161 protein-coding genes and 1 riboswitch (1 of these 162 cut by a window edge) are annotated in these 168,328 nt (G+C 60.4%); of the genes, 71 read left to right on the top strand and 90 right to left on the bottom strand.

Annotation, left to right across the window (positions count from 1 at the left end):
- The 3 genes from RMQ97_RS12575 to bla all read right to left on the bottom strand — a co-directional run.
- A partial coding sequence (locus RMQ97_RS12575; RefSeq protein ID WP_413661234.1) for an ankyrin repeat domain-containing protein occupies positions 1–2,814 on the bottom strand: 2,814 nt, incomplete at its 3' end.
- An 88-nt stretch (positions 2,815–2,902) separates the two neighbouring features.
- Positions 2,903–3,301: a hypothetical protein gene (locus RMQ97_RS12570; protein ID WP_413661233.1), complete on the bottom strand. Its 399-nt coding sequence runs from the start codon at positions 3,299–3,301 to the stop codon at positions 2,903–2,905.
- A 184-nt stretch (positions 3,302–3,485) separates the two neighbouring features.
- A complete protein-coding gene (gene bla, locus RMQ97_RS12565) occupies positions 3,486–4,418 on the bottom strand; it encodes a class A beta-lactamase (protein WP_413661232.1) in 933 nt (310 codons plus the stop codon).
- Between the two features lie 96 nt (positions 4,419–4,514).
- Between bla and RMQ97_RS12560 the strand changes: the two genes are divergently transcribed.
- Entirely contained in the window at positions 4,515–5,327 is an 813-nt protein-coding gene (locus RMQ97_RS12560; protein ID WP_413661231.1) for a helix-turn-helix domain-containing protein, read from the top strand.
- Here the strand turns inward: RMQ97_RS12560 and RMQ97_RS12555 are convergent, their stop codons facing one another.
- A complete protein-coding gene (locus RMQ97_RS12555; protein ID WP_413661230.1) occupies positions 5,328–5,786 on the bottom strand; it encodes a response regulator in 459 nt (152 codons plus the stop codon).
- A 170-nt stretch (positions 5,787–5,956) separates the two neighbouring features.
- Here RMQ97_RS12555 and uvrB point away from each other — a divergent pair, with 170 nt between their 5' ends.
- The 5 genes from uvrB (at position 5,957) to RMQ97_RS12530 (ending at position 11,143) form a co-directional block, all read left to right on the top strand.
- The gene (gene uvrB, locus RMQ97_RS12550) at positions 5,957–8,125 is read left to right on the top strand and encodes an excinuclease ABC subunit UvrB (RefSeq protein ID WP_413661229.1); all 2,169 of its coding nucleotides are present in this window, start codon (positions 5,957–5,959) and stop codon (positions 8,123–8,125) included.
- Between the two features lie 188 nt (positions 8,126–8,313).
- Complete coding sequence (locus RMQ97_RS12545) at positions 8,314–9,288, top strand: MrcB family domain-containing protein (protein WP_413661228.1); 975 nt, start codon at positions 8,314–8,316, stop codon at positions 9,286–9,288.
- A gap of 70 nt (positions 9,289–9,358) precedes the next feature.
- Positions 9,359–10,099, top strand: coding sequence for a class I SAM-dependent methyltransferase (locus tag RMQ97_RS12540; protein WP_413661227.1), 741 nt, complete (start codon positions 9,359–9,361; stop codon positions 10,097–10,099).
- A 75-nt stretch (positions 10,100–10,174) separates the two neighbouring features.
- Positions 10,175–10,507 (top strand): DUF1330 domain-containing protein, encoded by a 333-nt coding sequence (locus tag RMQ97_RS12535; protein WP_413661226.1) that lies wholly within the window; start codon positions 10,175–10,177, stop codon positions 10,505–10,507.
- A gap of 225 nt (positions 10,508–10,732) precedes the next feature.
- Positions 10,733–11,143 carry a hypothetical protein gene (locus RMQ97_RS12530; protein WP_413661225.1) on the top strand — a complete coding sequence of 137 codons (411 nt, stop codon included), beginning with the start codon at positions 10,733–10,735 and terminating at the stop codon, positions 11,141–11,143.
- Here the strand turns inward: RMQ97_RS12530 and RMQ97_RS12525 are convergent.
- The 6 genes from RMQ97_RS12525 to RMQ97_RS12500 form a co-directional block, all read right to left on the bottom strand.
- Positions 11,140–11,775 carry an LON peptidase substrate-binding domain-containing protein gene (locus tag RMQ97_RS12525; RefSeq protein WP_413661224.1) on the bottom strand — a complete coding sequence of 212 codons (636 nt, stop codon included), beginning with the start codon at positions 11,773–11,775 and terminating at the stop codon, positions 11,140–11,142. The two genes, RMQ97_RS12530 and RMQ97_RS12525, sit on opposite strands and share 4 nt — an antisense overlap.
- A gap of 138 nt (positions 11,776–11,913) precedes the next feature.
- On the bottom strand, positions 11,914–12,435 hold the full coding sequence (locus tag RMQ97_RS12520) for a DUF1993 family protein (RefSeq protein WP_413661223.1): 522 nt from the start codon (positions 12,433–12,435) through the stop codon (positions 11,914–11,916).
- Between the two features lie 109 nt (positions 12,436–12,544).
- Complete coding sequence (gene csgH / locus RMQ97_RS12515) at positions 12,545–12,910, bottom strand: curli-like amyloid fiber formation chaperone CsgH (RefSeq protein ID WP_413661222.1); 366 nt, start codon at positions 12,908–12,910, stop codon at positions 12,545–12,547.
- A gap of 90 nt (positions 12,911–13,000) precedes the next feature.
- A complete protein-coding gene (locus tag RMQ97_RS12510) occupies positions 13,001–13,513 on the bottom strand; it encodes a curlin-associated protein (RefSeq protein ID WP_413661221.1) in 513 nt (170 codons plus the stop codon).
- Between the two features lie 207 nt (positions 13,514–13,720).
- A complete protein-coding gene (locus tag RMQ97_RS12505; RefSeq protein WP_413661220.1) occupies positions 13,721–14,338 on the bottom strand; it encodes a hypothetical protein in 618 nt (205 codons plus the stop codon).
- Between the two features lie 93 nt (positions 14,339–14,431).
- Complete coding sequence (locus tag RMQ97_RS12500) at positions 14,432–15,310, bottom strand: hypothetical protein (RefSeq protein ID WP_413661219.1); 879 nt, start codon at positions 15,308–15,310, stop codon at positions 14,432–14,434.
- 203 nt (positions 15,311–15,513) lie between these two features.
- Here RMQ97_RS12500 and RMQ97_RS12495 point away from each other — a divergent pair, with 203 nt between their 5' ends.
- Entirely contained in the window at positions 15,514–16,137 is a 624-nt protein-coding gene (locus RMQ97_RS12495; protein ID WP_413661218.1) for a glutathione S-transferase family protein, read from the top strand.
- A gap of 25 nt (positions 16,138–16,162) precedes the next feature.
- Here RMQ97_RS12495 and RMQ97_RS12490 read toward each other — a convergent pair whose 3' ends face one another.
- From RMQ97_RS12490 to RMQ97_RS12460, 7 genes are all read right to left on the bottom strand, one after another.
- Positions 16,163–16,924 carry a cell wall hydrolase gene (locus RMQ97_RS12490; RefSeq protein ID WP_413661217.1) on the bottom strand — a complete coding sequence of 254 codons (762 nt, stop codon included), beginning with the start codon at positions 16,922–16,924 and terminating at the stop codon, positions 16,163–16,165.
- A 226-nt stretch (positions 16,925–17,150) separates the two neighbouring features.
- Positions 17,151–19,838 carry a pyruvate, phosphate dikinase gene (gene ppdK / locus RMQ97_RS12485; RefSeq protein ID WP_413661216.1) on the bottom strand — a complete coding sequence of 896 codons (2,688 nt, stop codon included), beginning with the start codon at positions 19,836–19,838 and terminating at the stop codon, positions 17,151–17,153.
- Positions 19,839–19,877: 39 nt separating this feature from the next.
- Complete coding sequence (gene glyS, locus RMQ97_RS12480; protein WP_413661215.1) at positions 19,878–21,950, bottom strand: glycine--tRNA ligase subunit beta; 2,073 nt, start codon at positions 21,948–21,950, stop codon at positions 19,878–19,880.
- A 61-nt stretch (positions 21,951–22,011) separates the two neighbouring features.
- Complete coding sequence (locus tag RMQ97_RS12475; protein WP_413661214.1) at positions 22,012–22,470, bottom strand: GFA family protein; 459 nt, start codon at positions 22,468–22,470, stop codon at positions 22,012–22,014.
- Positions 22,471–22,510: 40 nt separating this feature from the next.
- The gene (locus tag RMQ97_RS12470) at positions 22,511–23,401 is read right to left on the bottom strand and encodes a glycine--tRNA ligase subunit alpha (protein ID WP_413661213.1); all 891 of its coding nucleotides are present in this window, start codon (positions 23,399–23,401) and stop codon (positions 22,511–22,513) included.
- Positions 23,402–23,471: 70 nt separating this feature from the next.
- Positions 23,472–24,206: a tRNA1(Val) (adenine(37)-N6)-methyltransferase gene (locus tag RMQ97_RS12465; RefSeq protein WP_413661212.1), complete on the bottom strand. Its 735-nt coding sequence runs from the start codon at positions 24,204–24,206 to the stop codon at positions 23,472–23,474.
- 63 nt (positions 24,207–24,269) lie between these two features.
- Entirely contained in the window at positions 24,270–24,509 is a 240-nt protein-coding gene (locus RMQ97_RS12460) for a DUF2007 domain-containing protein (protein ID WP_413661211.1), read from the bottom strand.
- Between the two features lie 113 nt (positions 24,510–24,622).
- Between RMQ97_RS12460 and RMQ97_RS12455 the strand changes: the two genes are divergently transcribed.
- Positions 24,623–25,633, top strand: a complete 1,011-nt coding sequence (locus RMQ97_RS12455) for a polyprenyl synthetase family protein (RefSeq protein ID WP_413661210.1) — start codon at positions 24,623–24,625, stop codon at positions 25,631–25,633.
- A 57-nt stretch (positions 25,634–25,690) separates the two neighbouring features.
- On the opposite strand, the gene RMQ97_RS12450 is transcribed toward RMQ97_RS12455, so the two are convergent.
- From RMQ97_RS12450 to RMQ97_RS12435, 4 genes are read right to left on the bottom strand one after another with little or no spacing between them, the layout of a single operon-like run.
- Positions 25,691–26,704: a hypothetical protein gene (locus RMQ97_RS12450; RefSeq protein WP_413661209.1), complete on the bottom strand. Its 1,014-nt coding sequence runs from the start codon at positions 26,702–26,704 to the stop codon at positions 25,691–25,693.
- A 9-nt stretch (positions 26,705–26,713) separates the two neighbouring features.
- Positions 26,714–27,553: a 4-(cytidine 5'-diphospho)-2-C-methyl-D-erythritol kinase gene (locus RMQ97_RS12445; RefSeq protein ID WP_413661241.1), complete on the bottom strand. Its 840-nt coding sequence runs from the start codon at positions 27,551–27,553 to the stop codon at positions 26,714–26,716.
- Positions 27,554–27,558: 5 nt separating this feature from the next.
- Positions 27,559–29,334, bottom strand: a complete 1,776-nt coding sequence (locus RMQ97_RS12440; protein ID WP_413661208.1) for a tetratricopeptide repeat protein — start codon at positions 29,332–29,334, stop codon at positions 27,559–27,561.
- A gap of 55 nt (positions 29,335–29,389) precedes the next feature.
- The gene (locus RMQ97_RS12435) at positions 29,390–31,063 is read right to left on the bottom strand and encodes a 4Fe-4S dicluster domain-containing protein (RefSeq protein WP_413661207.1); all 1,674 of its coding nucleotides are present in this window, start codon (positions 31,061–31,063) and stop codon (positions 29,390–29,392) included.
- A 229-nt stretch (positions 31,064–31,292) separates the two neighbouring features.
- On the opposite strand from RMQ97_RS12435, the gene RMQ97_RS12430 reads away from it, so the two are divergent.
- Genes RMQ97_RS12430 through RMQ97_RS12420 form a run of 3 tightly spaced genes read left to right on the top strand, consistent with a single transcriptional unit; the run spans position 31,293 to position 34,090 of the window.
- Positions 31,293–32,195 (top strand): uracil-DNA glycosylase, encoded by a 903-nt coding sequence (locus tag RMQ97_RS12430; RefSeq protein ID WP_413661206.1) that lies wholly within the window; start codon positions 31,293–31,295, stop codon positions 32,193–32,195.
- Positions 32,192–32,902 carry a hypothetical protein gene (locus tag RMQ97_RS12425; RefSeq protein WP_413661205.1) on the top strand — a complete coding sequence of 237 codons (711 nt, stop codon included), beginning with the start codon at positions 32,192–32,194 and terminating at the stop codon, positions 32,900–32,902. Before RMQ97_RS12430 ends, RMQ97_RS12425 begins: the two co-directional genes overlap by 4 nt.
- A 57-nt stretch (positions 32,903–32,959) precedes the next feature.
- Positions 32,960–34,090, top strand: a complete 1,131-nt coding sequence (locus tag RMQ97_RS12420; RefSeq protein ID WP_413661204.1) for a PA0069 family radical SAM protein — start codon at positions 32,960–32,962, stop codon at positions 34,088–34,090.
- Here RMQ97_RS12420 and RMQ97_RS12415 read toward each other — a convergent pair.
- Positions 34,087–36,489: a putative bifunctional diguanylate cyclase/phosphodiesterase gene (locus tag RMQ97_RS12415; protein WP_413661203.1), complete on the bottom strand. Its 2,403-nt coding sequence runs from the start codon at positions 36,487–36,489 to the stop codon at positions 34,087–34,089. The genes RMQ97_RS12420 and RMQ97_RS12415 overlap by 4 nt on opposite strands.
- A gap of 98 nt (positions 36,490–36,587) precedes the next feature.
- Here RMQ97_RS12415 and RMQ97_RS12410 point away from each other — a divergent pair, with 98 nt between their 5' ends.
- The 3 genes from RMQ97_RS12410 to RMQ97_RS12400 all read left to right on the top strand — a co-directional run bounded on the left by RMQ97_RS12410 (position 36,588) and on the right by RMQ97_RS12400 (position 41,011).
- On the top strand, positions 36,588–37,163 hold the full coding sequence (locus RMQ97_RS12410) for a ribonuclease HII (protein WP_413661202.1): 576 nt from the start codon (positions 36,588–36,590) through the stop codon (positions 37,161–37,163).
- 208 nt (positions 37,164–37,371) lie between these two features.
- A complete protein-coding gene (locus RMQ97_RS12405) occupies positions 37,372–38,451 on the top strand; it encodes a site-specific DNA-methyltransferase (protein WP_413661201.1) in 1,080 nt (359 codons plus the stop codon).
- A gap of 31 nt (positions 38,452–38,482) precedes the next feature.
- Positions 38,483–41,011, top strand: a complete 2,529-nt coding sequence (locus RMQ97_RS12400; protein ID WP_413661200.1) for an ATP-binding protein — start codon at positions 38,483–38,485, stop codon at positions 41,009–41,011.
- Positions 41,012–41,017: 6 nt separating this feature from the next.
- Here RMQ97_RS12400 and RMQ97_RS12395 read toward each other — a convergent pair whose 3' ends face one another.
- Positions 41,018–42,100, bottom strand: coding sequence for an A/G-specific adenine glycosylase (locus RMQ97_RS12395; RefSeq protein WP_413661199.1), 1,083 nt, complete (start codon positions 42,098–42,100; stop codon positions 41,018–41,020).
- Between the two features lie 47 nt (positions 42,101–42,147).
- Between RMQ97_RS12395 and RMQ97_RS12390 the strand changes: the two genes are divergently transcribed.
- From RMQ97_RS12390 to RMQ97_RS12350, 9 genes are all read left to right on the top strand, one after another.
- The gene (locus RMQ97_RS12390) at positions 42,148–42,678 is read left to right on the top strand and encodes a DciA family protein (RefSeq protein WP_413661198.1); all 531 of its coding nucleotides are present in this window, start codon (positions 42,148–42,150) and stop codon (positions 42,676–42,678) included.
- A gap of 65 nt (positions 42,679–42,743) precedes the next feature.
- Positions 42,744–43,490: a DsbA family protein gene (locus RMQ97_RS12385; protein WP_413661197.1), complete on the top strand. Its 747-nt coding sequence runs from the start codon at positions 42,744–42,746 to the stop codon at positions 43,488–43,490.
- 41 nt (positions 43,491–43,531) lie between these two features.
- Complete coding sequence (locus tag RMQ97_RS12380) at positions 43,532–44,302, top strand: thioredoxin domain-containing protein (RefSeq protein WP_413661196.1); 771 nt, start codon at positions 43,532–43,534, stop codon at positions 44,300–44,302.
- A 347-nt stretch (positions 44,303–44,649) separates the two neighbouring features.
- A complete protein-coding gene (gene smc, locus RMQ97_RS12375) occupies positions 44,650–48,096 on the top strand; it encodes a chromosome segregation protein SMC (protein ID WP_413661195.1) in 3,447 nt (1,148 codons plus the stop codon).
- 229 nt (positions 48,097–48,325) lie between these two features.
- Positions 48,326–48,586: an AtpZ/AtpI family protein gene (locus RMQ97_RS12370; protein WP_413661194.1), complete on the top strand. Its 261-nt coding sequence runs from the start codon at positions 48,326–48,328 to the stop codon at positions 48,584–48,586.
- Between the two features lie 61 nt (positions 48,587–48,647).
- Positions 48,648–49,421, top strand: a complete 774-nt coding sequence (locus RMQ97_RS12365; protein ID WP_413661193.1) for a F0F1 ATP synthase subunit A — start codon at positions 48,648–48,650, stop codon at positions 49,419–49,421.
- Positions 49,422–49,471: 50 nt separating this feature from the next.
- Positions 49,472–49,699, top strand: a complete 228-nt coding sequence (locus RMQ97_RS12360; RefSeq protein ID WP_413661192.1) for a F0F1 ATP synthase subunit C — start codon at positions 49,472–49,474, stop codon at positions 49,697–49,699.
- Between the two features lie 112 nt (positions 49,700–49,811).
- A complete protein-coding gene (locus RMQ97_RS12355) occupies positions 49,812–50,360 on the top strand; it encodes a F0F1 ATP synthase subunit B' (RefSeq protein WP_413661191.1) in 549 nt (182 codons plus the stop codon).
- A 2-nt stretch (positions 50,361–50,362) separates the two neighbouring features.
- Positions 50,363–50,899: a F0F1 ATP synthase subunit B gene (locus RMQ97_RS12350; RefSeq protein ID WP_413661190.1), complete on the top strand. Its 537-nt coding sequence runs from the start codon at positions 50,363–50,365 to the stop codon at positions 50,897–50,899.
- Positions 50,900–51,260: 361 nt separating this feature from the next.
- On the opposite strand, the gene RMQ97_RS12345 is transcribed toward RMQ97_RS12350, so the two are convergent.
- From RMQ97_RS12345 to RMQ97_RS12305, 9 genes are all read right to left on the bottom strand, one after another.
- Entirely contained in the window at positions 51,261–51,572 is a 312-nt protein-coding gene (locus RMQ97_RS12345; RefSeq protein WP_413661189.1) for a hypothetical protein, read from the bottom strand.
- 488 nt (positions 51,573–52,060) lie between these two features.
- Positions 52,061–53,644, bottom strand: a complete 1,584-nt coding sequence (gene gcvPB / locus RMQ97_RS12340) for an aminomethyl-transferring glycine dehydrogenase subunit GcvPB (protein ID WP_413661188.1) — start codon at positions 53,642–53,644, stop codon at positions 52,061–52,063.
- On the bottom strand, positions 53,644–54,987 hold the full coding sequence (gene gcvPA, locus RMQ97_RS12335; RefSeq protein WP_413661187.1) for an aminomethyl-transferring glycine dehydrogenase subunit GcvPA: 1,344 nt from the start codon (positions 54,985–54,987) through the stop codon (positions 53,644–53,646). The genes gcvPB and gcvPA overlap by 1 nt, the downstream gene beginning before the upstream one ends.
- Entirely contained in the window at positions 54,987–55,433 is a 447-nt protein-coding gene (locus tag RMQ97_RS12330) for a hypothetical protein (RefSeq protein ID WP_413661186.1), read from the bottom strand. Before RMQ97_RS12330 ends, gcvPA begins: the two co-directional genes overlap by 1 nt.
- Before the next feature lie 8 nt (positions 55,434–55,441).
- Positions 55,442–55,807 (bottom strand): glycine cleavage system protein GcvH, encoded by a 366-nt coding sequence (gene gcvH / locus RMQ97_RS12325; protein ID WP_413661185.1) that lies wholly within the window; start codon positions 55,805–55,807, stop codon positions 55,442–55,444.
- A 39-nt stretch (positions 55,808–55,846) separates the two neighbouring features.
- Positions 55,847–56,953, bottom strand: a complete 1,107-nt coding sequence (gcvT, locus tag RMQ97_RS12320; RefSeq protein ID WP_413661184.1) for a glycine cleavage system aminomethyltransferase GcvT — start codon at positions 56,951–56,953, stop codon at positions 55,847–55,849.
- 180 nt (positions 56,954–57,133) lie between these two features.
- A riboswitch (glycine riboswitch) is annotated at positions 57,134–57,223 on the bottom strand.
- A 368-nt stretch (positions 57,224–57,591) separates the two neighbouring features.
- Positions 57,592–58,479, bottom strand: coding sequence for a hypothetical protein (locus tag RMQ97_RS12315; protein ID WP_413661183.1), 888 nt, complete (start codon positions 58,477–58,479; stop codon positions 57,592–57,594).
- Positions 58,480–58,782: 303 nt separating this feature from the next.
- Complete coding sequence (gene argS / locus RMQ97_RS12310) at positions 58,783–60,549, bottom strand: arginine--tRNA ligase (RefSeq protein WP_413661182.1); 1,767 nt, start codon at positions 60,547–60,549, stop codon at positions 58,783–58,785.
- Between the two features lie 33 nt (positions 60,550–60,582).
- On the bottom strand, positions 60,583–61,140 hold the full coding sequence (locus tag RMQ97_RS12305) for a hypothetical protein (RefSeq protein ID WP_413661181.1): 558 nt from the start codon (positions 61,138–61,140) through the stop codon (positions 60,583–60,585).
- Positions 61,141–61,257: 117 nt separating this feature from the next.
- On the opposite strand from RMQ97_RS12305, the gene ispH reads away from it, so the two are divergent.
- From ispH to rnhA, 3 genes are all read left to right on the top strand, one after another.
- The gene (gene ispH / locus RMQ97_RS12300; protein ID WP_413661180.1) at positions 61,258–62,220 is read left to right on the top strand and encodes a 4-hydroxy-3-methylbut-2-enyl diphosphate reductase; all 963 of its coding nucleotides are present in this window, start codon (positions 61,258–61,260) and stop codon (positions 62,218–62,220) included.
- 37 nt (positions 62,221–62,257) lie between these two features.
- A complete protein-coding gene (locus RMQ97_RS12295; RefSeq protein ID WP_413661179.1) occupies positions 62,258–62,683 on the top strand; it encodes a DUF1801 domain-containing protein in 426 nt (141 codons plus the stop codon).
- Between the two features lie 96 nt (positions 62,684–62,779).
- Complete coding sequence (rnhA, locus tag RMQ97_RS12290; RefSeq protein WP_413661240.1) at positions 62,780–63,220, top strand: ribonuclease HI; 441 nt, start codon at positions 62,780–62,782, stop codon at positions 63,218–63,220.
- A gap of 3 nt (positions 63,221–63,223) precedes the next feature.
- On the opposite strand, the gene RMQ97_RS12285 is transcribed toward rnhA, so the two are convergent.
- From RMQ97_RS12285 to RMQ97_RS12265, 5 genes are all read right to left on the bottom strand, one after another.
- Positions 63,224–63,556 (bottom strand): energy transducer TonB, encoded by a 333-nt coding sequence (locus RMQ97_RS12285; protein WP_413661178.1) that lies wholly within the window; start codon positions 63,554–63,556, stop codon positions 63,224–63,226.
- 295 nt (positions 63,557–63,851) lie between these two features.
- Positions 63,852–64,190, bottom strand: a complete 339-nt coding sequence (locus RMQ97_RS12280; protein ID WP_413661177.1) for an energy transducer TonB — start codon at positions 64,188–64,190, stop codon at positions 63,852–63,854.
- Between the two features lie 209 nt (positions 64,191–64,399).
- Positions 64,400–64,864 (bottom strand): NfeD family protein, encoded by a 465-nt coding sequence (locus tag RMQ97_RS12275; protein WP_413661176.1) that lies wholly within the window; start codon positions 64,862–64,864, stop codon positions 64,400–64,402.
- 3 nt (positions 64,865–64,867) lie between these two features.
- Positions 64,868–65,821, bottom strand: coding sequence for an SPFH domain-containing protein (locus RMQ97_RS12270; protein WP_413661175.1), 954 nt, complete (start codon positions 65,819–65,821; stop codon positions 64,868–64,870).
- A gap of 87 nt (positions 65,822–65,908) precedes the next feature.
- Complete coding sequence (locus RMQ97_RS12265) at positions 65,909–66,394, bottom strand: peroxiredoxin (protein ID WP_413661174.1); 486 nt, start codon at positions 66,392–66,394, stop codon at positions 65,909–65,911.
- A gap of 118 nt (positions 66,395–66,512) precedes the next feature.
- Here RMQ97_RS12265 and RMQ97_RS12260 point away from each other — a divergent pair, with 118 nt between their 5' ends.
- Entirely contained in the window at positions 66,513–67,070 is a 558-nt protein-coding gene (locus RMQ97_RS12260) for a YqgE/AlgH family protein (RefSeq protein ID WP_413661173.1), read from the top strand.
- A gap of 4 nt (positions 67,071–67,074) precedes the next feature.
- Here the strand turns inward: RMQ97_RS12260 and RMQ97_RS12255 are convergent, their stop codons facing one another.
- The 12 genes from RMQ97_RS12255 to coxB form a co-directional block, all read right to left on the bottom strand.
- A complete protein-coding gene (locus RMQ97_RS12255) occupies positions 67,075–68,214 on the bottom strand; it encodes an EAL domain-containing protein (protein ID WP_413661172.1) in 1,140 nt (379 codons plus the stop codon).
- Positions 68,211–68,789 carry a GNAT family N-acetyltransferase gene (locus RMQ97_RS12250; RefSeq protein ID WP_413661171.1) on the bottom strand — a complete coding sequence of 193 codons (579 nt, stop codon included), beginning with the start codon at positions 68,787–68,789 and terminating at the stop codon, positions 68,211–68,213. Before RMQ97_RS12250 ends, RMQ97_RS12255 begins: the two co-directional genes overlap by 4 nt.
- Before the next feature lies 1 nt (position 68,790).
- Positions 68,791–69,522, bottom strand: a complete 732-nt coding sequence (locus tag RMQ97_RS12245; protein WP_413661170.1) for an SURF1 family protein — start codon at positions 69,520–69,522, stop codon at positions 68,791–68,793.
- A gap of 127 nt (positions 69,523–69,649) precedes the next feature.
- Complete coding sequence (locus RMQ97_RS12240) at positions 69,650–70,009, bottom strand: DUF983 domain-containing protein (RefSeq protein WP_413661169.1); 360 nt, start codon at positions 70,007–70,009, stop codon at positions 69,650–69,652.
- Positions 70,010–70,018: 9 nt separating this feature from the next.
- Positions 70,019–70,870 carry a cytochrome c oxidase subunit 3 gene (locus RMQ97_RS12235; protein WP_413661168.1) on the bottom strand — a complete coding sequence of 284 codons (852 nt, stop codon included), beginning with the start codon at positions 70,868–70,870 and terminating at the stop codon, positions 70,019–70,021.
- A gap of 116 nt (positions 70,871–70,986) precedes the next feature.
- Positions 70,987–71,571 carry a cytochrome c oxidase assembly protein gene (locus tag RMQ97_RS12230; protein ID WP_413661167.1) on the bottom strand — a complete coding sequence of 195 codons (585 nt, stop codon included), beginning with the start codon at positions 71,569–71,571 and terminating at the stop codon, positions 70,987–70,989.
- Between the two features lie 45 nt (positions 71,572–71,616).
- Entirely contained in the window at positions 71,617–72,444 is an 828-nt protein-coding gene (locus tag RMQ97_RS12225; protein WP_413661166.1) for a hypothetical protein, read from the bottom strand.
- A gap of 41 nt (positions 72,445–72,485) precedes the next feature.
- On the bottom strand, positions 72,486–73,541 hold the full coding sequence (locus RMQ97_RS12220; protein ID WP_413661165.1) for a hypothetical protein: 1,056 nt from the start codon (positions 73,539–73,541) through the stop codon (positions 72,486–72,488).
- A gap of 68 nt (positions 73,542–73,609) precedes the next feature.
- Complete coding sequence (locus RMQ97_RS12215) at positions 73,610–73,834, bottom strand: hypothetical protein (protein WP_413661164.1); 225 nt, start codon at positions 73,832–73,834, stop codon at positions 73,610–73,612.
- Positions 73,834–74,808 carry a heme o synthase gene (gene cyoE / locus RMQ97_RS12210; protein WP_413661163.1) on the bottom strand — a complete coding sequence of 325 codons (975 nt, stop codon included), beginning with the start codon at positions 74,806–74,808 and terminating at the stop codon, positions 73,834–73,836. The genes RMQ97_RS12215 and cyoE overlap by 1 nt, the downstream gene beginning before the upstream one ends.
- Positions 74,809–74,832: 24 nt before the next feature.
- On the bottom strand, positions 74,833–76,449 hold the full coding sequence (gene ctaD / locus RMQ97_RS12205) for a cytochrome c oxidase subunit I (RefSeq protein WP_413661162.1): 1,617 nt from the start codon (positions 76,447–76,449) through the stop codon (positions 74,833–74,835).
- 10 nt (positions 76,450–76,459) lie between these two features.
- On the bottom strand, positions 76,460–77,314 hold the full coding sequence (coxB, locus tag RMQ97_RS12200) for a cytochrome c oxidase subunit II (RefSeq protein WP_413661161.1): 855 nt from the start codon (positions 77,312–77,314) through the stop codon (positions 76,460–76,462).
- Positions 77,315–77,753: 439 nt separating this feature from the next.
- Between coxB and tldD the strand changes: the two genes are divergently transcribed.
- From tldD to RMQ97_RS12185, 3 genes are all read left to right on the top strand, one after another.
- Positions 77,754–79,169: a metalloprotease TldD gene (tldD, locus tag RMQ97_RS12195; RefSeq protein WP_413661160.1), complete on the top strand. Its 1,416-nt coding sequence runs from the start codon at positions 77,754–77,756 to the stop codon at positions 79,167–79,169.
- A gap of 127 nt (positions 79,170–79,296) precedes the next feature.
- The gene (locus RMQ97_RS12190) at positions 79,297–81,447 is read left to right on the top strand and encodes a TonB-dependent receptor plug domain-containing protein (protein WP_413661159.1); all 2,151 of its coding nucleotides are present in this window, start codon (positions 79,297–79,299) and stop codon (positions 81,445–81,447) included.
- A 217-nt stretch (positions 81,448–81,664) separates the two neighbouring features.
- Positions 81,665–82,768 carry an aspartyl protease family protein gene (locus RMQ97_RS12185; RefSeq protein ID WP_413661158.1) on the top strand — a complete coding sequence of 368 codons (1,104 nt, stop codon included), beginning with the start codon at positions 81,665–81,667 and terminating at the stop codon, positions 82,766–82,768.
- A 70-nt stretch (positions 82,769–82,838) separates the two neighbouring features.
- Here the strand turns inward: RMQ97_RS12185 and RMQ97_RS12180 are convergent, their stop codons facing one another.
- The 3 genes from RMQ97_RS12180 to RMQ97_RS12170 all read right to left on the bottom strand — a co-directional run bounded on the left by RMQ97_RS12180 (position 82,839) and on the right by RMQ97_RS12170 (position 87,035).
- Positions 82,839–84,548: a peptide MFS transporter gene (locus RMQ97_RS12180; protein WP_413661239.1), complete on the bottom strand. Its 1,710-nt coding sequence runs from the start codon at positions 84,546–84,548 to the stop codon at positions 82,839–82,841.
- Positions 84,549–84,780: 232 nt separating this feature from the next.
- Positions 84,781–86,157, bottom strand: coding sequence for a glutamate--cysteine ligase (locus tag RMQ97_RS12175; protein WP_413661157.1), 1,377 nt, complete (start codon positions 86,155–86,157; stop codon positions 84,781–84,783).
- Between the two features lie 101 nt (positions 86,158–86,258).
- Complete coding sequence (locus RMQ97_RS12170; protein WP_413661156.1) at positions 86,259–87,035, bottom strand: 16S rRNA (uracil(1498)-N(3))-methyltransferase; 777 nt, start codon at positions 87,033–87,035, stop codon at positions 86,259–86,261.
- Positions 87,036–87,113: 78 nt separating this feature from the next.
- Here RMQ97_RS12170 and ubiA point away from each other — a divergent pair, with 78 nt between their 5' ends.
- The 6 genes from ubiA (at position 87,114) to RMQ97_RS12140 (ending at position 92,356) form a co-directional block, all read left to right on the top strand.
- Positions 87,114–88,043, top strand: coding sequence for a 4-hydroxybenzoate octaprenyltransferase (gene ubiA / locus RMQ97_RS12165; protein ID WP_413661155.1), 930 nt, complete (start codon positions 87,114–87,116; stop codon positions 88,041–88,043).
- Positions 88,043–88,699, top strand: coding sequence for a class I SAM-dependent methyltransferase (locus RMQ97_RS12160; RefSeq protein WP_413661154.1), 657 nt, complete (start codon positions 88,043–88,045; stop codon positions 88,697–88,699). The genes ubiA and RMQ97_RS12160 overlap by 1 nt, the downstream gene beginning before the upstream one ends.
- 87 nt (positions 88,700–88,786) lie before the next feature.
- Positions 88,787–89,227 (top strand): MarR family winged helix-turn-helix transcriptional regulator, encoded by a 441-nt coding sequence (locus RMQ97_RS12155; RefSeq protein WP_413661153.1) that lies wholly within the window; start codon positions 88,787–88,789, stop codon positions 89,225–89,227.
- Positions 89,228–89,268: 41 nt separating this feature from the next.
- Positions 89,269–90,087: an enoyl-CoA hydratase gene (locus tag RMQ97_RS12150; RefSeq protein WP_413661152.1), complete on the top strand. Its 819-nt coding sequence runs from the start codon at positions 89,269–89,271 to the stop codon at positions 90,085–90,087.
- 20 nt (positions 90,088–90,107) lie between these two features.
- A complete protein-coding gene (locus RMQ97_RS12145) occupies positions 90,108–90,986 on the top strand; it encodes a polysaccharide deacetylase family protein (RefSeq protein WP_413661151.1) in 879 nt (292 codons plus the stop codon).
- Positions 90,983–92,356, top strand: coding sequence for a serine hydrolase domain-containing protein (locus RMQ97_RS12140; protein WP_413661150.1), 1,374 nt, complete (start codon positions 90,983–90,985; stop codon positions 92,354–92,356). Before RMQ97_RS12145 ends, RMQ97_RS12140 begins: the two co-directional genes overlap by 4 nt.
- On the opposite strand, the gene RMQ97_RS12135 is transcribed toward RMQ97_RS12140, so the two are convergent.
- Positions 92,353–92,790, bottom strand: coding sequence for a BLUF domain-containing protein (locus tag RMQ97_RS12135; RefSeq protein ID WP_413661149.1), 438 nt, complete (start codon positions 92,788–92,790; stop codon positions 92,353–92,355). The genes RMQ97_RS12140 and RMQ97_RS12135 overlap by 4 nt on opposite strands.
- Positions 92,791–92,998: 208 nt before the next feature.
- Between RMQ97_RS12135 and RMQ97_RS12130 the strand changes: the two genes are divergently transcribed.
- The 6 genes from RMQ97_RS12130 (at position 92,999) to RMQ97_RS12105 (ending at position 100,607) form a co-directional block, all read left to right on the top strand.
- Complete coding sequence (locus tag RMQ97_RS12130; protein WP_413661148.1) at positions 92,999–94,513, top strand: UbiD family decarboxylase; 1,515 nt, start codon at positions 92,999–93,001, stop codon at positions 94,511–94,513.
- A 397-nt stretch (positions 94,514–94,910) separates the two neighbouring features.
- A complete protein-coding gene (locus RMQ97_RS12125; RefSeq protein ID WP_413661147.1) occupies positions 94,911–95,081 on the top strand; it encodes a hypothetical protein in 171 nt (56 codons plus the stop codon).
- A 99-nt stretch (positions 95,082–95,180) separates the two neighbouring features.
- Positions 95,181–96,209 (top strand): hypothetical protein, encoded by a 1,029-nt coding sequence (locus RMQ97_RS12120; RefSeq protein WP_413661146.1) that lies wholly within the window; start codon positions 95,181–95,183, stop codon positions 96,207–96,209.
- A gap of 263 nt (positions 96,210–96,472) precedes the next feature.
- Positions 96,473–97,822 (top strand): dihydrolipoyl dehydrogenase family protein, encoded by a 1,350-nt coding sequence (locus RMQ97_RS12115; RefSeq protein ID WP_413661145.1) that lies wholly within the window; start codon positions 96,473–96,475, stop codon positions 97,820–97,822.
- A 330-nt stretch (positions 97,823–98,152) separates the two neighbouring features.
- Entirely contained in the window at positions 98,153–99,244 is a 1,092-nt protein-coding gene (locus tag RMQ97_RS12110; protein WP_413661144.1) for an alkene reductase, read from the top strand.
- A 169-nt stretch (positions 99,245–99,413) separates the two neighbouring features.
- A complete protein-coding gene (locus tag RMQ97_RS12105) occupies positions 99,414–100,607 on the top strand; it encodes an LL-diaminopimelate aminotransferase (RefSeq protein ID WP_413661143.1) in 1,194 nt (397 codons plus the stop codon).
- 12 nt (positions 100,608–100,619) lie between these two features.
- Here RMQ97_RS12105 and RMQ97_RS12100 read toward each other — a convergent pair whose 3' ends face one another.
- On the bottom strand, positions 100,620–101,201 hold the full coding sequence (locus RMQ97_RS12100; protein WP_413661142.1) for a YkvA family protein: 582 nt from the start codon (positions 101,199–101,201) through the stop codon (positions 100,620–100,622).
- A 103-nt stretch (positions 101,202–101,304) separates the two neighbouring features.
- Positions 101,305–102,303, bottom strand: coding sequence for an alpha/beta fold hydrolase (locus RMQ97_RS12095; protein WP_413661141.1), 999 nt, complete (start codon positions 102,301–102,303; stop codon positions 101,305–101,307).
- Positions 102,304–102,442: 139 nt separating this feature from the next.
- On the opposite strand from RMQ97_RS12095, the gene RMQ97_RS12090 reads away from it, so the two are divergent.
- The 6 genes from RMQ97_RS12090 (at position 102,443) to RMQ97_RS12065 (ending at position 107,388) form a co-directional block, all read left to right on the top strand.
- Complete coding sequence (locus tag RMQ97_RS12090; protein ID WP_413661140.1) at positions 102,443–102,649, top strand: hypothetical protein; 207 nt, start codon at positions 102,443–102,445, stop codon at positions 102,647–102,649.
- Between the two features lie 147 nt (positions 102,650–102,796).
- A complete protein-coding gene (locus RMQ97_RS12085) occupies positions 102,797–103,471 on the top strand; it encodes a DsbA family protein (protein ID WP_413661139.1) in 675 nt (224 codons plus the stop codon).
- 44 nt (positions 103,472–103,515) lie between these two features.
- Positions 103,516–103,920 carry an MAPEG family protein gene (locus RMQ97_RS12080; RefSeq protein WP_413661138.1) on the top strand — a complete coding sequence of 135 codons (405 nt, stop codon included), beginning with the start codon at positions 103,516–103,518 and terminating at the stop codon, positions 103,918–103,920.
- 50 nt (positions 103,921–103,970) lie between these two features.
- On the top strand, positions 103,971–105,332 hold the full coding sequence (locus tag RMQ97_RS12075; RefSeq protein WP_413661137.1) for a TldD/PmbA family protein: 1,362 nt from the start codon (positions 103,971–103,973) through the stop codon (positions 105,330–105,332).
- 33 nt (positions 105,333–105,365) lie between these two features.
- On the top strand, positions 105,366–105,611 hold the full coding sequence (locus RMQ97_RS12070) for a DUF4170 domain-containing protein (RefSeq protein ID WP_413661136.1): 246 nt from the start codon (positions 105,366–105,368) through the stop codon (positions 105,609–105,611).
- Between the two features lie 13 nt (positions 105,612–105,624).
- Entirely contained in the window at positions 105,625–107,388 is a 1,764-nt protein-coding gene (locus RMQ97_RS12065; protein ID WP_413661135.1) for an ABC transporter ATP-binding protein, read from the top strand.
- Here RMQ97_RS12065 and RMQ97_RS12060 read toward each other — a convergent pair.
- Entirely contained in the window at positions 107,385–108,980 is a 1,596-nt protein-coding gene (locus RMQ97_RS12060; protein ID WP_413661134.1) for a sensor histidine kinase, read from the bottom strand. The genes RMQ97_RS12065 and RMQ97_RS12060 overlap by 4 nt on opposite strands.
- Before the next feature lie 128 nt (positions 108,981–109,108).
- Positions 109,109–109,771, bottom strand: coding sequence for a fused DSP-PTPase phosphatase/NAD kinase-like protein (locus RMQ97_RS12055; protein WP_413661133.1), 663 nt, complete (start codon positions 109,769–109,771; stop codon positions 109,109–109,111).
- Positions 109,772–109,874: 103 nt separating this feature from the next.
- Between RMQ97_RS12055 and RMQ97_RS12050 the strand changes: the two genes are divergently transcribed.
- From RMQ97_RS12050 to RMQ97_RS12035, 4 genes are read left to right on the top strand one after another with little or no spacing between them, the layout of a single operon-like run.
- Positions 109,875–110,630, top strand: coding sequence for a lysophospholipid acyltransferase family protein (locus tag RMQ97_RS12050; RefSeq protein ID WP_413661132.1), 756 nt, complete (start codon positions 109,875–109,877; stop codon positions 110,628–110,630).
- Positions 110,627–111,949: a 3-deoxy-D-manno-octulosonic acid transferase gene (locus RMQ97_RS12045; protein ID WP_413661131.1), complete on the top strand. Its 1,323-nt coding sequence runs from the start codon at positions 110,627–110,629 to the stop codon at positions 111,947–111,949. Before RMQ97_RS12050 ends, RMQ97_RS12045 begins: the two co-directional genes overlap by 4 nt.
- The gene (gene lpxK / locus RMQ97_RS12040) at positions 111,946–112,956 is read left to right on the top strand and encodes a tetraacyldisaccharide 4'-kinase (protein ID WP_413661130.1); all 1,011 of its coding nucleotides are present in this window, start codon (positions 111,946–111,948) and stop codon (positions 112,954–112,956) included. Before RMQ97_RS12045 ends, lpxK begins: the two co-directional genes overlap by 4 nt.
- Before the next feature lie 39 nt (positions 112,957–112,995).
- Complete coding sequence (locus tag RMQ97_RS12035) at positions 112,996–113,895, top strand: lysophospholipid acyltransferase family protein (RefSeq protein ID WP_413661129.1); 900 nt, start codon at positions 112,996–112,998, stop codon at positions 113,893–113,895.
- Positions 113,896–113,898: 3 nt separating this feature from the next.
- On the opposite strand, the gene RMQ97_RS12030 is transcribed toward RMQ97_RS12035, so the two are convergent.
- From RMQ97_RS12030 to xseA, 3 genes are all read right to left on the bottom strand, one after another.
- Complete coding sequence (locus RMQ97_RS12030; protein ID WP_413661128.1) at positions 113,899–114,801, bottom strand: M23 family metallopeptidase; 903 nt, start codon at positions 114,799–114,801, stop codon at positions 113,899–113,901.
- Positions 114,798–115,037: a DUF2093 domain-containing protein gene (locus RMQ97_RS12025; RefSeq protein ID WP_413661127.1), complete on the bottom strand. Its 240-nt coding sequence runs from the start codon at positions 115,035–115,037 to the stop codon at positions 114,798–114,800. The genes RMQ97_RS12030 and RMQ97_RS12025 overlap by 4 nt, the downstream gene beginning before the upstream one ends.
- Positions 115,038–115,104: 67 nt before the next feature.
- Positions 115,105–116,601 carry an exodeoxyribonuclease VII large subunit gene (gene xseA, locus RMQ97_RS12020; protein ID WP_413661126.1) on the bottom strand — a complete coding sequence of 499 codons (1,497 nt, stop codon included), beginning with the start codon at positions 116,599–116,601 and terminating at the stop codon, positions 115,105–115,107.
- A 106-nt stretch (positions 116,602–116,707) separates the two neighbouring features.
- On the opposite strand from xseA, the gene purD reads away from it, so the two are divergent.
- The 4 genes from purD to RMQ97_RS12000 all read left to right on the top strand — a co-directional run bounded on the left by purD (position 116,708) and on the right by RMQ97_RS12000 (position 120,536).
- Positions 116,708–117,985: a phosphoribosylamine--glycine ligase gene (purD, locus tag RMQ97_RS12015; protein WP_413661125.1), complete on the top strand. Its 1,278-nt coding sequence runs from the start codon at positions 116,708–116,710 to the stop codon at positions 117,983–117,985.
- A gap of 113 nt (positions 117,986–118,098) precedes the next feature.
- On the top strand, positions 118,099–119,163 hold the full coding sequence (locus RMQ97_RS12010) for a phosphotransferase (RefSeq protein WP_413661124.1): 1,065 nt from the start codon (positions 118,099–118,101) through the stop codon (positions 119,161–119,163).
- A 42-nt stretch (positions 119,164–119,205) separates the two neighbouring features.
- Positions 119,206–119,952 carry a TSUP family transporter gene (locus RMQ97_RS12005; RefSeq protein ID WP_413661123.1) on the top strand — a complete coding sequence of 249 codons (747 nt, stop codon included), beginning with the start codon at positions 119,206–119,208 and terminating at the stop codon, positions 119,950–119,952.
- A complete protein-coding gene (locus RMQ97_RS12000) occupies positions 119,949–120,536 on the top strand; it encodes a GNAT family N-acetyltransferase (protein ID WP_413661122.1) in 588 nt (195 codons plus the stop codon). The genes RMQ97_RS12005 and RMQ97_RS12000 overlap by 4 nt, the downstream gene beginning before the upstream one ends.
- Positions 120,537–120,568: 32 nt before the next feature.
- On the opposite strand, the gene RMQ97_RS11995 is transcribed toward RMQ97_RS12000, so the two are convergent.
- The 3 genes from RMQ97_RS11995 to RMQ97_RS11985 all read right to left on the bottom strand — a co-directional run bounded on the left by RMQ97_RS11995 (position 120,569) and on the right by RMQ97_RS11985 (position 124,492).
- Positions 120,569–121,504, bottom strand: a complete 936-nt coding sequence (locus RMQ97_RS11995) for a hypothetical protein (protein ID WP_413661121.1) — start codon at positions 121,502–121,504, stop codon at positions 120,569–120,571.
- An 84-nt stretch (positions 121,505–121,588) separates the two neighbouring features.
- Entirely contained in the window at positions 121,589–123,658 is a 2,070-nt protein-coding gene (locus RMQ97_RS11990) for a hypothetical protein (protein WP_413661120.1), read from the bottom strand.
- 477 nt (positions 123,659–124,135) lie between these two features.
- Positions 124,136–124,492, bottom strand: a complete 357-nt coding sequence (locus RMQ97_RS11985) for a VOC family protein (protein WP_413661119.1) — start codon at positions 124,490–124,492, stop codon at positions 124,136–124,138.
- Between the two features lie 84 nt (positions 124,493–124,576).
- On the opposite strand from RMQ97_RS11985, the gene RMQ97_RS11980 reads away from it, so the two are divergent.
- The gene (locus tag RMQ97_RS11980) at positions 124,577–125,320 is read left to right on the top strand and encodes a helix-turn-helix transcriptional regulator (protein WP_413661118.1); all 744 of its coding nucleotides are present in this window, start codon (positions 124,577–124,579) and stop codon (positions 125,318–125,320) included.
- Here the strand turns inward: RMQ97_RS11980 and RMQ97_RS11975 are convergent.
- Both RMQ97_RS11975 and tadA read right to left on the bottom strand, forming a co-directional pair.
- A complete protein-coding gene (locus RMQ97_RS11975) occupies positions 125,317–125,736 on the bottom strand; it encodes a hypothetical protein (RefSeq protein WP_413661117.1) in 420 nt (139 codons plus the stop codon). The two genes, RMQ97_RS11980 and RMQ97_RS11975, sit on opposite strands and share 4 nt — an antisense overlap.
- Before the next feature lie 88 nt (positions 125,737–125,824).
- Complete coding sequence (tadA, locus tag RMQ97_RS11970; RefSeq protein WP_413661116.1) at positions 125,825–126,313, bottom strand: tRNA adenosine(34) deaminase TadA; 489 nt, start codon at positions 126,311–126,313, stop codon at positions 125,825–125,827.
- 37 nt (positions 126,314–126,350) lie between these two features.
- On the opposite strand from tadA, the gene RMQ97_RS11965 reads away from it, so the two are divergent.
- Genes RMQ97_RS11965 through RMQ97_RS11955 form a run of 3 tightly spaced genes read left to right on the top strand, consistent with a single transcriptional unit; the run spans position 126,351 to position 129,003 of the window.
- On the top strand, positions 126,351–127,238 hold the full coding sequence (locus tag RMQ97_RS11965) for a pseudouridine synthase (protein ID WP_413661115.1): 888 nt from the start codon (positions 126,351–126,353) through the stop codon (positions 127,236–127,238).
- Between the two features lie 5 nt (positions 127,239–127,243).
- Positions 127,244–127,822 carry a 16S rRNA (guanine(966)-N(2))-methyltransferase RsmD gene (gene rsmD, locus RMQ97_RS11960; protein WP_413661114.1) on the top strand — a complete coding sequence of 193 codons (579 nt, stop codon included), beginning with the start codon at positions 127,244–127,246 and terminating at the stop codon, positions 127,820–127,822.
- 59 nt (positions 127,823–127,881) lie between these two features.
- Positions 127,882–129,003, top strand: a complete 1,122-nt coding sequence (locus tag RMQ97_RS11955; RefSeq protein ID WP_413661113.1) for a hypothetical protein — start codon at positions 127,882–127,884, stop codon at positions 129,001–129,003.
- On the opposite strand, the gene mutL is transcribed toward RMQ97_RS11955, so the two are convergent.
- From mutL to RMQ97_RS11925, 6 genes are all read right to left on the bottom strand, one after another.
- Positions 129,000–130,889 carry a DNA mismatch repair endonuclease MutL gene (gene mutL / locus RMQ97_RS11950; RefSeq protein WP_413661238.1) on the bottom strand — a complete coding sequence of 630 codons (1,890 nt, stop codon included), beginning with the start codon at positions 130,887–130,889 and terminating at the stop codon, positions 129,000–129,002. The genes RMQ97_RS11955 and mutL overlap by 4 nt on opposite strands.
- A 79-nt stretch (positions 130,890–130,968) precedes the next feature.
- Positions 130,969–131,511 carry a DUF3035 domain-containing protein gene (locus RMQ97_RS11945; protein WP_413661112.1) on the bottom strand — a complete coding sequence of 181 codons (543 nt, stop codon included), beginning with the start codon at positions 131,509–131,511 and terminating at the stop codon, positions 130,969–130,971.
- A 76-nt stretch (positions 131,512–131,587) separates the two neighbouring features.
- Positions 131,588–132,178: a signal peptidase II gene (gene lspA, locus RMQ97_RS11940; RefSeq protein WP_413661111.1), complete on the bottom strand. Its 591-nt coding sequence runs from the start codon at positions 132,176–132,178 to the stop codon at positions 131,588–131,590.
- Complete coding sequence (gene ileS / locus RMQ97_RS11935) at positions 132,162–135,146, bottom strand: isoleucine--tRNA ligase (RefSeq protein WP_413661110.1); 2,985 nt, start codon at positions 135,144–135,146, stop codon at positions 132,162–132,164. Before ileS ends, lspA begins: the two co-directional genes overlap by 17 nt.
- Positions 135,147–135,327: 181 nt before the next feature.
- Positions 135,328–136,272 (bottom strand): bifunctional riboflavin kinase/FAD synthetase, encoded by a 945-nt coding sequence (locus RMQ97_RS11930; protein ID WP_413661109.1) that lies wholly within the window; start codon positions 136,270–136,272, stop codon positions 135,328–135,330.
- Positions 136,273–136,278: 6 nt separating this feature from the next.
- Positions 136,279–136,722 (bottom strand): MaoC family dehydratase, encoded by a 444-nt coding sequence (locus RMQ97_RS11925; protein ID WP_413661108.1) that lies wholly within the window; start codon positions 136,720–136,722, stop codon positions 136,279–136,281.
- Positions 136,723–136,848: 126 nt separating this feature from the next.
- On the opposite strand from RMQ97_RS11925, the gene RMQ97_RS11920 reads away from it, so the two are divergent.
- Positions 136,849–137,235: a response regulator gene (locus RMQ97_RS11920; protein WP_413661107.1), complete on the top strand. Its 387-nt coding sequence runs from the start codon at positions 136,849–136,851 to the stop codon at positions 137,233–137,235.
- Between the two features lie 51 nt (positions 137,236–137,286).
- Complete coding sequence (locus RMQ97_RS11915; RefSeq protein WP_413661106.1) at positions 137,287–137,973, top strand: protein phosphatase CheZ; 687 nt, start codon at positions 137,287–137,289, stop codon at positions 137,971–137,973.
- Here the strand turns inward: RMQ97_RS11915 and RMQ97_RS11910 are convergent.
- From RMQ97_RS11910 to RMQ97_RS11900, 3 genes are all read right to left on the bottom strand, one after another.
- Positions 137,970–138,827 (bottom strand): TIGR01459 family HAD-type hydrolase, encoded by an 858-nt coding sequence (locus RMQ97_RS11910; protein ID WP_413661105.1) that lies wholly within the window; start codon positions 138,825–138,827, stop codon positions 137,970–137,972. The genes RMQ97_RS11915 and RMQ97_RS11910 overlap by 4 nt on opposite strands.
- Positions 138,828–138,897: 70 nt before the next feature.
- A complete protein-coding gene (locus RMQ97_RS11905; RefSeq protein WP_413661104.1) occupies positions 138,898–140,088 on the bottom strand; it encodes an EAL domain-containing protein in 1,191 nt (396 codons plus the stop codon).
- 204 nt (positions 140,089–140,292) lie between these two features.
- Positions 140,293–140,961, bottom strand: a complete 669-nt coding sequence (locus RMQ97_RS11900; protein ID WP_413661103.1) for an OmpA family protein — start codon at positions 140,959–140,961, stop codon at positions 140,293–140,295.
- Positions 140,962–141,233: 272 nt separating this feature from the next.
- Between RMQ97_RS11900 and groES the strand changes: the two genes are divergently transcribed.
- The 3 genes from groES (at position 141,234) to RMQ97_RS11885 (ending at position 145,401) form a co-directional block, all read left to right on the top strand.
- Positions 141,234–141,521 carry a co-chaperone GroES gene (gene groES / locus RMQ97_RS11895; protein WP_413661102.1) on the top strand — a complete coding sequence of 96 codons (288 nt, stop codon included), beginning with the start codon at positions 141,234–141,236 and terminating at the stop codon, positions 141,519–141,521.
- 55 nt (positions 141,522–141,576) lie between these two features.
- Complete coding sequence (groL, locus tag RMQ97_RS11890) at positions 141,577–143,223, top strand: chaperonin GroEL (RefSeq protein WP_413661101.1); 1,647 nt, start codon at positions 141,577–141,579, stop codon at positions 143,221–143,223.
- 198 nt (positions 143,224–143,421) lie between these two features.
- Complete coding sequence (locus RMQ97_RS11885) at positions 143,422–145,401, top strand: S9 family peptidase (RefSeq protein ID WP_413661100.1); 1,980 nt, start codon at positions 143,422–143,424, stop codon at positions 145,399–145,401.
- A 58-nt stretch (positions 145,402–145,459) separates the two neighbouring features.
- Here RMQ97_RS11885 and RMQ97_RS11880 read toward each other — a convergent pair whose 3' ends face one another.
- Positions 145,460–145,666 (bottom strand): hypothetical protein, encoded by a 207-nt coding sequence (locus RMQ97_RS11880; RefSeq protein ID WP_413661099.1) that lies wholly within the window; start codon positions 145,664–145,666, stop codon positions 145,460–145,462.
- A 318-nt stretch (positions 145,667–145,984) separates the two neighbouring features.
- On the opposite strand from RMQ97_RS11880, the gene RMQ97_RS11875 reads away from it, so the two are divergent.
- Positions 145,985–147,145, top strand: coding sequence for a hypothetical protein (locus RMQ97_RS11875; RefSeq protein ID WP_413661098.1), 1,161 nt, complete (start codon positions 145,985–145,987; stop codon positions 147,143–147,145).
- 253 nt (positions 147,146–147,398) lie between these two features.
- On the opposite strand, the gene hisS is transcribed toward RMQ97_RS11875, so the two are convergent.
- Positions 147,399–148,880 carry a histidine--tRNA ligase gene (gene hisS / locus RMQ97_RS11870; protein ID WP_413661097.1) on the bottom strand — a complete coding sequence of 494 codons (1,482 nt, stop codon included), beginning with the start codon at positions 148,878–148,880 and terminating at the stop codon, positions 147,399–147,401.
- A gap of 208 nt (positions 148,881–149,088) precedes the next feature.
- Here hisS and RMQ97_RS11865 point away from each other — a divergent pair, with 208 nt between their 5' ends.
- Positions 149,089–149,550, top strand: a complete 462-nt coding sequence (locus RMQ97_RS11865) for a hypothetical protein (RefSeq protein ID WP_413661096.1) — start codon at positions 149,089–149,091, stop codon at positions 149,548–149,550.
- Here the strand turns inward: RMQ97_RS11865 and RMQ97_RS11860 are convergent.
- From RMQ97_RS11860 to RMQ97_RS11845, 4 genes are all read right to left on the bottom strand, one after another.
- Entirely contained in the window at positions 149,547–151,760 is a 2,214-nt protein-coding gene (locus RMQ97_RS11860; RefSeq protein ID WP_413661095.1) for a protein-disulfide reductase DsbD family protein, read from the bottom strand. The genes RMQ97_RS11865 and RMQ97_RS11860 overlap by 4 nt on opposite strands.
- A gap of 122 nt (positions 151,761–151,882) precedes the next feature.
- Positions 151,883–152,668 carry a SapC family protein gene (locus RMQ97_RS11855; protein ID WP_413661094.1) on the bottom strand — a complete coding sequence of 262 codons (786 nt, stop codon included), beginning with the start codon at positions 152,666–152,668 and terminating at the stop codon, positions 151,883–151,885.
- Between the two features lie 167 nt (positions 152,669–152,835).
- A complete protein-coding gene (locus tag RMQ97_RS11850) occupies positions 152,836–153,456 on the bottom strand; it encodes an OmpW/AlkL family protein (RefSeq protein ID WP_413661093.1) in 621 nt (206 codons plus the stop codon).
- 207 nt (positions 153,457–153,663) lie between these two features.
- Positions 153,664–155,802: a TonB-dependent receptor domain-containing protein gene (locus RMQ97_RS11845; RefSeq protein WP_413661092.1), complete on the bottom strand. Its 2,139-nt coding sequence runs from the start codon at positions 155,800–155,802 to the stop codon at positions 153,664–153,666.
- Positions 155,803–155,917: 115 nt separating this feature from the next.
- On the opposite strand from RMQ97_RS11845, the gene RMQ97_RS11840 reads away from it, so the two are divergent.
- The gene (locus RMQ97_RS11840) at positions 155,918–156,346 is read left to right on the top strand and encodes a transcriptional repressor (RefSeq protein ID WP_413661091.1); all 429 of its coding nucleotides are present in this window, start codon (positions 155,918–155,920) and stop codon (positions 156,344–156,346) included.
- Positions 156,347–156,357: 11 nt separating this feature from the next.
- Entirely contained in the window at positions 156,358–157,281 is a 924-nt protein-coding gene (locus RMQ97_RS11835; RefSeq protein WP_413661090.1) for a thioesterase family protein, read from the top strand.
- Between the two features lie 36 nt (positions 157,282–157,317).
- Here the strand turns inward: RMQ97_RS11835 and RMQ97_RS11830 are convergent, their stop codons facing one another.
- The 3 genes from RMQ97_RS11830 to RMQ97_RS11820 form a co-directional block, all read right to left on the bottom strand.
- Positions 157,318–158,403: a tetratricopeptide repeat protein gene (locus RMQ97_RS11830; RefSeq protein WP_413661089.1), complete on the bottom strand. Its 1,086-nt coding sequence runs from the start codon at positions 158,401–158,403 to the stop codon at positions 157,318–157,320.
- 24 nt (positions 158,404–158,427) lie between these two features.
- Complete coding sequence (locus tag RMQ97_RS11825; protein WP_413661088.1) at positions 158,428–159,315, bottom strand: hypothetical protein; 888 nt, start codon at positions 159,313–159,315, stop codon at positions 158,428–158,430.
- A gap of 90 nt (positions 159,316–159,405) precedes the next feature.
- Positions 159,406–160,296 carry a LysR family transcriptional regulator gene (locus RMQ97_RS11820; RefSeq protein ID WP_413661087.1) on the bottom strand — a complete coding sequence of 297 codons (891 nt, stop codon included), beginning with the start codon at positions 160,294–160,296 and terminating at the stop codon, positions 159,406–159,408.
- Between the two features lie 218 nt (positions 160,297–160,514).
- On the opposite strand from RMQ97_RS11820, the gene RMQ97_RS11815 reads away from it, so the two are divergent.
- Both RMQ97_RS11815 and RMQ97_RS11810 read left to right on the top strand, forming a co-directional pair.
- Positions 160,515–160,943: a DoxX family protein gene (locus RMQ97_RS11815; RefSeq protein ID WP_413661086.1), complete on the top strand. Its 429-nt coding sequence runs from the start codon at positions 160,515–160,517 to the stop codon at positions 160,941–160,943.
- Positions 160,943–161,707, top strand: a complete 765-nt coding sequence (locus tag RMQ97_RS11810) for a DODA-type extradiol aromatic ring-opening family dioxygenase (RefSeq protein WP_413661085.1) — start codon at positions 160,943–160,945, stop codon at positions 161,705–161,707. The genes RMQ97_RS11815 and RMQ97_RS11810 overlap by 1 nt, the downstream gene beginning before the upstream one ends.
- Positions 161,708–161,722: 15 nt before the next feature.
- Here the strand turns inward: RMQ97_RS11810 and RMQ97_RS11805 are convergent, their stop codons facing one another.
- From RMQ97_RS11805 to RMQ97_RS11775, 7 genes are all read right to left on the bottom strand, one after another.
- A complete protein-coding gene (locus tag RMQ97_RS11805) occupies positions 161,723–163,024 on the bottom strand; it encodes a serine hydrolase domain-containing protein (RefSeq protein ID WP_413661084.1) in 1,302 nt (433 codons plus the stop codon).
- A gap of 63 nt (positions 163,025–163,087) precedes the next feature.
- Complete coding sequence (locus tag RMQ97_RS11800; protein WP_413661083.1) at positions 163,088–163,309, bottom strand: hypothetical protein; 222 nt, start codon at positions 163,307–163,309, stop codon at positions 163,088–163,090.
- A gap of 207 nt (positions 163,310–163,516) precedes the next feature.
- Positions 163,517–165,727, bottom strand: coding sequence for a 3-hydroxyacyl-CoA dehydrogenase NAD-binding domain-containing protein (locus tag RMQ97_RS11795; protein WP_413661082.1), 2,211 nt, complete (start codon positions 165,725–165,727; stop codon positions 163,517–163,519).
- Positions 165,727–165,981, bottom strand: coding sequence for a hypothetical protein (locus tag RMQ97_RS11790; protein ID WP_413661081.1), 255 nt, complete (start codon positions 165,979–165,981; stop codon positions 165,727–165,729). The genes RMQ97_RS11795 and RMQ97_RS11790 overlap by 1 nt, the downstream gene beginning before the upstream one ends.
- A 3-nt stretch (positions 165,982–165,984) precedes the next feature.
- Positions 165,985–167,190 (bottom strand): acetyl-CoA C-acetyltransferase, encoded by a 1,206-nt coding sequence (locus RMQ97_RS11785; protein ID WP_413661080.1) that lies wholly within the window; start codon positions 167,188–167,190, stop codon positions 165,985–165,987.
- 61 nt (positions 167,191–167,251) lie between these two features.
- On the bottom strand, positions 167,252–167,845 hold the full coding sequence (locus RMQ97_RS11780) for an FMN-binding negative transcriptional regulator (RefSeq protein WP_413661079.1): 594 nt from the start codon (positions 167,843–167,845) through the stop codon (positions 167,252–167,254).
- 4 nt (positions 167,846–167,849) lie between these two features.
- Positions 167,850–168,328, bottom strand: the final stretch of a protein-coding gene (locus tag RMQ97_RS11775; protein ID WP_413661078.1) for an acyl-CoA dehydrogenase family protein. 688 nt of this gene lie beyond the right edge of the window; 479 of the gene's 1,167 nt are visible here — the last part of the coding sequence; its start codon lies beyond the right edge, outside the window; the stop codon is at positions 167,850–167,852.

The following is a 168,328-nucleotide window of genomic DNA, read 5'->3' as shown; positions in this document are numbered from 1 at the left end:
ACCGCTCTGCATATCGACCTGACGAACCGCCTCGCCCCGCTCGGCATCGGAAAGAGCCGCCAGAAGGCGTTCCACCACCTCCACATGACCATTCTGCGCCGCCTGCAAGAGCGGGAAGCCGCCATCTTCGTGGCATTGCCTGACCGCCTCGCTCCGCTCATCTTCAGGCAGTGCTGCAAGCAAGGCCATCACCACCTCCACATGCCCCTCCTGCGCCGCCATCAAGAGCGGGAAGACACCGGTGTCCGGATCGACGAATCTCGCCGTGGCTTCGCGCTCGCGTTCATCAAATTCGGCCAGGAGGGTTCGAACGGTCACGACCTGACCCGTTGCAGACGCGGCAAGCAAGGCCCGGCGGGATTCCCGCATCGACAGCTGGGGATTGAGATCGTCCAAGGCTGCCCTGATACGGGATATCCAGCCGGACAATCCGATCGCGGCAAAACGGATGAGATCTGATGCTAGATCCTCAGTTGATTTCCCGGCCAGATAGGTCACAAGCTGGGCCTGGCCTTCGGGCAGGAGTGCTACCAGCTGATCATACTCCCCATCCAGTTCCAGATCGGTCGCATCTTCCGACAATCGCGCCAGAAAATCGGCTGTCGCCCCGAAATTGACCCGCCAGCCCATATCAAGAATCGGGCCGACATCGCGCGCCATATCCAGCGGTCGCCCCCCCACGCACTGGCGATAAAAGTAGAAAAAGGCCAGTTCACCCACCAGGTCCGGCTCCCGGGCCATGACGGGTGGCCAGGCCGCTGCGGGTGTCGGTGTCGCGACATCACGCCCCAGCACCATCCAGGCGTGGTGCAACGTGTCGTTATACCGGGCGCGCAACCCGAAGCAGTCGTTTTCGGCATCGAGCAGCGCTGTTTGAATACGGGGCACGGCAAGATCCACTTCACCCGTCAACAGAGCCAGATTAGCCAGCCGCACCGCTTCGACGGGTATCTCGGCAAGGCCTTGCACAGGCCACTGCCGCTCGACTTCCATATCGAGGGCCAAACGGATCATGGCGGCCAGTGACCGCTCCCCTCTGCTGCCATCTTCGGCCACAACATCCGCAAAAATCATCGCCAGAAGAGGACGTTTCGCCCGGTCCCGCGCTTGTCCGCCCTGCCCCACCGGACGGCTCAGATGATCCCTCAAGTCGTCGATCTGAGGCTCCGAGAGCTGGTTCTGACCCTGGCTCTCGCGCCAAGACTGGGCAATCGCAACCAGCTCCTCCAAAGCCAGCGGTGGCAAGGCCAATGCAGATCGGGGATTAAAACAATGACCTTCCAGCGTCTGGACATCCGACGATTTTTTGCGAAGTTCCTGATACCAGACCGCTTGCGAACTCCCTCCTTGCTCCGCTCGGTCCCGCCTGTAGGCCGACCGGTCGATCAGAAGCACGCGTATTGTGGTACCGAGCGTGTTCTCGCGATCGCGGATCGAGAGCGCTTCCAACAGCTTAGACACACCCGTCGCCTTTTCCTGCGAAGACACATAGTCAATCACGATCAGCGTCGGCCGAGGGAAGTCGAGCTGCATCCAGTCAACCCGATCGGCGGACAGATCCGCCGCATTGAGGAAACCTGCCTGCCAGTTTCTTGCCAGACATTCCCGTACCCATTGAAGGGCGAGACGGCTTTTACCATGCCCGGCATCCCCGGAGATCTGCCACCACATGAATTTTTGGTCCGTCGGCAGGCCATCGGCCGTCTGATTCCCATGAGTAAAAACGTCAAGTTGGTCCAGCACGTCCTCTCGCCCGGTGAACTCAGACCGTTCAGCGGTATAGGCCAGCTGGATAAAATAGGCCGGTTCCGGACCATCATAGGAAGAGACAGACGGCGGTCGGCCGGATCGATGAAGCCGCAAGGGAGGCGCCAGCAGGTTTTTGAGCCCCGCCAATTGAGACGAGACCTCACCAAGCGCGTCCAGAGTCTGAGTTCGCCCCCGGCTTACCTCATCCACCAGATCAACAATCATGGCTTCAATGGCCACGGTGCGCTGGTAAGACTCCGCCGCATACCGCAGCAGAACCAGTTTGGCGTTGTGGTCATTCTTGCTGTCTGTCAGCAGGGCGGACAGATAGCGCGAAAACACGACCGACCATCCCTTGGCCTTATCTCTCAGGGCTTTAATAAAGGCTGCGCCGCCGAATTGATCAGTCCCGCTCAGACGACGCGTTGCAGGTATCGCCCGCAGCTCCTCTACGATCTCATCGATGAGCTGATCCGCCATGCAAGCCTTGAACTGATCAAACGCGTCTTTCGAGGCAGAGGCGCCGTGTTCACCGGGCGGAGCGGACAACACACCGCCAAGATGTTGCAGCAAACGAACCTCGCGTTCGGAGAATTCATGCTGGACCGCATCCGCCAGACCCAGCGCCTCTCTGACCTTGCCGATAAAGCCTTTAGGTGCATCTGCCTCGGACGCAAAATCGGTTGGTGGGTTGAGGATCTTGTCTTCTGCGAGCTCTTTGATGGCTCTCAGCGTGCTGTTTTGTCCGAAGGATTGGCCGGAGCGATCCAGCTGCTTCGCGATGTGCAGCAGGGATCGCCATTTCGCCTCATACACCAGGGCGTGCAATCCATGGGCATGACTGACATCCACACCCTTGAGCGCGGCATTACGATCGAGCAGGCTATCACCGGCCTTGATGGCGAGATAGACGCCAGCTGTGACACCAAAATCGACAGTGGTCGTCGCATTGAACAGAAGCGGCAAGGCGACCGCTTCGCTACGAGGCAAGCGGCTCAAAAGCCGCGATTGGGCCAGCTCTCTCGCGTTTGGAACCTGTTCCAACAGGGTTGCGACATCCACCATTCCATCTGCCCCGGCTTGCACACGCCAAGGTTAGACAGAGTTATTCCACGCGGGCAAGATCGTCCGAAGATTTATCAACCCCTTACACTCATGAGGCAGCGGGGGCGCGGCGGGGCCAGGTGACGCCGATAAACAGGGCCAGGAAGCCCAGATTATAGAGCGCATTGATCGGCACACCGCTGAGCACCGACCCTGTGCTGTCGACCACATACCAGGCGATCCCGCCCCAGCGAATGGCGGAGGCAAGCGAGGCGTCGCGCGATAATCTCCAGATCATCACACCCCAGCCGACCATCAGCCCGCCCGCGATCGAGGCCAGAAGACGGAAGACCGGATCCTCGGCCAGGGGATAGCCGTCGAGCGGCAGGAAGATCAGATCCGCCATGACATTGAGCGGTCCGGCGAGAACAGGGGTCGATCCAGCGGCAGTGACCCCGCCGAACACGATCAAAACATAAGCCAGGGGGGCAAAACGGGCAGGCATCATCTGTCTCTCCAGTCTGGCGCTCCCCGGATCATCACGTGTCGGGTGGGGCGCTCACATCGATGCGCGCAGACAAACCCGGAGCGGGTCATCAAAACAATGACCTTGGAGGTCATGATCCTCGTACGACTGTGCTGATGCGGACGATCTGCCAGGATCTCAGGGTCAAATCTTCAGGGCCAAACCTTCAGGGCTGGGGAATGGGCAGGAGTTCGAGCATGACCGGCTCTGTCGGCACGGCCTGAGTGTGAAGCCCGATATCCGCCAGCGCTGCCGCGATCAGCCGAGCCAACACAGCATCACGTGCAGTCAGATCCAGCTCGGTCTGGGTCAAAAACGCCGTGAGGATGACCGGCGCACGCCCTTCAATGCGAATAAGCGCCACATAGGACCGGCTGCCCTCGCCGCCGGCGCCGGAGCGGTCCGCGATCTGCCAGGTCGCAGGCGCCTGGTCCCGCAACAGGCGGCGCGAGACCTGGTTGGACGCCATCCATGCGATCAGCTGGTCCTGATCCTCCATGCTCAGAGCCTCACCCAGCAGGTGGCGGGTATAGCTGGCGAGCAGGGCCGAGGGTGTGGTGGTGTCGCGCACATCGCCGGGCAGCGCCGAATTGAGCGCGGTTTCATAACGATCGAGACGTGTTTCCGCATCACCGCTTTCGCGCAGATAGGCGGTCAGCGCCGATGGTCCACCGATGAGTTCCAGCAGGATATTGGCGGCGGTGTTGTCACTCAGCCGCAATGCCGCGGCGCAGGCCTCTCGCCCGGACACAACCTCGCCCGTCCGCGGCGCCATTAGCGGTGAATAGGCCACCACAGCGTCGGCATCGAGCACCATGGAGATTTCCCGTCCACCCGCCCGGCGGCTCTGATCGAGATAGGCCGCGCAGGCCAGAGGTTTGAACGTCGACATCATGGCGAAACGCTCGCCCGCTCGCCAGGCCGGGCCTGTGCCCTTGCCCGCATCCAGCACAGCCAGTCCGACACGCCCACCGGTCTGCGCCTCGATCTCGCGCGCCACTTCGGCCACGGTCTGCGCCGCAACCGGACCCGTCCACAATATAAGCCCGGCCATCCAGCCGAGTACGCCTGCAAGTCCCTGACCCATGATACCCGTCATCACGTCACTCCCCGCGGCGGTCATGTGGTGCAAATGCGCCAAAAGAATGACCTTGCAGGTCATGGATTTCATGCAGGGTGTGGATACACTCGGCGCATGACCCGTCTTGCCCCTGCTCTTCGCCCCGCTGATTTTGGCCCGATCCTGCGCGACTGGCGGCATCGACGCCGGATGAGCCAGCTCGATCTGTCGCTGGAAAGCGGTGTGTCTGCACGCCATCTCTCCTGTCTGGAAACGGGAAAGGCCTTGCCCAGTCGCGAGATGATCCTGTGCCTAGGGCGCACGCTCGACATGCCGCTGGGCGAACAGAATGGCGCTCTGGAAGCCGCCGGTTTTGTGCCGGTCTATCCGCAGAGCGACTGGCCGGATGAGGCGCTCGATCCGGTACGAATGCAGTTCGAACGCCTGATGCAGCTGCACTCACCCTATCCGGCAGTGATCCTCGACACCTACTGGCGGGTTGCGGGCACCAATGCGGCCGGTCGCCTGTTTGTCCCGCCGGTGCAGGAGGGTCAGCCACCCGCCTCGCTGATCGATCTCTATCTCGACACGCCAGAGCTGCGCGCGCGTATTCTCAACTGGGATGAGCTGGCCGTGGCCTTCCGCGCACGACTGGTCGCCGAGGCCCGGGCGCTGGGCGGGGATGCGCAATTGCAATCCTATATCGCCCGTCTCGATGCCGTCTCACCCGAGGCGCGTCTCGCTGGACCGGCCTCGGCCGACCTGCCCTGCTTGGCCCTGAAGTTTGATCTGGGAGACCGGGTACTCAGCCTGATGTCGGGACTGATGCAGATGTCGACCCCGCTCAATATCGCCGTGACCGAGATCAAGCTGGAACTGTTTTTCCCGGCGGACGCCGAGACAGAGGCATTTTTCAAGACCATGGCGGATCCAGCACCGCCAAGATAATCAGCTGCCGCGACGACTCCAAACCACCTCGGTCGGGGCTCCGGCGGCTTCAGTTTTTTCCCGCCGCGCAGCAATCGCCGCCAGGATACGCTCGGCCAGGCGTTCCGGACGCACCGGCTTGACCAGATATCCATCCGCACCGGCATGGGCGGCCGCCTGCACAATCTCCGCTTCCGCATGAGCCGTCAGGAGGATGACCGGCAGGTTGACCTGTCGCGGATCAGCCGAGCGCCGCATGCGCTTGAGCAATTTCAGACCGTTTTCATGATTGAGTTCGTAGTCGAGCAGCAGGGCATCGCAGTCTTCACGACCGAGGATTTCTGCCGCCTCATCCAAGGTGCCGGCCTCATAGACACGCTCGCATCCCTGGCCTTGCAGAAGGCGGGACACAAGCGTCCGGATCGCGGATACATCTTCCACGATCAAAATCCGCATACCATCCAGAGATTGTTGGTTCATGACACCACACCCGACTCCTGTCACCGGTGCACCCTAACCCAAGGCGGTTAGCAAACGGTTTCCCCGGCGAACCTTTCTTGCCCGGAGCTGTCCTGACAGAAGGCCCTCCTGACACAGGGTTGGCAGGAGCAAGGCTTTCACCCGTGGCAGTCGGGAGCTATATCCTGTTCATGGCCAAACTCACTGTCGACGATACCCTCACCGCCCCGGAAGACTTCATTCTGGATGTGGATGCCTTGCCTGTCCCCGAGGATGTGGCGTGGACACCGCACCGCCCTGCCCGGCCGGACAAGTCGGAGGGCGGTCTGCGCTTCCAGTGTGCCTCGCCGTTTACACCCCAAGGCGATCAGCCCCAGGCCATTGAGGAACTGGTCGCCGGGCTTGAAGAGGGCGAACGCGACCAGGTGCTCCTGGGCGCGACCGGAACCGGCAAGACCTTTACCATGGCCAAGATCATCGAGGCGGTGCAGCGCCCGGCCCTGATCCTCGCGCCCAACAAGACACTCGCCGCCCAGCTCTATGGCGAGTTCAAGGAGTTCTTCCCCGCAAATGCGGTGGAATACTTTGTCTCCTACTATGACTACTACATGCCGGAAGCCTATGTGCCGCGCACCGACACCTATATCGAGAAGGAAAGCTCGATCAATGAGGCGATCGACCGGATGCGTCACGCCGCCACGCGCTCCATCCTGGAACGCGATGACGTGATCATCGTCTCCTCGGTCTCGTGCATTTACGGCATCGGCTCGGTCGAGACCTATACGGCCATGACCTTCGAGCTCAAACCCGGGGAGATGATGGATCCGCGCGCCGTGATGCGCGGCCTGGTCGATCTGCAATACACGCGCAATGACGCCAATTTCATTCGCGGCACTTTCCGCCTGCGCGGGGACAGTCTGGAAGTCTTCCCGGCCCACTATGACGACCGGGCCTGGCGCATCACGTTTTTTGGCGATGAGGTGGAGGCGATCACCGAGTTCGACCCCTTAACCGGCAAATCCCATACCGAGCTCAAGGCCGTCAAATTCTACGCCAATTCCCACTATGTGACGCCGCGCCCCACGCTCAACCAGGCCATTGTCCAGATCAAGTCCGAGCTCAAGACGCGCCTGAAATGGATGGAGGAGAACGGCCAGCTCCTCGAAGCCCAGCGCCTGCAACAACGCACCGAGTTTGACATTGAAATGCTCGAAGCCACTGGCTCGTGTGCCGGGATCGAGAATTACTCCCGCTATCTGACCGGACGCAAACCCGGCGAACCGCCGCCCACCCTGTTTGAATACCTGCCTGAGGATGCGCTGATCTTCGCTGATGAAAGCCATGTCTCCATCCCCCAGCTCGGGGCGATGTATCGCGGGGACTATAATCGCAAGAAAACCCTGGCCGATCACGGCTTCCGCCTGCCCTCCTGCCTCGATAACCGTCCGCTCAAATTCGAGGAATGGGAGGCCATGCGACCCCAGACCGTGGCCGTGTCCGCCACGCCCGGCCCCTGGGAGCTCAACCAGACCGGCGGTGTGTTCACCGAACAGGTGATCCGCCCGACCGGCCTCATTGATCCGCCCGTGGAAGTGCGGCCCGTCGCCAAGGATGGGGCCAGCCAGGTCGATGATGTCATCGACGAGGCGCGCGCCAATGCCCAGCGGGGTTATCGCACCCTCATCACCACGCTCACCAAGCGCATGGCCGAGGATCTCAGCGAATACATGCACGAACAGGGGCTTCGGGTGCGTTACATGCACTCCGATGTCGATACGGTGGAACGCATCGAGCTGATCCGCGATCTGCGCCTGGGCACGTATGACATCCTCATCGGCATCAACCTCCTGCGCGAGGGTCTGGATATTCCCGAATGTGGCCTGGTGGCTATTCTCGATGCCGACAAGGAAGGGTTCCTGCGCTCGGAGACCTCGCTCGTCCAGACCATTGGCCGCGCAGCCCGTAATGCCGACAGCAAGGTCATCCTCTATGCCGACCGCATCACCGGCTCCATGCAACGCGCCATGGACGAGACCGAACGGCGGCGGGTGAAACAGATCGCCCATAATGAGGCGCATGGCATTGTCCCGCGGACCGTCACACGCGGCGTGTCCGATATCCTGGAAGAAGTGATGGAAAGCCAGGCCAAGGGGCGCAATGTCGCCGCCAAAGGCCGCGGCAAGCGTTCAACCGGCAAACCCTCAGGTGTGGCCGAGAGCCAGGCCAGTTTCGAGGCGGGCGAGAATCTCACAGCCGTCATCGCGGATCTGGAAAAACGCATGCGCGAAGCCGCTGCGGATCTGGAGTTTGAGGAGGCCGCGCGGTTGAGGGATGAGATCCAGAAGCTGAGCGGGGGGTAGTGGGTTGGCCGCCTAAAGGGACAGCGTTTCAGAGAAAGCCGGGCCTCTTCTCGAAGGTGCCTAAGGGCGCTTCTGAAAACAAATTGGCACAGGATAAGGGACGCATTCGGACACTTTTCCTGCCCTTATCCGCACCCTCTCAAAGACTTAGCTGGCCATAGGAAGAGATTCCGCGCAAATTGCATCAGATGAGAGATGCACTTTTAAAATGGGTTAGCACCTACCCCACCGACCCCGGATATCGCGACGGCAGTTTCGCTAACGCGCAGGTTGGCAAAACCGTACGCACCGAACTCCCGGCACTCCTGAAAGACCTTCTCCACCAGCCCGGCCGCTACGCGCTCAAGGGCAGTATTGGCCAATCCGATTGGGCGGACGTGCCCTGGGTGGCGGTAATGGATCAAAGTGTCACCACCTCGATCCAGGAAGGCTATTACCTCGTCTATCTGCTAAGTCGCGGGTGTGACCGCCTCTATCTCGTGCTCGGGCAAGGCTGTACGCGGCTTTACAACGAGTCTGGGAAGAAAGCGGCGGAAGCCGAGCTCAAGCGTCGCGGGGCCGCTATGCGCGCCCGCGCTGAGCCTTCGGTCGCGCGCCTGCTGCCGATCATGATGAACCTTAACGCCCCGGCCTCCAATTGGCGGGCATCGCTCTATGAGGCGTCTATCATCCTCGGCAAAGAGTACGAGACTCAGGCTTTGCCGAGCCAAGCGACGCTGGAAGCGGATTATCGGGAGGCTCTAGAGCTCTACCGCCTCATCGCCCGCGAAGGTGGTTGGTCGAGCGATGACGAAATCGCCCTAGAAGCAGAACTAGACGGCATTGAGGGAAGTTTGGCGTATCAAAAATCGTATCGCCAACATCGACGAGCTGAACGTTCTGCCAAACATAGCCGTGAGGTCAAGAAGCACCACAAAGCGGAGTGTGCGGCCTGTGGATTCACGACAAAGGGCGCCTATCAACTTACTGATGAGAGCGACCTCGACATCCTAGAAGCCCACCACCTCATCCCGCTTCATACACTGGCAGATGGCGAGATTGCGCGCTTCGACATCATGAAAAATTTCGCCCTGCTCTGCCCCAATTGTCACCGCATGATCCATCGCCTCGGCGCTGATAAGCTGGACGCGTTGAGGCAGCAGGTAAAACGCACTAGCGAATAGTCTTCGACCCACTCACAATTGCCCTGACCAATCCGTGTGCTAAGTCCGGCAGAGGAATCGAGGCCCCACCATGACCGCGCTCTACAATACGATCGGGATCAACTACGCCCAATTGCGCAAACCCGATCCGCGGATTGCGGCGCAGATAAACCGGGCCCTGGGCGATGCAGCGCAGGTGTTGAATGTGGGCGCGGGGGCAGGGTCTTACGAACCATCCGGGTGCACGGTGACCGCAGTCGAACCCTCGATCGAGATGATCCGCCAGCGCCCGGCAAACCGGCCGGCCCGACAGATCCAGGCTCACGCGGAAACCCTGCCCTTCGCGGACAAGAGCTTCGACGCCGCCATGGCGGTCCTCACAGTTCATCACTGGACCGACACGGCGCGGGGCCTGGCCGAATTGCGTCGGGTTTCACGCGGCCCGGTCGTGGTGCTGACGTTTGACCCCGCGGTGACCGTTTTCTGGCTGGGCCGCTATCTGCCCCAATTGTTTACCCTGGATGCAGACCAGATGCCGCGCATGGAGGATTATGACGCAGCGCTGGGCCCGGTCCGGATCGAACCTGTTCCCGTGCCGGATGATTGCGAGGACGGTTTCCTGTGCGCCTACTGGCGTCGACCGGAGGCCTATCTGGATGAGCGGGTGCGCGCGGCGATCTCCTCCTTCTGGAAGATCGGTGACATCTCCCGGGCCCTGGAGCAATTGCGGGCCGATCTGCAGAGCGGAGCGTGGCATGAGACTCATGCCGATCTGCTCACGCGCCGCGAGCTCGATTGCGGCTACCGCCTCATCGTCAGCGACGCGCACTGACACGCCGCGCCCTCTCCCCTAAGCTTGGGCCACAATAATCAGGTCCACACGGACACAGGTCGAAACGGGGAACACATGTCCAGTTCAGATATGTCAGCGGATACGCCGGTCTATTTCATCGCAAATATCGAGATCACCGATCGCGACACCTACAAGAAATACGAAGAGGGATTTTTCCCGATCTTCAAGAAACATGGCGGAACCTGGCTGACGTTTGACGACAATCCGCTGACCTTTGAAGGCGAAAATCCGCGTTCGGGCCGGATGATTATCGGCGCCTTTCCCAATGAGGCGGCGGCCCGGGCCTGGTATGCGGATCCGGAATACCAGGCGCTTTCAGAACACCGCCGCGCCGGCACACGTCTGGATTTCCTCACCATGGTGCGGGGCCTGCCGCCGCGGACCTGATGCGGTGCTCGATCGGGCGTGTCCGGTTTGATTTGCATTTTGTTGCAAGAAGGCGCAAGATTCCAGAGCCGCTCAGGGCTTGGAGCTCGATTGAGGTTTTGAGGCGCCATTTCGGTTGGATCATCCAGCGCCCGTGACACCGAATCGATGCTATCGTGTTGACGCTTTGAGCCGTCGGGGACCGGGCGTGGGGACGCCTTCGGTTGCAGTTTCAGGAGATGATACATGGCCCGCATTTACGCGATGGCCGGGTTCGAGATCTCCGTGGACCACGGTGTGCTAATCATGCGCACTCAAGGCGTTCGCAAGTCAGAACACGGCAAGGATGCCGGACGCCTGTTCGATCTGATGGAAAGTCCCGAGGTTCACGGGGTGATGTTCGATATCCGCGATGCCGACTACCAGCTCAGCCCGCTGGAGTGGAAGGAGCGCTGCCTGGAGATTGCCCGCCAGTGTCGCGGGCGCAAGGTAGCTGTGGTCCAGCGGGACGAGCAGGCCGAGATGACCGCGGAATGTCGTGCGACATTGCAGCAGAAGGGTCTCGAGTGTGAGGCCTTTGCCTCAAAGGCGCGCGCGATGGAGTGGCTTCACCAGGGTCTGGACACAACCCGCCCGGCCCAGCGGCGTCTGGGCTAGTGAGCCGAGCCGGAGGCGGTGCCGGCCAGTCGTGACAACAATAAATTTTCCAGCACGTCGCGGCGCGGCTGCCCCCGATCGGCCTCCAACAGACGCTGGCGCTCGCCTGGCTCGAACGGGGCCGCCATCGCCAATCGATCCACAAGTGGTGACACGGGCATGTTGGCCATCGCGTCATAATCGGTGGCATAACCTTCCATGGAGAACCAGCGCCGAGTGAGATCGACCAGACGCTCCGGCGATCCGTCGAGCGGTTCGGCCGGGGCCACATCCCCGGAATAGGCATCATAATCGGCGCGCCCGATGCGATAGGGTGCAGGCGTGCTCACTTCCTCGACCAGACGAAACCGGCTGATACCGGTCAGTACGATCAGATATCGCCCGTCCTCGGTTTCCTCGAAAGCATCAAGACGTCCTGCACAGCCAACCGCCAGGAGATCGGGGCGTTGAGCCGTGCCGCCCTCGCCCGGCTGGATGATGCCAATATGGCCGGCTCCGCGACGCACATCGTCCAGCATGTTGAGGTAACGCGGCTCGAACACGTTCAGCGGCAAAGGCTCTGACGGCAGGAGAATCGCCCCGCGCAGAGGAAAGAGTGGCAGATCGCCCGGCAGATCATCGGCAAAGCTCATGAGAGGCAATCTAGGTCACGATGGCCGTCGGAAAACCCCATGCGCACAGCCCGCCCGCAGATCACTGTCGAAAGGCATGGTGTCGAGAGAGGGTGGGGCGAGCGATCAGGGACATGAAACCGCCCGCCCCTCCGGTCCTCACGGGGATGACGGAGCGGACCGGAAACCCAGCGCGTCAGGTTTGCCCAGGGGCACACCGATCGAACGCAGAATGGCGTAGGCCATGGAGGTATGAAACAGGACATTGGCGATCAGAAAACGCTGGGCATAGACCGCGCGCGGCCAGCTCATCTCGCCAAACGCACCGGCCGGAAAACTCACCAAGCCTTCGGGATCGGCATCCAGCGCTTCAGCGGGGACGGCATCGATAAAGGCGCGGGCCTGTGCCAGGCGGGAGCGCAGGGCGTCGAGCGTCGTTTCCTCATCGGGAAAGGTCGGGGCATCCTGCCCGCTCAACCGGGCATGGCCCATGACCGAAAAATCACTGACACGCTGGATCTGCTGAGTGAAATTCATCATGTCCGGCGCCAGGCGCCATTGCAAGGCAACCGCCTCGTCCAGCCCGTTCGCTTGGATATGAGCGGCCAGCTTGTCGAGCTGAATGTCCAGACTGTCGTAAGCCTGGCTGATCTGGGTTTTCAGATATTGCGACAACGACATGCATTCCTCCTGTGTCTGCCGCCAAAGTGTGCAGACACACACGCTCGCGCAAGCCATCAACGGCCAGCGCGAGCGCATCGCGGGCATGCATAGCCGAACGTCCGTTGGTTCAGCCGGTCTGGCAGATCAGCTGACCGCGCTGATCCCACAGGGACAGGCGGGCATCAAAGCGCGCCTCGGTATCCAGCACGATGTCCGACAGCCATTCCGGTTGCTGATAGCTGGCGGGTGCATCACCCTCCTGGACGATATCGAACCCGCCGCCACCGGTACGCTGGGTTACGACCAGTCGATAGGAGCCGGGCTCAGCCGACGTGCTCCAGGCGGTGAGACGCAATCCGTCTCCGGTCAAATCAGAGGCAATGTAACACGCCCCCTGGGATGACGGGCTGGCATATCGCTCCGGCGTTTGCGCCGCCGCGATCAATGTCGTTGAGGCCAGGGCCACTGCAGCAAGTCCAAGTGTCTTGATCATGAGTCTCTCCATGTCTGGACAGGGCGGTCGGCGGGACACAACGCGTCCCGCCCAACCGGGACCCGGCAGGGATCCGGGCCCTATACGCGATTAGTGATTACCCTGGATGATGAGGGACACATTGCCATTGCCCGTCTGACGGACATTGGCATTATTGTTGTCACCCACCTGGATCACGCCAACGGCATTGTTATGACCCCACTGGTCGGTCCGCGCCGTATTGTTGCGACCGAGCTGGGAGATGCCGGAGATGTTGTTAGACCCGGTCTGGACGGCACTGCCATAATTGTTATAGCCACGCTGACCGACAACAGCGTCATTACGACGACCATACTGGTCGATATTCGCGCCGTTATAGCGGCCGCGTTGACCGACCGTGGTACCATTGCGCGCGCCATCCTGGATGACACGGATATACTGGCGATCACCGCGCTGGCTCAGAACCATTCGGTTGCGGTGGCCATCCTGACGGCCCGCCAGCTCATTTTGATAGCCGGACTGGTTGACACTCACGCGATTGCGCGACTGAGCCTCAGCCGCACCGACCGTGCCGAGGATGGAAACCGCCGCCAGGGCGCTGGCCAGAACAAAACGCATTTTCATCTTGAACTCCATGTTTTGTGCCCGACACCCAATGCATCGTTGGCATAACCGTTCTAGCGCGGTGGCCATGAGCTGTTCCTGAGGCCTGCGTTCATCATTGATACAGCTAGATGAACGATTTCAAATATTTGATTTCAAACACAAAAAGCCCGGACACAAAGGTCCGGGCCAGGTCGGGGAGATCGATCGAGTGTGTACAGGAAAGGCCTAGAATTGACGCCGGCTGGACGGTGTCAGGTGACGTGATGACCGCCGGGGTTGCTGCATGCCGGGTGTCACCTGGCGCAGATAGCCGCCATTGGACGTCCAGGCATCCGGGTTCCACCCGGTTCGCGCGGGTCGTACGTCAACTTCACGCAGATCACAGATCAGATCACCTCGGGCATCAAACACCCGGAGACGACCGCGATAGACTGCCGACCAACCGCCCTGCGGAGGCAGGACCTGGCCATTTGCGCCTATGCCCGGGCGCAATGGTTCCGTGTGCAGGAAATAATTCTGGGTCAGAACGGTCGGCCGAGAGCCATTGCCGCTGAACTCGCCCGACAGATTGATCACTGTGCGATTGCCGGTGACACGTTCACGGACACGAAGTTCGTACCAACCGCTGAGATGACCTGCCACGGAGGCCACAGCCCGTCCGCCCACTTCCGTGGCTTCGATATCGAGCATGCAGGTTCCGCGATGCAGGGACCGGTATTCTGGCTCGCGCATCAATTCAGCCGGGCGCCAGGGATTATTCTGGGCCGCTGCCGGAACAGCCGCTGTCAACGCAGTCACTGCCGCCAGGGCGGGCAACAGGATTTGGTTAGGCAATGAGGTCATGGCTTCCTCCAACTCAAATGTTGGAGCCAGACTAATGCGCGTGATCTGATTGAAGACTGAGCCCGCGGTTCACCGGGCATTCAGCTTGGAAGGCTAAACCGCAGCGCTACGCCGGACGTCTTCCATTTGGGGTGGTTTGAGCAATAAGGTCGCTTCAATCATATTGCCCACGCCCAGATAGCGCAGCTGGGAGAAACCCAGGGAGCGCGCCATTTTAACGCCCTTGCCGCGATAGGTATTGCGAGTGGGGTCGGCACGTTCGGCCATCTCCGGGTCGATGCCCAGTCCATCATCCTGGATCAGAAGGGACAGGACACGCCCTCCCCGCTGAAATTTCACCCGGACCTCGCGACCTGCAAACTGTCGGTCGTCCTGGCGGGTCTTCAGATACCGCCGCCATTTCCCTTCGGCCAGGGCCTGGGTTTTCTCGGCCGGGTCGATTTCCAAATTCCCGTGCTCGATCGCGTTGGTGAGCAAGACATATAGACCAACGGCCACGTGCGAGGGCTGCGGACAAATCTGCGCCAGCATAAGAGCCAGATCCCGTGCCTCTTCGACGGTTGAAACAGAGAATTCGGCCTGGACCAGGCTGGTAACCGAGGCCAGTTGCACCTTTTGCAGTTCGGCCAACGTCATCTCGTAATCGCGCAGAAAGCGCATGCCCTCGATCACATTAAAGAGCACACCCGCATCGGTATCATGGTCGAGATAGAAATCTGCCGCCGGCAGACGTGCACCCCCGCCCGTGACCAGCAAGACTTTCTGGTTCGGAGCCGCATTGCGTCGCGCATCGGGCAGGCGCGGTGAGTTGCGATCATCACAGACCACAAGCCCCACCGGACCCTCTTCATCCAGGGTCGGCCCCATATAGACTGTATACCCACCCCCTTTCGCCAGGGCACGGGACAGGGTCCGCGTCCGGTTGCTGTCGCTCATGCACAGCCACAGGCGATCGGGAATTTTCGTCGTCATCAAGGCTCCGTCCGGCCGAAGGGCCACACATACTTAACCGAGTTTTGCCGAAAACCTTTAACATTCATTGTGCAAGCCGGATTGCGAGCTGCAATTTCACAGTCGCGTGAACACGTGATCGTCCTGACGCCAGGCTGTCAGGAGGGGTGTCTTATACCATGTTCTCACGCCCCAGCCGGTATGGGGCGCTCAGGAGATCCGTGATGTATACGCTTTACACATACCCGTTTTCCCAGCACGCACGCCGTGTCGTGGCCCTGCTGGAGGCTGCCGGACTGGAATATCGAACCATCCATATTGCCCTCGACAAGGGCGAGCAGCTCTCTGACAGTTTTCGGGCCATCAATCCGGATCATGCCGTTCCGGTCCTGGTCGACCAGGAATTGGTCATCACGGAATCCAATGCCATCCTGCGCTGGCTGTGCACCCGCCATGCCCTCGAAACCTGGTACCCCAATGACCCGACCCTGCACGCGGCGACCGAGCAATGGCTGGAATGGTGTCAGACACGGCTTGGGCCACCGGTTTCCGACGTCGTACTCAACACCGTGTTTCTGGGTGAAGACGGAGATATGGACGCCGCCGCACGCGGACATACGACTCTGGAGGTCCTGATCCCGCGTCTGGAGAACCGTCTGGCTTATCGCCCCTGGATCGCGGGCACGGAGACCCCCACGATCGCCGATCTGGCCCTCGGAGCCACGGTCACCCATCTGGCGCTGGCCAATGCCCTGCCACAAACACCCGCCATCACAGCCTGGCTGAACCGTTTGATGAAAATTGAGGCCTTCGCCAAGGCCATGCCACCGCTCCCGGCCGAAGCCTGAGCCTAAGGTAGAACAGGGCAGGTCGTCAGGTATCGCGATCAACGATGCCGGCGGCCCGCTCACGGCGGCTCGGCCAACGATAGAAGATATGCGTGCCAATCAGGCGCGTGCGGACTAGTGAATCATTCCAGTAGGGATCAACAGCGACCGTGTGATAATGCGTCGATCGACGTGTCATATCCGGAGCGAATCCTAGATTCACGTGTTCCGCAATCATCTGGGCCCGCCGCCAGGAACGGCCGCGCGGCGTGCGATCGAGAGATCCGTCACAGGTGAAAGTGAACTGGCAGCCTGTCACACGTTCCGAGCCCTGATAGACCACTTCACAGATTGTGCTCGGGAAGTTGCGATCACGCACCCGGTTGAGCACCACCTGGGCTACAGCCACCTGACCTTCAAACAATTCGCTGCGGGCTTCGTAATAGACCGCTTCCGCTAGGCAATCGAGTTCGGCCTGGGCACGCGAGGCCATGCGGAAATGCCCAGCGGTGAAGGTGCGGATATAATCTTCGTTGAGCTGTTCAAGAGAGACACCGTCCTGGTCCGCCACAAGGAGGACCGAGGCGACCTGCAGGGCGCGTGGTGCGTCCCATCCCTCATCCACATCCCCTTGTTCCAGATAGCGCAAAGCCAGCGCCTGGTACACGAGGGTCTCATCCTGTTCGCGCGCACGATCTGCAGCAAACACCAGGGCAAGCGCCATCGCCAGGGTCAAAAGCCCTGCCGTCAGCGTCTGGATGACCGTGACCATCCGTGTCGCCTGGTTTTCTGCCATATCGCTCGTCATTCGAACAATTCTGCTCATTCTCGAACCGATGTGAATCGTCCCCTGTAGAGAAACTGTGCCACATCTGCATGAATAAATCTTTGTCGTCAGGCCAACAGGCGGGCGACAAACGGCCGGTCTCTCTATTTGACCAGAGTATAGAGGTCAAGCGCCGCAAGACGTTACAAATAAGAAATAAGCCCCGCCTGGCAAGACGGGGCTTGAATTTAACATTTGATTCAGATTGTTACGATTTGGCGGCCAGACGTGCCTGGGCTGCAGCCAGTCGTGCAATCGGAACCCGATAGGGCGAGCAGGACACGTAATCCAGCCCTGATTCCTCACAGAAATGGATCGATGCCGGGTCTCCACCGTGCTCACCACAAATGCCCAGCTTGAGCGAATCACGCGTCGCACGGCCCCGTTCTGCGGCAATCTGCACCAGATCCCCCACGCCATCACGGTCAAGCGAGACAAACGGATCCTTCTCGAAAATTCCGGCCTCGATATAGTCGCCGAGGAACTTGCCGGCATCATCACGCGACAGACCATAGGTCGTCTGGGTCAGGTCATTGGTACCGAAGGAGAAGAATTCAGCGTCCTTAGCGATATCGCCGGCGCGCAGAGCGGCCCGCGGCAGTTCGATCATCGTACCGATGAGATAGACCGGTGTCTTGCCCGTCTCTTCCGCAACGGCCGAGGCCACGCCCGCTACGCGGGCTTTCAGGATCGCCAGCTCGGCTGCGGTGGCCACCAGCGGGATCATCACTTCGGCAACCGGACGCACGCCGGTTTCCTTTTCTACGATCACCTGGGCCTCGAAAATCGCCCGCGCCTGCATCTCATAGATTTCCGGATAGGTGATTCCTAGACGACAACCCCGATGGCCCAGCATCGGATTGCTTTCCGATAGATCGGCTGCACGGGCGAGAAGCTCGGCAGCGGGCAGGCCGGTGGCGGCCGCAACGTCTGCAACATCCTCGGCCGTATGCGGCAGGAATTCATGCAGGGGTGGGTCCAAGAGACGGATCGTGCACGGGCGCTCGCCCATAATGCGGAAGATCTCGGCGAAATCATCGCGCTGCATCGGCAGGATTTTGTCGAGCGCTGTCACCCGGCCATCCTGGCTGTCCGACAGGATCATTTCGCGCACGGCGGCGATCCGGTCGGCTTCAAAGAACATGTGCTCGGTCCGGCACAGGCCGATACCTTCCGCGCCAAACTCCACTGCGGTCTTCGCATCCGCAGGGGTCTCGGCATTGGTGCGCACTTTCATGCGACGGGACTTGTCAGCCCAGCCCATCAGAGTGGCGAAATCACCGGTCAGCTCGGGCTGGATCATTTTCGCAGCGCCCAGCAGAACCTGGCCTGTAGAGCCATCCACTGTGAGGATGTCGCCATCTTTCACCGTGCGGCCCGCGACCGTAAACGTCTTGGCCGCATAATCGATCTTGATGGAACCGGCACCGGATACACAGGGGCGGCCCATGCCGCGAGCAACCACAGCCGCGTGAGAGGTCATACCGCCACGCGCGGTGACAATACCTTCAGCGGCGTGCATGCCGTGAATGTCTTCCGGCGAGGTCTCCACCCGAACGAGAATGACTTTTTCGCCATGGCTGGCCCGGCTTTCGGCTTCGTCTGCATCAAACACGGCGATGCCGCAGGCGGCACCCGGCGAAGCCGGTAGACCGCTGGTCAGCACATCACGCGGCGCATCCGGATCAAGCGTGGGGTGCAGCAACTGGTCCAGCTGGGCCGGATCCACACGCATCACGGCTTCCTCTTCCGTGATCAGGCCTTCCTCGGCCATGTCCACAGCGATCTTGAGGGCGGCCTTGGCCGTCCGCTTACCGTTGCGGGTCTGCAGCATCCACAGGCGACCGCGCTCCACCGTGAACTCGATATCCTGCATGTCGCGATAATGGCGTTCGAGCTGATCGAATACGCGCGACAGTTCGGCAAAACTCTCCGGCATGGCCTGTTCCATCGACGGCGCCGGGTCTCCCATGCGCTCGCGCATGTCCTCGGTCAGGCATTGCGGTGTACGAATACCCGCAACCACGTCTTCGCCCTGTGCGTTGACGAGAAACTCACCGTAGTAACCGGTATCCCCGGTCGACGGGTCCCGCGTGAAGGCCACACCCGTTGCCGAGGTTTCCCCCATATTGCCGAACACCATGGCCTGGACGTTGACGGCCGTGCCCCAGCTTTCGGGGATGTCGTGCAGGCGTCGATAGGTATTGGCCCGGTCATTCATCCAGCTGGAGAAGACCGCGCCGATGGCGCCCCACAATTGTTCGCGCGGGTCTGACGGGAAATCGCGACCCAGCTCGCGGGCCGCGGCTTCCTTGAATTCCTTGACGATGACTTCCCAGTCCTCGGCCGTCAGATCGGTGTCGAGGGAATAGTCATTCTCGTCTTTGAAGGTCTCCAGAATGTCTTCAAAGACCGCATGGTCGAGCCCCAGCACGACGTCGGAATACATCTGGATGAAGCGGCGATAGCTGTCATAGGCAAACCGACGATCACCGGAGAGCTGTGCCAGGCCTTCAGCGGTCTCGTCATTGAGACCCAGATTAAGCACCGTATCCATCATGCCGGGCATGGAGGCCCGCGCCCCGGACCGCACGGAGACCAAAAGCGGATTGGTCGCGTCGCCGAATGACTTCTCCACCTTGGCTTCCAGTGCCGCCAGTGCGGCTTCCACCTGGGCCGTCAGCGTCTCCGGATAGTTGCGATTATTCGCATAAAAGGCGTTGCAGACCTCGGTCGTAATGGTGAAGCCCGGCGGGACCGGCAGGCCCAGCTTGGCCATCTCGGCCAGATTGGCACCCTTGCCGCCCAGCAGCTCGCGCATGCCGGCTTCGCCTTCACTATCGCCACCGCCGAAGGTGTAGACCCATTTCATTTCAGCCATCACATCCGCACTCATGTCCGCCCCCTGCTGGCATTCGAGATCCGTGTGCGGCCACTATCCATCGAGTCGCGAGAATTCGGCGACGCCGGAAATGGCCTTACGGATGTCGGACAATAGAAGAAGTCTGTTGCGCCGCAACATGTCGTCATCACTGTTAACGGTAACCGCTTCAAAAAATTCATCAATGGGCGCCCGAAGCTGGGCAAGTGCCGCCATGGCCGCTGTGAAATCTTCCGTATCCAGAGCGGTTTTGGCTTTCGGACCCGCTTCGGCCAGGGCCGTCATCAAGCCGGTTTCGGCCGCCTCGACCGCCGCAGCCGGATCGTGATGCCCCTCGGGCATGTTCTCGGTCTTGTTGAGAATATTGGTGGCGCGTTTAAACCCGGCCAAAAGCGCGGTGCCATCCTCGGTATCGAGGAAGGCCTGCAGGGCGCGGGAGCGTGCGGTCACACGAACGAGGTCATCATCCCCCAGCGCAAAGACCGCATCGATGACATCATGGCGGATGCCCTCATCGCGGAGATGAACTTTGAGGCGGTCAGCGAAGAAGGCGAGAAGATCATCTTCATTGAACCCGGAGCCGAAATTTTGGCCCAGTTGTTTTCGAAAGAGCTGAATCGCACTCCCCAGAACCGCCTTGAACGGGACACGCGCATCTGTCGACAGCAGAATCCGGATTACGCCCAACGCTGCACGCCGCAGCGCAAACGGGTCTTTCGAGCCGGTCGGTTTTTCGTCGATCGCCCAGAAACCCACCAACGTGTCCAGCTTGTCGGCCAGGGCCACGGCGGCCGAGACCGGCTCGACCGGGACGGTGTCAGACGGGCCCTGAGGTTTGTAATGCGCCTTGATGGCGTCGGCGACAGCGGCGTCCTCGCCCTGCTCCAGCGCGTAATACCGCCCCATCGCCCCCTGGAGTTCAGGGAATTCATAGACCATCTCGGAGACGAGATCCGCCTTCGCCAACTCAGCAGCACGACAGGCCTGAGTGGCATCGACGTTGAGATAGGAGCTCAAACCCCGGATGAGCCCTTGGTAACGTGGCAGCCGATCCGCCACTGTGCCCAGTTTTTCGTGGAAGGTGATCTTGGAGAGCTGGTCCACCATCTGTGAGAGCGGCGCCTTGCGGTCATTGTCCCAGAAATGGCGGGCATCGGACAGGCGCGCCGAGAGCACCCGGGAATTCCCCGCCGCGATGGCCTTGCCGCCATCGGGCGCGTCCTGGTTGGCCACCGTCACAAAGTGAGCCGAAAGCTTGCTGGTCTTCGGGTCGCGCACGGCGAAATATTTCTGGTGCGTCTTCATGGTCAAAGTGATGACTTCCGGCGGAAGATCCAGGAAGTCCGGATCCATCTCACCCAGAACCGGCACCGGCCACTCCACCAGGCCACACACCTCGTTGAGCAGACCCTGATCCTCGACCAGTTCCAGACCCGCATCGGCACAGGCCCGGGTCGCGCCGTCCATAATCAGACGTTTACGGGCCTCGGCCTCGAGCACCACATGACCCTCGCCTTCCAGCTTCGCCGTGTAGTCGGCCAAACTTATGACCTCGAACGGGCCACGCCCGTGGACACGATGCCCCTCGGTGATATTGGACGCGACCAGGCCGAACACCTCGACCGGCACAACATCACCGGCATAGACACACACCAGCCGCTGGATCGGACGGACCCAGCGTTGAGCCTTATCGCCCTCGCCGATCTTCATGGATTTAGGCCAGTGGAACCCCTGGATAATCGCGGGGACCGCCTCGCGCAAAACCTCGGTTGTCGCCCGGCCCGGCTTGTCGATCAGGGCCACCCAGAAGGCGCCCTTTTTGTCCTCGCGTTGCTCACACTGGTCCAGGCTGTCGAGCCCGGCACCGCGCAAAAAGCCTTCCACCGCCCGGTCCGGTGCTCCGACACGCGGCCCCTTGCGCTCTTCGCGAACATCCTCGGCCTTGGCCGGCAGTCCGGTCATGGCGACACCCAGCCGACGCGCCCCGACCCAGTGCTGCACACCATCAGGCTTAAGACCCGCTTCAGCCAGTTTGGCACTCAGGCCATCGGCCAGATCGCGGGCAGCCTTGGCCTGCATTCCGGCCGGGATTTCTTCGCAGAAGATTTCAAAGAGAAGTTCGGACATGGGAGGGTTCATTCAGACAGAGGAGAACCGGGCGGCGGGCGCCCGGCAGAAAGGACGGATGTCAGGCGTGTTCCTGGGCGCGCCAGCGCTCGATCAGGGCGAAATACCCGTCATCAGGGGCTTCATCATAGATCAGGTCATCATCCCCGAAGACCACCCAGTCCTGAGCGGACTTCGTCCAGATATGGCCGACGGGCACCAGTTTGGCGCGCTCATCCAGACAGCCCGCCTTCAGCGACAGGGCCGGACGCCCCGTGGTGTCATTGGCAATTCGGGTGCCGCATTTCTCGCAGAACAGGCCGACCTTTTCCGACTTGCTGTCGGTGGGGATCTTGAAGGATTTTGGCGCGCCGCGCAGGAAGCGGAAACCGTCCCGCTCAACCAGCATCGACATGCCGAAGGCCGATGACGTCTGTTGCTGGCAGGTCGTGCAGTGACAGCAATACAGGGTCAGCGGTTGTTTGGTGATCTCGAATCGGACTGCGCCACATTGGCAGCCGCCGCGAAGGGGTAGTCTCATAGTCTCGCCTCCTTCTGTTGGGGCTTGGGATCTGTCCCGTTTACTCGGCCGCCTCAAGTGCGGCGCGTTCCTGGCTGACCCAGGCATCTGCGCAGCCCTTGGCCAGTTCGCGCACCCGGGCGATCCAGCTGGCGCGTTCAGCAACCGAGATCGCGCCGCGCGCATCCACCAGGTTGAACAGGTGCGAGGCCTTGAGGGCAAAATCATAGGCGGGCAGCGGCAAGGGCGTGTCCAGAGCCAGCAAGTCCTTGCACTGACGCGCGGCGTCCTCGAACCAGCGGGTCAGGGTATCCACATCGGCATGTTCGAAATTGAAGGCCGAGAACTGACGCTCGGCTTCCTGGAAGACATCGCCATATCGCATGCCGGCGCCATTGAAATCGAGGTCATAGACATTCTCGACGCCCTGCACATACATAGCGAGGCGTTCGAGACCATAGGTCAGCTCGCCGGAGACCAGATCCACATCGAGTCCGCCCACCTGCTGGAAATAGGTGAACTGGCTGACTTCCATGCCGTCACACCAGACTTCCCAGCCCAGGCCCCAGGCGCCGACAGTGGGGTTTTCCCAGTCATCTTCCACAAAGCGGACATCATGCAGCTTGCGATCAATGCCGATGGCATCGAGGGAGCCGAGATAGAGATCCTGGATATTCGCCGGGCACGGCTTCAGCAGCACCTGGAACTGGTAATAATGCTGAAGACGGTTGGGGTTCTCGCCGTAACGACCATCAGCCGGGCGGCGTGAAGGCTGGACATAGGCCGCGCGCCACGGGCGCGGACCCAGCGAGCGAAGGGTTGTGGCCGGATGCAGCGTACCAGCGCCCACTTCCACATCATAGGGCTGGAGAATGGCGCAGCCCTGCTGGGCCCAGTAGGTCTGGAGGCGCAGGATGAGGTCCTGGAAGGACGGGGCAGTTTGATCGGCCATGAGGCGTATTTCCGGCAAGAAGGACAGGGTCTGGATTTGCTGCGGACACTAGGCAGCGCGGGTCAATTGATCAAGCGTCCAACACCAGCGCTGAACCGTGCATGATCGCATCTGCCGCCGGGCTGTACACCCGTTTCCCGTCATCGTGAAGGATGAGTGATTCCAGCAGGACCGCGGGCGCCCGACCGCCCTTTCTTGCCTTAACGATCACACGCTTGGCCGGTTGCCCGGCCTTGGCCTGGATGGGCTTGATCACAAAGGAGCCAAACTCGCGATCGAGTGCGGCGAGTATGGCCGGCAGGGCGTCAGCCCGATGGATCACGGTGAGATATCCCTTGGACCGCAAAGCTCGCGCGGCCGATTTGATCCAAACCGGCAGGGGGGCGTGTCCGGACAACCAGGCCCGCTGTTTCTCGACCTTGGGCAGGCGCAGGGCCGCGGGATCATCGAAAAAGGGTGGATTGAAGAAGACCTGGTCCGCCACGCGTTCCTGGATCAGTGCGGCGATATCGGCCTCGATGACTTCGACGCGGCCGTCCAGCGCATTCTCGACCACGTTGCGGCGCGCCAGATCTGCGGCCACGGGATCAATCTCGAAGGCGGAAAAAGATACATCGTTCAGACGTCGGGCAGCACACAACAGGGCCGCTCCGGACCCGCATCCGAACTCCACCAGATGTTCACCCGGGCGTGCAGCAAGAGAGGCGGCCAGCATGACCGCATCCATGCCGGCGCGATAACCGGTCACCGGTTGATGGATCTTCACGCGTCCATCCAGCAGGGTGTTGAGGGAAGTTTCTGTCATTCGCTTTCAAGACACGTGCACGTGGGACAGGCAGGAGCGCCCGGACGGCCGCAGTTGAAGAGACTAGTCAGGCAATTGGTCCTCGCCCGATTCACGCTCATCCAAGGCCCTGGCAATGGCCGTTCGTGCCATGTGCTCGTCTTCATCGATCACCATCACCCGACGCTTGATGAAGGGCAATGCGCCTGCATAGGCTGAGGACATGCCATCATCGAGCACAAAACACTCAATATCGGCTTCGGCCAGGACGGCCTGGATAAATGTCAGCTCTACCGGGTCATTGGTGCGGAATACATCTTTCATGTCACGCCTTTGTGTTTTCCATGCGCTGAAATGCCACCGTTAAGCCTGCTTGCCCCGGGCGCAACGGATTTCTATTGTCGCGCCACTTTATGCGCTTTTGAGGGGACCCCCGCGTGGATAGCACGGTAGACGCCAAGGCCATTCAGCCCAATGCCGCCGAACGGCTGGCTCAGCTGGCCTATGACGACATGCGTCGGGTCGACTCCATGATCCTGCAACGCCTGGACAGCCATGTACCGCTGATCCCGGAGCTTTCGCGCTATCTCATCGAGGCCGGCGGCAAGCGCGTGCGTCCGATGATCACCATTGCCTGCGCCAATCTGCTCGACGCCATGAGCGATGCGCCGGTGAAACTCGCAGCGGCGGTGGAATTCATTCACACCGCCACCTTGCTGCATGATGATGTGGTGGATGAAAGCGGTATGCGCCGTGGCAAGCAGGCGGCCAACCTGGTGTGGGGCAATGCTTCCAGCGTGCTGGTGGGCGATTTCCTCTTTGCCCGGTCCTTCTCTTTGATGGTCGAAGCCGGTTCAATGCGCGCCCTGGGCGTCTTGTCCGACGCGGCCTCGACAATCGCCGAGGGAGAGGTTCGCCAGCTCTCCGCCGTCGCGGATATGAGCGTCTCGGTCGAAACCTATATGGAAATCATCGACGCCAAGACCGCCGCGCTGTTTGCCGCAGCTGCCCAGGTCTCGGCCATTGTGGCCGACCGCCCGGATGTCGAGGAAGAGGCCCTGCGCACCTATGGCCGCGAACTGGGGCTCGCTTTCCAGCTTGTCGATGATGCGCTGGATTATGGCGGAGTTGGCGCCGCGCTGGGCAAGGATCTCGGTGATGATTTCCGCGAAGGCAAGGTCACCCTGCCCGTCGCCCTGGCGATCCAGGCGGCCACGGGCGAGGAAGCGGAATTCTGGACCCGGACTATTGGTAAAAAAGACCAGAAAGACGGCGATTTCGAACAGGCATGCGCCTATATCCAGAACCGCGGCACGCTGGCGGCCACACTGCAAGCCGCGCGGGATCGGGCCGCGATCGCTCGTCAGGCGCTGGACATCTTCCCGGACAATGTCTGGCGCACAGCCCTGGTGGATCTCGTCGATTTCGTGGTGGAGCGCGCCTACTAGGCCACTCACCGGACCACCCTGCCTGCCCTGCCCCACCCCAGGTGGGCGCCAGTTCGATCAGTTGTAAACATCTTCTCCGGCAGCCGCCGCACGCCGCCGCACCTGTCTGTGCCCAAGGGCCAGCGCTGCGACCGCCATGACAAATCCGCAGGCCTGGGCCCAGCTCGGAACGGTGGACAGGCTCCATGCCAGCGCAACGCAGGCCCAGCCCAGCCCCGCATAAATCAACGCGACCTGGCGATGGCTCGCCTTGAGACGGATCAGCAATTGATAGGCATGACACCGATGAGCCTTGAGAAGATTGACCTTGCCCTTCGCCCGAGCGGCCAGGGTCAGTAGAACATCACTTAGAAGGGGCAGGATCAGGATCGCGACCAGGAACACACGGGACGGGCCATCCTGTGCTGCAAACGCCAGCATCAGTCCGCCCGTAACCATCGCCAGCCCCAGCGACCCGGCATCTCCGGCAAACAGACTGCCGCGCGCGCCCAACACCGGCGCATTAAAAAGGCCGAATCCCACCAGCGCCGCAGCCAGCAGCGCCGCACTGGCGCCAATAACTCCCGCATCAAGCAGCGCTAGTCCCATCAAAGGCGGTCCCATCAGCACGACCAGCATGCCGTCGGACCCGTCCATGAAATTGGCCCCGTTGATCAGCACAAACAGGAAAAGTGCCGACCCCGCCAGACCGATCACGCCGGGCAGCGGGACGAGGAACCAGTCAACCGGTCCGCTGACGCCGGCCAGCACCAGGCTGAGCGCCAGAAGGGCAATGAATTTCAACCCTTCCGACAGGGTGAACAGATCATCCAGCAGCCCGATCATAGCGGCCAGCAGACCACAGACCAGGCATGCAGCGAGCAGGACGGCCACGGCCGGTGCGTCCACTGCGAGTAGGATGAGCCCGGCCGCGAACCCTGTCATGACAGCCAGGCCGCCACCTCTGGGCGTAGGGGTGGCATGACTTGAACGCGCATTGGGCATGTCGACAATGCCGACACGGCGCATGAGCCAGGCCAGAACTGTCGCGACAGCCAGAGAGGCGAATAGAGCAGGAAGAAAACCGGTCATGGCGAGGGTTTAACGCGAACCACCAGGAAACCGAACCGCTTTTGCGAATCCGGGATAGGCCGCCGCAATCGCTTCATGCGTGCCCGGTTCGCACACGGCAAAACAACTCGCGCCTGACCCGGACATGCGGGCCAGAATCACCCCCGGCTGTGCTGCCAACCAGTCGAGCGCGTCAGCGATCTCCGGAGCGAGCGATTTGGCGGGCATTTCCAGATCATTGGGCTGGGTCGACAGCCAGGCGAGGTGGTCACGCGCGGGGGGGTCAGATTCGACGAGAGCCGCGGGATCACTGCGATCAAAGGCCTTGAACACAGGTCCGGTGGGGACGGCGACCCCGGGATTGATGAGTACTCCCTGCATGTCTGGCCAGTTGGAGAGGATATCGATCCACTCCCCCCTGCCGCGCATGCGCAGCGGCTGCGAATAGACGCAACACGGCACATCCGCACCCAGTCCGGCGCCCAGTTGCGCCAGCCGGTCGAGCGACCAGTTCACACCCCAAAACGTATTGAGAAGTCGCAGGGCCGCCGCGGCATCCGCTGATCCACCGCCCAGACCGGCCTCAACCGGGATGTGTTTGTGGAGATGAATTTGCGCGCCCGCCTCGATACCCGCTGCGCTTTGCAAAGCCCGCGCGGCGCGCAGAACCAGGTTATCATTATCGTCAGGGACATCACGCGCGGTCGGCCCGCCCATCACAAGCATCAGCCCGGGCGCCTCGCGCACGTCCAGACGATCACCGAAATCCGCAAACACCACCAGGCTGTCGATCGGATGATAGCCATCCTCTCGCGGTGCTCCGACCCGAAGCGTGAGATTGATCTTGGCGGGAGCCGCCTCACTCAGCATGTCGATCACTCGGCTGCGGTATCAGGCGTGTCGGCAAGACTGTCGGGGGATGAGACGAGGCTGTCCAGCTCCGATTCCTCCGGCAGACGACCATGGGCCAGGCGAAATTCCAGCCCTGTCCGCTCCTCCGGTTCCGGGTCCAGTTCAATCGCGCGCTGCCACTGGAAACGAGCCTCAATCAGACGTCCAACCTGCCAATAGGCATCTCCGAGATGATAATTGGCCGTCGCATTGCCGGGCTCCAGGGAGGCGGCACGCTCAAGCTCGCGCACCGCAGCCTCGTAATCACCCAGGCGATAATGCGCCCATCCCAGACTGTCGATGATGTAACCGCTTTCCGGCTCCAGGGCTGCAGCCCGGGCCACCATGTTGAACGCCTCGTCGAGATTTTCGCCCCGGTCGATCCACATATAACCCAGATAATTGAGCACTTGGGCCTCGTGTGGCGCCAATGCCAGGGCCGCCTCGAACTCCGGCTCGGCCTCATCCCAGCGGTCCAGATCGTGAAGACAGGCCGCTCGGAAATAGTGATACCGCCAGTCATCCGGCTCATCGCTCGCGCGCTTGTCCTCGATCACACCCGCGTAAAGCCCTTCGGCTTCAGAGCATTCGCCCTGCACACGCAGAAGATCAGCCAGGATCAAGCGCGCTTCATTATCCCCGGTCTCGCCAAACAATTGCCGGGCCATCACGGTGGCATCCTCAAGACGCGATGTCCGGGCCATCAGCCAGATCCGGTCGATATCCGCACCCATACGGAACGGCCCGTCCGGAACAGCATCATATTCGGCCAGGGCTGCATCGGGCAGGCCGATGCGCTCCAGCTGACCGGCCAACAAGGTGCGGGTCGGGCCGTAATCTGGATCAAGCCGCTGCACGATGCGCAGATAGATCAGGGTGAGATCCATATCCGCCTGGGCGGCCAGTGCAGCTGCGGGACCAAAACTGGCGCGCGCAGCCCCTTCCGCGGGACGCAGCCGGGCCGGTGCCCGTCGGCCGGCCTCGACCCGGGCCAGGGCTTCCATCACACTCGGCTCGTCCGGCGCCACCTCGAGATAGGCGCGATAGAGTGCAGCGGCCTGCCGGGCCTCGTCATTGCGCTCAAGGAAGGCCCCGAATTCAATAGTCACCATGCGTCGATACGGGGCGACCATCAACGCGGCCGTGTATTGCTCGCGGGCCAGTTCGGTTTCCCCCGCCGCATCTGCGATCAGGGCAGTCTGAAACTGGGCAAACGCGCTGAGATAGCCCGGTGCCTGCATCGACTGGGCCTCGACCAACGCCTCGTCGGCCTTGCCCTGCCCCACGCGGGACCACTGGGCCAGCACGTCAGACAGAAACGCATTGAACGGCCCGTAGTCCGGCGCCTCGGCAAGAGTGCTATCAACACGACGATATCGCCGGTTCTGGAGATAGTCGGCGGCCACATATAGCCCCGCCAGGCGACTTTGATCTCCCACACTGACACTGTCGCGGGCCTGACGCAGGCTCTGCTCCATATCACCGGCAATCATGCTGGCGACAAAGGCCCGGTCTAAAAGCGCGGATTGGTCCGGCGCGAGTTCCAGGGCTTCGGCGTAAAACCCTGCAGCCCCATCAGCATCGCGTTGTGCAGCCGCATACCGCGCCGCCAGAAACGCCCCATAGGCCGAGGTCTCTTCATGCGGGGCGAAAGGATCACTGCCCAATACGGAGGTGTTCAACACCGTATTGGCGGTGGCACAGGCCGCCAGCACGCTCGAAAGACCGACCAGGGCAATCACTTTAAGGCGAGTTTTCATAGGCCTATCGTGAGCTGCCCGGCCTTTCGACGCAAGCCAGATCTATGCGTTGTGCTTACATATTCGCATACATCGGACCCCCGCCACCTTCCGGTGTGGTCCAGGTGATATTCTGGTTCGGATCCTTGATATCGCAGGTCTTGCAGTGGACGCAGTTTTGCGAATTGATCTGGAAACGCGGAGCCCCTCCGGCCTCGTCCTCGATCCATTCATACACGCCCGCCGGGCAGTATCGCGTGGACGGTCCGGCGAACACGTCGTGCTCTGAGGAGTTTTGCAGGGCGTCATCCGTCAGCTTGAGGTGAACCGGCTGATCTTCCTCGTGATTGGTGTTGGAAATGAACACCGAGGAGAGGCGGTCGAAAGTCAGCTTGCCATCCGGTTTGGGATAGTCGATCAGCTTGAACCGTTCGGCAGGTTGCAGGCTTTCTGCATCCGTCTTGCCATGCCCCAGCGTGCCGAAGAAGGAGAAGCCTCCGAACAGCGTGGTGCACCACATGTCGAAACCACCCAGAGGAATGCCAAGCAGGGTTCCGAATTTCGACCAGAGCGGCTTGGCATTACGAACCTTCTTGAGATCCTGCGCCACCCAGGACCCCTCATAGGCCGTCTGGTACTCGCTCATTGTGTCGTGCGACCGCCCCTCGGCCATGGCCGCAAACGTGCTCTCGGCGGCCAGCATGCCGGTCTTCATCGCATTATGGCTGCCCTTGATGCGCGGCACGTTGACGAAACCGGCCGAGCACCCGATCAGGGCTCCGCCCGGGAAAGCCAGTTCCGGCACCGACTGATAGCCGCCCTCTGTGATCGCCCGTGCGCCGTAAGAGATCCGCTCGCCGCCTTCTAGAACCGCCGAGATATCCGGATGGGTCTTGAGACGCTGGAATTCCTCGAACGGAGAAATGTAGGGATTTTTATAGTTCAGGTGCACGACATAGCCGATCGACACCAGATTATCGCCCCAGTGATAGAGGAATGAGCCACCGCCGGTCGAATTGTCGAGCGGCCAGCCCATAGAGTGCTGCACACGGCCGGGCTTGTGGTTTTCCGGTTTCACACGCCACAGCTCTTTCAGGCCGATCCCGAATTTCTGCGGCTCACGCCCCTCATCCAGACTGTAGCGATCAATGATTTTCTTCGCGAGAGAGCCCCGAACACCCTCACCGATCAGAGTGTATTTGGCGCGCAACTCCATGCCGGGCTGATGGCCATCCTTGGCCGAGCCATCCCGCGCCACACCGAAATCACCCGTGACCACACCCTTGATGACACCGTCTTCCTCGACGAGGTCGGCGGCCGGGAAACCAGGATAGATTTCAACACCGAGCGCCTCGGCCTGTTCACCCAGCCAGCGACACACATTGGACAGGGACACGATATAGCATCCGTGATTATCCATGAGCGGCGGGAACATAAACGTGGGCAAGCTGATCGAGCCGGCTTCCCCCAGCACCGTAAAGACGTCCTCGGTCACCGGATTGTCGAGCGGCGCGCCCTGATCTTTCCAGTCGGGGATCAATTCGTTCAGGGCTTTCGGGTCGACAACGGCGCCGGACAGGATATGGGCGCCCACTTCGGCTCCCTTTTCCAGCAGAGCAACCGAAACGTCCTGCCCGGCCTCGGCAGCCAATTGTTTCAGACGAATCGCTGCCGACAGACCCGCCGGGCCACCTCCAACGATAACAACATCGTACTCCATGGATTCGCGTTCAATCGCGGCGTCCGTCATGGCGCATCCTCTCCCGATCAGCCCGTATCTTCTAACTCTATAGTGTCTTCTAACTCTACAGCCCGTTCCGCGCCTGTTTATACTGGCAGCGGTCAGATTTTCTGTATGCCAGTTCGCAAAAACAGCCCTGCAGGTTTTGCAGCACCGCCCTCTTGGCATAGGTTCGACCCTCTATGTAACCCGAGCATGCGCGCGGATCAAAGGTTTTACGTTAACGTACACGTCAACAATGGCAGCACACGGCACTCCCCTGACCCAATCGGACGAACGCGCCCTCAAAGCCCTCCTGGCCTGGTGGGAGGAGGCGGGTATCGAGCTCGACACGCCGATTGTGCGCCCCAAACCGCCGCGTCCCGGTGCGATGGATACCCGCGTCGGGAATGCGTCCAACACTCCAGATCCCGTCGCGCAGCACCGACCGGACACCGCCAGCCCGCCACAAACGGAACGCAGGACCGCGATGGCAGGGGCCGCGCGGGCCGCGGGATTTGGTGCCCAGAGCGCGACGGGGCCCAGTTCGCGAGACGCCGCCGCCCACGCCCGATCGCTGGACGAACTCAAATCCATTCTGGCCAAGTTCGAGGGCTGTGCGCTCAAGCACACGGCCCGCAATCTGGTCTTCGCGCGCGGCAATCCCGATGCGCGCATCATGATCATGGGTGAGGCTCCGGGGCGTGAAGAAGATGAGCAGGGCATGCCCTTTGTGGGTCCGTCCGGAGATCTCCTCGAGAAGATGCTGGCAGCCATCGGCCTCAGCGATAATGACGTCTATCTGTCCAATATCGTGACCTGGCGACCGCCCGGCAATCGCAGTCCGACGCAGGACGAGATCGCCACCTGCCTACCCTTCGCAGAACGCCATATTGCTCTGAAGAAGCCTGACATACTCATTCTGGCGGGCGGAGTGCCGGCGCAGAGCCTGCTGCGCTCCAGCACGGGCATCACCCGCCTGCGCGGTCGATGGACGGAGTATGCGGTCCGCAATCCGGCTGGCGATCCGGAGGGACAGCCCATCGCGACCCTGCCCGTGTTTCACCCCTCCTACCTGTTGCGGCGTCCGGCCGACAAACGCCTGGCCTGGCAGGATCTGCTCGAAATACAGGCCCGCCTCGAACACGGTTCAGCGACATGACACAGATGTTCGTCCTCGCCGGCATCAGCGCCCTCTTCGCCCTGGCACTGGGCGGGCTGGCCCGCTGGCTGACCTTTGGGGGTAGAGACGAGAAGAAGACGTCGAACGAGCCCGAAAGACGGGCGCCCCTGCCCCATCTCGATTTCGAGGCTCCGGGTCTGCGATTCACAGGCCCCAAACACGCACAATTCGTACGCTCCGACGACCAGGGCAATTTTGGCGAAGCCCTGACGGCACTGATCATGGCGTCACGCGGCTGGATTCAGCTGAATGGCAAACCAGGCAAGGGCCCGCAGGGGATTGACGGGATTTTCTTGCGCGCCATCGAGGGAGGCTGGCAGGCCTGTCTGATTGAAACCAAGACCAATCACGGCAAGTACAAGCCGAAATCCATGTCGCGGGAGAAACTGCTCGATGATCTCGACCAGCTCTACATCACCGCCGGCGAAATCGCCCTGCGCGATGCCTATCGGGCGTTGAGCGAAGGCCTGCAGTCGAACAGCGACGCCATTCGCGTTGAGCTGTGGCGCCACTCCCTCATCTCCGGCCAGACCCGCCAGGAAAGCCTGGACAGTGAAGGGTATCTGACGGGGCCCGTGCGTATGGCCGACCACGCCCATCTCATGGCCGCCCTGCGCGACAGTTTCGCATTGATGGACAGGGAGCAGGTCTATTTCCGACCGGACGGTGCAACTACCACTGACTGACCGCCAATCAGAAGATTTTGTTCTTGCTTTGTTCCGGAATTGAGTCATGATGAACCCATGACCGAGCCCTCCGGTGGATTTGCCCTGAACGCCCATTCGGGATCCCCACAGCCAGCACGCCCTCTGGCCCGGGGACGGGGGGCTCGGTCTAACACATCCGGGCGCTATGAAGACCGCCAGTACGACCCGTTTGACGATGGGTGGACCGAAGACGATGAAGCGCCACAGCGTCGAACGACCGTATTGAAAGATGGGTCGCGCTCCATCATTTCCACCAATTCATCTCCCGACATTTCGTTTGACCAGTCGATCAACCCCTATCGCGGCTGCGAACATGGCTGCGTCTACTGCTATGCCCGCCCCAGCCATGCGTATTGGGGATATTCCCCCGGGCTGGACTTCGAAACGATTTTGTTTGCCAAACCCAATGCGGCGGAACTCCTGGAACAGGCCTTCAACCGACCTTCCTATCGGCCCAAACCCATCATCATCGGTGCCAATACCGATGCCTGGCAACCCATAGAGCGCGAACGCGAGATCACACGTAATTTGTTGAAAGTCTTTGCGCGCTACCAGCACCCGGTAAGTTTCATCACCAAATCGGCTCTTATCCTGCGTGATATCGACATACTCGCTCCCCTTGCCGCGAAAGGACTGGCCAAGGGCGCCATCTCGATCACCACGCTGGATCGTCGACTCTCGCGCGACATGGAACCGCGCGCCGCGGCCCCTCACCGACGCCTGGCTGCCCTGAAAGCCCTGTCAGAGGCGGGCATTCCCATGACCGTGATGACGGCCCCCATCATTCCCGCCCTGAACGATCACGAGATGGAGGCCATTCTGGAGGCTGGCCAGAAAGCAGGCGCGCGCTCTGCAGGCTATGTGCTGCTGCGCCTGCCCCTGGAGATCAAGGACCTGTTTAAAGAGTGGCTGGCGGACACCCGTCCCGACGCCGCCGCCCATGTGATGTCGATCATGCGTCAGATGCGTAACGGTCGCGAATATGATGCCAGCTGGGGTCAGCGCGGTCGGGGAAGCGGGCCCTTTGCGCAGCTATTGGCCAAGCGGTTTCGCACCGCGACCCGGCGCTTGAAACTGACAGCACCGCGCCTCGCGCTCGATTGCAGCCAGTTCCGTCGCCCTTTGGGCGGGGATGGCCAGCCCTCGCTGTTCGACACAGACCTCTAGACGATCTGCCAGGATTGCGGGTGTGCGCAGCCCGAGGCAACATTGCGAATTTCGGTCCGCAATTCCTCGCAAGCCTCGGCAAATCCGGCAATGCGACCAGATCGCATGGGTTTGGACAGGAGATACCCCTGCATCACCACTTCGGGATGATCCCCCAGAGCTCCAAGTTCCTCGAGCGTCTCCACGCCTTCTACGACCACACCCAGACCCAGCTGGCGGGCCAGATCCAGGGTGGAGGAGACGATGATCTGCGCTTCGCGATCACGGTGGAGACCACACATGAAGGACCGGTCCAGCTTGATCTTGTCGAACGGGAAGGCCCGCAAATAGTTGAGCGAGGCAAAGCCCGTACCGAAATCATCCATCGACACGCCCACACCCAGCGCTTTCAGATGTTTCAGGATTTGTTGGGCACGCTCTTCATCATCGATCAGCACGCCCTCGGTGATCTCGATTTCCAGACGGCGCGGATCCAGCCCCGTGGCCTTGAGCGCACTTTGCACGGCCAGAACGAGATTGCCCTGGCGAAACTGGGCCGGGCTGACATTGACGCTCACCGAAGCTCCGTCAGTCCAGTTCACGGCCTCGCGACAGGCGCGTTCTAGCACCCATTGGCCCATGCGCAGGATCATGCCGGTTTCTTCAGCCAGCTGAACAAATTCGCTCGGCGGTACAAATCCGCGTTCGGGATCCTCCCAGCGCACCAGGGCTTCATACCCACAGATTTCACCTGTTCCCAGCTTCAGCTGGGGCTGGAAATGCAGGTCCAGGCCCTCTTCCTCAATCACATCTGACAGGGCGGTTTCCAGTGCCCGGCGCTCTTGTACGATCCGGTCCAGACCCGGATCATACTCGCTGACGCGGTTACGCCCCTGGCCCTTGGCTCGATAAAGCGCGAGGTCGGCCTGGTTCATCAAACGCTCGGGGCATTCCCCGTTCATCGGATAATAGGTGATGCCACCAGATGAGGAGACATTGAGCTGGACGGTGCCGAAAATGGCCGGAGACCCCACGGAATTGACCAGTCGCTCTGCGATGATCTGCGCGTTTTCGCGATCCGTATCCGGAATAACCACAGCAAACTCATCGCCTCCCAGTCGAGCGGCAATCGCATGCTTGGGCAATCCATCGAGCAGGCGGCCCGCAACGGCCTTGAGCAATTCATCACCCATGGCATGGCCGTGGATGTCATTGACTTCCTTGAACCGGTCGAGATCGAGGCACAGAACCGCCACCTCACCATCCGCCTGACGCGCGCAGTCCAGTGCTTTTTCCAAGGCCTTCCGGAACGCAATGCGATTGGGCAGGCCTGTCAGCGCATCATGGTGCGCCATATGCGTCATCTGGGCGCGAACGCGGTCCTCTTTCGAAATATCCCGAAAGGCGTAGACCTGCAGCATTTCGCTGGCATATTCGATTGGCCGGCTGCGGACCTGGACAGCCACGGACGAGCCATCACGGCAACGAACCCGGCATTCCACCGATTCCTCACTCAGGCTTCCGCTCAAAAGGCGTGAGGAATCGCAATCGGCGGTGACTTTGAGGAACGGGCATCCGATCAGGTCGGCCGGCTTGAGCTGGGTCAGTTCGCAAAACCGCTTATTGACCTCGCTGATCAGCCCATCGCGGACAACCACAATGCCCTCGAAACTGGCATCATTGAGCTGGCGCATCCGCCGCATCTCACGGGCATGCCGATGGCTCATGGAGTTATCGAAGAGAGCAGCCAGAATTCCGACAATCGCCAGGGCAATCGTAGTCACCGCAATCACAAAGGCGATCAACAGGCTGGACTGATCCGCTAACACCGGCTGATCGAGAGGCACGCTGACCTGGCCGGTGGTCGCATTGCCCACAAGCTTGGCCATCAGTGTTCCTAGGGTGAGGAGGATGCCCGCCGCGACACCGCGCTTGATCGTCGGTCGACGCAGGATCCAGACAAAGGCGAGAACATGGGCCCCCACGGTCACACCGCCGATCACCCCCCAAAACAGGGGCGAACCGATCTCATCGAGCACGCCGGAGGGCAAACAGGTCATCAAGGAGACGGCCACGGGCGCCAGCCCGGCAATCACACCGCCCACAACATACCAGCGCGGGCGATCACCCTGAATGGCGACAGCCCAACCGGTCACGCCCAGGGCCATGGCGACTACGACACTGAGGCTGACGCGCCAGTCATCAAGGGGCAGAAGAAGGGGGTGGGTCAGGGCGAGATTGGTTACAAACAGCGGCGCCCAGGACTTTCCAGCCACGGCCGCACCCGCCGCCGCAATCCAGGCCGCACGCACCCGACCACGGGTCCGCGCTCCCCGCGCCGCCATGATCATGATCGCAAATGAAGACACAGCCGCTGCGATAAAGGCAATCGTCAGCAACCGGTAGTCCACTCCCGGCATCCCATCCGTCCCTGCACTTGGCACCTTCTGAGCGAGGTGCTTGTAAGTTGAGACGAATGTTTCAGAAATTCCCCGATATTTGTTTAACGGAACCGATCATGTTTGATCTAACTCACGCAGGCGTCGATGAAGCCGGGCGCGGTCCCCTGGCCGGGCCGGTTGTCACGGCCGCCGTCATTCTGCCGCAAAACCATACCCTGCAAGGCCTGGACGACAGCAAGCGCCTGACGGACAAACGTCGCCGGGCGCTGTATACCCGCATCCTCGATGAGGCCCTGATTGGTATCGGCATTGCCGAACCCGCCGAGATCGACCGCATCAATATTCTCCAGGCGACCCTCACCGCCATGACCCGGGCTGTACGGGCCCTGCCCATGCGCCCCGCCAAAATCCTGATCGATGGCAACATAGTTCCGCCGGATCTGGACCTGCCCGCGCGGGCGATCATCAAGGGCGATCAGAGCGAACCGGCTATCTCTGCGGCCTCCATCATCGCCAAGACCCTGCGCGATGATCTGATGGTGCTGGCCGATGCGCGGTTTCCCGGCTATGGTTTTTCCGGTCACAAGGGCTATCCCAGCCCGGTCCACAAGGCTGCTTTGACCGAACGGGGTCCCTGCCCCATTCATCGCCTGAGCTATGCGCCGGTCGCGGCCGCCCGGCGCCCGGAATGAGGCTCGACCATAATCCCGGCGCCTGCATGTGAAGCGCTTGAGCCTGGACGGGGAGATACCGGGGCCGAAACACGGTCCAGGTGAACAAAAATCGGATCGGGGTGGATTGCTTGCAGCGAATCGCTGTGGAAAAAGGAATCGTGTTTAACGCCCCGTTAGCCCTGTTTAACGACAACACTCGCTTGGACAGAGTCAAAAGGAGTGCGGAATGGTGGACACGCCGGTCGATGTCATTCTTGAAGGAGAATGCTCGGAAGTGATGAAAACACTTCCCGATGAGAGCGTGGATCTCGTCTTCGCCGATCCTCCTTACAATCTTCAACTGGGTGGCGACTTGCACCGCCCGGACAATTCCAAGGTTGATGCCGTCGATAATGACTGGGATCAGATCGGCGGATTTGACGATTACGACCTCTTTACATGGAAATGGATGGAAGAGGCCCGCCGTGTGCTCAAGCCCAATGGCGGTTTGTGGGTCATCGGCAGCTACCACAATATTTTCCGTGTGGGTGGCATTCTGCAGGATGCCGGCTTCTGGGTGCTCAACGATATCATTTGGCGCAAATCCAATCCGATGCCGAACTTCAAAGGCACACGGTTTACCAATGCGCATGAAACCCTGATCTGGGCCGCGAAAAGCAAGGAGGCCAAACCCACCTTCAATTATGCCGCGATGAAGGCTCTGAACGATGGGGTTCAGATGCGATCTGACTGGACCCTGCCCATCTGTTCCGGTGGCGAACGCCTCAAGGGTGAGGATGGCAAAAAGGCCCATCCCACGCAGAAACCCGAAGCCCTTCTGCACCGTGTCCTGCTATCTACCACCAATCCAGGCGATCTGGTGCTCGACCCCTTCTTTGGCACCGGCACGACCGGCGCCGCCGCTAAACGTCTCGGTCGACACTATATCGGCATTGAACGGGACCAGACCTATATCGATGTCGCACGCGAACGACTGCACGCGATTTCGCCGGCGGCCAGCGAAGCGCTTAGTGTCACCCAGTCAAAACGAGCGCAGCCACGCATTCCCTTCGGAGCGCTGGTCGAACGTGGCCTCGTGAAGCCCGGTGACACCCTGTATTGCCCCAAAGGACATCGCACTGCGCGCGTGAGAGCCGATGGCTCCTTAATCGCCGGACAGACGGCCGGGTCCATTCACCAGGTCGGTGCCCAGCTGCAAAGCGCTCCCTCCTGCAATGGATGGACATATTGGCACTTCCGTACAACGCAGGGCCTCGCGCCCATCGATGTTCTGCGAGCACAGGTGCGCGCGACACTGGAGGCCTGATCCAGGGCAGGCCTAAAGGGAGGGGGCGCTGATGAACTGGCATTCACTGGCAACGCGTTTTCTCGGAGCGATCTTGTTGACCGCGCTGACCGTGTCGGCCGTTGCCGGTGTTCTCGTCTCACTCACCTTCTGGCGCGATCTGGAGCGGCAACAATTCAGCGGCCTGTCGGATTACATGGCCGAACGCTCCCAGCTGGCAAGCCTGCGCTTTGAACGTGTGGAAGCCGCCCATCGAGCCGCCCGCCAGTCTCTTGAGCGTCGTCTCCCACTGCTTGAAAATGATCGCCAGGTCGAAGCCCGGTTCGACACCCTGTTTCCGATCCGGGCGGATGGCACACGCCGCAGTATCGACCCCTTGTTCGGCGGCTATGGCGATGAAGAGGGGGATTATCACTACGGTGTGGCCGCCTATTTCAATCCACAGGAACCCGCCGATACGAACCGCCAACGCCTGCTATTGTCAGCCTATCACGTGGTCGACCGGGCCGGCGAAGCGCTGCAAGGGCAGATCGACAATATCTATTTTTTCACGCCGACCAATGAACTGGTGATCTCCGCGGCCAACCGGCCCGATCAGTTGATGTTCTATCGCCGCGATGCCTCCCCCGATTTCGACCTGACGCGCGCCGCCTTCGCCGATCTTGTGAGCCCGCAAAACAATCCCGATGGCGATTTCGTCTGCGGCGAACTGACCCGCCTGATCTATGTGCGTGATCGAGAGGTTCTGACGAGTGGCTGCTTTTCTCCTGTCTGGCGGGACGGACAATATCTGGGCACGTTCGGCACGACCGCCCAGCTGGACGAGTATTTCTCGCAAATCCTCGCCAACCCTCCCCGCCACGGCCTCAATCTGATCGTCGATCGTGAAGGGCGACTGATCGCCCATCTTGACCTATTGGGGCGCCCGGCCACGCCGGACCTTGTTGAGCAGCTGGAAAACGACCTCGCCCTAGAGGCCGTGTCGGCCGCCATTGCCCGCCAACCGCAGGACAAGGGTATTTTCATCACGCCTGACAGTCAGTGGGTTGCCGCGTTTGCCACCCTGCACGGGCCCGACTGGTCCCTGGTGACACTGGTCGACCGGTCGGTGCTGCAGGCTGAAACCCTGTCTTCCATGCTGCTGGTTCTGGGCTTTGGCATGTTGGGTGTGGGTATTCAGGGCGCCCTGATCTACATGATTTTCTTCCGACGGGTCATTCAGCCGCTTCATGCACTGACCAAGCGTTATGGCCAGGGCCCGCTGGACGTCGAGGTTGCCAATCAGCAGATCACCGGCGCTCTCCTGTCAAAAGACGAGTTGGGCACGCTCGCGCGCACGCTGGAACGCCAACGTCTGGAGAGCGCCGAGCTGCTGGATATCCTCGAAGACCGGGTGAAACAGCGCACAGCCCAGCTGGAGGCCGCGAACCGGTCCAAATCCGAATTCCTCGCGAATATGAGCCATGAATTGCGCACACCGCTCAATGGCATTCTGGGTCTGGCCCAAATCCTGGAAAAAGCACTGGAAAATCCGGCCCAACAGAACCAGGCACAGATGATCTTTCGCAGCGGCAACGCCCTCGCCCTGCTGCTCAACGACATTCTCGACATGTCCAAGATCGAGGCGGGCAAGCTGGCCCTGGCGCCCAGCGAGACTGACTTTGTCCAGCTGGTCGGCGATGTCGACGCGCTGTTCGCTCCGGCCGCGCGCGAAAAAGGCATTGAGTTTACCGTCTGCATTGATCCGGATGTGCCTCGCACCCTCCAGATTGATGCCCTGCGCGTGCGCCAGTGCCTGTCCAACCTGTTGTCCAACGCCGTCAAATTCACAAATCACGGCGAGGTTCGGCTGGATATCAGTTGCGAGGACAGCGCCACCGGCTATCAGATCTCTGCCCGCGTCAGCGATACTGGCCCCGGGATCACCGATGATGTTCTGGCCCGGTTGTTCAAGCCCTTCAGCCAGGCCGATGCCAGTATTGCCCAGCAATTCGGGGGAACAGGGCTGGGGCTGGCGATCACGCGCAATCTGGCCAAGCTGATGCAGGGCGATGTCAGCGTTCAGACAACCCCCGGCGAAGGCTCGTGTTTCACGCTCAGCTTTCATGCGGGCATGGCGACCAGCCTGGACACGGTGGAGCTGGTTGATGACCCAGCAGAACTGGCGGCCTCCGACGCCTTTGCCTCGCTGCGCGGTCTCAAACTCCTGCTGGTGGAAGACAATTTCATCAATCGCCAGGTCGCCACGGCCTTTCTCTCCCACCTGGGCGGCGAGATCACCGATGCCGAAAATGGTCAGGAGGCACTCGACCGTCTGGCGGAGGAGCGCTTCGATCTGGTTCTCATGGATGTCCGCATGCCCGTCATGAACGGGCTGGAGGCCACACGCGCCATTCGGGCGGGTCAGACCTCCTGGTCCCAGATCCCGGTCCTGGCGCTCACGGCCAATGCCACGGAGGACGATGTCAAAGCGTGTTTTGAGGCCGGCATGAACGGACATGTGTCCAAACCCCTCGCACCCATCAGCCTGTTCAAGGGCATGCGCCGGGTCATGAGCCCAACACCCGAGCCGACATCCTAGTGACGGTCAGGACCGGGTCTGCCGCACGATCTTTCGCATCACGCTGGGCAGGTCCTCCACACGCAGATCGTCTTCACCCACCCACTCGCCGCTCTCCGGCTCCCAGCCGGCGGGCGCGGGCGCCCGGACCACATCGAGCCTCAGTTCGAAATGGGTAAACACATGGCGGATCTCGCCACGCGGTTCCCATTCTGTGTCAAAGGGTTGGGGTGTGTCAGCCTCAGCGTCCGACCATCCGGTGCTGGGCACTTCCCGCATCCCGCCGAGCAGGCCGCGATCCGGGCGGGTTTTCAACCACAACTGGGTCTGCCCGCCGCTGTCGCGGCTCACCATCCAGGCCGTCCCCCGCCTGACAGGCTTGGCTTTCTTCGGGGTTTTGCGGGGATAGGCCGTCATATCCCCTGCCTTGCGGGCCTGACAGCCCGAGCTCCACGGGCATCCCCCACACGTAGGGGATTTGGGCGTACACACCGTGGCCCCCAGATCCATGATGGCCTGGGCATAATCGCGCGAGCGTTGCGGATCTGCGATGGATCCCGCCAGACGGCGGATCGTAGGCTTGGCCGCGGGCAAGGGGATCTCCAGCCGCACCATGCGCGTGATCACACGTTCAACATTGCCATCCACCACGCTCGCTGGAGCATCAAACGCGGCAGCGCGGATGGCGTTGGCCGTGTATTCCCCGATGCCGGGCAAGGCTTGCAGCGCCTTCAGCGTGCTGGGAAAGACGCCGTCGAGAGTCTCACTGACTTCAATCGCACAGGCGTGAAGATTGCGGGCGCGGGCGTAATAACCCAGCCCGGCCCAGGCCGAGAGCACATCCTCGCGGGGGGCCGCCGCCAGATCCTGCACGCGGGGCCAGCGCTTCAGGAAGCTCAGCCAATAGGGTGTCGCATGCGGTACGGTGGTCTGCTGCAGCATAATTTCCGACAGCCAGATCGCATACGGGTCAGCAACAGCACCGCGCGCCGCATCTTCCGGCCTTATCCGCCAGGGCAAGGCGCGGCCTTGCCGGTCATACCAGGCAAGCAGATCGCGGCGCAGCACCTCCGGAGCGGGCAAAAAATCGGGATAGAATTCGTCTGACATGTCTTCGGCATATTGCTCGTTTGAGGGAGCGGTCTACACTCCAACACATGCGCCGCAAACACACGCCGTCAAGCAAGGAACAGATTGCCAGCCGCTTCATCGGTGAGCGACGAGGCCGGGCCGCCATTCGTCCCGTGCCCTCGGTCGCTTCGGCGGCCAGCAAGGTCTTGCGTCCCTTTACACGACAATTTGGCCCTGGCCTTGATCAGCTCAAGGAGCGCTGGCCTGAAATTGTGGGTGAAGGCATAGCGCGCTGGAGCACGCCGGACGCGCTGGTGCGCCAGCAAGGGCACTCGGTCCTAGTGATCCGGGCGCGCGGATCTGCGAATGCCGTGATCCAGGCCGAGGCCCGGCGAATCTTAGAGCGTGTCCGACAGTTTTCCGGTCGACAAGCCCCGACCCGAATTCGGGTTGTGCAGGGGCAGCTGGCCGCGCCGTCTGATCCTGCCCGACAAAAGATAACACCCGTGCAACCTCGCTCACAAAACAGCGAGCCCGTGGCACTCGATGCCCAATCCCGGCTATTGTCGGCCTTGACCCGCTTCGACAAAGCTGTGAAAGCGCGGGGCGAAGAGTAATACCTGCCCCCTTTCCGGTTGTATGTATGCCGGAAGCCGGGCCATTTTGATTGGGGAATTTCGACATGACGCTGACGCGCCGCCTGCTCACCCTTGCTGCACTGTCTTCCAGCCTTGTTCTGGCTGCCTGTGGAGGCGGATCGGGGCCTTCTGGCCAGAGTGCTTTTGAGCGCGCCAATGACCGCGCCCTGGGCAATCCGGATGCACCGCTCACGGTGATCGAGTATTCCTCCGTCGCCTGTCCGCATTGCGCGACCTTCCACAACAATGCTTTCAAAGACATCGAGGAAAACTATATCGAGACCGGACAGGTCCGGTTCGTCTTCCGCGAAATGCTGACCGGGCAGCCGCAATTCGCCGTCGCCGGCTTCGCCCTTGCCAATTGTGTCCAGGATGACCGCTATTTCGACATGATCGAACTGCTGTTCCAGCAGCAGAACGCCATTTTCCGGGCCGCCTCCCAACCTGGTGGCGCACGCAATCAATACCTGACCATTGCCCGGACCATGGGTATGAGCGAGGCCGACTTCGAAGCCTGCCTGGCCAATGAAGACATTCAGGCCGCCATTATCGAACGTAGCGAGCAGGCGTCCGCAGACGGTGTGAACGCCACGCCTTACTTCATCATCAACGGCTTTCACCTCGATGCCCGTGTAGCGCCCGGTGAGACCAGCCAGACCTATTTCCTGGGTGAGAACCAGATCCTGGTTGACGGCGAATCTGTTCCGGCTGACACGCGTCCAGAGACCTATGCCCGCATCTTTGACCACCTCCTGGCCCAGATCGCGGACACACAAGGCGCTGCAGAATAATGTCCTCAACGAGCGTTTTTCCGACTTCATGGACAGGGCTGATGCTGGCGGGTCTGCTGGCCATCTGTCTTGCCCCGATCGCCCCGGCGCAACAGAACACGCCCGAGCAGACGGCTGAACAGGCTGCAGCACAGGCCGCGTTCGAAGCTGCCATGGCGGTGCCGCACCAGGAGCGGCTGGATGCGGCCTATACCGTGTATGCCAATGACCACGTTACCGGTTCTGAAGACGCACCGCTTTTGCTGATCGAGTACGCCTCGTTCACCTGCCCTCACTGCGGCAGCTTCCACCACGAGGTGTGGGATACGCTGAACCGGAACTATATCGAGACCGGAAAGGTCCGCTTTGTACTGCGACCGATCATGACGGCCCCGGCCCAATTGTCGGCCATCTCGATTATTCTGGCCGATTGTGCCGCCGACGATCGCTATTTCCTTGCCGCGGATCTGCTCTTTTCCGAGCAACAGGCGCTGTTTGACACGATCGAACAGGAGGGCGATCTGCGCCTGTATTACGAGACGATCGCTGGCACGGTCATGCTGTCTCCCGAAGACCTTCAAGCCTGTATGAGCGATCCGTCGCAGATGCAGGGCCTGGATGATCGCAATCGCGATGCCGCGCTTGTAGAGGTTCCCGGCACGCCATCCTTCCTGGTCAATGGCAAGATCCTCAGCACGATGGCGGTCGATGGTACACGCGTCTATTCCTGGGGTGGTGAGCCCCTGCTGATTGGTGGCGAGACCCTGCCCGGCGGACATGATCCTGTGGTCTTCTCACGCATCCTGGATCATTTCCTGGGCGAAGCGGACTAATACTCCGCTCAAACCGGCTCCACACTCGACGATTCCTGACAAGGCCCGCACTCTGGTGCGGGCTTTTCAACAGGCACCGTGCAGATTCGACCGCATCCGTTTGAAGAAGGATTGATTCTCCGTTTCAATTGGCACAACATCTAGCGACACAGAGGCACACACCCACCATGTGTGGTGGGACCAAACCTCAAACCCGCCATCAAACGGGCTCGATTCACGCCTAGATGTAACGGCTAGACGTAACGGCGATATATGATGACGGGCGGACAACGGTGCACAGGTTTAGGATGCCCGCCTGAGGGCGGCATTCAGGCCGCCTGGTCCTGTTGCGGTGGAATGGAGATGGAGTGAAGTTTACCCAGCTGCGGCTGGCCGGATTCAAATCCTTCGTCGACCCGACGGAGTTGAGGATTGATCCCGGACTGACCGGCGTGATCGGTCCAAACGGGTGCGGCAAGTCGAATCTTCTTGAAGCCCTGCGCTGGGTGATGGGGGCCACCTCGGCCAAATCCCTGCGCGGCTCAGGCATGGAAGACGTGATCTTCGCAGGAACCGATGCACGCCCGGCGCGCGATCGGGCCGAAGTTGTGTTGACCATCGACAATGAAGACAAGCTGGCCCCGCCCCAGTTCAACGAGGCGGCCGCGCTGGACATCTCCCGCCGGATCGGGCGTGGTATCGGCTCGACCTACAAGATTAATGGCGAGGAAGTCCGCGCGAAAGACGTTCAGCTCCTGTTTGCGGATGCCGGAACCGGGGCCAATTCGCCTGCGCTGGTACGTCAGGGTCAGATCTCCGAACTCATCGCCGCTAAGCCGGAAAACCGCCGTCGGGTGCTGGAAGAAGCGGCCGGCGTTGCCGGTCTGCGTGCCCGACGCCACGAAGCCGAATTGCGGCTGAAAGGCGCAGAAGCCAATCTCGATCGCCTCCAGGAGGTGATTGACGAAACAGATGCCCGTCATGGCGCCCTGCAAAGACAGGCGCGCCAGGCCTCACGCTATCGCAAGCTGTCGTCATCCATCCGAACACTGGAAGCGGCGCTTTGGCTCAATCGCTGGCGCGAAGCATCGTCCCAGGCTGAAGAGGCCGAGGCCGAACTTGCCGACAAGCGCCAGGCCGCCGAGGACGCCATTCGTCAGGCGGCCGAGCTGCGGACCCAGGCTGAAATCGCCTCGGCCCTGCGCGATCCCTTGCGCGAGGCGGAGGCCGAAGCCGAAGCGGCCCTGCGCCGGGTCGAGCGGGAACGCGACCAGATCGAGCGCGACGCCGCCGATATCAAGCGGGCCATTCGCGCCATGGAAATGCGCCTGGATGAGTTGGCCAAGAGTGCGGAACGCGAACAGCAGATCGCCGCCGATGCCGATCAGGCCCGGCAACGCGCCACAAGCGAACTCGAGATTTTGAGCCAGGACGATGCTGCCCAGGAGCGTAGTCAGGCCGCAGCAGACGCCGCCTCGCGTGATGCAGAGGAACGCCGCAAACAGCGCGATGCCGTGCTCGATACCCGGGCATCCGAGCTGGCCGAGCACAAGGCGGCACTGGAGAGCGCGGCCAAGGCCGTCGCCAGCCTCCACCGCCGACGCGATGACATGCAGCGACAGATCCAGCGCGCCCGTGATGAATTGGCCCGTTTGACCGAGCAAGGCCGGGACAGCGATCTGGCAGCGGCACGTGAGGCGGTCGAGATAGCGGAGACCCGCTCGGAAACAGCGCGTGCCACACTGGACCGTGCCGAACAGGCCCGGCAGCAGGCCGATGACACAGCTCAGACCCGGCTCGCGGCGCGTGACGAGCAGATGCGGGCGGTGGCCGAGCTCGATCAGGAAATCAGTGCACTCGACAAGGTGCTCTCGGCCACCCTGGATGAAACCGTACATCCGGCCATCGACCAGGTTCGCGCTCGCCCGGGTTATGAACACGCCCTCGCAGCCGCACTGGGTGAAGATCTACAGGCCTCGCTTGATGCGGATGAGCCGCGCTATTGGCAGGAAACCTCCATTCGTCTCGAACAATTGCCGGGGGGCTGCGTTCCCCTGTCGGATCATGTGGACGCACCGCCCGCCCTGAAAGCCCGGTTGCGATCCATTGGCGTGATCAAGCCCGAACAGGCCCATACCGCCCGTCGCCAGCTCAAACCCGGCCAGCGTCTCGTTACTCGCGAGGGTGATCTGTGGCGCTGGGACGGCCTGACCGTCAAAGCGGGCGCGCCTTCCGCATCGGTTGCCGTGCTGGAACAACGCAATCGGCGCGAAGCCCTGGTCAATGATGTCGAGGCGCTGCGGCCCGGTTGTGATCAGGCTCGAACCGTGGCCGAAAACGCCCTGGCCGAGCAGTCCGAGGCCCGGTCCCTGGAGAGCCAGGCGCGCCAAGCTGTGGCCCCTGCGGAACAGGCCCTGCGTCAGGCGGTTCAGGCTGAAGCCAATCTGAAAACCCAGACCGCCCAACACCAGGCGCGTCTGGTCGCCCTGTCTGAAGGTGTCGAACGCCTGGTCGATGAAGCCGCCAGCCTGGACCGGGAGATCGAGACGGCAGAAGCCGAACAGGCTGCCCTGCCCCCCGCTGACACCAAGGTCGAAGCACTGAACAAGGCGCGCGCCGAGGCGGAGACAGCCCGGCTGTCCGCAGCCGATGCGCGCGCGGCACTGGAGGCTGTGCGCCGGGAGGTCCAGATCCGCCAGCAAAGACGCAAACAGCTTCAAGGAGAGCATTCTGAATGGTCCATGCGTCTCAAAGCGGCCGAATCACGCATCGCGGATATGGACGTCCAGCGCGACAAGACCCTGGCGCGCCTCGCGGATGCCCGTAGCAAACCCGACCAGCTTGAAACCGCCCTCGACGAGATCGCACAGACCCTCAAACTGGCCGAGGCCAAGGCCCAGGAAGCCCGCGATGCCGCCCGCTCGACTGAAGACCAGGTCAAAGCCGCCGACACGGCCGCCCGTCAGGCTGAAACCGCCGCATCGGCCGCTCGGGAAGGTCGCGCTGCCGCCGAGGCGCGTTTGTCCGGTGCACGCGACCGACTGGCAGACACCACCGCCCGGCTTCAGGATGCCACGGGAGAAGCGCCGGGCGCCCTGGCCCACATTATCAAGGATGCGGATCTTGATTCGCTGTCTCTGGCCGAGCTGGAGCGTCGCCTGGACGAAGCCCGCCGTTCCCGTGAACGCCTGGGCGCCGTCAATCTGCGCGCAGATGAGGAAGCCGAGGAACTGGCCTCCAAACGTGATGAGATGATCAAGGAACGCGATGACCTAATCGCTGCCATCGACAAGCTGCGCAAGGCGGTCGAGACCCTGTCACGGGAAGGCCGGACGCGGCTTCTCGCCGCCTTTGATGTCGTGGACGGTCATTTCCGCACCCTGTTCTCCACCCTGTTCGAAGGTGGACAGGCGGAATTGCGGCTGACGGAGAATGACGACCCGTTGGAAGCCGGGCTGGAGATCTTCGCCTGCCCTCCCGGCAAGAAGATGGACAAGATGACCTTGATGTCCGGCGGCGAACAGGCGCTCACGGCCTCAGCCCTTATTTTCGCGGTCTTCCTGGCAAACCCGGCGCCCGTGTGTGTTCTGGACGAGGTGGACGCACCCCTGGACGATGCCAATGTCGACCGCTATTGCCGCATGCTGGAGCGTATGAAGCAGATGACGCAGACCCGTTTTCTGGTCATTACGCACAACGCCCTGACGATGTCGCGCATGGACCGACTCTACGGAGTCACCATGGCCGAACGGGGTGTTTCCCAGCTTGTGTCGGTCAACCTTTCCGACGCTGAACAGCTTGTCGCCGCAGAGTGACGAAATAACCCTTTTATTTCATTGCGTTACCGCAGGTGCGGCCTTGCTTGACTTGGCGGGGTGGCGTGGATAGTGTGCGCGCGCCTAGGGGGGGTGTCCTTCCGTAGGCGGACCGATCAACCTGTCTAGTTCTAGACAACGCAAAGACATCACACTGAGCGACAAGTCCAAATCCGACCTTGACGACCTGCAGCGGCGCATTGATGCGAAGCGCAAGCCGGAAAAAGGGATGAACGAGGATACGCCGCGATCTGCCTGGTCCGTTGGACTGCGCTACGGATCTGATTTCTTTGCCGGGGTATTGGTTGGGACTGTGCTGGGGTTTGGAGCGGATGCGCTGTTTTCAAGCGCGCCCATAGGCCTCATCGCAGGGATGTTTTTGGGTTTTGCAGCCGGCACACTCAATGTAGTGAGAACGGCGCAGGAACTGAACGCGCAGACAGGGGACGATACGTCCACCTCGACGCAAGATGAGAATAGGGATCGCTGACTTTCAGCGGTTCGTGGATTGACCGGCAGCTGCTGCTGCCATTCAGGAAGAGAGGCCGGGCGTGGCAGACACCAACCCGATCAAACAGTTCGAAGTTCATCCGATTGGCCGTTTCGAGGCCTTTGGATATGATCTGTCCTTCTCCAACTCTGCCTATTTCATGGTTCTGACCGTGGTCGTGGCGCTGGCCTTCTTCCTGTTGGCCACATCCAGCCGTTCGATCATTCCGAACCGGGCTCAATCCGTCGCCGAGATCATGTATGGCTTTATTGCCGATATGGTTCGGTCGACCGCCGGACCGGACGGTCTGAAATTCTTCCCGTTCGTGTTCAGCCTCTTCATCTTTATCCTGGTTGCCAACATGCTGGGCATGTTCCCGTATTTCCCGGCACCGGGCTGGCACTCCTTCACCATTACCAGTCAGATCATCGTAACGGTCTTCCTGGCATGTCTGGTGATGCTTGTCGTTCTGGGTTACGGCCTGTTCAAACATGGGATCGGCTTCTTCAAGCTGTTCTTCCCGTCCGGACTGCCCGCACCGCTCTATATCATCGTGACGCCGATCGAGATCATTTCATTCCTCTCGCGTCCGGTCTCTCTGTCGCTGCGTCTGTTCGGCAACATGCTCGCGGGTCACCTCCTCTTGAAGGTGTTCGCCGGTTTCATCGTGACGATGACCGGAGCGGGTTTTGCCACGGGTGTTCTCAGCATTTTCCCATTCGCAATGATCGTGGGTCTGACCGGGCTCGAATTCCTGGTCGCCTTCTTGCAAGCCTATGTGTTTGCAATTCTGACCTGCATTTATCTGAGCGATGCGCTCCATCCGGGGCACTAAGACAAGTTTCGTTCCATCCACTTATCCACGACTTCTAAGGAGCAACCACAATGGACGCGGAAGCCGCAAAATACATCGGTGCTGGCCTGGCAACCCTGGGCCTTCTGGGTGCCGCTTTTGGCGTTGGCAACATCTTCGCCTCTTTCCTGCAGGGCGCCCTGCGTAACCCGGGTGCTGCACAGCAGAACTTCGGTACGCTGGTCTTCGGCTTCGCCGTGACCGAAGCCCTCGGCATCTTCGCATTCGTCATCGCGATGCTGCTGCTGTTTGCTGTCTAATCAGCAAACACATCTGACTTTTCTTGAGCCGGGCTGGCGCTGAGTTTTCTGGCGCTGACCCGGCTTGAGGCGTATATCAAGCCGTCGCTCATTTTGAATGGAGGTCGCCGCCATGGCGCCGAACACCCATTCCGAAGGGATTGAACACGCTGCCGGTCACGGTTCAGACGTGTTTCCGCCTTTCGATCCTGCCTATTTTCCGTCCCAGATCTTCTGGCTGGCGCTGACTTTCCTGGCACTCTATGTGCTGCTGTCCCGCTTTGTGCTGCCGCGCATCGCGACGACGATCGAGGAACGTCGTGACCGTATCGCAGACGATCTGGACGCTGCCGCACAGGCCAAGGCTGAAGCCGAAGCTGCTGGTGAAGCCTATGAGGCCTCGCTCGCAGACGCTCGCGCGAAAGCCCATGCCATCGCTGCTGAAACCCGCTCTGCTCTCGATGCCGAACTGGCCGATGAGACCGCCAAGGTTGAGGCCGAACTGGCCGAAAAAGCCGACGCGGCCGAAGCCTCCATTCGCGTCGCGAAAGAGAAAGCCTTTGCGGAAGTGAAATCCATTGCCACCACGGCCACGACTGTTGTTGTGGAAACCCTGGCAGGCGTGGAGATCACGGATGTCGACGCTGCCAAGGCCGTCGATAAAGCGATGAAGGGAGCCTGATCATGCGTCTGGCTGACGAAACAGCGACCGAGTCCGCAGGTCTGATCAGCTATCTGCTGACCGATACCTCCTTTTACGCGACACTCGGCCTCGTTATTTTCTTCATCATCCTGATGATGGCCGGTGTTTTCAAAACCATCGCCAAATCGCTGGATGATCGCGCTGAAGGCATCAGCCAGGAGCTGAACGATGCCAAGCGTTTGCGCGAGGAAGCCGCGGAAATGCTGGCCTCCTACCAGCGCCGGCAAAAAGAGGCTGAAGCCGAAGCCGAGGCCATCGTGGCCCAGGCCAAGCGTGAAGCCCAGCTGATGGCCGAGGAAACCCGCAAGGAATTGTCCGAACGTCTGGAACGTCGCACAGCCCTGGCGGAACAGCGTATCGCACAGGCCGAAGCCCAGGCAGCAGCCGAGGTGAAAGCGGCCGCCGCAGATCTGGCGACGGCTGCGGCTGAGGAGATCCTCCGGACCAGCCTCAAAAAGACCGATCTCAACAAGATCGTCGATGCCGATATCAAGGATATGGGTGAGCGCCTGAACTAGGCCGGTCATGATCCGAACAAACGGGCCCGGAGCGTATCGCTTCGGGCTTTTTTGTATGTAAGCGGCGTCCAACGATATCTAACGCATCCCCGGACCGTGATTGTAGGACTGTCCAGCCCGTCTCCAGAATAAGACAGGCCTTGCCCCTCACCTGCCCCGGCACGGTTTGCTCACGGCATTACGGACGCGCTCCTGGAAGAGACGCCGCAATACGCACAGATGCTCTCCCAGGCACCCCAGAACGCTTCACACGCTCTAACGGCACACACGAGACTGGAGCTTTGGGACAGGCCAAGATGACCGGACGCCGTGATGTCAGGAGCGATAGGGGATAACGAAGAGGCGATCGACCTGAACGCGGCTATTCAGCCGGCTCACCGTCTTTCTCGCCAAAGGATTTGCGTACGTGTTTCCAGATCCACGGAAAACGACGCAGCCGATTGGTAATGATGCGGTGCGCGGTTTTCGATGCAGCGGCAACCATGAACAGGCCGAGCAAACCCAGCGGGATCCCCACCGGGATAATCGGCGTCAGAATCGCAACCGGGACGGACAGCGCCATGAACAGAAGACCGATGGAGATGATGACGGCACGGATAATCACCACGATTGCCGCAGCAATCGGGCTCTTGCGTGCAAATCCGTTCAAGGCGTCGTTCATCACCGCATCCATGTCGAGACCTCCACATACGGTCGCCTGCGCTCTGTGAGCGAACGCAGAACCCTGAGGTCTACACCTAATTCGTAAACCCCAGCCGAATACCAGAGAATTGCGCCGGAATTCTGACAGACCGGTCGCTCCTGCCCATTTTTGATGCAGGTCGCAACCGATGTAACACCAGAGCGGACAAATCCCCGTGGGGTGCAAGAACCATATAAGGTTTTCACGTGGCCTGTTAAGGCTTTGGCTGCGTATAAGCGGATGCAGCGGATAAATTATCCCTGATCAAAAGTGTGCACCCGTGTGAACAGGCCTGCGCAGCGTCGTCCCATGACGGACCGGCCTGCCCGCCTGCCCGCCTGTCTGCCTGTCTGCCCGTCTGCCTGTCTGCCTGTCTGCCCGTCTATCTGTATGCCTCACTAAAGCCCTGTCCGATCAAATCGGCCACAAAAAAGGCCGTCCTGCAGGACGGCCTTTGCGTGATCAACAATCGGACGCGGCTATTGTGCCGCTTCCAGTGTCTCATCTGCCGGAGCCGTCCAGCGCAGAACCGGCTGGCGGGCCGCCCGTGTCTCGTCCAGTCGTTTGGTCGGTGCATGAACAGGCGCGGCGAGGAAGCGATCCTTGTCATTACCCTGTGCGGCCAGGGCCAGGCCTTCCAGTGTGTCGATGAAACGATCGAGCCCGGACTTGCTTTCCGTCTCGGTCGGTTCGATCAGCATGGCGCCGTGAACCACCAGCGGGAAATACATCGTCATCGGGTGATACCCCTCATCGATCATGGCTTTCGCAAAGTCCAGCGTGGTGACGCCGGTGTCCTTGAGAAAACGATCATCAAACAGGGCTTCGTGCATGCAGATCCCGTCAAATGCCGGGGTCATCACGTGTTTCAGTCGTGCCTGGATATAGTTCGCGTTCAGAACGGCATCTTCAGCGACCTGTTTGAGGCCATCGGAACCATGGCTCATCATATAGGTCAGCGCGCGAGTGAACATGCCCATCTGGCCATGGAACGCCGCCATGCGACCAAAGGGTTGAGCCGCCTCCGGGGCCTCCCCTTCCTGCTCGACCAAATCCCATCCGTCTGCAGTTTCCTTGACAAAAGGCAATGGCACGAAGGGCGCCAGGGCGTCGGAGAAAACGGTTGGTCCGGCGCCCGGCCCACCCCCGCCATGCGGCGTGGAGAAGGTTTTGTGCAAGTTGATGTGCATGGCATCCACACCGAGATCGCCCGGGCGAACCCGTCCGACAATCGCGTTGAAATTGGCGCCATCACAATAGAAGTAACCACCCGATTCATGGATCAGGTCGGCGATCTCGCGGATATCACGCTCGAACAATCCACATGTATTCGGATTGGTCAGCATGATGCCGGCGACATCATCACCCAGCTTGGCTTTGAGGGCCTCCATATCGACACGGCCGGTCTCGTCCGCAGGAATTTCGTCGACGGTGAAACCACATTGCACCGCGGTGGCCGGATTGGTCCCGTGTGCACTTTCCGGCACAAGAACCCGGCGACGATGATGCTGGCCATCGGCATCCAGTTTGGCGCGGATCGCCATCATGCCGCAGAATTCACCGTGAGCCCCCGCTTTGGGCGACATGGCGACGGCCGGCATGCCGGTCAGCGTCATCAGCCAGTGTCCCAGCTCGCCAATCACCTGATAGGCGCCCTGAACCGTTGAGGCCGGCTGCATGGGGTGAAGATCGGCGAAACCCGGCATCCGCGCGACTTTCTCATTGAGGCGCGGATTGTGTTTCATCGTGCACGAACCAAGCGGGTAAAGGCCCAGATCGATGGCATAGTTTTTCCGCGATAGGCGCACATAATGGCGCATAGCCTCCGGTTCGGCGAGACCGGGCAAACCCATGCGGGTCTCGCGCTCAAGACCGCCCAGTCGTGTAGGCGTGCCTTTTGGCTCAGGCAGATCCACGCCCGTGGTCGCCTCGGCGTGTGCGCGTTCAAAGATCAAGGGTTCAGCCTGGTCCAGGCCGCGGCTGCCGGAGATGGTGTCGGCATAGCCACCCGTGGCGATGTTGGTGTCCATGCGTGTCGGACGACCCTGATTATTCATCGGCATTAGAGCACCTCCTTAAGGGCGGCCGTCAAAGCGGCGATATCCTCAGGCGTATTGGTTTCAGTCGCAGCAAGGATCAGCACATCCTCGAACAGGCCCGGGAAGAGACGGCTGGCGGGCACTCCACCCAGAATGCCCCGTTCCGCGAGCGCATCGACCACACGGGCCGCTGGCTGGGGCAGCCGCACCGCGAATTCATTGAAGAAGCTGTCATTGAGCACGTCCACACCGTCGATCGCCGACACAGCATCCGCCAGGTCACATGCGATCTCGTGATTGAGACGGGCCAGCTGGGTGAACCCTTTTTCGCCCAACAGGGTCATGTGAATGGTCCAGGCCAAGGCGCACAGCCCGGCATTGGTACAGATGTTCGAGGTCGCTTTTTCGCGGCGGATATGTTGTTCGCGCGTGGACAGCGTCAGCACATAACCACGACGTCCATCGGCATCGACCGTCTCACCGGCCAGACGCCCCGGCATCTGGCGAATGAAGCGACGATCCTCCTTACAGGCGAACAGACCCACATAAGGACCACCAAAATTCAGGCCCACCCCAATGGACTGGCCCTCACCCACGGCGATGTCAGCGCCCATGGCGCCCGGCGCTTCCACCAGACCCATGGAGAGCGCTTCGGTGAAGACGGCAATCACCAGTGCACCCTTGGCATGAGCTGCATCGGACAGCGCCCGCAGATCATGCAACCGGCCAAACACGTCCGGCGTCTGAACGACGACGCAGGCGGTCTCGTCATCAATCGCATCAATGACGACTGACAGGTCGGACAGGCCCGGTGTCGTGACCGCAATTTCGACGGAGGAGTATTTGGCGAGCGTCCGGGACGCCTCGACATAATGCGGGTGCACTGTCCCGGCCATCACAGCCTTGTCGCGGCGCGTGACGCGTGCCGCCATCATCACCGCTTCGGCGCATGCCGTTGACCCGTCATACATGGAGGCATTGGCCACATCCATACCGGTCAGCGCAGCAACCTGGGTCTGGAATTCAAACAGTGTCTGCAGCGTGCCCTGAGAAATCTCTGGCTGATAGGGCGTGTAGGCCGTCAGAAATTCGGACCGCTGGATCAGGTGATCCACGGTGGCCGGGATATGGTGTTTATACGCTCCAGCCCCCACAAAGAAGGGCGCCTGTCCGGCGGCGATATTCTTGGCTGACAGCGCCGCCATCGCGCGCTCGACCTGGAGTTCACCCTGTTTTTTGGGCAAATCGATCAGGCCATCCAGACGCGCCCGTTCAGGCACATCGGCGAACAAGTCATCCACGGAGGCGACGCCGATGGCATCAAGCATCGCACTCCGGTCGGTATCTGTATGAGGGAGGTAACGCATCAGTTTTCCTGTTTCTGAGCCCCGACCTGCTGATCCCGATAGGCCGACCATGCGTCGTACCCACCCGACAGAAAGGCATAAAGCTCGGCACCGTCCGCAATTTCCAGCTCCTGGAGCGAGCGGTCCGGGAAAGGAGGACGGGGATTGTTGCGCGCCCGCACGGCACGGGGCTCAGCGATAGTCGGCAACATGAAGAGGCCGGAATGATCCACAAGATCGAACAGAAACGCGCAGACGTCCGGGGTCAGGCTGTGCAGGGCCACCATACATCCAGCATGCTGGCCCTGGTCGAACAACTCGACCTCGTCACCGGACTTCAAGGTCAGGGCGACCTTGTCCTGCGAGATCCCGGCAATGTGAGCCTCATACGCCTTCGCCCGGGCGGCCTGCCAGTGCGGCAGGTCCACATGGGCTTCCATATCCTGGATGTAGACGTCGAAACTCATAATGCCCCTTAGCCGATATGGTCAGAATAAGCGGCTTCGTCCATCAGGCCTTCAAGCTGGGACGGATCGGACAGTTTGATCTTCACGAACCAGCCCGCGCCGGCCGGATCTTCATTCACCTTCGCCGGCTCGCCTTCCAGGTCGGCATTGGCGTCCACGATCTCGCCATCGACCGGGGCGTAGACATCGGATGCCGCTTTCACGGATTCAACCACGGCAAATTCATCACCCTTGGACACGGTCTTGCCCGTCTCCGGAAGCTCGACAAAGACCACATCGCCCAGCTGTTCGGCGGCGTAGGCGGTAATGCCGACCGTGGCGACCTCGCCCTCAACGGTGATCCATTCATGGTCTTCGGTATAACGCGTGCTCATAACTTTTCTCCTGCCCTGTCTTGGAGGCCTGAATGGGGCTTAACCCCGATAGAAATTCGCCGGAACAAACGGCAATTTGGTCACTTCTGCCGCGCGCGGCTTGCCGCGCACGATGATGTCGAGCTCGGTTCCCGGCTCGATGAAATCACGTTCCACATAGCCCATCGCGACCGGTCCACCGACGGTGGGGCCAAAGCCGCCCGAGGTCACGACACCGATGATCTCGCCATCCTTGGCGGCAATCTCGGCACCTTCGCGAGCCGGCGCACCGGACAGGCGCAGGCCGACACGCTTGAGGCCATGTTTTTCCAGAAGCTCTGCCAGGACTTCTCGGGCGCCCGGGAAATCACGGCGCTCGCGGCGGGTCTTGGCGACGGCCCACATCAAACCGGCTTCCACCGGATTGCGGGTCTCGTCCATGTCATGGCCATACAGGCACAGACCCGCTTCCAGTCGCAGACTGTCGCGCGCGCCCAGCCCAATGGCTTCCACCTCGTCCTCTGCCAGCAAGACACGGGCGATCGCATCCGCCTTGTCTGCCGGGATGGAGATTTCAAACCCGTCCTCGCCGGTATAACCCGAGCGCGAGATCAGGACCTCGACACCGCCGAGCTCGAAGGCCCCGCACTGCATAAACACCATCTCGCACGCGGCCGGAACCAGGCGAGCCATCACATCCTTCGCAGCCGGGCCCTGCAGGGCCAGAAGCGCGCGGTCCTCCAGACGGGTCAGCGTGCCCTTACCCGCCGTCGCCGTCTCAATGATCTTGAAATCATTGTCCTTGGTCGCCGCATTGACGACCAGAAACAGGCCTTCGCCCTGCGGACGCGAGACCATCAGGTCATCGACAATGCCGCCGCTTTCATTCAGCAAAAGCGTGTATTTCTGTTCCCCGGCGCCCAGCTGGGAGAGGTCAGCCGTGATCAGGCTTTCCAGCGCCGCCTCGTCGCCGACATAACGCGCCTGCCCCATATGGGAGACGTCGAACAGGCCAGCCTTGGCGCGGGTGTGATTATGCTCGCCCATAATGCCCAGCGGATACTGGACCGGCATGTCATACCCGGCAAACGGCACCATCTTGCCCCCCAGCTCGAGGTGCAGGGCGTGAAGGGGTGTTTGAAGAAGGGTGTCGAGCGTATCGGTCATGTCTATCGGATCCTTGGCGCAATGGTGATCTGCGCGCACACACGGGTCCGCGCAGCCCTTGCCCCCGCTGTCCCGATAACCTGAGAGATTCCACACCAGCCTGAGGTCGAAGACCTGGTTCAGGGCGCTGCTTGCTCCGTCGGTGGGGTCTGGCCTACGCCGACCCGCTTTCCAGCGTTTATCTTTCCCGCGGTCCCTTGGCCTGAGCGTTTCCGGGGCGGTTGCGCCTTCGGCGCCGGCTTATTCGCCGGTCTCTCCCGCGAGAAAGTAGTATGCCCCGGGGAGCCCCCGGGAACGAGCCGGACTTTATGACGAAAGGTCCTGAAGTCAACGTCACACCTCTGTCAAAAACAAGAAAATCGGGGAGATAAAAAATCCCGTTTCATCTCGCGGCAGACCCGTCCCGGTTTGCGCGAAGACTTGGCACATTCACCCCCTATTTCCGTGTATCACGCGACATGCATGCGCCAGCCGCACTCTTCGATTATGCACGCCTGACACGAATCTCCGCTAGGTGTTGGCCCTTACGACAAAACGATATTCCAGAATCAGGGTCGACCGGCCCGCAGATGTCATCACCTACTATTCCGAGTATTGGCAGCGAGTTTCCGGGGTCATCCGCGTTAAGGCGGCAGTTTTCAGAACCTTTTGCGGTTGAGATCGATAATCATGCCATTCATGCGCTCTTCAAGTTCCGCATCCTGGCCGCCATACCGCTTCTCGAACACTTTCAGTGCTAGCCAGTAGAAATTCTCATAGACACATTTCTCGGTGGCGCTGCGATATTTCTGGCCCGGCACGTCCACGACATGATCCTTGAATTCGGCCTCCAGCACGAGGCGCCAGCGCGCATAGCCGCCCTCGATTACTTCAAACAGGGCTTCATAGGTATAGCTGAAGTCGAGTCGGCCGGAACGGACCCCCAGTGCAATGCGCTCGAGCGTGTTGAGATACTCGTAGATGACACGAGAACAGGGTCCGTGATGCAGGATCAGCGTATCGATATCGAGGTTGTTTGTCCCCGGGTGGCCAAGCGTGCGGTAGAATTCGTCAAGCGAGAGATCCAGCATCTCCAGCGGCAGGGCCCGGTCGGCGAAGGCGTTGGAATGCCGCTTCTGCCAGAGCAGAAGCGTGTCATAGATCATCATGCTCAGGCGCTTAACCTTCACATTATAGGGGTCTTGCAGAATGTCCCGTATGACCGCCTCGGTATCCACAATGCTCGCAGCCTGCTGCGAGCGGTATGAGGAGAGCATCCAGCCGAGCGCGGCCACCGAGGTCGAGACCAGTACACCCAGCGACGCCCAATATCTCCAGTCATCGGCTGTGCCGGTGTGCAGATGTGCATGGATGGCACCGGCCCAGCCCAGCACGAGCAAACCAATCGCCAGGAAGGTCCGCAGATAGCGCAGGACCGGGCGCATGACCGGCTCTCGAAACCCCCAGCGGGCATAAACCAGATGACGACGCCAGATCGCATCCTCGACCAGCCACAGGATAAGCGCCGTGACGGTCAGGCCGTTCACATGGCCCCAAATTTCGAACTTGATAAGGAAGATGTCTTTAAGGCAGAGCCTTAAGGGGAAAAACCAAAGCGCGGATACCAGTCCTGCCTGTACGAGGAAGCGTGCGACGAACACCCAAGGCCGTTCCATCGCATCCCCCGAATAGCCGACAAATCAGACGTCTTTTTCACCACGCATTGTGCAACTCCCAGGCTCGACTTCAAGATGCTGGCGTCAGGTTAGACGAAGAATCTTTAAAGCCCTGTAATAGACATACCAAACCTAGTCGTTCCCGCTGCGGAAGACCAGAGGGATTGTGAACCGCTACATCCGCTCCGGAGCTTCCAGGCCTAGCAAGTCCAGACACAGTTCAAGCTGTGTCAACGTGGTCTGGGCCAGAGCCAGGCGCGAAGCCTGGGTCTGCTCATCTTCAGCAATCAGAACCGGACAGGCTGCGTAAAACTTCGAGAACGCCTGGGCCAGCGTGAACACATGGTCACACAGCGCATTGGGCGCACGATTTTCAGCGGCCTGATCCACAGCTGCACCGAAGGCATCCAGGGCCAACACAAGATCGCGCTCTTCATCAGCATGGACCAGAATATCACCGGCCGTCACACCTTCGGCTTCCGCCTTGCGCATGAGCGACTTCACCCGCACAGCCGCGTACAAGAGATACGGGCCGGTCTTGCCCTCGAAACTGGTAAACCGATCCAGGTCGAAAATGTAATTGGTCGTGCGATAGTTTTGCAGATCAGCAAACTTGATGGCCGCCAGGCCGACCATGCGCGCCGTGGCTGCTTTCTCGTCCGCGTCCCCATCCTTGGCGAGACCCGCTTCGTCCAGGCGCTCACCGGCCCGGGTGATAGCCGAACCGATCAGATCCGCCAGACGGAATGTGCCGCCATCCCGGGTCCGCAACCGCTTTCCGTCCGGACCATTCACCGTCCCGAATTTCACATGCTCGAGCGCGCCATCGGCGGCCAGGCCAGCCTTGTCTGCAGCCCGGAACACTTGTTCGAAATGGTCCGACTGGCCCAGATCGACCACGTAGAGCGTGAGATCCGGCGCCTCGGCCTGTTTGCGATCGAGAATCGTCGCCAGGTCTGTCGTGCCGTAGAGCGCGGCCCCGCCCCGCGTGACCAGGATCAGCGGCGCCAGTTCCTTTTTGTCGCCTTCACGGGCAACACGCACCACCCAGGCCCCATCGCTTTCCTCGGCGACACCGCGGTCCTTGAAATCCTGCACCATGGCCGGAATGAGCGGATCCACATCGCTCTCGCCCTTCCACAGGTCGAAATGCACACCCAGATTTCCAAAATCCTGCTTCAATGCCGCGATGGAGACATTGATAAAATGACGCAGGAGCGCGCGATAGCCCGCACGCCCGGCCTGAAGTTCCGCCGTCGCCTCACGGGACAGTTCAAGACGCGCTTCGTCCGACTTCGCCTTGCTGGACGCTTGCGGATAGAGCCGCGCCAGATCTTCGATATCGACTGGCGGCTCAGACGGGTAGCCCTCGGTCACCTCGGCGTCGAAGTAAACCAGGTCAGGCTGTTCCTCTTTCAGCTCGGTGATCAGATGGCCCATTTGCAGCCCCCAATCGCCCAGGTGAATGTCGGACACGACCTCATGACCCAGAAAGCGGAAGATCCGTTGCAGGCTGTCCCCCAGGACAGACGAGCGCAAATGACCCACATGCATCGGCTTGGCGACATTCGGTCCACCAAAATCGATCATCACCTTTTGGGGCTCATCCACACGCGCGACTCCCGAGCGCGCATCACCCGCAAGCTCTCGTGCACGGTTCTGGTACATCGCCGGGGCCGGCGTCAGATTGATAAAACCCGGCCCGGCAATCTCGACAGATGCCAGGAGTTCGCTGTCGGCGATCGCATCCACGATAGACTGGGCGATTTCGCGCGGCGGTTTGCCGGCCTGCTTGGCCGCCGGCATGGCACCATTGCACTGGAAAGGCGCCAGTTCGGGGTTTTTCTTGGATGGGCTGACACGCCCGAGCTCGCGCGACAAACCGTGGGATTCAAACGCGCTGCCCAGCAGATTGCTGAGTTGATCGGCAATAGAGGCCATAACTGTTCTGTTTAACCTTGCGGCATTCGAGGCTTATTGGCCGGCCTGGACCCGGAAGCGCTGACCACTGCGATTATAGGCCAGTTGCTCTTCCGTCAGTTCAAAGCCGACGAGGATTTCAAAGTTTCCGCCGGAAATGGTCTCATTCGCACGCGGAATGGAGATGGCGTCGATGGTTTCGGTCAGGAAAACCCGGTCCTCATCAGCGTCAAATCGCACCTGGATCGGGAAACTCTCCTTGGTGATCACGCCACGATCGCGACGCGTGACCGCAACAAAATACTCATAAGTGTGCACATTGCTGTCTGCGGCCGGACCGCGACCAAACCCCATGTCCAGCTCCATGCTGATCAAGATCGGTCGTTCATCGTAATAGGAGCACAGCGATCGCACATTGAGGATCTCGCCCGTGAAACCCACATTGGCGTAGTTGACCTGCTCGCCTTCAAACTCCACCACCCGATGCGCGTCATACAACGAGAACGCCGTAGGGCAAGGTCCCGCGTTCGGCGGCGCGCTCGACAGGGCGTCGGACACACTCTGGCACCCGGTGAGCAGGGTAGCAGCAGCAAGAAGGGCAAGTGTACGCATGATCAGGACCTGAGCTTGAGCCGCGCACTCCCACTGGAAGCGGAAAGCGCGCTTTGTTAGGACGGTCATACGATGCGACGGCGCGCTCCGCAATGTCATCGCTGAAGGAGATAGAAAATGTCCACGTCCCGGCTCCCCCTGAACATCCTCCTGGCCGCCCCGCGCGGCTTCTGCGCCGGTGTTGATCGCGCGATCCAGATCGTCGAACGGGCCATCGAACGTTTCGGAGCGCCGGTCTATGTGCGGCATGAGATTGTTCACAACCGGCATGTTGTCGAACGACTGGAAGCGCTCGGCGCGGTTTTCGTTGAGGAACTGGACCAGTGTCCGGACGATCGGCCGGTCGTGTTTTCCGCCCATGGCGTGCCCAAGCGCGTTCCGGCCGAAGCCGAGCGGCGAGAGATGATCTTTGTCGATGCCACCTGTCCGCTGGTGTCCAAAGTGCATGTCGAAGCCCAGCGCCATCATGCCCAGGGGCGCGACGTGGTGTTAATCGGCCATGCCGGCCATCCCGAAGTCATCGGAACTATGGGCCAGCTGCCTGACGGCACTATTGCGCTGATCGAAACGGTGGAGGATGCGCGCACCTTCACGCCCAAGGACCCCGCACGCCTGGCATTTGTGACCCAGACGACCCTGTCCGTGGATGATACAGCCGATATTGTGGCCGCTCTCCAGACCCGTTTCCCCGACATCGCCGCGCCGCACAAGGAAGATATCTGCTACGCCACCACCAACCGCCAGGCCGCTGTCAAAACCCTCGCGGCGCAATGTGATCTCGTGCTGGTGATTGGCGCGCGCAATTCTTCCAACTCGGTCCGACTGGTCGAAGTCGCGCTGACGGCCGGAGCTGACCAGGCCGAACTGATTGCCAGCGCGGCCGATATCGACTGGAGCTGGCTTGATGGCAAGACCACGCTGGGCATTACCGCAGGCGCATCGGCACCGGAAGATCTGGTCCAGGGGGTGATCGAGGCAGCCCGCGAACGCTTTGACGTCAAAATCGACGCCGTGAAGGTGACGGATGAGGATGTGGTCTTTAAACTGCCCCGCATACTCGAAGAGCAAAGCCCCGCCTGAGGCGACCGGCCTCGGCCCTGCCCCGGAGAACCCCGTCATGGCGCAGAACAAGACCCAGCCCCACGCGGCGAGTGTCGAGGATTTTATCAACGCCGTTGAGCATCCCGTCCGCCAGGCCGATGCCCGGACCCTGCTGGATATGATGACCCGGATCAGTGGCCACGACGCCGTGATGTGGGGACCGAGCATTATCGGCTTTGGCCGGTATGATTATGTTTATGACAGCGGACATTCCGGCTCATCCATGCGGACCGGGTTTTCGCCCCGCAAGGCGCACCAGGTGATTTATATCATGCCGGGCTACACCAATTTCGATCCCATTCTCGATCGACTGGGGAAGTACAAGAAGGGTAAGTCCTGTCTCTACATCAACAAGCTCGCTGATGTGGACCTGTCTGTGCTGGAAGAGCTCGTCCGCGCCGGTCTGGCGGATATGGCCGAAAAGTATCCCGAGCCATCCTGAGGGGGGCTGAGAGAGACTGCTATCGAGCTGCCCAGCGGTCTGTGCTCGCCCGTGACACCGGATAGATTGGCCGACCGCGAACACAGGATCGACATGATGACCGAGATCACCATTCACACTGATGGCGCCTGTTCGGGCAATCCGGGCCCGGGCGGATGGGGCGCGATCCTGGAATGGCGCGGCTCGAAGAAGGAAATCCGGGGCGGCGAGAAAGACACCACCAATAACCGGATGGAATTGATGGCGGCCATCATGGCGCTCGAAGCCCTCAAGCGCGACGGCCAGACGGTGACCCTGATCACCGACAGCGTCTATGTCCGCGACGGCATCACACAGTGGATCAAGGGTTGGAAGGCGCGCGGCTGGAAGACAGCAGCCAAAAAACCCGTCAAGAATGAGGATTTGTGGAAACGCCTCGACGCCCTTGCCCAACGCCATGACGTGACATGGCGCTGGGTTAAGGGACATGCCGGAGATCCGGGCAATGAGCGAGCCGATGAGCTCGCTCGCCTCGGCCTTGAGGAGGCGCGGGGCTAGCCCCTATTGCATGTTAAATTCGAGGCGCTGTGTATGGCCATCCGTCTGGCCCTCAGCGGGCTCGAAACGCCAGGCATTCACTGCCGCCAGCGCGGCGCGGTCAAATACACCTTCCGGATTGGCTTCGGTGACTTCTGCACTCACGACCTCGCCCTCGGCGGTGATCGAATAGGTGATCGTCACAACCCCTTCGATGCCCCGGCGCTCGGCGGCACGTGGATATTGCGGTGGTTCGACATGGGTCACCTGACGGTCATTCTGAGCGTAGGCTGCGGTGGTAGCTCCGCCCATCAGGACGGCAAAACTGATCAATACTGCGGCGGCTTGGTTTTTCATAATTCATCTCCCGTGAAGTCTGGCTATTCCCTGCCATGCACTCAGGAGAGTAGTCTGGTTGCTTTTAGATACGGTTGATCTGTTTGTTTCAATTTTATCGGAATTCCAATTTTATTCTAATTTTAAAATTGCATCGATACCCGAAATATTCAAAGGTTGTGCTCCTGACATAGAAAAACCCGGCGCCTTTTCTTGAGAAAGGTCGCCGGGCTTCAGGAAGGGCCGGTTTTCCGGTCTTGGGCGCTTTAGCGCCATGCCTGTCTAGGGGCAGGAAATTTTCTTGTTAATTGACTGATCAGTTCAGTCGGAATTCCAGGGTCTGCGAATGACCATCCGTCTGGGCAGCGGCCGGCTCATAGCGCCAATCCTCGATCGCGGACACGGCCGCGCGGTCAAAAATGCCCGCCGGGTTGGCTTCTGCCACTTCTGCATTGACGACATCGCCGTCCGCAGAAATGGAATAGGTCACCGTGACCGAACCTTCGATGCCACGACGCTCGGCTCCACGCGGATATTCCGGGGCCTCAACGTGCGTACGAGTACGATCTTGTGCATAGGCCGTCGTTGTAAACGACAGCGGGGCGGCCACAACGGCCAGGGAAGCAATAGCAAATACGGTCTTGTTCAGTTTCATCACCATCTCCAACAACAGGCTGAACCCCATCGACAAGGGGGACACTACAGACGGCTGTTTGAGATATGCTTTCCCGATAGATTCAAATTTTAGGCTTCGCTGAAAAACCTTCAGCGATGGCCATTTTTCATATTTTTATCAACAACATAAAAAGAGAGCAGGTGCAGCATTCACCGCACCTGCTCGTCCTTTTCAGCGAAAAACACGCTTCAGACCGCCTGCAACTCCAGCACGGTTCCGTCCACAGCGACAACCCGCAAAACAGTCCCTTGCACCGGGTTGGACGCATCCTGCATGCGCCCGGCCCACTCAGTATCCCCCAGGCGGACACGTCCAGTACCGGCCACAAAATCCGTGGCCACAATTACAGTCTGCCCGACCACGCGATGGGACCGGTCGTTCAAACCGGTGTTCAGCCCGGACTTCAGGCGAGGACGCACCCAACGATCCCCCGCCCAAAGCATCACCAAAGAGAGAATGGAGAACAGCCCCAGCTGAAGAATGCCCGCAATACCCAGCACACCCATGGCGGCAAATCCGGTCAGGAAAGCGGCGGCGGCGGGCCAGATCAGATAGGTTGTCCCCGTCAGGACCTCTGCAATGAGAAGCACGCCGGACAATCCCCACCAGAACCAGGTATTCAATCGATCAATCTGCTCGAGCACAGTCTCCATGGATCAGCTCTCCGTATTTGTCTTGCCCCGTGCGGCTTCAAACACCGCATCATGGGCCGCCTTGCCCAACTCGCCGACACCGGTAATCGTGCCAATGATGTTGGAGAATTCAGCCGGGATAATCACAGTCTTCTGCTGATCGCTGACCGCCAGCTTGGAGAAGGCCTCAACATAAGCCTGACCCAGGAAGTAGTTGATGGCCGACACATCGCCGTCCGCGATGGCCGAGGACACCATTTCCGTGGCCTTTGCTTCGGCCTGGGCTTCACGCTCACGGGCCTCAGCATCCAGGAACGCACTTTCCCGGCGGCCTTCGGCCTCGCGAATGGCGGCCTCTTTCTCACCCTCGGCCCGCAGGATTTGGGATTGTTTGGAGCCTTCGGCCTCCAGGATCTCCGCACGCTTGAGACGTTCGGCTTTCATCTGGCGGGCCATGGCCTCGGTGATATCCATCGGCGGGGACAGGTCACGGATCTCTATGCGAGTGGCCTTCACACCCCAGGGATTGGTGGCGGCATCGATCACCGTCAGAAGGCGCGCATTGATCTCATCACGACGAGACAGGGTTTCGTCGAGATCCATGGACCCGATCACGGTCCGCACATTGGTCAGCGCCAGGTTGATGATGGCGAATTCGAGATTATCGACTTCATAGGCGGCACGCGGAGCGTCGAGTACCTGGATGAAGACCACGGCATCAACGGACACCGTGGCGTTATCCTTGGTGATCACATCCTGGTTCGGCACGTCCAGAACACGCTCGCGCATATTCATCTTGTACCCGATGCCGTCGACGAACGGCATAATGAAGTGAAGCCCGGGTTTCAGCGTCCGCGTGAAACGTCCGAAACGTTCAACAGTGAATTCCTGTCCCTGTGGCACCGTTTTGACAATCGAGGCGATGATCACGACGGTGAGCACCAGCAGCACGATCAGGCCAATAAGTCCAAAATCCATTTTATCCCCCTTGAGTATAACGACACAGGGCAAAGGCCATCCGCGTCAGATTGGATGGGCCGGACCCCGGCCCACCCGAAATAACAATCAGCCGAGTTGTTCCAGCATGTGGTCAGCAGACGACACTTCAAACGCGCCCGGCTCTTCAATGAACAGGTGTTCGACGACACCATCCTTGACGACCATAGCGTAACGCTGCGAACGCGTACCCATGCCGAAACCAGACCCGTCCATGGTCAGGCCCACGGCTGTGGTAAACTCGGCATTACCGTCTGCCAGCAGGGTCACCTTGCCCTCGGCTCCGTTGTCCTTGCCCCAGGCCCCCATCACGAACACATCGTTCACGGACAGGCAGGCGATCTCATCGACGCCCTTGGCCTTCAGGGCATCCGCCTTCTCGACAAAACCCGGCAGGTGACGCGCCGAACAGGTCGGCGTGTAGGCGCCCGGCAGGGCAAAGAAAGCCACGGTCTTGCCCGCAAAGAAATCTGCGGCCTGAATGGCAGAGGGCCCTTCGGCCGTCATCGTCATGAGTTTGGCGTCCGGCAGGCGGCTTCCGACCTCAATCGTCATGGTCATTCTCCTCAATGTATATTTTAGCGGATGTCAAAAGGCGGGATAGCGGGAACGCGGGTGGACCTGTCCCCGATTTGGAGAGAACATGGTTCCGGTTCACGCGGAAGATGAACACATGAACGATGGATACCTCTCCGGCAAGCTTTTGATTGCCTCTCCGGCGATCGGCGATCCCCGTTTCGATCGCTCGGTCATCTTGATGTGCGAACACTCGGCCGACCATGCCATGGGCCTGATCCTCAATCAGCCCGTGGAAGACCTCCCGGCCAGTGAGTTGTTCGAACAGCTCGAAATTGAAGGCGAGATTCCCGATCACCCGGTCTTTATCGGCGGGCCGGTCGAGCAGGATCGCGGCTTTGTCCTGCATTCGCTCGACTATCATAACCCCGAATCAACACGCCAGATCCCCGGCGGTCTGGGGCTGACCGCCACCCGTGATGTGCTGGAGGCGATCGTCTCCCGGCGACCCCCGCAGCAATTCATCCTGTCACTGGGATATTCAGGCTGGAGTGCGGGACAGCTTGATCAGGAGCTCGCAGCGAATGCCTGGCTGGTTGCCGACCTCCACCCCAGCCTCATTTTTGATTCGGATGCGGACACGGCCTGGGAGCGAGCCCTGGGTCTCTTGGGCATCACACCCGAGCACTTGTCAGCGGTTTCAGGCCACGCCTGACGCTTTATTCGGTCGGGGGGGAGAAACGACCCGGTCGACCGTGCCGAAGCACAGACAGGGCGTCATCCGGCGCAAGTGCGCCTGCAAACTGAAACCCCTGGGCATAGTCACACCCCATGTCTGCCAATCGGCTCGCGGTTTCCGCGTCTTCCACGCCTTCCGCGACACATTTCATCTTGTAGTGGCGAGCCAGCTGGATGACGGATTTCACAATCGTCCCGGCCTGCTCGTCCATGGACAGGGCCCGCACGAAATAGCGGTCAATCTTCACGACATGGAAGGGTAGGCTGTCGAGACGGGCCAGGGAGGAATACCCGGTGCCGAAATCATCCAGCGCGAGGGAGATGCCCGACCCGGCCAGCATCTGCATGGCCGCCAAGGCACGATCGGCGTCGCGCATAATTTCCGTTTCGGCCACCTCAAGCTTGAACCGGTCTTCCGGCAGACCCGCTCTTTGGATCTCCTCGATCAGACGGCCGGCAAATCCGGGTTCGACCAGTTCGCTAACGGCAGCATTGGCCGCGACAAATACGGTATTGGCGGCCGGCACATGCTGGCGCCATGTGGCCAGATCCCGGATCGCGTGACCCCGGACGGCCTGGCCAATATCACCCAGCTTGTCGAGATCATCCGCCAGTCCGAGAAAATCCTCCGGTGCCAGAATGCCTCGGCCGGGTCGCATCCATCGCGCCAGCGCTTCAAACCCGGCCAGAGCCTGAGTCTTGAGGTCAATGATCGGTTGGTAAAACGCGATGATATCACCGGCATCCAGACCCTCGGTCAGTGCCCGCTCGCTATGGATTCGCGCGGCACCGCCAAGGCCGGGGGCTCCGGCCGGCTGGATCAATCCGTGGGTATGCCCGTCTGCGTCTTTCTGGCCGCGCCACCGCAGATAGGCAATATGCCCATTCTCGACAATCAGGCGGATCCTGACATCCAGCTCCGGCGCACCAAGACCGGTTTCAAGGAGTGCCCGGTCCGCGGGGCCCAACCGGTCCAGCAAGGCAGAGATTGGAACATCTCCGGGAACCAGCCCGAAACCGTCTGCCCCCTCGCCCAGGGTCAACACCCCATCACCAGAGTGATAGGCGAATGCGGCGGCACCCGCGGCTCGGGCGGCCCGATGCAAGTCGATGGGGCTCATCCCCGCGTATCGGAACTCAAAAGCGCAAACCGGTCATGATCATGCCATTCCCCGGCGATTTTGAGAAAAGCGCGCGACCGACACTCAAACTGGAAACCCACATTGAGCAGGAGCGTGCGGGAGGCTTCGTTTTCGGGACGGCACGCCGCCTCGATCCTGTGAAGACCAAGCTGGTCAAAGGCAAAATCCCGGACACACCGCACAGCGGCACGCGCATGGCCGCGTCGCACATAGGGCGTTCCGATCCAATAGCCAATATCGGCGCTCTGCAACACACCCCGCCGGACATTGTTGAGATTACACGCCCCCAGAAAGACGTCATCCTCCTCGCGGAATACAAAAAACGGATATCCTGCACCCGCCTGTCGATCGGCATCATACCGACTCACCCGACGGCGATAGGCGCCTTTGGACAATTCATCAGGTGCCCAGGCCGGTTCCCACGGTTCCGTGCTGGAGCGACTGGCGCTGCGCAGCTTGGCCCAGGCCTCGTAATCCTCAATCTGCGGAGCCCGCAGTCGGACACCCTCACCCTGGAGGGTGTGTTCAGGGACGGTTTCACGCCAAAGCGCCACGTCACTCGCCTTTCCGGCGGCCTTTCTGGCCGCTCTTGTCTTGTTTCTCCACCATGCGTGTCCGCCAGGCCAAACGCCCGCGCTGAACGTGCAGGGTGAGATACACCAGCAGCAAGGACGCGGCGAGACCGAACCAGGTCACGGCATAGCCCAAATGCTTGGCCGGCGGGGTCTGGGAGAGGCTGGCGGGAAGCCCGTCATCCGTCCTGGCCCAGACATCCCGGATCTCATCTTCCCGGACACCCAGCGCCGCAGCCATGGCGGCACGATCAAAGCTATACCACTGATTGGTATCCGGATCGTTGTCAGGTGTGAAAAAGCCTGCAGACGGCAGGGTTTCCAGTCGCCAGCGCTCCGGACGGGTGGCGATTTCACCGTTCAGTCCCTCAAATCCCCCCTCCACGAGCAGATAACCGGCGCCGCCACCTTCGACGTCGCATTGACGCACAGGCACAAGGCCCACCCGCACCCAACCAGCGATCTCCCGGAGTGAGTAATACCGCAATTGTTCGCCCAGGAGAGGTTGAGGCGCCCGGATCCGGCCATTGCGCTGCTCGGCCGTTCCGCACACCGCCGTATCAAATCCGCTTACCTCGATGCGGTCTTCAAACCGTGCCTGCAAATCCGCTTTCCAAGCCATGCGCTGCATCTGCCAGCTCCCCAGCCAGATCAACAGGATGAGACTGAGGACCGAGAAGAGGCTCAGCCAGGGCAAGGGGCGAAAGACGGGCATGAGAGCTCCTTCCCGGGTCGGGGCGTAAAACGCCCTCATCCATACAGCGTCACTGGACGGGAATCCAATACGACGCATTAGATCGCCGGAACCCACACGATGGCGACATCCACCAGCAACGCGCCGATTAGTCGTCGAGGCGGGCTTCCTCGGCCTGGTGATGGAATTGAAGCGCGAACAACAAGCCCTTGAGCGGGCGCAAAATGGCGATGGACACACCGAAGATGAAGGGGACCTGCACGATCAGATGCACCCACCACGGCACACCAAACGCGACCTGCATCAACATCAGGAGAACGACGGCAAGAAAGCCGACGATAAAAAGGGCGAAGACCACCGCGCCATCGCCCACATCCGCATTATCAAAAGAGGTGCCGCACATCTCGCACCGCGGTGCGATGGCCAGAACACCGGAGAACATGGGCCCTTCCCCGCACTTCGGGCAGCGACCTGTCAGGCCCGCTTCGAAGGGGGAAGGGCGATCCATGTGCAGACCCTATTGGAAGGTCACGTAGACGAAGGCGAACAGGAACAGCCAGACCACGTCCACGAAGTGCCAGTACCAAGCCGCAGCCTCGAGACCGAAATGCTTCTCCGGTGTGAAGTGACCGGCGAGAAGACGTACCAGGCAAACGGCCAGGAAGATCGTCCCGATCAGCACGTGAGCACCGTGGAAACCGGTCGCCATGTAGAAGGTCGAACCGTAGAGATTACCGCCATCGGCCATGGAGAAGGCGAATCCGGCCTGGGTGTATTCCACCACCTGCAGCGCAGAGAAACATGCGCCCAGGATAACCGTTGCGATAAGGCCCAGCTTGGCACCGCGACGATCACCGTGCTGCAGGGCATGGTGAGCCCAGGTCACGGTCGTGCCGGACAGCAGCAGGATCAGCGTGTTCATCAGCGGAATATGCCACGGGTCGAACGTCTCGACACCGGCCGGCGGCCAGCTGGCCAGACCCGGATCCAGACGAACATCGTGGAAGATCGCGTATTCGAAAAAGGCCCAGAACCAGGCCACAAAGAACATGACCTCGGATGCGATGAACAGGATCACGCCATAACGCAGGCCGATGTCGACGACCGGTGTGTGATCACCCTTGCGGCTTTCCTTGATGACATCGCCCCACCAGCCAAACATGGTGATGAGAATAACAAGCAGGCCGATCAGGAAACCCAGCCACTGGCCCTCTCCGTAGAAGATGTAGAGCGGGTTATCTTCACCCACCAGACCCTTCATGAGGCCCACAGCGCCCACACCCAGAAGGAAGGCCCCGACCGATGCCACAAACGGCCACGGCGATGGGTCCACCAGGTGGTAATCGTGCTTTACGGCATGCCCCGCCATTGCGAATCTCCTGCAATTCCAATTCTGCCCTTGCGGGGCGGTGATAACTGTCTCAATCCGCAAGCGCAATGGCAATGCGCCGTACAGCGGCGCGTCGTCGCAGCGGAGATGTGGTTTTAGCGCGCGGCGCGACCGTCATTTGGTTGATCCGGCGTTTCTGCCTCGAAAAACGTGTAGGACAGTGTGATCGAGGCCACGTCATCCATGCGGTCTTCTTCGTCGATCAGCGGGTCCACAAAAAACAGGACCGGCATTTCGATGCTTTCACCCGGTTGCAGTGTTTGTTCGGTGAAGCAGAAGCATTCGATCTTGGAAAAATACGGCCCGGCCTTGAACGGTGCGACATTGAACGTCGCCACACCGGTCAGGGGCGTATCCGTGGAATTGGTCGCGCGATAATAGGCAAGGCCGCTCTCACCCACATTCAGCGTGATCGAACGTTGCAGGGGCTCGAAATCCCAGGGCAGATCGCGATTGGTATTGGCGTCAAAATAGACGGTAACTTCACGATCGAGCACGTCGCCGATGAGGCCGTCTGCAACCTGGGTCGTTCCACCATAACCCGTCACCCGGCAGAAGAGATCATACAGGGGAACAGCGGCGAAGGCGGCACCGGTCATGACACACACACCGGCCAGAGCGCTCAGGGCAACACGAGTATTGGGATTGCGGGGCAGTCGGATCATGGGCGTCCATTTCATCTGGGTGTCAGGCATAACTACCGTCTTGGCCACAGTAATCAAGATTTAGCCACGGTCAGATTGCCGCAGCGCTGTCACCAGACCCACAACAAAAACGACGAAACCCAGCCCGATCAGGACCAGCCCCCATTGGTAGAGATGCGCGATCATCGCATAGCGCTCCGCCATCATGGCTCCGTCGACATATTGTCGAGGCGGGCCTGCGATCGAGAGCCACGCGGCAGGGCCATTGACCAGGCCTGTTCCGACACTGTGTAAAACGAGATGAAGCCAGACGATCACAGACTTGATCGAGACTTTCCGCCCAAGAGACAAATAGCCATAGACACTGGCCCAAACACCGAACCCCAAAACCATGGGGACCAGGTTCGTCCACAGGCTCGAAACGTAATAGGTGTCGTGAAGCGATCCTGGTGATGAAACAGCGTTCACCGCGGCCGTGCCTCCCCAGACCAACATGACACACACCGCGACACCCAGTGCCGCCAGCCAGGCGCGCACAGCGGGGGAAGCGCGTCCAAAAGAGCGAAACCCGCGGCTGTGCATGCCCCACTGGGCCATTGGCCAGAGTATTACTCCGAGAATGGCCAGATTGATGACACCGATAACTGCTGACAATCCCGATGGAATCCCGCGCTGAAACAGGAAAAAGACACCCCCGAGATAGAGACCGGTCAGAACCAAGCCGCCGGTTGCTATAATCCAGCCAACACGACTCCAGCGCTCGTGAACGCCTTTCCTCAACCAGCCCGCCAACCCGACGACCAGGATCAGCCCCAACATCCAGACTTCGACCTGGCCCAGCAGCCAGAAAACGTGTTGGACCCAGTTGGGCCCGCCCGTGTCGGTCGTATCAAAAAATGCACTATTCATGATTGAGGCATTTTATCTCGTGGCCCGTTGGCTCGCAGGCCTTACACACCGACCAAACGCAGGATAAGAAAAAGCCCGTCCGCGATATACCAGACAAAGTCCCAGAGAAGACACCCAACAAGCATGCCCAGAGCGATTTTCCAACTCTGCCCGTCGGACCGGCCCGGGCCGTGGCGCCATCGTCGAACAAGCATGATCGCCAGATAGATCAGCAAAACCCCAACGGCTGAGACATTCATCAGATCGGCGCGTGCCAATGCAGTGTCCCATTGGGTTGACCCGGATACCCGGTCAAATGGGTCCGAATTGAAAATCTGGTCCATTTGGAAACTGATCAGAACCACCACGACCATGATTTGTCGGGACACTTCCAGAACAAACCAGAACGCGGCCAATAGAACGATTTTGGGATACCCAAATATACGGACATGATGTTCCAAAACCCATGCGACCAACAGAAGGAATGCCGCCGTCACTCCTTGCATTTGCCAGTAACCTGACCCAGGCCCATAGTCGTCAGCGAATTGTCGAAGATCGTTTGAGACTACCCATATAAGGTTCAGAATAAGTCCACTGAGAAACAACGCCAGAACCACGCCGCTCAACGCTTTGGCCAGGGTTATGCCTGGCCCCTGGACCATGATATTCCGCGTGAGAGTTTCGACGCCCAGATAGAGGGCCACGATAAAAGCGATGGGATAGGTCACCACAGCCGGTAGCAGGTGTTCTGATATCGCGAGCGCAACCACCGACACCAAAGCGACGAGAATCGGCAAGGCCATTCTCAATCGGGTGGCTTGACCGCCATCATCTTTCGAAAAACTCGACAGGATGTGTGCGTAAAGAATCAGCAAGGCCGTGGACAGAACACCGAGCGCGCCACGTTCAACCTCCAGGTAGCGAAACACGGCCCCAGCGCTAAATTGCAGATCACAAGACAGGGCACTCCTGCAGTTGAAGGCGGAGACCAGGGGCGCCAGGACATGCAGCCCCACGATTACGGCAGCCGGAATGAGCCAGAATTTGAAGGAGCGACGGCCTATCCAGGACTGCCAGCGTGCATACGTGCTGCTCAGTGGAAAATTGTGCCCGGCCATCCATGATCCCCCTCACCCTGTCTGGTTGAGGAGGGGCTAACAGAACTCGACACATGCGTGTAGCGGGATTAGCTGCCCGCGATGATATTCTGGCTGAGCCGTGCGACAGTGATCAGAAAGACGAGCACCACGAAACCGAATAACGACCATCCAATCGCCCGGTTGCGGCTTTTGCGCGCCGCCTCTTCCTCCGGGGTCAAGGCTTGCGAATCGCCGGTCGGCTTGCCTTCGCGACCCAGGAATTCATTCGGGTCGGGCTGCTCAACCGGTTGATGAGGATTTTGATCAGACATCAATTTACTCCTGGCACCGGGATATAGCCCCCGAACCCGTGTTCGACCAGCAGGGCCGCGAACAGAAACGCCAGATACCCGATCGAATAGGCAAACAGATCCCGTGCGGCCTTGTCGCCGGCACGTACGGCATACAAGGCACCGTCTTCCGCCGAGCCCGCTTCGCCGGCGCGCGAGATAAAGATCCGCCAGGCGAGCAGAAGGAAGAGCAAACCTCCCAGCCCGGAGACCGCGGCATACACAAGCCCGCCCAATCCGGTGAAGACGGGGGCTGTGGCAAAGGGCACAAGGACCAGGGAATAGAGCAGGATCTGCAGACGGGTGGACTGTGCCCCTTTGGCGACAGGCATCATGGGCACGCCAGCCGCTTCGTAATCACCAGACTTGTAAAGAGCCAGGGCCCAGGAATGAGGCGGGGTCCACAGGAAAATGATCATGAACAGGATCACGGCATCCCAGCTCAATGATCCGGTTGCCGCGACCCAGCCGATCATCGGGGGAAAGGCCCCGGCCGCCCCGCCGATAACAATATTCTGCGGTGTCCGACGCTTGAGCACCATGGTGTAGAACCAGGCGTAGAACACGATCGAGAAACCGAGCAGGAACGCAGCGAAATAATTGGTCGCCAGCGCCAGCGTCAGGGTCGAGAAAAACCCGCCCACAATGCCAAACGCATAGGCATCCCCCTTGCGCACCGCACCACGCACCACAGGACGCAGGCGTGTGCGCTGCATCTTGGCGTCGATATCAGCGTCATAAGCCATGTTGAGCGCACCCGCCGAGCCCGCACCCACGGCCACGCACAGGATGGCAATCGCCGCCAGAAGAGGGTTCATATCAACCGGGGCGGCCGCCAGACCCGCCACCGCCGTGAAGATGACAAGCGTCATCACGCGCGGTTTCATCAGGTCAAAATAGTCGCGGGGCGAGGCTGTCGAAACAGCCTCGCCCTCATTGCGATTGTCGCTGGGCATTTCTACCGAGTCCAATGAACGGGCCTACTTGATCTTCGGCAGTTCGTTGAACTGGTGGAAGGGCGGCGGAGAGGACAGGGTCCACTCGAGCGTCGTGGCACCCTCGCCCCACGGATTAGCGTCGGCCTTGCGGCGACGCACCATGGCGTCCAGCAGGACCAGGAAGAAGAAGACCATTCCGATCAGCATGATGAAGTAGCCATAGGTGGAGACTTCGTTCCACAGGGCGTAGGCGTCCGGATAGTCGACATAGCGACGCGGCATGCCTTGCAGGCCCAGGAAGTGCTGCGGGAAGAAGATCACGTTGGCGCCAACAAAGAAGAACAGGAATTGCAGACGCGCGAAGAGTGAATTGTACTTCACACCGAAGATTTTCTCGAACCAGTAGTACCAGCCTGCGAAGATCGCGAAGACTGCGCCCAGAGACAGCACATAGTGGAAGTGCGCCACCACGTAATAGGTGTCGTGCAGAGCCTGGTCGACGCCGGCATTGGCCAGCACCACGCCGGTCACGCCACCCACGGTGAACAGGAAGATGAAGCCGATCGCCCACATCATCGGCGTCCGGAACTCAATCGAACCGCCCCACATCGTGGCAATCCAGGAGAAGATCTTGATACCTGTCGGCACAGCGATGACCATTGTGGCCGCCACGAAATAGGCTTTCAGATCCACCGGCAGGCCCACGGTGTACATGTGGTGCGCCCACACGATGAAACCGATGAAACCAATCGCCACCATGGCATAGGCCATGCCCAGATAGCCAAAGACCGGCTTGCGGGAGAAGGTGGAGACGATGTGGGAGATGATACCAAAACCGGGAAGGATCAGGATGTAGACTTCCGGGTGACCGAAGAACCAGAACAGGTGCTGGAACATCACCGGATCACCGCCACCGGCCGGATCAAAGAAGGCCGTGCCAAAATTGCGGTCCGTCAGCAGCATGGTCAGGGCGCCCGCCAGAACCGGCAGGGACAGGAGCAGCAGGAAGACGGTCACCAGTACCGACCACACAAACAGCGGCATTTTGTGCAGGGTCATGCCCGGCGCACGCATGTTGAAGATCGTGGTGATGAAGTTGATCGCACCAAGAATGGACGACACGCCGGCGATGTGAAGCGACAGGATGAGAAGATCCATCGCCGGCCCGTTATGCCCGGTCGTCGACAATGGCGGATACAGCACCCAGCCGCCGCCAAATCCGTTCTCACCACCCGTTCCCGGAACGAACATGGAGATCACAGCCAGCGCGAAGGCCGCCGGAAGCAGCCAGAAGGAGATGTTATTCATGCGCGGGAAGGCCATGTCCGGCGCACCGATCATCAGCGGCACAAACCAGTTGCCAAATCCGCCGATCATGGCGGGCATGACCATGAAGAAGATCATGATCAGGCCATGCATCGTGGTGGCGACATTATAATTGTGCTCATTGCCCCAGAAGCCGTTGTTAAAGACCTGAAGGCCCGGCTCCATCAGTTCGACCCGCATCAGGCCAGAGAGGAAACCACCGATAATGCCCGCGAAGATCGCGAACACCAGATACATCGTGCCGATGTCCTTGTGGTTGGTGGAATACACCCAGCGCTTCCAGGACCAGAGGCTCGGGGTGTGATCGTCGTGTGCAACAGAATCTGCAGACATGTCGAAACCCTTAGTTCAGTTGCGCCAGGCGCGTATTCCGCGCGGCTTGGTAATCGGCGATAAGCTGATTGGCGTCCTCAGAGAACGGATCGTCAGCTTTCAGAGCCACCCAGGCGTCGAAAACGTCCTGGCTGACGGCGTGGACCTCGATCGGCATGAAGGCATGGCGCAGACCACACAGCTCGGAACACTGGCCATAATAGACGCCTTCCTGCTCGACCTGGAACCAGGCCTCGTTGATGCGGCCGGGAATGGCATCCATCTTGGTACCGAAGGCCGGCATGGCCCAGTTGTGGATCACATCAGCGGCAGTCACCTGCAAGACTACCGTTGCTCCCACAGGAACGACCACCGGATAGTCAACGGAAAGGTTGCGCAACTGACCGGGCTGAAGGTCTTCGTCCGCAATCATGTTGGAGAAGTATTCCCCCACACCCTGGTCCGGATACTCATAGCTCCAGTTCCACTGATAGCCCGTCGCCTTGATGACAAAATCGCCTTCCGGTGTTTCATCCTGAAGATACAGGAGCGGGAAGGACCAGATGGAGATGACGATCAGGATCACGATCGGAATACCCGTCCAGATGACTTCAAGCAGGGTATTGTGCGTCGACTTACCCGGCGTCGGGTTGGCCTTGCGGTTATAGCGGAAGATCACCCAGACCAGCAGCCCCATGACGAACAGCGTCACAACAGTGATGATCGGCATCAGGATCAGGTCATGGAAAAAGGTGATGTCCTGCGAAATCGGCGTCACCGCCGGTTGCAGGCCGAGATGCCCGTCCGTTGGCTGGCCGGGTGTCGCGGCAAAGGCGCCGGCCATAGCCGTCGTCCAGGTAATCATGAGTGCGGTCAGAAATCGCATGGCTTCCCCATACAAGTCGTGCGTTGTGGCGGCCCTCCGCCGTGGAGGAGGCGGAATATAGAGCCGGTCTTCTACGCTGTCAGGGCAAGAAGGAAAGTCATTCCAGCAGAAACACGCTGGAACTCGTCCCTTTTTTGCCCCTTACACAGCCCTTGCGCCCTTGTGCAACAGAATGGAGAGCGGCGCAACAGGCGGAACCGGATTGGCGCATCTCCATGTCACAACATGGTTTTTTCGCCTTCTCCTAGGAGAACCCGTTCAGGCGAGCTCCTGCCGGGACACGACTCAAGGGTTGAACTGTGAAAAACCACGCGACCGGGACAGGATGCCGCACCCTGCCCGGCCGACCCCGCCCTGAATTCTCGCCGTATTCACTGCTTTATCCGATGCCATCGGTGCACTATGTCTGTTTAAGCACCAATTACAGGACCGCCCCATCATGACTGACAGCGCTTTTGAGAGTTTCGAGTTTGCCGCCGAAGATGCCGTTCCGGTTCTGAAAGAAGCGCTGCATGGCGCCGATGATGGCGAGCTCTTTCTCGAATCATCCGTCTCGGAATCGCTGGCCTTTGATGATGGTCGCCTGAAGGCCTCCAGTTTTGATGCCGGACGGGGGTTCGGACTGCGCTGTGTTTCGGGTGAGGCCTTTGGCTATGCCCATTCCTCTGACGCGACCCTTGATGCCGTCAAACGGGCTGCGGAAACGGCAGCTGCGGTCAAACGCGGACCGGCAGGCACACTCTCTGACGCCCCGAACGGTACGAATCGCAAGCTTTACGAGCCGGTCGATCCGGTCGCCAATCCCGGTTTCAACGTGAAGGTCGATCTCTTGCAGGAGATCGATGCCTATTGCCGGGCCCAGGATCCGTCAGTCGTACAGGTCTCCGCCTCCATCGCCGGATCGCGCCGCGCGATTGCCATTCTGCGCGCCGATGGGCATCTGGCCGAAGATATTCGCCCCCTGGTACGGGTGAATGTCGCTGTGACCGTCGAGCGCGATGGTCGCCGGGAAACCGGTTCGGCGGGCGCGGGAGGCCGGGCCCTGTTCGACCAGTGGATCGATCCATCCGCCTGGAAATCGCTGGCGAATGAGGCCTTGCGCATCGCCCGGGTCAATCTGGACGCTGTGGATGTTCCCGCCGGTGTCATGGATGTTGTCCTGGGCAATGGATGGCCGGCTGTGCTGTTGCATGAGGCCGTGGGCCATGGCCTGGAGGGTGATTTCAACCGCAAGGGCTCGTCAGCCTTTGCCGGCCGGATGGGCGAGCGGGTCGCCGCTCCGGGTGTCACCGTCATTGATGATGGCACCATGGAAGGGCGGCGTGGCTCACTGACAATAGATGATGAAGGCACGCCCACCGAGCATACCGTTCTCATCGAAGACGGCATCCTGACAGGGTATATGCAGGACCGGATGAATGCGCGGCTCATGGGTGTGGCACCCACAGGCAATGGCCGCCGCCAGTCCTACGCACATCCCCCTCTGCCGCGCATGACCAATACCTATATGCTCGCAGGACAGCACGATCCGAAAGAAATGGTCGAAAGCCTGGAAGACGGGATTTACGCCGTCAATTTCGGGGGTGGCCAGGTTGATATCACATCGGGCAAATTCGTCTTCCAGTGCACCGAGGCCTATCGTGTCCGCGGCGGTAAGGTGGAAGAACCGGTCAAGGGCGCAACCCTGATCGGTGATGGACCGACCGCCCTCACCCAGATCACGATGATCGGCAATGATTTCGCGATGGATCCGGGCGTGGGGACCTGCGGCAAGGCCGGCCAGGGCGTGCCCGTGGGTGTGGGTCAACCCAGCCTCAAGATTTCCGGCCTGACGGTGGGTGGCGCAGCCGCCTGATCTTACAAAAATTTCAGCAACTTCACGGACAGGTGAACCGCATTACGGAAGCGTACGTGGTGGTGCCTCTCATTCGCGCCTATTCAGGCTGCACGGGGTGGGCAGGCACCAACCTCTTGGGGACGCAATGCGAGGCAATATTTGTAACGTGGCACTGGGTGTGGCAATCGCTGCCCTGTGTGTCAGCCCGTCACTGGCACAGACAGACGCGGCCGCTCAGGCGCCGGTCCTGGTTCAAACGGCCGGCGGAATTTCGACCTACTCACCAGATTTCTTCACACCCTATGCTCCGGTGACCGCACTGGACATGATCGCACGTGTTCCCGGCTTCAGCCTGAACGGGGGCGATCAGGGGCGCCGAGGTCTGGGCGACAGTTTCGGCAATCTGCTGGTCAACGGCCAGCGCCCCTCCAACAAGTCGATCGGCCTTGGCACCGTGCTGCAACGCATCGCAGCCGGTGATGTCGAGCGGATCGAACTGATCGAGGAACCCCTGCCGCAGTATGAGATGCGCGGCCATGCCCGCCTGGCCAATGTGATTGTTCGCGAAGGGGCTGGTAATTCCGGATCCTATCTCGCCCGAATGGTCCAATCCGACAGCGGACGCCTGGGATTTGTCGGCGACGCTTCCTACACGATGGTGCACGGCAATACCGAGATTACCGGCGGCCTCCTCGTGGAAACCGTCGGCCATCGCTTCCTGCGCAATGACATTACCTACGGGGCCGATGGCGCGGCGGTTGAACGATCCTCCGCCAGTGACCAGCGCAAATGGGAGCTGATCGATCTCTCCCTGACCGTCCAGCATGATTTCACAGCCAATGACCGTTTGCGGGTGGATTTGACCGGCGACACCTGGCTGTGGGGTTTTGACGAGACCCGTCGCTTTGAGGAACCTGTCAACGGGGCGTTCGAATATGTGGGCACGGAAGTGGGCACAACGGACAATAATGGCCGCAATTACGGTATCTCGGCCAACTATACCCGAGATCACACGGACTCGATCACGCTGACGACGATTGTCCTGGCCAATCGCGAGAAGTGGAAAGATGGACCGACAGATTTCTCCTTCTTTGACGCCAATAGCGGCTTCGATTCCTCGGTTCTGATTTCTGCCGCCGGCGAGTATGAGGAAACCGCCCTGCGCCAGACTTTGGCCTGGGATCCCAATGAACGCCACTCACTGGAAGTCGGCGCGGAAATCGCTCTCAATGCCCGCGACACTACGCTGGACATCTTCGAATTCGACGGTACCACGCTGAGTGAGGTCGATCTTGCCATCTCCGATACCCGGGTCGAGGAAGAGCGGGCGGAAGTGTTCGGGTCCCATACCTGGACGATCAATGATCGCTACAGCCTGGACACGGGTCTACGTTGGGAATTCTCCGAGATCACCCAGAGCGGAGATGCCAACCAGTCGCGCACCTTCAACTATCCTAAGCCGTCGGCCACGCTCAATTACCGTCTCGACGATCAGAACCGCCTGCGTTTCACCGCTCGCCGCGATGTGGACCAGCTGAGCTTCGGCAAGTTCGCCTCGAACATTGATGTTCGCGATGACACCTCCGTTCTGGGCAATCCCAATTATGTCCCGCAACGGACCTGGACCCTGGAAGGTGAGTGGACCCGCCGCTTCTCCAATGATGGCTCGTTCACGCTGACGGTCGGTCATGACTGGATCGAGGACCTGGATGATTTCATTGTGGTCCGCAGCGTCAACGACAATGGCACGCCCGCCGATCCGTCCGACGATATCGTGAGTTTCTCCGATGCGCCGGGCAATATCGGTGACGGAACCAATTTCCGGGTCACTATGGAGCTGGAAACGCCGCTGGATGATTTCTGGCTCGACAATGCGGTGCTTGACGTCTTCCTCGAATACTATGGTACCAATGTCACCGATCCGCTGAGCGGGCTGGATCGTCCGTGGTCCGGTTTCCGCGAATGGGAGCTGCGCCTGGACTACCGCCAGAACTTCCCGGAACTGCAGATGGCCTGGGGCTGGGACTATTTCTGGCTGTCCGATGGCGAAGTCTATCGCGCCACCGAATTCCGCGAGGTTGGCAATTCCGACGGTGATCTGGATGTGTATATCGAGACCACGCGCTGGTTCGGTGCCACTATCCGTGCGGGTGTCGATGGCGTGTTCGACAACGGTCATGATCGCCGCCGAACCTCCTTCACCGGCAGTCGCGCCGACGGTGTGGTCGCCTCGATTGAGGACCGAAACATGAAGCGGGGTCCCACAACCTATCTTCAGATCCGCGGTACATTCTGATCCGCAGAACAGGATCCATTGAGGGCCGGTTCCATGCGTCCCGGGACCGGCCCGCTTTGTACAGAGCATAGTGTTTGCCCGGTCGCCTATGGCCAAACACCCAAAGCCTGTCTACGATACAACCGGGGACTGAAATGATTGATCAGATGGGGCTGTCTGATCATCTGGGACTTTGCCTGCTCAGGCTGACATGACTCTGGCAGGCCGGGAGGAAGTCATGTCTGGAACAAGCCCGCTTAACGCACAGCCTCACCCTAACCGTGTCCCTCGGGACCCGAAAACGGCCAGAACCCGACGGACCGCCCGGATCGCGCCCATTTTCGCATCCGCCATCGCGTCTCTCAGTCTTGCCACGCTGACACCACCGGTGATCGCCCAACGTCTATTTCTCGATCAGACCCCCAGCGGCCACTACGCACTGGATGTTATGCTGGGACAGGATGGCCCTTACGCCTTTATTCTCGACACCGGAGCAAGCCATACGGCGATCGCCGAGGACATCGCCATCGCCCATGGTTTTACACCCCGCCATACCGATCTGGCCGATGTGCAATCCCTGACGACACAGTTCGAGGCCGAGCGCTTTCGGGTCGAGAGATTGATCATCGAAACCTTGCCGCCTGTCGATCTGGAGACCGTTGTCATACCGCTTGTGCCGGACGAACCCCACATTGTGGCGGGGCTTCTGGGCGCCGATGCCTTGCCGGGTGACCGGCTGGAGATCGATTTCATCAACGGCATCATAGACCTCGATGCGCAATCACCGCATTTTGCCGATGGCCTGTTTAGCCCGGATCGCCAGCTGATCTTCGCCCGCGCCCGGGTCCGAGGATTGCGTCGATCTTTTCCGGTCATGCTGGACACGGGCACAGCCTACTCCCTGGTGAACCCGGCCCTGGGGCGGGAGATGAGAGCACAGAGCCATGGTTGGCGATTTGTGCTCAATGGCGTCGATGGCCGCACCGATGCCGACACCCAGACCGTGCTGGTTCGGCGCTTGCAGATCGGTGGACTGTGCACCGCGCGCGTCGCCATGCTGGAAGCCGATCTCGACATCTTCCGGGCACTGGACTGGAATGACGGGCCGGCCATGGTCATTGGCATGGATGTGCTTCGTCGCGCTCGCGTGGTGATTGACCGAAACACCGGTGAAGTGGAAATCAGCCCCGGCCCCCGGGTCGATGACTGTGTCGGACATCGGGTCACCTGGGATGATCGACACATCACCGCAGCGATAGACGAAGACACACCCTCCCCGCCCGAACGCTGGAATCCCTCCAACTACACCGTCCGCGAAGTCTACCGACTGCTCCGCAACTAACGCGGCCACATCCCGCATGAAAAAGGCCGCGATCAACGATCGCGGCCTTTCTTGTGCGTATGCAACACAGCTAGTCGGTCTTGCGATCCATATTCGGTCCGCCAGCTTCCACCTCGCCCGAATGTTCAGGCACAGCTTTTTCCGCGTCTGCCATCAGCCATTTGATCAGCGGAGAGATGAGCAGCATGCCCACAGCGATGGCCATCGCCACCAGACCCACATTGGAATAGACCGTGGCGTATCCCGCCTTGGCCGCCGCGACATCCGTGATCTGGCCACCAATAGTTTCTGCGCCGGTCTGTGAAGCGATCAAACTGGCCAGGAAGTTGGACAGGCCCGAATACAAGAACCAGGCGCCCATCGTCATACCCACCACGCGCGCGGGGGCCAGCTTGGTGACCGAGGACAGCCCCACCGGCGACACCATGAGTTCACCCATGGTGTGGATCCAGTAGATCAGGAAGATGAAGTACACGGCCGTCATGCCTGTCTCGCCGGACAGTCCCATACCACCGACCAGCGTGTAGAAACCCAGACCAGCCAGGAACACACCAAAGGCGAATTTCACCGGCGTCGACGGGTTCATCTTGCGTTTCGCCAGAGCCAGCCAGAGCCAGGCGAGGATCGGTGCGAAAATGATGATGTAACCGGCATTGAGGAACTGGAAGACCGGGGCCGGAACAGACAGGCCGAACATAGTCCGATCAACCAAACGGTCCGTGAACAGGTTCAGCGATGACCCGGCCTGTTCGAACAGGGCCCAGAACGGGATCTGCGCCAGGATGAAATAGATGGCGGCGAACATTTTCTTGCGCTCGTCACCTGCCGTTTTGAAAACGGCGTAACCGACCAGAAGCGCCAGCATGGCCAGACCAATCCAGCCCACAACGTCGGCGAACAGGTCCGGGAATTTCACAATGGCCATGGACACGGCGACAATGCCGATACCCGCCAGATAGCAAGCCCATTCCACATTGATCGGACCCAGAACAGACTGTTTCAGCTTTTCCGGATTCGGCGGCTCGGCCTTGCCCTCCAGCATGTGCTGGAAGCGCAGGAAGGTCAGCAAACCCGCCAGCATGCCGATACCGGCCAGACCAAATCCCCAATTCCAGCCCCAGGCAATACCGATAATGCCCACGGTCAGGGATGAGAGGAAGGAGCCCAGATTGATCCCCATGTAGAAAATGGAGAAACCGGAATCACGGCGCGCATCGCCTACATCATAGAGCTCACCCACAATGGTCGAGATATTCGCTTTCAGGAAACCCACACCCGCGATGATCAAGGCCAGCGAGAGATAGAGAATATTGACGAACAATTCCTCGCGCTCAATGCGGGTCATATCGCTGGAGAACGGGATGCTCGCGGGCAGGCCCACGGCTTGCGGGTCCGCCACCTCGATCATGGACCCTCCTTCCGTGAACGAGATCATGGACTGGCCGGTCTCCGACACAATGATCTGGTTGGCATCGCCACCACGCCCGTCCAGCGTGATCTCGTACTCACCGCCCTCATAGGTGAAGATCTCCTTGGATCCGCTCCCCTCGAAGGCCATCATACCGTGGCCCAGCACGAGCAGGATCGCCCCAAAGGTCACCGCCTTGCGCTGTCCGAGATACCGATCCGCCAGCGATCCGCCCACAATCGTCATGATGTAGACGAGAGCCGTATAGGCCCCGTACATGATGGTGGACCGCTCGTCCGAGAACAGGAAATGCTGGGTCAGATAGATGATCAGCAGGCCGCGCATTCCGTAATAGGAAAAACGCTCCCACATCTCGGTGAAGAACAGAATGGCCAGTCCCTTGGGATGGCCAAAGAAGGACGTATCCTTCGGCGCCGCAGGCGGCGTTGCGCTGGTATCAGTCACGAATAACTCCCCTCCCCGCCTCACGCGGGTGAAATCCTCGAGGGGCAATTGACCATTTCGACGCCAGCGCCACAAGCCTGTGTGACGTTACCATTTCAGCCCGCGCGGACCTGTGGACAGCGAGGCAGAGGATGTCAGCCTAGAAGGCGGTCTCTTTGAACACCGGTTCGATCGAGCGATCCCAACTCGTCTCGAACTGCTCGATCAGGAGATCCGAACGGCTCTTGCCGCTGCGCACAATCTCGTCGAGATCGTCCAGGAACAGGCCTTCATTCTCGCCATGACCGTTCAATCGAGCGCGAGCATTCAGCCCCGACCGAGCAATTGCCAGCACATCCTTGGCCAGATCCTGCAGGGTACCGGACCGGAAGACGGTCTTAAGCCCCGTACGCGCTGCCCCTTCGCGCAAAGCCTCCCGTTCCTCGGCCGTCCAGTCCTTGACCAGGCTCCAGGCGGCATCAAGTGCGGCATCATCATACATCAGCCCGACCCAGAAGGCCGGCAGGGCACACAGGGAATTCCACGGACCACTATCCGCGCCGCGCATTTCCAGGAAGGTTTTCAGGCGCACTTCCGGGAAGAGTGTCGAGAGGTGATCATCGAAATCCCCCATGACCGGGCGCTCGCCCGGCAGGATATCGAGTTCACCCTTGAGAAAATCGCGAAAACTCTTGCCCGAGGCATCCAGATAACGGCCCTCGCGCTTGACGAAATACATCGGCACGTCCAGCGCCCATTCGACATAGCGCTCGAAGCTCATGCCCTCCTCGAAAACAAAGGGCAGCATGCCGGTGCGGTTATTGTCCGTGTCGGTCCACACATGGGCGCGATAGGACTGGAAACCATTCAGCCCGCCATCCTTGAACGGAGAATTGGCAAACAGGGCAGTCGCGAACGGCTGAAGGGCCAGGGACACCCGGAATTTCTTCACCATGTCGGCTTCGGAGGAGAAATCGAGATTGGTCTGAACCGTGGCCGAGCGGAACATCATCTGATGTCCCATCGACCCGACCTTGGGCATGTAGGCCTTCATGATGCCATAGCGCGGCTTGGGCATCATCGGAGTCTCGTCCAGGGACCATTTCGGCGAAAAACCGAGCCCCAGGAAACCGGCACCGATCTCGTCGCTGACCTCACGCACCTCACGCAGATGGCTATTCACCTCGGCACAGGTCTGATGCACGCTTTCCAAGGGGGCACCGGACAATTCGAACTGCCCCCCCGGCTCCAGCGTGATCGAGGCTCCGTCACGCTTGAGCGCGATAAGAAAACCGTCCTCTTCCACGCGCTGCCAGCCGAACCGCGTCAGCCCTTCGAGCAGAGCCTTGACCGTGGGGCCGCTGTCCGCGTCGTAGGGCATGGGCGCGTGAGTATCCAGCGCGAAGCCGAATTTCTCGTGCTCTGTACCGATTCGAAATTGGTCCGTCGGCTTGCAGCCTTCGGCCAGATGGGCGGCCATGTCCTGGAGCGATTCAATGATCGCGCCTTCGCCGCCCAAAGTGTAGGTGCCGCTCATCCCTAGCGTTCCCTGTCCCTTTGAAATATCCGCAAGAGATATGGGGGCGTTCCCTCGGTAACAAGGGGCAGGGACCGAGATTCACAGCCATGTGACTGCGATCATTCCCGGTCGAGCCAGTCTCCGCATACGCTCTGCCACACGGTGAGCGCGGCAATGACCGCTGTCTCCGCGCGCAGAATGCGCGGCCCCAGCGTGACCGGACAGACACAATCAAGGGACCGGAGATGGTCGCGCTCCTCGCGGGTAAACCCACCCTCCGGACCGGCGAGAATGGCAGCAGGACGCCCGCGCAAAGATGCGATCTGTTCGGGCATGGGCGCCGCTCGTCCGGCCTGTCCGCCCCAGGCGATATTGGCCTCATCGCCCGCTTCATCCGCGAAGATCAGAACACGATCCGTGTCCCAGCCGTCCAGAACTGTGTCGAGCCGGGCGAGCGGATCGATTGCGGGCAGATCGAGGCGTTCGGTCTGCTCCGCCGCTTCACGGGCGATGGCTTCAAACCGGTCGAGGCGGATACGGTCGCTCTGGGTGCGCCGGGTTTCCACCGGACAGATGCGGGCCACACCCATTTCCACCGCCTTTTCGACGATGAGATCCGTCTTCGCGCGTTTGACCGGGGCAAACAACAGCCACAGGTCCGGCACGCGGGTCTGGACCCGGCTCTGCTCAAGGGGTGTCAGGATCGCTGCCTTGCGGTGCGCATCGGTCACCTCTGCGATCCACTCCCCGTCGCGACCATTGAACAGGCGGACCGCATCACCGGGCGCGCGTCTCATGACGGTCACCAGATAATGGCTGGCATCGCGGTCAAGACGCAGGGCCTGGCCGGCACTGAGATCGTCTTCAACATACAGGCGGGGTGTGGTTGTGCTCATGGAATGCCTTGTGGAATCGCTGAACCCGTCCCGTCAAGCGGCCTTGAAACTGCCGCATGCCTCTGCCAAACCGCGATCATGCAACTGAATACTGATCGCCGAGTGGCGGATTCCCTGCCGACATCCTGGGTTGACCACGCACCGGAAGCCCTGCGTCCCTATCTGCGACTGGCCCGTTATGACCGTCCCATCGGATTCTGGCTGCTGGCCCTGCCCGGCTGGCACGGCCTCCTGCTGGCCTCGATCGGCGTCGGCCTGTCGCTGCAAACCCTCTGGTATGCCGGCCTGATTGCCCTGGGTGCGATCGCCATGCGCGGCGCGGGCTGCACCTATAACGATATCATCGACAAGGATCTCGACGCCCAGGTCGCCCGCACAGCCGACCGCCCGCTTGCGGCGGGCACGGTCAGCTTGCGACAAGCCTGGATCTTCCTGATCGCGCAATGCCTTGTGGGGCTGATTGTGCTCGTCCAGCTTCCTTTGCCGGCGATCATTGTGGCCCTAGTCTCGCTCTTGCTTGTCGCCGCCTACCCCTTCATGAAACGTATCACCTGGTGGCCCCAGGCCTGGCTGGGCCTGACATTTAACTGGGGTGTGCCAGTGGCCTATGTCGCCGTAGCGGGTCAGATCGACCTGGCGCTTGTCGCACTCTATGCCGCCTCGGTCTTCTGGACGCTCGGTTATGACACGATCTATGCCCATCAGGATGCCGAGGATGACGCTCTGGTCGGGATCCGCTCGACCGCTCGCCTGTTTGGACGGCATTCCCCGTTCTGGATCGCCGGGTTTTATGCCCTGACCGCACTGTTCGTGGGGCTGGCAAGCTGGCTGGTCGCCGCCTCACCCTGGTTCGTTTTCGGTTATGCCCTCTACACCATCCACCTGTTCAATCAGGTTCGACGGATGGATACCGACAAGGGCGCAGTGTGCCTGGCGGTGTTCAAGTCCAACCGGACCAGCGGTGTCATTCTCGTTGCGGCCCTCGCGCTCGCGGCCTGGCTGGGGTGATGGACGGGCGACTGGACCGTCCCTCGCATGTCGTGCCCGCCCTCACACGGCTGCAATCCGCACCCCTGGTTCCGGAAATCGATCTGTATCTGGCGGATGACCGCAACCCCCTTTGGCGCCTGTCGGAAGAGGCATTGGCCGCACGTGGCCTGCCTGCGCCCTTCTGGGCCTTCGCGTGGTCCGGCAGCCAGGCAATCGCCCGCCATGTCCTGGACCATCCCGATCTGGTGCGCGGACGAAATATCCTCGATTTTGCCGCCGGGTGCGGGCTAGCAGGCCTGGCGGCCGCACGCGCGGGCGCAGCCTCCGTTACACTGTCTGAGATCGACCCTTTCGCCATCGAAGCATGCCGCCTCAATGCCCGGCATCACAGGGTGGAACCCGGTCTGAAACTGGCCGATCTCACGGACAGCGAGGCCGAATGGGACGTGATCCTGGCCGGTGATGTGTTCTACACCCCCGACGGGGTCAATCCGATCACGAACTGGCTGAGCGGGCTCGCGCACCAGGGGTGCACCGTTCTCATCGGCGATCCTGGCCGAGCCTACCTGCCCCGGCTCCGGTTAAAACCCGTCGCCCACTATCAGGCTGAACCCCGGTCCTGGCTGGAGGATATGGAAATTCGCAATGCACGCCTGTGGTCATTCGATATCTAGTGGTCATTTCGAACCACTCGTGAGAAATCACGCCTGCAAACAAATAAGAGATTCCCACCACCGTGATATTGCGTCTATATCCGCGTCATGGCTCGCGTACGTGCCGTCGACCGACGGCTTTTCCTCCTGCTGGAAATCGCAGCCCGGCGCCTGAACCGGGACGCCGACTCACGCCTGAAAACCACTGTCGGTGTGACCGCCGCCCAGGCCGCTGTTCTCTTTTTGCTGTCCCGCCGGGGTGAGCGCCGCATGGGTGAGATCGGGGACATGCTGTCCCTCAATCCGCCCGCGGTGACAGGTCTGGTCAATCGTATGGAAAACCTCGCCCTGGTCGAGAAACGACCGGCGGCGGACGACAAGCGGGCATCGGTCGTGACAATGACCGAAAAAGGCCGCGCCCTGGCCGATGCGGCCGACATTGTTCTACGCGATCTCAATACCGAACTCGAGCACCGTCTGGGCGAAGCCGACAGCGACATGCTGCATCGTGTCCTGACGGGGCTGGCGGTCGGCGCTCTGGACGACTAACCTCCCCCGCATAAAAACACGTGTAAACGGGAGGTCGCCTCATGAGCGATACGGTTTCGGTTGATCAAACGGGCGCAGCGACGTCCATCCCCGAGCTGCAGGTCGAAACGAAAGACGGTGTGCGCACCCTTCGTTTCAATCGTGCAGACAAGAAGAACGCCATTACGCGCGCCATGTATGCGGCCGCTGCGCATGCACTCGACAGCGCGCGTGAGGATCCAGCGGTCAAGGTGTTCATCATCACCGGGTCAGACGGCGTGTTTTCCGCTGGCAATGACCTGATGGACTTCATGCAGGCCCCGCCGCATGTCGGTGGCGGCGACATGCCGCCGGTCGAACAATTCATGCGGGCGCTCGCCGGCGCCGAAAAACCCGTGATCGCTGCGGTGGACGGCCTCGCCATCGGAATCGGTGTCACCCTGCTCCTGCATTGTGATCTGGTCTATGCGTCCAACCGGTCGACGTTCAAAACACCCTTCGTGGATCTGGCCCTGGCGCCGGAATTCGGGTCCAGCCAGTTGATGCCGGCCATGCTCGGCCATGCGGTCGCCTCCGAATTACTGCTTCTGGGGGCGACATGGGGATCGGACCGCGCCTATCAGACCGGCCTTGTGGGCGGTGTCTTCACGCCGGAAACCCTGGATGAGATGGTCTGGCAGGCCGCGCAAAACCTGGCCGCCAAGGCGCCCGGCTCGCTGAAAGCGGCCAAGGCCTTGATGAAACAGCCGCCAGAAGACCTCTATGCCCGCATCTCGCGTGAGGGCGAGATCTTTGCAGCCCAGCTGCGCTCACCGGAATTTGCCGAAGCGGCCGGCGCATTCATGGAGCGTCGTAAACCCGACTTCTCCAAGTTCGATTGATCCGGGACCAGGGGGCGAGCATGGTAAAGCCAATGACACGGGCGCTCGCCCCACTCTGGCTTGGAGTGATGGCCCTTTTGAACGCGAGCCTGGCCTGGGCCGAGGATGTGCCGGCGGTTTCCGCTGACCCGTGCACCGCGCGCATGGGAACCGCCCGCACGATTGAGCTGGACGTTCGCGGCGGAGCCGAGATCGGCACCATGCAATACACCGACACACTCGATCTCGCCCCCGGCGAGATTGTGTTCACATTCGATGACGGTCCGAGCCCTGACTACACACTCGAGATTCTCGACACGCTGGACACACATTGCGTCAAGGCGGTGTTTTTCCTCGTCGGTCTCTATGCCGACCGTCATCCCGAACTCGTGCGCGAGATCTGGTCCCGCGGGCATACCGTGGCCAACCACACCTGGAGCCATCAGCTTCTCCATCGTGTCGGCCCCGTGACGGGTGGACGCGAGGTGGAGCGCGGGTTCGACGCCATTAATGCCGCCCTGCTGGGTCTGCAAACCGAAGTGGGCGAACCGGCCCAGTCGGCTCCTTTTTTCCGCTTTCCCGGGCTCAATCACACCCGCCATCTGCGCACCCAGCTGGCCGGCGACGATATCGCCGTCATTTCCTGTGATATCGGGACAGATGACTGGCGCCGGATCTCGTCCGACAGCGTTTATCAACGCGCCTTGCGCAATATCGAAAGCCGGGGCTCAGGCGTTGTCATCATGCACGATACGCACGCCCGCACGGCGACCGCCCTGCCGCGATTGCTCGATACCCTGGCCGAGCGCGGTTATCGCGCTGTCCATTTGACCGCGAGCTCTCACAGCTCAACCCTGTCTCACACAACACAGATCACCACGCAGGCTGACACAGACCAGCCGCACGGAGGGGAAGAATGATCAAACGTATCGCAGGCGGAATTGCCGCCGTTCTGGTTCTGGGCCTTGTCGGCTTCCAGTTCACCGCCACATCGCGCCACTTCCTGCCATCGGGTACGGGCATTGTGGCCAAACAGCTCTGTTCCCTGACCTGGGTCAGCGGTTTGGACACCGATTACGCCCGTGAGATCTATCTGGATCCGCTGCTGGGCGGTGCGGGTCCCCTGATCTCGCACTCAGTCAATGATGAACGCCGCTCCGTATCCGCGGGCGTGTTCGGCCTGTTCTGGAATCGTACAGCCACCTATCGCGAAGGGCTGGGCTGCACGCTGGTTCACCAGCCGCGCACATTCGATGCGCAGCTCACAGTCCCCTTTGCGCAAGAGTTCGACCCGTTCACGCTGGACACGACTCATCGCGATGCGCACTTCGACACCGACGCGTTGACCGCGGCTATTGAAGGGGCCTTTGACGATCCCCAGGCCGATGTCCGTCACACGCTGGGCGTCGCCGTGTTTCACCAGGGCCGTCTGGTCGGCGAGCATTACGCACCGCAGGCCAGTCGCGAAACCCGCTTCCATGGCTGGTCGATGACCAAGAGTACGATGGCGACCCTGGCCGGTGTCCTCCAGCATCAGGGGCGCATTGATATCCATGAAACCGGCGCGATCCCCGCGCTCCGGGATGCTCGAGATGATCGTCGCAATATCACCATCAGCCATCTGCTGCGCATGACCGGCGGCCTGGAAATGATGGAATACAATGATGGGTATGATCCCAATTCCCAGATGCTGTTTACGCAGACCGACATGGCCGCCTTTGCCGCGCGAGCCCGCCGTTTGCACCAGCCCGGAGACCATTGGCAGTATATGAGCGGCGACACCATCCTCGCTTCCTCCGCCATGCAGGCTCAGCTGGGCGATGATCTTGTCGAGCAAACCCTGGCCCTGCGCGCCGAGCTGTTCGAACCCCTGGGGATTGGCAATGCCGTGATGGAACCCGATCAGAGCGGGACTTTCCAAGGCTCGTCCTACATGTATGCCACCGCCCATGACTGGGCACGTCTGGCCTTGCTGTACGCCAATAACGGCCAGGTCGGCGAGACCCGCCTCCTGCCTGAGGACTGGTATGATGTTGTCTCACGCCCCACAGACGGGTCAGACGGCGCCTATGGCATGGGGTTCTGGCTGCCCAGCGACGGGGATGGCCTGCCCGCCGACACGATTATGCTGAGCGGTTTCCAGGGCCAGTGGGGCTATGTCATGCCGTCTGAGGATCTCGTGGTCGTGCGTTTCGGCGCGACAGTGGGCGTCAACTCACGGTCAGGCCGTCTGGCCCAGGCGATTCTCGCGGCCAAACGGACGTCGGACGGCACAGAGACAGCCGATTAAACGGTTTCGCTGACCAGTCCGGTTTCGGCCATGACACCACCGCTGATGATGTCGCGCACGTGAGTTCGCACTTCATCGGCGCGCGGGGTAATGGTCTGGAGTTTTCTGACCAGGGCAGAGGGTCCGGCGCCCTGTCGGGCCCGGCCCAGCGCCCATGTTGCATACTCACGCCGGCGCACCGGGCGCAGTTCGAGGCGTTTGAGGTCCGCATGATGGGGATCCTGGCGCAATTGCTCCCAGAACTCACCCAGCGGCTGGGGCAGCCCCTCCAGCACTTCCATGAAGTAGCCCTCTTCCCAGACCAGGGCACCGGTCAGTTCCAGGGCGCTCAAACGCTCCATGCGCGCAGCCAGCACACCCCCCAGCGTGCCGGACACAATGGATCCCTCAATACGGATCCGGGCCGATGACAGCGTCACCATGCGATACAACATACACATCTCTCCGATCGTCTCCCGCCTGACCGGGATCACGCTGTCTACAAAGACGAATCACAAACCCGGGTTCACACCGGCCTGACAAATTGATTCAAATGCGCCGCATGATTTCATGCGCGCGACTGCGACCAATGCGCGCCGCATTGTCACGCCTGCTTTTCCTTTTCCCCGCAGCGGCCTAGCTTGCGTTCAAGCGAGGTAAACCATGGCCTATTCTTCCCTGCGTGATTTCATCGCCATGCTCGAGGAGCAGGGCGATCTTGTGCGCATCTCCCATCCTGTCTCCACTGACCGTGAGATCACCGAAATACACAAACGTGTCCTGCACGCCGGTGGACCAGCCCTGTTGTTTGAAAACCTGGTCAACGAGAAGGGCGAGCCGTGCGAGATGCCGGCCCTTGCCAATCTCTTCGGCACGGTGAAGCGTGTGGCACAGGCCGTGACGCTGGGCGGTGAAAACCGGACCACCGGAGCAGAATTGCGCGAGGTTGGCGAGCTGCTGGCCTTCCTGCGCCAGCCCGAACCGCCGCGCGGGGTGAAAGACGCGATCGATCTTCTCCCCCTCGCCAAGACAGTCATGTCGATGCGCCCCAAAACCGTGTCCAAGGCCCCCTGCCAGGAGGTCGTCCTGACCGGTGACGACATCGATCTGGACCGTCTCCCCATCCAGTCCTGCTGGCCCGGTGAACCCGCCCCGCTCATCACCTGGCCGCTTGTGGTCACCCAGGGCCCGAATGTGAAGGGCGATCGCCAGGATGATTACAATCTCGGCATCTATCGGATGCAGAAGCTGGGCAAGGACACAACATTGATGCGCTGGCTGAAACATCGCGGCGGCGCCCAGCATCACCAGCGCTGGAAAAAGGAACGTCCCGATCCCCTGCCGGCCGCTGTCGTTCTGGGCGCGGATCCGGGTACGATACTGGCAGCTGTGACCCCCATTCCCGACACGCTCTCGGAATACCAGTTTGCGGGCATTCTGCGCGGCAAGAAGGCCGAGCTGGTGGATTGCAAAACCATTCCGCTCAAGGTTCCCGCCGAAGCGGAGATCGTGCTCGAAGGTCATGTGATGCTGGATGAATACGGTCCGGAAGGTCCTTACGGCGATCACACAGGATATTACAACTCGGTGGAGGAATTCCCGGTCTTCAAGATCAGCGCCATCACCATGCGCAAGGACCCGATCTATCTGACCACTTATACAGGTCGTCCGCCGGACGAACCGGCCATTCTGGGTGAAGCCCTCAATGAGGTTTTCATCCCGCTCTTGCAGCAACAATTCCCGGAAATCCTCGATTTCTGGCTGCCGCCCGAAGGCTGTTCTTACCGCATTGCCGTTATCTCGATGAAGAAGGCCTATGCCGGTCATGCCAAGCGCGTGATGATGGGCGCCTGGTCCTTCCTGCGCCAGTTCATGTACACAAAATGGATCATCGTGGTGGATGAGGATGTCGATGCGCGCGACTGGAAGGATGTGATGTGGGCGATCTCCACCCGCATGGACCCGGCCCGCGATATCGTCACGGTCGAAAACACGCCGATCGACTATCTCGACTTTGCCTCTCCCGTGTCGGGCCTGGGCTCCAAGATCGGCCTGGACGCCACCAACAAGATGGGCAATGAGACCCAGCGTGAGTGGGGCGAAAAGCTCGACATGGATGACGCAACAAAGGCGAAAGTGGATGAAATCTGGAGCGAGCTGGGGATCAAGCTTCCCTAATCCGCACTCACACGCTTCCCCCTTATCCCCACCACAAAAACCTGCGCGATAATGCCCGCGATCCATCCCACTGAAGAGGCGTGACGACGTCGGTTGCGGGGATGGGTGTGCGGAGCCTGTCCGCCTTTCACCGGTGACGCGGTGAAAGTCCGGCAGGGCGGCGCGGTTGGTCAAACGGCACTAAACGCCCGACCGGGATACCGCCGCGCTTGGACACGGGGGCGAGAGCGTCCGGGAAAACTCCGTATGCGGGAGGCTTGTCGAGCCATTTACATTTACAACTCCAGCTGGCCCGTCACGCCTCCCGCATGCCTCTTCACCTCCAGGTTCAATGGCCGTGGAGCGCTTCGGCTTGCCATGAAAACACGAAAAGAGACGCGAATGAGAGGAGATGAGAATGAGCCGAAGACGCCATGAGCGGAGATTGGACCCTGGTCCGGATGTTCTCTTTCACAAGGTCGCCCTTCAAACCCTGTTTGAAGCGATGATATCGCTAAAGGAAAGGGACCTGGAAGCCGCCGGTCGAATGGCCGAACGCCTCGCCAAACTCACCCGGACACCGCGTTAGCACAAAATTCCATCATAAATTGGACTTGGATTCTGATCAATTTTTGCGTGAAACTTGCCACCTACATTCTCCCATAGGGGGAGAATAGGGAGGTAAATTATGTCCAATGACTATTATTCCATGTCTGGCTCGCCGGAGCCGGTCACTCAAGGCCTGATGCTGGTCAGCCGCTTCTGCCGTGTCGTCAATGCGCTGGAAGTGTCAAGCTGCGACCAATATCGCACCATGCAGCAGCAGGCATCCCAGCTGATGATTGCCAGCTATCACGCCTCGCGTCGCGAGTTTTCCGATGCCGAGCTGGAAGCGATGGGGACGGTGAACGAACAGCTCAACACCCAGCTGGACATCTATGAGGGTGAGCTTTTCGCCGACCCCGGGCGCGAATATGCCAATTTCTACCAGGCCTTCCTCAACATGCCGGTTGAAGGCGATGCCCTGGTGGAGATGGTGACCACCGACGATCCCGTCATGGCCCTGCAAACTGCAGCGGTCGGACTCTATGGCGCGCCCGTCTACTTTGCCCCCACCGGCAGCAAATTTTCATTGGAGGGTTTTGCCAAGGTTAAGAAATACCTCGTGAAATTACTCAAGCTTTTTGCCGGCGCCTCGAAAAACAAGGTCCTGCTCGAAATGATCGCCCACGTACTCGACACGCTGGATGACATGTATGAGCAATCCCAAAAAGTGCCGAATGACGACCTCAAGGGCGGCGAAACCGCACCATGCAAGATCTATATCTATCTGGAAGAAATTGATCTGGCAGATACATCCGTCGGTGATGACTGGTTCATCGATTTTACCGCGACGATCAACGGGGCTGCGATCAAGATCCCACGGGTGACGGCCAAAGACCTGGTAGCAGGACGCAATGTACAAAACCCGCCCGTCTTACTGGCTTCCGCCACGAGCGGTCTGTGCGGTCAAAACCAAGCCATCACCATCGGCATGACGCCGACGGAAGATGATTATTATGATGATGTCGGCTCTCCGGATACGGCTTCGAAAACCATTCGGTGTCCGGGCATCGAACTGCTCACCCTGTCCAGCCAGGTGACCGATAAAGAAGAATTCGGCACACCCACCACAACCATCAAGGCCAAGCTGCGCGTCGTTCTACGCTGCGAATGAAGCATGAGACAGGGTCGGCCCGGCCGACCCTGTCTCCCCGCCCACTTTGGAATTGCCTAAATGGATTCCACCTGACGACACAGGACAACCTCGCCTTGCCCGCCCAAGCGGGTGCCGCTGAAACGCCGCCTTCTCCGTCCCCGCCCGCTCACAACCTAGTGATAGGTAGGGTGGTTTTTTCGTGATCGAACAGCCCCCAACTGTGCGGCCACAGGGCGATTTCGCCCGAACCACACGGTCACATTTCGCTCAAGGGGCATATCATGAGCACACATTTTGACACCCTCATTATTGGCGGCGGCAATGCCGGTTTTGGCGTTTCCTCCGTTCTGGCTGAAGCGGGCCAGTCCATCGCCTTCGTCGAAGAAGCGGAGTTCGGGGGCACCTGCCCCAATCGCGGCTGTACGCCGAAAAAAGTCCTGGTCGCGGCCGCGGCATCACTGGATGCGATCTCCAAGGCTTCCGCCCATGGCATTTCGGTGGGAGAACCGCGCTTGGACTGGGCCGCACTGATCGACCGCAAGGATGACATGATTGGCTTTATCCCCGGTGCCATGGAAGGCCTGGCCAACACGCGCGGCACGGTCTTCAAGGGCAAGGCGCGCTTTACGGGCCGGAACGAGGTCACAGTGGGCGACACGGTTCTGACTGCCACAAACATCATTATCGCCACGGGGTCGACGCCGCGCCCCCTGCCCATTGAAGGCGCGGAGCTGATGATCACCTCGGACGAGGTGCTCGCCCAGCGCACACAGCCGGACAGTGTCGTTTTTGTCGGCGGCGGCGTGATTGCGCTTGAATTTGCGCACATCTATGCCCGCGCCGGCACGAATGTCACGATCCTGGAAGTGGCCCCGCAACTCCTGCCGCGCCTCGATAGCGATGCCGTCGACCAGCTGCGTCAGGCCACGGAGGCCCTGGGCGTCCATGTCGAGACGGGTGTTCGGGTCGAAGGCGTCTTTGAGAACGCCGGCAAACGCCGTTTGCGTTACACCAATGCTGACGGCGAAGCCCGTACGATTGTGGCCGACCAGGTGATCAATGGTGCCGGACGCATCGCCAATGTCGCCGGGCTGGACCTTGAGGCGGCCGGGGTCGGCTTTGATGGCGTGCGCGTGGATGTGCATCCGCACCTGCAATCCACATCCAATCCAGCCGTTTGGGTGGTGGGTGATGCGCTCGTCCACACGCCGCAACTCTCGCCGGTCGCGACCCATGAGGGCCAGCTGGTGGGGCGAAACATCCTCAACGATACCCGGGAGGTTCCCGACTACTCGGTCCTGCCGAGCGCAGTCTACACTGTGCCCAGCTTTGCCAGTGTTGGCCTGACCGAGGCGCAGGCACGCGAGACCACAGACACCCTGCGCGTGGCGGTGAATGATATGACCACCTGGTTCTCCGGCAAATCCTATGCGGAGAAGCTCGCCTGGTCGAAAGTGTTGATTGATGAAACCACGGACCGCATCATCGGCGCTCACCTTATTGGTCACAATGCCGATGATCTCATTCACACCTTCGCCTTTGCGATGGCGCATGGCGTGACCGTCAGCCAGCTGAAATCAACGATTTATGCCTATCCGAGCTTCTCGTCGGACATCAAGAACCTGGTCTAGACGTATATCAACGAGGTCCTGAACCGCATGACGGCCCGTCCCTGAAGAGGAGGCGGGCCGTTTGCGATGCGCGTCGGGATTAACGCACCGGAAGCAAAAGAAGGTGCCGGAACGACACCTCTGATGCCGGAACGCTAGGCGGAAACTCCTGCTTTTGCAAAGCCTTGACGTCATATGCATGACGGCTATCCACATTTTTGCACCCGTTAGCGCAAACTTGTTTTTCCGCCCTCTGTTCCTAAATTTGAAACAGGCCCTTTACGAGACCTTCGGGGCTTCCTAACTGATCTCTCGGTTTTATTCATGCTTGTACAAAATCGGGAGATACGCATGACCACCCCCACCCTCTTCGACCCGCTGACACTGGGCCGTATCGACACGCGCAATCGCATTCAAATGGCGCCGCTCACCCGCAATCGCGCCCAGCCGGACGGTGTGCCCGGAGAGTTCGCTGCCGAATACTATGCCCAACGCGCATCGGCCGGCCTGATCTTTACCGAAGCAACCCAGATTTCGCCCATGGGCAAGGGCTATATCAATACGCCCGGCATTCATTCCGCAGACCAGGTCGCGAAATGGCGTGAGATCACCGATGGTGTTCATGCCAAAGGCGGCAAGATCGTGCTTCAGCTGTGGCATGTGGGCCGGATCAGCCATTCCAGCCTCTTGCCCGACAATGCCCAGCCTGTTGCGCCGTCCGCAATCCGCGCCCAGGCCCAGACCTTCATTGCCACCGGGCCGGTGGATACGGACGAACCGCGCGCGCTGACCCGCGACGAAATCCCGACGCTTGTTGCGGACTATGTCCAGGCCGCACAAAACGCGATGGATGCGGGATTTGACGGTGTCGAGATCCACGCCGCCAATGGCTATCTCATCGACCAGTTCATCAAGTCGGGCTCCAACCATCGCGAAGATGAGTATGGTGGATCCGTGGAGAACCGTCTGCGCCTGCTCAAAGAGGTCGTGACCGGCGTGACCGAAGCGATTGGGTCTGACCGTGTCGGTGTCCGCCTGTCCCCCACGGGAAGCTTCAATGATATGAGCGATGCGGATCCCCAGGCGACATTCATTGCGGCGGCCAACATGCTCAACGGGTTCAATCTCGCTTTCCTCCATATCGTCGAGGCATTTCCCGGCGCCGAAGGACTAGAGAATGCGGACGCGATCAATACGGCCGTCCGCAAGGCCTGGACAGGCGTCTATATCGCCAATGGTGGCTACACGCCGGACAGCGCAAAGGCTGCGATTGAGAACGGGCATGCCGACGCTGTGACGTTTGGTCGTGACTACATTGCCAATCCGGACCTCGTTGAACGCATCCGGACTGGAGCACCGCTCAATGAGGGCAATCCCGACACCTATTATGGCGGGGGAGCCGAGGGATACACCGATTATCCCGCCCTTGAGCCGGCCGAATAGACAGGCACGGCGTCTTTACACGAAACGGCTCCGCCCCGGCGGGGCCGTTTTTTTGTCTGCCCCTGCCCGTCTTTCTGCCCGTTTTTGGCCGGAGACTGTGCCTAGCCTCTTGCCTCGTCGAAAACACAGGGCGAAAATGGGATAATTTCCGATGAAAGCGGACAGACACATGGATTTTCACCGCACAAAGCGCTTACCGCCCTATGTTTTCGAAGAAGTGAATCGCCTCAAGGCCGATTTGCGGTCAAATGGTGCAGACATCATCGATTTCGGGATGGGAAATCCCGATCTGCCCGTGCCCGCCCATATTCTGGAAAAACTGAACGACACGGCCCACAAGGCCCGGACCAACGGGTATTCTGCGTCCAGGGGCATTGCCGGTCTGCGTCGATCCCATGCCCGCTATTACAAGCGTCGTTTCGGTGTGGATCTGGACTGCGACAGCGAGACCATTGTCACCCTGGGTTCGAAAGAGGGCTTTGCCAACTTGGCCCAGGCGATCACGGCGCCAGGTGACATTGTTCTGGCTCCCTCCCCGTCTTATCCGATCCATACATTCGGCTTTCTCATTGCCGGCGGCACGATCCGGCACGTGCCTGCCCCGTCGCCCGAGGCCTATCTGGACGGTCTGGATCACGCCGTCCGCCATTCTGTTCCCAAGCCGATCGCCCTGGTCGTGTGTTATCCGTCCAACCCGACGGCCCAGACGGCGGACCTCGCCTTCTATGAAAAAGTGGTCGCCTTCGCGAAACAGCATGATCTCTACATCCTGTCGGACCTGGCCTATTCGGAGATCTATTTTGGCGACACGCCGACCCCGTCAGTGCTTCAGGTCCCCGGCGCCAAGGAGCGCACGATCGAGTTCACCTCGATGTCGAAAACCTATTCCATGGCCGGATTCCGCGTTGGTTTCGCAGCCGGGTCATCCAAGCTAGTGGGCGCCCTCGCCCGCGTGAAATCCTATCTCGACTATGGGGCCTACACGCCGATCCAGGTTGCCGCCTGCGCTGCACTGGATGGTCCGCAGGACTGTGTCGACGAGGTCCGGGCCATCTATAAATCACGCCGCGATGTTCTGGTGGAGAGCTTCGGACGCGCGGGCTGGGATATTCCCGTGCCCGAAGCGTCCATGTTTGCCTGGGCGCCCCTGCCTGCAGGATGCGAGGAGATGGGATCGCTGGAATTCTCCAAACACCTGATGCGCGAAGCCGGCGTTGCCGTGGCTCCCGGCATTGGTTTTGGCGAACATGGAGAGGGTTTTGTGCGGCTGGCGCTGGTCGAGAATGAGCAGCGCATCCGGCAGGCGGCCCGGGCAACCGGCGAGTTTCTGAAATCCCGCCGGCCAGCCCTGAGAGCCGTTTAGGTCGAGACCGACCTAGAAGCGAACGACGGAACCGCCGAAGCTGATCGAGGACATGCGCGACCCACCCGTACGGTTACGGGAGCGGCGACGACGCATGCGACCCTGCATGACCTTGCGGGCCTCTTCGAGGGTCGGCAGTTCCGGATCTGCGCCGGACTGCAGGTCCTCGCGGTGCGCCACGAAGTCTTCATAGGCTTCGATCTCGGGGGCGAGTTCGGTCGCAACCAGATCGATCATGATCGCGTCGTCCAGATAGCCAATGCCCGGAATACGGTCCGGGATCAGGTCTTCCGGATCGGCAAAATAGGCCAGTGCATCGAGCACGCGGGCACGGTCATCGCCTTCCAGACGCCAGTCCTCATCGCGCAGCATGGCAATGAGCGGCGTGAGACGCGCGAGGCGCTCAGCCACGAAGGCCGGAGGATTGGCGTCCAGCGCCTGAGTGGACATGGCAAACGCACCATCAATGATGGCCGCCTCATCGCCATCGCCGTGAGCTTCGCGAGCCTTTTCAAGGCGTTCACGGAACCAGGCCAGATCGGTTTCCGTCAGTTCAAACGCAACCAGCAGGCTTTTCGGCGAAGTATCGCTCATGGATTTGTCCCTTTCAGACCAATATGTCGAGATCTTGGTTTTTGCACCAAGCCGCGGCCAATGTCACCGGGAACTACAGGAAATCCATCCCACATCCGCTGTTTCAGCGGACACTGGCCACATCTTGCGCCGTTGAAAGACTATCGAGCGCGTTCAGGAAGCCGACATAGTCGGTCGCGCTCTGCTCCGGGATCTCTTCCATCGGCACATGGCCCACCCCCGGATAGATCAACACCCGCGACAGCGGCAGAGCACGCCCGAAGGCATGCGCATGCTCGACCGGAACCAGCGCATCCGCCTCCCCCCACATCAACAATACGGGGAGCGCGACCTCAGCAGCGCGTTCATAGGCCGAATAATCGCGTGGTAATGCGTAGCGCGTCAGTGTCGCCTGGCGATTTCCCGGATGCCGCAGCAAATGCCAATAGCGATCGATCATGCGTTCGGTCACCACACCCTGATCCACAAAACTGTCCCGCACACCCGTCTCCACCCAGCTGCGGGGCAGAAAGCGCGTCAGAACCGGGCCCAGCGTCGGGCTCTGAGCCATGCGGTAGGCCAGGCTCTCGGTCTCGGGCTCAGCTTCCTCGGCAGGCGGCACACCGCTTGCGGCGATGAGAGCCAGACTGTCCAGGTGGTCGGGATGTGCCTGGGCATAGTGGAGCGCGACACGCCCCCCGCGCGAATTGCCCGCGAGATGCATGCGGTCCAGCCCGAGTTCGGAGCGGACGAATTCAACAACCTCCACCGCCCCGTCCAGGGAGTAATCCCCGGTGGGATGCGGTCCTGTCAGCCCATGTCCGGGCAGGTCGAGCGAAACCAGCCGCCACTCATCGCCCAGAAGGCTGACCCACGGCTCCCAGGTATGAAGCGATGCGTTGGACCCATGCACGAGCATGATCGCAGGACAGGTCAAACACCCCTCATCACGCACATGGATGTGCAAGCCGGGCTCAGCTGTTAGAAAACGGGACGCAGAATTGGTATAGTCCGAGATCAGGACACGCCGCTCGATGTCCGGCGCCCAGCCCCAGCCGAACACGGCGCACGCCCCCAGCAAGACAAGGCTCGCGATAATCGCCAGCGTTCGCACCCACCACATGATCTGTCCCCACGGTTTTCTTCAGCTTTGCGCGAAGTCACAAATTCGTCAAGAAAAAGCAGGAAAGCGCTAACCGTCCTGCCAATCTGCGCTCGCCGAGTGGCGATGCAGGCGCTAGCCTCCCTGCATGAACATTGCCATGAACACCGCGCTTCAAGGCATGATGGCCGCGCACTCGCAACTGGCTCACCAGGGACGACATCTGGTTGATGCCGCTGCCAAGGGCGAGGATGTGATCCAGCCTGCGATCGCCATCAAGCAAGCGGAGCAACTCCACGCCGCGAGCGCGACCGTCGCGCGAACCGCTGGCGATATGCAGCAGCGTCTGCTGGACATTACGGCCTAGGCCTACATGAACACCGGTGGGAGGTCATCCCCTGTCACATAAAGTCTCCATTGGCGTGTAGTCTGAAGAGACAGGGGATGACACACCGGTTGGAATTACAGGCCTTCTCCCTCGCATTTTTTGTCAAAGCGTCCTAAGTCTGACGCCATGACCCATGCAGTTTCCGTCGACATCGTCGCAGATTTCGTGTGCCCCTGGTGCTGGCTTGGCAAGCGCTATTGGGAACAGGCCCTGGACGCCCAGAAAGGCATCAAGATCGACAGTGTCTGGCGCCCCTATCAGCTCGACCCGACGCTTCCACCCGAAGGCCGCCCGTATCGCGACTATATGAAGGCCAAGTTCGACGGCGAAAAAGCCGATATCTGGAAACAGATGCGCAGCCATCTTGAAGCCGCGGGCCCGGCGGTTGGCATCAAGTTCAATTTCGACCAGATCACGCATCGCCCCAATACACTCAAGGCACACCGCGTCATGCGCTGGGCGGCCGGTCAGGGCCATGGTGAGGCGTTCGCGGAGCGCACCTTCCAGGCCTTTTTCGAAGAAGGACGCGATATCGGCCAGACGGACATCCTGGCGGCGCTGGCGGGGGAAGCGGGGCTCGACGACGCCATCATATCCGAACTCCTGGCGACAGACCGCGATGCCAAGGACGTCTGGGACGAGGAAGTCTTCTATCGCAAGCTCGGTGTATCGGGCGTGCCCACTTTCATTTTCAACGGCCAGCTCGCCGTCTCCGGCGCCCAGGAACCCCGTGTCCTGGCAGACGCCATCCGGCAGGCCACCACACTTCCACCACCTGAAGAGGATGGTGACGACACCTAGCTCCGAACAGGGACACACGGATCGGAGCGAGAATTGGGGGACACATGTCTGATCTTCAAATTGCCGGCCTCTATGTCGGCCTGAATCTGCTCATCATTCTCGTACTGGCGGGAATTGTCGTAAGCCATCGTCGCCGCAGCCAGGTCTCACTCGGCCATGGTGATGATGAACGTCTGCTGCAGGCCACCCGGTCACATGGCAATGCCACAGAATACCTGCCCATGGCTCTGATCGCCCTGGTGGTCATGGCCCTCATCGAAACACCCCATTGGGGCCTGCACCTGGCGGGGGGCACGCTGACGATTGCCCGCATCCTTCACGGGACCGGCCTGTTGACCAAGCCCGGCCGCACCTTCGGCCGGTTCACCGGTACGTTGCTGACCTGGCTCGTCTATATCGGCTGTGCCCTGTGGCTCATTCTCCAGGCCCTTCTTCCCTCCAGTTTCTAACCTGATCTCACCGATTGAATTCACCCACCTGACAAGGGTATAGCCCGCTCATGACCGACACGCTCAACGCTCCCGACCCAGCCCGTCTCCAGGACCTGGCGGCTTCGCTAGTCAAACTCGCCCAGGACAAGGGTGCCGATGCCGCTGAAGCTGCGCTGGCTGAAAGCCGTTCCACAGAACTGTCTGTGCGCGACGGGCAACTGGAAGATATCGAACGCTCGGAAAGCATTGATGCGGGAATTCGGGTCTTTGTGGGCCAGCAACAAGCCGGGGTCGGTTTTTCCGATCTGTCGGCCGCCGGGTGCGAGGCCGCTGTCGAACGCGCCATTGCCATGGCCCGGGCCGCCACCGAAGACCCGTATACCGGCCTTGCCAGTCCCGACCAGCTGGTGAACCAGCCACCGGAGCTGAAACTCTTCGACGAAACCCTATGGGGGCCCGCCGAGCTGGAAGCCCATGCCATTGCCGTCGAACAGGCCGCGCGCGCGATCGAAGGCGTCACGATGACGGACAGCGCCTTTGCCAGCCAGGGCCAGGGTGCCGCCGCCCACGCCACGTCTGCCGGTTTCAATCATGGCTGGCGCAAAAGCATGTTCAGCTATGGTGCCAGTGTTATCGCCGAGAAAGACGGGGCCATGGAACGCGACTATGCCGCGACCAGTGCACGCCGCCCAGACATGTTGCGCGATCTGAACGAGATTGGCCAGGAAGCCGGCGAACGAACGGCCCGTCGTGTGGGTCCGCAAAAGATGGAGAGCGGCAGCTATCCGGTGATTTTTGACCGCCGCATCGCCGCAACCTTCCTGTCGGCCTTTGCCGGCGCCATCACAGGGCCTGCCATTGCCCGGGGCGTCTCCTTCCTGCGCGACAAGCTCGATCAGCCCGTGTTCAGCGACACCGTCTCCATCATTGATGATCCGCACCGCGACTGGGGGCATGGCTCTGCACCGTTCGATGGCGAAGGCCTGGCGAACCAGCGCTCGCACCTCATCGAACAAGGCCGCCTGACCGGCTGGCTCCTGAACCTGTCATCTGCGCGCCAACTGGGTCTGCCGCCAACCGGCCATGCCCGGCGCGCAATGGGGGGACCCGCCGGAGCAGGTCCGACCAATATCCATCTGGACGCCGGCCCTCGCTCGCGCGAGGACATGATCACCGCGATTGATGATGGCGTCCTGCTGATGGAAATGTTTGGTCCCTCGCTCAACTCCAATACCGGCGACTGGTCGGTCGGCGTGTCCGGCTACCGGATCCGCAAGGGCGTCATCAGCGAACCGGTGTCCGAGATCACAGTGGCGGGCAATCTGATTGACATCTTTGCGCGTCTGGAACCGGCCAGCGACCTGAAATTCTGGGGTGCCAGCAATGCGCCCAGCCTGTTTGTCGATGCCCTGTCTGTGGGCGGACTGTAGAACGGCCTGCGGGCCAAGACTTGAGGATACGCCATGAACAATCCTGACACCCAGCTGCTTCACCTGGTTATTGGCGGCGAACTGTCTGAGGTCGACCCGACCACCACCCAGTTCAAGGATCTCGACGACATCGATTTTGTCGGCGCATTCGGCACCCTTGCCGAAGCCCGCGCGGCCTGGAAAGGCGCCGCACAACGCACCGTGGACAATGCCCACATGCGCTATTTCATCATCCATGCCCACAAGCTTCTCGATCCGTCGACCGAGAAGAAGTCCTGATCCGGCCGAACCGGTGACCAAGAGCGACACCCCCACTGAACAGACGACAGGCCAGCTGGGTCGTCGCCTCTGGCGAGACTGGGTGTCGCACCATCCCGGTATACTGGCGCTCGGATTGCTGTTTTCGGCAATCACCGCGGGCGCCGCGGCCAGCTATGCCGGTTTGATTGCCTGGACGTTCGATCTGCTCGATGCCCAGGATCCCGGCTTTTTCCCGCTGGCCCCCATCGTCATTGTCAGCCTGGCGGGCATACGCGCGCTCAGCCTCTATCTGCAAACCGTACAGACCAATCGCCTGGCCCTGAACGTGATGCAGGACCTGCAGAACGCCATGTTTGCCAAGCTGGTTCATGCCGATTTTGCCCGGCTCCAAGCCGAACCTGTTGGCAATCTGGTTTCGCGTTTCACCAATGACATCACACTGTTACGCGAAACCCTGGTGCGGCTCGCCAATAATCTGGTGCGCGATACACTGACGGTGCTCGGCGCCATTGGCTGGATGCTCTATCTGGACTGGATGCTCACGGCGATGATCCTCGTCGTCTATCCCATCGCATTCTATCCGGTCGTGCGGATCGGAGAGAGATTGCGCAAGACCTCTTCCCAGGCCCAAAGCCAGATGGGCGATGTGACCAGCCAGCTCGAGGAAAGCTTCTCCGGAGCCCGTATGGTCAAGACCTATGGACTGGAAGAGTATGAGAGCACACGGGCCAGCCGGGCGTTCGCGGATCGACTGAAATTTCTGTTTCGCATCACTGAAAACAAGGCGCGGGTTGATCCCATTCTGGAGATGGTCGGCGGTATCGCCCTTGCCGGGCTGGTTGCCTTTGCGGGTTGGCGTCTGCTGTCCGGCGACACATCCATCGGAAACATCCTCGGCGTTCTGACCGGTATCGGTGTCATGTCTCCGGCGATCCGGGCCCTGGGCACGCTCAACAGCATCGTGCAGGAAGGATTTGCTGTGCTCGACCGGGTCTTCCACCTGCTCGATACACAAGATCATATCCAACCCGCCCTGAACGCGCCGGATCTTACGCCATCGGGCGGACATGTCCGGTTTGACGCGGTCAGCTTCACCTATCCCGACGGATCCCTCGCCCTCGATGAGGTGAGCCTGGAAGCCCGGCCGGGTGAAACCATCGCCCTGGTCGGGGCGTCCGGGTCTGGCAAATCAACCATCCTGAACCTCATTCCGAGGCTCTATGATGTCAGCGTCGGCGAGGTCTCGATCGATGGTCAGGACGTCCGTGCCGTCAATCTGACCTCGTTGCGTCGTCAACTCGCGCTTGTCAGTCAGGATATCACTCTGTTCGACGACACCATCGCTGCCAATATACGCCTTGGACAGCTGGACGCGTCGGATGAGGCCGTGGTCGATGCCGCCCGCGCGGCGGATGCCGACACGTTTATTCGCGACTTGCCGGACGGCTATGACAGCCCGGTCGGCCCCCGGGGCGGGCTTCTTTCAGGCGGACAGCGCCAGAGGGTTTCAATCGCCCGCGCTATTCTCAAAAATGCGCCCGTTCTTCTTCTGGACGAAGCCACAAGTGCGCTGGACACGGAGAGTGAACGCCGGGTGCAGGACGCCTTGGAACGCCTCTCCCAGGACCGCACGACCCTGGTCATCGCCCACCGCCTGTCCACTGTACGAAATGCGGATCGGATCTATGTCATGGACAAGGGACGGATCGCCGAGAGCGGAACGCATGACGCGCTGATCGCTCGTGCCGGTGTCTATGCCAAGCTGTGCCGGATGCAATTTGGCAGCGAGACCTAGTCCTCGCAGGGCTCACGGCACTCCTCGACCGGCATGGTGAACTGGAACAGGGATCCTGCGCCCGGCGCACTCTCGACCGTGATCTCCCCTCGCATCAGCTCGGCCAATTTCTGTGCAATCGCCAGTCCCAGCCCTGCCCCGCCGAACTGGCGAGAGAGCTCATCCTCATTCTGGAAGAAAGGATGGAAGATCTGCGCCATGAGCGCGTCGTCCATGCCAACGCCGGTGTCACTGATCTGGAAGCAGAGGTGATGATGGCCGTCCTGGTCCTGCTGGATCAGTGCGCGCAGGCGGATCTCTCCCCGTTCGGTGAATTTCACCGCATTGCCCAGGATGTGAGACAGGATCTGCGCCACGCGATCCTCGTCCCCGCACACTTCGCGCTCCAGACAGGGATCCAGATCGAGGTGGAAAGCGAGCCCTTTCTCCGCGGCCTTGCGCTGATAGGGCGAGGCCACACGCTGCAGCAGGTCCGTTAACGCGAACCGGTCGTGACGGATATCGAACCGTCCCGATTCCAGTCCAGCCAGGTCGAGCAGGTCATTGAGAATTCCCAAGAGGCTTTGGCCGGCACCGGAGATTTCCGTCACCATCTCGGCCTGTTCCTCGCTGAGATCTCCCGTGGATAGAAGGCCAGACAACCCGATGACCGCGTTCAGGGGTGTGCGGATTTCATGGCTGAGTGTCGAGAGGAAGCGGGACTTGGCCCGACTGGCCTCGGTGGCCTGTTGGCGCGCTTCCACAAGGTCGTGGATGTTGGTAATCGCTCCGGCCATGCGAATGACATCCCCGTCCGCCGAGCGCAGGGCTTCGCCGCGCATGCGGAACCAGCGATACTGACCGCCGACCTTCAGAAGACGGACACACAGGTCGAACGCCTGCCCGCGGGTAAAATGGGCCGCCAGCGCTGCGCGCATTCGATCACGATCATCCTTGTGAACCAGGCTTTCAAGACGATCAAACGGCTCGCTGCAATCGCGCGCATGATATCCAAGAAGGCTCCGGAAGCGAGCTGACATGAAGACCTGTTCGGTCTGGCGGTCCCAGTCCCACGCACCGTCCGACGTACCGGCCAGCACCAGCCTCGACCGTTCACCCGCCTCACGCTCGATAATATCCGACGCTAACCGGCGACGATAATGGGAGAAGACTTTCAGAACGCCCTCACCATCCACGAGGGGAGACCGGAAAAGCGCCACGATGATCCCGACCGCCTGTGCGCCCCGAAACAGTGGCATGCCGACATAACCCCGGATACCCATCTCCTCGAGCATGTAGTCACGAGGGAAAGAGCGCGCGACATGATCTTCATACATGCAGGCGCCGGAATGCATCGTATTGGCGCAGGGCGTGTCATCCAGCTCATAGCCAAAATTCTCGACCGGCTCGCCGCGCGCACTGGCGTGAAGCGTGCGCATGCGATTGCGGTTCGGATTGATCCGCGCCACGAACAGGAAATCGGCGTTAAGAAGCCGGGCCGTCTGATTGACAAACGCCTTGAGAAACCCGCTCTGCCCCTCACGTGACAGGATAAAGTTCAATTGCTGGAACCGGTCGATCTGCTCCGGCTCTCTGACGATGATTTCCGCCATGTCCCACTCCGCTGCGCCAGTCGGCGGACACGCCCCGCCAACATGGTTAACGCGGATTAATGTGCATCAGAGCTGTGGGAAAATGGGCTCATATCTGATGAATCAAGGGGGTATAAAAAATACCCGGCCTATTCCCGGCGCAGGATTCCCTCAGTGAGGATTGAGCCCCACCAGCTCGCCATGAAGCCGTTATGCACTGCCATACGGTCATATTCCGTCCGCACCCAGGTCATGAAATCCATGGGCGTATGCGCATTGAACTGGCGATAGGTTTCGAAGAAATAGTCGAGCATGCCTGTCTTGCCCGCCTTGACGTGCAGATATTTCAAGGAGAGGTGGCGAATCGCGTCTTCGAACGGCTTGTTTTCCTTGGTCAGGAGATAAAGCACCGAGATGATTCCCGCCCGGTCCGCACCGGATTTGCAATGGATCAGCGCGGGATACTGGATCGAGTGAAAAATCTCCACGGCCCGTTCGATCCGATCAACATAGGGGGCTTCGCGCGATCCGAACGGCAGATCATGCATCTCCAGACCCAGACGATCACACGCATCACGTTCAAGTGCATAATAGCACGCATGGGGCTGCGTTCCGCGCACATTGAGAATGGTCTTGAAGCCCTGGTCCGCCAACTCTTCCAGACGCTCGGGCGAGGGCTGGTTGGACCGCCACATGCCACCGCCCACCTCGTGCATGTTGTGAAAGCGTTTGCGGAGGATTCCGTGGTCCTTCCACATCAGATCCTTGTAGGCGCGCTCCCGGTCCGCGGGATTGGAAAGATCGTAACTCATAGCCATGCATCCTTGTTTCCCCGCATGTACGCGCAAGAATGCGTCGCGGCAACCGCGACAGGTGCTTGACCTTTTGGCCGCAGGGAGCGAGCAAGACAGGGTTATGTTGAAACGATTGCTCTCCCGTGCCTGGATGCAGGAGATCGTGGGCTTCCTGGCCATGATCTATGTCGAAACCGTACGCCACTCCATTCGCTGGGAGGTGCGCGGTGATGAATACATTCACGAGGTGTGGGCAAAGAACCAGCCCATCCTCGGCGTGGTGTGGCATGGCCGCATCCTAATGGCCCTGCAGGGCTGGTATAAACACCGCGATCGCATGGTTGCCCTGGCCTCGAAATCGCGGGAAGGCGAAATCGGAGCCCGCTTTGCCCGCTGGTACAAGGTGGGACTGGTACGCGGTTCGTCACACAACAAGGCCAAGGCCCACAAGAACAAGGGCGGCAGCAATGCCTACCGGCAGATGGTCGCGCATCTCAATTCGGGCGGATGTGGTGTGGTGACGCCCGACGGCCCGCGTGGACCGCGCATGCGTGCCGGCTTTGGTGCTGTGTGCATGGCGCGCGATACCGGTGTGCCGATCGTGCCCTTCACCTGGTCGACCAGACGCAAGACCGTCCTGTCCAAGGCCTGGGATCGCCATGCCCTGCCGCATTTTTTCACCCGGGGCATAATCATCTGGGGCGAGCCCATTCATGTGCCCGCTGATGCGACCGGCGCACAGATGGAAGCGGCCCGTGAGGCCATGGAACGACAATTGCTGGATCTGACCCGTCAGGCCGATGAGGCCATGGGCGGTGAAGTGGTGCAGCCCGCCGATGATCCGCGAGGTCAAAAGTTCGACGAGGCCCGTGTATGAGCCTGCCTCCCAGCCTGACCGCCTATCGGGCGCTCATTCGGCTGGCGGCGCCGATCGCGCCTTACTTGCTCAATCACCGCGCCCGCCGGGGCAAAGAAGACACAGCACGTCTGAACGAACGCCTGGGACGGCCGACGATCACTCGGCCTGAACAGACGCTGGTCTGGATGCACGGGGCCAGCGTGGGGGAAAGCCTCGTTCTGGCGAGCCTCGTCGACGAAATGAGCGGTCGCGATCCCGCCTTGCGCTTTCTGGTCACCACCGGCACGACCACCTCGGCCGAATTGATGAGCAAACGCCTGCCATCCACCGCCATGCACCAATATCTTCCCGTTGACACGCTGTCGGCCGTTGAGGGGTTTCTCAGCCATTGGCGCCCGGACCTGGCGGTCTTCGCGGAAAGCGAGATCTGGCCCAATCTGATCATTGAAACGGCACGGCGCGGCACGCCCATGGCGCTCGTCAATGCCCGGATGAATGCCCGCTCCTTGCAAAACTGGCGCAAACGTCCCGACACGGCCCGCTGGCTCCTGTCGTGTTTTGACTGGATCGGGGCCGCAGACCACCAGACCCGGGACGGGCTGGAGGATCTTCTGGGCGAACATGTCACGCTGGCAGGCAATCTGAAACTGGAGGCCAAGCCGGCGCCTCCGGATGCCCATGAGCTGAGCCGGGCAAAAGTGGCCGCGGCCGGTCGACCGGTCTGGCTCGCCGCCTCGACCCATGAGGGTGAGGAGGCTCGTGTGCTCGACGCCCATGCCCGCATTCTGGCCGACAAACCTGATGCGCTGCTCGTTCTGGCCCCGCGTCATCCCGATCGCGGTGATGCTGTCGCCCGAATGATCAAACAGCACAAACTGTCGGCCGTGCGGCGCAGTCGCGATGATATTCCCACTGGCGACCATGAGGTCTGGCTGGCGGATACGCTGGGCGAAATGCAGATCTGGTTTCACCTCAGCCCGGTTGCGTTGATCTGTGGCAGTTTGAAAGACGGGATTGGCGGGCATAATCCGGTCGAGGCGACACACGCAGACTGTGCCGTTCTGACCGGGCCGCATGTGGCCAGTTTTGACGATCTCTACGCGGCCTACCGCGCCGAGCGAGCCGCAGAGGAAGTCAGCTCCGCCGAAGAGATCGCGAATGCGGTTCTGCGGAGCTGGACGGGCCAGGGTCCGCAGATCGATACCGCGCGGCAGGTCCTGTCCCGGGCATCCGGCGGCGCGATGGCCAGTACGCTTGAGGCCCTGTTCGACTTGTTGGCTCCACGCGATGACGACACACCCGACCTCATTCCCGGCCCCCACGGGAGCCGATCATGAAGGAACCAGACTTCTGGTCCCGTCCGTCCCACACACTGAGTGACAGGATCCGCGACGGCCTGCTCTCGCCTCTCTCGACTCTGTATGCCTGGGCAGGCCAAAGGCGACTGGACAAAACCGTCAGCATGGATCCGGGCATTCCCGTGATCTGTATTGGAAACCTGACGCTGGGTGGAACGGGCAAAACCCCCCTCACCCGGCATATCCAGGCCTGTCTGACGGACATGGGGCATCGCCCCGCCTGCCTGTCACGGGGTTATGGCGGTCGCGAACCCGGACCGCTGCGTGTTGATACAGATCGTCATTCTGCGATGGATGTGGGGGATGAACCGCTCCTTCTGGCCCGCGACGGCGAAGCCTGGATTTCCCGGGACCGACCCGCAGGCGCCCGCGCGATGGCTGCCGACGGGGCCACGGTCATCCTCATGGATGATGGACACCAAAATCCAAGCCTGGCCAAAACCGCCTCGCTCGTGGTGATCGACGGTCGTTCGGGCTGGGGCAATGGACGTGTCTTTCCGGCCGGGCCTTTGCGTGAACCGGTCTCGCGGGGTCTCGCGCGCGCGGACGCGATTGTGGTGATGACACCGGATCGTGATGCTCTGCCTGACTATACAGGCTTGAAACTGGACGAGTTGGAAATCCCCGTTTTCCACGCCTGGCTGGCCCCGTGCGCCCGCCCGCCGGATGGCCCCTTGCTGGCGTTTGCCGGTATCGGAAAACCGCAAAAGGTCTTCGACAGCCTCGCACTGGCCGGCGCCGATCTGGTCGGGACCGAAAGCTTCGCCGACCACCATGTCTACACCACCGCCGAGATCGATGCGCTGTTCCAGCACGCCGCCGCACTCGATGCGCGACTGATCACAACGGAGAAAGACTGGGTCCGTCTCCCACCTGCAGTCCAGGAACAGGTTCTGGTCTGGCCAATTGAGGTGGAGTTTGCCAATACAGCTGCCTTCGATGAGCTCTTGCGGCGTGTGCTGGACGATGCACGCCCAGCGGACTAGACCTGTCTCATGATAGAAGCACAGCGTGACGCAAGCCGAATGACACGGCTCGGTTGGCGGTTCGAGGCCTTGGCCTGGGATCTCTACAATGCATGGTATCGCGCCAAGTCAATCGATGAGGCCTCGGATGCCGGCGCTGCGCTGATCAAGCGATTGGGGCCGCTGACCCCCACGCATGAGATCGCGCGCATCAATATGCAGCGCTGCTTTCCTGATGCGGATCCCGTAGAGATCGATCGCCTGCTGGACGGCATGTGGGAGAGTTTTGGCCGCTTTGCGGGCGAGATGCCGCATATGGGCGTGTTCGCCACACCGGAATTTCATGACCGTGTCGAGTTCATCGGCCGGGAACGACTTGAAGCCGCACGCGATGCCAACAAGGCTCTGGTTCTGGTGGGCATGCATCACTCGAACTGGGAGATTGCTGCCGCCGCGATCATGCAGACCGGGCTCAATTGCCACATCACCTACCGGCCCGCCAACAATCCGTTGATCGACGATCGGATCACCGGCACGCGGCAGGATTACGGGATCAAGCTTCTCACGGCCAAGGGCGGAGATGGTGCCAAATCACTCATGTCAGCGCTGAAACGCGGCGAGTCCGTGGCCTTGATGAACGATCAGAAGATGAATGACGGCATCAGCGTCCCCTTCTTCGGACACCCCGCCATGACAGCCCCCGGACCGACCCGCCTGGCCTTGCGTTATGATCTGGATATCGTGCCTATCTCCGTACACCGGCTCGAGGGTGCGAGCTTCCGTGTGATCGTGCATGACCCGATCGAGAAATCCGAACATCCGGATCGTTCAACCGCCATCTCAGAAACGGTGACGCGGATCAGTGCCTGGGTCGAGCAAGAGGTTCGCAAAACACCGGAACAATGGTTCTGGGTGCATCGGCGCTGGGCCAAGGACGTCTACAAAAAGCCTCGCGCCTAACACTCACTCGGTCGGAATGTCGAGATCCAGCAGGGTTTGCGGATCCGCATAGAACTGATTGCGCAGTTTCACACGCCAATCCAGATGCGGACCGGTTGACCGGCCCCCCGCCCCGATATCGCCGATCAACTCGCCTTGTTCGACAATCTGGCCGGTTTCTACATGAACTGCGCTGAGGTGCAGGAAAGCACTCACCACGCCCTGGCCGTGATCGATAAAGATCAGACCGCCTTCATAATACATGTCGGCTTCAGCCAGGGTCACAAGGCCTCCAGCGGGCGCCACGACCGGCGTGCCGGTTTGATTGGCCCAGTCGATCCCCCAGTGCACACCGCGTTCAGCGCCATCATTGTAGATGCGCGCGGAGCCGAAAACGCCCGTCATGACGCCCTGGGAGGGCTCCACAAAGCCATCGAGATACCCCACCCCGTCCCATACGGAATTGAAGGCTTCCTGTTTTTGCGCATATTCTCGCTGACGCCGCGGCAGAGTAGACGGATCCGGATTGACCGTCGCTCCCGGCACGCCATTGACGCGTTGAAGCGCGTAATCGCGTTGACCAATTTCACGAACTTCATCCACGATGACAGTGCCGTCAGCCAGTTCTACGCGGAAGGGCTGAGGTGTTTCCGTCTGACGCGGCAAGGCCAGGACGGCCCATCCGGCCACATCGCCTGTCGCCTCGATACCGCCGAGATTGATACGACTTCCCGGCCCGTACTGGCAGGCGATGAAGTGACTTTCCGTAAACTCGCCCACACACCCGGTCTGCGGCTGAGCCTGTGACAGAGAGGCCGGTTCGCGCGTTTCCAGCAGGGCCGCGATGGGGTCCGCAGCCTGGTCCGCCTCGATGGCCGGGGCCGTCTCCAGGGTCTGGAACGCAAGGGTCAGGGCGAGGATCATCATGTCTGGGCCTGTCCGGGGTGAAGCTCACGCCAGCGATCTGTCGCGACAAGGCTGTCTCGATAGGCTTCCTGCTCATCGACATTCCAGTATCGCAACTCGGTCAGGGCGATTTTCTCACCGGTTACGGCACACTTCACCCAAGCGCCCGGCTTGAGGATGATAAAATCTGAATCGCCGTATTCGAGGATGGCCTCACCCTGGAATTCGGCACCAAAAGACGTGCTGATATCACTCATGTTCCTGTCCTAACATGGCTTGCCTGACGCGTGAATGACTGAAGCAGAAACGTGACAGGCATCGGTATCAGAAGAGCTGGCCCTGGCCGGAATCCGAGGACCGTGAACCGGGCTTTGCGGACCGTTTGCGCGGCGTTTTCTTGTCGGACACGGCTCGGGATGATGATGCTGGGAGCTGCGAGACCGGCGGAGATGATACAGGGGGTGGCGGGGAGGTGCCCTCGCCGACTGTTGCCGCGCGGCGACCGTCTGCGAACTCCAGAGACACAACAGCCCCGTGGTTCAGATCGGCGGACTGGCGAACCAGCTCACCCTCATGATCGCGCACCAGGACAAATCCACGCTTGAGCACGGATTGATGTGACAGGGCATCCAGGCGTTCGCCCCAGTTCTGCAGCGCCTGTCGCCGATCCCTGTGACCCCGTGCGAATGCGGGAGCCAGTCGCGAGGCCAGATCACGCGCACGGTCAAGCTTCTGGCGGATATCCCGCTCCAGCGCGGCAGGTTTCAGACCCGCTGCGGCCACAGCAAGACGGCTGCGGCGCTCGGTGAGGCCGGCCCGGGCAAGACTGTCCAACCGCTCGGCCACAAGATCGAAACCCTGTCGTTTCAGCGCCAGGAACTGCACTGGATTGGGGAGCGCACGCGCCAGTCCGCGCAATTCCGTACGGCGGCGTTCCAGAAGGCGAGACAGTCCCGAGACCAGGCGCGCATTATAGTCCTGAAGACTGGCGACCAGATCGACACGGACCGGGACCGCCATTTCTGCCGCCCCGGTGGGAGTGGGCGCCCGTCGGTCTGAAACGAAATCGATCAGCGTGGTATCGGTCTCGTGGCCCACAGCCGAGATCAGCGGAATCTGTGACTCCGCCGCGGCCCGCACGACGACCTCTTCGTTGAAAGCCCATAAATCCTCGATTGATCCGCCACCCCGCGCAACAATCAACACGTCCGGGCGCGGAATCGCACTCGCATCTGTCAGCGCATTAAACCCGCGAATGGCGCCTGCGATCTGTGTCGCCGCCTGATCGCCCTGCACCAGTACCGGCCAGACAAGAACATGACGCGGAAACCGGTCACGCACACGGTGCAGAATATCGCGAATCACCGCGCCGGTCGGCGATGTCACCACACCGATCGTCTGTGGCAAAAAAGGCAGGGCCTGTTTCCGCTCGGTAGCGAACAGACCTTCGGCAGCGAGCGCTTTCTTGCGCTCTTCCAGCAAGGCCATCAGCGCACCGGCACCGGCGGGTTCCATCGTGTCGACGATCAACTGATACTGGGAGCGGCCCGGATAGGTGGACATGCGCCCTTCGATGATCACCTCCAGACCTTCCTCCGGTCGGAAGCGGAAACGGGCGGCCGTGCCTTTCCAGGCAATGGCATTGATGACCGCACGATCATCCTTGATATCGAAATAGACATGGCCGGATTTGGCGATGGTCACACGCCCCAGCTCGCCGCGCACACGCACGTGTCCGAATGCATCTTCCACGGTCCGCTTGACCGCTCCGGCCAATTCGGAAACCGAGTATTCTGGCGTATTGCCCATCGAGTCTGCCATGGGATGAGACCTAAGCCGCATTCTTTCCTGCGGCAATGGTGAAGGGGACTCGCCGAGCAGGACAAGTTAGGATAGTCATGCCGCCTTCTAGCAGATGAGGCCCTTTATGAAGGTTCTTCTTGTCGGTTCCGGCGGGCGCGAACACGCCCTCGCCTGGAAGATCGCCCAAAGCGCTGAGCTGACCGAACTCCATGCTGCCCCTGGCAGTGCCGCGATAGAGGATCTGGCGACTTGCCATGATGCCGATGTGTCCGATCTGGACGGTCTTGTGGAACTCGCCGTGAAACTGAACGCCGACCTTGTTGTCGTGGGACCGGAAAACCCCCTGTGCGACGGGCTTGCCGACAAGCTGCGTGCGCATCGCATCGCCGTGTTTGGCCCCAGCGAAATGGCCTCCCGGCTGGAAGCTTCCAAGGCGTATGCAAAGGATTTCTACGCCCGGTACAAAGTCCCGTCTGCGCGGTATGGAATTTTTTCAAACGCGGGCGAGGCCAAGGCGTTTCTCAGTGAATTCGAACCGCCCTACGTGCTCAAGGCCGATGGTCTGGCCGCCGGCAAGGGCGTGGTGATTCTCGAGGACCGCGCCGAGGCCGAAGCCGAGATCGACGCCTTCCTCAGCGGCAAGTTTGGCGCAGCCTCCCAGACCCTGGTCATCGAGGAATTCATGGCAGGCGAGGAGATTTCGATCTTTGCCCTGTGTGATGGTCAGTCGGTGACCTTCTGCGGAGCGGCCCAGGACCATAAACGCGTCGGCGAAGGCGATACCGGTCCAAACACCGGCGGTATGGGCGCCTACTCCCCCGCGCCGATCGGCACCGCTGAACTGATCGAAACCGCAATGACCACGATTATTCAGCCTGTCGCTGACGGGCTGGCGAAGGAAGGCGCTCCCTTCCAGGGTGTCCTGTTCGCCGGTCTGATGGTGACCCCTGAAGGTCCCAAAGTCGTGGAGTTCAACATCCGCTTCGGCGATCCGGAATGCCAGGTTTTGATGAAACGCATGAACTCAGACCTCCTGCCCTATCTCAAGGCCTGCGCGACGGGCGGGCTGGCCGACCTCCCGCCGATCGACTGGGATGATGATCCGGCGATCACTGTGGTCATGGCAGCCAAGGGCTATCCCGGCGCGTACGAAAAAGGCTCAGTGATCAACGGGGTCGACAAGGTCAATATGATCGAGGGTGTGCGGGTCTTCGAAGCCGGAACCGCCCGTAACTCCAAGGGCGATCGTACAGCCAATGGTGGACGTGTGCTTAATGTCACCGCCTCTGGCGAGACCCTGCACTATGCGGTCGATCGGGCCTACACGGCTGTGGATGCGATCGATTGGCCCGACGGCTTCTGTCGCCGCGACATCGCCTGGCGTGCCCTGAAGACACATTGAGCGCACCCACAAGGGTTTGACTTCGCTCTCGCAACGGGCATGTTTCCTCTCAACAAGAACATATGAGGGGAGATAAAGATGATGCAGGTCAAAACCCTGACGGGCGGTCACGCATGAGCGAGCTGGATGAGAGCTTTTCCGGCACCAAGGCTGTGGCCGACGCCCTGAGCTTTGACGAAAACGCCCTGGCGGACTGGATGACATCGCATGTCGATGGTTTTGCCGGTCCACTGACCGTGAGCCAGTTCAAGGGCGGACAATCCAACCCGACCTACAAGCTCGACACGCCGGGCCGGTCCTATGTGCTGCGGCGAAAACCCCCGGGCAAGCTCCTGCCCTCGGCCCACGCGGTGGATCGCGAACACAAGGTGATGAAGGCCCTGGGTGAACAAGGCTTTCCCGCGCCCCACATGTTCGCACTGTGCATGGACCGCGAGATCATCGGGACGGAATTCTATGTGATGGATTTCGTGGAGGGCCGCATTTTCTGGGACGGGCTGTTACCCGATGTGCCCAAGGAGGAGCGCGCGGCCATTTATGATGCCTCCAATGCAACGCTTGCCCATCTGCACGCCATTGACGTGGAGACCGCCGGGCTGAGCGATTACGGCAAGCCGGGCAATTATTTTGAACGGCAGATCGCGCGGTGGACCAAACAATACCGGGCTGCTGAAACCGAACCGGTCGACGCGATGGACCGCCTGATCGAATGGCTGCCCCAGGCCGCGCCGCAACAGGAACACACCTCGGTCGTCCATGGTGATTATCGCCTCGACAATATGATCTTTCATCCCACCGAACCGCGTGTCATCGCCGTTCTGGACTGGGAATTGTCGACTCTGGGAGACCCGCTCGCCGACTTCACCTATCAGCTGATGGGTTGGGTCATGCCGCCGGAAGTCCGGGGCGGGTTTTTGGGCATCGACCTTGCGGCACACGGAATTCCTGCCATGGAGACCTATGTCGAGGCCTATTGCCAGCGCACCGAACGTGACGGCATTCCCGAGCTGGATTTCTACTTTGCCTACAACATCTTCCGCCTCGCCTCGATCGTTCAGGGCGTCTACGCCCGGGCTCTGCAGGGCAATGCATCCAATGCCAAGGCCATGGAAATGGGCAAGGCCGTGACCCCGCTGGCCCAGGGTGCCTGGGGATTTGCAAAGAATGCGGGGGCCTAGCTCCCGCAAGAGCGTGACACCCCGCGTCCGGGGGGCGGCCGCTTGACCGCCGCCATTCTCCTCCTCGCCACATTTGTCACCGCCTTCATTTCCGGCGTATTTGGCATGGCCGGCGGCTTGGTCCTGATGGGCGTGCTTGCGCTCATCCTGCCGGTCTCCTCGGCCATGGTGGTGCACGGCCTCATTCAGAGCGTCTCCAATGGCTGGCGGGCGGTCCTGCTGGTGCGATGGCTGGATTGGCGCATTCTGGGCGTTTATGCGCTGGGATCGGCCCTGGCTGCGGGCGTGCTGGTGTGGTCAACTTTCGAGCTCGACAAGGCCTGGCTGTTCATCCTGCTGGGTCTGGTGCCCGGGGTGATCTGGGTCCCCAAGCGCTGGCTCCACCTGGATGCAGCCCGTCCATTGCACGCCATTGCGTGCGGCGTGACCGTCACCGGGCTCAATGTGATTGCGGGAGTGTCCGGGCCCCTGCTCGACGTCTTTTTTGCCGACACCGAGGCAGACCGCCGCACCATTGTTGCGACCAAGGCGGCGACCCAGGTACTCTCCCACGGCGTCAAGATCGCCTATTACATCCTGCCTGCCCTCAGCGCTGCCGCCCTGCCCGGCGTGCAATGGCTGGTGCTCGCCCTGCCATTATCCATCCTGGGCACCACGCTGGGCGCACGCTGTCTCGAACGGATGAGCGATCTCCAGTTCCGCCAGTGGACGAAATACATTGTCTCGGCAATTGGTTGTATCTATGTCGTGCGCGGGCTTGCCCTGCTGACCCAAGGAGGCTCTGCGTGACCCCGACTGCCCTTCAAAACAAACATGTCCGCCTTGAACCCCTACGGGCGGATCATCGCGCGGTTCTTCGTCCGCTCGCAGACGATCCCGAGCTGTGGGCACTGACCACAATCCGCGGCGATGGCGCGTTTTTCGACGCCTGGTTTGACCTGATGCTGGGTCAGCATACCTCCGGCCGCCAGATCTCCCATGTGGTGTACAAACAGGACAGTGGCGAGGCTGTTGGACATTCCGCCTATCTGTCTCTGGCACCCGAGCATAAACGCCTGGAAATTGGCTGGACCTGGTACATCGCATCGGCCCGCGGCACATCTGTCAATCCCGCGGCCAAGCTCCTGCTCCTGGAACAGGCCTTTGCCACCGGCGCCCGTCGGGTGGAACTCAAAACCCATGGACTGAACGAGCGCTCTCAAAACGCCATGCTGAAAATGGGCGCGACCCGCGAAGGCGTTCTGCGCCAGCACACCCGAACCTGGCGCGGAGATTGGCGCGACACGGTGTTTTTCTCCGTGCTCGATACGGAATGGCCCCGGGTCAAGAACGGGCTCACAGCCCGGCTCGACCCGGCAGGCGGAACCCGCTGAATTCAGGTCCCGCCCCCCGGTCCATGTGCGGGTCAGGCGTCTTCCAGCTCCTTGGCCCCGACCGTCTGGGTCGCAGCGGCATAGGAGACGCGGGCCATGCGTTCGGACCATTCCTGCATGGCCGTGTTTCCGGTCGCAGCCCAGTTTGCAGGGTCCTCGTTTGCGACATCCGCCACGCTCTGCCAGTCTGACGCGATGGACGCGAGAGCCTTGAAGGCCGTGGATTCATCCTGCACGACCGCATCCAGCTGGTTGATGACCAGATTCATCTGGGCCAGATCGGCTGTGGCAGCATCGAGCGCTGCCCACTCCGTCTCCAACTGCCCCAGAATCTGCTTGGCTTCCTGCGACAGGACGATCTGGTCGATCACCGTGAAGCCTACCTGCGTCACCCCCTTGAGAAGCGGTGCAATCGGGTCTTCCTCGGTCGCCACATCGACGCCCACTTCGATCACCGTAGCAACGATCTGTTTGGCATTGTCGATCGCGTCCTGCGAAATTTTTTGCTCATCCTGGTCAAACTGATCATTGAGCTGTTTCACAATCGCTTCGATCTGGGCGATCTTCGCTTTATCCGCATCCCGGATGCCATCGGCAATGGTCTTGAGGGAATCCAGCAAAGGCTGCCCCCGGCTGATGAGGCTGGCCACGTCATCACCCACCACAATCGCCCTCGGGGTGGCTTCACCCTCTTCGAACAGGATGGATTGGACCTCACCTTGCGTTACGGCGTTGAGACCGTAGAGCTTGTTGATCTCATAGGCCTGGGCCAGGATCTGGGCGTTGACCAGCCCCTCATAATACTCCTGCCAGATATCCTCCTGCCAGCGCAGAAAGTCCTGGACCGTATCCTGATGCACCGGATCATTCTTGATCTGGGAGGGCAGGGTCACGGCCTGAGAGGCCATCAGATAATTGTTCACCGTGATGAGTTGGTTGAGAATGTCGAGAACCGGCAAAAGCGCCATGGCTCCATCTCCTTGTCAGAGAAACAAAAAAGTCTGAGAAACAAAAACCCCACCCGGATGAACCGGGTGGGGCGACAGGTCTGATCAGCCCTGCGGCAGATCCGGCAATTGTGTCCAGCTATTGGGCCCAGCCTGGCTGTTCAGGCGCCAGGTATTGCCCTCATTGTCTGTATAGTAGACGACGTCGGTATCGCTCACGAAACACCCGGTCGCATTGGGCTGCAATGCGGTTGAGGCGCTCGGATTGACCGTGTTGTCTATGGCATACAGTTCCAGCGCCGGATCGGAGCTGATGATGTATTGGTCACACGTCGTCATCTGCGCGACCTGGCTGATGGAACTGCCGGTATTACCGCCATTGATCAGCTGCCCCGTGCCCACATCATAGACATAGCAGTTCAGATTGCTGTCCACGAAGGAGAGATAACCACCATTGCCATTGATCGAGACACAGAGGCTGGAATTGATCGTTTCCCAGCCACCATTCTCGTACACATAGACCTGCTGGCTATTGGTCGAGAGGGCAAACAGCTTGCCACCGGCCACGGCGATCTGTGACGGCGCGTCGGTGTTGGGCATCGCCGGAAGTGCGGTCCAAGCCTGACCACTGCCGCTGTATTGATAGACCTGGCGGTCCGACATCGTCTGATTGATGGCATAGATCGTTGTGCCATCCGTGGTGACCGCAGCCGCCGGGAAGGTCGAGATTGTCGTCCAGGCATTGGATGACGCGTCATAGGTCTTAACGTTATAGGTGCTGTCGACCGGGGTCGGCGTGCTTTCCGAACCATCAATCGGCGCGCCATCAATGCCCACCACAATTGACCCGGCCGCGACAACCGACAGAGCGGTTTCCGGCAGTTCAGACCAGGTATTGCCGCCCTCGCTATAGTGGAAGACTTGGCCAGCCATATCGATGGCGTAGACATCCGAACCTGTGGGCGAGAAGCTCGTGGGATGGGGCAGCATGATGGAGGTCGGCCAGATATAGGCGCTGAGATTTTGCAGAACCGCAGCAGCCCCCACAATCGTATTCCACTCGTCTTCAGCCTGATCCAGATTGCCGGAATCAAGATCGCTGATCGCCGTATTCACATCATCGGCGAGGGTCTGATAGAGCGTTTCCAGCTGTGTGAGTTCCTGCTGGGCTGCCGCATTCATGGACGCAAATCCGCCCACCTGGTTGGCAAAAGCCGATACGGAGGCTGCCGCACTCTGATCGGCCTGACGCCAGGCTTCATCATTCTGGATCTGTGCTTTGAGCGTGGCAATTTCGCCCTTGAGCAATTCGATCTCGGCAATCGCGAAGTAAGCACCCACTGCACCGCCGGCAATCATGATCCAGCCAATGGGATTCCAGAAATTCACCAGGCCGATCAATCCGACCGTGATCGCTGCGGCAGCGGCAAAACCCAGACCGATGATCTTGGAGTTATCGCTGTCGATCTTGTCGTTGCAGTTCTGGATGTCCTGGTTCAGCGCATCAATCTCGGACTGGTAGGCCGCGATCAATTGCGCAAGCACACCCGTCGTCGCGGCCGTCTGCAGGGTTTCTGCCGCGGTCTCCAGATTGGTGCCCAGCGTAATCATGGACTGTTTCAGCGACTGGATATCCGGCAATTCGGCCCCAATCAGCGATTTGAGCTGATCGAGGGTCTGATCATAGGCGGACGAGCCAGGCGTTTCAGCCTTCAGGATCGTGAATTTGCCCAGGACACTCTGATTGATGGTCTGGAACGTGGTGGGTACCGAGACAAGCTGAGAGAAAATACTCGGTGCGCCCGATCCCTGTTGCGTATTGATCCAGGCACCGGCCTGACCCTGGAACGTGGCAAACTGGGTCTGGAACTGATTGTAGGCCGCCTGAAGCTCGGCATTGTCAATGCCCGGCCCCGGGGGTGTTCCACGGAAGGTGACATTGGGCAGTGCGGCTTCGCGCAACGCATAGACATAGCCGCTGATGGCAGCCACGCTGAGCACGGACACAGAGCTTTGAGCCACCATCTGCAGGGCCAGACGCCCCATCTCGGTCTCGGGCTCGATCGTGTTCAGTGTCTTGATCGCTTTCGACATCATCATGCGCCGGCGTTGACCCAGACGGATCTCCCGGTCTTTGCGAACCGCCGAGCTGGCGGGGATATCGGTCATTGTCATGGTATTCCTCCCAGGGATTTGGCGCGCACGACCTCATGGCCGCGCGGTAGTCTTGCCCGCGAGCACACACCGGTCGGTCATGCCGCCGGGCCATGTCATTTCACCTGAACCAGAACACGCCTGGGGCGGAGAGATCTGAACGGGTTCATTCACACCCGACTCGGGATCTGTTCTCGCGACACATCGATGTCTCTCAGAACGATGACCGTCGAAACGATGATCGCCGGATCGATGATGGTCAGAACAGACGTCCACCCCGGAGCGCCACGGCGATACTGAACTCGCGCTCCCGGGAAACCATAACCAAAGCCGGCGACTATTTAAAGGTGCATTAGTTTAAATTGTCCCGCAAAGGGTGTTTCTCGTCTTACTTCCTCCGGGACAATTTTAGGCAGCCCTCAAACACAAACGACCCGGCGCGCGCGAGGCGGCCGGGCCGAACCGGATCCAACAGATCGGTCTGTTAGGGTGCAGATCCTAGTCGAAAAAGGCGATCTTGTTATTGTCCAGATCTCGAACATAAGCGGAGAATTTCGGACCGCGCTGCCCCGGCTCGCCTTCACTCGATCCGCCCAGTGCGATGACACGCTCGAACAAGCGACGCACCTCATCGGACGTGTCAGCCTGAAATCCCAACATGGTGCCATTGCCATGGGTTGCCGCTTGACCGTCAAACGGTTTGGCAAGCGCAAACGTGAAATCCGCCCCGCGCCAATAGACCATGCGCTCTGTGGCATGAACCTGGCTGATCCCGCTGTTCTCGAACAGGCTGTCATAAAAACGGGTTGCCGCCTCAAGGTCATTCGTCCCGAAACAGATATAGTTCATCAGCATGGTTTCATCCTTCTGGTGCTGTGCATTTCAACTCTGTCTCACCTGGATATCGCCTAATACGCCATTTTATGACATATTTCTTGGATGCCCCGCACACACGCCAATGACCGTATCCGACGCATGGACCTGATTGCCGCACAGCTCAAACAGGACGAGCTGTGCACAGTGAAAGGGCTTGCACACCATTTCGGGGTCAGTGAACGCACCATTGCCCGGGATCTGGGCCTGATGCGCGAACGCGGTCTGCCGATTGATTCCGACCGGGGCCGAGGAGGCGGGGTCCGGCTGGATCGCAATTGGGGCGTGGGCCGGTTGAACCTTGCTTATGCCGACGCGGTCGACCTCTTGATCAGTATCGAGGTCGCCGAACGCATGGGCTCTCCCCTGTTTCTGGCCAACCTGGCTTCGGTACGCCGTCAGCTCATCGCGTCTTTTTCACCCGACAAGCGGGCACGAGTGGAGCAATTGAAGTCCCGCATCCTGATCGGCCCATCCGCCTCACTTCAGGTGCAATCGCACTTCACACCGCCTGATAAATCTGTCGTCCAGGCCTTGCACCAGGGATTCATGGACCAGGACTGTCTGGACATTGGCTATACCCGCGAAGACGGGCAGACCTCCCGGCGCGACATCGAACCCCACTACCTGCTTCTCAAATACCCGGTCTGGTATGTGATTGCCCATGACAGTCAGAAAGACAGGCCGCGCACATTCCGCTGCGACCGCATGGACACAATCCAGCGCACGGGGCGTCGGTTCAGTCTGAAACCGGTGGAGTATTTTCTTGAAGACGGCGCGGCATCCCCTGCCCCGCCCGTCGATGTCTAGCCGTCCAGACACCGTGTGCCAGGGCCGACCAGACGACCATCCCGAATTTCCAGCGGGACATATCCGTGTGCATCCGTCAGCACCAGATCCGTTCTCTGACCGGGCAGAATATAGCCGGTCGCCTCGGCTTGCCGAGCCGCCGCCTGGATGACGAGTGTGGGTATCTCCGGCTGAGCCCGGCGCAGGACAAAACCGGCACCACTGAGTTCCGGTATGCTGGACGACACCTCGATCTCGCTGGCCATGGCCGCGATGATACCGTTCTCGATCAGCACATCCTGACCATCATAGCGACCACCCGCATCCTCGATTGTGACCTGACGGATCAGAAGGTCCGGCGCTTCGCATCGGGTGGACACCACATTCGCGCTAGATCCAAGAAGCGTCAGGCTCAGGGCAATACTGGTCGCAATCATAAAAGGCCTCATCCGATGGACAGGACCTCGTAGAACGGGTTCGCAAACCTTTTATGACGAAACGGCAAATATAAGTCCGTGTACTGATTTATATACTTTTTCGGTCCACGCGATGTTTGCGCTTGGCGCGAAAGAATTCGCGCAGAATTTCAGAGCAGTCTTGCGCCAGCACACCTGACACGACATCCGGCTTCCAGTGACAGGTCTGTTGCTCAAAGAATCGCGGGCCGTGTTCCACCGCGCCGCCTTTTGCATCCGAGGCCCCATAGACGAGACGTCCGATGCGGGCATGGCTGATCGCCCCCGCACACATGGCGCAGGGTTCAAGCGTGACGAATAATTCGAGCCCGGTCAGACGATAATTGCCTTTCATCTGACCAGCCTTTCGAAGCACATCAATCTCAGCATGCGCCGTTGGATCATGAAGTGTAATCGGACGGTTATGGGCACTCGCCACCACCAGATCCGTCTCCGGGTCGACCAGGATCGCCCCGATCGGAGCTTCGTCAGCGGCAGCTGCCGCTTGCGCTTGGGCCAGTGCCAAACGCATAAACGCTTCATCGCGGGTGTGTGTCATTGGATCCGCCTAGCGATGCTGCATAGAAAGATCAAGCTTGACCGACTCCGCCGACACGTCCGAACGCATCGCCAAATACCTTGCCCGCGCCGGCATCGCCTCGCGCCGGGAAGTGGAACGCATGATCGAGGACGGTCGGGTGAGTGTGAACGGCAAACGCCTGACCACCCCCGCCTTCAAGGTCACCGGTGGGGAACGGATCGAGGTTGACGGAAATCCGGTCGAACCTCCCATGGCCACCAAGCTCTGGCGGTATCACAAGCCCGCCGGACTGGTCACCACGCATTCCGATCCCGAAGGTCGTCAGACCGTATTCGACACCCTGCCGAAGGAGCTGGGGCGCGTCATCTCCGTCGGCCGACTCGACCTGAATTCGGAAGGCCTTTTGCTGCTAACCAATGATGGTGAACTCTCGCGTGCCCTCGAACTGCCCTCCACCGCATGGACCCGACGCTATCGCGTTCGTGCATTTGGCAGTGTCACCGAAGACGCTGTGCGGCAATTGCGGGCCGGCATCACCGTGGACGGCATTCGTTATGGCGCGATGGATGTCGAGATCGAGCGGGAGACCGGTTCGAACAACTGGCTGACCATTGGTCTGCGAGAAGGCAAGAACCGCGAAATCCGGCGTGCACTGGAAGCAGTCGATCTGAAAGTGAACCGGCTGATCCGTGTCGCCTATGGCCCCTTCCAGCTGGGCCAGCTGGACCGCGGTGAGGTCAAATCCGTGCCCGGACGTGTGCTGGAGGATCAGTGCGCTCACCTGGTCGAGAATATGAACACAACATCGGGCCAGGCGCGTCCCAAGGGCCGCCCGCAAAATCGCGCCCCGTCCCGGGGCCGAAAACCGGCTGCGACAGGGGCGACGCGGACAGGAAAACCCCGACGACCGGCCCCGGGCGGTAAACCCTGGCAGAAGAAATAGACCTCATGCGTATTGTCGGTGGACGTTTCAAAGGTCGTGCGATCGAGGCCCCGAAGGGACGCTCGACACGGCCCACCTCGGACCGGGCCCGTGAGAGCCTGTTCAACCTGATCGAACACGCCCCCTGGGCCCCGCCCATCGAGGAGGCGCGGGTCATGGACCTGTTCGCCGGATCCGGTGCCGTCGGGCTGGAAGCCCTCTCGAGAGGTGCCAGTTTTTGCCTCTTCGTTGAAACCGAAGCTGCGGCCCGCGGCACCATTCGCGACAATATCGACTATTTCCAGTTCTTCGGCGTCACTCGCCTGCATCGCCGGGACGCGACATCGCTCGGGGACAAACCCGCCAATCTGGGCGCTCCCTTTGATATTGTCTTTCTCGATCCCCCTTACAACAAGGGGCTGGGCGAAAAGGCCCTGGCCCGACTGATCCGGGGCGGATGGGTGCACGAACACTCCATCGCCATTCTGGAAGAGGCCGACGAGGCGGAGATTTCTCACGAGGGATGGACCAAGCTGGACGAGCGTTTATACGGTGCGGCCCGAATGCATTTCCTCGCCCCGATCCTGCCGGATTCACAGGCTTAAACCCAATTTAAACTGCCCGGTTGTATTGTGTGCACTTCGGATCGAACTGGAGTGCCCTGGTGTCGCAGAGCCCGCATCGCAATCTCGCCCACATCCTGAAAAGCGGATCAACAGCGCGGATCTTGAACCTGCACCGGGTCGCCCTGCAGTATGGCGACACCGACGAGCATGGGGCCCAGCCGATCTTCCACAACAAGCGCCTGAACGAAGCGATCATCCTGAAACACACGCTGCGTCCGCATGAACGCGAACGTGTCTCCGCAGACCGCATCAATGCGACCAAGGTGATCTTTCCGCTCTCCAATGATGACCTGCGTCTGGGCGGCTACAGCCTGTTTGTCGAACAGGCCAATCTTCAAGACGCCCTGCACGAGGCGATTGGCAAGGACACCAATCCCGAAAAACTGGCGGCCGATCAGGATATCCTCGAAGAAATGGCCCGCCTGCCCTCGCTTGACCCCTATCTGCTCAATGAGCGTCTGCAACAAATGGGTCGCAAGGCGGCCCGGTGCTATTTCGACATCACGGAAGCGGACATGGAGCGCGTGCAGACCTATGTGGTCGGAGAAATCCGGCGCCTGGTCGAGCTCGCCTATCAGATCGAGGGGGCCGAGGCGAAAATCATCTCGACCAAGCTCGCCAAGCTGATCATGCGTGACGAAGCCTCCAAAACACTCGATCCTCTGCGCGAAACGCTGCGTCTGAGCCGTGAGGACTATGTCCAGGGCATGTTCGCCTGGAAGGGGTTCCTCTACTACAAGTGGAATTTCAAGAATATCCGCCCGAGCTTCGAGCCCGTCGCCAAGGATATTCTCAGCCTGCGCCTGATCCGTGCCCATAGCGACGACGAGACCTATCTGTCGCAGGTCGGCAAGGATATTGTGCGGTCACTGTATGAAAAAATCGGGCAGGTCGACACCAATCTTCAAGCCTATGACAAAGCCTTCTCACGACTGGTCAACGAGAATGATGCCTCGGCGTTTCGCGGCTTTTTGCTCAATGCCCCGCAGATGTTCATCACGGCAGGTGAAAACCTGGGCGCGATCAACCACATCAGCTCGTTCTGGCGCTTTCGTTTCCCGCCCGGTCAGCCCCGCCGCGCCGAGGTTGATGACGCGTATGACATTTTCCGCGATTTCATGTCGTCACTGGGTGCCGATGATCAAAGGATGGCCGCCTAGCGCCGGCCAAACAGGCGTTCGATATCCGACAATTTCAGCTCGACATAGGTCGGGCGACCGTGATTGCACTGGCCGGAATGGGGCGTAGCCTCCATCTCGCGCAAGAGCGCATTCATCTCCTCCGCCGTCAGGCGGCGCCCCGAACGGACCGAGCCATGACAGGCCATGGTCCCGACCACATCCTCCAGCCGTTCTTTCAGGCTGAGCGCGGCATCATAGGATGCCAGATCATCGGCCAGATCCCGCACCAGGCCCTGGATATCCAGCTTCTTGAGCAAGGCCGGGGTTTCGCGGACGGCAATCGCACCCGCGCCGAAACTCTCAATGACCAGGCCCAGCTCCTTCAGCTCATCGGCGCGCTCGAGCAACCGCTGCGCCTCGGCCTCTTCCAGATCCACAATTTCGGGAACAAGCCGCATCTGCCGCGGGACACCGGTCTCCGCGATCATTTTTTTCATCCGCTCGTAGACGAGCCGCTCATGAGCGGCATGCTGGTCAACAATGACAATGCCATCACCCGTTTGGGCCACCACATAGGTTTCGTGCAATTGTGCCCGGGCAATGCCCAGCGGCCAGTCCGGTGTCTCAGCGTCTTCTGGTGAGTGAGCCGGGCTAGCATCGGCCGGTGTCATTCCGTCGGTATCCGGTGCAGCCACATCCTCCATTCTGACGGACAGGCCAGGATCGAAGACCGCGGGCTGTTCGGGTTCGGCCGTTTGGGGCTGTCCCCAGGCGGCGAAATGCGCTGACGCCGACGCCGGACGTTGCGGCGCCGGATAAGCGGGCGCGCCCCCTTGTCCGGGACGCACGGCCCCCAGCGCGAAGCCCGCAACAGTCGTGGAAGCTCGGTGTCCGGCACCGGCGAGCGCATGGCGCAGAGCCCCGACGATCAGGCCGCGTACCAGTCCACTATCGCGAAACCGGACCTCGGCCTTGGCCGGGTGAACATTCACATCCACCTGATCCGTTGGCAGATCGACCATTAGAGCCACGACGGGATACCGGTCGCGCGCCAGGAAATCCTGATAAGCGCCCCGCACCGCACCGGTCAGGAGTTTGTCGCGGACAGGACGACCGTTCACAAACAGGAATTGGTGGAGGGCATTGCCGCGCGAATAGGTCGGCAGGCTGGCAAATCCGGTGATGCGAACACCGTCACGTTCCTGATCGATCTCAAGGGCATTATCGCCAAAATCCACGCCGAGGATCGCCGCCATACGGTGTTTGCGACCCTCAGGCCCCAGATCCGTTTCGGCTGCGACACCCAAGCGTTTGCGCCCGTCCAGTGTGAGGAAAAACCCGACATCCGGCCGCGACATGGCGAGCCGCTTGATCATGTCAGAAATCGCCTGGTTTTCCGCCCGTTCGCTCTTGAGGAATTTCAACCGGGCCGGTGTGGCATAAAACAGATCACACACTTCGATCCGCGTGCCATGACGCCCGAGCGGGGCGACAGGCCGTACCGGTTCTACCGCGCCGCCCTCCACGCGGATCATCCAGGCCTCCCCGGCGCCGCGCGCCTGGGAGGTGATTGCGAGCCGCGCCACCGAACCGATGGAGGGCAAAGCCTCACCCCGAAACCCCATGGACCGGATATTGAGCAGATCATCTGCCCCATCCTCATCAATGGGCAATTTCGATGTGGCGTGGCGTTCGATACAGATCGCCAGCTCATCGGCGTCCATGCCGCGACCGTCATCCTCGACGATCAAGCGCACGAGACCGCCGCCTTCCGCTGTCACATCGACACGCAAGGCGCCTGCATCCAGGGCGTTCTCGACCAATTCCTTGATCGCCGACGCCGGACGTTCCACCACTTCACCCGCAGCGATACGGTTGACGGTCTCCGGGGCAAGGCGTCGGATTTGCGGTTTATCGAGGGTCATAGACATAAGGCCAGCCTCCCGGCTGGCCCTGAGTCGGTCAAGTCCGCGGCTCTGTCATTCGTGACAAAGCCCGTCAGGCCTACAGGCCCGGCAGTTTCGGCAGAAGGTTACGATCCCGCTCGATCTCCACCTCACCCCCACCGGTGACGGCTTCGATGGATTCGAGCAGTTCAGCTTCCGCTTCCGGATCAAGAGCGGTCTGATCCACCTCCGGCTGGCTCTCGCCATCACGCCAGAAGAGAACACGATCGGCAAATCCACCGGACTTGCGGACGACCGCTGCACTTTCCCCATCAATGATGGAGCGGATAAACGGATCAGCTGAACCAGCACCGGCATTCGCCACCAGCAAAGCTTCGCCATCACTGCCCTGGAACTGGGCAGACGCGCCGAGCAGCGCGGTCCGTGCCTGCTGGTCCGGATAAACCTCTTCCGGGCGCGGCTCACCTGGACGCGGCGGACGCAAATTGTATTCCGGCGGCACGGTCAGAGGGGCGATCGTCACGGTGCGGAACTCGTCCGGCGTGACCTTGCCGTTCCCGGCCTGTTGAGACAGGGAGCTGCAAGCGGACAATGCCGTTGCACCGGCCATCAGGGCCAGAAGTGTCAGACGCTTGGTCATGCCGATTTCTCCAATCACACAGAGTTGGGAATGTTTTAGCCAAACTTTTGGCCCGCATCCAGCGGGGTTTCAGTATTCAGGCCGAATTCTCGTTTTTGTCATCGCCCAGCAAGATATCCATCAGAAGGGCAGCGACGCCGAGATTGATCGCCACATCGGCGATATTGAAGACATAGGGGAACATCAAACCGCTGAAATCAAGGAAATCCACCACGGCACCATACACCGCACGATCGATGGCATTGCCCAGCGCTCCGCCAATGATGAAGCCAAAGGCTAGCCCTTGCAGAGGCCGCAGCGCCTTGATCGGGCCCCGTCCGGCCAGACCAAACGCCAGCCCCGTCGCGACGACCACCGAGAAAATGACAAGAAGCCACCGTCCCAGAGCATTATCTGCGCCGAGCAGACCGAAGCTCACACCGATATTCCAGACCATGGTGAGATCAAACACGCCGCTGATCTCAATCGCCTCACAGGTGTTGTAAAGCGCATCCGGCGATCTCAGGAACCAGTCCAGACATCCGTCCGGAGACAGATTCAGGCCATGCAGAACCCACAGTTTGGAGATTTGGTCCGAGAGGATCACGCACAGGGCGACGACCAGGCCGAGGCGGCCCGGAGAGTGTCCATCCATCCGGGCCACAAGGCGTTTAAGCGGTGCCAGCATGGGTCGCATCCCAGTGAGCGACGGCATCGGCATCGCGGGCGGACAGATCGGGATAACGCGCATCCGATCCCACATCCGGAAGGATCTTCCAGGACCGGGCACATTTACGGCCCTCGGACAGCCCGGAAACGACCGCCACATCCTTCACATCCTCGAGTGTGAAACTACCGTCCGGCAAATCACCGGCATCGATGAGCGAGGCCTGGCTGGTGATGACGATATCGGCCAGGAAGGCATCCACATCCTGATCCGTCTCGGCGCTGATCGCGTCACGATAGTCCGCGCTTGTGACATAAACTTGCGGATTGGCTTCCAGGCTCGAACCGATGCGCTTTTCGCGGCGTTCGACCTCCAGCGCCCCCGTCACCACCCGGCGCAGACGGCGAATGGTCTGCCAGCGCTCAGCCAGGGCGCCGTCATGCCAATCCCCCGGTGTCACCGGGAAATCTCGCAGATGCACACTGTCGGTCTCGGACGGATGATGAGACAGCCAGGCCTCTTCCATGGTGAACGGCATGATCGGTGCCAGCCAGGCGGTCAGCCGGGCGAACACAGCCTCCATCACGGTTCGTGCAGCACGACGCCGGATTTCGTCCGGACGGTCGCAATACAAGCTGTCCTTGCGCACATCGAGATAGAAGGCCGACAGGTCGACAACACAGAAATTGAAAAGCGCGGCATAGACCCGCTTGAAATCGAAGGTCTTGTAGGATTCGCGGACCAGCCCGTCCAGCTCATGAAGACGGTGCAGCACCCAGCGCTCCAGCGAGGGCATCTCGGCAAACGGCACAGCCTCTGCCTTGTCAAACCCGTGCAGCGCGCCCAGCAGATAGCGCAATGTATTGCGCAGCTTGCGATAGGCATCGACGGAGGTCTGGAGGATTTCCTCGGACATACGCAGATCGTCGGTATAGTCCTGGGAGGCGGCCCACAGGCGCAGGATTTCGACGCCATACTTCTTGGCGATCTCGTTGGGGGCGAGCGTATTGCCCAGAGATTTCGACATCTTGCGTCCGTCGCCGGCCATGATGAAGCCATGCGTCACGACGGCATTATACGGAGCCCGACCGCGCGTCCCGCAGGCTTCCAGCAGGGAAGACTGGAACCAGCCCCGGTGCTGGTCTGATCCTTCCAGATAGACATCTGCCGGCCAGGTCTGTGCACCATCCTCTTCCAGGACAAAGGCATGAGTGGATCCACTGTCGAACCACACATCGAGGATGTCGACGACCTTCTCCCATTCGGCAGGGTCGTATTCATCGCCGAGGAAATCTGCGGACTCCGATCCGAACCAGGCATCTGCCCCGCCCGCCTCGACGGCCTTGACGATCCGGGCATTCACGGCGGGATCATTCAGGACCCGCCCCGTCGCGGTCTCGACAAACATGGTGAGGGGAACGCCCCAGGCGCGCTGACGTGAAATCAGCCAGTCCGGGCGCCCTTCCACCATGCCACGAATACGGTTCTCACCCACACTCGGGGTCCAGGCCGTCTCACCGATAGAGGTCAGGGCCGCATCGCGCAGGGACCCACCGGACGTCATCGGGCGGTCAATGGCCACAAACCATTGCGGCGTATTGCGGAAGATCACGGGCGCTTTGGACCGCCAGGAGTGCGGATAGGAGTGCTCCAGGCGGCCGCGGGCCAGCAGGCGCTCGCACGTGATCAACTGGTCGATCACCGATTTGTTCGCCGGGCCATCCTGTCCCTGTTTCTTGCCATCCAGGCGGATGATGTGCTGGCCGCCAAACAGCGGCACAGTGTCATAATAAGCCCCGTCTGGCCCCACAGTCTGGGGGACGGGCTGGTTCTTGTCGTGCCATTCCGGATTGGCCATCCAAGCAGCATAGTCCTCGGCACCATGGCCCGGGGCCGTATGCACAAACCCTGTACCGGCCTCATCCGTCACATGATCGCCCGGCAGCAGGGGCACGGGATAGGACCAATACCGGTCCGCGTCGGCAAACGGGTGGGAGCAGATGAATCCATCCGGATTGATATCGCGGACACGCTGCCAGCTCTTGATCATGCCCGAACGGGCTGTGTCGTCCCACAGGGCATCGGCCACGATAAAGAGATCATCGACCTTGGCCCAGGGCGTAAACTCGGTCTCGGCCATCTCCGTGACCTTGTAGAGGCCATAACTGACGGAGGGCGAGAAACAGATTGCCTTGTTGGCCGGGATCGTCCACGGCGTGGTCGTCCAGATCACGACATGGGCCCCCACGGCCTCGGCGGGAATGGCCGACCCGTCCTTGCGTACGCCGCGCAGCGGGAAACGGACATGGATCGTCGTGGATGTCTTGTCCTGATATTCGACCTCGGCCTCGGCCAGGGCGGTCTGCTCGACCGGTGACCACATCACCGGGCTGGATCCCTGATAGACCAGACCCTGCTCAACAAATTTCAGGAATTCACGGACAATAGCCGCCTCAGCTTCGTACGCCATTGTGGTGTAAGGGCGATCCCACTCGCCATTCACGCCCAGACGCTGGAACTCTTGGCTTTGCACATCGATCCACTGGGCGGCGTAATCGCGACAGGCCTTGCGGAACTCTTCCATCGGCACCTGGTCCTTGGACCGGCCCTTGGAGCGAAACTCCTGCTCGACCTTCCATTCAATCGGCAGACCGTGGCAATCCCAGCCGGGACGATAAGGGGCGTCATACCCGGCCATTTGATGCGAGCGAACGATGAAATCCTTGAGGATCTTGTTCATGCCCGTACCCAGATGGATATGGCCGTTGGCATAGGGCGGACCATCGTGCAGCACAAAACGTTCGCGGCCTTTCGACTTGGCGCGCAGCGTCTTGTAGAGGTCCATCTTCGCCCAGCGTTCGAGCCATTCCGGCTCTTTTTTGGGCAGGCCCGCACGCATCGGAAAGTCCGTGGTCGGCAGGAAGAGGGTATCGCGGTAATTGCGTTCGGCAGTGTTCGCACTGCCCGTGTCTTGGGAAGAGTCCGTCATCGGATCGCATCCTTCAGGGAATTCGAAAAAACTTCAGCGGCAGGCCATATGTCCCGGAACCGCGCCATGCATTAAGCGCGGACCGGGCCGGTAATTCGCGCAATACGAACCGGGGCGATCATGTCGTTCGGGCGTATGTTCGGCTGCAAGTTCTTCATAGACCCGCGTGTAACAGAGCCCGTCAGACCGGTCCAGCCGCTTGGCTCAGCAGTTGCCGGGCCATCTCGCTATCCGCGGCGATCTGGGCCTTGAGCGCCTCCAGGCCATCAAACTTCCGCTCCGGACGAATGTGATGGCAGAAGCTGACGCCCAGGGTCTGGCCATAGAGATCCCCGTCAAAATCGAACAGGTGGACCTCCAGTCGCTCCGTCAAACCATCGACGGTCGGGCGCTTGCCGATATTGGCGACGGCCGGCAGGGACCGCGCCTCGCCGGGCAGCGTCACACGCACCGCATAGACACCATAGGCCGGGCGGATGAAATCACCCATATCGATATTGGCGGTCGGGAAACCGATCGTCCGGCCGCGCTGATCGCCGGTGATCACCTCGCCATCGATCGTCCAGGCTTGTCCCAGCAGCTCGGCCGCGGCGGGCATGTCGCCATCATGGATCGCACGACGAATGCGTGTGGACGAAATCTTGTCGGCCCCATTGCCTTGCAGCGCGACAAATTGCGTATGGATTCTGACGTCTGACGCCAGGCTTTCCAGCTCGACCGTCGAACCCGCACGCCCCGCACCAAAGCGAAAATCCGTTCCGGTCAGCACGCCTTTCAGGCCCAGTCCGTCATGAAGAACATCGTTCACAAAGGCTTGGGGTGTTCGCGCGGCCATCTCAGCGTCGAAGGGAAGACGGAACACGGTCTCCACACCCAGCCGCTCGAGCGCTTTCCAGCTGCGCGCATCCGACATCAGCCGGAAAGGCGGGGTATCGGGCGCAAAGAACCGGCGTGGATGCGGTGCGAACAGGGCGACAGCAAGCGGTGCAGCCAATCGCCCGGCCAGCTCGGCTGCACATTCGATGACGGCCCTGTGCCCACCATGAACACCATCGAAATTGCCCAGAGCCGCCACGGCGCCGCGCGCATCGTCCGGACAGTCAGAAAACCCGTCGATAATCCGCATCGAAGCCTAGTCCGCCTTTTTGCGCAAACGCTTGCGCACCATGACCTCGGTAGTGGCCGTCATGGCTGGCTCACCCTCGACCGAGCACAGGCAATCCATCACGACCCGGCGCTCCTTGGCGTGGACTTCCTTGACGGTCACTTTGGCCGTGACCTCATCACCGATACGGACCGGACGATGAAACTTCATATTCATGCCCATGAAGATCGCTCCCGGCCCGGGCAATTGATTGCCCAACACGCCAGAGATGAGCGATGCCGTCAGCGCACCATGGGCAATTCGGCCCCGAAACGGCGTCCGACGCGCGAAATCCTCATCCATGTGTACCGGATTGAAGTCTCCGGACACTTCTGCAAAGGCCTGGATATCAGCCTCTGTTACCAACTTAACTGTTTGAGCCGAAAGACCAATTTCCAACTCTTCGAGTGCGTATCCCTGATTCTCTGACATGCTCACTCCGCAATTTTTTGTCGTTTTAACCGATTTTTATCCGCACGTGTCTACCGTCCACAGGCAAGACGGCGAGACAAGCCGTCGGAATTTATTGGATACACGCCGAGTGGATGGAGACTAAGCATGGCTGTCGAGATGACGATGCCGATCCTGGTAGTGGACGACTACAAAACCATGATCCGTATCATTCGCAACCTGCTCAAGCAGATTGGCTTCGAAAACGTTGATGAAGCCGCTGACGGGCAGGAAGCATACGAGAAGATGCAAAAGAACAAGTACGGTCTGGTCATTTCCGATTGGAACATGGAACCGATGACCGGCTATGAGCTGCTCCAAAAAGTGCGGGCTGACGAGAGCATGAAGACGACCCCGTTCATCATGGTCACTGCTGAATCCAAAACGGAGAACGTGGTGGCTGCGAAACGGGCCGGTGTAAATAACTACATCGTGAAGCCCTTCAATGCGGGAACGTTGAAGTCGAAAATGTCGGCTGTGCTCGGCGACTTCTAAGTTGCACGAGACGACACAGACGAAATTCCGCAAGAAATGAAGGAGGGCCCCATGCCCGCCGCCACAGTCGCTACGCAAGTTCGCCAATCGCTGGCGTCGCTTAAGACCAGCGATCTGCAGGACGCGCAAATCATGGAAGTCCTGAAGCTGGCGCATCAGCTGACGGATACCATGAAGCTGTTCTTCAGTTCACTGGACCAGTCGATTTGCAGCGAATTCAACTATATCGCCGAGTATATCGCGAAAACCCGCGATGAAATTTCGGCCCTTCGTCCGAACGATATCAAGTCGGAACGTATTCCCTCTGCGGGAATGGAGCTCGAAGCCGTTGTTGGGGATACGGAACGGGCAACCGAGACGATCATGAGCGAGGCGGAAGCCGTGCTCTGCGACGAGGAAGCTGATTACGACACCTATCGGGCCAATGTCGAAGCTCACATGATGAACATCATCGAAGCGTGCAGTTTCCAGGACCTGGCCGGACAGCGCGTCTCGAAAGTCGTGACATCACTGAAGCATGTCGAGAGCCGCGTCTCCCGATTTGCCGAGGTCATGGGCGTTATGGACGCCGATGCCACGGACGATGAGAGGCACCACAAAACGCGTCAAGACGATCAACTCCTGAACGGTCCGGCCATTGGTGGCCCGGAAACCAGCCAGGACGATATCGACGCGATGTTTGCGGACGCTCCCGCGTCCGATCTTGACCAGGGCGATATCGATTCCCTGTTCGACTAAATCTCTGACCAGCTGAGCCGGGGTGCCATCCACTTGGCCTCAACGCCATACCCGGCCAGCTGGCGGGAGACCTGGACGGGGTCGAATCCGTCTCCGTCCAGCTCGGTCTCCAATATCCCCCCGCCGATAAACAGGGCATCAACACCGATCCGCATGGCACCGGCGATATCGGTTTCCGGCCCGTCACCCACCGCCAGGACGCGCTCAAGCTGACACTCCAGCCCGGCCCGGGCCAGAGCGTGTTCTGCGTGCGTATAGATCGGGCGGTGCGGTTTCCCCGCCACGATACTGGTCCCGCCCATCTGCCGATAAAGGCGCGCGATAGCGCCTGCACAGAAGACCAATTGCTCGCCGGACTGCACCACAATATCCGGGTTTGCGCAGACCAGGTCGAGCCCGCGTGCGCGGGCGGTCTCCAGCCGATCGCGATAGTCTTCCGGCGTTCCGTTCCAATAATCATCCGGCCCCGTGACCGTAATGAAGTCCGCGTCATCGACATCGGCCTCGGGCATATCGAGCCCCTCATACAGACCGTAATCATGCGCCGGTCCGATCCGCCAGGCCGATCCCGGTGTGCGTTTCTCCAGCTCCGCGTGGATCGCATCCCCCGAAGTCACCGCCGTGTCGTAGGCATCGCGCGGCAGGCCCATCTGGGCAAGCTGACGCTCCAGACCCGGCGAACGTTGCGGTGAGTTGGACACGAGACAGACAGCGCCTCCCGCCTTGCGAAATTCCTGGAGGGCAAAAACAGCGTCAGGCAACAAGGCCCGGCCGTCACGGATCACGCCCCAGACATCGCAAAACAGGGTGTCATACAGGTCTCGAAGCGGTTGCAGAGGTGTCGGATTGGTCATGGCGCGCTTCAAGCAGTGCCCTGCCGCCAGGTCAAGCGACAGTTTTTCACAGCGCCATCAACGCACAGGGCTAGGCTGTGACGCGCTGGCTATCCACTGCCGTGTCCAGGATCTCGTCTTTCACCGGGCGCGGAGATCCGAACAGATGACCCTGACCATAGGCAACATCCAGCTCCAGGATTTCGACAATGGTCGATTCCTCTTCCACCTTCTCCGCGATCAGATCCACGCCATAGCGCGCGAACAGAGCGGCAATATCCTCGGCCGCAATGGCTCCGCCTTCGACACCGCCGATGGGCTCACCGCCATCGAGTGCATCCAGCAGACGATCACCGGCAATCTTCACAAAACGCACGCCTGCACGCTGCATCTCATCGAGATCCATATTCACATCACGCACCTGGTCGATGGAGAAGCGGAAGCCGAAATCCACCATGCGTGCCATATTGCGCGCGGCCGTCGCGTCCCGCTCCACGAAACTGCGTTGGGGCACTTCAAAGATCAGCGAACTGGCGAGATCCGAGTTTTGCCGCATGAAATCGAGGAAGGTCGGGAAGAAGGTTTCATCACGCAGGGAGTTCAGCGAGATGTTACAGAAAATCCCGACACGACGGTCCTGCTGCGTCAGGCGACGCACAATCTGGACGCAGCGGAACAAGAGAAGATTGTCCACCTCGGTCATCAATCCGGCACGTTCAGCCGCATCGATAAATTCACCCGGGGTCAATGTGCGGCCATTGGCGTCACGCAGACGTGTGAAACTCTCGTAGAAATAGACGCGGCGCTGCGGCAGGGACACGACCGGCTGAAGATAGAGATCCACGCGATTGCCCTGAAGTGCACTGCGCACGGTTTCAATATCCACCGCATGGGCACTCGCTGCCGGTTCCGCTTCGATGATGTCCTCTTCGTCTCCGATCCGACGCACGAGATCCTCAAGCAGCTTGACCTCCTGCACGAGCGCATTGTCCCGCTGCACCGCTTCGGTGCGCAGCTCGTCCGCGATTTCATCGAGCCGGTTCTGGGCTTCCGCAAATTCTTCCGCGAGTGCGAGGTTCGAGGCCTTCAGCTTGACGATTTCCTCCTCCAGGGAGGAGCGCTCCTGCATGCGTGTCGCAGCGGCATGAGCCTGGCTGGCAACCAGGAACACAATCGCCCCCATGAGCCAGGCAAAGTTTGCGGTCATGAGACCGAAATACTCAAACCCGATGGCGGAGACGATCGCGACCATCGCGTAAGTCAGAACGATCAGGATATCCATGGCGCGGGGCATTGCAGACCTTCGTCAGTCGAATCACATTTCTTGTCGGAAGGTTAACTTGAACTGGGTGCCCTTGTCCTTTGGTTAACGAATGCCTGACACAGCCTCTCCACAGGTGATATTTTATGAAAAAGGCGGCCCCCAGGGGACCGCCTTTCATTTTTATTTGAGCTCATCGCAGATCATTCGATCCGCGGGCCCGTCCTAGGACATGGTGTGCGGGCGAATGCGGATTTCCACCCGACGGTTCTGCTCGCGACCATAGGCGGTGTCGTTGGAGGCGATCGGAGAGCGCTCACCCAGACCCGCAATGTAGAAACGGTCAGCCAGAACGCCTTGAGCGATCAGATATCCCCCCACAGAAGAGGCACGCTGTTCGGACAGGGTCTGGTTATAGTCGGCCGCGCCGGTGCTGTCGGCATGACCGATCACGTCGACATAGGTCGCGGGATAGCGGTTCAGAATGCCGGACACATCATTCAGGATGTTGTAGAATTGCGGCTTGATCGACGAGGAATTGGTGTCGAACGTGATGTCACCCGGCATGATCAGCAGAAGATCATTACCTTCGCGGCGCACGCCCACGCCACTCTCGCTGAGCGCTTCACGCATGGCCGCTTCCTGACGGTCCATGTAATTGCCGATCCCGGCACCCGCCAGGGCGCCGATGCCGGCACCGATCAGGGCGTTGGTGCGGCCCTCATCGCTGTCAGACGTGTTGGTCAGATAACCCAGAGCCGCACCGGCGGCGGCACCGATCAGTGCGCCACGCGCAGTGTTATTGGTGCGGGTCTCGCCCGTATACGGGTCGGTCGTGGTGCATGCCGTGACGGCAAGGGCCGAAACGGCCATAATGGCAAAACGGTACTTCATGGACTCGTCCTCAATCTCTACGCGTCAGCGATGCGCCTGACTGGCAGGCTCGGTTGCATTTCCGTTCATCACTTAGACGCGAACCTAGTGTCGCGCAAATGAACCCAGTGTGACTACCCCTTAAAGGGCTGTCATCCGTCGACGGGAATCTCACCCGACTCACCTTGACGCCCCCGCTCCAGCCGCTTATCTGCCCGCTATTAGCAGTCGATGGGGGTGAGTGCTAAAACCCTCCCGACTGAATAGAAACCTATTCTGACTGGAGCACAGAGATGTCTTTTCGTCCTCTGCATGATCGCGTGCTGGTGAAGCGCGTCGAGGAAGAGTCCAAAACAGCTGGCGGGATCATCATCCCGGATTCAGCTCAGGAAAAGCCGCAAGAAGGTGAAGTCGTCGCCGTGGGCGGTGGTGCCATCAAGGATGACGGTTCCGTTCGTCCGCTGGACGTCAAAGTCGGCGATCGCATCCTGTTCGGCAAATGGTCCGGCACGGAAGTGAAGCTCAGCGGCGAAGAGCTGATCATCATGAAAGAATCCGACATTCTGGGTGTGATGGGCTAAGGCCCCGCCCGGTTCGCGATTCCATCTTTCAAATCCAAACACGAGAGTTAGCGACATGGCTGCTAAAGACGTTCTTTTCTCCTCCGACGCACGCGAGCGCATGCTCCGCGGCGTCGACACCCTGGCCAACGCCGTCAAAGTCACCCTCGGCCCGAAAGGCCGCAATGTGGTGATCGAAAAATCCTTCGGCGCTCCGCGCACCACCAAAGACGGTGTGTCTGTGGCCAAGGAAATCGAACTGGCTGACAAGTTCGAGAATATGGGCGCACAAATGCTGCGCGAAGTGGCGTCCAAGACCAATGACGTGGCCGGTGACGGCACCACGACCGCCACGGTTCTGGCCCAGGCCATCGTGCGCGAAGGCATGAAGTCCGTTGCCGCCGGCATGAACCCGATGGACCTCAAGCGCGGTATCGACAAGGCCACCTCCATCATCATCGAGGACATCAAGGCACAATCCACGCCGATCAAATCCTCTGACGAAGTGGCCCAGGTCGGCACGATCTCTGCCAATGGCGACGCGCAGATCGGTAAAGACATTGCCCACGCCATGGAAAAGGTCGGCAATGAGGGTGTGATCACCGTCGAAGAAGCCAAGTCCCTGGAAACCGAGCTGGATGTCGTGGAAGGCATGCAGTTCGACCGTGGCTATCTGTCCCCGTACTTCATCACGGACCCGGACAAGATGATCGCCGACCTGGAAGAGCCGTTCATCCTGCTACACGAGAAGAAACTGTCTTCCCTGCAGCCGATGCTGCCGATCCTGGAAACCGTTGTTCAGTCCGGTCGCCCGCTGATCATCATCGCTGAAGACGTTGAAGGCGAAGCGCTGGCCACCCTCGTGGTCAACAAGCTGCGCGGTGGTCTGAAAATCGCAGCCGTCAAGGCACCGGGCTTCGGCGATCGCCGCAAGGCCATGCTCGAAGACATCGCTATCCTGACCGGTGGCCAGGTTGTCTCTGAAGACCTCGGCATCAAGCTGGAAAACGTGTCCATCGACATGCTCGGCACCGCCAAGAAAGTGACGATCTCCAAGGACGACACCACCATCGTGGACGGTTCCGGCGAGAAAGAGCTGATCGAAGCCCGCGTGGGTCAGATCCGTCGTCAGATCGAGGAAACCTCCTCCGATTACGACCGTGAGAAACTGCAAGAGCGTCTGGCCAAGCTGGCGGGCGGTGTTGCCGTGATCAAGGTTGGCGGCGCCACCGAGATCGAAGTGAAAGAACGCAAGGATCGCGTTGATGACGCCCTGAACGCCACGCGCGCTGCCGTGGAAGAAGGCATCGTCACCGGCGGCGGCACGGCTCTGCTCCGCGCCTCCCGCAAGCTTGCCGGTGTGGAAGGCGAAAATGCCGACCAGACCCAGGGTGTGGCCATCATTGCCCGTGCCCTGCAGGCCCCGATCCGTCAGATCGTTGAGAATGCGGGTGTTGAAGGCTCCATCGTGGTCGGCAAGATCATGGAAGACGACAGCATCACCTTCGGCTTCAACGCTCAGACCGAAGAATACGGCAACATGCTGGAATTCGGTGTGATCGACCCGGCCAAAGTGGTCCGCACCGCTCTGCAGGACGCGGCCTCTGTTGCCTCTCTGCTGATCACCACCGAAGCCGCCGTCGCAGATACGCCGAAAGAAGAAGGCGCTGCTCCGGCCATGCCGGACATGGGCGGAATGGGTGGCATGGGCGGCATGATGTAAAACATCATAAAGCCGCCCATCATCGAAAGGTGAGCAGACCGGGAAAGCCGGTCTGCGGGGGCGGCATGATGTAATCATGCCGGTCATCTGACCGATTAAGCGAAGGCCCGCTCTTTGGAGCGGGTCTTTTCTTTTGGGCGTCATGTGTCAATCTGGTTGCGGGAAGTCTCACGACCATCGGACTTAAAGGGTCACCTCATGAAACACATCGCTCTTACAGCCGTGAGCGCTGCCGCTTTGGCCGCGTGCTCCGCCGGCGAGACCACAACAACAAATGCCGGAACCACGCAGGATCAGGCCTCGCAGAGCAGGGTCACCGCCGACCCGGCGGAAACCCGCTCTGTTCGTGTGACCCATTCAGCCGCGACCTTCCATGAAACGACGTCCTTTGGCATGGCGTCCTCGGGCGGACATTCTTTCTCGCAAGACGGCCGGATTTTGATGAGTTCGGACGAAACCGGTGTGTTCAACGCCTATGCTGTCGACCCCACGACCGGAGAGCGCGAAGCCCTCACATCATCGACCACCAACGCGACCTACGCCCTCTCCTGGTTGCCTGAAGATGACCGCATTCTGGTCACTGCCGATGAGGGAGGGAATGAGCTCACCCATATCTATCTCCGCGAGGAAGATGGCCGCCTGGTTGACCTCACCCCGGGTGATAATGTGCGTGCCAGCTTCCTGGGCTGGTCACCGGATGGCTCGGATATGTGGGTCAGTACGAATGAGCGAGACCCCGCCGCTTTCGACATCATCGCGCTCGATACAGTCGCGTTCGAAGCCTCTACAGTCTTTGAAAATACAGACGCTCTCCAGATCGGTGCAGTCAGCCCGAACGGTCGCTGGCTGGCCCTGGTCCGTCCACGTACCTCTGCGGACAGCGATCTTCTTCTGGTAGATCTGACGTCTGATGACAAAACACCGACTCTCATTACCGAACACGAGGGCAATATTGCCTACGGGGCCTATACCTTCACGCCGGACAGTGGCGGGCTTGTCTATGCCACCAATGAGTTTGGTGAATTCAACCAGGCCTGGGTCTATGATCTCGCCAGTGCGGAACGCACACCTCTCATTGAAGCCGATTGGGATGTGAGCTTTGTCAGCTACTCCCCATCCGGCCGTTACCGCGTATCGGGCATCAATGCGGATGCCTCCACACAGGTCACGCTGTTGGATCAGGAGACCGGGGCCGATGTGGTTCTGCCCGAGCTTCCTGCCGGTGAATTGCGGTCGGTTCGCTTCTCACGGGATGAGAGCCAGCTCGCTTTCTTGATCAATGCCGCCACCTCACCGTCCAACCTTCACGTGGTGAACCTGGCGACGCAGGATCATGCCCAACTAACCAATGCACTCAACCCCGCGATTACCGAGGCGGAGATGGTTGACGCAGAGGTGGTGCGTTTCGAGAGTTTTGACGGGCTCGAAATTCCCGGGATCATGTATCGACCGCACGGCGCGTCGGCTGACAACCCGGTTCCGGCTCTGGTCTGGGTTCATGGCGGGCCTGGTGGACAGTCACGGATCGGCTATTCCGCGACGATCCAGCATCTGGTCAACCATGGCTATGCGGTCTACGCGGCCAATAATCGCGGCTCTTCGGGCTATGGCAAAACCTTCTTCCACATGGATGATCGTCGTCATGGTGAGGAAGACCTGCGCGATATTGTAGCGGCCGGACACTATCTGCGATCGCTCGACTGGGTCGCTGACGACCAGGTCGGCGTGATTGGCGGTTCGTATGGTGGGTATATTGTTGCCGCGGCTCTGGCCTTCCACCCCGAAGAGTTTGAGGTGGGGATCAATATCTTTGGCGTAACGAATTGGGTCCGCACTCTGGAAAGCATTCCGCCATGGTGGGAAGCCTTCCGGGAGTCTCTGTACGATGAAATGGGTGATCCAGCCGTCGACGCCGAGCGCCACCGCGCAATCTCCCCGCTCTTCCACACCGAGAATGTGGTCCGACCCCTCCTGGTCATCCAGGGCGCCAATGATCCGCGCGTATTGCAGGTCGAGAGCGATGAACTGGTCGAAGCCGTCCGCCAGAACGGTGTTCCGGTTGAGTATGTTCTCTTCCCGGACGAAGGACACGGCTTCCGGCGGCGCGAAAACCGTATTACCGCCTCAGAAGCCTATCTGGACTTCCTTGATACCTATCTGCGAACCGAAGTTGAATAGGATCAACCAGTGTTCCGGAAAGGCCCGTTCGACCGAGCGGGCCTTTTCTTTTGGTCGCTCACACAGGAATCCGCGTATCGAACTTGACGGTCGAATAGACGACCACCGTTTCATATCGCAAAATGGCGGGGTCAGACATGATCACCGCCCTGCCCCAGTACTCGTATTCCGGCAGGCTGGGCGCGGGACGATGGCCCTCTTCCCCAGCGACTAGATCTGCGGGGCCGGACGCCTGGCGCAATCCTCGCCCGCATGAGCCGGTCATTTCAATGCATATCGCAAGTATTTTTCGTTTACCTACGCACACTTGAAATATCATTTCCATTTCGTCATGCTGCTGACAGACGGGCGACAGACACAGACGGTCAGTCTCTGTGTGTCGCGTTTTACTCAAGTGCTTTCGCGATCGGTGGGATCTCGCCCGCCACTCTGAGTCTGCAGGGTGACCACCTCCCGACCCCGGTCACCCTGCCTTTCAGCTATGAGCGCCCCTCGCTTTTGCCTTTCGAAAAATTCAGTTGAATGCACGGGCGCGGTAATCCTGGGCGGTGCAGTCTGACCAGGCTTTCAGGAGGGACAGGATATGAAACGTCTTCTACTCGGTGTTGCTGCCATTGCTCTGACAGGGGCCGCCACCTACGCACTCGACGGTGAGAAAACTCAATCATTCACGCTCGTAGGCGCGAGCTCTCACGTCTACCAGACCGATTCCGGACAGATTATCGAGATCCGGGGTGAAAACGGCGACCGGACCCTGCACATCGAACGGGACGGAGATGCCTCAGAGATCATCGTCAATGGTGAACGCATCAGCATTGATGGCAATCAGGTCATCATCAATGGCGAGAGCGTTGCCATTGAGAGCGATAGCATTGTCGTTGTCGATGGCGCTGAAATCCGTGTTCTCGATAGCGGCGACCTTGAATTCGAAGGCCCGCATTTTGAAGTTCATTTTGCGGAACGTGCTGAACACCTCGCTCAACTCCACGAAAATCTGAGCGATATGAATGTTGTTGTAGACGTTCAGGGCATTGAGACCTCGGTCTTGGCGGGCCTGGAAATGGCCCTCGCGGGGCTCGACCGCGAGCACATCATCACCAGTGATGACTGGGACGAGCTTTCAGCTGAGGAACAGGAAGAGGCCCTCGAGGAAATCGCCGAAGCCCGTGACGAGATCCGCGAAGCCATGCTTGAATTGCGCGAGGAAATGGCTGAGCTGCAGATCGAGCTGCATGAGGATGCTCGCGAGCTTCAGATCGAACTCCGAGAGGTGTCGCGAGAACACGCCGAAATCGCGCGTGAACATGCGTCCATGGAGCGTGAGATCCGGATTGAAGTCGAACGGGCCCATCGTGAGGCTGAGCGGGCCATGCGCGACGCCCACCGCGAACAGGTCCGCATCATGCGCTGGCATGAGGACCGTCGTGCCTCTCGCACGCGGGACGGCCGTGACATTCGCATCGAGGAGAATTCAGACGGTCGCCGTCGTGTCTGGATCGATGGTGAGGAACAGACCGGTGAAGACCTGACCCGCTGGCTCAACGAGCTGGAAGCCGAACGCCTGGCCGGCGGTTCCCATCGGGCCGGTGGCGCGGAAGCGCATGGCTATCGGATCTTGCGATTCGGTGACGAAAATGGCGGTGAGCGCATTATTGAACTCGACGGTGAACAGCGCGTCGTGATTCTGGACGATGAAGCGGGCGAGCGCCGCTTCGAAATCATCATCGAGAATGAAGACGAGTGATGAACCCGGTCCGCCCCGGCATGGGGCCTTTCACTAACTCTGCCGTATGCGGACAAAAAAAGAGGGGCTGGCAGCTGCCAGCCCCTTAATTAACGGTTGGTCGATAAAGGGCGTCTCCTCCCCGAAACGCCAAGGACTGGACGGTCAGGCCCGGTCCTGTCGCGAAGTTGACGTAGCACACGGGGCGCGTCAAGTGTTTTGTGACAAGGAAATTTTGTATACGGCAATAAAATCAGTGAGATTTCATCCCGCCTTAATGTTGGGACCACCTCTGGATGATCTCGGAGACCGCCCCGACAAGCGCCTCTCGTCCCACCCGGACCTGCGCCGGCTGGGATTCGCGCCACTCCCGATTGTCCTCGATATTAGCGGCCAGCTCACGACCCAGACGAAGATCCTTGATTGTCACCTCACCGGCCTCTCGCTCATCAGATCCAATGATGATGGCGGCGGCCGCATCACGTCGGTCCGCATATTTGAGCTGTTTGCCCATATTGCCCGTCCCAACAAAAGCCTCGGCGCGCCACCCTTCGGCACGCAATTGCGCCGCGACCTTGAGATACTCGGCTGACTGGTCTTTCTCGGCAGCCACCACAATCAGGAGCGGACGCTCCGCCTGGTCTCCCGTACGCCCCAGGGCCGACAATGCTGCCGCAAACCGGCTTACACCAAAAGAGAACCCGGTTGCAGGAACGGCCTGGCCGGTAAAACGCGCGACCAGATCGTCATAACGACCGCCACCGCCAACAGATCCAAACTGAATGGGCTTGCCATCATCATAGTGCGCCGTCGCCAGGAGTTCGGCCTCGTACACAGGTCCGGTGTAATAGCCCAAACCGCGCACAATGGACGGATCGAACACGGCCCGGCTGTCGTCCACGCCAATCGCGGCCAGGATATCGTGGATCTCACTCAATGCTGACAGCCCGGCCCGGCCCGTTTCGGATCCGCCGACCAGGGGTTCCAGACGTCCAATCACTTCGTCCCGGCGGCCACCGCCTGCGGCGAGAAAATCGAGCACGGCGTCAATACCCGCCGGGTCGAGCTGGGCGCCCTCGGTGTAATCGCCGGACTCGTCCTTGCGGCCCTCACCCAGGAGCGCAGCCACTCCCTCGCGGCCCAGTCGATCCAACTTGTCTGCCGCGCGCAAAACACGCATACGCCGTTCCGGTTCACTGGCCCCGATCGTTTCGAGCACACCGTCCAGAATCCGCCGATCATTGACCCGAATGGCGTATTCGCCATCATCGAGACCGGCAGCGCGCATGACATCCGCAGCCAGCGCGATCATCTCGGCATCGGCGGCCGGGCTGGCCGTGCCCACCGTATCGGCGTCACACTGCACAAACTGGCGGAACCGTCCCGGTCCGGGCTTTTCATTGCGCCAGACATCGCCCGCCTGATAGCGACGATAGGGCTTGTTCAGCGTCTGGAAATTCTCGGCAACAAACCGGGCCAGCGGCGCGGTGTGATCATAACGCAGCGACAGCCACTGACCGTCATCATCCTCCAGAGCGAACACACCTTCGTTTGGCCGTTCTTCATCCGGAAGGAATTTCCCAAGTGCCTCGGCATATTCAAACGCCGGCGTCATCAGCGGCTCAAAACCCCACTGGTCATAGACAGCCGTTGCCGCGGAAACGAGATGATGTTCGGCACGCAGGACCGCACCGGTCCGGTCTTCAAATCCACGCGGGCGACGCGCCTTGGGACGGAAGGGTTTCTTCGCGCTCATCATCTGTCTCCGGTTGAAACGGGCCTGTTCAGCCCCTGTCGTCGAAAGGAACGCCCTAAATGGCGTCTCCAGGCGCAACTGGCCAGTCATTTCACCAGCAATCCCGGGCCAAACATGGCGCATGGGCTTGATTCAGAAATCCACAAAGCTTTGGATATAGTCTGATCCCGCCGGAGCCATCCGGTCGTGTCGTGTAAAGGTCGTGCGTATGAAACAGCTTCTTCTGGCCCTTGCGGCCCTCGTCCCGCTTTCCGCCCCGGCGATGGCGGGCCCCGGACAGGATCTGGCAGACTTTGCCAGCGATTTGCGCGAAGAAGCCCACATCCGCGCCCAGCGTCTGGCAGCTCGCCCGGCCAGCCCGGCCGATGTCATCGATATCGAAGACCCGTTTGCGTTCGAGTTGGAACAGTTTGCGGCCGACAGCCTGCGGCTGAGCCGCGTGATCGACAGCTCGGGTGGCCCGTCAGATTTGCGCTGCATTTTCCGCGGCATCTCCCAAGACGCCAATCGTCGGCTGGAAGGCCTGCAATCCGCGCAGACCGGTGGCGAACAAGCCCGGCTCTATCGATCCCTTGTCGAGCTGATGCGTGATGCGGAGGATATCGCACCCTCCGTTGATACCGAGGCAGATCTGCCCGCCACATTGCGCGTTCGCGATTGTGGCGGCTAGGCGCTGACGCCCGTGGCTGCACGGATCGCGCGTTCGACCTCGTCACGCGTCAGAACTGACGGCAGAATGGCTGCTTCACCGCCATCAGCAGGATAGAAGATGTATAGCGGGACACCCGCCGCGCCATGCTCCTCGATCAACGCGGCAATCTCATCATTGCGATTGGTCCAGTCCGCCTTCATCCGCACCACACCTGCCGCATCAAACGCCGAGATCACCTCCTGCGTATTCAAGACACGGATCTTGTTGACCTGACACGTCACACACCAGGCGGCTGTCACGTCAATGAACACGGCCCGCCCTTCAGATTGAAGCTCGGCAACGCGCGCCCGGGACCACACCTCTTCGCCGCTCGCCACGCTCTGGGTCGATCCCGCCACCGGCAATCGTGCCACGCCAACGGTGGACAAAACGAGGATCACCGCGGACACCGCCGCCAGGCCTTTCCAGACCACACCGCCCTGTTTGAGGGCCCAGACCGCAAACGCGAGCGCGACCAGAGCGATCCCGACCAGCAACACCCCGTTGGAGCCCGACTGGAAGGAGAGTACCCAGATCAGCCAGAGCGCGGACGCGAACATCGGGAAGGCCAGAAATTGCTTGAACGTCTCCATCCAGGCGCCCGGACGCGGCAGGAAACGGAGCAAGCCGGGAACCAGGCTGAACAGCAGGAATGGAGCCGCAAGTCCTAGCCCCAAAGCGGCCGCGATCATCAACATCACCCAGGCCGGTTGCGTCAGGGCAAGGCCCAACGCGCCAGCGGCAAGCGGCCCAACACAGGGCGCTGCGACGACAACAGCCAGGACACCCGTAAAGAAGGAACTGCGCACACTGTTGCCGTCCGCCAGGCTGGACCCGACGCCCTGTAGCGAGGTGCCGACCTCGAACACACCGAGCAAGTTGAGCCCGATGGCAAACAACAGCACGATCAAAACGGCAACCACGATGGGAACTTGAAGCTGAAAACCCCATCCCAGGGGCAGGCCAAACTCCCGCAAAGCCAAAAGAATGGCAGCCAGCCCCACAAAACTTGCGATCACTCCGACCAAGAAGGCCAGACCGTGCAAACGCAAGACGGCCGGGTGTTCATGAGCGGATCCGACAATGTGCAGGACCTTGATCGACAGGACGGGAAACACGCACGGCATGAGGTTGAGGATCAGACCACCACCCAAGGCGAGCACAAACAGAACAAACAGGTTGGGCGCAACACTCGAACCGTTTGCAGCGAGGCGACCGCCGCCAGTGACATTCACGGCGCTTTCCAAATCGGCATCATAGGTCGCCATGACCTCTACCGCCCGGGCCTCACCCGACATGTCCTCGAAGGACAAAACAAAACCGCGTGCCGCGCCGGCTTCGAGATAATCTGCGGTCAGGCGGACCTCATACCCCTGCTCGACGCGAGACACGTTCTGGGATGCCGCATGAGCGATCAGCCCTTGATCATGAGGGAAGATGTACAGATCGTTCAGGTCCGCCGCAAAGCGGTCGCCCTCCAACGCTAGAATCACGCCGTCGCCCGAACGGGCAAAACGTGCGATCTCTGTCGCCCTTGCAGGGTCCGGACGCCGCTCAAGGAAGCGCTCGATTTCGGCGGCAGCTGCGCCATCGATGCGCGCGGACCCCACATCCAGATCGAGCGCGATAGAACCCAGTTCAGGGATGCAGATTTCCTCGCAAACCAGCCAGGACGCCTCGCCCGTCAAAGAGAGACGCTCTCCCGCAAAGCTCTCGCTTATGGTCAGAGCGATCGGCAGGACCAGCTCTCCCTTGTAGCCATAGTCCATGATTGGGCCGAGGGGCAGTTGTTCGGGGACCGGCCACTGGACCTCTCCCAGGGTCACTCCATCCGGCAGAACCCAGTCAATCTGAACGGGCGCACCGGCATCGCCTGGATTGCGCCAATAGGTATGCCAGCCTTCGGGCATGAGCTGATGAAGACCGATCCAGACCGTCTGGCCGGGTTCAACCGCCTCATGGTCGCTGATCAGCGTGGTGGTCACAATCGGCTCGGAAGACCCCCAGCCCGGCTGTGCCGACGTTGCCGGCGACACAAGAACCGAAGCCATCAGGCCCAGAACAACAAGAGTGACGAAATTCCACACACGCATAGAGCGCTCCCAGATTGATTGCTGGCCATCACCTAAGCCGAAAGCCTTCAAAACGCGACGTATCTCGCGCAGACGTGAAGACAATGTCAGCAGCATCCGCAGATCAGGTTCTTCACAGGACATGCCACACCAACTGACCCGGAACGTCTTGCGCAAAAGAAAACGGCGGGACCCTGGGTCACCGCCGTTTCGAATTCATCAAACCGGATTGGTCAGGTTCAGGCCTGGGCCGGCGCTTGGGCTGCACCTTCCTGAGAGGCGCGACGCAGGATGCGTTCCCAGTTATTCAAAGATGCCAGATGGGCATAGATCGCGCCCAGCTCACCATTCTGGTTCATTTCGGCGACGGTATCTGCGGGCAAAGCGGCCAGCTTGGCCGGAGCAATCCCCCAATACTCAGCAACCTTGATCGGATTGTCCTGATCTTGCGGATTGGCCACATTGACCGTCTTCTCTTCGAAAAGGTCCAGAGCCACAAGGCGCTCAACAAAGGCCTCGGTCTTCGCGACGTCAGATTCAAACGCAGAGACATACTCGATGGCAGATTGGGTATATTGCGTCGGCTCACCCTTATCATCGAAGAAGGGCTGCTCGGGATTGTCGCTGACAACGAAATTCGCTGCGGCGTCAATGCAAACGGTGGACGGTTGTCCATCCGCACTTGCAGCGCTCACGAACGGATAACGACGCACGTAAGCAGGAGCGTAGTGATCGGCATCGAACTGGCCGTTGGTGTCGACGAAAAAGTTCTGACCGTTCCGCAGACCCATGACGATGACCGGCATACGACGATCCCCGAGGAAAATCACCGGATAGCTGGCGCAGGCCCGGGCAAACTCACCCGCGATCGCCGGAACGAAATGATTTTCTTTCAAGAAGTCAAACGGACGATCCGCTTGTTTGACGCCCCAGCCCTTGTGCTTCTGGCGGTTGAGCGGCTCCACATTCTTGTAGAGCGGAACATTGCCCGTCAGCCGCGGTTCGACGCTTCCAGTATCAGCCATGGTGAGAACCCCCATTGTGTTTCAATGCGGTATTAGCCGAAAGAATTTCAGCCATCAACGCAGGCACGCAGACGTTAACTGCAATGTCACATGAAAACACCGGGCCCCGCAAACGGAGCCCGGCTGGAAGTTGCAAACACAGGGTCTGCGACGCCCGTCGACGGGGCTTAGAAGCGGCGACCGAAACCCAGGCCAAAAAGCACGGGATCAATGTCGACATCGGCATTGATTGCGCCGTTGATGGTCACGTCGGTGTTAATATCGACGTATTTGACATCGATGTTGAAGAACCAGTCTTCGGACACCACGATGTCCACACCCGCCTGTGCAGCCAGACCAAAACTGTCATCATATTCGATGGACGTCAGGGCGCTATTGCCCGGAAGATCGTCGTTGAAGAAATGCGTGTAGTTGACGCCCGCCCCCAGATAAGGCCGGTACTGGCCGTCCGGATTGAAATGGTATTGCAGCGTCAAGGTCGGCGGGAGCAGGGTCACATCGCCCAGATCCACATCGCCCAGCGCCGTGCCCACGGCAGACACATCGTGCGGCGTGACACCCAGGATGAGCTCGGCCGCCCAGGCATCAGACAGGAAATAGGTGATATCAAGTTCCGGCACCAGGCTGTCGGAGATGTCAGCATCCCCACCAATTGTGTCGATATCGGCACTCTCATTCGGCAATACGCCCAAGGCACGCACACGAACTTGCCAATCACCCTTTTCTGCAAAGGCTGGAGCACCAGCCAGAACAGCGAGAACAGATGCGCCTAGAAGAATGGTTTTCATTGAACCAACCCTTTCGTCCCTAAATTAACTAGGGCCTTTGTACGCCCGCGGGAGAAAAGGAAAAGTGTGCGTTTCGCCGCGCGTCAGCCTGCCGCGCGGCAGGCTGACGCACATTGAACACCTGGCGAGTAACTGGGGAAGCGGAAGAGACAGACCCACCAGGAATGATCGGGGCGGGTCCGAGACCCGCCCGCGAATTTTCAACGATCAGAAATCGAAGATGACAGCGGCACGGACATTCCGGCCCGGCAGAGGAAGCTGGTCCTTCAGGAATGAGGCATGCACGCGTGCTTCCTCATCCGTCAGATTACGACCCTGCAGAATGAAACGCAGACCATGGTCCGCCAGACCGGAATAAGTCCATCCAGCATCGACCAGCACATAGCTTTGGGTCTTGTTTTCGAATTCGGAGACCTCGTCCTGGACATCTGCCCAGGTCACATCCACACCAAAGGCATGATCGGTCAGCTCGAGCTCCAGACCACCGCTAAGGGTGAGCGGCGGGATACGCGGCAGATTGCCGCCACCGTCTAGCTCGCCATTCACATATTCAGCGGTCAGCTCGGAATTCACAACCCAACCATCACCGGCATAAACCGGTCCGGTAATCCGGCCTTCAAAGCCGGACAGGCTCGCATCTTCCTGCCGATATTCGAACACCGGGAGCTCGTCTTCCTCTTCACCCGTCGCGAAGGCTTCGATGAAACCATCATACTCGGCTGTGAAGATAGCGCCTTCGAACGTCCAGTCACCGCGGCGGAAACGAGCGGAAAGCTCGAGCGAGAGTGCAGACTCTGTATCGAGGTTTGCATCACCCACTTCAAAGCTATTGGTCGCAATATGTGGACCTTCCGCAAACAGCTCGACATCGGTCGGCGCCCGTTCAGCATGGGCCAGTGTCACGGACACAAAGGCATTGTCAGCAGGACGGAAGAAGACCGAACCCGACGCGCTGATCGTTTCAAAATCGCGCGTGATTGATGCGGTTTCCACATCATGGCTGCCATATCGCAGGCCGCCTTCGAGTCCCCATTGGCCCTGATCCCAGCGCTGGAGCAGGAAAGCGCCCCACTCATCCGTCACAGAAGCCGGGACAAACGCTTCCTCACCGATCGCAGCAAAGTCACGGCTGGAAACCTGGAGGCCCGCCGCACCATCGAGAACACCGCCCTGGAACTCCCGTTCAGCCAGGCCGCCTTCCACACGCACTTCCCAGCCCTCGTTGGAGAAGATCGTTCCGGTCTCGTCACCTTCGAACTCGGTATGTTCGTAGTCGCCAAAACCTGCAGCGAACTTCACACGATCGAACGTTCCGCCGAGATTGCGCATTTCACCACGGATGTCGTAGCGGGTCTGCTCGAGATCGATGCTAACCAGCTCTTCTTCTTCACCGTGTTCGTCATCGTGATCATCTTCATGATCATCATCGTGGTCATCGTCATGGTCGTCATCATGCTCGTCTTCTTCATGATGATGATGATGACCCGGAACGCCGTAATTGGCTTCCGTGGTCTTGTACGACACACCAAAGAACCCGTTTTCACCGATCCACGACATACCACCGGAGAAGGTCTCGAAACGATAGCGAGAATTCTCGACCGTTCCGTAGGCTTCTTCCTCGTCCTCATGGTCATGATCGTCGTCATGATCATCATCGTGATCGCCTTCGGCTTCCTCAAGAAGTCGTGCGATTTCGGACTCGGCGAAACCCGGAATTTCATAGTCGTCGCCATCCCGATAGACACCATCGAAATTGAAGACAAAATTGCCCGCACCAAAACGGACGCGGCCTGCCAGGTTTTCACCCTCATCAACACTGGTGGTCTGGGCGTAGAGACGTCCGTCAACCACACCGTCCACCGGGCCTTCAGGAATGCGACCATCAATCACGTTCACGACACCGCCGATCGCACCACCCCCATAGGCGATCGCAGCCGGTCCGCGAAGGATCTCGACACGTTCAGCTTCCAGAGCCTCACTGGCCACAGCGTGGTCGGGGCTGTTGGAGGAGGCGTCGATCGAGTCCACGCCATTGACGAGGATGCGAACACGATCCGCACCCAGGCCACGAATGACCGGGCGGCTGGCGGCGGGGCCAAAGAATGTCGTCGACACACCCGGCTCATGAGCGATCGTGTCGGCGATGGAACCGCTGAGGTGTTCTTCAATATGGTCCTGGTCGACCACGTCAACAAAGCCGACCGCTTCATCCAGGCTGACACCCAGGGGCGACGTCGTCACAACGATCACATCCTCCACCGGATCCCCATCCTGGGCGAAGGTCGGAACGGACAGAGCGACGAGAGCCGTCGAACTCAGAACCGTAGTAGCAAGCAGATGGCGCATGGCCCCCTCAAACGTTACAAAGTTACATTCAGATGCGGTGATATTATAACATCTCCCCATCGCGCAAGGGGTTGGGGGGATGAAATTCCCGTGGGCATCGTTAAATATGCGACAGATGACGAGTGATTCTATCTCCCAGGCCCTCGCGGCCGCAGATCGGCTCTGCCTGGAGCGCGGCGAACGCATGACACCCGTGCGTCGGCATGTGCTTGAACTGGTGTTGCAATCCAACAGCCCGGTGAAGGCCTATGACCTCCTGGAATCCCTCAAGCCCGGCCCTGGCTCGGCAAAGCCGCCAACGGTGTACCGGGCGCTGGATTTCCTCATGTCACTGGGCCTCGTGCACAAGATCGAGGCGCTCAATGCCTTTGTCGGCTGCACGCACAGCCATGCCTGTGGTGGCGCCGAGCTTTACATCTGTACCGACTGCGGTCATGTGCAGGAAGTACACGGCAGTCTCGAGCCGGGACACAAGCCCAAGGGCTTCAAGGTCGAGCGCTCGGTTGTCGAACATTTTGGTGTATGCGGTAACTGCCATCAGTAAGGGGCGGCCCTGTGATCGAGCTCTGGCGCGGCAATGCGAATGCCTGGGAATGTGATGAACTGGGGCATATGAATGTGCGCCATTACATCGCCAAGGCCGATGAAGCCCTGGCCAATCTGGGCGATGCAGCCGGTCTGGGTGCTGTGCGCCGCGAGAACGCCACCGCGACATTGATCCCCGATGCCATCCATATCCGCTTTCTGGCCGAAGCGCGCCCCGGCGTGCCGCTGACGATTCTGGGCGGCTTCACCGAGATCCGCGAGAGCGATGCCGATGTGCTCATGATTATGATGCATGCGGCGGCGGAAACACCGGCCGCGACCTATCGCATGCGCATTCGCCACGCCGATCCGCGCCACACGCACAGCTTTCCCTGGCCGCGTCGTTTCCATCGCCATGCCGACCTTTTGGGTGTCGAAACTCCCGATTTTGCCCGCCCACGGGGGATCCGCGAAGACCGGCCGCTCGCACAACCCAGCCTGGAAAAAGCCGACGCACTGAAGCTGGAAACCATTGGTCGCGGCCGCTTTCAACCCGGCGATATGGATGTCTTCGGCCGCATGAGTATCGACGGCCTGATCGGTCGGATATCCGACAGTGTCATTCATTTCCGGGGTGCGTTTCCCGAAGAATGGGACGCGCATCGCGATGGCGGCGAACTCGCAACGGCCTCCGCCCTCCTAGAGACGCGCATTCTGCCACGCCGCTGGCCACGCGCGGGAGACGGTTATGTTATCCGGTCCGGACTGGTGGAGGCCAGCGACAAGATCCGGCGACTTGTTCACTGGGTTCTTGATCCCAATACCGGCAAACCCTGGTGGACCTGTGAAGGGGTGGCTGCGCCCATGGATCTGAAGGCCCGCAAACTGGCTCCGGCGACACCCGAAATCCTGGCCGGACTGCAGGCACGCTGCCTGTCCGGACTGGGTGTCTAACCCACGCCTCAGGTAATCAGGTTGAGATTATCGGCGTTATTGGCCCAGCGTCCGGGCTTGTTCGCGGGCCTGTGCCGCCTCGAAATCTGAACGCGCATGGCCGGCGGCCTGGAAGTAGAGATTTCGCGCACCTTCCACATCACCTTGGCTGTGCAGGATTTCCGCAAGAGCGACGGCCGCCTCATAGTTCTCCGGCTCAAACGCCAGGATCTGGGCGTAGATTTCCGCGGCGGCGTTCAACTCGCCTGCATTGACCAGACAGGTCGCGTGCTGTTCTAGCAATCGGTCATCCCATGGATCGGCTGCTACGGCCGATGCCGCCTCAGAACAGGTATCGACAACCCGGCTTGCCGGATCCTGGGTCGCTTGAACATGGCGCTCGGCTGCGGCGGCGGCATCGCTGAGATCATTGACAATGTGAGATCCTGGTGTGGTCCCGGAGGATTCTCGAGCGGGCGGTGTAGAAGCAGGCGCAGGCTCGTTCGACCGTACCGCTGATGCAGCCCCGGACGATGGGGTCAAGCGTGCTGGGGTACGTCGATCGGTACCTGTAGGCACGCGACTGCCCTGCGGTGCAGTCGAAGATGGCCCAGTGCGCACACGATCGGACACGCTGGGCCGTGGTGCAGGAGTAGCGCCCGGCATGGACGCGATCTGGTCTGAGTGAGACGCCGGCACGGGATCAATCGTCAAAGTCTGCGATGACACGCGGGGCGCCGAGCTGTCGGACGGGCTGAAACTCAGCAATACACCCCCTTGCCGCACCTCGACATCCAGACCGGTCCAGGCGCCCGACGGGGTCAAATCGATCAGCATGCCATCGGGCAAGGGTTCCAGCGTGACGGCCGCAAGCCATTGATTGTCCGATGGTGAGATCAAGCGGGTAACGTCGCGGACATTGGACAATTCCAGACGCACCAGGCCGGGCCGGTCCTCCATGCGGACCAGGCGTGGCTGTTGCAGGAAGGCGATCCAGACATGGGCCCGCTCGCCGGACTGCCAGCTGCGCACATCGGTGACCTCGGCTCCCGCGGGGGTGCCCATGATCATGGCGGTACACAGCACGAGAGCGGCCATCCCCGTTCTCGCCTGACGCAAACGTGTCACAACTGAATGTCTCATGAGACTGGCGTGCGCCAGCTTCGCTTAAAACGCAGTTAATCGCGCGAGCTTGCCTAGCGCGTTCAGCGGCTGGGACTGACTGACCGGGCCTGAACCCAGATCACAGACTTCGTGCCCGAACGCGCCAATCAGCTCGCCATTCGCCCGGCGCACAGTCTCGTAGGCGTAACAATCAGAACCCACATCCGGAACACGTCGACGAACAAAAATCGGATCGCCCTCGCCAAAAATCACGTCCGCAGCATCCAGCATGCGCACAGAATTGACGGCATCATCCGCGTCGCGTGTCACGCATTCCCAGGTCGCGTCCTCACCATCGACGATGCGCACACCCGTATTCTCACCGATGGGATAGGCCAGCGAGACATGGCGTGCGGCCGGGCCAACCTCGCCCAAGCACAGATCAATCGCGGGCAGATACGTCATGAGATAGTTCGACCACCTGTCGATTGACGCCACTTCCCGGCCACAGCCCTCCAGAACGGTGTCGCCGATTTCGACCCGCGCGAAATGGCTTGAACGCTCTGCATCACACGGACCAGCCTGTAAGGAGACCGACACATCGCGACCATCACGCGTGGTGCCGTGATAGCGACGCTGCCCATCTGCCAGATAGGGCATGGCGATATCCAGCCTGACCGTTTCCTCGAGGGGACCGCCCTGGCCCAATTGCATATCCACCTGCGGCACACGTTCTCCGTCAACAAAACTCAGCTCGGCATCCCAGCCATCCGGGCTCCGCAATTGATAGCCAAAAAACGGATCATCGGAGTAGTCCCGGGCAATAATGCCAAACCCGGTCGCCGGGCTGGATGTGTCACCCATGCCCAGATCGGACGGGCCTGACGTACCCGTGGTGGTGCAGGCCGAGACGAAAAGTCCGGCCAGAACAGAAAGATAGAGAGCGCGCATGTGTGTCCCCGCACTTGCAGCCAGCTGATCAAGATTTCGCCACAATATCGCATGACGACATGACCGTCACCTGAACAAGTCGAGGCTGTGTCAGATCCCGTCGCGGAAACACTCCGCCAGATGATCGACAAACAATCGCACCCGCTGGGTCATGAACCGGTTGGACGGGAAGACGGCCCAAAGGTCACGATGATCCGGCTGCCAGTCTGGCAGAACGGTCACCACAGAGCCGGCCTGCAAGGCATCGTCCACGGCCCAGCTGGGTGAACACCCGATCCCCACACCATGTTCTGCGGCCCGGGCGGCAGGAACGGCACCATTGAGCGACAGACGCCCTGACACCCGGACCTCCACGGTCTCATCACCCTTGGTGAATTTCAGCCGTGTCGGCGTGGGTTTATTGCGGTCCAGAATGAACTGATGGTCTGCCAGATCATCAGGGTGGCGCGGCGTGCCCGCGCGTTCAAGATAATCGGGTGCGGCATAAGTCGTCATACAGGCGGGCGCCAGCTGGCGTGCGATCAGCGCACTATCGGGCAGATTGCCGATCCGGATAGCCAGATCGAGCCCCTCATTGACCAGATCGACCATCCGGTCCGTCAGATCGAGTCGCACCTCTACCTTGGGCCAGCGCGCCATGAATTCTGCGATCGGACCGACAAGACGGCGGGCGCCAAAATCCACGGGTGCCGAAATACGCAGAAGGCCTGCCGGCGCGGCGCGATCTTCCGACAAACCGTCTTCAAGCGCCTCATATTCATCCAGCCAAGGACGCACCCGTTCAAGCAGTGCAGCACCCGCATCGGTCAGGCGCACAGACCGGGTCGTCCGTTCCAGCAGGCGGGTCTGCAGGCGCCCCTCGAGGGCCGTGATCTGTTTGGAGGCCGCCCCCGGGGTCATTGCCTCATGAGCGGCAGCCTGTGTGAAACTTCCCAGCTCCGCGACGCGGGTAAACAGGCGCAAAGCGTCGATACGGTCCATTCTTTCTCTCCCGGCAAGAGATCTGCTGTCAGACCTCTACCTATGCCGAGCTGTAGCGAAATCCAGCGCAGAATAGGGAACACGCATAAATGATACACGTCTATTAATTCCAATTTGGAAATTTCAAAGCGCTTTTTGACGGATTATCTTCTTTCTGGGACGATGTCATATCCAGGGCGTCCGGCGAGACCGGACCTGAACACAACTGGAGCAAGACCATGTCCCGCACTGACCAATACGCCCCCTACGGCATCACACTTCTTCGCGTAAGCCTGGGAATTCTCTTCCTGTCCCACGGCCTTCTGAAACTTCTCGTCTACACCCCGGCAGGCACTGTCGGCTTTTTCGAAAGCCTCGGCTTTCCGGGCTTTTTTGCCTATCTGACCATTCTCGCAGAAATCGGTGGCGGCACCTTCCTGATCGCCGGTGTCTATACACGCATCACCTCACTGGCTCTGCTGCCCGTCGTGATCGGTGCCAGCTTTGTCCACCTGCCCAATGGCTGGGTGTTCTCCGCTGAAGGCGGTGGCTGGGAATTCCCGGTCTATCTGATCACGACCGTTGCCGCCCAAGCCGTTCTGGGCTCTGGCCCGCTGGCTCTCAAAGCTCCGCGCCTGCCGGTTCTGCCGCAAGCCCTGGCCTCTTGATGCGCCCGCCGCTTTTCATCTCCCATGGTGCGCCGGATGTGTTGCTTCGCGACACCCCGGCGCATCGCGCCCTGACAGGCTTGATGCCGAGCGCTCCCGACGCGGTCGTCATCGTCTCAGCGCACTGGGAGAGTCACCGTGTCGAGATCACATCGGGTGAGCGACTGGAAACCATTCACGATTTCCGTGGCTTTGATCCGGTCCTGAACCAGGCCATATACGCTGCCCCCGGCGCACCGGCACTCGCGCGCCAGCTGGCTGAGCACTTGACACAAACAGGTGTCGAGACAGTGCTCAACCCCAGACGCGGTCGAGATCATGGGGCCTGGATTCCCATGGCCCTGTTGCGACCCAAGGCGGATGTCCCGGTGATCCAGATCAGCCTGCCGATCACCAGCGATGACGCCGCTATCGCGCTGGGCGAAGCCCTGTCACACTTCGTCACGACGCTGGACGTACAGATCATCGGGTCGGGCTCACTGACCCACTCATTGATGGATAGTCTGCGCGAGGCCGAGACGGCTCCGAGTCCGGCCTTTGCCATCGAGTTTCGGGACGCCATTCTGCCCTATCTGGAGACCGGTGACCTGGAGGCCGTCAAAGCCTGGCGCGGGCTGCCCCATGCCCAGCGCAATCATCCCACACCGGAGCATATCCGCCCGCTTTTGCTGGCGATGGCTGTCGCCCCGGGTCGCCCGGGCACCTGTCTCCATACGTCATGGTCTCGCGGTGCGCTGTCCATGGATATCTGGCAATTCGGCTAGACAAGCGCCGGTGCTCTAGCCGCCGGCGCTTGTATCGTCGTCTCTACTGGCGTCCGCGTCGGCATTTGAGGGGCCGGCGACCCGTCCCTGCTGGACGAGGCTGTCGAGAAACAGTTTGGTGATGACATCTTCAACCGCTGCGAAGTCCGCAAACGTCTCGGCCCGGGTATTGATGTTCACCGCCACGGAAAGCCCGACATCGGGATACACGACCAACCAGCTCATTGCGCCCTTGGAGACACCACCATGATGAGCGAACGGTAGTGCCAAACGCTCATCACCGGGCCAGCTCGCCTCCGGGGCGTACCGCCATCCGATCGCATAATTTTGTTCATTGACCGTCCCGTCATCGAGCGGTTGGGGAGTCCAGAAAGCCTGCCGCGTCTGCGCCGAAATGAAGTCTTCATCCAGCCAGGCTCCCCCAATCTGCACCAACTCCTCTGAGGTCGACACCAGCCCCCCTCCAGGCCAGCGCTGGCTCAGATCGAAGGGCTTCCACAACCGGGCCTGCCCGTGCTGGATCTGATAAAATTCAGCCCGGTCCGGGTTCGACGGATCGACTTCGGCACCGCGGCTTTGCGCAAGTCCCAGCGGCGAGAAGACATGAGTATCGAGCGCGTCAAGATAGGTCTCGCCCGCGACCTCAGCCAGCGCGGCACCCAGTATGTTCACGTCAAAGCTGGAATAGGCGAAGTCTGCGCCCGGTTCGAAGAGAAGGTCCGAACCATCAACAATGGCCAGGCTGTCGGCCACGCTCTCATAACGTCGGCAACCACACAGGGTCTGCCATTGTCCGGCCCGGTCGGTATTGGTGTCATAGCCGGGCAGGCCTGCCGTATGTGATGCCAGTCGGCGCGGTGTGAGCACAGCCCAGGCCGTATTGGGCCAGTCCACGCCCAGCTCACCGATTGGCGTATCCAACGCGATCTCGCCGCGATCGACCAGGCGCGCCAGCAAAGTCGCCGTCACAGCCTTTGAGGTGGAACCGATCCGGAGGGCTGTATCGCGGCCAGCCGCCTGCTCTTGCTCGAGATCGGACCAACCCACGGCACCGGACCAGACCAGCTCGCCATCAAGCGAGACGGCTGCGGTCAGGGCGGGGAAACCGTGCTGGTCGCGGTGATCGACAAGCGCATCCAGAGCCGCCGCCCCGGTCCGGGCAAAGGCCGGGTCCGCCACATAGTGCGAGCGCGGCGCATCGCCAGATGGCATGGCGTGCCAAGCCCCCCAACCACCCCAGACCGGATAGGACCACGCGGCCAAAGCGCCGATCGCCACAACCACAACACCGACTATAATTGCTAGAACACGCAACATGAGACCCTCGGAACTTGCCAGACAAGAGATCTACAACATCAACATGAATGGTCGATGATGACGCTAGCGCTCAATGGCTCGCGTGGTTTGCGCGGTCGCCCCTTCAGCGGTCAGAACGCCGGTCGAGACGGTGCCGTAATTTTTGCGCAGGCGGGCATCATCGGACTGGCTTTGCATAACGGCCATCATGGCCCAGATCGACAGGATCAATACAGCCGCGCAGGACAACCCCAGAGTCAACCAGGTCGATGCATCTTTCAGGATGACACGAATTGGACGGGGCATGAGGCCTCCTCGATGGACAGGTGCCGAGCGCGGCAAGAGTTAAGAGCGTATTAACGCGCGCATACAACCGCCCGAAAAGGTTAATTGCACCTCATATGGTATGAGCGCCCGGCATGATTTTATTATGGCTCCGGCAACCACTTCATTTGCAAAGAAAAAGGGCCGCCCTGCCGGACGGCCCTCGGATCTGTCAGGGCAAATGCCTGATTATTCAGCAGCAACAGCCTCAGCCGGAGCAAAACGTCCGTAGAAGGTCTCGCCCTTCTCGGCCATTTCGCGCAACAGGGCCGGCACGTCAAATTGCTCGCCGTACTGGGCCTTGAGCTCATCCGCCCGCTTCACAAACGCCGCTGCGCCATAGGTGTCGATGTAGGACAGGGCACCACCGGTATAGGGCGCGAAACCCCATCCGAGAATGGAACCGACATCGGCCTCACGCGGATCGACAACAATCTCTTCCTCCATGCAGCGCGCGGCTTCGAGCGCCTGAGTGAAAAGAATACGGTCCTTGATCTCGTCAGCCGAGGGCTGATCTTCAGCATACTTGCCGTTCGGGGCAAATTGCTCGAGCTCCGGCCACAGACGCTTCGGCTGGCCTTTCTCGGCAGGATAATCGTAGAAGCCCTTGCCGTTCTTGCGGCCAAAACGCTCATACTCTTCCACCATCTTGAACAGGATCGGCTCCGTCGGGCTCGGCGTGTAGTCATCACCCAGATCCGCCTTGGTCTGTTTGATGAGTTTCACACCCAGATCCAGAGCCACCTCATCCTGCAGGGACAACGGCCCCACCGGCATGCCGGCCATGCGTGTGGCATTCTCGATCAGAACCGGGTTCACGCCTTCGGACAGCATGTTCATGCCCTCACCGATAAAGCGCATCACGCAGCGATTGGCGTAGAAGCCACGGGTATCGGACACCACGATCGGGGTTTTCTTGATCTTGGTGACATAGTCGATCGCACGGGACAGGGCGTAATCGCCGGTATTGTCACCCATGATGATCTCGACCAGCATCATCTTCTCCACCGGGGAGAAGAAGTGGATACCGATGAACTGGTCCTCACGCTTGGACGCCTTGGCCAGACCGGTGATTGGAATGGACGAGGTGTTGGACGCAAAGACCGCGTTTTCCGGAATGACCTCTTCAGCCATTGCAGTGATCTTGTTCTTGAGATCCGAGTTCTCGAACACGGCCTCGATCACCAAATCCACGTCAGAGAGAAGACCATAATCGGTGGTCGGCGTGACCAGGGCCGCCATGCCGTCGGCTTTGTCCTGGCTCAGCTTGCCGCGCTTCACACCCTTGGCGAAATGATCGACAACGTGTTGCTTGCCCTTGTCGGCCCCTTCTTGTGTCGCGTCGATGAGCACGACCTCGATACCGGCCTGGGCCGTGACCGTCGCAATGCCCGCGCCCATGAAGCCGGCCCCGATGACGGCAACCTTCTTCACATCGGCCTTTTCCTGGCTGGCCGGGCGACGTCCACCCTTTTCCAATGCCTGTTTGGACAGGAAGATGGAGCGGATCATGTTGCGGCTTTCCGGACGCAGCAGAAGCTTGGTGAAATACCGGCTCTCGATCCGCAGACCCTGATCGATAGACACCTGGGCACCTTCATACACGCACGACAGGATGTAGCGCTGGGCCGGGTAATTGCCGTAGGTGTTCTTGCGCAGCATCGGAGAGGCTGCACCAAACACCTGCGCACCGGCGGGGTGGTAAGGGCCGCCGCCCGGGAATTTGAACTTGTCCGCATCCCAGGGCTGGGTGGCGTTCATCGGATCTTCCTTGACCAGTTCCTTGGCCTTGGACACCAGTTCCTCTGACGGCACGGTGGCATGAACAATACCCAGGGCCTGGGCTGAAGGGCCATCATGTTGCTTGCCCTGCAGGAGAATCGGCGCGGCATTCATCACACCGACAAGGCGCGGCAGGCGCTGCGTGCCGCCACCGCCCGGCAGAACGCCGACCATGGCTTCGGGCAGTCCCAGCTTGGCTTTGGAATTGTCTGTCGGCATCACGCGGTAGTGACAGGCCATGGTGATTTCAAAACCACCGCCCAGTGCCAGACCGTTGATCGCGGCCGCGATCGGCTTGCCACAGGTTTCCAGCTCACGCAGCGTCTTGTTGAGACGGTAGCATTGCTCGAAGAGCTTGGCCTTCATCTCGTCTTCGGGAAGCTTGGCCAGTTCCTCGGAAGATCCGCCCAGTTCAGACAGGTCTGCGCCCGCACAGAAGGCCGACTTGCCGGAGGTCAGGACGACGCCCTTGACGGCATCATCGGATTTGATTTTTTCGGTGAGCTCCACGAAATCGTCCATGACGTCCGCGGAAATGACATTCATCGACTTGCCCGGGCTGTCAAAAGTGACAAGGGCAATGCCGTCGCTGTCGAGTTCAAATGTGAAGTTCTTCATCAGGATTTCTCCTCATCGGAAGCGTCTGTTGCCTCGGCTTCCTGCGATTTCTTTTTTGCCGCGATACGGGCGCTCCCAAAAGCAAGAGAGAGCGACACACCAAACGCGACCCCCAGCGAGATTCCGATAGCCAGATTGTCGAGGGTCAGGCCGAACATGACGCCCAGCATGATGCCGGTGGGCAGCCCCAGCGGCAGACCCGCTGCGAGAAGATTGTCCTCCGACGTCGACGACTTATCGGTCTCTTCGGTCATGCCTCAGACCCGCTCGATGATGGTGGCCGTACCCATTCCGCCACCAACGCAAAGCGTTGTCAGTGCGGTTTCCTTGCCGGACCGTTCCAGCTCGTCGAGCACCGTGCCCAGGACCATCGCACCGGTCGCGCCCAGCGGGTGACCCATGGCAATGGCGCCGCCATTGACGTTCATGATCGAGTGGTCGATGTCATAGGCCTGCATCAGGCGCAGAACCACGGCGGCAAACGCCTCGTTCAGCTCCCACAGATCAATGTCCGACTTGTCCATGCCCGCCTTTTTGAGAACCTTCTCGGTGACCGGAACCGGGCCGGTCAGCATGATGGTCGGCTCGGACCCGATAGACGCCATGGACTTGATGCGTGCGCGCGGCTTGAGACCGGCTTTTTCGCCCGCTTCCTTGGACCCGATCAGCACCATGCTGGCACCATCCACAATGCCTGAGGAATTACCGCCGGTGTGGACCCAGTTGATGTATTCCACGTCCGGGTATTTTTGCAGCGCCACAGCCTCGAAGCCGACAAAATCGGACAGATCCTTGAAGGCGGATTTCAGCGAACCCAGGCCCTGCATGTCCGTGCCCGGACGCATATGTTCGTCGCGTTCGAGAATATTCAGGCCCAGCTGATCCTTCACCGGAACGATCGTTTTCTTGAAACGTCCCTCTTCCCAGGCTTTCGCGGCGCGGTTCTGACTTTCCACGGCATAGGCGTCAACATCATCGCGGGAGAAACCGTATTTGGTCGCGATCAGGTCAGCCGACACGCCTTGCGGCACCATATAGTGGTCAAAACCCATCTCCGGGTCGGCCAGCATGGCGCCACCGTCCGAGCCCATCGGCACGCGGGACATGGATTCCACACCGCCACCGATTGCAAAGTCAGCTTCACCCGACATCACCTTGGCGGCCGCGACATTGACCGCTTCCAGACCGGACGCGCAAAAGCGGTTCAGCTGGTATCCGGCCGTGGTCTGCGCATAGCCTGCATTGATCACGGCAGAGCGAGAGATATTGGCGCCCTGCTCGCCGACCGGCGAAACCACACCCATGATCACATCGTCGACGAGACCGGTATCGAGGTCATTGCGGTCGCGAACCGCCTCGAGCTGTTGCGTGGCCAGTTGGAGAGCTGTGATCTCGTTGAGAGCACCGCCCTTTTTCTTGCCGCGCGGCGTCCGCACGGCGTCGTAAATATAGGCTTCAGTCATGGTATCGTCCTCTCCCTTGGCGGACTATCCTCTTTATCGACAACTCAACGCGGAAGGGGCATCAAGACACCCCCTCCATCATTTTGTGAGCCAGGGCGTTTTCACCCCGCTCCATGAGCGCTTCAGCCAGGCGCCGCCGGTCTTCAGCCGACTTGTTCTGCGACAGCTTGGCCTTGCCCTTCAGGCTTGTAATCTCGAGTTCGAACGCCTGGATGGCCGCTTCCAGGCGAGCGCGCTTGCCCACCTCGATATCGGTGATCCTCCAGACAGATTCGAAATCGGCGATCTGGGAGGAGAGAGAGCGTTCCGCATTCTCCCCCTCCAGCGGGACAAATTGCCCCTCGACATGCACCGCCATGTAGTTCCACGTCGGCACATTCTCGTTCGGTTCGCCGTACCAGGTCGGTGAGACATAAGCGTGCGGACCCGTGAAGACGGCCAGAGCCTGTCTGCCCGCCCGGATATGATCGGCGATCGGATTGGCCATTGCGACATGACCAATCAGGCGGCGACGCTCATCATCCAGTTTCAGGGGGATATGGGTCGCCGCCGGATCGGCTTCGCCCGGCACCATCACAAGCGCAAAATCATAGCTGCGCATTAGCGCAAACATGATGCGTTCATCCTCGATGCGAAAAGCGGGCGGTATGTACATGCGTTCAGAGCGTCCTTGCGATCAGAAGTTTCATGATCTCATTGGTGCCGCCGTAAATGCGCTGGACGCGGGCATCGCGCCACATGCGGGCGATCGGATACTCGTTCATGAAACCATATCCGCCGTGCAGCTGCACACACTCGTCGATCACTTCGCCTTGAGTGTCTGACACCCAGTATTTCGCCATGGACGCAGTGGAGGCATCCAGCGTGCCCTCCAGCAAGCGCTCCGAGCAGTGCTGGCAGAATACTTCTGCAAGGGTGACCTTGGTCTTGCACTCGGCCAGTTTGAACTGAGTGTTCTGGAATTTCATGATCGGACGACCAAAGGCCTCGCGTTCATTGACATAGTCAATGGTCTCGCGGAGCGCGCGCTTCATGGCGCCCAGGCCCTGAACGGCAATCTGCAGGCGTTCCTGTGGCAATTGCTGCATCAGCTGGATAAAGCCCTGCCCCTCTTCTGGCCCCAGAAGGGCGGAGGCCG

Source organism: Maricaulis sp. D1M11, from assembly GCF_047308265.1.
Taxonomy (GTDB): Bacteria; Pseudomonadota; Alphaproteobacteria; order Caulobacterales; family Maricaulaceae; genus Maricaulis.
This window is presented reverse-complemented; position numbering and strand designations above follow the sequence as displayed.

Coding starts and splice junctions, on each gene's coding strand:
- RMQ97_RS11825 (WP_413661088.1), bottom strand. CDS start 159,315: ATGCGCGCTCTCTATCTTTCTGTTCTGGCCGGACTTTTCGTCTCGGCC.
- purD (WP_413661125.1), top strand. CDS start 116,708: ATGAAGGTTCTTCTTGTCGGTTCCGGCGGGCGCGAACACGCCCTCGCC.
- RMQ97_RS11905 (WP_413661104.1), bottom strand. CDS start 140,088: ATGGATATCCTGATCGTTCTGACTTACGCGATGGTCGCGATCGTCTCC.
- rsmD (WP_413661114.1), top strand. CDS start 127,244: ATGCGTATTGTCGGTGGACGTTTCAAAGGTCGTGCGATCGAGGCCCCG.
- RMQ97_RS12405 (WP_413661201.1), top strand. CDS start 37,372: ATGGTGGACACGCCGGTCGATGTCATTCTTGAAGGAGAATGCTCGGAA.
- RMQ97_RS12145 (WP_413661151.1), top strand. CDS start 90,108: ATGGTAAAGCCAATGACACGGGCGCTCGCCCCACTCTGGCTTGGAGTG.
- RMQ97_RS12305 (WP_413661181.1), bottom strand. CDS start 61,140: ATGCGTACACTTGCCCTTCTTGCTGCTGCTACCCTGCTCACCGGGTGC.
- RMQ97_RS11915 (WP_413661106.1), top strand. CDS start 137,287: ATGCCCGCCGCCACAGTCGCTACGCAAGTTCGCCAATCGCTGGCGTCG.
- RMQ97_RS12445 (WP_413661241.1), bottom strand. CDS start 27,553: ATGCTGAGTGAGGCGGCTCCCGCCAAGATCAATCTCACGCTTCGGGTC.
- RMQ97_RS12100 (WP_413661142.1), bottom strand. CDS start 101,201: ATGAGCGATACTTCGCCGAAAAGCCTGCTGGTTGCGTTTGAACTGACG.
- RMQ97_RS12260 (WP_413661173.1), top strand. CDS start 66,513: ATGAACGATGGATACCTCTCCGGCAAGCTTTTGATTGCCTCTCCGGCG.
- cyoE (WP_413661163.1), bottom strand. CDS start 74,808: ATGCCCAGCGACAATCGCAATGAGGGCGAGGCTGTTTCGACAGCCTCG.
- RMQ97_RS12125 (WP_413661147.1), top strand. CDS start 94,911: ATGAGCCGAAGACGCCATGAGCGGAGATTGGACCCTGGTCCGGATGTT.
- ppdK (WP_413661216.1), bottom strand. CDS start 19,838: ATGAGTGCGGATGTGATGGCTGAAATGAAATGGGTCTACACCTTCGGC.
- RMQ97_RS12090 (WP_413661140.1), top strand. CDS start 102,443: ATGAACACCGCGCTTCAAGGCATGATGGCCGCGCACTCGCAACTGGCT.
- RMQ97_RS11995 (WP_413661121.1), bottom strand. CDS start 121,504: ATGGCGCTTTTGCCGGTTCTCGACATTCTCAACCAACTCATCACGGTG.
- RMQ97_RS11945 (WP_413661112.1), bottom strand. CDS start 131,511: ATGACCAAGCGTCTGACACTTCTGGCCCTGATGGCCGGTGCAACGGCA.
- RMQ97_RS12025 (WP_413661127.1), bottom strand. CDS start 115,037: ATGAGTGATATCAGCACGTCTTTTGGTGCCGAATTCCAGGGTGAGGCC.
- RMQ97_RS12060 (WP_413661134.1), bottom strand. CDS start 108,980: ATGGCGGAAATCATCGTCAGAGAGCCGGAGCAGATCGACCGGTTCCAG.
- RMQ97_RS12470 (WP_413661213.1), bottom strand. CDS start 23,401: ATGGCCGATCAAACTGCCCCGTCCTTCCAGGACCTCATCCTGCGCCTC.
- RMQ97_RS12235 (WP_413661168.1), bottom strand. CDS start 70,870: ATGGCGGGGCATGCCGTAAAGCACGATTACCACCTGGTGGACCCATCG.
- RMQ97_RS12105 (WP_413661143.1), top strand. CDS start 99,414: ATGGATTTTCACCGCACAAAGCGCTTACCGCCCTATGTTTTCGAAGAA.
- RMQ97_RS11810 (WP_413661085.1), top strand. CDS start 160,943: ATGCGCCCGCCGCTTTTCATCTCCCATGGTGCGCCGGATGTGTTGCTT.
- RMQ97_RS12275 (WP_413661176.1), bottom strand. CDS start 64,864: ATGGAGACTGTGCTCGAGCAGATTGATCGATTGAATACCTGGTTCTGG.
- RMQ97_RS12540 (WP_413661227.1), top strand. CDS start 9,359: ATGACCGCGCTCTACAATACGATCGGGATCAACTACGCCCAATTGCGC.
- ubiA (WP_413661155.1), top strand. CDS start 87,114: ATGCAACTGAATACTGATCGCCGAGTGGCGGATTCCCTGCCGACATCC.
- RMQ97_RS12225 (WP_413661166.1), bottom strand. CDS start 72,444: ATGAATAGTGCATTTTTTGATACGACCGACACGGGCGGGCCCAACTGG.
- RMQ97_RS12390 (WP_413661198.1), top strand. CDS start 42,148: ATGCGCCGCAAACACACGCCGTCAAGCAAGGAACAGATTGCCAGCCGC.
- RMQ97_RS12495 (WP_413661218.1), top strand. CDS start 15,514: ATGTATACGCTTTACACATACCCGTTTTCCCAGCACGCACGCCGTGTC.
- RMQ97_RS12490 (WP_413661217.1), bottom strand. CDS start 16,924: ATGACGAGCGATATGGCAGAAAACCAGGCGACACGGATGGTCACGGTC.
- RMQ97_RS11885 (WP_413661100.1), top strand. CDS start 143,422: ATGAAACACATCGCTCTTACAGCCGTGAGCGCTGCCGCTTTGGCCGCG.
- RMQ97_RS12115 (WP_413661145.1), top strand. CDS start 96,473: ATGAGCACACATTTTGACACCCTCATTATTGGCGGCGGCAATGCCGGT.
- ileS (WP_413661110.1), bottom strand. CDS start 135,146: ATGACGGACTCTTCCCAAGACACGGGCAGTGCGAACACTGCCGAACGC.
- RMQ97_RS11930 (WP_413661109.1), bottom strand. CDS start 136,272: ATGCGGATTATCGACGGGTTTTCTGACTGTCCGGACGATGCGCGCGGC.
- tadA (WP_413661116.1), bottom strand. CDS start 126,313: ATGACACACACCCGCGATGAAGCGTTTATGCGTTTGGCACTGGCCCAA.
- RMQ97_RS12450 (WP_413661209.1), bottom strand. CDS start 26,704: ATGACCGGTTTTCTTCCTGCTCTATTCGCCTCTCTGGCTGTCGCGACA.
- RMQ97_RS12075 (WP_413661137.1), top strand. CDS start 103,971: ATGACCGACACGCTCAACGCTCCCGACCCAGCCCGTCTCCAGGACCTG.
- RMQ97_RS11980 (WP_413661118.1), top strand. CDS start 124,577: ATGCCCCGCACACACGCCAATGACCGTATCCGACGCATGGACCTGATT.
- bla (WP_413661232.1), bottom strand. CDS start 4,418: ATGACGGGTATCATGGGTCAGGGACTTGCAGGCGTACTCGGCTGGATG.
- RMQ97_RS12395 (WP_413661199.1), bottom strand. CDS start 42,100: ATGTCAGACGAATTCTATCCCGATTTTTTGCCCGCTCCGGAGGTGCTG.
- RMQ97_RS12130 (WP_413661148.1), top strand. CDS start 92,999: ATGGCCTATTCTTCCCTGCGTGATTTCATCGCCATGCTCGAGGAGCAG.
- RMQ97_RS12180 (WP_413661239.1), bottom strand. CDS start 84,548: ATGTGGGAGCGTTTTTCCTATTACGGAATGCGCGGCCTGCTGATCATC.
- RMQ97_RS12190 (WP_413661159.1), top strand. CDS start 79,297: ATGCGAGGCAATATTTGTAACGTGGCACTGGGTGTGGCAATCGCTGCC.
- RMQ97_RS12530 (WP_413661225.1), top strand. CDS start 10,733: ATGGCCCGCATTTACGCGATGGCCGGGTTCGAGATCTCCGTGGACCAC.
- RMQ97_RS12085 (WP_413661139.1), top strand. CDS start 102,797: ATGACCCATGCAGTTTCCGTCGACATCGTCGCAGATTTCGTGTGCCCC.
- RMQ97_RS12080 (WP_413661138.1), top strand. CDS start 103,516: ATGTCTGATCTTCAAATTGCCGGCCTCTATGTCGGCCTGAATCTGCTC.
- ispH (WP_413661180.1), top strand. CDS start 61,258: ATGTCCACGTCCCGGCTCCCCCTGAACATCCTCCTGGCCGCCCCGCGC.
- RMQ97_RS12545 (WP_413661228.1), top strand. CDS start 8,314: ATGAGAGATGCACTTTTAAAATGGGTTAGCACCTACCCCACCGACCCC.
- RMQ97_RS11820 (WP_413661087.1), bottom strand. CDS start 160,296: ATGGACCGTATCGACGCTTTGCGCCTGTTTACCCGCGTCGCGGAGCTG.
- RMQ97_RS12140 (WP_413661150.1), top strand. CDS start 90,983: ATGATCAAACGTATCGCAGGCGGAATTGCCGCCGTTCTGGTTCTGGGC.
- gcvT (WP_413661184.1), bottom strand. CDS start 56,953: ATGACCGATACGCTCGACACCCTTCTTCAAACACCCCTTCACGCCCTG.
- RMQ97_RS12030 (WP_413661128.1), bottom strand. CDS start 114,801: ATGATGATCCTCGCCCTGACCCTTGCGTTCCAGACCCTGGAGACGGCC.
- RMQ97_RS11925 (WP_413661108.1), bottom strand. CDS start 136,722: ATGTCAGAGAATCAGGGATACGCACTCGAAGAGTTGGAAATTGGTCTT.
- RMQ97_RS12525 (WP_413661224.1), bottom strand. CDS start 11,775: ATGAGCTTTGCCGATGATCTGCCGGGCGATCTGCCACTCTTTCCTCTG.
- RMQ97_RS12265 (WP_413661174.1), bottom strand. CDS start 66,394: ATGACGATTGAGGTCGGAAGCCGCCTGCCGGACGCCAAACTCATGACG.
- xseA (WP_413661126.1), bottom strand. CDS start 116,601: ATGGCAGACTCGATGGGCAATACGCCAGAATACTCGGTTTCCGAATTG.
- RMQ97_RS11805 (WP_413661084.1), bottom strand. CDS start 163,024: ATGTTGCGTGTTCTAGCAATTATAGTCGGTGTTGTGGTTGTGGCGATC.
- RMQ97_RS12330 (WP_413661186.1), bottom strand. CDS start 55,433: ATGAGTTTCGACGTCTACATCCAGGATATGGAAGCCCATGTGGACCTG.
- RMQ97_RS11780 (WP_413661079.1), bottom strand. CDS start 167,845: ATGTACATACCGCCCGCTTTTCGCATCGAGGATGAACGCATCATGTTT.
- mutL (WP_413661238.1), bottom strand. CDS start 130,889: ATGACCCTCGATAAACCGCAAATCCGACGCCTTGCCCCGGAGACCGTC.
- uvrB (WP_413661229.1), top strand. CDS start 5,957: ATGGCCAAACTCACTGTCGACGATACCCTCACCGCCCCGGAAGACTTC.
- RMQ97_RS12295 (WP_413661179.1), top strand. CDS start 62,258: ATGGCGCAGAACAAGACCCAGCCCCACGCGGCGAGTGTCGAGGATTTT.
- RMQ97_RS11865 (WP_413661096.1), top strand. CDS start 149,089: ATGAAACAGCTTCTTCTGGCCCTTGCGGCCCTCGTCCCGCTTTCCGCC.
- RMQ97_RS12150 (WP_413661152.1), top strand. CDS start 89,269: ATGAGCGATACGGTTTCGGTTGATCAAACGGGCGCAGCGACGTCCATC.
- RMQ97_RS12220 (WP_413661165.1), bottom strand. CDS start 73,541: ATGGCCGGGCACAATTTTCCACTGAGCAGCACGTATGCACGCTGGCAG.
- RMQ97_RS12240 (WP_413661169.1), bottom strand. CDS start 70,009: ATGGATCGCCCTTCCCCCTTCGAAGCGGGCCTGACAGGTCGCTGCCCG.
- RMQ97_RS11975 (WP_413661117.1), bottom strand. CDS start 125,736: ATGATTGCGACCAGTATTGCCCTGAGCCTGACGCTTCTTGGATCTAGC.
- csgH (WP_413661222.1), bottom strand. CDS start 12,910: ATGATCAAGACACTTGGACTTGCTGCAGTGGCCCTGGCCTCAACGACA.
- argS (WP_413661182.1), bottom strand. CDS start 60,549: ATGGCCTCTATTGCCGATCAACTCAGCAATCTGCTGGGCAGCGCGTTT.
- RMQ97_RS12120 (WP_413661146.1), top strand. CDS start 95,181: ATGTCCAATGACTATTATTCCATGTCTGGCTCGCCGGAGCCGGTCACT.
- RMQ97_RS12255 (WP_413661172.1), bottom strand. CDS start 68,214: ATGAGCCCCATCGACTTGCATCGGGCCGCCCGAGCCGCGGGTGCCGCC.
- RMQ97_RS11910 (WP_413661105.1), bottom strand. CDS start 138,827: ATGACCAATCCGACACCTCTGCAACCGCTTCGAGACCTGTATGACACC.
- coxB (WP_413661161.1), bottom strand. CDS start 77,314: ATGCGATTTCTGACCGCACTCATGATTACCTGGACGACGGCTATGGCC.
- RMQ97_RS12215 (WP_413661164.1), bottom strand. CDS start 73,834: ATGTCTGATCAAAATCCTCATCAACCGGTTGAGCAGCCCGACCCGAAT.
- RMQ97_RS12440 (WP_413661208.1), bottom strand. CDS start 29,334: ATGAAAACTCGCCTTAAAGTGATTGCCCTGGTCGGTCTTTCGAGCGTG.
- RMQ97_RS11840 (WP_413661091.1), top strand. CDS start 155,918: ATGACGAGTGATTCTATCTCCCAGGCCCTCGCGGCCGCAGATCGGCTC.
- RMQ97_RS12415 (WP_413661203.1), bottom strand. CDS start 36,489: ATGCCGGGAGTGGACTACCGGTTGCTGACGATTGCCTTTATCGCAGCG.
- RMQ97_RS12280 (WP_413661177.1), bottom strand. CDS start 64,190: ATGAAACTGAACAAGACCGTATTTGCTATTGCTTCCCTGGCCGTTGTG.
- RMQ97_RS12345 (WP_413661189.1), bottom strand. CDS start 51,572: ATGGATGCGGTGATGAACGACGCCTTGAACGGATTTGCACGCAAGAGC.
- RMQ97_RS11855 (WP_413661094.1), bottom strand. CDS start 152,668: ATGGCTGATACTGGAAGCGTCGAACCGCGGCTGACGGGCAATGTTCCG.
- RMQ97_RS12475 (WP_413661214.1), bottom strand. CDS start 22,470: ATGAGACTACCCCTTCGCGGCGGCTGCCAATGTGGCGCAGTCCGATTC.
- RMQ97_RS12185 (WP_413661158.1), top strand. CDS start 81,665: ATGTCTGGAACAAGCCCGCTTAACGCACAGCCTCACCCTAACCGTGTC.
- RMQ97_RS12230 (WP_413661167.1), bottom strand. CDS start 71,571: ATGAAATGGACGCCCATGATCCGACTGCCCCGCAATCCCAATACTCGT.
- RMQ97_RS11880 (WP_413661099.1), bottom strand. CDS start 145,666: ATGACCGGCTCATGCGGGCGAGGATTGCGCCAGGCGTCCGGCCCCGCA.
- RMQ97_RS12355 (WP_413661191.1), top strand. CDS start 49,812: ATGGCGCCGAACACCCATTCCGAAGGGATTGAACACGCTGCCGGTCAC.
- RMQ97_RS12400 (WP_413661200.1), top strand. CDS start 38,483: ATGAACTGGCATTCACTGGCAACGCGTTTTCTCGGAGCGATCTTGTTG.
- RMQ97_RS12270 (WP_413661175.1), bottom strand. CDS start 65,821: ATGGATTTTGGACTTATTGGCCTGATCGTGCTGCTGGTGCTCACCGTC.
- RMQ97_RS11875 (WP_413661098.1), top strand. CDS start 145,985: ATGAAACGTCTTCTACTCGGTGTTGCTGCCATTGCTCTGACAGGGGCC.
- groL (WP_413661101.1), top strand. CDS start 141,577: ATGGCTGCTAAAGACGTTCTTTTCTCCTCCGACGCACGCGAGCGCATG.
- RMQ97_RS12380 (WP_413661196.1), top strand. CDS start 43,532: ATGCTGGCGGGTCTGCTGGCCATCTGTCTTGCCCCGATCGCCCCGGCG.
- RMQ97_RS12505 (WP_413661220.1), bottom strand. CDS start 14,338: ATGACCTCATTGCCTAACCAAATCCTGTTGCCCGCCCTGGCGGCAGTG.
- glyS (WP_413661215.1), bottom strand. CDS start 21,950: ATGTCCGAACTTCTCTTTGAAATCTTCTGCGAAGAAATCCCGGCCGGA.
- RMQ97_RS12155 (WP_413661153.1), top strand. CDS start 88,787: ATGGCTCGCGTACGTGCCGTCGACCGACGGCTTTTCCTCCTGCTGGAA.
- groES (WP_413661102.1), top strand. CDS start 141,234: ATGTCTTTTCGTCCTCTGCATGATCGCGTGCTGGTGAAGCGCGTCGAG.
- RMQ97_RS12095 (WP_413661141.1), bottom strand. CDS start 102,303: ATGTGGTGGGTGCGAACGCTGGCGATTATCGCGAGCCTTGTCTTGCTG.
- lspA (WP_413661111.1), bottom strand. CDS start 132,178: ATGCTGGCACCGCTTAAACGCCTTGTGGCCCGGATGGATGGACACTCT.
- RMQ97_RS12385 (WP_413661197.1), top strand. CDS start 42,744: ATGACGCTGACGCGCCGCCTGCTCACCCTTGCTGCACTGTCTTCCAGC.
- RMQ97_RS12360 (WP_413661192.1), top strand. CDS start 49,472: ATGGACGCGGAAGCCGCAAAATACATCGGTGCTGGCCTGGCAACCCTG.
- RMQ97_RS11815 (WP_413661086.1), top strand. CDS start 160,515: ATGTCCCGCACTGACCAATACGCCCCCTACGGCATCACACTTCTTCGC.
- RMQ97_RS12560 (WP_413661231.1), top strand. CDS start 4,515: ATGACCCGTCTTGCCCCTGCTCTTCGCCCCGCTGATTTTGGCCCGATC.
- RMQ97_RS12110 (WP_413661144.1), top strand. CDS start 98,153: ATGACCACCCCCACCCTCTTCGACCCGCTGACACTGGGCCGTATCGAC.
- RMQ97_RS11920 (WP_413661107.1), top strand. CDS start 136,849: ATGGCTGTCGAGATGACGATGCCGATCCTGGTAGTGGACGACTACAAA.
- RMQ97_RS12135 (WP_413661149.1), bottom strand. CDS start 92,790: ATGTTGTATCGCATGGTGACGCTGTCATCGGCCCGGATCCGTATTGAG.
- lpxK (WP_413661130.1), top strand. CDS start 111,946: ATGAAGGAACCAGACTTCTGGTCCCGTCCGTCCCACACACTGAGTGAC.
- RMQ97_RS11985 (WP_413661119.1), bottom strand. CDS start 124,492: ATGCTGATGAACTATATCTGTTTCGGGACGAATGACCTTGAGGCGGCA.
- RMQ97_RS12520 (WP_413661223.1), bottom strand. CDS start 12,435: ATGTCGTTGTCGCAATATCTGAAAACCCAGATCAGCCAGGCTTACGAC.
- gcvH (WP_413661185.1), bottom strand. CDS start 55,807: ATGAGCACGCGTTATACCGAAGACCATGAATGGATCACCGTTGAGGGC.
- gcvPB (WP_413661188.1), bottom strand. CDS start 53,644: ATGCCGATGAATAATCAGGGTCGTCCGACACGCATGGACACCAACATC.
- RMQ97_RS12465 (WP_413661212.1), bottom strand. CDS start 24,206: ATGACAGAAACTTCCCTCAACACCCTGCTGGATGGACGCGTGAAGATC.
- RMQ97_RS12045 (WP_413661131.1), top strand. CDS start 110,627: ATGAGCCTGCCTCCCAGCCTGACCGCCTATCGGGCGCTCATTCGGCTG.
- RMQ97_RS12420 (WP_413661204.1), top strand. CDS start 32,960: ATGACCGAGCCCTCCGGTGGATTTGCCCTGAACGCCCATTCGGGATCC.
- RMQ97_RS11790 (WP_413661081.1), bottom strand. CDS start 165,981: ATGACCGAAGAGACCGATAAGTCGTCGACGTCGGAGGACAATCTTCTC.
- RMQ97_RS12010 (WP_413661124.1), top strand. CDS start 118,099: ATGAGCGAGCTGGATGAGAGCTTTTCCGGCACCAAGGCTGTGGCCGAC.
- RMQ97_RS12285 (WP_413661178.1), bottom strand. CDS start 63,556: ATGAAAAACCAAGCCGCCGCAGTATTGATCAGTTTTGCCGTCCTGATG.
- rnhA (WP_413661240.1), top strand. CDS start 62,780: ATGACCGAGATCACCATTCACACTGATGGCGCCTGTTCGGGCAATCCG.
- RMQ97_RS12425 (WP_413661205.1), top strand. CDS start 32,192: ATGACACAGATGTTCGTCCTCGCCGGCATCAGCGCCCTCTTCGCCCTG.
- RMQ97_RS12460 (WP_413661211.1), bottom strand. CDS start 24,509: ATGAAAGATGTATTCCGCACCAATGACCCGGTAGAGCTGACATTTATC.
- RMQ97_RS11990 (WP_413661120.1), bottom strand. CDS start 123,658: ATGACAATGACCGATATCCCCGCCAGCTCGGCGGTTCGCAAAGACCGG.
- RMQ97_RS11850 (WP_413661093.1), bottom strand. CDS start 153,456: ATGAAAACCATTCTTCTAGGCGCATCTGTTCTCGCTGTTCTGGCTGGT.
- RMQ97_RS12170 (WP_413661156.1), bottom strand. CDS start 87,035: ATGAGCACAACCACACCCCGCCTGTATGTTGAAGACGATCTCAGTGCC.
- RMQ97_RS12510 (WP_413661221.1), bottom strand. CDS start 13,513: ATGAAAATGCGTTTTGTTCTGGCCAGCGCCCTGGCGGCGGTTTCCATC.
- gcvPA (WP_413661187.1), bottom strand. CDS start 54,987: ATGCGTTACCTCCCTCATACAGATACCGACCGGAGTGCGATGCTTGAT.
- RMQ97_RS12035 (WP_413661129.1), top strand. CDS start 112,996: ATGACACGGCTCGGTTGGCGGTTCGAGGCCTTGGCCTGGGATCTCTAC.
- RMQ97_RS12055 (WP_413661133.1), bottom strand. CDS start 109,771: ATGAGTTACGATCTTTCCAATCCCGCGGACCGGGAGCGCGCCTACAAG.
- RMQ97_RS12160 (WP_413661154.1), top strand. CDS start 88,043: ATGGACGGGCGACTGGACCGTCCCTCGCATGTCGTGCCCGCCCTCACA.
- RMQ97_RS12430 (WP_413661206.1), top strand. CDS start 31,293: ATGGCAGCACACGGCACTCCCCTGACCCAATCGGACGAACGCGCCCTC.
- RMQ97_RS12555 (WP_413661230.1), bottom strand. CDS start 5,786: ATGAACCAACAATCTCTGGATGGTATGCGGATTTTGATCGTGGAAGAT.
- RMQ97_RS12410 (WP_413661202.1), top strand. CDS start 36,588: ATGTTTGATCTAACTCACGCAGGCGTCGATGAAGCCGGGCGCGGTCCC.
- RMQ97_RS11795 (WP_413661082.1), bottom strand. CDS start 165,727: ATGAAGAACTTCACATTTGAACTCGACAGCGACGGCATTGCCCTTGTC.
- RMQ97_RS12500 (WP_413661219.1), bottom strand. CDS start 15,310: ATGACGACGAAAATTCCCGATCGCCTGTGGCTGTGCATGAGCGACAGC.
- RMQ97_RS11900 (WP_413661103.1), bottom strand. CDS start 140,961: ATGAAGTACCGTTTTGCCATTATGGCCGTTTCGGCCCTTGCCGTCACG.
- RMQ97_RS11800 (WP_413661083.1), bottom strand. CDS start 163,309: ATGCCCCGTCCAATTCGTGTCATCCTGAAAGATGCATCGACCTGGTTG.
- RMQ97_RS12370 (WP_413661194.1), top strand. CDS start 48,326: ATGAACGAGGATACGCCGCGATCTGCCTGGTCCGTTGGACTGCGCTAC.
- ctaD (WP_413661162.1), bottom strand. CDS start 76,449: ATGTCTGCAGATTCTGTTGCACACGACGATCACACCCCGAGCCTCTGG.
- RMQ97_RS12245 (WP_413661170.1), bottom strand. CDS start 69,522: ATGCCCGTCTTTCGCCCCTTGCCCTGGCTGAGCCTCTTCTCGGTCCTC.
- RMQ97_RS12570 (WP_413661233.1), bottom strand. CDS start 3,301: ATGATGCCTGCCCGTTTTGCCCCCCTGGCTTATGTTTTGATCGTGTTC.
- RMQ97_RS11785 (WP_413661080.1), bottom strand. CDS start 167,190: ATGACTGAAGCCTATATTTACGACGCCGTGCGGACGCCGCGCGGCAAG.
- tldD (WP_413661160.1), top strand. CDS start 77,754: ATGACTGACAGCGCTTTTGAGAGTTTCGAGTTTGCCGCCGAAGATGCC.
- RMQ97_RS12050 (WP_413661132.1), top strand. CDS start 109,875: ATGTTGAAACGATTGCTCTCCCGTGCCTGGATGCAGGAGATCGTGGGC.
- RMQ97_RS12435 (WP_413661207.1), bottom strand. CDS start 31,063: ATGACGGACGCCGCGATTGAACGCGAATCCATGGAGTACGATGTTGTT.
- RMQ97_RS11845 (WP_413661092.1), bottom strand. CDS start 155,802: ATGCGCCATCTGCTTGCTACTACGGTTCTGAGTTCGACGGCTCTCGTC.
- RMQ97_RS12350 (WP_413661190.1), top strand. CDS start 50,363: ATGCGTCTGGCTGACGAAACAGCGACCGAGTCCGCAGGTCTGATCAGC.
- RMQ97_RS12175 (WP_413661157.1), bottom strand. CDS start 86,157: ATGAGCGGCACCTACACTTTGGGCGGCGAAGGCGCGATCATTGAATCG.
- RMQ97_RS12070 (WP_413661136.1), top strand. CDS start 105,366: ATGAACAATCCTGACACCCAGCTGCTTCACCTGGTTATTGGCGGCGAA.
- RMQ97_RS12535 (WP_413661226.1), top strand. CDS start 10,175: ATGTCCAGTTCAGATATGTCAGCGGATACGCCGGTCTATTTCATCGCA.
- RMQ97_RS11830 (WP_413661089.1), bottom strand. CDS start 158,403: ATGAGACATTCAGTTGTGACACGTTTGCGTCAGGCGAGAACGGGGATG.
- hisS (WP_413661097.1), bottom strand. CDS start 148,880: ATGAGCGCGAAGAAACCCTTCCGTCCCAAGGCGCGTCGCCCGCGTGGA.
- RMQ97_RS11860 (WP_413661095.1), bottom strand. CDS start 151,760: ATGCTGCTGACATTGTCTTCACGTCTGCGCGAGATACGTCGCGTTTTG.